The 230,686-nt window shown below is 60.9% G+C and carries 213 protein-coding genes, 2 tRNA genes and 3 pseudogenes (1 of these 218 only partly in view); 77 read left to right on the forward strand and 141 right to left on the reverse strand.

The features are described 5' to 3' along the window. The 12 genes from IPP35_05625 to IPP35_05680 form a co-directional block, all read right to left on the reverse strand. Positions 1-426 carry the beginning of a F0F1 ATP synthase subunit alpha gene (locus IPP35_05625; protein ID MBL0058576.1) on the reverse strand. The gene continues 1,089 nt to the left of window position 1, outside the view, so 426 of the gene's 1,515 nt are visible here — the first part of the coding sequence; its start codon is at positions 424-426; its stop codon lies beyond the left edge, outside the window. A 52-nt stretch (positions 427-478) separates the two neighbouring features. Then, positions 479-1,033 (reverse strand): ATP synthase F1 subunit delta, encoded by a 555-nt coding sequence (atpH, locus tag IPP35_05630; GenBank protein MBL0058577.1) that lies wholly within the window; start codon positions 1,031-1,033, stop codon positions 479-481. Positions 1,034-1,052: 19 nt separating this feature from the next. Further along, positions 1,053-1,562 (reverse strand): F0F1 ATP synthase subunit B, encoded by a 510-nt coding sequence (atpF, locus tag IPP35_05635; protein MBL0058578.1) that lies wholly within the window; start codon positions 1,560-1,562, stop codon positions 1,053-1,055. A 24-nt stretch (positions 1,563-1,586) separates the two neighbouring features. After that, entirely contained in the window at positions 1,587-1,841 is a 255-nt protein-coding gene (gene atpE, locus IPP35_05640; GenBank protein ID MBL0058579.1) for an ATP synthase F0 subunit C, read from the reverse strand. 74 nt (positions 1,842-1,915) lie between these two features. Then, a complete protein-coding gene (gene atpB / locus IPP35_05645) occupies positions 1,916-2,665 on the reverse strand; it encodes a F0F1 ATP synthase subunit A (GenBank protein ID MBL0058580.1) in 750 nt (249 codons plus the stop codon). Next, a complete protein-coding gene (locus IPP35_05650) occupies positions 2,662-3,012 on the reverse strand; it encodes a hypothetical protein (protein ID MBL0058581.1) in 351 nt (116 codons plus the stop codon). The genes atpB and IPP35_05650 overlap by 4 nt, the downstream gene beginning before the upstream one ends. A gap of 24 nt (positions 3,013-3,036) precedes the next feature. Beyond that, entirely contained in the window at positions 3,037-3,234 is a 198-nt protein-coding gene (locus tag IPP35_05655) for an AtpZ/AtpI family protein (GenBank protein ID MBL0058582.1), read from the reverse strand. A gap of 444 nt (positions 3,235-3,678) precedes the next feature. Next, positions 3,679-4,353 carry a hypothetical protein gene (locus IPP35_05660; protein ID MBL0058583.1) on the reverse strand — a complete coding sequence of 225 codons (675 nt, stop codon included), beginning with the start codon at positions 4,351-4,353 and terminating at the stop codon, positions 3,679-3,681. Between the two features lie 475 nt (positions 4,354-4,828). Continuing rightward, the gene (locus IPP35_05665) at positions 4,829-5,053 is read right to left on the reverse strand and encodes a cold-shock protein (GenBank protein ID MBL0058584.1); all 225 of its coding nucleotides are present in this window, start codon (positions 5,051-5,053) and stop codon (positions 4,829-4,831) included. A gap of 31 nt (positions 5,054-5,084) precedes the next feature. Next, positions 5,085-5,957, reverse strand: a complete 873-nt coding sequence (locus IPP35_05670) for a bifunctional 5,10-methylenetetrahydrofolate dehydrogenase/5,10-methenyltetrahydrofolate cyclohydrolase (protein ID MBL0058585.1) — start codon at positions 5,955-5,957, stop codon at positions 5,085-5,087. Continuing rightward, positions 5,954-6,466, reverse strand: coding sequence for a ribonuclease H-like domain-containing protein (locus tag IPP35_05675; GenBank protein MBL0058586.1), 513 nt, complete (start codon positions 6,464-6,466; stop codon positions 5,954-5,956). Before IPP35_05675 ends, IPP35_05670 begins: the two co-directional genes overlap by 4 nt. Further along, a complete protein-coding gene (locus IPP35_05680) occupies positions 6,451-7,335 on the reverse strand; it encodes a hypothetical protein (GenBank protein ID MBL0058587.1) in 885 nt (294 codons plus the stop codon). The genes IPP35_05675 and IPP35_05680 overlap by 16 nt, the downstream gene beginning before the upstream one ends. A gap of 157 nt (positions 7,336-7,492) precedes the next feature. Here IPP35_05680 and typA point away from each other — a divergent pair, with 157 nt between their 5' ends. Together typA and IPP35_05690 are read left to right on the forward strand one after the other, a co-directional pair. Next, positions 7,493-9,364, forward strand: coding sequence for a translational GTPase TypA (gene typA, locus IPP35_05685; GenBank protein MBL0058588.1), 1,872 nt, complete (start codon positions 7,493-7,495; stop codon positions 9,362-9,364). Positions 9,365-9,474: 110 nt separating this feature from the next. Further along, positions 9,475-10,512, forward strand: a complete 1,038-nt coding sequence (locus IPP35_05690; GenBank protein MBL0058589.1) for a trans-2-enoyl-CoA reductase family protein — start codon at positions 9,475-9,477, stop codon at positions 10,510-10,512. A 6-nt stretch (positions 10,513-10,518) separates the two neighbouring features. On the opposite strand, the gene IPP35_05695 is transcribed toward IPP35_05690, so the two are convergent. The 19 genes from IPP35_05695 to IPP35_05785 all read right to left on the reverse strand — a co-directional run bounded on the left by IPP35_05695 (position 10,519) and on the right by IPP35_05785 (position 28,236). Then, positions 10,519-12,633, reverse strand: a complete 2,115-nt coding sequence (locus IPP35_05695; protein MBL0058590.1) for a hypothetical protein — start codon at positions 12,631-12,633, stop codon at positions 10,519-10,521. A 94-nt stretch (positions 12,634-12,727) separates the two neighbouring features. Further along, on the reverse strand, positions 12,728-13,477 hold the full coding sequence (rlmB, locus tag IPP35_05700) for a 23S rRNA (guanosine(2251)-2'-O)-methyltransferase RlmB (GenBank protein ID MBL0058591.1): 750 nt from the start codon (positions 13,475-13,477) through the stop codon (positions 12,728-12,730). Beyond that, a complete protein-coding gene (locus IPP35_05705) occupies positions 13,474-14,916 on the reverse strand; it encodes a cysteine--tRNA ligase (GenBank protein MBL0058592.1) in 1,443 nt (480 codons plus the stop codon). The genes rlmB and IPP35_05705 overlap by 4 nt, the downstream gene beginning before the upstream one ends. Positions 14,917-14,918: 2 nt before the next feature. Beyond that, positions 14,919-15,392 (reverse strand): 2-C-methyl-D-erythritol 2,4-cyclodiphosphate synthase, encoded by a 474-nt coding sequence (locus IPP35_05710; GenBank protein ID MBL0058593.1) that lies wholly within the window; start codon positions 15,390-15,392, stop codon positions 14,919-14,921. Between the two features lies 1 nt (position 15,393). Beyond that, the gene (gene ispD, locus IPP35_05715; protein MBL0058594.1) at positions 15,394-16,161 is read right to left on the reverse strand and encodes a 2-C-methyl-D-erythritol 4-phosphate cytidylyltransferase; all 768 of its coding nucleotides are present in this window, start codon (positions 16,159-16,161) and stop codon (positions 15,394-15,396) included. Then, positions 16,162-17,187, reverse strand: a complete 1,026-nt coding sequence (locus IPP35_05720; GenBank protein ID MBL0058595.1) for a TRAM domain-containing protein — start codon at positions 17,185-17,187, stop codon at positions 16,162-16,164. 50 nt (positions 17,188-17,237) lie between these two features. Then, positions 17,238-18,635 (reverse strand): DNA repair protein RadA, encoded by a 1,398-nt coding sequence (gene radA / locus IPP35_05725; protein MBL0058596.1) that lies wholly within the window; start codon positions 18,633-18,635, stop codon positions 17,238-17,240. 14 nt (positions 18,636-18,649) lie between these two features. Further along, entirely contained in the window at positions 18,650-19,171 is a 522-nt protein-coding gene (locus IPP35_05730; protein MBL0058597.1) for a bifunctional nuclease family protein, read from the reverse strand. Positions 19,172-19,189: 18 nt separating this feature from the next. Further along, positions 19,190-20,554 (reverse strand): MCE family protein, encoded by a 1,365-nt coding sequence (locus tag IPP35_05735; GenBank protein ID MBL0058598.1) that lies wholly within the window; start codon positions 20,552-20,554, stop codon positions 19,190-19,192. A 1-nt stretch (position 20,555) separates the two neighbouring features. Further along, the gene (locus IPP35_05740; GenBank protein MBL0058599.1) at positions 20,556-21,320 is read right to left on the reverse strand and encodes an ABC transporter ATP-binding protein; all 765 of its coding nucleotides are present in this window, start codon (positions 21,318-21,320) and stop codon (positions 20,556-20,558) included. After that, positions 21,317-22,096: an ABC transporter permease gene (locus tag IPP35_05745; protein MBL0058600.1), complete on the reverse strand. Its 780-nt coding sequence runs from the start codon at positions 22,094-22,096 to the stop codon at positions 21,317-21,319. Before IPP35_05745 ends, IPP35_05740 begins: the two co-directional genes overlap by 4 nt. Before the next feature lie 15 nt (positions 22,097-22,111). Next, the gene (gene alr, locus IPP35_05750; GenBank protein ID MBL0058601.1) at positions 22,112-23,224 is read right to left on the reverse strand and encodes an alanine racemase; all 1,113 of its coding nucleotides are present in this window, start codon (positions 23,222-23,224) and stop codon (positions 22,112-22,114) included. A 65-nt stretch (positions 23,225-23,289) separates the two neighbouring features. Beyond that, a complete protein-coding gene (gene dnaB / locus IPP35_05755; GenBank protein ID MBL0058602.1) occupies positions 23,290-24,684 on the reverse strand; it encodes a replicative DNA helicase in 1,395 nt (464 codons plus the stop codon). Positions 24,685-24,705: 21 nt separating this feature from the next. After that, positions 24,706-25,158, reverse strand: coding sequence for a 50S ribosomal protein L9 (locus tag IPP35_05760; protein ID MBL0058603.1), 453 nt, complete (start codon positions 25,156-25,158; stop codon positions 24,706-24,708). A gap of 2 nt (positions 25,159-25,160) precedes the next feature. Beyond that, entirely contained in the window at positions 25,161-25,562 is a 402-nt protein-coding gene (locus tag IPP35_05765; protein ID MBL0058604.1) for a 30S ribosomal protein S18, read from the reverse strand. A gap of 12 nt (positions 25,563-25,574) precedes the next feature. Beyond that, a complete protein-coding gene (locus IPP35_05770; GenBank protein MBL0058605.1) occupies positions 25,575-26,024 on the reverse strand; it encodes a single-stranded DNA-binding protein in 450 nt (149 codons plus the stop codon). Further along, complete coding sequence (gene rpsF, locus IPP35_05775; protein MBL0058606.1) at positions 25,993-26,469, reverse strand: 30S ribosomal protein S6; 477 nt, start codon at positions 26,467-26,469, stop codon at positions 25,993-25,995. The genes IPP35_05770 and rpsF overlap by 32 nt, the downstream gene beginning before the upstream one ends. A 136-nt stretch (positions 26,470-26,605) precedes the next feature. Then, entirely contained in the window at positions 26,606-26,995 is a 390-nt protein-coding gene (locus IPP35_05780; GenBank protein ID MBL0058607.1) for a hypothetical protein, read from the reverse strand. A gap of 107 nt (positions 26,996-27,102) precedes the next feature. Further along, on the reverse strand, positions 27,103-28,236 hold the full coding sequence (locus IPP35_05785) for a hypothetical protein (GenBank protein ID MBL0058608.1): 1,134 nt from the start codon (positions 28,234-28,236) through the stop codon (positions 27,103-27,105). Between the two features lie 275 nt (positions 28,237-28,511). Here IPP35_05785 and IPP35_05790 point away from each other — a divergent pair, with 275 nt between their 5' ends. Further along, positions 28,512-29,348 (forward strand): peptidoglycan DD-metalloendopeptidase family protein, encoded by an 837-nt coding sequence (locus IPP35_05790; protein ID MBL0058609.1) that lies wholly within the window; start codon positions 28,512-28,514, stop codon positions 29,346-29,348. Then, positions 29,348-30,409: a SurA N-terminal domain-containing protein gene (locus IPP35_05795; protein ID MBL0058610.1), complete on the forward strand. Its 1,062-nt coding sequence runs from the start codon at positions 29,348-29,350 to the stop codon at positions 30,407-30,409. Before IPP35_05790 ends, IPP35_05795 begins: the two co-directional genes overlap by 1 nt. Positions 30,410-30,569: 160 nt before the next feature. Here the strand turns inward: IPP35_05795 and maf are convergent, their stop codons facing one another. The 8 genes from maf to IPP35_05835 form a co-directional block, all read right to left on the reverse strand. Continuing rightward, positions 30,570-31,190 (reverse strand): septum formation protein Maf, encoded by a 621-nt coding sequence (gene maf / locus IPP35_05800; protein ID MBL0058611.1) that lies wholly within the window; start codon positions 31,188-31,190, stop codon positions 30,570-30,572. A gap of 49 nt (positions 31,191-31,239) precedes the next feature. Continuing rightward, positions 31,240-31,533, reverse strand: a complete 294-nt coding sequence (locus tag IPP35_05805; protein ID MBL0058612.1) for a divalent-cation tolerance protein CutA — start codon at positions 31,531-31,533, stop codon at positions 31,240-31,242. 17 nt (positions 31,534-31,550) lie between these two features. Further along, positions 31,551-33,455, reverse strand: a complete 1,905-nt coding sequence (locus tag IPP35_05810; GenBank protein ID MBL0058613.1) for a GAF domain-containing protein — start codon at positions 33,453-33,455, stop codon at positions 31,551-31,553. A gap of 193 nt (positions 33,456-33,648) precedes the next feature. After that, positions 33,649-34,173: a gamma carbonic anhydrase family protein gene (locus tag IPP35_05815; protein MBL0058614.1), complete on the reverse strand. Its 525-nt coding sequence runs from the start codon at positions 34,171-34,173 to the stop codon at positions 33,649-33,651. Further along, complete coding sequence (gene argF / locus IPP35_05820; protein ID MBL0058615.1) at positions 34,170-35,114, reverse strand: ornithine carbamoyltransferase; 945 nt, start codon at positions 35,112-35,114, stop codon at positions 34,170-34,172. Before argF ends, IPP35_05815 begins: the two co-directional genes overlap by 4 nt. Positions 35,115-35,128: 14 nt before the next feature. Next, positions 35,129-36,385, reverse strand: a complete 1,257-nt coding sequence (locus tag IPP35_05825) for a PD40 domain-containing protein (GenBank protein MBL0058616.1) — start codon at positions 36,383-36,385, stop codon at positions 35,129-35,131. Positions 36,386-36,397: 12 nt separating this feature from the next. Further along, positions 36,398-37,243: a tol-pal system protein YbgF gene (gene ybgF, locus IPP35_05830; protein MBL0058617.1), complete on the reverse strand. Its 846-nt coding sequence runs from the start codon at positions 37,241-37,243 to the stop codon at positions 36,398-36,400. A 72-nt stretch (positions 37,244-37,315) separates the two neighbouring features. Continuing rightward, positions 37,316-37,885: an OmpA family protein gene (locus tag IPP35_05835; GenBank protein ID MBL0058618.1), complete on the reverse strand. Its 570-nt coding sequence runs from the start codon at positions 37,883-37,885 to the stop codon at positions 37,316-37,318. 128 nt (positions 37,886-38,013) lie between these two features. On the opposite strand from IPP35_05835, the gene IPP35_05840 reads away from it, so the two are divergent. The 18 genes from IPP35_05840 (at position 38,014) to IPP35_05925 (ending at position 57,529) form a co-directional block, all read left to right on the forward strand. Beyond that, positions 38,014-38,733 (forward strand): YggS family pyridoxal phosphate-dependent enzyme, encoded by a 720-nt coding sequence (locus tag IPP35_05840; GenBank protein ID MBL0058619.1) that lies wholly within the window; start codon positions 38,014-38,016, stop codon positions 38,731-38,733. Further along, positions 38,730-39,536, forward strand: a complete 807-nt coding sequence (locus tag IPP35_05845) for a pyrroline-5-carboxylate reductase (GenBank protein MBL0058620.1) — start codon at positions 38,730-38,732, stop codon at positions 39,534-39,536. Before IPP35_05840 ends, IPP35_05845 begins: the two co-directional genes overlap by 4 nt. Positions 39,537-39,602: 66 nt before the next feature. Next, positions 39,603-39,866: a YggU family protein gene (locus tag IPP35_05850; protein MBL0058621.1), complete on the forward strand. Its 264-nt coding sequence runs from the start codon at positions 39,603-39,605 to the stop codon at positions 39,864-39,866. A 32-nt stretch (positions 39,867-39,898) separates the two neighbouring features. Next, positions 39,899-40,987, forward strand: coding sequence for an S-methyl-5-thioribose-1-phosphate isomerase (gene mtnA / locus IPP35_05855; GenBank protein MBL0058622.1), 1,089 nt, complete (start codon positions 39,899-39,901; stop codon positions 40,985-40,987). 61 nt (positions 40,988-41,048) lie between these two features. Beyond that, a complete protein-coding gene (ileS, locus tag IPP35_05860; GenBank protein ID MBL0058623.1) occupies positions 41,049-43,847 on the forward strand; it encodes an isoleucine--tRNA ligase in 2,799 nt (932 codons plus the stop codon). A 55-nt stretch (positions 43,848-43,902) separates the two neighbouring features. Next, entirely contained in the window at positions 43,903-44,358 is a 456-nt protein-coding gene (gene lspA / locus IPP35_05865) for a signal peptidase II (protein ID MBL0058624.1), read from the forward strand. A gap of 3 nt (positions 44,359-44,361) precedes the next feature. After that, a complete protein-coding gene (lgt, locus tag IPP35_05870) occupies positions 44,362-45,129 on the forward strand; it encodes a prolipoprotein diacylglyceryl transferase (protein ID MBL0058625.1) in 768 nt (255 codons plus the stop codon). After that, complete coding sequence (locus tag IPP35_05875; protein MBL0058626.1) at positions 45,126-46,025, forward strand: RluA family pseudouridine synthase; 900 nt, start codon at positions 45,126-45,128, stop codon at positions 46,023-46,025. Before lgt ends, IPP35_05875 begins: the two co-directional genes overlap by 4 nt. 88 nt (positions 46,026-46,113) lie before the next feature. Beyond that, on the forward strand, positions 46,114-47,970 hold the full coding sequence (locus tag IPP35_05880; protein MBL0058627.1) for a hypothetical protein: 1,857 nt from the start codon (positions 46,114-46,116) through the stop codon (positions 47,968-47,970). 60 nt (positions 47,971-48,030) lie between these two features. Further along, complete coding sequence (locus IPP35_05885; GenBank protein ID MBL0058628.1) at positions 48,031-48,834, forward strand: hypothetical protein; 804 nt, start codon at positions 48,031-48,033, stop codon at positions 48,832-48,834. A 380-nt stretch (positions 48,835-49,214) separates the two neighbouring features. Then, positions 49,215-50,183 (forward strand): hypothetical protein, encoded by a 969-nt coding sequence (locus IPP35_05890; GenBank protein ID MBL0058629.1) that lies wholly within the window; start codon positions 49,215-49,217, stop codon positions 50,181-50,183. Between the two features lie 109 nt (positions 50,184-50,292). Further along, positions 50,293-50,913, forward strand: coding sequence for a guanylate kinase (gmk, locus tag IPP35_05895; protein ID MBL0058630.1), 621 nt, complete (start codon positions 50,293-50,295; stop codon positions 50,911-50,913). A 25-nt stretch (positions 50,914-50,938) separates the two neighbouring features. Beyond that, a complete protein-coding gene (locus IPP35_05900; GenBank protein MBL0058631.1) occupies positions 50,939-51,301 on the forward strand; it encodes a hypothetical protein in 363 nt (120 codons plus the stop codon). Positions 51,302-51,314: 13 nt separating this feature from the next. Beyond that, positions 51,315-51,869 carry a hypothetical protein gene (locus tag IPP35_05905; protein ID MBL0058632.1) on the forward strand — a complete coding sequence of 185 codons (555 nt, stop codon included), beginning with the start codon at positions 51,315-51,317 and terminating at the stop codon, positions 51,867-51,869. A gap of 4 nt (positions 51,870-51,873) precedes the next feature. After that, a complete protein-coding gene (locus IPP35_05910) occupies positions 51,874-52,578 on the forward strand; it encodes a hypothetical protein (GenBank protein ID MBL0058633.1) in 705 nt (234 codons plus the stop codon). Next, a complete protein-coding gene (locus IPP35_05915) occupies positions 52,568-53,425 on the forward strand; it encodes a uracil-DNA glycosylase (protein MBL0058634.1) in 858 nt (285 codons plus the stop codon). Before IPP35_05910 ends, IPP35_05915 begins: the two co-directional genes overlap by 11 nt. A 9-nt stretch (positions 53,426-53,434) precedes the next feature. After that, complete coding sequence (priA, locus tag IPP35_05920; protein ID MBL0058635.1) at positions 53,435-55,429, forward strand: primosomal protein N'; 1,995 nt, start codon at positions 53,435-53,437, stop codon at positions 55,427-55,429. A 3-nt stretch (positions 55,430-55,432) separates the two neighbouring features. Further along, positions 55,433-57,529: a tetratricopeptide repeat protein gene (locus tag IPP35_05925; GenBank protein ID MBL0058636.1), complete on the forward strand. Its 2,097-nt coding sequence runs from the start codon at positions 55,433-55,435 to the stop codon at positions 57,527-57,529. Between the two features lie 45 nt (positions 57,530-57,574). Here IPP35_05925 and IPP35_05930 read toward each other — a convergent pair whose 3' ends face one another. The 7 genes and pseudogenes from IPP35_05930 to IPP35_05960 all read right to left on the reverse strand — a co-directional run bounded on the left by IPP35_05930 (position 57,575) and on the right by IPP35_05960 (position 67,076). Beyond that, positions 57,575-58,162: a hypothetical protein gene (locus IPP35_05930; protein MBL0058637.1), complete on the reverse strand. Its 588-nt coding sequence runs from the start codon at positions 58,160-58,162 to the stop codon at positions 57,575-57,577. Beyond that, positions 58,159-59,013 carry an inositol monophosphatase gene (locus tag IPP35_05935; protein ID MBL0058638.1) on the reverse strand — a complete coding sequence of 285 codons (855 nt, stop codon included), beginning with the start codon at positions 59,011-59,013 and terminating at the stop codon, positions 58,159-58,161. The genes IPP35_05930 and IPP35_05935 overlap by 4 nt, the downstream gene beginning before the upstream one ends. Further along, complete coding sequence (locus IPP35_05940; GenBank protein ID MBL0058639.1) at positions 58,968-59,339, reverse strand: phosphoadenosine phosphosulfate reductase family protein; 372 nt, start codon at positions 59,337-59,339, stop codon at positions 58,968-58,970. Before IPP35_05940 ends, IPP35_05935 begins: the two co-directional genes overlap by 46 nt. Before the next feature lie 5 nt (positions 59,340-59,344). Next, entirely contained in the window at positions 59,345-59,737 is a 393-nt protein-coding gene (locus tag IPP35_05945) for a phosphoadenosine phosphosulfate reductase family protein (protein MBL0058640.1), read from the reverse strand. Further along, a complete protein-coding gene (gene cysC / locus IPP35_05950; GenBank protein MBL0058641.1) occupies positions 59,734-60,540 on the reverse strand; it encodes an adenylyl-sulfate kinase in 807 nt (268 codons plus the stop codon). Before cysC ends, IPP35_05945 begins: the two co-directional genes overlap by 4 nt. Before the next feature lie 244 nt (positions 60,541-60,784). Next, positions 60,785-61,500: pseudogene (gene cysA, locus IPP35_05955) on the reverse strand (sulfate ABC transporter ATP-binding protein). Positions 61,501-61,781: 281 nt separating this feature from the next. Next, on the reverse strand, positions 61,782-67,076 hold the full coding sequence (locus IPP35_05960; GenBank protein ID MBL0058642.1) for a hypothetical protein: 5,295 nt from the start codon (positions 67,074-67,076) through the stop codon (positions 61,782-61,784). A gap of 441 nt (positions 67,077-67,517) precedes the next feature. On the opposite strand from IPP35_05960, the gene IPP35_05965 reads away from it, so the two are divergent. The 4 genes from IPP35_05965 to IPP35_05980 are packed head-to-tail and all read left to right on the forward strand — an operon-like array spanning position 67,518 to position 71,668. Continuing rightward, positions 67,518-68,444 (forward strand): ABC transporter ATP-binding protein, encoded by a 927-nt coding sequence (locus tag IPP35_05965; protein MBL0058643.1) that lies wholly within the window; start codon positions 67,518-67,520, stop codon positions 68,442-68,444. Beyond that, on the forward strand, positions 68,441-69,157 hold the full coding sequence (locus IPP35_05970) for an ABC transporter permease subunit (GenBank protein ID MBL0058644.1): 717 nt from the start codon (positions 68,441-68,443) through the stop codon (positions 69,155-69,157). The genes IPP35_05965 and IPP35_05970 overlap by 4 nt, the downstream gene beginning before the upstream one ends. Beyond that, positions 69,154-70,758, forward strand: coding sequence for a GldG family protein (locus IPP35_05975; GenBank protein ID MBL0058645.1), 1,605 nt, complete (start codon positions 69,154-69,156; stop codon positions 70,756-70,758). Before IPP35_05970 ends, IPP35_05975 begins: the two co-directional genes overlap by 4 nt. Then, positions 70,751-71,668 (forward strand): DUF4340 domain-containing protein, encoded by a 918-nt coding sequence (locus IPP35_05980; protein ID MBL0058646.1) that lies wholly within the window; start codon positions 70,751-70,753, stop codon positions 71,666-71,668. The genes IPP35_05975 and IPP35_05980 overlap by 8 nt, the downstream gene beginning before the upstream one ends. Positions 71,669-71,821: 153 nt before the next feature. Here the strand turns inward: IPP35_05980 and IPP35_05985 are convergent, their stop codons facing one another. The 12 genes from IPP35_05985 to IPP35_06040 all read right to left on the reverse strand — a co-directional run bounded on the left by IPP35_05985 (position 71,822) and on the right by IPP35_06040 (position 81,570). Then, positions 71,822-73,318 (reverse strand): aldehyde dehydrogenase, encoded by a 1,497-nt coding sequence (locus IPP35_05985; protein MBL0058647.1) that lies wholly within the window; start codon positions 73,316-73,318, stop codon positions 71,822-71,824. Then, positions 73,315-73,536: a hypothetical protein gene (locus IPP35_05990; GenBank protein MBL0058648.1), complete on the reverse strand. Its 222-nt coding sequence runs from the start codon at positions 73,534-73,536 to the stop codon at positions 73,315-73,317. Before IPP35_05990 ends, IPP35_05985 begins: the two co-directional genes overlap by 4 nt. Before the next feature lie 97 nt (positions 73,537-73,633). After that, entirely contained in the window at positions 73,634-74,056 is a 423-nt protein-coding gene (locus tag IPP35_05995) for a hemerythrin family protein (GenBank protein MBL0058649.1), read from the reverse strand. Between the two features lie 48 nt (positions 74,057-74,104). Further along, positions 74,105-75,292, reverse strand: a complete 1,188-nt coding sequence (locus IPP35_06000) for a HAMP domain-containing protein (GenBank protein ID MBL0058650.1) — start codon at positions 75,290-75,292, stop codon at positions 74,105-74,107. Positions 75,293-75,312: 20 nt separating this feature from the next. Next, complete coding sequence (locus tag IPP35_06005; GenBank protein ID MBL0058651.1) at positions 75,313-76,971, reverse strand: type IX secretion system membrane protein PorP/SprF; 1,659 nt, start codon at positions 76,969-76,971, stop codon at positions 75,313-75,315. After that, positions 76,968-77,354: a hypothetical protein gene (locus tag IPP35_06010; GenBank protein MBL0058652.1), complete on the reverse strand. Its 387-nt coding sequence runs from the start codon at positions 77,352-77,354 to the stop codon at positions 76,968-76,970. The genes IPP35_06005 and IPP35_06010 overlap by 4 nt, the downstream gene beginning before the upstream one ends. A 2-nt stretch (positions 77,355-77,356) precedes the next feature. Then, positions 77,357-78,964, reverse strand: a complete 1,608-nt coding sequence (locus tag IPP35_06015) for a hypothetical protein (protein MBL0058653.1) — start codon at positions 78,962-78,964, stop codon at positions 77,357-77,359. A gap of 211 nt (positions 78,965-79,175) precedes the next feature. Beyond that, entirely contained in the window at positions 79,176-79,649 is a 474-nt protein-coding gene (locus tag IPP35_06020) for a hypothetical protein (protein MBL0058654.1), read from the reverse strand. A 49-nt stretch (positions 79,650-79,698) separates the two neighbouring features. Next, positions 79,699-80,040 carry a hypothetical protein gene (locus tag IPP35_06025; protein MBL0058655.1) on the reverse strand — a complete coding sequence of 114 codons (342 nt, stop codon included), beginning with the start codon at positions 80,038-80,040 and terminating at the stop codon, positions 79,699-79,701. Beyond that, positions 80,010-80,501 carry a hypothetical protein gene (locus IPP35_06030; GenBank protein MBL0058656.1) on the reverse strand — a complete coding sequence of 164 codons (492 nt, stop codon included), beginning with the start codon at positions 80,499-80,501 and terminating at the stop codon, positions 80,010-80,012. Before IPP35_06030 ends, IPP35_06025 begins: the two co-directional genes overlap by 31 nt. Before the next feature lie 289 nt (positions 80,502-80,790). Then, positions 80,791-81,336, reverse strand: coding sequence for a hypothetical protein (locus IPP35_06035; GenBank protein MBL0058657.1), 546 nt, complete (start codon positions 81,334-81,336; stop codon positions 80,791-80,793). A 69-nt stretch (positions 81,337-81,405) separates the two neighbouring features. Continuing rightward, the gene (locus IPP35_06040) at positions 81,406-81,570 is read right to left on the reverse strand and encodes a hypothetical protein (GenBank protein MBL0058658.1); all 165 of its coding nucleotides are present in this window, start codon (positions 81,568-81,570) and stop codon (positions 81,406-81,408) included. Positions 81,571-82,285: 715 nt separating this feature from the next. Here IPP35_06040 and IPP35_06045 point away from each other — a divergent pair. Then, positions 82,286-83,644: a nodulation protein NfeD gene (locus IPP35_06045; protein ID MBL0058659.1), complete on the forward strand. Its 1,359-nt coding sequence runs from the start codon at positions 82,286-82,288 to the stop codon at positions 83,642-83,644. After that, positions 83,645-84,388 carry a slipin family protein gene (locus IPP35_06050; GenBank protein ID MBL0058660.1) on the forward strand — a complete coding sequence of 248 codons (744 nt, stop codon included), beginning with the start codon at positions 83,645-83,647 and terminating at the stop codon, positions 84,386-84,388. It begins immediately after the preceding gene. 136 nt (positions 84,389-84,524) lie between these two features. Here IPP35_06050 and thiI read toward each other — a convergent pair whose 3' ends face one another. Then, positions 84,525-85,757, reverse strand: a complete 1,233-nt coding sequence (thiI, locus tag IPP35_06055) for a tRNA 4-thiouridine(8) synthase ThiI (protein ID MBL0058661.1) — start codon at positions 85,755-85,757, stop codon at positions 84,525-84,527. Positions 85,758-86,066: 309 nt separating this feature from the next. On the opposite strand from thiI, the gene IPP35_06060 reads away from it, so the two are divergent. Together IPP35_06060 and IPP35_06065 are read left to right on the forward strand one after the other, a co-directional pair. Continuing rightward, positions 86,067-88,535 (forward strand): VCBS repeat-containing protein, encoded by a 2,469-nt coding sequence (locus tag IPP35_06060; GenBank protein MBL0058662.1) that lies wholly within the window; start codon positions 86,067-86,069, stop codon positions 88,533-88,535. 63 nt (positions 88,536-88,598) lie between these two features. After that, positions 88,599-93,008, forward strand: a complete 4,410-nt coding sequence (locus IPP35_06065) for a VCBS repeat-containing protein (GenBank protein ID MBL0058663.1) — start codon at positions 88,599-88,601, stop codon at positions 93,006-93,008. Positions 93,009-93,450: 442 nt separating this feature from the next. Here IPP35_06065 and IPP35_06070 read toward each other — a convergent pair whose 3' ends face one another. The 23 genes from IPP35_06070 to IPP35_06180 form a co-directional block, all read right to left on the reverse strand. Then, the gene (locus IPP35_06070; protein MBL0058664.1) at positions 93,451-94,269 is read right to left on the reverse strand and encodes a hypothetical protein; all 819 of its coding nucleotides are present in this window, start codon (positions 94,267-94,269) and stop codon (positions 93,451-93,453) included. Between the two features lies 1 nt (position 94,270). Further along, positions 94,271-95,104: a hypothetical protein gene (locus IPP35_06075; GenBank protein ID MBL0058665.1), complete on the reverse strand. Its 834-nt coding sequence runs from the start codon at positions 95,102-95,104 to the stop codon at positions 94,271-94,273. Beyond that, complete coding sequence (locus IPP35_06080) at positions 95,101-96,201, reverse strand: glycosyltransferase (GenBank protein MBL0058666.1); 1,101 nt, start codon at positions 96,199-96,201, stop codon at positions 95,101-95,103. Before IPP35_06080 ends, IPP35_06075 begins: the two co-directional genes overlap by 4 nt. Before the next feature lie 3 nt (positions 96,202-96,204). Next, positions 96,205-96,417, reverse strand: coding sequence for a hypothetical protein (locus IPP35_06085; protein ID MBL0058667.1), 213 nt, complete (start codon positions 96,415-96,417; stop codon positions 96,205-96,207). Next, positions 96,418-97,575 carry a hypothetical protein gene (locus tag IPP35_06090; GenBank protein MBL0058668.1) on the reverse strand — a complete coding sequence of 386 codons (1,158 nt, stop codon included), beginning with the start codon at positions 97,573-97,575 and terminating at the stop codon, positions 96,418-96,420. Further along, positions 97,572-97,796 carry a hypothetical protein gene (locus IPP35_06095; protein MBL0058669.1) on the reverse strand — a complete coding sequence of 75 codons (225 nt, stop codon included), beginning with the start codon at positions 97,794-97,796 and terminating at the stop codon, positions 97,572-97,574. Before IPP35_06095 ends, IPP35_06090 begins: the two co-directional genes overlap by 4 nt. A gap of 23 nt (positions 97,797-97,819) precedes the next feature. After that, entirely contained in the window at positions 97,820-98,449 is a 630-nt protein-coding gene (locus IPP35_06100; protein ID MBL0058670.1) for a ParB/RepB/Spo0J family partition protein, read from the reverse strand. A 10-nt stretch (positions 98,450-98,459) separates the two neighbouring features. After that, positions 98,460-99,269, reverse strand: a complete 810-nt coding sequence (locus IPP35_06105; protein MBL0058671.1) for a ParA family protein — start codon at positions 99,267-99,269, stop codon at positions 98,460-98,462. Beyond that, positions 99,269-99,571, reverse strand: coding sequence for a hypothetical protein (locus tag IPP35_06110; GenBank protein ID MBL0058672.1), 303 nt, complete (start codon positions 99,569-99,571; stop codon positions 99,269-99,271). The genes IPP35_06105 and IPP35_06110 overlap by 1 nt, the downstream gene beginning before the upstream one ends. Positions 99,572-99,607: 36 nt before the next feature. Beyond that, positions 99,608-100,357, reverse strand: coding sequence for an energy transducer TonB (locus tag IPP35_06115; GenBank protein MBL0058673.1), 750 nt, complete (start codon positions 100,355-100,357; stop codon positions 99,608-99,610). A gap of 10 nt (positions 100,358-100,367) precedes the next feature. Continuing rightward, positions 100,368-100,784 (reverse strand): biopolymer transporter ExbD, encoded by a 417-nt coding sequence (locus tag IPP35_06120; GenBank protein ID MBL0058674.1) that lies wholly within the window; start codon positions 100,782-100,784, stop codon positions 100,368-100,370. 1 nt (position 100,785) lies between these two features. Next, positions 100,786-101,442 (reverse strand): MotA/TolQ/ExbB proton channel family protein, encoded by a 657-nt coding sequence (locus IPP35_06125; protein ID MBL0058675.1) that lies wholly within the window; start codon positions 101,440-101,442, stop codon positions 100,786-100,788. Continuing rightward, positions 101,439-103,055 (reverse strand): HEAT repeat domain-containing protein, encoded by a 1,617-nt coding sequence (locus IPP35_06130; GenBank protein MBL0058676.1) that lies wholly within the window; start codon positions 103,053-103,055, stop codon positions 101,439-101,441. Before IPP35_06130 ends, IPP35_06125 begins: the two co-directional genes overlap by 4 nt. A 26-nt stretch (positions 103,056-103,081) precedes the next feature. Then, positions 103,082-103,153 (reverse strand) — tRNA-Thr (locus IPP35_06135). 228 nt (positions 103,154-103,381) lie between these two features. After that, the gene (locus IPP35_06140) at positions 103,382-104,074 is read right to left on the reverse strand and encodes a dienelactone hydrolase family protein (protein MBL0058677.1); all 693 of its coding nucleotides are present in this window, start codon (positions 104,072-104,074) and stop codon (positions 103,382-103,384) included. Between the two features lie 2 nt (positions 104,075-104,076). Then, a complete protein-coding gene (locus tag IPP35_06145) occupies positions 104,077-104,238 on the reverse strand; it encodes a YHS domain-containing protein (protein MBL0058678.1) in 162 nt (53 codons plus the stop codon). Positions 104,239-104,422: 184 nt separating this feature from the next. Continuing rightward, positions 104,423-105,346, reverse strand: a complete 924-nt coding sequence (locus IPP35_06150; GenBank protein MBL0058679.1) for a universal stress protein — start codon at positions 105,344-105,346, stop codon at positions 104,423-104,425. 8 nt (positions 105,347-105,354) lie between these two features. Next, positions 105,355-106,383, reverse strand: a complete 1,029-nt coding sequence (gene hypE, locus IPP35_06155) for a hydrogenase expression/formation protein HypE (protein ID MBL0058680.1) — start codon at positions 106,381-106,383, stop codon at positions 105,355-105,357. Further along, positions 106,380-107,477: a hydrogenase formation protein HypD gene (hypD, locus tag IPP35_06160; protein ID MBL0058681.1), complete on the reverse strand. Its 1,098-nt coding sequence runs from the start codon at positions 107,475-107,477 to the stop codon at positions 106,380-106,382. The genes hypE and hypD overlap by 4 nt, the downstream gene beginning before the upstream one ends. A gap of 561 nt (positions 107,478-108,038) precedes the next feature. After that, positions 108,039-108,263 (reverse strand): HypC/HybG/HupF family hydrogenase formation chaperone, encoded by a 225-nt coding sequence (locus IPP35_06165; protein MBL0058682.1) that lies wholly within the window; start codon positions 108,261-108,263, stop codon positions 108,039-108,041. Continuing rightward, the gene (gene hypF / locus IPP35_06170; protein MBL0058683.1) at positions 108,254-110,569 is read right to left on the reverse strand and encodes a carbamoyltransferase HypF; all 2,316 of its coding nucleotides are present in this window, start codon (positions 110,567-110,569) and stop codon (positions 108,254-108,256) included. The genes IPP35_06165 and hypF overlap by 10 nt, the downstream gene beginning before the upstream one ends. Next, positions 110,505-110,879, reverse strand: coding sequence for a hydrogenase maturation nickel metallochaperone HypA (locus IPP35_06175; GenBank protein ID MBL0058684.1), 375 nt, complete (start codon positions 110,877-110,879; stop codon positions 110,505-110,507). The genes hypF and IPP35_06175 overlap by 65 nt, the downstream gene beginning before the upstream one ends. After that, positions 110,872-111,303, reverse strand: coding sequence for a hydrogenase maturation protease (locus IPP35_06180; protein ID MBL0058685.1), 432 nt, complete (start codon positions 111,301-111,303; stop codon positions 110,872-110,874). Before IPP35_06180 ends, IPP35_06175 begins: the two co-directional genes overlap by 8 nt. Positions 111,304-111,502: 199 nt before the next feature. On the opposite strand from IPP35_06180, the gene IPP35_06185 reads away from it, so the two are divergent. The 3 genes from IPP35_06185 (at position 111,503) to IPP35_06195 (ending at position 114,260) form a co-directional block, all read left to right on the forward strand. Then, entirely contained in the window at positions 111,503-112,741 is a 1,239-nt protein-coding gene (locus tag IPP35_06185; GenBank protein ID MBL0058686.1) for an ATP-binding protein, read from the forward strand. Further along, entirely contained in the window at positions 112,738-113,607 is an 870-nt protein-coding gene (locus IPP35_06190; GenBank protein ID MBL0058687.1) for a DUF3108 domain-containing protein, read from the forward strand. The genes IPP35_06185 and IPP35_06190 overlap by 4 nt, the downstream gene beginning before the upstream one ends. Before the next feature lie 101 nt (positions 113,608-113,708). Further along, positions 113,709-114,260 (forward strand): hypothetical protein, encoded by a 552-nt coding sequence (locus tag IPP35_06195; GenBank protein ID MBL0058688.1) that lies wholly within the window; start codon positions 113,709-113,711, stop codon positions 114,258-114,260. Positions 114,261-114,292: 32 nt separating this feature from the next. Here IPP35_06195 and IPP35_06200 read toward each other — a convergent pair whose 3' ends face one another. Next, the gene (locus IPP35_06200; GenBank protein ID MBL0058689.1) at positions 114,293-114,679 is read right to left on the reverse strand and encodes a DUF2784 family protein; all 387 of its coding nucleotides are present in this window, start codon (positions 114,677-114,679) and stop codon (positions 114,293-114,295) included. Positions 114,680-114,890: 211 nt separating this feature from the next. Between IPP35_06200 and IPP35_06205 the strand changes: the two genes are divergently transcribed. Continuing rightward, positions 114,891-115,937, forward strand: coding sequence for a fatty acid desaturase (locus tag IPP35_06205; protein ID MBL0058690.1), 1,047 nt, complete (start codon positions 114,891-114,893; stop codon positions 115,935-115,937). A 51-nt stretch (positions 115,938-115,988) separates the two neighbouring features. Here IPP35_06205 and IPP35_06210 read toward each other — a convergent pair whose 3' ends face one another. From IPP35_06210 to IPP35_06220, 3 genes are read right to left on the reverse strand one after another with little or no spacing between them, the layout of a single operon-like run. Further along, positions 115,989-116,144, reverse strand: coding sequence for a lmo0937 family membrane protein (locus IPP35_06210; protein MBL0058691.1), 156 nt, complete (start codon positions 116,142-116,144; stop codon positions 115,989-115,991). A gap of 21 nt (positions 116,145-116,165) precedes the next feature. After that, positions 116,166-116,732 carry a DNA starvation/stationary phase protection protein gene (locus tag IPP35_06215; GenBank protein ID MBL0058692.1) on the reverse strand — a complete coding sequence of 189 codons (567 nt, stop codon included), beginning with the start codon at positions 116,730-116,732 and terminating at the stop codon, positions 116,166-116,168. Positions 116,733-116,786: 54 nt separating this feature from the next. Next, on the reverse strand, positions 116,787-117,275 hold the full coding sequence (locus IPP35_06220; GenBank protein ID MBL0058693.1) for a hypothetical protein: 489 nt from the start codon (positions 117,273-117,275) through the stop codon (positions 116,787-116,789). Positions 117,276-117,448: 173 nt separating this feature from the next. On the opposite strand from IPP35_06220, the gene IPP35_06225 reads away from it, so the two are divergent. The 10 genes from IPP35_06225 (at position 117,449) to IPP35_06270 (ending at position 123,220) form a co-directional block, all read left to right on the forward strand. Beyond that, on the forward strand, positions 117,449-117,601 hold the full coding sequence (locus IPP35_06225) for a lmo0937 family membrane protein (GenBank protein MBL0058694.1): 153 nt from the start codon (positions 117,449-117,451) through the stop codon (positions 117,599-117,601). A gap of 53 nt (positions 117,602-117,654) precedes the next feature. Continuing rightward, positions 117,655-117,876: a hypothetical protein gene (locus tag IPP35_06230; protein MBL0058695.1), complete on the forward strand. Its 222-nt coding sequence runs from the start codon at positions 117,655-117,657 to the stop codon at positions 117,874-117,876. 21 nt (positions 117,877-117,897) lie between these two features. After that, positions 117,898-118,272: an RNA polymerase sigma factor gene (locus IPP35_06235; GenBank protein ID MBL0058696.1), complete on the forward strand. Its 375-nt coding sequence runs from the start codon at positions 117,898-117,900 to the stop codon at positions 118,270-118,272. Positions 118,273-118,335: 63 nt separating this feature from the next. Next, on the forward strand, positions 118,336-118,503 hold the full coding sequence (locus IPP35_06240) for a DUF3309 family protein (protein ID MBL0058697.1): 168 nt from the start codon (positions 118,336-118,338) through the stop codon (positions 118,501-118,503). Positions 118,504-118,528: 25 nt separating this feature from the next. Then, a complete protein-coding gene (locus IPP35_06245) occupies positions 118,529-120,049 on the forward strand; it encodes a PAS domain S-box protein (protein MBL0058698.1) in 1,521 nt (506 codons plus the stop codon). Then, a complete protein-coding gene (locus IPP35_06250) occupies positions 120,046-120,765 on the forward strand; it encodes a response regulator (GenBank protein MBL0058699.1) in 720 nt (239 codons plus the stop codon). Before IPP35_06245 ends, IPP35_06250 begins: the two co-directional genes overlap by 4 nt. An 82-nt stretch (positions 120,766-120,847) precedes the next feature. Further along, complete coding sequence (locus IPP35_06255) at positions 120,848-121,051, forward strand: DUF3185 family protein (protein ID MBL0058700.1); 204 nt, start codon at positions 120,848-120,850, stop codon at positions 121,049-121,051. Between the two features lie 75 nt (positions 121,052-121,126). After that, entirely contained in the window at positions 121,127-121,462 is a 336-nt protein-coding gene (locus tag IPP35_06260; GenBank protein MBL0058701.1) for a hypothetical protein, read from the forward strand. Positions 121,463-121,560: 98 nt separating this feature from the next. Further along, a complete protein-coding gene (locus IPP35_06265; protein MBL0058702.1) occupies positions 121,561-122,478 on the forward strand; it encodes a DUF1207 domain-containing protein in 918 nt (305 codons plus the stop codon). 160 nt (positions 122,479-122,638) lie between these two features. Beyond that, a complete protein-coding gene (locus IPP35_06270; GenBank protein ID MBL0058703.1) occupies positions 122,639-123,220 on the forward strand; it encodes a porin family protein in 582 nt (193 codons plus the stop codon). A gap of 323 nt (positions 123,221-123,543) precedes the next feature. Here IPP35_06270 and IPP35_06275 read toward each other — a convergent pair whose 3' ends face one another. The 3 genes from IPP35_06275 to IPP35_06285 are packed head-to-tail and all read right to left on the reverse strand — an operon-like array spanning position 123,544 to position 126,405. After that, the gene (locus IPP35_06275; protein ID MBL0058704.1) at positions 123,544-124,278 is read right to left on the reverse strand and encodes a hypothetical protein; all 735 of its coding nucleotides are present in this window, start codon (positions 124,276-124,278) and stop codon (positions 123,544-123,546) included. A 46-nt stretch (positions 124,279-124,324) separates the two neighbouring features. Then, a complete protein-coding gene (locus IPP35_06280; GenBank protein MBL0058705.1) occupies positions 124,325-125,965 on the reverse strand; it encodes an AAA family ATPase in 1,641 nt (546 codons plus the stop codon). Between the two features lie 56 nt (positions 125,966-126,021). After that, complete coding sequence (locus IPP35_06285; GenBank protein MBL0058706.1) at positions 126,022-126,405, reverse strand: response regulator; 384 nt, start codon at positions 126,403-126,405, stop codon at positions 126,022-126,024. A gap of 251 nt (positions 126,406-126,656) precedes the next feature. Here IPP35_06285 and IPP35_06290 point away from each other — a divergent pair, with 251 nt between their 5' ends. Next, complete coding sequence (locus IPP35_06290) at positions 126,657-127,793, forward strand: response regulator (protein ID MBL0058707.1); 1,137 nt, start codon at positions 126,657-126,659, stop codon at positions 127,791-127,793. Positions 127,794-127,893: 100 nt separating this feature from the next. Here IPP35_06290 and IPP35_06295 read toward each other — a convergent pair whose 3' ends face one another. After that, the gene (locus IPP35_06295) at positions 127,894-128,796 is read right to left on the reverse strand and encodes a tetratricopeptide repeat protein (protein ID MBL0058708.1); all 903 of its coding nucleotides are present in this window, start codon (positions 128,794-128,796) and stop codon (positions 127,894-127,896) included. A 34-nt stretch (positions 128,797-128,830) separates the two neighbouring features. After that, a complete protein-coding gene (locus tag IPP35_06300) occupies positions 128,831-130,726 on the reverse strand; it encodes a 30S ribosomal protein S1 (protein ID MBL0058709.1) in 1,896 nt (631 codons plus the stop codon). A gap of 157 nt (positions 130,727-130,883) precedes the next feature. Here IPP35_06300 and IPP35_06305 point away from each other — a divergent pair, with 157 nt between their 5' ends. Continuing rightward, positions 130,884-131,456, forward strand: coding sequence for a hypothetical protein (locus IPP35_06305; protein ID MBL0058710.1), 573 nt, complete (start codon positions 130,884-130,886; stop codon positions 131,454-131,456). 110 nt (positions 131,457-131,566) lie between these two features. Here IPP35_06305 and IPP35_06310 read toward each other — a convergent pair. After that, a tRNA-Tyr gene (locus tag IPP35_06310) sits at positions 131,567-131,650 on the reverse strand. Positions 131,651-131,932: 282 nt separating this feature from the next. On the opposite strand from IPP35_06310, the gene IPP35_06315 reads away from it, so the two are divergent. Further along, entirely contained in the window at positions 131,933-132,514 is a 582-nt protein-coding gene (locus IPP35_06315) for a thioredoxin family protein (GenBank protein ID MBL0058711.1), read from the forward strand. A 208-nt stretch (positions 132,515-132,722) separates the two neighbouring features. Here the strand turns inward: IPP35_06315 and IPP35_06320 are convergent, their stop codons facing one another. The 7 genes from IPP35_06320 to IPP35_06350 all read right to left on the reverse strand — a co-directional run bounded on the left by IPP35_06320 (position 132,723) and on the right by IPP35_06350 (position 140,447). Further along, positions 132,723-134,243, reverse strand: coding sequence for a YifB family Mg chelatase-like AAA ATPase (locus IPP35_06320; protein MBL0058712.1), 1,521 nt, complete (start codon positions 134,241-134,243; stop codon positions 132,723-132,725). A gap of 34 nt (positions 134,244-134,277) precedes the next feature. Continuing rightward, complete coding sequence (locus IPP35_06325) at positions 134,278-134,553, reverse strand: hypothetical protein (protein MBL0058713.1); 276 nt, start codon at positions 134,551-134,553, stop codon at positions 134,278-134,280. An 8-nt stretch (positions 134,554-134,561) separates the two neighbouring features. Further along, positions 134,562-135,218 carry a thermonuclease family protein gene (locus tag IPP35_06330; GenBank protein MBL0058714.1) on the reverse strand — a complete coding sequence of 219 codons (657 nt, stop codon included), beginning with the start codon at positions 135,216-135,218 and terminating at the stop codon, positions 134,562-134,564. 16 nt (positions 135,219-135,234) lie between these two features. Next, positions 135,235-136,377, reverse strand: coding sequence for a citrate synthase (locus IPP35_06335; GenBank protein MBL0058715.1), 1,143 nt, complete (start codon positions 136,375-136,377; stop codon positions 135,235-135,237). A gap of 60 nt (positions 136,378-136,437) precedes the next feature. Then, positions 136,438-136,917: a transcription elongation factor GreA gene (greA, locus tag IPP35_06340; protein MBL0058716.1), complete on the reverse strand. Its 480-nt coding sequence runs from the start codon at positions 136,915-136,917 to the stop codon at positions 136,438-136,440. A gap of 151 nt (positions 136,918-137,068) precedes the next feature. Then, on the reverse strand, positions 137,069-138,799 hold the full coding sequence (locus IPP35_06345; protein MBL0058717.1) for a tetratricopeptide repeat protein: 1,731 nt from the start codon (positions 138,797-138,799) through the stop codon (positions 137,069-137,071). Positions 138,800-139,034: 235 nt separating this feature from the next. Beyond that, positions 139,035-140,447 (reverse strand): class II fumarate hydratase, encoded by a 1,413-nt coding sequence (locus IPP35_06350; protein MBL0058718.1) that lies wholly within the window; start codon positions 140,445-140,447, stop codon positions 139,035-139,037. Positions 140,448-140,520: 73 nt separating this feature from the next. Here IPP35_06350 and IPP35_06355 point away from each other — a divergent pair, with 73 nt between their 5' ends. Beyond that, positions 140,521-142,458 carry a glycogen/starch/alpha-glucan phosphorylase gene (locus IPP35_06355; protein MBL0058719.1) on the forward strand — a complete coding sequence of 646 codons (1,938 nt, stop codon included), beginning with the start codon at positions 140,521-140,523 and terminating at the stop codon, positions 142,456-142,458. Here IPP35_06355 and IPP35_06360 read toward each other — a convergent pair. After that, a complete protein-coding gene (locus tag IPP35_06360; GenBank protein ID MBL0058720.1) occupies positions 142,455-143,111 on the reverse strand; it encodes a VTT domain-containing protein in 657 nt (218 codons plus the stop codon). The two genes, IPP35_06355 and IPP35_06360, sit on opposite strands and share 4 nt — an antisense overlap. 52 nt (positions 143,112-143,163) lie before the next feature. On the opposite strand from IPP35_06360, the gene IPP35_06365 reads away from it, so the two are divergent. Continuing rightward, positions 143,164-143,943 carry a M48 family metallopeptidase gene (locus IPP35_06365; GenBank protein ID MBL0058721.1) on the forward strand — a complete coding sequence of 260 codons (780 nt, stop codon included), beginning with the start codon at positions 143,164-143,166 and terminating at the stop codon, positions 143,941-143,943. Between the two features lie 227 nt (positions 143,944-144,170). On the opposite strand, the gene IPP35_06370 is transcribed toward IPP35_06365, so the two are convergent. Beyond that, positions 144,171-144,809, reverse strand: a complete 639-nt coding sequence (locus tag IPP35_06370; GenBank protein MBL0058722.1) for a 2,3-diphosphoglycerate-dependent phosphoglycerate mutase — start codon at positions 144,807-144,809, stop codon at positions 144,171-144,173. An 85-nt stretch (positions 144,810-144,894) separates the two neighbouring features. On the opposite strand from IPP35_06370, the gene IPP35_06375 reads away from it, so the two are divergent. The 4 genes from IPP35_06375 to IPP35_06390 all read left to right on the forward strand — a co-directional run bounded on the left by IPP35_06375 (position 144,895) and on the right by IPP35_06390 (position 152,135). After that, positions 144,895-145,578 carry a sigma-70 family RNA polymerase sigma factor gene (locus tag IPP35_06375; GenBank protein MBL0058723.1) on the forward strand — a complete coding sequence of 228 codons (684 nt, stop codon included), beginning with the start codon at positions 144,895-144,897 and terminating at the stop codon, positions 145,576-145,578. After that, the gene (locus IPP35_06380; GenBank protein ID MBL0058724.1) at positions 145,478-147,097 is read left to right on the forward strand and encodes a protease complex subunit PrcB family protein; all 1,620 of its coding nucleotides are present in this window, start codon (positions 145,478-145,480) and stop codon (positions 147,095-147,097) included. Before IPP35_06375 ends, IPP35_06380 begins: the two co-directional genes overlap by 101 nt. 98 nt (positions 147,098-147,195) lie before the next feature. After that, on the forward strand, positions 147,196-149,676 hold the full coding sequence (locus IPP35_06385) for a hypothetical protein (protein ID MBL0058725.1): 2,481 nt from the start codon (positions 147,196-147,198) through the stop codon (positions 149,674-149,676). Then, on the forward strand, positions 149,673-152,135 hold the full coding sequence (locus tag IPP35_06390; GenBank protein MBL0058726.1) for a hypothetical protein: 2,463 nt from the start codon (positions 149,673-149,675) through the stop codon (positions 152,133-152,135). The genes IPP35_06385 and IPP35_06390 overlap by 4 nt, the downstream gene beginning before the upstream one ends. 185 nt (positions 152,136-152,320) lie before the next feature. Here the strand turns inward: IPP35_06390 and IPP35_06395 are convergent, their stop codons facing one another. The 6 genes and pseudogenes from IPP35_06395 to nifS all read right to left on the reverse strand — a co-directional run bounded on the left by IPP35_06395 (position 152,321) and on the right by nifS (position 158,291). After that, positions 152,321-153,268, reverse strand: a complete 948-nt coding sequence (locus IPP35_06395; protein MBL0058727.1) for a YihY/virulence factor BrkB family protein — start codon at positions 153,266-153,268, stop codon at positions 152,321-152,323. Positions 153,269-153,273: 5 nt separating this feature from the next. Next, positions 153,274-154,455, reverse strand: coding sequence for a tyrosine--tRNA ligase (locus IPP35_06400; GenBank protein ID MBL0058728.1), 1,182 nt, complete (start codon positions 154,453-154,455; stop codon positions 153,274-153,276). Positions 154,456-154,486: 31 nt separating this feature from the next. Further along, a complete protein-coding gene (thiO, locus tag IPP35_06405; GenBank protein MBL0058729.1) occupies positions 154,487-155,605 on the reverse strand; it encodes a glycine oxidase ThiO in 1,119 nt (372 codons plus the stop codon). After that, positions 155,602-156,714 carry a tRNA 2-thiouridine(34) synthase MnmA gene (gene mnmA / locus IPP35_06410; GenBank protein MBL0058730.1) on the reverse strand — a complete coding sequence of 371 codons (1,113 nt, stop codon included), beginning with the start codon at positions 156,712-156,714 and terminating at the stop codon, positions 155,602-155,604. Before mnmA ends, thiO begins: the two co-directional genes overlap by 4 nt. Next, entirely contained in the window at positions 156,711-157,064 is a 354-nt protein-coding gene (locus tag IPP35_06415) for an iron-sulfur cluster assembly scaffold protein (protein MBL0058731.1), read from the reverse strand. Before IPP35_06415 ends, mnmA begins: the two co-directional genes overlap by 4 nt. Next, positions 157,064-158,291 (reverse strand): annotated as a pseudogene (gene nifS / locus IPP35_06420) (cysteine desulfurase NifS). Before nifS ends, IPP35_06415 begins: the two are co-directional and overlap by 1 nt. A 165-nt stretch (positions 158,292-158,456) precedes the next feature. Between nifS and IPP35_06425 the strand changes: the two are divergent. Further along, a complete protein-coding gene (locus tag IPP35_06425) occupies positions 158,457-159,206 on the forward strand; it encodes a hypothetical protein (GenBank protein MBL0058732.1) in 750 nt (249 codons plus the stop codon). Here IPP35_06425 and metH read toward each other — a convergent pair. Further along, entirely contained in the window at positions 159,190-162,582 is a 3,393-nt protein-coding gene (gene metH, locus IPP35_06430) for a methionine synthase (protein ID MBL0058733.1), read from the reverse strand. The two genes, IPP35_06425 and metH, sit on opposite strands and share 17 nt — an antisense overlap. Positions 162,583-162,800: 218 nt before the next feature. Further along, positions 162,801-163,904 carry a HEAT repeat domain-containing protein gene (locus tag IPP35_06435; protein ID MBL0058734.1) on the reverse strand — a complete coding sequence of 368 codons (1,104 nt, stop codon included), beginning with the start codon at positions 163,902-163,904 and terminating at the stop codon, positions 162,801-162,803. A 40-nt stretch (positions 163,905-163,944) separates the two neighbouring features. Here IPP35_06435 and IPP35_06440 point away from each other — a divergent pair, with 40 nt between their 5' ends. Genes IPP35_06440 through IPP35_06450 form a run of 3 tightly spaced genes read left to right on the forward strand, consistent with a single transcriptional unit; the run spans position 163,945 to position 168,501 of the window. Then, the gene (locus IPP35_06440; GenBank protein MBL0058735.1) at positions 163,945-166,524 is read left to right on the forward strand and encodes a cation-translocating P-type ATPase; all 2,580 of its coding nucleotides are present in this window, start codon (positions 163,945-163,947) and stop codon (positions 166,522-166,524) included. A gap of 2 nt (positions 166,525-166,526) precedes the next feature. Further along, positions 166,527-167,477, forward strand: a complete 951-nt coding sequence (locus IPP35_06445; GenBank protein MBL0058736.1) for a DUF1722 domain-containing protein — start codon at positions 166,527-166,529, stop codon at positions 167,475-167,477. Further along, positions 167,470-168,501, forward strand: coding sequence for a class II aldolase/adducin family protein (locus IPP35_06450; protein MBL0058737.1), 1,032 nt, complete (start codon positions 167,470-167,472; stop codon positions 168,499-168,501). The genes IPP35_06445 and IPP35_06450 overlap by 8 nt, the downstream gene beginning before the upstream one ends. Before the next feature lie 167 nt (positions 168,502-168,668). Here the strand turns inward: IPP35_06450 and IPP35_06455 are convergent, their stop codons facing one another. From IPP35_06455 to IPP35_06540, 18 genes and pseudogenes are all read right to left on the reverse strand, one after another. Then, positions 168,669-170,465 (reverse strand): phosphodiester glycosidase family protein, encoded by a 1,797-nt coding sequence (locus IPP35_06455; GenBank protein MBL0058738.1) that lies wholly within the window; start codon positions 170,463-170,465, stop codon positions 168,669-168,671. A gap of 128 nt (positions 170,466-170,593) precedes the next feature. After that, entirely contained in the window at positions 170,594-176,845 is a 6,252-nt protein-coding gene (locus tag IPP35_06460; GenBank protein MBL0058739.1) for an NUDIX domain-containing protein, read from the reverse strand. Between the two features lie 109 nt (positions 176,846-176,954). Continuing rightward, positions 176,955-178,247 (reverse strand): phosphoribosylamine--glycine ligase, encoded by a 1,293-nt coding sequence (purD, locus tag IPP35_06465; protein ID MBL0058740.1) that lies wholly within the window; start codon positions 178,245-178,247, stop codon positions 176,955-176,957. Continuing rightward, positions 178,244-179,649: pseudogene (locus IPP35_06470) on the reverse strand (amidophosphoribosyltransferase). Before IPP35_06470 ends, purD begins: the two are co-directional and overlap by 4 nt. Before the next feature lie 2 nt (positions 179,650-179,651). After that, positions 179,652-180,440 carry a phosphoribosylformylglycinamidine synthase I gene (purQ, locus tag IPP35_06475; protein ID MBL0058741.1) on the reverse strand — a complete coding sequence of 263 codons (789 nt, stop codon included), beginning with the start codon at positions 180,438-180,440 and terminating at the stop codon, positions 179,652-179,654. Then, positions 180,437-182,857, reverse strand: a complete 2,421-nt coding sequence (gene purL / locus IPP35_06480) for a phosphoribosylformylglycinamidine synthase subunit PurL (protein ID MBL0058742.1) — start codon at positions 182,855-182,857, stop codon at positions 180,437-180,439. The genes purQ and purL overlap by 4 nt, the downstream gene beginning before the upstream one ends. Beyond that, the gene (locus IPP35_06485; GenBank protein MBL0058743.1) at positions 182,854-183,315 is read right to left on the reverse strand and encodes a phosphoribosylformylglycinamidine synthase subunit PurS; all 462 of its coding nucleotides are present in this window, start codon (positions 183,313-183,315) and stop codon (positions 182,854-182,856) included. The genes purL and IPP35_06485 overlap by 4 nt, the downstream gene beginning before the upstream one ends. A 28-nt stretch (positions 183,316-183,343) precedes the next feature. Then, positions 183,344-184,234: a phosphoribosylaminoimidazolesuccinocarboxamide synthase gene (locus tag IPP35_06490; GenBank protein MBL0058744.1), complete on the reverse strand. Its 891-nt coding sequence runs from the start codon at positions 184,232-184,234 to the stop codon at positions 183,344-183,346. A 142-nt stretch (positions 184,235-184,376) separates the two neighbouring features. Next, complete coding sequence (locus tag IPP35_06495; protein ID MBL0058745.1) at positions 184,377-184,883, reverse strand: ORF6N domain-containing protein; 507 nt, start codon at positions 184,881-184,883, stop codon at positions 184,377-184,379. A 5-nt stretch (positions 184,884-184,888) separates the two neighbouring features. After that, a complete protein-coding gene (gene guaA / locus IPP35_06500; GenBank protein ID MBL0058746.1) occupies positions 184,889-186,430 on the reverse strand; it encodes a glutamine-hydrolyzing GMP synthase in 1,542 nt (513 codons plus the stop codon). A gap of 58 nt (positions 186,431-186,488) precedes the next feature. Continuing rightward, positions 186,489-187,739, reverse strand: a complete 1,251-nt coding sequence (locus tag IPP35_06505; GenBank protein MBL0058747.1) for a site-specific DNA-methyltransferase — start codon at positions 187,737-187,739, stop codon at positions 186,489-186,491. Then, a complete protein-coding gene (locus IPP35_06510) occupies positions 187,740-188,156 on the reverse strand; it encodes a hypothetical protein (protein ID MBL0058748.1) in 417 nt (138 codons plus the stop codon). It lies immediately after the preceding gene. Positions 188,157-188,179: 23 nt separating this feature from the next. Continuing rightward, positions 188,180-189,343, reverse strand: coding sequence for a GuaB3 family IMP dehydrogenase-related protein (locus IPP35_06515; protein MBL0058749.1), 1,164 nt, complete (start codon positions 189,341-189,343; stop codon positions 188,180-188,182). Positions 189,344-189,471: 128 nt separating this feature from the next. Then, positions 189,472-190,590: a diguanylate cyclase gene (locus IPP35_06520; protein ID MBL0058750.1), complete on the reverse strand. Its 1,119-nt coding sequence runs from the start codon at positions 190,588-190,590 to the stop codon at positions 189,472-189,474. Positions 190,591-190,596: 6 nt separating this feature from the next. Next, positions 190,597-191,154: a dCTP deaminase gene (locus tag IPP35_06525; GenBank protein MBL0058751.1), complete on the reverse strand. Its 558-nt coding sequence runs from the start codon at positions 191,152-191,154 to the stop codon at positions 190,597-190,599. 4 nt (positions 191,155-191,158) lie between these two features. Continuing rightward, a complete protein-coding gene (locus IPP35_06530; GenBank protein ID MBL0058752.1) occupies positions 191,159-193,765 on the reverse strand; it encodes an adenosylcobalamin-dependent ribonucleoside-diphosphate reductase in 2,607 nt (868 codons plus the stop codon). 37 nt (positions 193,766-193,802) lie between these two features. Continuing rightward, the gene (gene nrdR, locus IPP35_06535) at positions 193,803-194,402 is read right to left on the reverse strand and encodes a transcriptional repressor NrdR (protein ID MBL0058753.1); all 600 of its coding nucleotides are present in this window, start codon (positions 194,400-194,402) and stop codon (positions 193,803-193,805) included. A 272-nt stretch (positions 194,403-194,674) separates the two neighbouring features. Continuing rightward, positions 194,675-195,406, reverse strand: a complete 732-nt coding sequence (locus IPP35_06540) for a pirin family protein (protein ID MBL0058754.1) — start codon at positions 195,404-195,406, stop codon at positions 194,675-194,677. Positions 195,407-195,584: 178 nt separating this feature from the next. On the opposite strand from IPP35_06540, the gene IPP35_06545 reads away from it, so the two are divergent. The 9 genes from IPP35_06545 to IPP35_06585 all read left to right on the forward strand — a co-directional run bounded on the left by IPP35_06545 (position 195,585) and on the right by IPP35_06585 (position 204,228). Beyond that, entirely contained in the window at positions 195,585-195,758 is a 174-nt protein-coding gene (locus tag IPP35_06545; GenBank protein MBL0058755.1) for a hypothetical protein, read from the forward strand. Between the two features lie 28 nt (positions 195,759-195,786). Continuing rightward, a complete protein-coding gene (locus tag IPP35_06550; protein ID MBL0058756.1) occupies positions 195,787-196,920 on the forward strand; it encodes a putative porin in 1,134 nt (377 codons plus the stop codon). 24 nt (positions 196,921-196,944) lie between these two features. Next, positions 196,945-197,919 (forward strand): PstS family phosphate ABC transporter substrate-binding protein, encoded by a 975-nt coding sequence (locus IPP35_06555; GenBank protein MBL0058757.1) that lies wholly within the window; start codon positions 196,945-196,947, stop codon positions 197,917-197,919. A 303-nt stretch (positions 197,920-198,222) separates the two neighbouring features. Continuing rightward, positions 198,223-199,227: a phosphate ABC transporter permease subunit PstC gene (gene pstC / locus IPP35_06560; protein ID MBL0058758.1), complete on the forward strand. Its 1,005-nt coding sequence runs from the start codon at positions 198,223-198,225 to the stop codon at positions 199,225-199,227. Further along, positions 199,209-200,132: a phosphate ABC transporter permease PstA gene (pstA, locus tag IPP35_06565; GenBank protein MBL0058759.1), complete on the forward strand. Its 924-nt coding sequence runs from the start codon at positions 199,209-199,211 to the stop codon at positions 200,130-200,132. Before pstC (IPP35_06560) ends, pstA (IPP35_06565) begins: the two co-directional genes overlap by 19 nt. Then, positions 200,126-200,929: a phosphate ABC transporter ATP-binding protein gene (gene pstB, locus IPP35_06570; protein ID MBL0058760.1), complete on the forward strand. Its 804-nt coding sequence runs from the start codon at positions 200,126-200,128 to the stop codon at positions 200,927-200,929. The genes pstA (IPP35_06565) and pstB (IPP35_06570) overlap by 7 nt, the downstream gene beginning before the upstream one ends. Further along, positions 200,929-201,612 carry a phosphate signaling complex protein PhoU gene (phoU, locus tag IPP35_06575; protein MBL0058761.1) on the forward strand — a complete coding sequence of 228 codons (684 nt, stop codon included), beginning with the start codon at positions 200,929-200,931 and terminating at the stop codon, positions 201,610-201,612. The genes pstB (IPP35_06570) and phoU (IPP35_06575) overlap by 1 nt, the downstream gene beginning before the upstream one ends. A gap of 18 nt (positions 201,613-201,630) precedes the next feature. Then, on the forward strand, positions 201,631-203,757 hold the full coding sequence (ppk1, locus tag IPP35_06580; GenBank protein ID MBL0058762.1) for a polyphosphate kinase 1: 2,127 nt from the start codon (positions 201,631-201,633) through the stop codon (positions 203,755-203,757). 171 nt (positions 203,758-203,928) lie between these two features. After that, positions 203,929-204,228, forward strand: a complete 300-nt coding sequence (locus IPP35_06585; protein ID MBL0058763.1) for a hypothetical protein — start codon at positions 203,929-203,931, stop codon at positions 204,226-204,228. A gap of 4 nt (positions 204,229-204,232) precedes the next feature. Here the strand turns inward: IPP35_06585 and IPP35_06590 are convergent, their stop codons facing one another. Beyond that, positions 204,233-205,747, reverse strand: coding sequence for a Ppx/GppA family phosphatase (locus IPP35_06590; GenBank protein ID MBL0058764.1), 1,515 nt, complete (start codon positions 205,745-205,747; stop codon positions 204,233-204,235). 211 nt (positions 205,748-205,958) lie between these two features. Between IPP35_06590 and IPP35_06595 the strand changes: the two genes are divergently transcribed. The 6 genes from IPP35_06595 (at position 205,959) to phoU (IPP35_06620) (ending at position 210,945) form a co-directional block, all read left to right on the forward strand. Next, the gene (locus tag IPP35_06595) at positions 205,959-206,795 is read left to right on the forward strand and encodes a phosphate ABC transporter substrate-binding protein (protein ID MBL0058765.1); all 837 of its coding nucleotides are present in this window, start codon (positions 205,959-205,961) and stop codon (positions 206,793-206,795) included. Next, complete coding sequence (gene pstC / locus IPP35_06600; GenBank protein ID MBL0058766.1) at positions 206,792-207,730, forward strand: phosphate ABC transporter permease subunit PstC; 939 nt, start codon at positions 206,792-206,794, stop codon at positions 207,728-207,730. The genes IPP35_06595 and pstC (IPP35_06600) overlap by 4 nt, the downstream gene beginning before the upstream one ends. Further along, positions 207,727-208,635, forward strand: coding sequence for a phosphate ABC transporter permease PstA (gene pstA, locus IPP35_06605; GenBank protein ID MBL0058767.1), 909 nt, complete (start codon positions 207,727-207,729; stop codon positions 208,633-208,635). Before pstC (IPP35_06600) ends, pstA (IPP35_06605) begins: the two co-directional genes overlap by 4 nt. Further along, on the forward strand, positions 208,632-209,399 hold the full coding sequence (locus IPP35_06610) for a phosphate ABC transporter ATP-binding protein (GenBank protein ID MBL0058768.1): 768 nt from the start codon (positions 208,632-208,634) through the stop codon (positions 209,397-209,399). The genes pstA (IPP35_06605) and IPP35_06610 overlap by 4 nt, the downstream gene beginning before the upstream one ends. A gap of 7 nt (positions 209,400-209,406) precedes the next feature. Beyond that, positions 209,407-210,204 (forward strand): phosphate ABC transporter ATP-binding protein, encoded by a 798-nt coding sequence (gene pstB, locus IPP35_06615; GenBank protein MBL0058769.1) that lies wholly within the window; start codon positions 209,407-209,409, stop codon positions 210,202-210,204. 72 nt (positions 210,205-210,276) lie between these two features. Next, complete coding sequence (gene phoU / locus IPP35_06620; GenBank protein MBL0058770.1) at positions 210,277-210,945, forward strand: phosphate signaling complex protein PhoU; 669 nt, start codon at positions 210,277-210,279, stop codon at positions 210,943-210,945. Here phoU (IPP35_06620) and IPP35_06625 read toward each other — a convergent pair. From IPP35_06625 to IPP35_06635, 3 genes are read right to left on the reverse strand one after another with little or no spacing between them, the layout of a single operon-like run. After that, positions 210,942-212,156 carry a M24 family metallopeptidase gene (locus IPP35_06625; GenBank protein ID MBL0058771.1) on the reverse strand — a complete coding sequence of 405 codons (1,215 nt, stop codon included), beginning with the start codon at positions 212,154-212,156 and terminating at the stop codon, positions 210,942-210,944. The two genes, phoU (IPP35_06620) and IPP35_06625, sit on opposite strands and share 4 nt — an antisense overlap. Continuing rightward, positions 212,149-213,171 (reverse strand): A/G-specific adenine glycosylase, encoded by a 1,023-nt coding sequence (mutY, locus tag IPP35_06630; GenBank protein ID MBL0058772.1) that lies wholly within the window; start codon positions 213,169-213,171, stop codon positions 212,149-212,151. Before mutY ends, IPP35_06625 begins: the two co-directional genes overlap by 8 nt. Next, positions 213,168-213,986: an acyltransferase gene (locus IPP35_06635; protein ID MBL0058773.1), complete on the reverse strand. Its 819-nt coding sequence runs from the start codon at positions 213,984-213,986 to the stop codon at positions 213,168-213,170. Before IPP35_06635 ends, mutY begins: the two co-directional genes overlap by 4 nt. An 89-nt stretch (positions 213,987-214,075) precedes the next feature. On the opposite strand from IPP35_06635, the gene IPP35_06640 reads away from it, so the two are divergent. From IPP35_06640 to IPP35_06655, 4 genes are all read left to right on the forward strand, one after another. Beyond that, positions 214,076-215,209: an FIST C-terminal domain-containing protein gene (locus tag IPP35_06640; GenBank protein ID MBL0058774.1), complete on the forward strand. Its 1,134-nt coding sequence runs from the start codon at positions 214,076-214,078 to the stop codon at positions 215,207-215,209. Next, complete coding sequence (locus IPP35_06645; protein ID MBL0058775.1) at positions 215,210-216,502, forward strand: diguanylate cyclase; 1,293 nt, start codon at positions 215,210-215,212, stop codon at positions 216,500-216,502. Further along, positions 216,499-217,434 carry an EAL domain-containing protein gene (locus IPP35_06650; protein ID MBL0058776.1) on the forward strand — a complete coding sequence of 312 codons (936 nt, stop codon included), beginning with the start codon at positions 216,499-216,501 and terminating at the stop codon, positions 217,432-217,434. Before IPP35_06645 ends, IPP35_06650 begins: the two co-directional genes overlap by 4 nt. A gap of 67 nt (positions 217,435-217,501) precedes the next feature. Then, a complete protein-coding gene (locus IPP35_06655; GenBank protein ID MBL0058777.1) occupies positions 217,502-217,783 on the forward strand; it encodes a TMEM165/GDT1 family protein in 282 nt (93 codons plus the stop codon). Positions 217,784-217,798: 15 nt separating this feature from the next. Here the strand turns inward: IPP35_06655 and IPP35_06660 are convergent, their stop codons facing one another. The 5 genes from IPP35_06660 to IPP35_06680 all read right to left on the reverse strand — a co-directional run bounded on the left by IPP35_06660 (position 217,799) and on the right by IPP35_06680 (position 224,642). Then, a complete protein-coding gene (locus tag IPP35_06660) occupies positions 217,799-218,824 on the reverse strand; it encodes a hypothetical protein (protein ID MBL0058778.1) in 1,026 nt (341 codons plus the stop codon). Then, positions 218,811-221,033 (reverse strand): sulfatase-like hydrolase/transferase, encoded by a 2,223-nt coding sequence (locus IPP35_06665; GenBank protein MBL0058779.1) that lies wholly within the window; start codon positions 221,031-221,033, stop codon positions 218,811-218,813. The genes IPP35_06660 and IPP35_06665 overlap by 14 nt, the downstream gene beginning before the upstream one ends. Beyond that, the gene (locus tag IPP35_06670; protein ID MBL0058780.1) at positions 221,030-223,633 is read right to left on the reverse strand and encodes a sulfatase-like hydrolase/transferase; all 2,604 of its coding nucleotides are present in this window, start codon (positions 223,631-223,633) and stop codon (positions 221,030-221,032) included. The genes IPP35_06665 and IPP35_06670 overlap by 4 nt, the downstream gene beginning before the upstream one ends. Positions 223,634-223,651: 18 nt before the next feature. Beyond that, positions 223,652-224,149 carry a YajQ family cyclic di-GMP-binding protein gene (locus tag IPP35_06675; protein ID MBL0058781.1) on the reverse strand — a complete coding sequence of 166 codons (498 nt, stop codon included), beginning with the start codon at positions 224,147-224,149 and terminating at the stop codon, positions 223,652-223,654. Between the two features lie 73 nt (positions 224,150-224,222). Beyond that, on the reverse strand, positions 224,223-224,642 hold the full coding sequence (locus IPP35_06680; protein MBL0058782.1) for a DMT family transporter: 420 nt from the start codon (positions 224,640-224,642) through the stop codon (positions 224,223-224,225). A 74-nt stretch (positions 224,643-224,716) separates the two neighbouring features. On the opposite strand from IPP35_06680, the gene IPP35_06685 reads away from it, so the two are divergent. Continuing rightward, the gene (locus IPP35_06685; GenBank protein MBL0058783.1) at positions 224,717-224,959 is read left to right on the forward strand and encodes a translation initiation factor; all 243 of its coding nucleotides are present in this window, start codon (positions 224,717-224,719) and stop codon (positions 224,957-224,959) included. 148 nt (positions 224,960-225,107) lie between these two features. On the opposite strand, the gene IPP35_06690 is transcribed toward IPP35_06685, so the two are convergent. The 5 genes from IPP35_06690 to IPP35_06710 form a co-directional block, all read right to left on the reverse strand. Beyond that, positions 225,108-225,329 (reverse strand): hypothetical protein, encoded by a 222-nt coding sequence (locus IPP35_06690; protein MBL0058784.1) that lies wholly within the window; start codon positions 225,327-225,329, stop codon positions 225,108-225,110. A 144-nt stretch (positions 225,330-225,473) separates the two neighbouring features. After that, positions 225,474-225,710 (reverse strand): helix-turn-helix domain-containing protein, encoded by a 237-nt coding sequence (locus IPP35_06695; GenBank protein ID MBL0058785.1) that lies wholly within the window; start codon positions 225,708-225,710, stop codon positions 225,474-225,476. A 343-nt stretch (positions 225,711-226,053) separates the two neighbouring features. Further along, positions 226,054-227,154 (reverse strand): hypothetical protein, encoded by a 1,101-nt coding sequence (locus IPP35_06700; GenBank protein ID MBL0058786.1) that lies wholly within the window; start codon positions 227,152-227,154, stop codon positions 226,054-226,056. A 38-nt stretch (positions 227,155-227,192) separates the two neighbouring features. Beyond that, positions 227,193-228,038, reverse strand: a complete 846-nt coding sequence (locus tag IPP35_06705) for a carbohydrate ABC transporter permease (protein MBL0058787.1) — start codon at positions 228,036-228,038, stop codon at positions 227,193-227,195. Further along, positions 228,035-230,299 (reverse strand): extracellular solute-binding protein, encoded by a 2,265-nt coding sequence (locus tag IPP35_06710; GenBank protein ID MBL0058788.1) that lies wholly within the window; start codon positions 230,297-230,299, stop codon positions 228,035-228,037. Before IPP35_06710 ends, IPP35_06705 begins: the two co-directional genes overlap by 4 nt. Between the last annotated feature and the right edge of the window lie 387 nt (positions 230,300-230,686).

Raw genomic sequence — 230,686 nt, forward strand, 5'->3', positions numbered from 1 at the left:
CACCGGTTGCCGTTCCACGACGCCGGGCGCCACCACCTCGACGGGGCGGGCCTTGGCGGATTTGATGGGACCTTTTCCGTCGATGGGAGCGCCCAGCGCGTTCACCACCCGTCCGATCATGCCGTTCCCCACGGGGACTTCCATGATGCGGCCCGTGCGGCGAACCTCGTCTCCTTCCTTGATCAAATTCCCCTCGCCCAGAAGCACGGCGCCCACGCTTTCCCGCTCCAAGTTCAGCACGATGCCCACCACCCCGTGGGGGAAAACCAACATTTCCCCCGCCACGGCGTTGCCCAACCCGTGGACGCGGGCGATGCCGTCCCCGACTTGCAGCACGGAGCCGACCTCCTTCATTTCTGTCGAGAGGGAAACCCCCTCGAGACGTTCTTTTAAGATGCGGGTGATCTCTTCCGGTTGAATCGACATGGGAACGTTCCTTTTTACCGTTTCGCGCGGGGGCCCGTTGGGCCGACGCCCTTCATCGAACAGCCCCGGCCAGCCACGCCTCGCGCAGGCGTTCGAGCTGTGCTTTCAAACTGTTGTCCCAGACCCGGTCCCCCACCTGGAGCACGATCCCCCCCAGGAGGTCCTCCCGCACGGAGGTCTTCAGCGAAACGGGTCCGCCCCAAGCCGATTCCAGCGCCCGCCGAACCTTGGCCGCGCCTTCTTCCGTCCACGGCGCGGGCGTCGCCGCCTGAACCGCGAGGATTCCCCCGGCGTCGTCCGCGAGGCGCTCAAAGTCCGGAAGAATTTCCGCCAGGGCGTCCCAGCGTTTCTTCTCCAACAGGAGCCCCACGAACCGTTCCAGGAGAGGCGAAAACCGACCCAGGACCCGGGAAAGAACCTCCCGCTTGGCTTCCATCGGAACCCGAGGGTGCCGGAGCGCGTCGTTCAACGCGGGCGCGACGGCCAGGGTTTGGCCCAGGCGCGCCAGGTCCCGCCGCACCGCCTCCACCTCGCCGTGGGCCGACGCCGCGGCGAAGAGAGCGCGGGCATAACGGGCGGCCACGGGCCGGTCCTGGAGTTTCAGCACGGGCGAAACACCGGGGGCCTCACGTCTTGTCGGCCGTCCACTTTTCAAAATCGCCCAGCGCTTCTTGAACCAGGCGGTCCTGGAAGGGTTTGTCCAATCCGCGGCGGAGCATTTTTTCCGTCGCACGAAGCGAGAGTTGCGCCATTTCGGCGCGGAGCGACCGGGCCAGACGCCGCTCTTCCTCCGCCAGTTTCTTGCGGGTTTCTTCCAACAGTTTCTCATTCTCCGCGTGGGCGGCGCGCACCAGATCGTCTTTCAGGCTCCGGGCGTGGGCTTCCGCCTCGGACAGCAGGTCCCGAATCTTGGCTTCCACGCCGGCCAGCCGGGCGTCGTATTCCCGACGAAGGTCTTCGGCCGCCTTTCGGGAATCCTCCGCCGAACGGACGTTCCGCCGGATGCCTTCTTCCCGGGCGTCCAAGGCCGCCAAGATCGGCTTCCAGGCAAACCGCGCCAGGACGAACGCCAGACCGGCGAAGGTCAACACGGTCCAGAGGATCAGACCGAGTTCCGGGTTAAGGAGCCTATCCACGGGATTTTACTCTGGGGGACCGCGCTAATGCGCCGCGGGAACCTTGAGCGCCAGGAGCAGGCAAACCACCAGGGCGAAGAACGCGAGCCCCTCGATGAGCGCGGCCGGAATGATCATGGACGTGCGCAAGGTGCCCGCCGCTTCCGGCTGGCGAGCCGTGCCTTCCAAGGCGGCGCTGGCCAACCGGGCAATGCCCGAAGCCGCGGCGAAAAGACAAAGCCCCGCCCCGAACCCCGCCCCAATGTATCCCAATCCCAAAAAGAGCTGACTGCCCTGCATCACCTGTTGAGCTTCCATTCGGTACGACCTCCTTCAGCGTTGGGCGCGCGGTTCCCAAGGGAACCGCGTCGCGTTTAATGGGAATGAACAGCCGAGCCGACAAAGATCGCGGACAGCAGGGTGAAAATGTACGCCTGCAAGAACGCGACGAAGAGCTCGAGGAGACTGATCCCCAGGGCGGCCGCCACCGACATCGGCGCCACCCACAATTTCCCAAAGAGAAAAATCAATGCCAGAAACGCCAAAATGACGATATGCCCGGCGATCATGTTGGCGAACAAACGAATGCACAGGGCGAAACTTTTGGTCAGCAGTCCCAACAGTTCGATGGGATACATCAAGGGCAAAAGCCACACCGGCATGCCGTGGGGCACCAGGCTTTTCACGTACCCCCCCCATCCGTGCTCCCGAACCCCGGCGACGTTGATCATGAAAAGCGTGCATCCGGCGAGCCCGGCCGTGACCGAAATATTGCCCGTGGCCGTGGCGCCGCCGGGAACCATCCCCAACAGGTTCATCGCCAGGATGAAGAAGAACATCGACAGGAAATAGGGCAAGTAGGCCCGTCCTTCCTCCCCGATGTTCGGAAGGACGATCTCGTCCCGGACAAAAACCGTCAGGCTTTCAATGAACGACACGAACCGGTTCCGTCCCCCGCGGCGGGCCATCTGCCCCGCGGAGACCAGGACCCCCGCCACCAACCCCGCGGACAGGCCCATCATGAGGAGATGCTTCGAAAAGGGCAACGACAGGGGGCCCGCCGCCGGCCAACGGAAAAAAACGTGGTCCAACAAATGGTGTTCCAACGTGTGAACGAAGTTCAACCCGGCCCCCTGTTTTGTCTCCCAAGGAAAATCAATTCGATCCATGTCAGCGCGATAAGGCTCCCTACCGCCGCCAAAGCAAAGGGAACCACCGCCTCCCGTTCATGGCTCCAAACCAGGGCCACGCCCACGGCCAATCCCGACATCCGACCGAAAATCCCGCCGATAAAGGCCCCGAAGAAGGCGCGGTCCGAAAGTCGAAGCGTGAGCGACAAAGCCCAGTAGCTCGGGATGACCAGGACCGCGGCCAGCCCGACGCCCCAAAGGACCGGCCTCCCGTCCCGAAGAAACCCCGTGACGGCCCCCCCGCGGACGCCGCCAAAACCAGGGCGCCCGTGGCGCGCCAACGCAGGGAGGATGGGGAGGACACTTTACCCTTTGCGCAGGAACGGCGCCAGGAAAGCCGCCATCCCCGCCGCCAAACCGACGGCGCCGCCCGCCAACAGAAACCAGGGCCCCGTGGACCAACGCAGGTCCAAGCGGTGGCCCCCGTAAAGGCCCGCGAGAACCGCCATGGCCCATTGGGTGCCGCTAAAAACAACGTCGATGTTTTTTGAGCGAGCCCCCACGCGGACCTCCCCGAGCACCGGCGCCCTCAGCGCGCGAGAACGCTCGGGACGTCAATTGCCGCCAATAAAGGTCAAGTTTACCAAACGGCCGCCGACCGTGTCAAAAAAACAGCGATGCCGATTCCACCGAAACACTCGACTCGACCGGGACAGACTGGCGGTGCGGCGCCCATTTTGGTAGAAAAAGGGCCGGATCGCCCATGGCCAAGAAAAAGAGCGTTAAAGAAAAGCGTCTCGGAGACCGGCGGCAGACGGAACAGCGCCGCCGCCGTCGACGTTTAAAGAAGACCGTCGCCCCCAAAGAACGGCGGGCCCCCTCGGCGCGCCGCGCCGAGGACCGTCGCCAGGGAATTCGCCGCCAGGGGGACACCTACCTCGCCAAAATCGAGGAGTTCAAGGGAACCCGAAAAACCCCGGAAGTCCTTCCACCCCTGGAGGAAGACGCTACGGACGCGCTCGAAATCGTCGACGGGCCCGAACCGATTGCCACCGAAGACGCGCCCGACCCCACAGATCCGGCCCCAGAATTAGAAAATAGTTGACCAGTCCCGCGGCGATCGTCAGCCGCGCCAGCGCGTCCCCAGAGAAAAACCCCAGCCCGATCGACAGCCATGTGAAGCGTCCCAGCCAGCGCACCTTCACCGGAAGGAAAAAAAAGAGAAGGACCTCCATGTCCGGGAACAACGCCGCGAACGCCAAAAATAGGCTGGCCTGCAGATAACCGTTCGTCACCCAGCCTCCCAGAGGAAGCCAGGCCACTGCCGCCGTGGCCGCCGCCCCCACCAGAAAATAGACCGTAAACCGAAAGGTGCCCCAGACCTGTTCCAAAGACGTCGCCATGGTGTAAAGAAACATGAACCAAAACACCATCAAGACCATGTTGCCCGGCGGTGGAACCCGAAAAAAGAAGAAGTTGTCGATGAAGGGAGGAACGAAAAGGAACGTGAGGAGCCGCCACCATTGGCCGGCCAAGAGCGCGTCGTGCCGGAGCGTGAGGTCCGCCACCAAACCCGGCCGCACCAAATCAAAAAGATAAACCAGCGCGTTCGAGGAAACAATGATCAGGGGCAACCCTTCGATTCCTGTAAAAGCGCCCCAACGGGAGGAAAGTCTTTTCATGGACATGCCACGAACTCCTAGTGTAGTGTCTCACAAATCGCTTTGCAATGGGAGGCCCGAGTCCGTTCGGATTCGAGGCGCGAGGAGGGCGCGATGCGGGCCATCGTAACCGACGAGCAACGAAGAAGCCGGACGGAGGCGGGCCTCCCTTCTATATATTTCGCCTCGCTAAAGCGAGGCGATCCGTTAAGGAAGGTCCGGGCGCTTTTGCGCGGCGAGCGGCGTTGCTCGTCAGTTGCATACTCCCGGTATGCGCCTTTCTCGCTCCTTGTCGCCCCACAAAATCGCCCGGACCATTGTAAAGGGATTTGTGAGACGCTACACTAGAGACCCAGGAGGGTCGCCGGGGAGAGCGAGGGGCGAACGCCGGAGCGGGATTTAAACAAAAACCCCGGCGTTTCCCCTCGCCCTCGCCCGATTAAAAAAAATGGCACCGGACGTCCGACGGGTCCGTTCCATGCGTCGCGGTGGGCGATTAAGCGGCGGGAGCTGGTTTGGCTTCGGGTTTGACGTTGGCGGCGGAAGGACCTTTGGGCCCCGCCGTCACCTCGAATTCAACGGCCTGACCATCCACGAGGACCTTGTCTTTTCCCTTGGCCTGAATGGCGGAATGGTGGACGAACACCTCCGCGCTTCCGTCCTCTGGAACCAAGAACCCGTAGCCTTTCACCCGGTTGTACCATTTCACTTTACCTTTCATCTGTCCACCTCCCGTTGATCAAGAGTTCGCCCTATGATACCTGTTTTTCAGCCGCTTGAACCGTATTCAAAAGGAGCAGGGCCACCGTCATGGGTCCCACGCCCCCCGGCACGGGCGTGAGAGCCCCGGCCACCTCCTGGGCCCCTGCGAAGTCCACGTCCCCAAAAAGTCCCTCGGACGTGCGGTTCATCCCCACGTCCACCACCACGGCCCCCGGCTTGATCCATTCTTTCTTGACGAATTTGGCCGAGCCGATGGCGGCGACCAGAAGATCCGCCTGGCGGCAGATCTCGTCCAGCTTTTCGGTCCGGGAGTGAGCCACGGTCACCGTGGCGTCCGCGGACAAGAGCATCATCGCCAGGGGTTTTCCAACCAGGCTGGAGCGCCCGACCACCACCGCCCGCCGCCAGGCGATCGGGATCGCGTTTTGGCGCAACAGTTCCATGACGCCGGCCGGCGTGCAGGGGAGCGGGACCCCGGAAGACACGACGTCTTTCCACGACTTCAATTGCATCCAGCGTCCTTGGTTGGACGGGTGGAGTCCGTCGGCGTCTTTGACCGGATCCAGCGCCAAAAGAATGGATTCGGGATTCAAGTGTTTGGGAAGCGGGAGTTGGACGATGATGCCGTGGACCCGCGGGTCGCGGTTCAGGCGGTGGACTTCGTTTAACAGCGCTTCTTGGGTGATCGATTCGGGAAGCGGGACGTGGATCGAGACCATGCCGACGGCCTCGCACTTCTTGATCTTCTGACCGACATAGACGTGGGAGGCCGGGTCGTCCCCCACCAACACCGTGGCCAATCCCGGCCGGACACCGCGGGCCGCCAGCGCTCCCGCCTTCTCCGCCACCACCGCCAGCACCTGGGCCGCGGCTGCTTTTCCATCCAACAGTTTTGCCGTCATCGTTTGCCTCCGGAGGCGGGGGCGGTCTCCGCCGAGACCACGCCGAGCTTCATCGCCAGAATTTCCAAATTTTCGACGTCCTCGCGATTGTATCGCAGGAGAACCTCCAACGCGTCCGCGTCCCCCCGCCGATGCGCGTGCCAGAGCCGGATGGCCGCCAAGCCGTCCAATCCCTCGGTGTCCCGGTGGATGCCCAACCGCCGCTCCACGTTTTTCAGACCGCCTTTCAGATCGTGGGCCCAGCAGTCCAACAGGAGGTCCCGGTGAGTGAACATCGCTTCCAGGTCCGCGCCCAACTGATCTTTCAGGATGGGCAAATCGAAACGCGCCCCGTTGTAGCTCATCAAGCGTTCCACGCCGTCCAGGAAGTTCAACAATTCCAGGCGGGAAAAGTTCGGCCGCACCCACTGGCGCACCCCCCGGTCCGGGCGGAACACGCCCACCACCGTGATCACGCGGCTCTCATCGGTCTCGATGTCGATATAGGCCCGGATCAATGGGTGACCCACAATTTGACCTTTTGCGGGAGAACTTCAAATTCAACGTGGCGGGCCGGTTTCGCCGGAGGAGGTTCTCCGTCCGCCTGGGGCCAGATCGGGATATCGGTTTCCAGCGTCAACCGGCGCGTCGTGATCTTCGTGATTTTGGTGTCGAAGAGGGAACGGCCCAGACGCCCCCGTAAAAGCCGCGCGGCCAACCGCCCTTTGTTTCGGGCCGGCACGAGATAAAACCGGATGAGCCCATCTTCCGGGGACACCCCGGGCTCGAAGAAAAGACCGCCGGAAAAAAAAGGGGCCAAGGTCGCCAGAGCGAAATAGTAGCGCCCCTCCAAGCTCCCCTCGTCCCATCGCGCCGTCACCCCGATGGGGTTCATGGAGAAAAGGACTTTCCAGGGCGCGTCTTTTTTGTCAAAAGAAGGGCGCGGCCGGCCGAACCCGGCGTTGTTGATGAAGATCTCCTCCCCATCGAACACCGGCGAGCGGGGAGAACTTTTCCAGGCCATGCGGGCCAGGGTCAAATGGGCCAATCGCCCCTGGGGCGCGGCGGCTTCCCAACGGCCCCAGCATTCTTTGGAAAGGCCGTAGTAGCGGGCCAGGTCGTTGCACGTTCCGGCGGGAACCAGGGCCAGTTCCATCTTGTCCAGAGCGTCCCGCCGCCAAAGGCCCTTCACCACGCGATGAAGAGTTCCGTCGCCCCCCCATACCACGAGCCGGGTGATGTTCACCTTCAACGCCCAGTCCAACAGGGTCTCCGTGTGTTTTGGATTTTGCCGCGTGACCAGAGCCCATTGCGACAGGTCCCGACCGAAGGTCGTGAGGGCGCTGACCCAGGGGGTCTGGCGCAAGGAAGGGTTCATGAGATGGAAAACGCTGGGCATGGGAGACACTATTTAAGCATGTCCGGGCCCACAAGAGAACAATTTATGATAGAATGCGTCTGCTTTCAACACTCCCCCCTTCCCTTTCTTTTTCAAAACGGAATTTGATCGGCCCGACAGACGGCCGGGGTGGAAAAACGTTCACTCTAGGAAACCTATGGATCCCATCGCCTCCCCCGCTTCCCTCGCCACGCCCGCCCCCCGGCGGAAGGATGTGCGGAACATCGCCATTATCGCCCACGTGGACCACGGGAAGACCACGCTCGTGGACGCCATGTTCCGGCAAACCGGCGAATTCAAAGTCAAGGCCGACAAGGCCCAAGAATGCCTGATGGACTCCAACCCCCAGGAACGGGAACGCGGCATCACCATTTTGGCCAAGTGCACCTCCGTCCAGGTCGGGGAAACTCGAATCAACATCGTGGACACCCCCGGCCACGCGGATTTCGGCAGCGAAGTGGAACGGATCCTGACCATGGTGGACGGCGTCCTGCTGCTGATCGACGCACTGGACGGCCCCATGCCGCAAACCCGTTTCGTCCTCCGCAAATCCCTCGAGCTGGGCCTGCGGCCCATCGTCGTTATCAACAAAGTGGACCGGCCCTTCGCCGATCCGCCGAAGGCCCTGAACGCGACCTTCGACCTTTTTGTGGACTTGGAGGCCTCGGACGCTCAATTGGATTTCCCGATCATCTACGCTTCGGGCAAGAACGGGTGGGCCAGCGAGGAGCTTCACCACACCTCGACCGACTTGAAACCCCTCTTCGACGCCATCGTCCGCCACGTGCCGGGACCCATCGCGGACCCGGATGGCCCGCTCCAGATGCTGACGACCATGATCGACTACAACAGTTACGTGGGACGGATCTCCATCGGCCGGATCCACGCCGGCCGCGTCCAACGGAACCAAACCGTGACGCTGATGAAACAGGACGGGCGCGCCCTCCCGGGCCGCATCTCCAAGCTTTACGGCTTCTTCGGGTTGGAACGGCGGGAAATCGAGTCCGCCCAAGCCGGAGACATCGTGGCCATCGCCGGCCTGGAGGAAGCCCGGGTGGGAGACACGGTGGCCGCCGCGGAAAATCCCGTCGCCCTGCCGCCGCTCGAAATCGACGAACCAACGTTGTCCATCGAGTTCATGGTGAACGACAGCCCTTTCTCAGGGCGCGATGGGAAATTCTTAACCTCCCGCCACTTGAGGGAGCGCCTCCAGCAAGAACTTAAAACCAGCGTGGGCCTACGGGTGGAAGAAATGGCGCTGAACGTCTTCAAGGTGTCCGGACGGGGAGAACTGCACCTCTCGGTCTTGATCGAGACCATGCGCCGGGAAGGGTTTGAGCTCGCCGTCTCCCGACCCCAGGTCATTTTGAAAACCGAGGGCGGAAAGGTTTTGGAACCGGCGGAGTATTTGTTGGTGGACGTGGACCAAACCTACCAGGGTGCGGTGATGGAAAATCTCGGCAAACGCGGGATGGAGATCAAGAACATGCATGTGGACGGCCACCACCGCCTGCGGCTGGAAGGCGTGATCACGGCGCGCTCCCTGATCGGGTTCAAATCCGAGTTCCTCGCCCAGACGAAAGGGACGGGCCTCATGCACCACAGTTTCCACGGCTACATCCCCAGGACCGCCCCGCCCGCCCGACGAGCCGCCGGGGTCTTGGTCGCCAAGGAGTCGGGCCTGGCCACCTCCTACGCCCTCCAAAGCCTTCAGGAGCGCTCCGTGCTCTTCGTCGCCCCTCAGATCGACATCTACGCGGGGATGATCGTGGGCCAAAATTCCCGGGAGAACGACATGGTCGTCAACCCTTGCAAAAAAAAGGCGCTCACCAACATGCGGGCGGCCGGGTCGGACGATATCGTGCAACTCACGCCCCCCCGGGTGTTCTCTTTGGAACAAGCCATCGCCTACATCGAGGACGACGAACTGGCCGAAATCACCCCCAAAACCATTCGTCTTCGCAAGAAGGAATTGGACCACAGTCTCCGCCGGAAGTCCGAGAAACGCGAAGAGGATCTGGCGGACTGACCCGGAACGACGGCCGGTTTATCTCTCGGAGGCTCTTTCCATGATCATTCGTCCCCAATCCAAGGGATTTTATCGGGTCCTCCACCGGCTACGGCCTCTCCAGCCGCATCATGGCCGCTTTCGGGTACGGCGCCAAAACCCTGGGCCTCTTCCATCAGAAACCCGCCGACGGCAAGCGAACCGCCATGCCCGGCTGGTACCACACGGCCGCCTTCGAACGCGCGGCTCAAAAGAACGGTCTCTTGGCCGCGAGCTTAAACGGCGACGCCTTTTCCAACAACATGAAACGACGGGTCGTATCGCTCTTAAAAGAGTCCTTCGGTCCTGTGGATTTGGTGATTTACAGCCTGGCGTCCCCCCGGCGGACGCACCCGGAGACGGGCGATGTCTTCAGCTCCGTCCTTAAACCCATTCTTCGGCCCTACTCTTCCAAGACCGTCCATTTCCAATCGGGCGTCCTCTCGGAGGTGTCGATTCCTCCGGCGACCACGGCGGAGATCAACCAAACCGTGGCGGTGATGGGGGGGGACGACTGGAGTCTCTGGATCGACGCTTTGGAAGCTTCCGGCCTGCTGGCCCCGGGAGCCGTGACCGTGGCTTATTCCTATGCGGGACCCAAACTGACCGAACCCATCTATCGGCGTGGCACCATCGGCCGGGCCAAGGATCATTTGGAGGAAACCGCCCACCGGTTGGAGGAGCGCCTGGCGCGAACCGGCGGAAGGGCGGTGGTGTCCGTCAACAAAGCCTTGGTCACCCAGGCCAGCGCGGCCATTCCCGTCATGCCGCTCTACATCTCCCTCCTCCACAAAACCATGAAAGCCAAGGGGCTCCACGAAGGGTGCATCGAACAGATGGCGCGGCTCTTCGTCGACCACCTTTACGCCGAGGCCCCGCCCGAGACAGACGAAATCGAAAGGATCCGCCTGGACGACTGGGAAATGCGGAGAGACGTGCAAGACGAAGTATCGCGCCTCTGGGAGCGAGTGGACAGCCATAACGTCGAACCGTTGGCGGACCTGGCGGGATACCGGGAGGATTTCTTTAAACTGTTCGGGTTCGGTTGGGAAGGAGTCAGGGAGGACGCCGACGTGGACCCCGCGGTCTCGATTCCGTCCCTGAAAGAAGAAACGGTGGGCGCGAGCTAGGTCGACTCACTCCCACCAAGCGTTCTTGTTTTTTCCGGACGTTCCGGAGGGCTTGGAGGCGGCTTTTTTGGGCGCCGGTTTGGTGGTGGTTTTCTGGGACCCGTTTTTTGACGAAAGGGCGGGGGATGCCCGCTTGGAGGATTTCTTCGTCTGGGAAATGGAGATTCGGGGCGGACGCGGGGCCCGGTGCATCCCGCGCTGGGGCGTTTTGGCCTGGACCCGCTCCAGGGCCGACTCGACCTTCGCCACGTCCACGCCGTCCAGTTTATATTTTTCCCGGGCGGCGAGCAGGAGCGTCCGTTTTTTCTCCGATGAGACGCCCGAACCCACGATCCCCTCGATCTTCTCTTCAAATTCCTTTTGCAAACCGGCCAGTTTTTCCCGCAAGACCAACTGGGAGTTCAGCGCCCCTCTGGCCATGCGCAGGTCCACCCGTGTGTCCTTGTATCGCCTTTGGATCTCCTGGAGGAAACGCAAATCGGGCTCGCAATAGACCGCCGGGAATCCGTATCGGAAGTGCTTCTGCATTTCCCCCTCCAAAGCCGCGCGATCCGCCGCCAGAACCGGGTCCCAACCGAAGACCCCGCGCGAAACCAGGGCGATCGACACAAAGACACCGAGGAGCCCCAACACCAGGACCGACCCCCGAACGGGAAAGCGATACAACCGGCGAAGGAGCGGTGTCAGCGCCAGAGGGAAGAGGAGCCCCAAGGCCACTTGCCACCCGCCCACCTGAAGAATGGGACCCGCCCGGTGGAGCCCGGGTTCGAATTTGAGGATGTAAAGCGCGTTGACCCCGAACGCCAGCGCCCCGCCCAGGATACCCGCGAGCAAGGATTCGAGGAGGATCTTGCGTCCCCACGCCTCGACAATGTCCTGGGCGCCCGGGTGCTTGGAAGAATAGGCCAATGTGTCCCGCGCCAGGCCCATCGCCTTTTTCCAGTCGCCCGCCGAACGGGCCTCCTCCGCCGCCTCAGCCACGGAACTGCCAAGCGAATCGAGGGGATCTTGGTCGGTAAATATCGTATCGGCGCCCGGCATCATCCAAAACGAAAAGGCATGGCCCGCGCAATATCCGCTGACCCGGACCACGCTGCCCTCGGCCATGTCCAGCCGGTGCTTGACGGCGTGGGTGGTCGTCGACAACAGGGGCTTGATCCGGTCGACCAACTGGCTGAGCGCCGTCCGAAGAGAGCCTGGGACGATCGCGTCGGCCACTTGTTTTTCCAAACTTTCATCGGTCGAAAGGTTCAGCGAACCGACCTCGGTGGTTTTTTTTATGGCCATATCCAGGGCCTCGCGCGGACCCGGCATGACCAACCCCGCGCTGTGGGCCTGAAAAGGCTTGAACTCGGCCCGGAACGCTTGTCCCGCAAGATTTTTCTTCCGTCCTAAACACCCTGGACAAACGATCTTTCCTTTCCCCTCGCATTTGGAGCATACGCTCTTGCCCCCGCCCACGCATTGAGGGCAGGACAATTTCCCCGCCCGGCAATGCGTGCAGGGAAACTTGCCCGTCCCGGCGCACGCGTCGCACCGCGCGGAACGCCCGCCCACTCCGCCGGAGGCCAGCCGCCCCTCCCCCCCGCACCGCAAACAATTTATTTTCTCCAGACCTTTGCAGTGGCCGCAGGTTTGGCTTCCCGCCCCCAGACAGGTGGAACAGGATTCATCTCCCTTTCCCAAACACGCCTTGCAACTCGATTCGCCCCGCTGATAACATTCCCGGCAGTCCTCGACTTGCAAAGTCCCGGGAAGAAAGTAGGTGTCGGCGTGGGGGCTGAAATCCAGACGCTCTTCCGATGGGTATTTCCAGACGTCCCCTATGACCCTCGAAATCTCAGGGGGCGGTGAGACCGGGGGAGTGATTTTTTTCGCCGCCTCTTCCGAATAGGGTTTGAGGATCTTCTCCGCCTTGGAGTCGCGGGTTTCCAGGAGGACATGCAAGCTGAACGCGTAGGCCGGAATGCGTTCCCCCCGGGTGATATGCAGGTTGGAATCCACCTGCTGACGAATCTCCGCGTTGCGGCCGCGAAGGTGCGCGAGAAGAGCGTCTTTAAACGGTCCAAGCTCCTCCGGAGTCAATTCTTGGACAACAGGAATCGGGATGATCAACGGCACGGGTAGACCTCGTTTTTCGGCGAAACTATTTCACGCCTGGACCAAGTCTAGGGTCAGTTTCGCCCGGCGTCAAGGGGGGGGCGCCGGGCGGTGTTTAGACCCGGCTGGGTTGGGCGCGGCCTCTCCGGAAAAGCTCGTAGAGGAGCGCGGCGGTGGCGCAGGAAGCGTTCAAGGAAGAGGCGCGCCCGGAGCCCGGGACCGCAATCAGACGATCGCACCGCTCTCGCACGAGCCGGTGGAGGCCCTCGCCTTCCGCTCCGATCACCAGAACCGCGGGAAGCGCGACGTCCCATCGATCGCAGGGCTCTCCTTCGGCGGCGGCGCCGAAAACCCAGTAGCCCCGTTCCTTCAATTCCAAGAGGGTCTGCGCGGTGTTGGCCACCTGGACCACCGGAACCATCCCCAGGGTTCCCGCCGCCGCCTTGGCCACGGCGCCGGTGATGCCCGCCGCCCGCCAACGAGGAAGGATGACGCCGCCCGCGCCGAAAAACGCCGCGTTCCGCAAGATCGCACCCAAATTATGGGGGTCGGTAATGCCGTCCAAAACCACGAGAGGAGCCGGCTGGCCCAGCGCCCAGAGATCGTCCAAGGTTTGGTAGCGGTAGGCGGAGATCCGCGCGGCCGCCCCTTGATGGACCGAGCCGGGGACCAACCCGGCCATGCGCTGTCGGTCCACCCACTGGAACACCACCCTCTGCTCCCGGGCGAGCCGGACCAATTCGTCCACCGCGGACCCGCCCGGTCCACGCAGGAGCCAAAGCTTGTTCACGATCCCTTCCTTCAAGGCCGCGGCCACCGGGTGTCGGCCAAAAATCAGATCCGATTCTTCCGTTTCGTCCTTCATCCTTTTTTCCACCAGCGGGGCCCCTGGGGGGTGTCTTCCAGCGCCACGCCCCGGTCCGCCAGCTCCTTCCGCAACCGATCGGCCTCGGCCCAGTTCTTGGCCTGGCGCGATTGTTGGCGCCGCTCAACCAAAAGAGAGATCTCCTCCTCCCCATCGCCCACGACCGCCGGGGCCGGCCGATCCGCCGGTCCGGGAATCCCAAGAACTTCTTCAAATGTTTTCCGAACCAGAGCCAGACCCGTTTCCAAACCCTCTCCCCAGACGGGCTTTCCTTTCGCCACCCGAGCCTTCAACTCTCCCAACAAGGCGAAGATCAAAGCGATCACCCGGGGCGAATTAAAGTTTTCGGCCAAAGCCATGTCCACGGCCTCATCAAAACCCGCCAATAGCGTCTTGAGGGCCTTTTCCTCCTTGGGCCGCACAGCCAGCGGGTTTCGAAGCGAGGCGGACAGCCGCTTCAAATCCTCGTCGATCTCGGCCAGCTGGGTTCGGGCTTGATTCAGCTGATCCTCGGAGAACTCGAGCGGGCCTTTGTAGTGATGGCTCAAGAGCAGGAACCGAACCACCCGAGGATCGTGCCGGCTGAAAATGTCCCGCAGAGTGAAAAAGTTCCCCAGGGACTTCGACATCTTTTCTTTGTTGATTGTCACGAACCCGTTGTGGATCCAATAGCGGGCGAAGGGTTTCCCCGTGGCGCCCTCGGATTGGGCGATCTCGTTTTCGTGGTGGGGGAAAATCAGGTCCTGCCCCCCGCCGTGGATGTCAAAGGTGTCGCCCCCGAGGACGGCGAGGCTCATGACGGAACATTCGATGTGCCAGCCGGGTCGGCCGGGCCCCCAGGGGGAGGGCCAGGCGGGTTCTCCCGGTTTCGCCGATTTCCAGAGGGCGAAGTCGAGGGGGTCTTGTTTTCGAAGGTCCACCTCCACCCGCGCCCCGGAGAGAAGATCGTCCGGATCCCGTTTGGAAAGCTTGCCGTATTTCGGAAACTTCCGCACGGAGAAGAACACGTCTCCCTCCGCCGTGTAAGCCAGATTTTTCTTGACCAACCGTTCAATGAAGGCGACCACCGCTGGAACGTGCTCGGTGACCCGAGGGTAGGCGTCGGCCCGGAGAACGTTCAAACGGTCCATTTTCTCAAAATAGTCGGCGATGTACCTCTCGGCCAGAGCGGCGGGAGCCTCCCCCTTTTCGGCGGCCCGTTGGATAATTTTATCGTCGATATCGGTGAAGTTTTGGACGCAGGTGACGGCGTAGCCCAGCCGTTTTAAGGCGCGCCGGATGAAATCGAAGGTCACGTAACAACGGGCATGGCCGAGATGGCATTCGTCGTAGGGGGTGATCCCGCAGACGTACATTTTGACCCGCCCCTCTTCCAGGGGTTTAAACTCCTCTTCCTTCCCGGTGAAGGTGTTGTGAAACCGAAGCTCTTTTGCCGCCATCTTTATTTTTTCTCCAGAGAGCAAACCGCCAAAGCGGCCAAGCCTTCCCGCCGTCCGACGAACCCCATGCCTTCGTTGGTTTTGGCTTTGACGTTCACCCGGTCCACCGACATTTGGAGCGCCCGGGCGATCTTGGCCCGCATGCGGTTTTTATAGGGGCCAATGCGGGGGGCCTCCGCCAACAGCGTGACGTCCACGTTTTCGACTGAAAACCGCCGACCGATTCGGCGGCGCGCGTCCAGCAGGAGGTCCAGGCTGTCCGCGCCTTTCCACCGAACGTCCGAATCTGGGTAGAAGGTCCCGATATCGCCCTGTCCCGCCGCCCCGATCAGGGCATCGATCACGGCGTGCAACACCACGTCCGCGTCGGAATGCCCGGCGAGCCCTTTTTCATAGGGGATGCGGACGCCGCCCAAGACGAGAGGCCGCCCTTGAACCAACCGATGGCTGTCATACCCCAACCCGACGCGAGTCATATTAGGCCATTCCCCCTCTTTTCACCCGTTGCAAAAGGATCGCCCGGGCCAGATCCAAATCTTCGGGGACGGTGACCTTGAAATTGACAACGGCGCCGGGAACGATTTCCACGGGGATTCCGAGCCGCTCGGCGGCTTGGACATCGTCGGTCAAGGAGGGCGTGAGCCGGGAGGCGATCCGCCGAGCCACGTCCGCTCGAAACCCCTGGGGCGTCTGGGCCAACCAGAGTCCCGCCCGGGGAACCGTTCCTTTCACAAAAAAACGGCCCGGTTTCCTCACGACGGCCTTCACCGTGTCCGGAACAGGGCGGGCCGCCAACGCCGCGCCCGTTCGTTGGGCGGCGGCGGCCACCCGCTCGACCAGCTCTCGGGACACCAGGACCCGCGCGGCGTCGTGGATTAAAACCACGCCAGCCTCGGACGATACAGCGCCGAGCCCCGCGCGAACGGAGTCCGCCCGTTCCCGGCCGCCAACTAAAATGGTTCGCACCTTTTTCAGCCCCGCGCGCCCAACGAACCGCCGGGCCCAAACCAAACGGTCTTTGGCCACCACCAAAACGATCTCCCGAACCCCGGGCGTTTTCTCGAAGGTGTGAAGGGGCCAATAAAGGAGGGGCCGACCAAGAAGCTGTTCGAATTGCTTCGGCGCGCCAAAACGGCGCCCCCGGCCCGCGGCCACCAAGACGACCGAGACCCCTCCCGTCACCTCCGCCCTGGCGGCGGACCGTCGAGAACGGGGGGGCGCCCGAAAGAAGGCCTCCCGACCCATTTACAGGTCTGGATGGGCGGCTTGTTCCGCCGGTCCCGCGGCCGGCCCGTCGGCCAAGGGGCCCTTCTGGAGTTTCGCGAAAATCATACGGCCCGCGGACGTCTGGAGGATGGAAGTGACCGAGACCTTCACCTTCTGGCCCACGGCCCGGCGTCCTTCTTCCACCACGACCATGGTGCCGTCGTCTAAATAGGCGACCCCCTGTTCTCGTTCTTTCCCTTCCTTCAGGACGAAGAGGCTCATGGTTTCCCCCGGGAGCACCACCGGCCGCAGGGAGTTGGCCAGGTCGTTGACGTTCAAGACCGTGACCCCCTGGAGCGAAGCCACCTTGTTTAAATTGAAATCGGTGGTCAACACCCGAGCGCCCAAATCTTTGGCCAGGGCGACCAACTTGGCATCCACTTCTCTTATCTCCGGGAAATCCTTATCGAAGAGGCGGACCGGAACCTCCGGGTTTTCCTGGAGACGGGCCAGAATGTCCAACCCGCGGCGCCCGCGGGCCCGCTTCGCCCCGTCCGAGGAATCCGCCACGCCCTGAAGCTCGCGCAAAATGAAGCGCGGAACCACCAGCGTCCCCGCCACGAATTTGGTCTCGCAGATGTCCGCGATCCGTCCATCGATCAAAACCGAGGTGTCCACCAAATAGGTCGTGAGGGACTTCTTTTTTCCGCCTTTGACGATCAAATCCCGGTCCAAGAGCTCCAGTTCCGAGCGTTTTTGAACCGCGATCATGACACCCAAGGCGGCCAAGATGAAGTGGGTCATGAGCGAATATTTTTGAGCGAGCAAATGAAGAGGCTCGTTATCCAAGAGGAAAATCGCCCAGTTTCCCAAGCGCGCGGCCACGAGCCCGATCACGGCGCCGATCACCGCCGAAATGATGGCGTCCAGCGGCACCCGCTCCACCAACAGCTCAACGCCGATAATAAACCCGGACGCCAATAGTCCAACCAAAAGCCCCTTCGCGTCCCGCGACACCTGGGTATAGCCGATCAACGGCCCGGCCAAGCCCACCAACACCCGCATGACTTGTATGATCACGTCGCCCTCCCTTTATGAATGGAATGAATGAAAAGTCATGTACCCTGCGGCGATAATCCGGCCGCGCCCAACGCCTCCCCCAAACTTCCCACGGCCCGAACCTCCAACCCCGCCGGCGCGGCGCGGCCCCGGAGAGCGTTCGCCGGAATAATCGCTTTGGTGAACCCCAGTTTGGCCGCCTCCGCCAACCGCTCCGCCACCTGGGGGACGGATCGCAGTTCCCCCCCCAATCCCACTTCCCCCAGCCACACCGTTCCGGCCGGGATGGCCCGATCCACAGCCGCGCTGGCGATCGCCGCGCACACGGCCAGGTCCGCGGCGGGCTCCCGCACATCGAGACCTCCCGTGGCTTTCACATAAACGTCCTGGGAATCTAAATGGAACCCGCACCGCCGATCGAGCACGGCGATCAAGAGAGAGGCCCGATTATAATCCACGCCGGACACCTGCCGACGCGGCATCCCGAACAACGTTCGGACCACCAACGACTGAATCTCCACCAAAAGCGGCCGCGTGCCTTCCAGCGCCGCCAGGACCGACGTGCCCGCCGGGGCCGGCCCCGCCCGCTCGCCCAGAAAGAGTGCCGAGGGGTTCGTGACTTCCATTAAACCTCGCCCGGTCATTTCAAAAACGCCGATCTCGTTGGTGGGGCCGAACCGGTTCTTGATGGCCCGCAGAACCCGATGAACGTCTTCCCGTTCGGTTTCGAAATACAAAACCGTGTCCACCATGTGTTCCAAAACCCGCGGGCCGGCGAGGTCCCCCTCTTTGGTCACGTGACCGAGGAGGAAAACACCCAGCCCCTCGCCCTTGGCCAAGTGCAGAAGTTCCGCCGCGCACTCCCGGATCTGGGCCACGGCCCCCGGCGCGCCGGGAAGGTCGGGCTTATGGACCGTTTGAACCGAATCCACCACCAGCGCCCCGGGTTTCGTTTCCCGCACCGCGTCCAAAATCTTTCCCAGGTCCGTTTCCGAGGCGAAGAGGAGGGAGGCGTTTTCGACCCCGATCCTCGCCGCTCGGCTCCGAACCTGCTCGGGAGATTCCTCGCCCGAAATATAAAGGACCCGAAAATCGGGCGTCGCCAATCGGTCCGCCGCCTGAAGCATGAGCGTCGATTTCCCGATTCCCGGAGGGCCGCCCAACAAAACCAAAGACCCCGGCACGAGCCCCCCGCCCAAAATCCGGTCGAATTCGCCGATCCCCGTGCGCCGCCGCGACACGTCCGACGTTTGAACCTCCACCAAGGGCGTGACCCGGGAAGAAAAATCCGTGAGACGCCGCGGACCGGCCGGCCCGGAGCCACGGGCGCCCGGGCGATCGGTCCGCTCCGCCAAGGTGTTCCACCGCCCGCAGGAGGGGCACTGGCCCGCCCATTTCGCCGTGTCCGCCCCGCACTCCGCGCAGACAAAAACCGAATGAACCCGTTTTTTCAAGGACCGCGACTCCCTTATTCCGCCTCTCCCTCGGTCTTTCCCCCGTCCTCTTCTTTTTTCTTCAAGTCCCGGAAGAAATCCTCGGGGGTCATGGTTTCCAGTTTTTTCTTGAAATCCTCGACTTCCTCCCCGGTGATGGGTTTCAACATTTCGGGACAGGCCGCGAAGACTTGCTCGGCCACGAAAATGGGGCAGTTCTCCCGCACCGCCAGCGCAATGGAATCCGATGGGCGCGCGTCCAAAACAATTTCTTCGCCGTCCTGCCGGACATGGACGTCGGCAAAAAACGTGCTGTCTTTTAAATCCGTGATGACGATCTTTTCCAGTTTGGCGCCCAACCGTTTCACGGCTTCCAGCATCAAATCATGGGTCAAGGGGCGGGGAAATTTCTGACCGGCCAGGGCCATCCCAATGGACCCCCCTTCGTAGAGCCCGATCCAAACCGGAAGGAGGCGGGGACCGTTCACTTCCTCCAACACCAACACCGCCTGGCCGCCGACGTTGGCCAGCGAATAGATTCGAGCCTCTCTCAACATGGGTCTTCCCCTTTCCTTTTATCTCGCCAAACCGACAAACCCCAACAGGAACGCGAGGTCCTCGTCGCGGAACACCAGGTTGGCGTTGACGTTCAAATTCCTCCGGACCGCCACGTCCTCCAACTGGGCACCGATCCAGAGCCACGGGTCGATGGCCTTCACCCGGGCGCCCACATTATAGACGGGCTTGTCGAAGGTGGTTCCCTGATACGTTTCGTTCCGGCCGATATCGTAAGCCTCGGCCTCCAACTCCACCCGACGGTTCCAGGCACTGGAAACAGGGAGCGGCCGGATTTTGACTCCGGCGCCGCCGGCCGAGCGAATGACCCCTCCGTAAAGGGTCACTGGCCCGAATTCTTGTCCCAAAACACCGGTAAAGGTATTCCGCCGTTCCATGTCATTTCCATCGACGGTCCGGTCTTGGCGGTTGCCCAAGTTGTTACCGGCCAGATAGTAATACTTCCCCGGGCGTGGAACCACGGTCAACCCGACGTCGGGATGCCAGCGGCCGTCCTCCAGGTCGAAGCGTTGGCGGTAGTCCCAATAAATTTTGATGGCGGTAATGCGTCCCATGAACCCTCTCAAATCACTGCTCGCTTTGTTGACGTTGGACATGGTTTGGTCCATGTTCTTCCCCAACTCGGGATCGTTCACGAGGCGGCCCAAAAGCCCTTCTCCTTTCTGCACGCGCTCGGTGATCTGGTCCAACCGTTCCGAAATCGAGCGGAACCGGGCCAGGGCGATCTTGATGTCCTCCTTCCGTTCGCCCGTGATTTCCCTGAGATCAGCGGCCACATGCTTCGCGTGGTCGGAGACGTCCCGAATGTTTCGCACGATCTCCGCCAGTTCGGTCTGTTGATTGCCGATGGAGTCGGCCAGAGACTGGGACACCTTGCGGAAGTTGCCGATCGTGACGCGCAGGTTTTCCGTCACCGGCCCGTTCACGGGGTCGTCTTTCAGGAAGGCCCCTAACTTCGACATGACTTCATCGAAGGTGAAGGTGGGGGTCCCCTCAAAAGAGTCCCCCGGTGACAAGAGGGGAGCCGAGGAGTCCCCCAGGGTCATTTCCAGGTATTTGGACCCGATGAGGCCCGTGGAGGCCACCTGGGCCTTGGACCCCCGGTGAACGCCGATGCCGTTCCTCACCCGGACCTTGACCCGCGCCCGTTGGCTTTCCAAATCGATCCGCTCGACCTGGCCCACCTCCACCCCGGCCACCTTGACGGGCCCCTTCTCCGGCAGGCCGAGGGCGTTATCGAAATAGATGTAGAGGGGGTACGTCCCGTGAAACTGAAAATCCCCCAAAACGAAAATGCCCAGGGCGAAAACCACCAACCCGCTCAAGCTGAAAAGACCGACTTTGGTTTCCGTGGAAAGAGCCATTTTAGGTGTAAGACCTCACGGGCATTTGAATAGGCCCTTGTGAAGAGCCGGTGATGAATTGGCGAATGACGGGGTTTTCTGAACGCTGGATTTCCAAAGGGGTGCCCGACTCCACGAGGCGTCCCTCATGAATCATGGCGATGCGGTTGGAGATCTTGTAAGCCGATTTCATGTCGTGCGTCACGGCAATGGAGGTAATTTTTAATTTCTCCCGGATGCTCACAATCAGATCGTTGATGACGTCCGACATGATGGGGTCGAGCCCCGTGGTCGGTTCGTCGTACATAATATAATCGGGCTCGTGGGCGATGGCGCGGGCCAGACCCACCCGTTTTTTCATTCCCCCGGAAAGCTCGGCGGGTTTCAGCGCCGCCACCTCCCGTTTGAGCCCCACCAGGCCGAGGCACTTCGTCACGATCTCATCCCCCCGGACCATTTCCTCGGGCTTTAGGTTCCGAACCCCGAAGAGAACATTCTCCGCCACCGTCATCGAATCAAAGAGAGCCCCGCCTTGAAACAAAAACCCGAACTTCCGCTGGACCCGGGCCAACGCTTCGTCCTCCAAACCCGTGATCTCCTCGTTGTCGACGAAAACCCGCCCCTGGTCCGGCTTCAACAGCCCCACCATGATCTTCAGGGTCACGCTTTTACCTGTCCCGGACCCCCCGATGATCGTGAGGGTCTCCCCCTCCTTGACTTCCAGGTCGAGACCCCGCAGAACGCGGTTGGCGCCGAACGCCTTATGAACGCCCTCCAGCCGGATCATCCGATCCCGAAGGACACCAACAGCGCCGACAAGAAATAATCGCTGACCAGGATGCTGACCATGCTGATCACCACCGCGCTCGTGGTCGCCTGGCCGACGCCCTCGGCGCCGCCCGAGGTGCGGAGCCCCTTGTAACAAGCCGTGACGACGATAATCAGAGCATACGCCACGGACTTAATCAACCCGTGAAAAGCGTCTTCCAGGTGAATGGCTTTGATCTCGTCCCAGTAAATGGAGGAGGGAACATGCAAACGGAAATGGGCCACGAAATATCCCCCCACAATCCCGATCACGTCCGCATACACCGACAGGAGCGGCACCATCACGAGACAAGCCAAGAACCGCGGAACCACCAGGTAGCGGACCGGGTTGGTCCCCAGGGTGTAGAGGGCGTCCACCTGTTCGGTGACGTTCATGGTGCCGATCTCCGCGGCGATGGCCGCGCCCACCCGTCCGGCCACGACCACCCCCGTGAGCACGGGCCCCAGCTCTTTTAAGAGCGACAACCCCACCACCGTCCCCACGTAGAGAGGCTCATTAAATACCCGGCGAAAAGAGAAACCCGTTTGAAGGGCCAACACCATCCCCGTAAAAAGCGCCGTGAGGCTCGTGACCGGAAACGATTTCACCCCCACCTCGGACATCTGGGCGAAAACGTTTCGGGTGTCCAGCGGAGCGGCAAAAATCCAGTAGAGGGTCCGGCGGATCAGCACCGCGACGCTCCCCACGGCCGCCGCCAGGTCTAAAACCCGCTGGGTGAAAACTTGAAAAAGCAGGCGGACCGGCCTCAATCAACCGCCCCGCACCAAACGCGGCACGCGTTTGGAAATACCGCACAGGATCTCATAGGGAATCGTCTCCGCCCAACCCGCCAGGTCTTCCGCCGTCAACCGCTCCCGTCCTTGGCCGCCGATCAAGACGGCCTCCTCCCCCGCGTCCATTCCCGGAAGTCCGGTGACGTCCACCAGGATCTGGTCCATGGTGACCCGCCCCACGACGGGACAGCGGCGGCCTTTGATCAAGACCTCGCCTCGGTTCGAGAGGGCACGGGGGTAGCCGTCCGCGTAACCCACGGGAAGCGTGGCGATGCGGCTCCGCCGGCGGGCCTTCCAGGTCCATCCGTAGCTGAGCGGCGTCCCGCGAGCCACCGTTTTAACAAAAACCACACGCGTCTTCCACGAAAGAACAGGGCGCAAATCGATTTTCCGCCCCAGGCCAGGCCACGGAGCCGCCCCGTAGAGGATCAGCCCCGGCCGGACCAAGTCGTAGCGGGACGCCGGCCGGGCCAGCGTTCCTCCCGAATTGGCGGCGTGCAGGAGGCATTCGCCTCCTTTTTTTAAATCCGCCACGGTATCATCAAAAAGCCGTAACTGTTGCACGGTGGCGGGGGCGGAATCGGCGCAGGCGAGATGGGTGTAGATCCCTTCCACCCGGAGCCAGGGGTTTTGGCGGAAACTGACCAGGGCTTCCCGCGCTGTCCGTGGAGCCATCCCGATCCGCCCCATCCCGGTATCGATCTTGACATGGCATGGGGCCGGTCGGCCCCGACGCTCCGCCCAATGGGCCAGGGCCTGGGCCGACGAACGGCTGGCCACCGTGGGAATAAGGTGGTGGTCCAAAACGGCGGCGTAGCTCTCGAATGGAAAAAGGCTTCCGAGTACCAGGATTTTCTCGGTCAGGCCGGCCGCGCGCAGGGAGATGCCCTCCTCCGCGCTGGACACGCCGAATCCCCATAACCGGTTCCCTAAGACGGACGCGGCGCGCGCCAGCGGCGTCGCCCCGTGCCCATACCCGTCGGCTTTCAAAACGGCCATCAGTTTCACCCGCCGGGGCACCCGCCCCGCCACCGCCAAGAGATTGTGGCGAAAAGCCTCAAGATCGATTTCCGCCCAGGTGGGACGAATGAAGGGGGAGGGGCTCGAGGCGGCGGGGAACGTGGCTCTCTTTTTCGTCACCGGTCGCCCCTCACCTAAAAGGCCGCCTCGCCTTCCGGCGCGGGATCCACGAATTTGGTGAACTCCGAGATGAAGTTCAAATCAATGTCGCCGATGGGCCCGTTCCGTTGTTTCAACACGAACAATTTGGCTTTCCCCTTGATGTCAGGATCGTCCCGCCGGTACACTTCCTCCCGGAAAATCGCCGCCACCACGTCCGCGTCCTGCTCGAGGGCGCCGCTTTCACGAAGGTCCGACAGTTGGGGGCGGCCCTCGCGGCCTTTATCTTCGGGCCGGCGGTTGAGCTGGGAGAGCGCGATCACGGGGACTTGCAGTTCCCGCGCCAGGCTCTTGATGGACCTGGAAATCTCGGAGATTTCCTGCTGGCGGCTTTCCACGGCTCCGCCGGCGTGGAGCAATTGGATGTAGTCGATGATGATCAGGGAGAGGGGCGTGCCCTTCTGTTTCAACTCATGGGCCCAGCGGCGGGAGGAACCCCGGATGTCCAAAATGGAGGGACTGGTGGAAAAATCGAAGAAGAGCGGGGCCAAAGCGATCTGGCTGGCGACGTTGGTGATGGTGGGCCAGCTCTTCCGCGACAGGAAGCCCTCCCGCACGCTCCGCACGTTGATCCGGGCTTGGCTACAGAGGAGCCGAAGCCCGATTTCCTGCTCGCTCATTTCCAGAGAGAAGAACACCACCGGGCGCTTTTCTTTGATCGCCACATTTTCGGCGACGTTAAGGCAAAAGGCCGTTTTTCCCATGGACGGGCGGCCCGCGATGATGATGAGGTTCGAGGGTTGAAGCCCCGAGGTCATCTTGTCCCATTCCGAAAATCCGGTGGAAACGCCGGTGACGTATTTGCTGGACTCGGCCAGTTTTTCCAACGTCGAGATGGCCCCCTGCATGAGGACGCTGGCCGGGATCATGCCGTTGGTCGCGCGGTCCTGGGCCAAAACGAAAAACCGCTGTTGGGCGCTGTCCAAGAGGGCCTGGGCCTCCTCCGTCGGTTGGCTAGACTCGGCCACCACCGTGCGGGCGATGGCGATCATTTGACGAAGGATGGATTTTTCCCGGACGATCCGGGCGTAGTGTTCGACGTGAAGGGCGGAGGGGACGAGGTTCGTCAGTTCAAAGAGAGCCGCGCGACCGCCGAGGGATCCAAGGGCTCCCGCTTTTTCCAGCTCGTCGCCCACCGTCACCACGTCGGCGGTGACGTTCCGGTCGTGGAGGGCGCGGATCGCGGAAAAGATCCGCCGATGGTTTTCCTCGTAGAAATCCTCTTCGCGGAGGAGGTCGAGGGCTTTGAGCAGAGACTCCCTCTCCACCAACATGCTCCCCAAAACGGCTACTTCGGCCTCCCGGCTTTGGGGCGGGAGACCCTCAGCCGTCGGAGCGCGCCCGGGGGACAGAGTGTCGGAGGGGGCCACGTGGGCCTCCGGAGCGGCGGGTTACCCCGCCGGTTGAACCTGAATCTTAAAGGCCGCGCGGACCTGGGGGTGGAGCCGCACCGCGCCGGTGAATTCCCCGGTGGTACGGATGGGCTCCCGAATTTCGACCCAGCGGCGGTCGATGACGACGCCCTTTCCGGCGAGAGCCTGGGCCACGTCGCCCGTGGTCACGGACCCAAAGAGTTTACCGTCTTGGCCCGCACGGGCCGTGATCGTGATCACCACGTCTTGAAGTTGGCGTCCGCGTTCCTGGGCGGCGGCGAGCTTGGTCTTGCGTTCTTCGTCCACCTCCAGCTTCTTCGCGTCCCAGAGGGATCGGGCGCGGGGACTGGCCGGGACGGCCAATTTTCGAGGAAGAAGGTAATTGCGGGCGTAGCCCGGGTTCACGTCTTTCACGTCGCCGGCCACCCCCAGGTTCGGGATGTCTTTTTGAAGAATGATCTTGGTCTTCATGGTTACTCCCCGATATACGGAAGCAGGGCGAGCATGCGGGAACGCTTGATGCCCTGCGTCAACTGGCGTTGGTGACGGGCGCAATTGCCCGTCGTGCGGCCCCCCAACATCTTCCCCCGGGCGGTTAAGAAACCGCGTAGGATAGGGATGGCTTTGTAGTCCACTTCGCTGATTTTCTCAGCGCAAAACCGGCACACTTTGCGCCGAATCATGGGACGGCCGCCTCGGCGCGCGCCACCGGGTCCGCTCGGAGGTCGTCCGCCGGGTCCGTTGGGGCGGGGGCCTGAATTGGGACGGCTGCCGAAGCGGGGACCGCCCGCGGGGCGGGGGGCCGAAGTCGGCGACGAGGTCGGCACGTTGGCCGGGGCTTTTTCTGTTTCAGAAGTCGGTTGAGTTTCGTTCATGGAATTCTCCTCTTAAAATGGTACGTCTTCCGCCACCGGCACCGAGCCGACCGCTTCCGCCGCATCGGCGGAGGGACCGTCTTCGTCGGCGGCCGGCGAACCGGCGCCCCCTTCGGCTTTCTCCAAGAACTGCACGCGCATGGCGTCCACCTCATGGCCGGAACGTTTTTGTCCGTCTTTGGTCTCCCAATTGCGGCTTTTCAGGCGACCTTCGACGTAAACCGGGCTGCCCTTTTTGAGCTTCTCTCCGCACCGCTGGCCGGCCTCCCGCCAGACCACCACCGGGATGAACGACGTGTCGTCTTTCCATTCGCCTGTCTTGTCTTTGTAGCGGCGGTTGACGGCCAGATCGAAGCGGCAAACCGGAGCCCCGGAGGTGGTGAAACGGAGTTCCGGATCCCGGGTGAGCCGCCCGACCAACTGGACGTTATTAAGCTGGACGAGGCGCAGGAGCGTCGGCATGGGAAACCTCGGGGGCGGCGGCCACCGGCACGGCGGTGACGGCCGGCGCGGCCGAAGGACCGCCGTGTCCGGAGGAACGCGGTCCATGGGAATCGTGGGAAACCATCGGCGGAAGAGTCATCAGGGGAGACGCCGGTTTTCCTTTCAGCGCCTTGCAGATCACTTGGCGGAGAACCTCTTCCGACACCCGGAAGAATTGGTTCAATTCCGCCACGAAGGAAGGTTCGGCCTTGAATTGGAGGAAGGTGTAATAGCCCTCGCGCTGACGGCGGATCGGGTAGGCCAGACGGCGCCGGCCCCATTTATCCGCCAGCGTCACTTCGCCGCCCTTCTGGGCGATGAGGGATTTCACTTTCTCGACGAAATCGTCCACCTTTTGGGGTTGGGCGTCGCCGGGGAGTAAAAAGACTGTCTCGTAATGGATCAAGGAATGCGCCTCCTTCATGGACGTCCGCCCGGAGTGACCGGTGCGGGGTGGGTTCCGCCCACTGCCGCGGAACCGAAGAGCGCTCATGATAGCAGAAAAGGGGCGACCAGAGCAAACCTAAGCGAAATTTCCTTCCCCGAGATGGGGAATCCCGCTACCAGGAACTCCAGATGTGGGAGGTGGTATCGGAGTGCGTGCAATTGACCGTGAGGGTTCCGCTGGCGGTGGACTGATACATCCAATCCCCCACATCCGTGTAAGCCCCCGCGAAATCCGTGACGGCGATGGTATTGGGATGATTGCCCGGAACGGGAATGTGGGCGGGGGGTATCGCATCCAAATAGCGTCCACCGGTCGTCAGAGAAACTGGCAAACCCGCCGCCGACGGGTGAATGCCCTCGTTGTCGGAATAATAAATGCAGATGGCCGCGCGGAAAGCGCCCAGGTTTCCCTTGGTGGAGGATTCTTTGGAACGAACGAGCATGTTTCCGAACCGGGGGAGCGCGATGGCGGAAAGCAGGCCCAAAACGGCCACGACGATCATCAGTTCGGTCAATGTAAAACCCGACGCCTTGCCTCGAAGCACCCGATTCTCCCCTATGGCATTTGCAAAACGATACCATATGGGACGGGCCCCCTGGCAGGAACGATTCAAGGAACGGGGTCCACGCCGGGAGAGGCGCCGCCGGAGAGGGCCCGGCGGTAACTGTTGACCGTCCGGCGAGGGACGGGAAACCCCAGGCGCGTCCGCAATTTTTCCTGGAGTTCCAGGTCGGTCCGCCGCCCGAAACCGGGATCTTGATCCTCCAGGCTTTCCAGCACCCCCACACAAAGGTTTTTTCGCGAACAGAAAAGGTCCTCCAAAAGGACCTCTTCTCCCCAGGGAAGAACAAGGCTCCGGCCCTGGATGGCCCGGTTGATGGTGGAAGGCGCCACCGAAAGGCGTTTGGCCAACTGACGTTGGGTGATGGGAATTTTCTTCAGCCCGTCCCGGTCGGCCAGAAAACGCCGCTGGTCGTGGCAAACAAAATCTAAAATCCGATAAAGAGTATTCTGGCGCCAGTTGATGAGTTCCAGACGCCGCACGAACGCCTTGAGGTGCCGCCGCTCCTGGGGAGCCAGAAGCACGCCCCGCAACAAGGTTTGCAAACGTTCATATTGAATATCGTAGCGCCCCCTGGCCAGGATCGGCGAGCCGAATTCAAAAACGGGTTCCCCCTGGGCATCGAGGCTCACCCGGGCCAGGCGGACCACGCGCTGGCCCGGCGCGCCGACCCCCCGTGTGGAAGGGTCGAAAAATTCCGATTGAATGGAATAAGCCAGGAGAAAATCCCGGACCACCTGGACCTCCTGTTCCGCAAGGCCCGTGGACGCCGACATGCCGGCGCGATCTGTTTCTTGCTCCGCCCGGAGAAAGTATTTCTCAAATTTTTCTTGCCCCAGGCGGCGAATGATCGCCAGCGCGTCCCGGCCTTCGGCGATGACGCGGGCGGCCTCGGGGCGAGAGCCTTCCGAAAGGGTTTCCTCGTTCATCTCGTAAAAGGACGGGGAGAGCTGGGTCCGCGGGTGGGGCTGAAAACGAATCACCTTCCATTGGCCGTCCGCGGGGTACAACAACTTCTCGAAGATCGGATCGGATTCCACGTCCTTAATCATCTCGGCGATTTCCCGCTCGGACATCTGCAGAAGGTGCACCGTTTGAAGCCGAGCCAAGAGCGTCGCCCGCACGCGCACATCGGCACGCGGGTGGAGGGAGAGACGGGGAGTCCGGCGACCGTTGTCCATGGTTTGTCAGTGTAGATGCTAAACCTTCGAATTTCAAGGCTTTTTCTTTCCACCGATCCCAACCCCGAAACGTAAAAGCCTTGACAGAAAATGGCTTATCTGTTACATAAGAATATGAAACCGGACATTAGCCCGTTGTGGAGGTTCCTGATGGCCCGCCTCTGGCGCCAATGGCGGAAGGAAGCAAATCGGCGCCTCACCATTATGGTGATCCCCCACGGGATCGCCCAACCCGGCAACTTTCGCTTTCCCTTCCCCTTCTGGCCATTCTTTTCGTGTCCTGGACGGTCCTGACGGGATGGGCGGGTTTTGCCGCGTCCGAACGATTTGATTACTGGCGCGCCAAAGTCAACAGCCATTTCCTCAAGCTGAAGCTCGAGTATTTCAACAACCAACTCAACCAATCCCGCGCGATGCTCGACGAGGTGAAAAGTTTGGAAAGCGAACTGCGCACCTTGATTGGGATGGGGAGCCGCGACGCCATCGTCCAAACCGAGGCCCCCGCTCCCCGCGTCAAGCCGAACGAGGCGTCGGGAGGCCCCACCGATTTGGACGCCCAGGCCCTGGAGCGCATGCTGAAATCCCAAGTCCCGGACATGAGCTTCGATGACATCGCCCAGGAAATTCGCGCGCTTCGGGCCGAAGCCGAAGCGCGGCTCGCGGGGGCGCGCGCCTTGAGCGAAAAAATAGCGGCGGAGCGCCAACTCTATCGAGCGACTCCCAACCTCTGGCCGGTGTCCGGATACCTCACGTCCCATTTTGGTCAGCGCCTCTCCCCGATCAACGGCTTTGAGGAATCCCACAAAGGGATGGACATCGCGGGACCCGCGGGGTCCCCCGTTCGCGCCACGGCCGACGGGGTGGTCAAACTCGCCGGTTGGGCTGGCGGTTACGGAAACGTGGTGGTCTTGGATCATGGGCTCGGTTACTCCACCCGCTACGGGCACAACCGCCAGGTGCTGGTAAAATCCGGCGACCGGGTGAAGCGAGGCCAAGTCGTTGCGCTCATGGGCGAGACCGGAAAGGCCACCGGCCCCCATTGCCACTATGAAGTATGGTATAATGGTCGCGCCGTGAATCCATCTAAATTTCTCCGCAAGCATACCTCCTGATGTTTGGAAAAAAAGACATCGAAGCCACCCATATGGAGACGGTGATCGGGGTGGGGAGCCGTTTCCAGGGAAACATCCGCTCCAAGGGGTTTGTCCGTGTGGACGGGGTGGTGGAGGGAGGCGTATCCGCCGAAGGGGTCATCATCGGCGAGAAAGCGCACATCACGGGCGACGTCCTGGCCAAAGTCGTTTTTGTCGGTGGAAAAATCACGGGCAACGTGACGGCGGCCCATTCTCTGGAGCTTCAACCCAAAGGGGAGATCCGGGGAGACCTTCGGACCGCCCAGCTCTCCATCGCCGACGGCGCCCTTTTTGAAGGACATTGCCTCATGACCGTCGAGAAAATCGGAGTGGTCGAGCTCGAAGCGCAACTCGAACATTCCCCGCCTCTTCCTAATCCCGCCATGAAATGGTTCCATAAAAATCGGAAGAAAATATTTTTGTTCGTAATCGCTATTTTCGTGATCGGGTCCTTCGCGGGATTCGGAAGCTACTTTTTCACCCAGTCTCCCTACGACGCGGCCATCGTGGTCAACGATCGGAAGGTCCCGTTCAAACGCTTTGAAAGCCTTTTCCAGCAGGTATTGGAAGAACAACGCCAACGGTCCCCCGAACCCCTCACCGACCCGCAAAGGGAATTCCTCAAACGCCAAGTGGCGCAGGCCCTGGTTCAAGAAGAAGTTTTTTTGATGGAAGCGGAACGGTTGGGTCTGGGAGTGACGGATATGGAACTGGCCCAATTCATTCAAAGCGTCCCCGCCTTTCAGAGGGAAGGCCGCTTCGACGTCGGGGCCTACCAAGTAGTGCTGGCCCGGCTCCGCATGAAGGTCGAGGATTTTGAAGCCGAACAGCGGAGCCAGCTCCTGGTCCAAAAAACCCAGTTCATCATGGCGTCCGGAGTGAAAATTTCCTCTCTTGAATTTCCCGTCCAGCTCCGGATCGCTCTCACCCAGGCCAAAGAGGAAGAGCGAAAAGGTCTTGGAAAACCTGGACGGATTCCGCGAAGACCTTCGCCGCCGGGAAACCCAGTCCAGCCTTCAGGAATGGTATGCGGACCTTAACACCCGCCTCAAGGTGAAAATCCTTTTGAACAAGCTGGAACCGCCCACCCGCCCGCTAAAGTAGTTGCCCGATTCATCGGGCGATTTTCATTCACCTTGACCCAAGAGCCCCCCATCCATGGGGCCACGCCCACTTTTTCAGCCCTCAGCTAAACCGCCTTTAACCTGAACTCCCCGCCCCCAAGGAAAAACCCGCTCGACGGGCCCGACCTAACAATACGCGTAACGTCCGTCGGGGCAAACCCACGATGTTGTCAAAGTCCCCCTGATACCGCTGGACGAATGGATTTCCCCGAGCCTGGGCCGCATAGGCGCCCGCTTTGTCGTGGTGGCGGGTGGCCAGTCGGCCCAGCTCCGCCGCGGAGAATTCCTGCATCCGAACGCGGGTCCGGGCCACCGCCGTCCAGACCCGCGTTCCCGGCCGCGCCGCCAAGGCCAGTCCCGTGTAGACCTCGTGCCACTTCCCGCTCAAATCCGACAACATCCGGCGAGCCTCCGCCCTCCCCTGGGGCTTCCCAAAAATTTCTCCCCGCCGAACCACCACCGTATCCGCTCCCAGCACCAACCCGAACCGAATTCGCCGGGCCACCGCCAACGCCTTCCATCGAGCGAGCCGCTGAACATAGACCCGCACATCCGTCCCTTTTCGGGGCGGGGGTTCCGGAACCCCGCTTTCCACCACCTGAAACGAGGAGACGACTCCCCGCAATAACTTCCGCCGCCGGGGAGATCCGGAAGCCAAAATGAAGGGAGGCCGGCGATCCGGTTTTTTCGTCGTCATCGCGTCCGCCGTTTGAAGAGGAAAAAAGCTTCGACAGAAGGGAAAAACGTCAAGCGACGGATTCGGCCAGCCACGCGAGATAGGCGGGGTTTCCGCCCTGGATGGGAAGGGCGACGATTTCTGGGACGCTATAGGAGTGAAGCGATTGGACCCGCCGGACAAGAGCGGGAAGTCCGGCGCGGGTGGTTTTGGCGAGAAGGGAATGTTCCGCAGCCCGCTCGATCCGGCCTTTCCAGCGGTAAACGGACCGGCCCAGGCCTTGGATGTGGACGCAGGCGGCCAACCCTTCGGTCACCAGGACGTCGGCCAGTCGGCGCGCTTCCCGCGCCGTTGGGGTCGTCATCAGCACAACCACCGCCTTCACGATCGCGGGGCGGCCTGGAGTTTCCCCGCCCGACCCAACCGGAGGAGGGTTTCCACGCAGGCCGGATCGAAAGGCTTGCCGGAGCAACTCTCGATCTCTTTTAGGGCCACCTCGGCCGGAAGGGCCCGCCGCCCGTGCAAGCCGGAGGTGAGTCCGTCGTAGGCGTCCACCACGGCGATCAATCGGGCGCCCATGGGAATGTCCTCGCCGGCCAGTCGGTCCGGGACTCCCTGTCCGTCCCAGCGTTCGTTGACGTGTCGCACAACCCGCGCCGTTCCGGTCAGGGAGGCCACCGGCCTCAAAATGTCGGAACTGACCCGGGGAACCCCCATCAAGAGTTCACGGTCCTTGGGCAAAAGTTCTCCATGCTTGGCCAACAGCTCCACGGGCAAGGTGACCTTCCCCACATTGTAAAGGAGGGCGGCCCATTCGACGTCGCGAAGATCTTTGGGGTTCACCCCCAAGGCCTCGCCCAATAAAAGAACCCATCGCCGCACCCGGTCGGCCCGCCCCTCGGCGGGACCCCCGCGGGTTTCAATCAAATCGGCCACCGCGCCCAGAGCCGAGAGGGAGGCGGCGGCCAGATCCCGGTGGATGAGCGCCTTCTCCAGCGCCGCCGCCCCCAGCAAGGCCAGGCCCGCCAGTCCCACACCGTCTTCCCCCGTCAAGGGTTGGCCGTCCTTCCGATTGATCGCCTCGATCACGCCCACCAACCGACCGTTCGCGACCAGGGGCCCCGCCAACACCGTTCGGGTTAAAATCCCCGGAACCTCGTCGATGGATTTGGAAAAACGGTCCTCCCGCGTGACGTCCTCGACGTGCACCAGTTCCATGCGGTCCGCGGCGAACCCCGCCAGACCCTCGCCCTTCTTAAACGACAACGGGATCCCTTTCGCCAGTCCGGAAGACGCCGTGGAATGGCCCAACGTAAAACGTTCCCCCCGCTCGTCCCAGAGGAACACCTGAATGGCCTGGGCGTTCACCAAACGCAGGGCCAACTCCGCGAAGTTCTTCGTGACCATTTCGACGGACAAACTGAAAGCGATGGGCTCCACGGACCGAAGGAGGCGGGTCATTTGGTGGGCGGGGGTCGCCCCCTCGGCCAAGGATTTCGCGCGCTGAAGCTCTTCGGTCAGCGTCTGGTTTTGACGGAGGATTTGTTCCCGCGCCTGGATGGCCGTTTCTAAAAATCGTCGGGTTTCCTGCAACTGAGCCACGGCGTCCCGGGCGGTCCGGCGGGCCTCCAGCAGTTCTTCCGGAGCGATGCCGGAAGGGGGAAGCGAAGGCGGAGGAGGCGGAGGCGGGGCGGCTTTCCCGGCGGCGTTCGCCGCCGCGTCCCGAAGGCGGAAAACATCCAGCACGAGAGCGATCTGATACGCCAGAATCACCGCCAGTTCCATGTCCCGGGCGGAAAAAGTGCCTTTGGGGGTTTTGTTGAACAGTTCCAAAACGCCCAGACGGACGTCTTCCGTTTGAATCGAAACGGCCAGAACGTTTCGAATGTCGTATTGGACCGCGTCGGACATGTCCTTCCGAAAGGACTGGCTTTTGGAAACGTCGGGCAGGATCACGGGTTCTCGGCTTTGGTAAACCTGCCCCAGGATGCCTTCGTTTAACCGGACGCGGAAGAGCTTGAGCGCTTTCTCCCGGACCGGGGCGTCCACCGCGGGAAGGCTGGCCCAATGGACGGTGGCGAAATCGAAAACGCCTTGGGTCTCGTCGGCGAGCGCGATGGCCCCCGCGTCCGCGCCGACCCACTCCATGACTTTGGCCAATAGTTCAGGAATGACTTTTTCCTTCGGACCCGGGGCGCCGGCGAAACGGGAAATGACGTGGATGCCGGCGGTCTGGCGCTCCAGCGCCTTGACGGATTCGAAGAAGAGTTCGCGGGCGCCGGCCATCGAGGTCAACAGCCCCCGGCGCCCACAGCGGGCGGAACGCAGAGAAACACGCGGGCTCCGGCCGCGAGAACGCGCGGGGGTTGCCTTTGAAAAGGGCGGCGGGTCATGGCGCGTGTATTGTAGCGAAAAAGCGGAGGTCGGTGGGCAACCCTTTTGGGGTCAACTCCGGAGCCCAATCCCAAAGGGGGCGCCTTCAACCCTTTTTCGCCGATAGGGAAGCCCGGTGGCGGCGGGCCAAGGAGAGATAATGGCGGGCGTTCTCCAGAAGGTCGGCGATCTCTTTTTTCGAAAGGGACCGAACGGAGCGGGCCGGAGAACCTAACACCAACCGCCCGGGCGGGATCCGCGCGCCGGGAGGGACCAGCGCCCCCGCGCCCACCAAGGCGCCGGCTCCGACCACACAGCCGCCCAGCAGGATGGCGCCCATCCCGATCAGGGCGCCGTCTTCCACGCGGCAGGAGTGAAGGATCGCGCCGTGACCCACGGTGACATTCCGCCCCACCACGGTCGGCAGACCCCGATCGGTGTGACAGACGGCGTTGTCCTGCACGTTGGACCCGTCCCCGACGACGATGGCTTCGATATCTCCCCGGAGCACGGCCCCGGGCCAAAGCGAAACATGTTTCCCCAAACGAACCCGGCCGATGACCTCGGCCGCTGGGTGAACGAAGGCCGATGTCGGCACGACCGGCTTCTCCCGCCCGAGAGAACGGATCACCGGCGAGCGCGTCCCCCGAGAAATTTGGCGAGCACGGCCTTCTGCACATGGAGTCGATTTTCCGCCTGCTGAAAAACCACCGAGCGCGGACCTTCCAGCACCGACGCCGTGATCTCCTCTTCCCGATGGGCCGGGAGACAGTGAAGGACCACGGCTTTGGAATGGGCCAGGTCCAGCAGGGCTTCGTTGACCTGGTAGGGCCGGAAGATTTCCCGGCGTTTCTCGGCCTCCTCCTCCTGGCCCATGGACGTCCAGACATCGGTGTAGATCACATGGGCCCCCCGCACCGCTTCCCGGGGATCCCGCAGGACCTCCACCTGCCCGCGGGATTTTCGGCAAAGCGCCGCGGCTTGAATCTGGAAATCTTTTCCGGGCTCATAGCCGGAGGGGCAGGCGACCGTGAACCGCAAACCCAGCAAGCCGGCCGCGAGCATCCAGGAGTGGACCATATTGTTTCCGTCCCCCACGTAGGCGATTCGCAGTTTCTTAAGGCCCGCCGCGTTTTTGAGCTTGAAGGATTCCATGATGGTGAGCAGGTCCGCCAGCACCTGGCAGGGATGCTCTTTGTCCGTCAAACCATTGATGACGGGGACGTCGGCGGTGCGCGCCAAGATCTCCACGTCTTCGTGCCGGTGGGCGCGGATCATGATGCCGGCCAGATAGCGGGAAAGGGTGCGGGCCGTGTCCGCCAGGGTCTCGCCCCGTCGGAGTTGGAGTTGTTGTTCGTTCAAGGTCAAGGCCAAACCGCCCATTTCGTACATCGCCACGGCGAAGGAAACGGCCGTCCGGGTGGAGGGTTTCTGGAAGATCATGCCGAGGCTTTTACCCGCCAGGGCGCGGGAAGGAGACCGGCGGGCCTTCAACCGCCGGGCGGTACCAAGAATGTCCTCGATCTCGCGGGCGGAGAGATCCGCCATGGAAAGAAAGTCTTTGGGGTTCATGTTCGATCCTTCATTTATTGTCCCCAGTGCGGGGTGAAACTGCGGCCCGGGATTTGGCCAAGGAGACGGGGGTTGGAACCGTCCGCCCCCATCACCCACAGTTCCGGGCGGCCCCCGCGGGTGCTGGTGAAAACGATATGCCGACCGTCGGGCGACCAACACGGGTTCTCGTTTTCCCCTTCGCCATAGGTAAGGCGGGAGAGTTTGCCCGTGGCGACCTCCAGGGTCCAGAGGTCGAAGAATTTCTTTTCCAACTGAGTGAACACCAGAAGGTGCCCCAAGGGTGACCAGTGCGGGGAGTCCGCCTGGGGTCCGGTGGTCAGGCGCCGGATGTTGGCCCCCGTGGCGTCCATGGCGTAAATCTGGGGCGGGCCGGGCCGGTCGGAGGTGAAGGCGATCCGGAGACCGTCCGGCGAAACCGTGGGAGCGGTGTCGGCGGCGGCGGAGTTGGTCAGCTCCTGCAGGATCCTCCCATCCAGATCCACCTGATACAGGTTCGGCACGCGGTCCTGGGACAAGGTGGCCACAATGGATTTTCCGTCCGGCATCCACGCCGCGGCGGAATTTAAACCCTCGCCCCGACAGAGGACCACTTTTTCCCGACCATCCGAGCGCATCCGGTAAATGGCGGGCCGTCCTTCCCGGAACGTCGTAAAAATAATGAAACCGCCGTCCGGCGAGAGCTTGGGGAAAAGAGCGATGGATTTATCATCGGTCAAGCGCCGGAAGTTCGTCCCATCGGCGTCCACCACGCACACCTCTTTTTTCCCCGTGGCGTCGTTGACAAAGACGATGCGGCTGGCGGCGATGCCGGATTGGCCGGTGAAGTGGCGGACGATCTCGTCCGCCCAACGGTGGGCGGCCCGGCGAGCCCCCTCGTCCAAAAGGAACTTCTTCGACAGCACGGTGCGGCCGGTGTTGGTGTCCCGCAGTTCGGCCGAGAACTGAACCCGGCCGAAAAGACCTTTCTCGACGGAGCCAGCGGCCACCACGTCGGCTCCAAGCCGCGACCAGGCCGACGCCGACTGCAGGGTTCGCTCCGCGGGCCCGCCTTCGATCAAGGTGAAAGACCCGGCGAATTGAAGGTCGCTTTTCAGCGTCTTAAAAATTTCCCCCGCCAGACCGTCGCTCTCGGGAACGCTTCGGTCGGCGAGCACGGCGGCCAGACCCAGGTCGGTTTTCTCACCCGTCGCCGAAAGCTCCAAATAGAGAGAATCCGCCGCCAGGGGGGCGGCGATCAAAAAAAGGAGGAGGGAGCGAAAGAGTCTCATGCGGAGCGCGGCCTACTGCGCCGGAACAACTTTTGGAGGGACGGGCGCGGGTTTCGGCTTCGTTTTTCCAGCGGGGGCCGGTTTCGGGGCGCCCGCGGCGGGCCCCCGGAGGGATTTCAGCCTCTCCTGAGCGCTCAAAGCCTCTTTGCGATGGGGAAACTTTCGCGCCAAACTTTCGTAGGCGGCCACGGCCTCCGAGGTTTTTCCCAACTGTTCCAGGGTCCTTCCCTTCTGCCACAGGGCCGCGGGGACCTGCCCGGATTTGGGGTATTTGGCGATGACGTCCTCAAAGGCCGACAGGGCTTCGTCCCATTCTTTTTGGGCGTAATGGCTTTCGCCGATGTAATACTGGGCCGCCGGCGCCTTCTCGGTGTCGGGGTATTGGTCCAGGTAGGTCTGAAAAACTTGGATCGCCTGGGCGTATCGGCGCTTGGAGAACTCGTTGGCTCCCGCTTGGTAAAACCGGGAAGGGGAAGGCGCCGGGATGGATTTAACCCCCTGGACCGTTTTAACCACGGCGTCGAGCCGGTTCGAGGTGTTTTTGTCCAGGTCGTCGATGCGGGTGGCGAGGGTGGTCATGTGGTCGTCGGTTTCAACCAGTTGGGAAGAAAGGGCTTCGAGCTTTCGCGTCAGTTCCTCCATCTTGGCCGAGAGATCGGCCTGGTTTCCTTGCAGGGATTCCTGGTTTTCCCGGAGCGCCCCCTGGAACTCGGCCTGGGTTTTTTGTTGCGAGGAGAGGGTCGATTGCAGTCGGACGATGTCCCCCCGTAAATCCTCTATCTCTTGGGTGGTGGCCAAGCAACCCGGCAAAACCAGGCCGGCCACCAGGAGGCAAAGTTGGAAATCGAAGGTTTTCATAGGAAGAAAAAAATGGCGGACCCATTCTCCCCCCCGCCGATCGGTTGGCGGGAAGGAGGGTGGTCCGTGGGTTTATTTTGAAAGAGGAACCTGAACAGCGGTGGCGGCCTTCAAGGTCGTCTCGCCCCGGCGGTTCCGGGCCCAGCAATCATCGGAAGCCTCCGTGCACACCGGCCGCTCTTCGCCATAGGAAATGGTCGAAAGGGCCGCTTTGGCGACCCCCAAGGTCGCGTAATAGTCGCGCACCGCGTTGGCGCGGCGTTGGCCCAACGCCATATTGTATTCCAAGGTTCCCCGATCGTCGCAGTGGCCTTCCACGCGGATCTTCACTCCGGACGCGGTTTTGCGGATCGTTTTGAGGACAGCCGCATTTTTCTTCAAGCTCGCCCGGGCCTCCGGGGTCAGGTCCGCTTTCATGTAATCGAAGTTAATCGTGTCCAGAACTCCGGGGGCCGTGGACCAATCCGTTCCTACGTCCACGGAAGGGGTCGCGGGCATGGCCTCGTCCACGGGAGCGACTTCGGTCTTTTCTTCAGGAGCGGCGGCTTCCGGGGCGGGGCCCTTTTTGGGACAGCCCGTCAGGGCAAGGCCCATGAGCGCCAGGGAAAGAGCGGTTAAAGTGATTTCTTTGATGGATTTCATGAAGGTCTCCTTGTGTGCGTGTCTCGCTGGTAATGAAAACGTAAGTAGACCATATTCTCCACCGCGCTGGCAAGCGCGGGCGCCATTGCGGGTTGGGGGTAATTTTGCTAGAATGAACGTCCATCCTAATGCCAAGCTCCGTCGCCTCCATCGCCGTCGCCTCCGCCCTGGAAACCGTAAAGGAACGCCTGGCCCGCGCGGCGAAACGCGCGAACCGCGCGCCGGAAGACGTCGAAATGGTGGCGATTACGAAAACCGTCGATCCCGAGCGGGTCCTGGAAGCCTGGACCCTGGGTCTCACCCAATTCGGCGAAAGCCGGGTCCAGGAAACCGACAAGAAACGCGCCTCCCTCGAGGGACGATTCGCCTCCGGGCCGACGCCCCGCTGGCATCTCGTGGGGCATTTGCAGTCCAACAAGGCGAAGCGGGCGGTGGAACTGTTCGACTGCATTCAGTCCTTGGACAGCCTCAAACTAGCCGAGATTTTGGACCGGGAGGGGGAGCGGCGGGCCCAACCGGTCAGCTGTCTGGTGGAAATCAAAATTTCGAAAGAGACCGCCAAACAGGGAATTCTGCCGGATACCCTGCCGGCGTTCCTGGACCGGGCCCTGCGGTTTCCTTTTCTTCGCATTGAAGGACTGATGGGAGTGGCCCCATTTTTTGAAGAGGTCGAGAAAGCCAGGCCCAGTTTCGCCACCCTCCGAACGCTTTTTGAGCGGAACAAATCGGCGTTTCTGGTCCCCCAGCCGATCTTGTCCATGGGCATGTCCCAGGATTTCGAAGTGGCGGTAGAGGAAGGGAGTAACATGATCCGCGTGGGATCGGCCCTTTTCGGGAGCCGGGGATGAACCTCCGGTTGGCGGTTTTGGGGGCCGGGAACATGGGGAGCGCCCTGGTGCGGGGGCTCCTGTCGGCGGGTATCCTCAAGGCCCCACGGATGAACGTGACCGATCTGGATGCGGGGCGGCAGACGGCTCTGAAAAAATTTGGCGTGCGCACGGGCGCCGACAACCGGGCGGCCGTAAGGGATGCGGACGTCATCGTTCTTTGCGTCAAGCCCCAGCAAATGCCGGGCCTTTTGGCCGAATTGGCCGGCGTCGTTCAATCGCGGGCGCTGGTGATTTCCATCGCCGCGGGGGTCCGGACCGAGCGGATCGAGAAAGCGCTGGGAAAGGTTCCGGTCATTCGGGTGATGCCCAACACGCCCGCGCTTCTCCGGGCCGGAGCCCTGGTCTATGCCTCCGGCCGCCACGCCGGGCGGCGCCACGAAGCGACGGCGAGGAAAATTTTGTCGGCCCTCGGGCTGGTTTGGAAGGTATCGGAACCCCAGATGGACGCCGTGACGGCGCTCTCGGGGTCCGGACCCGCCTACGTGTTTTATCTGGCGGAATGCCTCGCGGCGGCCGGGACGGCCCTGGGGCTGGCCCCTGCGCTGGCCGAGGCCCTGGCGCGGCAAACCGTCTACGGCGCCGGCCGTATGCTGGCCGAAACCCAGGACCCCGCGGCCGAATTGCGCCGGCGGGTGACGAGTCCCGGCGGAACGACGGAAGCCGCGCTCCGGGTTTTGATCCGGGGCGGCCTGGGCGGGACCTTTCGGAAAGCCTTGACCGCGGCCCGCCAACGGTCCAAGGCCCTGTCCGCCAAGTTTTAAGGCCCAGAACGGGGAAAGACCGAACGAAAATTTGGGGCGCTAGCGCCCCTTCAAGGAGACCAGACCATGATCATCCGTGTCCGAGTAATTCCGAACGCCGTCCGGAGCGAAGTGGTGGGACGGATCGGCTCCACCGTGCGGGTCAAGGTGGCGGCGCCGGCCATTGACGGCAAAGCCAATGCGGAACTGACCAACTTCCTGGCCGAGTTCTTCGAGGTCAAAAACCGGGGCGTCAAAATCGTCCGGGGCCAGAAGGGCAAGGAGAAGACCGTGGAAATCTCCGGCCGTACCGAGGAAGAGTTGGAAGACGTCATGGAAACGATCCCCTGACGACCGTCCGGCGTCCCCGCCAGACGATCTCCATGCCTTCCACGATCCGGCGGCCCGGTCTAAAACGGGGCCGCCAGGGGAAATCTCCCGTTCAGGCCTATCGGTGGCGAAACGGGCGCCTCGCCGTTCTTGAACAGCGGGAGCTCCCCCGTCATGTCCGGTATTTTCAATGCCGAACCCACGGACAGGTGGCCCGAGCCATCCGGGACATGTCCATCCGGGGCGCGCCCGCCATCGGGTGCGCCGCGGCCTTCGGCCTGGCGCTCGCCGCCCGAGAACGGGCGTTCAAAAATCCCGCCGCATTCATTGCCCACCTGGAGGAAGCGAAAAAGCATTTGGGCGCCACCCGCCCCACCGCCGTCAACCTCTTTTGGGCCCTGGAACGAATGGCCCGCCTCTGGAAGAAATCCCCTCCCGCCGCGGACCTCGCTCACCTCCTGGAACGGGAAGCCCTCGCCATCCACGCCGAAGACATCGCCTCCTGCCGCACCATCGGCGACGCGGGGGCGAAACTCCTGCCCCGGAACGCCGTGGTCCTGACCCATTGCAACGCCGGCGCCCTGGCCACCGCGGGGTATGGGACGGCGGTGGGCGTCATCCGATCGGCCCAGGCCCGAGGAAAAATCAAAAGCGTTTATGTCGACGAAACACGCCCCTACCTGCAAGGGGCGCGGCTGACCGCCTGGGAACTGGAGCAGGAAGGCATCCCCTACGAAATCCTCACCGACAACATGGCCGGCCATATCCTTAAAACCGAGAAGGTCGACGCCGTCATCGTCGGCGCCGACCGCATCGCCGCCAACGGCGACACGGCCAACAAGATCGGCACCTATTCCCTGGCGGTTTTGGCCCATTACCACCGGGTGCCTTTCTATGTGGCCGCGCCCCTTTCCACGGTGGACCTCGCCACGTCCACGGGCGCCGGGATCCCCATTGAAGAACGGTCCGCCGAAGAGGTGTTGACCGTGCGCGGCCTCCGCCTGGCCCCCGCCGACGCCCGGGCCCGGCACCCGGCCTTCGACGTCACCCCCGCCCGCCTGATCACCGCGATCATCACTGACCGCGGCGTCTTCGCGCCCGCGAAACTCCATTCCAAACTCAAAGGAGCGCGAGTCCCCTAGGTTCCGGAATTTTTCGGCCCGCGTTTCCCACCGCGGACCGGATTCGCTAGAATCGTCCCCTATGAAACCCAAATTCAACGTTCAGCTTCCCAAAACGAATTTCCCCATGAAAGCCGATCTCCCCCTGCGGGAACCGGAGACCTTGGCCCGCTGGGAGAAACAGCGCCTCTATCAGAAGATCCAGGAAAAAAACGCCGCCGCCCCCCTCTCCGTTTTGCACGACGGCCCCCCCTACGCCAACGGCGCCATCCATATGGGGCACGCCTTGAACAAGGTTTTAAAAGACATCATCGTCAAATATAAATCCCTCCGGGGGTTCCGCTCCCCCTACATCCCGGGGTGGGACTGCCACGGGCTCCCCATCGAGCACCAGCTCATGAAAGAGAAAGGGTGGGACAAACGAAAAGTCGGGCGCCTTCCCTTCCGCCAGGAAGCCGCCCGGTATGCCGAACATTGGATCGATATCCAACGACGGGAGTTCAAACGCTTGGGCATCCTGGGCGACTGGGAGCATCCCTACAAAACCCTCACGCCGGAATACGAGGCGGGCATCGCGCGCACCTTTTACGATCTCCTGGACAAGGGGTACGTGGTCCAAGACAAAAAACCCGTTTACTGGTGCCCCCACTGCGAGACCGCCCTGGCCGAGGCCGAGGTGGAATATGAGGACAAGACGTCCACCTCCGTTTTCGTGAAATTCCCCGTCGTCGAGTGGCCCTCCAACGAAGACGCCCAAAAATTGGCGCGGACCCACGGAAAAAAAGTTCACGTCCTGATCTGGACCACCACGCCCTGGACCCTTCCGGCCAACGTGGCCCTGGCCTTCCACCCCGAAGGCCGCTACCGAATTTGGGAATCGCCAAAAACCCACGAGCGTTACCTGGTCGGCGATCCGGGCTGGAACGTGCTGGAAGAAATGTTCGGCGGGGGGAAAACGGACGCGGTGGCCGTGGAGGGATTGGCGTTGGAAGGACTGGTCGCCAAGAACCCGGTCAACAACAACGAATCCCAGGGCCTCCTGGCGGAGTTCGTTTCTTCCTCGGAAGGCACCGGCATCGTGCACATCGCCCCCGGCCACGGGGAAGACGATTACCTGGCGGGAAAAGCCTACGGGTTGGCCGTGCTTTCCCCCGTGGATGATCGGGGACGATTCACGCCGGAGGTTCTCCCCAACGAGCTGGCCGGGAAATCCGTCTGGGACGCGACACCCTGGATCGTCGAACATCTGGCGAAAGCGCAACTCCTCCTTAAAGAAACCAAGGTCACCCACAGCTATCCGCACTGCTGGCGGTGCAAAAACCCGATCCTGTTCCGCGCGGCCCAGCAGTGGTTTTTGAAAGTCACCGACCCTTTCCGCACCGCCCTCATCCAAAGCACGAACCACGTGGAGTGGATCCCCACCTACGGCCAAGAACGAATCCTGGGCATGCTCAAGACCCGGCCCGATTGGTGCCTGTCCCGGCAACGGTTTTGGGGCACGCCGATCCCCATGTTCCTTTGCGCCGCCTGCGGCGAACCGTTAAAAGACAAAGGGGTTTTCGCCCGCGTGGTCGAGGCCTTCCGCGCCCACGGGAGCGGCGTATGGTATGAGAAAGACCCGTCTTTCTTCGGCGTCCAGACCCCTTGCGCCAAGTGCGGGAAAACGGTGTTCAAGAAAGAAGAGGACATTTTGGACGTCTGGTTCGACTCCGGGGTTTCCTGGGCGGCCGTGCTGGGGCAAAGGCCCGAGACCAAGGGCGTGGAGCGGAAAGATATTCTCTATTTGGAAGGGTCCGACCAGCACCGAGGCTGGTTTCAAACCTCCCTCCTTCCCGCCGTGGCTCTCACGGGCGAACCGCCCTACGCCCAGGTGCTCACCCACGGGTTCGTCCTAGACGGACAGGGACGAGCCATGTCCAAATCCCTCGGCAACGTCATCGCGCCCCAGGAGCTCGTGCAGAAATACGGGGCCGACATCGTCCGCCTTTGGGTTTCCGTCACGGATTACCGGGAGGACGTGCGGCTCTCCCAGGACATTTTGGACCGCGTCATCGACACCTATCGAAAGATCCGGAACACCTTGCGCTTCCTGCTGGGGAATTTGGGGGACTTCGTCCCCGCCCAACACGCCCTACCGGCGGAGAAAATGGAGGTGTTGGACCTGGCCGCGCTGTCCGCCTTGAACAAGTTGATCGAACAGGTCACCCGGCATTTCGACGCCCAGGAATTCCATCTGGTCACGGCCGCCCTGGCGGACCAGTTCTGCATCAACACCCTGTCCGAATACTATCTGGACGTTCGCAAAGACGTCCTCTATTGCGATCCCCCCCACGCTCCCCGACGGAGAAGCGCCCAAACGGCGTTCTGGCACATCGCCCGAACCCTGGCCCGGGCCCTGGCGCCCCTCCTTTCCTTCACCGCCGAGGAAACCTGGCGGACCCTGGGGGAACAGGGGCTCTTGCCAAAAGGGGACGACCCCGAAAGCGTTTTCCTGAACCTCTTCCCCACGGAACTCCCGCTCCCGCCCGGCAAGTTCTTCGTCATGGGGGATTTCCTCCGCGCCAAACGGGCGGTGAACGAAGCGGTGGAGAAAGCCCGCCAGGCCGGAACCGTGAAAGCCCCCAACGACGCCTCGATCCGCCTCCGGATTCACGAGGGGAACGTTCCTTTGAGCTCTCTCCCGGCGGAGGAGCTGGCATCCGTCTTGGGCGTCGCCCAGGTGGTCGTGGAACACACGGGCACGGGCGACCCCGTGCAGGTCCTGGGGGTGGACGTCGCCCCCGGAGCCAAGTGCCCCCGTTGCTGGATTTGGCGCGACCTGGCGGACGGCCTTTGCGCCCGCTGTCGCGACGGCGAAGCCGCCGCTCCCCCGCGCCCTTGAGCCGCCCCCGCCACTCCGTGGTGCGCCCCACGGTCCCATGAAAAATCCATTTCCGATGGCCTTCCGCCCATGGGGGGCCGTCCTTCTGGGGATTCTTCTTCTGGACCAGGCGTCAAAGATTTTGGTGGAGAAACTCCTGCCCCTGGGACAATCCGTGACGCTCCTGCCTTTTTTCGCCTTGACCCATGTGCAAAACACCGGGGCCGCCTTTGGCCTTTTCCCCCAATCCAATGGGGTCTTCGTGGGTCTCACCCTGGCGATCCTGGGTCTTTTGCTTAAGATGCACCGGGAACTTGCCGCCCAGGGAATCTTGGCCCGCTTGGGGCTCGCCCTGGTGTGGGGAGGCGCCCTCGGAAACTTGGGGGACCGCCTTCGTCGGGGAGCCGTCACCGACTTTTTGGATGTTTATTGGAAAGGATGGCACTGGCCCGCCTTCAACGTGGCCGATTCCGCCATCACGGTGGGAGTGAGTTTTCTGCTGATTCAGAATTTTTTCGCCGAGAAATCCTAACCCATGCACCCGATCCTTTTCCGCTGGGGCCCCTTCGCCCTTCACACCTACGGCCTCTTCGCGGCCCTGGGATTTCTGGCGGGCTATGCCCTGGCCACCGCGCTGGCCCGCCGAAGAAAAGTGTCCCCGGACATCGTGGGCGACGCCCTGGCCCCCATCCTCGTGGGCGGCCTTCTGGGCGCCCGAACCTTCTACGTTTTTTTTCATCTCTCCGAATTTTCCGGCGCGTGGCTGGACGCGGTGAAAATTTGGCAGGGCGGTCTCATGTGGCAGGGGAGTTTCGTGGGGGGTGTTTTGGCCATGGCCCTCTTCCTCCGCCGTCGGAACCTCCCCTTTCTTCCCATGGCCGACCTTTTCGCCCCCGCCGCCGCCCTGGGCCAGGCGGTGGGCCGGGTGGGGTGCCTCTTCGCCGGATGTTGTTACGGCCGGACCTGCGATCTTCCCTGGGCCGTGACCTTCCGCCACCCCGAAAGCTTGGCCCCCACGGGGATGGATCTTCATCCCACCCAACTTTACGATTCGGCCCTCAACCTGTGCATCGCCACGGTTCTCTGGGGCCTTTCCCGCAGGCCCTGGTCGGACCGGGGCGGCCGGTTGGCCGGGCTTTACTTGATGATGGCCGGGGCGGCACGGCTCCTGGTGGAACCCTTCCGGGCGGACGCCCGGGGCGCCGGGCTTTGGATCTTTTCGGCCACCGGCCTCATGGCCCTGGGTCTCCTGACGGCGGGAACCGCGCTACTTTTCCACCTCCGCCCCCGGGGGAACCCGTGAGCGAGGAACGATCCTTCGTCTTCGCGGGGCGGACGGAAAGGCTGGACCGATTCCTCACCCAAACCCTCGCACCCCTTTCCCGCACCAGAATCCAACGGTTGATCGAAGAAGGCGCCGTGACCGTGAACGACCGTCCGGCCCCCGCCCGACGCCTGTTGGAACCGGGGGAACGGATCCACGTCCGGCTCCCCGACTTTTCCGCTCTTCCGGCGGCCGCCGCCGAGAGCGTGCCGATCCTGTACGAAGACGCCGACCTGATCGTGGTGGACAAACCGGCCGGCCTGGTGGTCCACCCCGCGGGCCCCCACCGGACGGACACGCTGATCCAACGGCTGTGGCCGAAACTGGCCGTCGGCTGGGCCCAGGGCGGCCTTCGCCCCGCCACCGATCGGCCGGGTGTGGTCCACCGCTTGGACAAGGGCACCTCCGGCGTCATGGTCATCGCCAAAACGCCGGCCGCCGCGGAAAACATTTCCCGCCAATTCGCCGAACGCACCGTGCAAAAAACCTATTGGGCCTTGGTCCAGGGGATTCTCACCACCCCCGGCCGGGTCCGGTCCCTGGTGGGCCGCTCCCGCCACGCCCCGCAAAAAATGTCCACCGAAAGCGGCCGCCCGTCGGAAATGGAATACAGCGTCATCAAAAATTTCCCCAAGGACCCGACCCCCTCGACACTCCTCGAAGTCCACCCCCGCACGGGCCGAACCCACCAAATCCGCGTCCAGCTGGCGGCCCTGGGCCACCCGCTGATAGGGGATACGTTGTATGGAGGAATCCCCGGCCCCCACCCCCTTCTCCACGCCCACCAACTGGCGTTCCGCCACCCCCGCACCGGCAAACCCCTCACCTTCCAAGCCGCCCCCCCTGAGAACCTTTCACCCTTCCTCGGAAAATAAAACACTTCTAAAAAACAACTCGTTTTTCGTACCCCCCCCCTTGACACTCTGAGATTTCGGGGGTAAAGATTATTAGGGTGTGGCACCTATGAACCTTCAAAGAAATAAAACCACCGCTGGTTTAAGCCTGGTTGAATTACTCGTCCTCACGTGCGTGGTGGGGCTGTGCTTTGTTTTGTTTTCATCCGGGATGAGCTTGACGCTCCGGTCCAGTGTTGATACCCAAAAGCGAGAAAAAACGGCGGAAGCCCTGGATTACATGGAAAACGAAATAAAAAAAGCCAATTTTCATTTCGTGACCGCCGCGGATTCTACGCAAAAGAGCGGGGTCGCCTTCAACGCGACGACGTCTGCTGGAACCTATTTCATCCCCTGGATGGTTTCCAGGTTGCGACCGTCTTTGGAGGAATTTGAGCGCCGAGCATCCAAGGCAGGGGCAAAACGGATTTGGATTTCAGTCCGTTACCCTATCAGGCGAGAGAACCAAGATAGACGAGAGGACGTCCTGAGTTTTTTCGGCCCGCTCTTTTCGAACCCCCAGAGGGATGTTGCAGATCCCAACTTGAAATATATGGATCTTAACTCCGATGGCGATTATTTTGACGCTGAATTCAACCTTGCATCGGGGAAATGGGTTTCAGAAACTCCCTACACAGGGCTTAAGAAAATCACCATCGCCCTGACAAACGATATGAGCCCGGCTTTTCTCCCTACGACCCCCCCGACTCCCATTGGGCGACGAGATTTCATGATTACGGATGGAAGTTATTCCGGAGATGCAGGAACGAAATCAAATGGCTTTGAAATCAAGGCACGTTTCCCAAGTGGCGACTTTTTTTGGCACCAAAGGACAACCTTGGCACAAAGGAACAATCTTGATCTCCCATGGACTAAAACGGTTAAGGGGCCGCTCGGAATGGCTGATTGCCGGGAATTGCGCTGGGACAATTACATCGATCCGGTCCTTGGGCGGGGTGATCTCGTTGTCAATGGGATAACCTCCGCTGGAGCCCTTATTAAATTCCAAGCCGACCTGAGAAAATTCGGCACCGTGTCGTGCCCCGGAAACAACTCAATCGAAAACCAATTGGTTCTTCCGGGCGGCACCGGGGAGTATACGTTCACGCTCAACACGTTATCCCCGATCATGATCAACACCATTCAAAATGATCCGAATTGTGTACCGTCTCTTTTGATTGACGGCACTTTGAACGGAATTACCTCTCAATATTTTGCTCAAAGCTTATTCCTTGTCAACCGTTTAAGTGGTCCTCCGTCATTAACCACCCTTCCCCCAAACGGAACGGTCTGCAATACGCGTTCGCCCATGATCTCGGCGTCCCAGCCGAACCTTACAGGAGGAATCGAGCCGAAATATTCGACTTTTATTATTGACGGATCCCCTTTCGATGCACACAACCCAATTAACAACAGCCCAGGATTCATTCGAGTCTCCGCTCCGGCCCCATATCTGCGAATGCCTCCCATACTGGCCGACAACGCCACCCATATCGTTCAGGTGGAAGCGCTTCACAAAAGCTGTTTCAAATCCACCGCCACTTTTTCTCTTTCAATTGACCTGGGGCCGGCCGGCCCCCTGGACCTAGACGCCTCTCCGCCTTGGTTAGGGAGCCAATCACCCACCCCCGGTTCGACCGTAGCAAAAAAGTTAGGTGCCTTCAGTTTCGTTATCGGCGACAACGAAAGCGGGGTGGATTATACGACGATCCAGGTTTGGTTGGACGGCACGCTTTTGACCGTGAACGACAGTATAGGCTATCGTGTCGAACCGTTTTTGAATGACTTAGTGAAGGTGACGCTTGGGTTTAATCCATCGGTGGGAAACCATACCGTCCGAGCCATAGCGAGTCATTATGCCACCAACCCGTCGGTTTCCACCAACACGACGGTGGACAGTTCATGGTCTTATACCGTCGTTCCGTGAGGGAACCCAATGCCTTTTTTTAATTTTTGCCGCATCCGGAGGGGGCGGGGAGGATTGACGTTGACCGAGTTGCTGTTGGTGTCGGCGGCCCTGGGGTTCCTTCTATTGCCGACCATCAAGTTCATGCATGGGAGTGGACGCTTTTTATCCAACCTTTTTTCCAAAGCCAACGCATCAAACCAAACCACACCTCTGGACGTTTTGCTTGATCGGGAATTGCCTGAGATGGTGGAACTGACCGTGGCCAAGCAGAACGAGATCCAATTTATTTTGGATTCCACCCGCCTTCCGGGGTATGATCCTTCCGGAGACCAGGACGGGGATGGCGTCCCGAACGAGTGGGACCCGGACCGAGACGGCGACCAATTCAATTGGGTGAACAGCGCCGATTGGCGTTTTGTGGGGAACGATTTGGATGATGACGACGATGATGGCGACGGCCAGGTGGATGTTCAATGCCGATACGTTTTGGAGGGGCAGACTCTCTACCGGGACATTCGCTTTAACGAAGGCTCCTGGAGGCGGAGCGTTTTGGGGCAAGGTTTCGTCTCGTGCCAGTTCACTTTTTCCGGTTCGGCTACCGGCGGGGTCGGATTCGCCGCCGATTTCGGGTTGGACGGAATTCCCAACAACGGCGACCCCGGGGACCGGGACGGCATCGTCACCTGGGAAGAACTGGACGCCGCCTTGCCCCCCGTGGGGCCCGGGAACGCCAACGGCATTCTCGACGGAAAGGAGCTCCGCTCGATTGCGTCCATTGGAGTTTCGATTTCAATTGACGGCAACGGCGACGGTATCCCCGACAAAACGGTTTCGCGTGAAATCAGTCCCCCTCTCCTCGCGGCCCGGCGGTACGCGTTATGAAAAAATCATTCCATTCCCGTCAAAATCCTAAAAGAGCGTCGATCCTCATCGTGCTTGCATTCGGATTAATGGCCATTCTTCTTCCTTTGGCCGTTCTTTTAATCCAAATGACGATTCGTCAGGACCGATCTTCCCGGACACAAATAATTTCGAAACAAAGCTTGGCAAGCGCAACGAACCAGGCAAGATTATTGATGTCCCTTTTTAAAACGAACTACAATGAAGATCATTATGATTCGTCCGTAATGGGAACCCTCATAGCCTCCGGATGGGGAGGATCTGGTGGGAATATTTCCAGTAAGTGGTCGAGTGGGGCAGATCGAACCCAAAAGACGGTTCGATCTGCAGAGGTTGATTATTTTTATAAATACGGCGCGAATTTGTCAAACCGAATAGACAACACCATCCAGTTCTTGGTGCTTTTTCGCAACGACAATTTACGGTTCGGGCTTGTGGTGGAAGACTCGTTGACAGTGGACGGCAACAGTCCGCTGGCCAACGCCGGACCACAGACGTGGGATGGGGTTTTCGTCAAGGGGAATTTAAATCTTTCAGACCCCGCAGCCAATGTCCGCCTGGCGGGACAACCCCTCTTGGTCCAGGGAAATTTCACCGGAGGGCCCAACACCACTCTCTTGGCAGGGACAACGATGTATTACCGGAGCCTATTCAATCCAGGAGGCGGAATTTACCTGGGCCCTTCATTTAATTATGTGCCGCCCTTGGTCCGCCCGCCCGTGGATCTTTCCTACTATTTAATGCATCGAACCAACGAATTGGTAGGGAACTCCACCTTTACGCTCTCGACGGTCGCGGGCGTTTGCCGGTGCACCTATGGTCCGGGACCCACGGATTTTTGGGCGGTGGCCTATGATCCGGATCTCGGGTGGCCGACCCTCTTGGTGAGGGACGGGAACCTGTTCCTCTCCGGAATATGCGAGGCGCGGGTCAACATCGTCTCCTATTCCTCCACGCCGGGACCGACAAAAGGGAATATATTCCTGATGGGGGACGTCGGGCAACTCCCTGATGCCGGTTACGTTTCCTCTTCGTCCAGCAGTTTTGCGGTTCTCGCCAGCCATTCCATTGTTTTTCAGGGGGGTCCCGGAATGGGCGCCCGGGGGTATTACATGGCCCCCACCATCAAAGTGGAACGCAACGCGCTCGGCAACCCGACGACCGTCACGGTCAAGGGCACCGTCCACGCCCTGACCGCCGTGACCACCTCGGACCCCCTCAACAAATTGATTTTCGAAAGGGATCCCGACCTCTACGTCAACATCCCCCCCAACCTGCCCGAACGCCCGGACCTGATCAAGTTCCACCTCAGCAACAAAACCCCACCGTAAATAACCCTAAGGTGTAAAAATTTCGGCTTTCCAGGCTCCTGGGAGTAGAAACCGTTCAAACAGCGCGCGAAAAAATCTGGTATAATCCGCGGGTTCGATCTCCTCCTTCATGTCAAGCGGAATTTTACTTGTCCTTTCGGCTCCCTCGGGCACCGGGAAGTCCACGCTTTGCCAGGCGCTGGCGGACCGACGGGCCGATGTCCGGCTGTCGGTCTCCTGCACCACCAGACCGCCGCGCCCATCGGAAGCGGAAGGGCGGGATTATTTTTTCGTCTCGGAAGCGGAGTTCCAGGCTCGGATCCAGCGGGGGGACCTGCTGGAATGGGCCCGGGTGCACGGGCACTTTTACGGGACCCCGCGGGGGCCCATCGAGGGCCATCGGGGAAAGGGTCTGAACGTGGTGATGAACATCGACACCCAGGGCGCCCGGTCCATCAAAAAAGCCTTTCCGGACAGCGTTCTTGTTTTCATCGCGCCGCCGTCTTGGAGGGTTTTGGAAGAGCGTCTTCGAGGCCGTAATCAGGACGACGAGGCGACCATTCAGCGCCGCCTGGTGAACGCGCGGGAGGAGATGGCCCAAGCCCCGCACTACGATTACCTGGTCGTCAACGAGAATGTGCAAGCAGCGGTGGACGAACTCGCCGCCATTTTGAGCGCCGAACACCGCCGCGTCGCGCGCTTGGCAAAAGAACCGGAAGGTCTGACGTTGTTCGGACCGGCACGGTCCTGATTTTTAATCGAGGAGGATTGACCACGTGACCAAAAAGGAAAAGACCCCAACCATCGAAGCCGAGCTCGCCATCCCTTTGGACGCTCCGCTGAACCAACTGCTCCTCACCATCTCCCACGACAAATACCGCATGATCTCGCTCGTGACCCGCTGGGCCAAGGAAATCAAACACCGGGACCAGTCCACGCTTCAACCCCAGGAACTCCTGGCGGCCTCCCTTCGGGAAATTTTAGGAAAGAAAGTGACCCTGGACGAAATCGAACTCCTCCCGCCGCCGCCCAAGGCCGAAAAGAAAGACATGGATTTCGCCTTCCCCACGATCACGCTGAAAGACACCGGGCTCGACGGGAAAGACGAGGCGGAGGCCTTGCCCGCCGACAAGGAATAACCGTTCCGCGCCCATGACGGCTTTAAGCGGCACCGACATCGTCCTCGGCGTTTCCGGGAGCGTCGCGGCCTATAAAGCCGCCGAGGTCGCCCGGCGCTTGGGAGACGCAGGGGCCCGGGTGACGGTGATCCTGACCGCCGGGGCCCAACGTTTCATCACGCCGCTCACCTTTACCGCCATCACCGGACGGCCCGCCCTCACCGATCCCTTCGCCCTCCACGACGGAACCATGCCGCACCTGGACTTGGCCAAAAAGGCGGCCGCCGTTCTCGTGGCTCCCGCCTCGGCCAACCTGTTGGCCCGTCTGGCCGCCGGACTGGCCGACGACCTTCTGACCTCCGTTCTACTCGCCACCCGGGCCCCGGTTTTTCTAGCGCCCGCCATGCACGAACCCATGTGGACTCACCCCGCCACCTCTCGGAACATCGAAACCCTTCGGGGCTTCGGCCACCGTGTGCTCGGCCCCGCCAAGGGCGGGCTGGCGTCGGGAGATCACGGGGTCGGACGGCTTTTGGAGCCCGAGGCCATCATCTCCGAAGTGGTCCGGGCGCTCACGGCCGCGAAATAGCCCCATGACGCCGGGGGGATGGAAAAACCGCCGGATCGTCATCACGGCGGGCCCCACGCGGGAAGCGCTCGACCCGGTCCGCTACCTTTCCAACCACTCCTCAGGCCGCATGGGATGGGCCCTGGCGGAGGCGGCGCGGGACGCGGGAGCGCGGGTCACCTTGGTCGCCGGACCGACGGGCCTTCCCGCTCCGGTCGGCATCCAAGTTCGGGCCGTGGTGTCCGCTCGGGAGATGTTGGCCGCCGCGCGTCGCGCGGCCCGGGGGGCCCAGGCCGTGATCGGCGCCGCCGCCGTGGCCGACTGGAGGCCGGAACGATCGTCCCGGACGAAACTTAAAAAGAATGAATCGCCCCCGGTTTTGAAACTCCTTCCAAACCCGGACATTCTGCGAACCATCGCCCGGGATCGACGGGGAGCCTTCCCCCGCCTGGCCGGATTCGCGCTGGAAACGCGGGACCTTTTGGGTGGGGCACGGAAAAAAATGATCGAGAAAAAATTGGATCTGATCGTCGCCAATTCGCCCGCTTCGCTGGGCGGAAACCGCACCCGCGCCTGGATCCTGTCGCCGGACGCCCCCCCCGAAGCGTTCCGCGGCGCCAAGAAGGACCTGGCCCGGCGGATCCTCGCCCGCCTGCTGGAGGCCGTTCATGCCCAAGACCCGCAGAAAAAAAACCAGAAAAACAGTGGGACGAAAACCCGTGAAAAGTAACCCGCGCGAAGAATTAGCTGATCTCGCGGCGGGACTTCGCCGGGCCGTGGCGCGATCAAGAACCCGCACCCTGCCGGGAAAAAAACCCGCGGCGTCCATCCCCGTGTCTGCCACCCTCGCGTTGAACCCGGTTTCCCCGATCCCGAAGGAACCCAAAGCGGCGGAGGGAGAACCCCTGGATCGGTTCAAAGACGATTCCTCGCTTTCCAAAGCGGAACGACTGGCGCGCCTGCGGGATTTCATCGGCGATTGCCGTCGCTGTCCTTTGGGCGCCTCCCGCATCCAACTGGCTTTCGGCGTCGGAAACCCCGACGCCCGGGTGCTTTTCATCGGCGAAGGCCCGGGTTACGCGGAGGACCGAAAGGGCGAACCCTTTGTGGGTCCGGCGGGCCAGCTCCTGGACAAAATCCTCGCGGCCACCGAGCTTTCCCGCCACCCCGTGGATCCCCCCTGGAAATGGGTCTACATCGCCAACATGGTTAAATGCCACCCCATGATCGATCCCTCGGACAACACGAAACGATCCAACGACCGCCCGCCGACGGCCGAAGAAATGGCCGTGTGCTCCCCGTTCCTCATGGCCCAAATCCGCATCCTCCGGCCGCTCTTCATCGTGGCCTTGGGCGCCACGGCGGGGAAAGCGCTCCTGAAAACCGAGGAGGCCATCTCTAAGTTCAGGGGGAAATGGTTCGATTTCAACGTCGAAGGCCTTTCCGAACCCATTCGATTTCTTCCGACGTACCATCCGGCGGCCCTTTTGCGAAACCCGGCGCTCAAGAAGGATGTGTGGGAAGACATGAAGAACCTGAAAGCGGCGCTGGAGAGCGCCGTTCGCTCCAAAACCTAGGGCTCCGTTATGGAAACTCGTCTGGCCGAGGTGGCCTTCCCCATCCCCCTCCGCCGCGTTTTCGACTACCGCGTTCCCCCCGACTTGGACGGGGCGCTCCGGCCGGGTCACCGCGTGTGGGCGCCTTTCGGACGCCGGGCGGGCCAGATGGGAATTGTTCTCCGCCGGCACGAACCGGAAGCCGGGGGCCTGCCGGCCGCAAAGATGAAACCTCTGGAAGGATTGGTGGAACCGGACCCGGCGCTGGACGACCGGGACCTGGCTCTGGCCCATTGGATGGCCGACCGCTATTCCTGTTCCCTGGGCGAAGCGCTGTTCACCGTTTGCCCCCTGGGCCGCCGCCGGCCGCCCAAACGCCCCCCCGCCGAACGGCATCGAATCCAAGAATCGCCCGGACTCCACCAACCGACCGAGGAACAGGCGGCCGCCCTGGCGCGCCTGCTTCCCGCGCTCGCCGGCGGAGAACACCGCCGGTTCCTGCTCCAGGGCGTGTCGGCCTCCGGCAAAACGGAAGTCTATCGCCGGGTCCTCTCCGCCTCGCTGGACGGTGGGCGGGGGGCCCTTTTGCTCGTGCCGGAAATCGGATTGACGCCGCAAATGGAAGACCAGCTCCGGGGCTGGTTCGGCGACGCCCTGGAAATCTGGCACAGCGAAATGGCCAACGGCGAACGCTGGCGGGTGTGGCGCAGGGCCCGAGAGGGCCGGGCCCGCGTCATCGTGGGCCCGCGTTCCGCCCTGTTCCTCCCCGTGTCGCCCCTCGGCGTCATCATCGTGGATGAAGAACACGACCCCTCTTACAAGCAGGATAACGCCCCCCATTACCATGCGCGTGACGCGGCCGAGGAAAAAGCCCGACTGCATGGGGCGCTCCTGATTCTCGGAAGCGCCACGCCCTCGCTTGAAACCGACACCCGCGCCCGCGCGGGAGACATCGAACGGATCCTCCTCTCCCGCCGGGTGAAAAACCGGCCGTTCCCCGTGGTGAGGCGGGTGGACATGAAGAAAGAAGGGTGGTACCTTTCCGACACCCTCGTGGCGGCTCTCCGGGAACGGTTGGAACGCGGCGAACAGTCCCTCCTGTTCTTAAACCGGCGGGGGTATTCCACCCACGTGGAATGCGCCGCCTGCGGCTGGGAATCCCGCTGTCCCCAATGCGCGGTGAGCCTCGTTCTCCATCGGGCCGGAACGGCGGGGCCCTCCCTGCGGTGCCACACCTGCCAGGTGGTCCAGCCCCTTCCGGAACACTGCCCGACCTGCGGGGGCGCGGTTTTGACTCCGTCGGGCCGCGGCACCCAGCGGGTGGCGGCGGACATCGCCACGCTGTTCCCCGCCGCTCGTTGCCTTCGCTGGGACCGCGACGCGGTGGCCGCGCGCCATGGACACGAACGGGTTTACCGGGACGTTTTGGAGGGTCGAGTGGACATCATCATCGGCACCCAAATGATCGCCCAGGGGCACGATTTTCCGAACGTGACGCTGGTGGGCGTTTTGGACGCGGACCGCTCGCTTTCCTTTCCGGACTTCCGCGCCGCGGAACGAACCTTCCAACTGTTGATGCAGGTGGCCGGACGGGCCGGGCGGGCCGGGCGGCCCGGCGAAGTCGTGATCCAGACCCGCCACCCGGACCACTACGCCCTCCGCGCGGTGGCCGAACGGGATTTCGACGCCTTTGCCAAGGAGGAAATCGAATACCGGCGGGAGGCCTCCTATCCTCCATTCACGCGAATGGCCCACGCGGTCGTCCGGGCGCGGACGGAGTCGGGCGCCGAAGAGGGCGCGGAGGCGCTCGTGCATTGGCTGGAGGCCGGTCCGCCTCCGAAAGGTTCCATGATTTTGGGCCCCGCCCCGGCTTTCCATCGAAAAAAAGCGGGCTGGGAACAGTGGCAGGTCGTTCTCAAAACACCGGCGGATCGCCTGGCCCCGCTTCTGTCCAGGGTGAACGCCTTCGTTCCCCCCGCCGGAACCAGCGTCGCCCTGGACGTGGACCCCGAAGGGATGGCCTAAAAAATGATCCTCCCGTTGATCTTTTTGGCGACCTTTGTTTTTTACGCGACAGCCCTTCCGCCGTTTCTTCCCGACGGAATCGGCGGGTTCTGGGCCACGGCTTCCTGGACCCTCCAGCCCATGGGGCCGGCCGTCTCACCGATCCCTATTCTCCTCGGAAAAGCGTCCTTCTTCCTTTTCCCCGTCGGGACGCCCGCCTTTCGCATGAACGTGGGCGGCGCGTTCCTGGGCGCCCTTTCCGCCGCGGTGGCGCTGAATCTCCTGGCCCGCCTTCGGCCGCGATCCCAACCGGGTCCGGCGCTCCTGGAACTGGAGGAGGACCACCGCTGGACCACAACCCTCCTGGCGGCGGGAGCGCTCTGGATTCTCTCGCCGCCCGTCTTCCGGGCCGCCACGGGAGGGCTTCCGGGAGCGGTCCAACTGTTCTTTCCGATTCTCGCCCTCGAGCGATTTCTCCATTGGAGCCAGTCCCCCCGCCCGACCCGGTGGAGCGCGGCTCTCGGGGCCGCCATCGCCGGGGGGTTGACCCTGACTCTCGACCTGCGTTGGATCCTCTTTCTGCCCGGTCTCCTGGCCCTGCACCGGGCTCGGCCCTTGGCGGAAGCGGCCGCTCCCAAGACGGCGGTCCCATGGAAAATGCTTTTTCAACGCGTCCTGCCGCCCGTGGCGGCCCTCTTGGCTTTCGCCGCCGCGTTCCTGCTTCCCTGGGTGGTTTTGGGATCTTTCCAAACCGCGACGCCGGAACAACTGGCCCAAATCCTCCCTTCGCTGATGGGAGCGGGACTCTTTCCCTCGTCCGTCCAGACAAACGCCGGCGTCGGCGTCCGCGAATCGATTTACATTTGGCTTCAGATCCTGGCCTGGGCCGGGACCCCCATCGCCCTCTGGGGAGCCCGGCGAGCTTTCAAGGCCGACCGTCCCCGGGCGGCGGCCCTGAGCCTCCTTTGGATCGGGGGGCTCCTCGTTTCGGCTTTTTGGCCGGGGACGGGTTCGGCTTTTGCGATGGTGGGCGGGCTTTTCCTCTCCCTCTTTCTGGCCTGGGGAATCCGGGAGACCCTGGCCCGTTGGGAGGGAGTTCCCATTTTCATCGGCCTGCTTCTGGCTGGACTCCTCCTAACGGGGCATGCTTTTTTGTCGGCCCGCCCCGCTTCTCCGGAAATCGCCGCCGCGGACATTTTCCGTTCCCTCCCCCGGGACAGCGTTCTGGCCTGGGACCAACTCGGAACGGCGGGCGCGGTGACCTACGCGCAAAAAGTGGAGGGCCTTCGGCGTGACATCCGACTTCGGCCGGACCCGGAAGGAAAAAACTTCGACCCCTCGGACACCCGCCCCCTCTATGGGGAGTCCCCCTCTTCCCTTCCGAACGAAGGAACAACGGATTTCCTTCCCGCCGGGTTCGTGGTCCAGCCCATGGCCGTGCCACTGGACGACTTGCCTGCCCCTATCGCCCGCGTGTCCCTGGGTCGAGTGCCCTTGCTTTTGGCCGAGGCCCGACCCCCCGCCGAATCCCTTCGGGTCGGCCACCTCCGGCTGGGAGACGCCTTCGCGCGCCTGGCGGCGCCGGACCAAGCGGAAGAAGAATTTTTAGCCGCCATCGCCGTCGATCCGAACAACGGACGGACGGCGGCGGAACTCGGACGCTTGCTCTTGGATTACGGAGACGGCCGCCGGGCGGGCGCGGCCTTCGCCCGCGCGCTTCAGGACCCACCGGGATCCGTGGACCTTCTGTCGGCCTGGGCCTCCGCGAAACTATTGGAGGGACGCGTGACCGAAGCGCTGGATCTCCTGCGGCAGGCGCTCCGGCAAGAAGAGAGCAACGAGGGCCTTCGGGCTCGGGTGGCCGAACTCTACGAAAAGCTGGCCCAACCCCGGGAAGCGGCCGCCCACTGGCAGGTTTTGGCCCAACGGCAACCCCGGGACAAATCCCTTCTCTGGCGTCTCACCCAAAGCTGGATGATGGCCGGGGAACTGGTCCAGGCCCACCACGCCGCCGAACGCTATCTGAAGTTGGATTTGTCGGAAAATGAACGGGAGGACGCCGTCGCCTTTAAAAATAGGCTCGAAGAATCCATCGCCCGGCGCCTTCAAGAGAAACCATAAAATAAGCCCACGGGAATAGGGCCCCCGCCCAAACCACCTGGCGGGCTATCCGGGAACCAGTTGAACGAGAACAGTCCGGGCGCCCCGTGGACCTTTGACGTGGGCCAACAAAAAACGGCTGGAAGCCTTGGGATCTCCAGGGAGCAAAGTCACGCGCGCTTTCAGATCACCTTCCAACGCATCGACCTGAGCGGCGAAGGCGGGAACGTCCGTGACGTGAAATTCCACTTCCCCCAACCCTTCCCGCCCTTCTCGCTCCCCCTCCTCCAGCCCGCTGTCCGCTGGACCCAAGGTCATGACGTCGAGACGAACGTTTCGGAAATCGATGGTCAGCTCCCGTCGACTCTCCCCCAAGGACCGCTCCGCGGCCTCGGGCCAGGCCGCCCGGAGCCGATCAAAAGCAGCGGCGCCGACCAAGACCCCCACGGCGTCAAAGGGGTCCTTGGGCGACCGGAAGAGGCTCGCCAGAACCGGATCCCGGGTCAGAAGGCCGTAGGCTTCCCAACCCCATTTCTCCCCGCGCGCTCCCAACTCCCGGAAAGCCGCCAGACGAAGGTCCGCGTTGGGGTCCGCCAAAGAGAAAGTTAATTCTCGGTCAGTAAACGTTTTCAGGTTGAGGGGTTTAGGCGTCATGTTCGCGCGAGGCCCGGGAGAAGGGCGATGAGATCATCGTGCCGGGGTCCGTTCGTCGCCACCGTGGCCTGGGAGTGGGCGTATCGACCGTCCAGAACGTAGGACAACGGCGTTCCGTCCCAATGGGTCATGCGCCCGCCGGCTTCTTCCAAGATGACCAGTGGCGCGCAGGTGTCCCAGAGGTGGACCGGGTGGTGGTTGAGATACAGGTCCGCGCGGCCGTCGACCAGGTAACCGACCTTGATGCCGACGCTGTTGATCGGCTCCAGAAATCGGAGCCCGCCGCTTTTCTCAAGGGCCAGGCGAAGGGCCGGTGGGAACCCCCGGGAGGTGATCACGGGCATGGCGCCCCACTCCCGCCGGTCCGACACCCGCAGGGGGGTCCGGACCCTCCCCCGCCAACGGAAGGTCCCCTGGCCCCGCGCGGCCTCAAAGAGAGTTTCGGTCATGGGATCGTACACCACGCCCGCCTCGGGTTGGCCGTTCCGCAACAATCCCACCATCACGCTGAAGCCCGGGAGACCCTTGGCGTAGGCGCGGGTCCCGTCCAGAGGATCAATCACCCACAGGAACTCCGCCCCAGGAGGGCCTTCCAGCCCGGTTTCCTCGCTTAAAACCCCGTAACCGGGGAACCGGCGGCGGAGACCCGCGCAAAGGAGATCGTTGGCCGCGTGGTCGGCGTTGGTGACCAAGGAATGGTCGGCCTTCCGCGAGGTCACGAGGGGCGACAATAGGAGTTCCATCACCCGGCCCCCCGCCTCCCGGACCAAATCCCGGACGATGGAAAGATCCGTCTCCGCCCCCGTCATGGGGCGGGAGGAAGGGATTTCGACGGCAGGTGAAGACCGCATTCTTTGTTGGCGCTTTCGTGGTTGAACCAGCGCCATCGACCGGCGCGGCGGGATTCATGGGGCCCGATGGGGGTCGTGCAGAGGACGCACCCGAGGGATTCGTAGAAGTAACCGCCCGGAAGTTTTTTTTCAAGGAGCGGATGGACGGGAGCGCCTCTTTCCTTTAAGTAGGCCCGCGCGCGTTCCTCCGTCCAATCCACCAGGGGCGCCACTTTAAGGATGGAACGTTTTCCGCCTTCCTCCTCGATGTCCACCACCTGAAGGCGTGGCGTTTTCGCACGGCCCGGAGACTGGTCCCACCGGAGCCCCGTGACCCAGACGTCCAAGGTTTTTAGCGCGCGCTCGTTGGGGAGAACTTTCCGAACCCGGCAACAGAGTTCCTGTCGTTCCTTGGAATCAAAAAAAGATATTCCCCATAGGCCGACACCATCTCGTCCAAGACCTTGGTTTCGGGCGTGTACCGTTCCAGGGAAAACCCGTATCTTTTTTCCAGCTGTTGGAAAAAGGCCATGGTTTCCGGGAAGAGACGGAGGGTGTCGTTCGTGAAAACCCGGGGCGTGAACCCGGCGGCGAAGCAGAGATCGATAAGGACCGCCCCCGTCAATTGGCCGCTGGTTCCAATGGCCAGACGGCCGCCGAACCGCGCGTGGAGGTTCGCCAGAAGAGCGCGCGGGTCGGAAAGGCATTCCATTTCTTTGATCCACGCCGGGGAGAACACGGTCATCGGCCCCCCCCCGCCGGGACAAGGATACCCTTCTCCCGCAAGAGGGCCAGAACGCGGGCAACGCTTTCCTTCACCGATTCTTTCCCGGATTCCAGAACCAGATCGGGCGATTCCGGGGCCTCGTAGGGAGCGGAGACGCCGCTCAAATCCGAAACCTCGCCGGCCCGGGCTTTGGCGTAGAGACCCTTGGTGTCCCGCGCTTGGCAAACATCAAGGGAGGCGTTGCAGAAAACTTCTAAAAATCTTCCCGGAGGGAGGAGCGCCCGGGCGGCGACCCGATCGGCCCGGGAAGGAGAGACGAAGGCGGCCAGGACGATCACGTTGTTCTGGGCGAACAGTTTGGACACCTCGCCCACGCGCCGAATATTTTCGGTCCGATCCTCCGGCGAAAAACCGAGCCCGAACCGGCGGGCCGCGGCGGGAGAATATCCCGCCCGCTTTTGGAGCCCCTCGGGGTCGAGGTTCAACCCGAACCGGAGGTTGTCGCCGTCTAAAACCACGGCGTTTTTTCCGAGTTCCAGCAAGGCGGTTTCCACGGCCCGGGCCACGGTGGATTTTCCGGACCCCGAGAGACCGGTCAACCACACCACGCACCCCCGCTGCCCGAGTTTTTGGACGCGGTCCTCCTCGGTCAATGTCCCCGGGTGCCAAAAAACGCGCGGAGCCTGGCCCTCGCCCGTCACGCTGGTCTCCCCTGCCGCCGCCGTTTCATGAGAGAGAGAAGGCGTGAAACGCCGTGATCCCGACAAAGACGCGGCCCCCCGCGGAAAAACCGCTGGCCAGGGACACGCCCTTGGGGACATGGGCGACGATGGGCTGGTCCGCTCCCACGTCGATTTGATGTTCGATCAGCGGGCCCCGGAACCGGGAACGCAGAATGCGCCCCTCCACCTGCAGGGTCTCCCGGGCGGAACTGAGGTACACGTCGTTGGGACGGAAATAAATCCGGACGCGGGTGCCCACGGCGGGCCCCGTCACGGTGAACCGAAAGGGCCCCCACAGCACCAGTTCCGGCTGGCCCACCAGCGCCTCCACGCAGTTGGTCTCGCCCACGAACCGCGCGACGAAAGGGGTGGCCGGGTGGTCGAAGATCTCCAAGGGCGTGCCCTCCTGCTCGATCCGTCCCTGGGCCATCACCAGGATTTTTCCGGAGATTTCCATGGCCTCCTCCTGGTCGTGGGTGACGAAGAGGGTGGTCACCCGGGCCTCTTCGTGCAGGCGCCGGATCCATTCCCGCAATTCTTCCCGCACCTTCGCATCCAATGCGCCGAAGGGTTCGTCCAAAAGCAGGACCCGGGGCCGGGGGCCAAGGCCCGGGCCAAGGCCACCCGTTGACGTTGACCGCCGGAAAGCTGGCCGGGAAACCGGGATTCGTATCCGTCGAGCTGGACGAGCTTTAAGAGTTCGCTCACCCGCGCCCGGATGGATTCCAGCGGGACTTTCCTCACCGAAAGGCCGAAAGCGATGTTGTCCCAAATGGTCATGTGCTTGAAGAGGGCGTAGTGCTGAAACACGAAACCCACGTTCCGCTCCCGGGCGCTCTGGGAAGTGGCTTCCTCGCCCGTCAAAAGGATGTCCCCCGCGTCGGGCCGCTCCAACCCCGCAATCATGCGGAGGAGGGTGCTCTTGCCGGACCCCGAGGGGCCCAAGAGCGCCACGAGCCCCCCCGTTTCCATGCGGAAGGACACCCGGTCCACCGCCAGGAAACCGCCGAACCGTTTGGTCAACCCGCGAACTTCAATGCTCACCCGTCCCTCCTCCATTACAACCCGAGGCCTCCCATTTCAATTCCAGCCATTTCAGCCCGGGAACAAGGTAATTCTACCCACATCCGTCGCCGAACGCCAGGGGCCGGAACGTCAAACGAGCCATTCCGCCCTTAACCCGGATTCCCCGGTGGGGCGTGAGGACCGAGACGGAAAAGGCGGGCGTTTTTACGAACAAAAAAGTGCAAGCCGTAGCGGGGACTACGGACAAACTTTTTTGTGAAGGAAAAACGCCCGAATTTTACGTCGAATCCCGCGATCCAACTGGGGAATTCGGGTTAAGCATTCCGCAACACCAGGGCGACGATATCGATGGCCGCTCCCCAATCGGAAGGGGTCGCCCGATCGCCTTTGAGAAGGCGTTGGAGGAATTCCAACAACGCCCTCTTGAGACCGCCGGTCGACCCCACATCGCCCAACACCTCGATGGAGTTTGGATCCACATGGATCCCGGGGGACAGGCCCACTCGCCACGATACGGGGACCGCCGCTGAGAAATCTTTTAATGATTCCACTCCCTGGGCTAACGAAGCGGGGTCTAGAACGCCGGCCGGAGCCACGGGGGATTTAATGATGTGGACATAGGGGCGGGCCCCCTTTAAAGCCACGAGCCGCTCCGCGACACCGATGGTCGTTCCGGCCAAAACCAGATGGATGGGATTTTCCCTCCCTTGATTTGCCTCGTCCAACCGGGACACGATCGACTCCATTTCGCCCAGGGATTCCCGAGAGAGGATCATGAGGGGAACCACCAGCCCCGCCCTTCCACCGCCTTCACCCGACGGGACCGCCGAAAGACGGTTCAGGACATCCGCCGGGCCCGCGAAGGAGGGAACTCTCCTTTTTCCCGCCCGCAGGGCTTCGCCATAGACTTTTCGAAATTCCGGTGACCGAAGGGATCCCCGCATATCCCGAACCCAGGATAAAACGCCGTCCGCTTGGGCGAGACCCAACGAACCTTCATAGGGCCATGCCTCGCCGACGGCGGTTCCCCGTGCCCCTTGGACCGAGGCCGTCAGTCGACGGAACGTGGTCGCCGCTTCCCGCTGGGCCCGCTGGCGTAAAGCGTTGGCCGAGCGGCGCATGGAGGCCACCCCAAGGACTCCGCCCAGGGCGACGGTGATCGCAAAACCCGCCGTCCCCTGCATGAATTGAAAAATCGGCCCGCCCGCGAAGAACAAGACCGCTAGAACCACGGCAATTCCCAAGCGCTCCATTCGAAACACGAGAACCGCGGCCCAGCGCGGGAGGAAGGGCAAAATCACTTTTGACCCATCCAGCGGAGGGATAGGGAGGAGGTTGATCACCGCCATGAGGACGTTGACCTGAATGCCGATTTTCGCCATGGCGCCCAAAAAGGTGCCCAAACCCGGCGCGGCCGGATAAATCTCGTGGGCGGCCACGAAAAGGGCCGCCATCCAAAACAACAATTGCGCGACGTTGGCCGCCGGGCCGGCCGCCGCCACCCAGGGTATGTCCCCTGAAGGATTTCGAAGTCGGGCGAAACTAACGGGAACCGGTTTCGCCCACCCGAACAAGATCCCGAACTGGCTCAACACCACCGGCACCAGGAAGGTGCCCACCCCATCCACATGGCGCAGAGGATTTAAACTGAGCCGCCCTTCCTCCTGCGCCGTTGGGTCCCCCCGTCGCAGGGCCATCCACCCATGGGCGACCTCGTGGAGGACGATGGCGAAATAGACGGGGACGGCGATGGTCAAGAACATTCTCATCAACGGCCACACTCCCGCCCATCCTATCGCATCGCCCGCCTCCGCCCAGGCGCTCGGGATCAAGGACAGGCCGCCGGTTAACCCCGCCAAGGGTTTCCATCCCGGGAGAGAAAAGCCTTTGTCCCTTTTATTTCGGACAGGCAACGGCTCAGGTCTCCTGCTGGTCACCCGGTGGAAAACCCCACCCTCTCCCGCGAGCGGGAGAGGGAGAAACGTCTGGACCTGAGTCGTTACTCGGACAGAGGGAAAGAACCTTCTTTGGTTTTTGTCGGAAAAAAATCGGAACGGCCGACGGAGATCGAGGGCCAGGGCGTTCCGCAAAAAAGGACTGGGGGATCGGCGACGGATTTCACGGTCGGCCACGGCGTTTCGCGCGTGGCGCTGAAACCAGGGGAAAAGGCGGAGCCAGAGAGTGGGAGGCCCCCGGGAACCTGCTCCGGAAAGAACCGATTTGTCAGCGGTGGGCGTTTTATAGAAAAGCCAATCCGCCATAACGCTGAGAGCGGGACGATGGTTTTGATCATATTCCGTTAAACCGTAGGTCCCGAGAGACCAACCGAATTTCCCGCGACGCCCGCGCTGGTTCATCCTTTCTTGGGTTTCGATTCTTAAACGGTCGGTGGAACCCAGGGCCCCCCCGAACCGGCTTCGAACCTTTTGAATCGCGGCGTCGCTGATCTCCGGGGGGAAGGAATATTCCCCAAAAATCCGCTTCGCCATCTCGCGGGCTATTCCCGTGAGGAGGGCGTCCTTCAGATTGAGGAAAGAAATGCTCCCGCCGTAAACAACTCCCGCCCCGAGCAACGCGGAGGCCCCCGAAAGGGTCCCGAAGACTCCACCATCCAGACCAAACCAGGCCAGCCCCACCGCGATGGCGCCCCAGCCAAAAGCCCCGGAGGCCCGGGCCAAGGCATTGAAGGCCGCCCCGTTCGTTGATTCATCGAAAAACCCGTTCATCACCTCTTGCCAGGTCGCGTGATGGAAGGACCCGAGAGCCGCGGCGAACCCCGCCCTGGCGTGATCTCCCGTGGAGGACGGGGCCAAAGGGAAAAAGGAGGTCCGGCCGAAATCCAAGGAAATAACACACCCCGCCTGGGCCAGAAGGACGGAAGGGGCCACCACGTCCCACTCCTTCACCTCTTCTTTCGCGTAGGCGGCGGGATTAACGGCAAAACCAGGCAACGATATCCCGACCTTGTTTAACGACATCAAGGCCAACCAGAGCGCAATGGAGGAAGCATGGCGCTCCGTCCGACCAAACACTTGCTCGGCCCGTCCCAACGCCGGAAAGGGTCTCCCATTCCGATAATCGCCGTGCCCCATCACCGTCCAATCGCCAGGGCGCGAGGACAATCGTGATTCGTCAACGGGCCTATGGAATTGATCCCCGACCCAGAAGCCGGGAGGATCGTCCGCCCGCGCCTTTATTAAAAGTGGATGACCGTCAGGCCCCGGGATGGAGGGAAAATAGGAAATTCCCAAAACCGGATTTCCCCGGAAGAGCAAACCGATCAACACCCCCCACCGATTTTCCCGCCCGGAGTTTTTTCCCAAATAGTTCGACGTTCCATCCAAGGGATCGATGTACCAAACAAAATCGGATTCGGCGACGAGGTCGGCCATGTTCTCTTCCCCCACAATGGCGTGGGTGGGAAAAGCCTCGCGGATCGAACCGATCACTCTCCGTTCCGATTCGAGATCCGCGTGGCTGACCCAACTGCCGTCAGCCTTGTTGGTTCCAATGGCTTTCCTTTGCTCCGCCAGCAAATAGTTCCCGGCCTCCAGGACCGCCGATTGGGCCATCGCGAAAGCCCGATCGAGGATCGCGGTCACCTCGCCGGGGAGAGCGGCGGGAGCGGGTGAAACGGCGCGGGGGGCTTGTTCGTTCGTTCGGGAGGACACGGGAGGGCGAGAGATCTTCGACCGGGCCAGAACCCACGCGTTCCGGGCTACGCGGGCCATGCGCGACCAAACCTCGGACCACACCCCGAAGGATTCCGCCCTCCCCAGGAGGCGGCGGCCGAGGGGCGCGGAAAGATCTTTTCGAACGGAATAGGTGCCACGGGCCAACGGCAGGGAGAGACCCTCGGCGAATCGGACCACCCGACGGCGCAGGGAAGGCGCCAGTTGCTCCATAGCGTTCTGGGGATCCCGGCTGGTGGCCGCCGTTTTAAGCGGGAGGGCCAACTGTTCCGCCGCCCGTGGGCAGGGGTCTTGGCCGAGAAAAAGTTTTTCACCTTCAAAGAGCTTTTGCAGAGGGGTCTTTTCTTGCGTGAAAATCCCCAGGGCGACCTGGCCCTCGGCGACGTCGATTTTCTCAACCTTCGGAACGAAGGAGAGAACGACGGCGCCGGCCCGGTTTAAGTCCTCCGTGATCCCCGGGGCGTGATACCCCCCCGTGATGAGAAGGACCACGGGCGAGGTCCGGGGCGTTTTCCTTTTAATGTTTTGCAACGCCGACAGCACGTTCGCGGCCATGGCGCCGTCCCGGACGTGGGCCTCCTGATAGAAAGATTCAAAAGATTCCAACCCCGCCGTGGGCGTCTCGGCATACTCACGCCATTCGCCGGGGGTCAAAGAAAAGTCCACTAGTTTTTCCGTTAAAAACACTCGCCGGGAACGGGCGACCAGGCCGGACTCCAGGGGGCTATGGCTCCACCGGCGGTAGGCATCTTTTTCCAGGGACTGGAGATCGCTGAAAAGGGATCCCGCGTCCACCCCGTCCGCCAACAGAACATAGCGGACATAGGCGTCCAGATTTTTGCCGAGGGGGACGCCGTTCTCGGCGCACAGATCCTTGAGGTATTGATAAAACTCCCCATACCGCAGGGTCCCCGCCCGGTAGGCCGCCCCCTGGGCGAGAAGTCGGGCCAGTTCATGGGGGTCTAGGCGAGACCCCAGGACCTCCGCGGCCCGGGACCGCTCCGACTCCACCGCCTGAAAATCCAAACTATTTTCCATCGCCAAGGCCTCGATGAAACAGCGGACGTCCACCGGGAGGACCCGAGCACCCTTCGTGACGGCCTTGACGTAATCGGAAAGGGACGTGCGCCCCTTCGCGTATCCGGTGACCGCTTGATCGAAGGCGTAGAGGGCGGGATTGAAAATCTTCTTCTTTTCCTCCTCCAATCGGGCCGCGCGATCAGCCCCCTTCGCCTTCTGTTCCTCCATCCGCAGAGCGGAACGGCGATAGGCCTCCACGTTGGCGGCGTAATGGCAGGGGTCGTCGACTCCGATCAGGGACGGAAACGGGCCCGTCGCGGTGAGGACCGCGTGGATGGGGCCCGTGATTTCGTTTTGCGCCAACGATTCTTCCGCCGCCAGTTGAACGGCCGCCCGTTCCGGGAACGCCCGAAACCGCGCCAGATCCATGGGGCGGGTCGATCCTTCCAGAAGGATGAGATCGGAGAGAGGGCCCAGGGACGCCACCACCGAAGAGATATGACGTTGGGCTTCCGCATTTCGATGGATGTCCTGGATGTGAATGATAATGGGACTGAACGGGGAAACCCGGGGGGGAAGCGAAACCGAACGGAGCGATCCGAAAGCGGTGGGCAGGGAGCGGAAGAGGCCTCCGTGGGTTAAAAGAAAGGAAGCCGGCAAAGAACGCTGGATTTTTTCCGGAAGAGTGGGTTCGACTTTTTGCGTTGTTCCGGAGGAACCGGGAAGGACCGGGGTCTGGAGGGAAGGCAGGCCGGCCAAAAGAGTGCCCCCCCGACCCGCCAAGAGCCGCCGTTCCGTCCAAAAATTCGTTTCAGCGGCGTGGGCCAGGGCCACGTTCGCGGCGAAATAGACACCGCCCAGCCAAGCGCCCGCCCACCGTCGCCATTTTCGTTCCAAGAACAAAGGACCTCCCGTGTGATGGAAATCCATCCCATTCTACCCGCGCGACCCGAAAGACGGCCTTAAGGGTTTGTAACAAAATAGTAACAACCGAGGGAGTCACAGCTGTCCGGGGAAAGTTGAGTCGATCTTTCTGACCCCCGGTTTAGCCCGAACCGTTTAGACTGGGCCTCCCCGGCCAGACCCGGGCAAAGGCCCTTTTTAGACGCGCAAAAACCCCTTCGGGGCCGGGGCCTATTCGGCCCGTCGGCGCCGTCCTACAGATTATCTCCATGGGTGGTGCCGTCCCGACTTCGGACATCCAGGTCGGACGGGCCACCGGGGTTTTGCTGGAAAGCCGCCGCTCTCTTTAGGGAGCCCGAAGACCGCGTGGCCCGGGGAATTGAAAAAGGGCTTGTCATTTTCTAGTATGATTCCCTTCTTGGAATACGCGAACCCATGATCGAAGTCACCGGACTCATCAAAGACTACGGCGCCACCCGGGCGGTGAACGGCGTTTCTTTCACCGTTAATCCCGGCGAAGTGGTGGGACTCCTGGGCCCCAATGGCGCGGGGAAAAGCACCACGCTTCGCGTGCTGACGGGCTATCTCCCTCCAACGGCGGGCGTGGTCAAGATGGGCGGCGTGAACGTCCTGGAAAACCCCCTGGAAGTTCGGCGCCGCGTGGGCTATCTTTCCGAAGCGAACCCCCTTTACGAATCCCTGGGCGTCTGGGAATGTTTGACCCTGTTCGCCAAACTCAGGGAAATCCCGGTAAAAACCATCCAAGCCCGCGTGGCCGAGGTGGCCGAGCAATGCGCTATTTTGGACGTCATGGCCAAGGACGTGGGAGAACTCTCCAAAGGATACCGTCAACGGCTGGGCCTGGCCCTGGCCATGTTGCATGACCCGGAGATCTTGATTTTGGATGAGCCCACTTCGGCTTTAGACCCCAACCAACAAAAAGAAGTGCGGGACCTCATTCTTCGTCTGAAAGAAAAAAAGACCGTCCTCCTTTCCACCCATATTTTGCCGGAAGCCCAACGGATCTGCGACCGGATTTTGATCATTCATAAAGGGACCATCGTCGCCCAGGGCACCATGGAGGAACTGCAACAGCGTCTGACGGGGGCCTACACCTTTTTCGTTCGACTGAAAGGCCCGGCCGAACCCTTGGCCGCTCGCCTCGGCGCCTTGCCGGGCGTCACCGTCGAGCGGCGGGACGATGCGGAACCCGACTGCCCCGGTTTCACCATTTCCGCCGCGGAGGACCCCCGGGAAGCGGTCAGCCGTTTGGCCGCCGAGGCCGGGTGGCCGATCATGGAACTGCACCGTCCGGCGGCGGCCCTGGACGACATATTTAGACAGTTCACGGAGGCGAAATGAAGGTTTCCCGCGCCTGGCTCTTGACCCAGAAGGAATGGAAGGAGTCCTTCAACTCCCCCATGCCCTACATCGTTCTGGTCCTTTATTTCGTGATCATGGGTTGGTTTTTCACGGCGTCGCTGTTTCTCGGGGGACAGGCGACCTTAGACGAATTTTTCGGGCCCATGCCGCTGATCCTGGGGATTTTCCTCCCGGCCTTCACCATGCGGCTTTTCGCCGAGGAGTTTAAAACCGGCACCATCGAAACCCTGGCCACGCTCCCGTTGGAAGACGGCGAAATCGTGCTCGGAAAATTCGGCGCGGTGCTCACGGTCTGGCTGGCCATGATCGGGCTGTCCGCCGTCTACTTGGCGCTCTTGGTTTTTCTGGGGCCCCCGGACCTGGGACAAATGGCGGCGGGGTTCGTCGGGGCGGTCCTGCTCGGTGCTTTTTTCGGGGCCCTCGGTCTTTTCGCCTCTTCCTTGAGCCGGAGCCAGGTGGTGGCGTTCCTGCTCGGATTCCTCTTCTGCTTCGCCTTCTTCCTCATCGGCCGGACGGCGGATTATGTCCCCGGCGTTCCGGGCCAACTCCTCTCTTACCTTGGGGTGGATCGGCACTTCAGCGGTTTCATGAAAGGGGTCGTGGACACGAGGGACGTCCTCTATTTCCTTTCCGGCACGGTTTTGGCCCTGACCGCGACCTTGGCGAGTTTTAACAGCCGGCGATGGCGATGATTCCCGTGGCCAACAACCGCAAAGTTCAATTGAGTCTCGTCTCCGGGACGGGCCTTCTGCTCGTCCTGGGGGCCCTGGCGTTCTTAAACCTCCTGGGGGACCGCTTTTTCATACGGTTCGATTGGACCGCCGACCACCGCTATTCCCTTTCACGGGCCAGCCTGGACTTGGTGAAATCCTTGGAGGATCCTGTGATTGCGCGGTTTTATCTCACGCCGGGCCTTCCCCAGCCCTACGAGAGCCAGGGACGATACATCCGGGACCTCCTTCAGGAATACCAAACCGCGAGCCGGGGGAAATTCTCGGTGGAAACCATCGCCCCGGACAAATCCGAGGAAACTCTGATGGAGTTCAACCGACTGAACCTTCGACCCGCCCGTTTCACCCAGGTGGGCTCGGACCAGTTCCAGGTCCGCGAAGGGTACATGGGGCTGGTCCTCCATTACCAAGACAAGCAGGACGTGATCCCCTTCGTCAAGGAGGTGGACAACCTCGAGTATGAGATTTCCAGCCGTCTGCGGGTGATGAGCCAGAAGGGAAAGAAGATCCTCTTTTTCATCTCCAACCACAACGAAGTTTCCCCCGAATTCATTAAACAGGGGCCCGCTGGACGGCTCTTCGACGAATTCCGGGTGGAGACGACGCGACTGTCTAAAGAGGGGCCGGGCATGAAACCCGACGTCGTCTTCCTCCTGGGCCCGAAAAGCCCCATGACCCCGGAAGAATTGGACGCCCTGGACAATTACGTGGCTTCGGGCGTGCCCTTGGTGGCGGCGCTGAACCGCCGGGTGGTTTTCCCCGACAACCTCCGCTCCATCGCCCAGGCCACGGGGTTGGAACCTTTCCTGGAACATTACGGCGTTCAGGTGGAACGGGATTTCGTCATGGACGACCAATGTCGGAACATCACGATGCAGGATCAGCAGACGATTTTCCCGGTTAAATATTACCCGCTGGTCATGGCGAACGATTTGAACCGGCAGAACCGCTCCCTCCAGAGCATCGACGTGCTGGGATTCCCCTACGCCAGCGCGCTCACGCCCACCCTGGCGCCGCCCTCGGCCTTGACGTTCACCTGGCTCGCTCGATCTTCCAAAAAGAGCTGGATCTGGCCCGGGTTCTACAACGTGGACCCCGTGAGCATCTTCAACCAACTGAAGACCGACTCCCCCTCTGATTTTTCCCGGGCGGGTCGGCAAAAAGATCTCGGCCCCTTTACCTTAGCCGCGCTGGTGGAAGGGTCCACCGTCACCTTTCGGGACCCTTCCCGTCCGGCTCCTCGCGTGAAACTGGTGGTCATGGGAACTTCCTTCTTCGCCAACCCCCAAATGCCCAACCCGGACGGCAACGCGCTCTTCATCTTGTCCATGGCCCAGTGGCTCACCCAAGAGGGAAATTATCTGACGATTCCCCCGAAAAGTTCCCCTTACCGCCCGTTGAAACCTGTTCCCGGATGGGTGCGCGCCGTTTTTAAGGGATTCGGTTATTTCTTAGTCCCCTTCCTGGTTCTGCTGGGAGGAGTTTGGCATTGGCGGAACCGCTCCATTGGACGCGAGGGCATCCGCGCCGCGTTTCTCCGTCCCCGGAGCCCCCATGCCTAAATGGATGCGGACCCTGGCCCTGGTTCTAACGGTTTTGGCGGCGGGATATTTAATCAGTCGGATCCCCCGGCCTTCCACAAAACCGATGACCCCGGAAGTTCCAAAAGAGATTGCCCGCTTTGAAATTCAGGTTCCGGGACGGCCCACCATTTCCTTCGAGAAAGCCGAGGCGGGTTGGCAATTGAAAACACCGATCGACGCTCCCGCCAACGACGGCAACGTCGTGAGTTTCTTGGCCTCTCTCCGGTCCCTCACTTTGGAAAATGTGGTGAGTCGTCGGGCGGACAGCCACCCGCTCTTCTTGGTGGACGAGGCCGGCGGGGTGAGGCTCAAGGTCATGGGACCCGGCGGCGCCCTTCCCCTGGAATGGGTGGTGGGAAAAGATTCGCCTTCCGGCGGACATATTTACGTGCGGAAAGGGAACGGCACGGAAGTCTATTTGGCGAAAGGCCTGCGGCGGGAGCTGGTGGAGACGGACCTAAAAGCCTGGCGGGACAACCGCGCGCTTCCCCTGGCCCCCGACGCGGTGATCCAATCGGTTCAGGTCCGCCGAGGAAAAGCGATCCTCGCTCTTGAGCGAAGTTCCACCAGTTGGACCGTGAATGGGAAACCCGCCGACGGCCCCATGGCGGAACGGATGACGAACGGTCTTCGTTACCTCTCCGCGGAAGAGTTTGTGGACCCCCCGGCCTCCCTGGCCCTTTTGGGATCCGGGTTCACCGCTCCTTCCGCCGAAATCACCGTGACCCTGGCCTCGGGCCCGATCCACGTCCTGCGAGTCGGCCGGGAAGAGAAAGGCGCTTCGCCCCGGGTTCTTCTTCGCCGGGACGACGACACGCACCTCCTCTGGGTCTTGACCCGGAATTTCGAGCTCCTCACCGCCGACCCCAAAAACCTTCAAACAAAATAGGGGTCCTTTAGGTTGAAGAGGACCCCCGTTCCTCCGTGGGATGGGTCTTTCCGCCGGGAGCATCGTTCTTTTACTCAGAGTGCCCGAAGGCGACCCTGGGCGAGCTTCGCGACGACGGCCAAACCGCCGCCACGCCATCCGCAACGATTCGAATCACGGATGTCTCCATTTCAACCATTTCCGCAACCGGATCCACTTCTTTTCCCCGTAAGGAAAATAATGGGGCCGCCCCCCCCGCGCCGACGACGATTCCACCCACAGAGTCCGCGTGAGCTCCGCCAGGCCTTCCGGGCCATGCACGCGCCCGAAACCGGAAGCCTTCGTTCCACCAAAAGGAGCGCGGACATCGTCCGCGCCATAGCCCCCGTCGTTAATCCACACCGTTCCGACCTGGATTTTACGAGCCACGGCCCGTGCGCGGGAAAGGTCGGACAACCAAACGCTGGCGGCAAGACCGCCGGGGGTGTCGTTGGCCAGCCGAACCATCTCCTCTTCGTCGGCCGCCCGGGAGAGAAGGACCACGGGGCCGGAGTATTCTTCCCGCGCGATGCGCGCGGCCGACGAAACATCGGCCAACACCGTCGGCTCAAAACAAAGGTCTCCTGGAGACCGCCGGCGTCCCCCCAACAGAACCCGCGCCCCCTCCTTTTTGGCTTCCCCCACCAGATCCTCGAGGAGGCACACCCGTTCTTCGTCCGGGAGAGGGCCGATTTCCGTGTCGGGAAACTCCGGGGCGCCGATCCGAAGCGAGGCGACGGCTTCCACGAAGAGGGCCGAAAAGAGATCGAAGACGCCGTCCTCCACAATGATCCGCCGGGCCGCCGCCCGATTTTGGCCTGCCTTGGAAAACGCGGCCCAAACAAGACCTCGCACCGCCCGCGCCAGATCCGCCCCGTTGAATACCAAAGCCGCATCCTTCCCGGAAGACTGAAGAACCACGGGGGTTCCCGCTTCAGCGGCCGCGAGCATCAAAACCCGGCCTTCCGCCGCGGACCCCGTGAAAAATAATTTTTCCACGCCGGCCCGACAGAGGGTCTCTCCGGCCGCGCCGTCCCCATGGATCATTTCAAACACCCCCGGCGGGAAACCGGCTTTGCGGAAAAGGTCTTCGGTGGCCGAAGCGGAAATGGGGGCGCCTGGAGAAGGTTTCCAAATCACCGTGTTGCCTGCCAGGAGAGCGGCCGCCAATTGGAGAACGTCGTGGGCGAGGGAAAAAGGGCCGGAGTTGAGGACCCCGACCACCCCCAGGGGTTCCCGGAAGAGATCGAAACGTTTGACCCCGCGCAGGACATCCATCCAGGTTCGTGGTTCCCGGCGAGGCGCCAGCCAGTCCGGCCCCCGCCGCGCGAGGACGGACAACCCCTCGGAGGTGGCCAGGAAATCGGTCGAGAGGGTCTCGATCAACGGTTTCCCGATTTCCCGCGTCATCAAATGGGCCAGAGTCTCGGATTGAAGGAGAACGACGCGCCGGAGAGCGTCCAACCGATCCACCCGGCGGGCTAAACTTTCCGCCGCCCAGAGGGGTTGGGCGCCCCGCGATCGTTCGATCGCCGAACGCACTTCCTCCGTTTGGGGTCCCGAAAAGCCCCGGCGGCTTTTGGATTCCCGCCGAATAAAAAGAAGGGGCGCGCCCGTCAAACGGTCGGTCACAACGGCGTTTTTATCCTGCACGCCCGAATGGCGCACCACCCTTTTCGAGCCTCAAAGAGCATGAAGACCCCGCCCAGAGCGGGCACGAGAACAGCCGCCCAGAGACCCACGCCCCAGGGACGCGAGAGAGTCAATGCCTGCCACAGGCTCACGACCAAAAGAGCCGCCCCGCAAACCGCGCGGACTTTCCGACCCCGCCCATCGATGTTTGGAATCATTTGAATGAATTCTACCACATGCTCGAAGGAGACTGTTCGTTCGGGAAAAGGGGAGGGACCTGAGCCGTTCCCGACAGGTATTTCTCGGACGGCTTATTTAAGACGCGGGCGCGGTGAGGACTCCGTCGGATTTGAGGTGCGGAACGTAGGCCATGTCTTCGTGAAGAATGTGTTGCACGATCCACTCGGAGAGCAAGAGAGACACCTGCATGGCCAGGAACAGCTCGCCTCTCCGGTATCGATCCAAAAGCGTCCGCGTCCGCTCCTCCAACAACCGATGTTTCTCCCGATGGGCGGCCAACCCTGGGAACCCGGCCTCTTCCATTCCCCGTTCTTCAGCCCGGAAGTGGAGACTCGCGTAGTCCAGGAGAAAGGTGAGAGCCTGGATGACCGCCTCCTTTCGCCGTCCTTCCTCCAGGGCTTCGTTAAAAGCGTTCAACCGGCGAAAGAACTCCTGATGTTGTTGGTCTATGAGCGGAAGACCTGTTCTGTAATGTTCCAACCATTGAAGCTTGGCCATGCCGTTCCTCCCGTTTTTTAATAGCGACCGGGTTCGCCCCACCAAATCCTATTCCAACCGTCGGGATTCGGGAACGTCCCCCCCCATCTGAGCCAAGATATCCCTAAACGCATTGACCGCCGAATCAAATTCATCCTTACCTTGAGCCGTTACTGGTCCAGGCGCCCTTCCCGCACCTTGCCCCCCCATCGCCGTGGAGGGAGCGGCCGTGCCTTCGGCCCTCTGGCCCGCGGCCTGTCCCCGGAGCCCTGCGGAGGAGGGGGCGGCCGTGCCTTCGGCCCTCTGGCCCGCGGCCTGTCCCCGGAGCCCTGCGGAGGAGGGGGCGGCCGTGCCTTCGGCCCTCTGGCCCGCGGCCTGTCCCCGGAGCCCTGCGGAGGGGGCGGCGGAGGGGGCTGATGGGACGGTGGGGGGAGCCGACTGAACCGGACCGGGCCCCTTTGTCGACTCCGGAATTTCCACGGGAGGGGGCGAGGCTTTAGGCCGAGTGAGCTGGATGGCCATCTCCCCGATACTCCGGGCCAGCTCGGTCAGCTCGTTCCCGCCGGAAAACTGAAGGGCCTGCCCCTTTTCCCCCCGGGCCACCCGATCGGCCCAGGAGCGAAGTTCACGGATGGGGCTGATGACCGACCGATAAAGGGCGAAGAGAAAAACCAACCCCAAAAAAGCCACGAGGCCAAGCCCCCCCAACAAACTCAAATGGTTCCGCCGGAGTTCTGCCAGCATGCGGCGTTCAGTGCGCTCTTTCTCCGCCTCGGTGCGGCCTTTGACCACGCTGAAAACCGCCAAGGCTTTGACGGCCGCGGGGGAGAACTCTTTTTCCACCGCCCCCATGGCCTCCGACCGGCGCCCGGCCTCCAACAGGTCCTCGATATTTTTTGCGGGCTCAGCGATGGCGTCGTTCACCTTCCGGACGGCGGGGATTTCTTCGCCCTGGGCTTCCCGCGCCTTCGCCGACTTTTCCCATTGGGCCAGTCGTTGACGGGTTTGCGCCGCCGCCTGGGCCAATTGAAGTTTTTCGGCTTCGTCGTTCAGCAGGACGTAATTCTCCAGGGCGCGAACTTGGCGGACGAGAAAATACTCAATGTCGGTCACCGCCGCGTGGGTCTTCATGGCTCGGCGGCTGTCGGCGAAGGCCGCCTCCTCCCGGCGGATGTTGAGAAAACACCAGGCTCCGACCGAACCGGAAACCCACGCAAAAAAGAGCGCGAAGAGAACGACCTTGGAACGGATCTTCATGGAAAATCCTCGTCTTCGGCCTAAGGGTTTTTCAACTTGGCCAATTCGTTTTTGACTTCGGAAAGGTCAATGCCGGACCGCGAATAACGTTTGATCATGCGTTCCAGCAAGGAAATCCGTTCCGTCACATCTCCCCCCTGGGCCACCGTTTTCTTATAAAAGTCCAGGGTGATGCGATAATCCGTGGACACCTGGGCCAGGTCGGACTTGACGCGTTCCAGTTCTCGGGCCGCCCGGGAAACGTCCACGCCCGTCTTGGAATATTTTCCCAGGATGCCGTTTAAGAGTTCGATCCGACCTGCCAAGCTTTCACCCCGCGACACCTGGGCACCGTAGCCCCGCATGGCCGCCTCGTAGGCGGCTGAATATTCCCGGTACGCCTTGTCCCGGGCCAACCGCTCCCTCTCCGCGGCGGAGAGAACCCGGGTAGGAACGGGGACGGCGGCGGCGGGCTTGGCGCCCGCTTTCTTGGCCGCGGCCAACTCCGCTTTCAACCGCTCCACATCGGTGGCATACTGGTTCAATAACTTATTCCGCTCCGCGCGAATGAAAGCGGATTCGGCCTCCGCTGTTTTCAAAGCCGCTTCGGCCCGGGCGGTGGCCTCCCGCTCTTCCCGCATCATTTCGTATAGCTCGTCCTCCGCCGGCGCCCGTCCGAACTTGTACGACAACGAAATATTGTGCAGGTTCCCCGTCTCGTCCGCGGCGCCCAGCGGAAGGGTGAACACGTAATCCAAGACAACCCCGTTCACTTCATACCCGGCCCCCACGTTCACCTGTCGATAATCCCGACCGCCCACGCCCGCGCCGCCCCGCACCGCGAGCATTCCGTACCGTTTGAACGCCCATAGCCGTTCCCCGCCCAACTGCAGTCGGGTGTCCGCTTGGCCGGTCAGAAACGTCCGGTGGGTGAGGTCCGCCGTCACTTTGAGTAGCTTTTTATCGTACACCGCGCCGAGCCGCGTGATCATGGGAAGCCGGTCATCGCTCACCAGTCCCAGATCCGGTCGGTTGGCGTTCAAAAGAGAGAGCCCCAACCGAATGTCCGGGAGGATCGTATAGAGAGCTCCCAGGTCCACCCCGAGCGCCGTCTTTGAATGGCCGTTTAGGAAGACGGGGTCCTGGGCTCCCGTTCGGTTCCCCGGGTTCGCGCCGGAAAAGGCGTTGGCCGTGTCGGCGTTTTCCCCATACGATCGGTCCAGCATTTTCAACCCCACGCCCAGGGACATCCGTTTTTCCATGAGTGATTTGCCGTAGGCCAAGGTGGTGGTGCGTTCTTTAAAGAGACTGTCCACCCGGAACTCCTGATATCCAATTCCGAGCCCTCCCCAGCGGCGATCCGCCGGGAGCGGCAAGGCGGCGCCGATGAAAGTCTGGGCCGTATGGGTTTGGTCCGACAGGCCGGGGTAGAGCCGAGCGTAATAGGCCGTCACTTCGGGCCGATAAAGGGTCCCCAATCCGGCGGGATTGTAGTAGAGGCTGTGAACGTCGTCCGCCAGCCCCGTGAACGCCCCCCCCAGGGCCGCGGGCCGCGCACCGACGGGGGACTCGTCAAAAGCCAGCGAAAGAGATGGGGAGACACCCAAAGACGCCGCCAACAAAATGGACCCAAAAAAGCGCCGACCGGCGCCGTTGTTCGCCATGATTTCGTCCTCCCGAAAACGCCGCTCACTGTTCATTTCACCACCGCCAAGACGCCGCTCAAGGTTTTCCCGTCCCCTTCAATCCGATAAATATAGGGCCCCGGCCGCACGACCCGGCCGGTCCGGTCCCGGCCGTCCCACATCAGGCTGTCCACTGTCGGAACGCCCCCCGGTGCGGGAACCAAGGAGGAAACCTCGGCGCCCGTCATGTCCAGGATAACCCCCGAAACTTCGGTAAGACTGGGGTTGTCCAACTGAAAAAAAGTAACGTCGTTGATCCCGTCCCCGTTCGGAGAGAAAATGCGGGGCACGACGCCGGTGTTCGGGTCGAGCGACAACCCGGCCGCCGGAACGGCCAATAAAATCCCTCCCAGCCAGAGCAGGGCGCGAAATCGGTGTTGGTTGGTTTGTCGTTTCATTCTTAGTGGGCCGCCACGATGGTTCCCGTGATGGTTTTCCCCTCCCCTTTGATCTGGTAAATATATACACCCGCCGGAACGATCTGTCCAGACTTATCCCGTCCGTCCCACATCAAACTGTCCGGCGTCGGCGCTCCGGCCCCGCCGGGCCGGAGCGTTCCCACGTCGGCCCCGGACATATCGATCACCCGCCCCTCCAGGGACGACCCGTTCGGATTTTGCACGACGAAGTAGACCACATCGTTCGCCCCGTCGCCATTGGGCGAGAAGATGCGGGGGAAGACCCCGGCCTTGTCCAGGGTCAGTTCCGTCGCCACCTCGAACTGGCGGACTTGGTAGACGCCCGGGAGCCCCGTTTGGAACGAAACGGCGACATCGCCCGGAATGATATTGCTGGCGTCCACGTTCGCCTGGCTCACTTTCACCCACGCCGTGCCGTTCCACCAGAGGACGCCCACCTTCTTTTGGTCCACGGGCCCGCCCGACCCTTGATAATTGAGGACCACCGTCATCTCCGGCCGGGAGAAGGCGAAGTCGCCCGGCGCGTGAGACCCGTCCGCCTGCCGCAGACCCACCGTGTAAGTGCTCTGGGTTCGGGTCCCGCCCTGGGTCGACAGGGGAGACGTGTTCGGTTCCACATAAAGGAGATAGTCTGAACCCGCCGATTTCAGTTCTGGGATCAACCCTTCGGGCAGGGTGACGCGCGTATAGGTGAGATCCTGGGCCAGCCCCGTCTGGCCCAGGAAGGCCTGGGGCGTCACTTGCAGGAAGTTGGACCCCGCGACAGGAGACTCCCGTCCGGTCGAGTCCACCGCGACGATCAGGAAGTAGCTGTCCACCAACGGTGTGGTAATGTCGAAAGAGAGCGGTCCGGCCAAGGGGACGTTGGCGACGGTGATGCTGGACGCCCCAAAATTAAAGAGGCTGGTGGACCGGTAGACCCGGTAAGAAGCCAGGTCCGAGATGGGGCTCCCGTCCGCGTTGATCGTCACCGGCGGCCAGGTCACGGTGTGCCCCGTGCCCGTCGGCGTCACCACCAACCCCGCCACGGGAGCGGGGAACAGGTTGTCCCCCACCCCTGTCACGGCCGTCGCTTGGAGGAGGGGGGACGCCGCATTGGCGTCGATGGGCGACGTGTTTCCCACATCGTCCACGCTCTCCACCGCGAACCAATAGGCGGTCCCCTGGGCCAAGTCGATGACCATGGGCGTTTCCGGCGTCCCCGGCGCGCTCGGGACCAAAGGCGGGAACGACGCCGTTAAAGCTTTGTTCCACCACGTGGTCGTGCTTCCTCCCAAACTGATTTCGCTCGCTATGGAAAACGTTGCGTATTTCACCACGTAAGAGGTGACTGCTCCCGACGTCGTGAATATTCCACCGTTTTCCTCGGGCGCCGTCCAGGTTAAGACCACCTGGCCGGGAGTCACCGTGGCCAGCGCGGCCAGGTCTGGAACCGCGTTCGGAGGGAACGTGTCCGCGATGCCCACCGTGAGCGTCAGGTCTGCCGTGAGCGCGGCCCGGCCTGGGACCGGCCCAAAGGCAAAAAGGCTCCCCAAAAGCGCCAAAAGCGCTTCAAGAGGAACCTTCCTATGAGCCTTGGACCGCGTCATGACACGCGCCGCTCCTTATATTCTTCCTATGGCCGCCTGAACCGCTCCCTCTTCCCGCGGGCCCGCGGGGAAGGCGTTTCCGCCCTCCCCGCCCGGGCCGTCGCTCGAAAGACCGGAGGCGGTCTTCTCCTCTCGGCTCCCCTAGTTCGCCGAGACTTCCACCACGAACGTCCGCACGCCAGACACCGTCGAGCTCGTCGGCATGTCCATCTTAAACCACAGTCCCCTCGTCGCCAACGCCACCACCGCCGACGCGTCCTGGTCCCCGAATACACTCCCCCACGCCCGTCGCCACCACCGGCGCCACTTGCGTCAACAGGTCGTCGTTCGCCAGGAACGCTCCCGCCAGCGGAGGAACCGCGCTGTCGTCAAAGAGCGCCCGCAGGTTGTAGGTGTTCGCTCCCGCCGCCGCTCCCGAGCTCCACGTCCCGTCCGCCGTCTTGATTCGAAGCCCGAACGCTTCCACGATGTTCCCGTCGTTCGTCACCGTCACCGAAGACGACAGCTGGTCCACCGCCGCGAGGTTCAGGTTCCCAAGGTTCAACGACGCCTGCGACAGCGCCACGCTCTTGTTCCCCACAGGCGTCACCGTGATCGTCAGGTCCGCCGTCGCCGCCGCCTTCACCGTCCCCACGAACACCGCCATGCTTCCCAGAACTAACACAACCGCCAGTAGCTTTTTCATGGTGTTGCCTCCGTTTTCTTTCGATTGGACTGCTTTAAATTCAACCACCTCATTCTCCTTCCGTTGTGACGAAGACCCGCGTGTGCACTTGAAGCGGGATTTCCAAACCTTCTAATTCCGCGGTGATCAGGAAGAGGAACTTTTTTCCCCTATTTTCCGGTTCGTTCGGGATGGTCAATGTCGGCCGGGTTTCCTTGATCTGGTTCGGTTTGAGTTTCAGAACCGCGGGTTCGACTTTCATCCAGGAAGGATTGGGGTCCGACCATCCGGCTTCGCGGAAGTTCGCTTCGGGTTTAACACTGAGCACACGAAGCCTGACGAGTTCGTTGCCGCGGTTCGTGAGTTTAACCCCCACCCCCTTCAATTCTTTGAGGTCGATGGTTTGACCCAAGGGGACTTTTTCAAGTCGGATCGTGGGGGTGTCATGTCCAGATCCAAGGTGCCCAGTTTCTGCCGGTCTTTTTCTTTCTTGAGCGCCGCCGGGCCTGGTCCCTCGACAGAGAACCTCACGTAGTGGTTGACGGCGATGGCCAAAGAACCCGTCCCTTCCGTGGCCGCGTGGATGTTCACCTGGAAGTGCCGTCCCACCAGGGCGGGGTCCTTGGGCACCGAGAGGATCACCTCGGCGCTGGCCAGGTCACCCGGACCCAGTTTGAATCGGTTCGGAACGATGCGAAGCCACTCCGGATTGGGGACCGGCTCATAGTCTTCCTTGGCCTGGGCCGGACCGGGGATGGGGACCAGCGGTTCCACCAAGACCTCCACGGGTTGGTCCGATTGGTTAATGACAACGTAGGGCACGCCCTTCATCTGGCGCAGGTTGATCACCGATCCCGTAGCGACGTTTTCCATAACGATATCCGGAAAACGAACAGCCAATGACAGCTTGCCCCAGACCGCCGCCGAGAGCAAACAAAAAACGCCTATGGCCGTACCCCACCTCACCCGCCACATTCGAACATCCATCACATGGTCTCCTTGGCTCGTTCGATCCTCATCGGTTTCGCGGCGCGCACCTTGCCTTGCGCCGTTCCGCCTGGACCGCTCCCTCTTCCCGCGGGCCCGCGGGGAAGGCGTTTCCGCCCTCCCCGCCCGGGCCGTCGCTCGAAAGACCGGAGGCGGTCTTCTCCTCTCGGCTCCCCTAGTTCGCCGAGACTTCCACCACGAACGTCCGCACGCCAGACACCGTCGAGCTCGTCGGCATGTCCATCTTAAACCACAGTCCCCTCGTCGCCAACGCCACCACCGCCGACGCGTCCTGGTCCCCCGAATACACTCCCCCCACGCCCGTCGCCACCACCGGCGCCACTTGCGTCAACAGGTCGTCGTTCGCCAGGAACGCTCCCGCCAGCGGAGGAACCGCGCTGTCGTCAAAGAGCGCCCGCAGGTTGTAGGTGTTCGCTCCCGCCGCCGCTCCCGAGCTCCACGTCCCGTCCGCCGTCTTGATTCGAAGCCCGAACGCTTCCACGATGTTCCCGTCGTTCGTCACCGTCACCGAAGACGACAGCTGGTCCACCGCCGCGAGGTTCAGGTTCCCAAGGTTCAATGACGCCTGCGACAGCGCCACGCTCTTGTTCCCCACAGGCGTCACCGTGATCGTCAGGTCCGCCGTCGCCGCCGCCTTCACCGTCCCCACGAACACCGCCATGCTTCCCAGAACTAACACAACCGCCAGTAGCTTTTTCATGGTGTTGCCTCCGTTCTTTTCGAGATGACTGCCGAAAACGGCAATCGCACGTTAATGGCTTGTCGTTCCTCACGGGGTCGATTCCAACCGAAGTTCGATGCCGGGCCGGGCGTAGGTCGCGCAGGGGATAAACGTTGCGGATTTGGGGTTTTCCGAGGAAAACAACGGAGATAAGCGCCGGTTGGGGAACCGGCGCGCGAGGGATTGCGCGCGACATGCCGCCATACGATGCATGGTTGCCTCGTAGTGTTCAGGCCGTGGCCTGGGACTTCAATTTGAGATGACCCACATCATGTATACCCCACCAACGAAAGACTTTCAAGCCCTTTCTTTGGGTTTATTTCCATTTTGGCAGAAGTGTTGCCTCAATCGTTTTGGCCCACTGGATTTTACGAAACCCGCAGCGGTTTTCGGGCAAAGAATATGGTATTTCTTCGGCCCTGAAGTTTCCTCTCCCTCTCGTGACTGAGGTAGAAAGAAACGCCGTGTGGGAACGCCCGGGAGGCGTGGCCGTTTCAAGAAGTGGAGTCCCTGTTTTTCCCCCTCCTTCGCAAGGAGGGGGATGGGGGAGGTCTCATCCGTAACTGTCAAGAATTCGTTCAGTGAGACCCCTCCCTCACCCTCCCCTTGGGAAGGGGAGGGAACTTCCATCTTTTCGGGGATCCTTTCTTGAAGAGAGGTAAATCATTTTTTATTTCGCCGTAACGACTCCGCGGAGGACCCGGCCAAGAAGCCATCGTGTAAAGACGCGGGTTGGTTTTCCCCCTCCTTCGCAAGGAGGGGGATGGGGGAGGTCTCATCCGTGACTGCCAAGAATTCGTTCAGTGAGACCCCTCCCTCACCCTCCCCTTGGGAAGGGGAGGGAAATCGTTCCTGCCTATCGCTCGGGAAATCAGCGGCGCTTCGCCTCCATTTCGTCAAAGGCCTCCCGAAGTGCTAGAATTTTTTCGTGAGAAAACATCTTCGATCGATGGTCGCTGGAATTCTGGTCCTCTGTGGCGCGGGGGTCCGATGGGCTCGGGCAGAAACTCCTCCGACGGGATCCGTTTACGTGTTGACGGTGACGGGAGCCATTGATCCGGTGGTGAAAGATTACCTCTTGGACGGGTTTGATCGGGCGAAGAAAGGCGGGGCGGCGGCGGTTCTTCTTCGGCTGGACACACCCGGCGGGTTGTTGGACGCCACCCGGGACATCGTGCAGGGAATCCTCAACACGCCCGTGCCCGTCATCGTTTTTGTGGGACCCCAGGGAGCGCGGGCGGCCTCCGCCGGAGTGTTCATCACCCTGGCCGCCGATGTGGCCGCCATGGCGCCCCGGACCCATTTGGGAGCGGCGCACCCGGTGTCGTTGGGCGGAGGGGCGCCTTTCCTGCCGGGGGGCAAAGACGAGAAAGAGCGCGGAAAAGATGGGACGGAAGAAAAAAAAGGCGGGGGCTCCGTGATGGAAGAGAAGGTGGTGTCGGACGCCTCGGCCTACGCGCGGACCCTGGCCGCCACCAAGGGGCGGAACGCGGAATGGGCGGAAAAGGCCGTGCGCCAGAGCCTCTCCCTCACCTCAGAAGAAGCCCTGAAAGCCAACGTCATCGACCTCGTGGTCCTGGACGAGGCGGAACTTTTTCAGAAACTTGCGGGCCGGGAAATCAAAAAAGAGGGGCTCACCTTTAAGCTCGACTTGGCCAAGGCGAACCGGGTGGATTTCCCCATGAACCTGCTCCGTCGGTGGCTCCACACCATCGCGCACCCGAACGTCGCCTACCTGCTTTTGGTTTTGGGGTTCTACGCCCTGATCTACGAATTTTCGACCCCCGGCATCGGGCTGGGCGCCATTGCGGGCATCATCTGCTTGGTGCTGGCGTTTTTCTCGCTCCAGGTCCTTCCGCTTAACTTCGCGGGGCTGGCGCTTTTGGTGGCGGGGTTGATCATGATGGGGTTGGACGTCCTCGTCGGATCCCACGGGCTTTTGATTTTCGGCGGATTGATTTCCTTCGCCCTGGGCTCCTTCTTTCTCTTCGACGTGAACCAATCGGCGTTCCGGGTTTCCATGGAACTCATCTTGGCGGTCCTCCTCACCTCCGGCGGGTTCTTCGGCTTCGTGGTCCGTAAAATCTGGGTCGCGCGGCGGAAAAAACCCGTGACCGGAGCCGAAGAGTTGGTGGGCCGGCTGGCTGAAGTGAGGCCGGAAGGGCTTGTGTTTCTGGACGGCGCGCTTTGGACCGTCGAGGAAGGCGCCGAGGGGCTCGCCCCCGGGGCCCGCGTGCGTGTGGTCAAGGTGTCAGGAAATCGACTCATCGTCACAAAGGAGATCTAAATGTTCTTTTTTCCAGTGGTCATTATCGCGATGGTGCTGTGGCTGTTGGTCACCGCCGTCCGTATCGCCAATGAGTATGAACGAGCCGTCATTCTTCGGCTGGGACGTTTCCAAGCCATCAAAGGTCCCGGCCTTTTCTTCGCCATCCCCTTCAACGTGGACAAGGTCTACAAAGTGGACCTCCGCACGGTCACCTGGGACGTGCCGGTGCAGGAAGTGATCACGAAAGACAACGTTCCCTGCAAAGTGAACGCGGTCTGCTACTTTAATGTGATCGACCCGGAACGAGCCGTGCTCAAAGTCCAGGATTTCCGCATGGCCACGTCCCAAATCGCCCAGACGACGCTCCGGAGCGTGTTGGGCCAGGCCGACTTCGATGAACTCCTTTCCCACCGGGAAAAAATAAATTCCACGCTCCAAAAGATCATCGACCAGCAAACGGACCCCTGGGGCATCAAAGTCTCCATCGTCGAAGTGAAAGACGTCCAGGTACCGGAATCCATGCAACGCGCCATGGCCCACCAGGCGGAAGCCGAGCGGGATCGCCGAGCGAAGATCATCGCGGCCGAAGGCGAATTCCAGGCCGCCCAAAAATTGGCCGACGCCGCCCGCATCATCGCCTCGGAACCCGCCGCGCTCCAACTCCGTTTCCTTCAGACCGCCAAAGAAATCAGCGGCGACCGCGGCTCCACCTTCATCCTGCCCATCCCCGTGGAACTCTTGAAGTTCTTAGGGAAAAACTAAGCCACGGCCGGCGGGCCTCCGCGGGCTTTCCAACGGGAAGGCTGACACCTCCCCCTCGCCCTCTCCTTGTGAAGGAGGGGGGACACGGAATTTCCCTTATAAAACCTAATGACGGCGCCGTTGAAGTTCCCTCCCCTTAACAAGGGGAGGGTGAGGGAGGGGTAGCTTTTGAGCGGGCTTTGGGCGGGACCGGTTGGAGGCCATGGCCGTCCCACAGACTGGCGGCGTCCAGGGAATCGTCGATCATTTGGTCCATCTCCAGCTCCGTTTCGAGCCGTCGAACGATGGAAACGTCGGCGTTTGTTTTCGGTTTCTTGGCCATGAGCGAGCAACAGTCTTTGTAGGGTTGGATGGCCAGTTCGTAGGCGTTGATCTTTTGGGCCAGCCGGACGATGGACTCTTTGTCGTAGGAGATGAGAGGTTGAAACACCGGAACCGAGAGCCCCGTTTGGACGGCGGCCAGGTTTTCAAGAGTTTGGCTCGCCACCTGCCCCAAACTGTCCCCGGTCAGGAGCCCCTGGTAGTTCAGCCGCTGGGCCAGAATTTCACCCGCGCGAAACATGAAACGACGGAAAAAGACCGTTTCGTAGGAGGTGGGAACCCGAAGCGACGCCGCCACCTGGTACCGGTCATGGGGAACAAGATAGAGCCGTATACCCGGATTGAAAATTTTCAAAGCGTCGAAGAGCCCCGTGATCTTGGTGCCGACCACCTCTTCCGACGAGCGGTAGGGATGGAAATGCAGAAGGTCCACCCGGGCCCCGCGCCGAAGCATGAGCCAAGCCGCCACCGGGGAATCGATTCCCCCGGAGAAGAGGCAGAGCAGCCGTCCGGAAGACGACTGCGGCATCCCCCGCAAGCCTTCCGAACGGCCCGCGAAAAGAAAGATCTCCTTCCGCACGACCTCCACATGGATTGCCAAGTCGTGGTGGTCCAAATCCACCCGGAGGCCCGCCCCTTGAATTACTTTTTCCCCCAGCCGCCGGCAGATGTCCTGGGACGACAGGGGATAATTCTTCTCCGAACGGCGGGCGAAAACCTTAAAGGTGGTCGCGGACGGATGGCGTTTCACTTCCGCCAGGGCGGCGCTTTCCAGCCCCGCCCACCCCGGGTCCTCGGCGGTCCAGGGAAAGGCCACGCCGAAGGCATACCAGGCCACGCCGAAAACCGGTTCCAGGGCTAAAGAAATCTTCTCCCGATCCGCCGTGGGGGCCAGGTCCGCCAGGACCCGCGCGCTTTCAATGCGGACCTTGAGAACTTCCGGGCCCAGCCGGCGGCGGATGTCGTCCGCCAGCTTTGACTCAAAGACCCGGCGGTTTCCCCCCTTGGTCCCGATCTCCGAATAGTGGACAACAAGAACTTCGCGCATGGAGGAGGCATTCTACCACATTGCCCAAACCCGCCCCCTTTTTGACGCGAACGCTTTTCCCTCCCCTTCCCAAGGGGAGGGTCAGGGAGGGGTATGCCGTTGGGAGAACGGGTATGCTGTTGCCGTGAACTTGACTTGAAGAACTAAGACCTCCCCCCGCCCCCTCCTTGCGAAGGAGGGGGTGAATACCCCCCCCCCGCTTTCGGTCGCGTTGGGTCTGCCACGAATAGACCTTACGGTTTCCACATATTCCTTGAAAATTTCTGAAGAAGGGCTAGAATTGGGGATGCTTTTCGGCCGGTTGGTTTTATGATGAACCTTTCCCCTACAACATCCGCTCGCCACGTTCTAAGGAGCGCGGCAGGACTTTTCTTCCTCGCCGCCCACCTCCGCGCCATCCCGTTCAGCCCGAACCAAATCGACGTTCCGGGGGCCATCAACCAGGGGTTGGACCTGGGGAGCGCCGTTTGGGGCGATTACGACAACGACGGCGATTTGGATATCCTGGCGTGTGGCCGGGACGCCGCCAACGCGCGGCAGATCAGAATTTACCGAAACAACGCGGGGGCCTTCGCTCTCGTGAACGTGGCCGTTGGAGGGACGGGCCTTCAAGATTCCAGCGTCGCCTTCGGCGACATGGATGGGGACGGCGATCTGGACGTAGCGACGGCCGGGGTGGATTCCGGAGGGACCCGGCGGATTCGGGCCTACCGGAACGACGGCGCTCCCTGGACCGCGTTCACCTTGCTTCCCGACATCGACGCGCTGGGAGCGGGAGCCAACCGGTCGGACGTGGCGCTGGGTGATTTCGATGGAGACGGAGATTTGGACGTCCTCTTCAGTGGCCGCGACGCCGGCGGCCGCCGCCTGCGTGTCTACCGAAACAACGGGAACGGGTCTTTTGACCCCAACCAAATCGAACTGGCGGGCGGCGTGGAGTTGGGCGACGTGGCTTGGGGGGACTACGACAATGACGGGGATTTAGACATCCTCTTCTCCGGTCAAACGGGAGGGGCAGCCGCCAGCCGTGTGTGCAAGGTGTACCCCAACACCGGGGACGGGACCTTCGGGGCTTCCTTTAACGTCCTGAACGCCGCCACCGGGTTTTCCATCGGAGATATCCGTTGGGGCGACTTCGACAACGACGGGGATTTGGACATCCTGGCCGGTGGGACGGACCAAGCCGGGGCTCGCCAGCTTCGGGCCTACCGAAATACCGCGGGGGTGTTCGCCCAGGTCGAAATCCCGGGGGCCGGGCTGGGATACAGCAACAGTTCCTTCGTCTTTGGCGACGTCAACAACGACGGGACGTTGGACGTCGCGGCCCTGGGCACCACCGGCGCCAGCCGGGAAGTGCGGGTGTCCACCTTTAACGCGGGGACCAACGCCTTCACGGCGCCCCTCTATAATGTCGAAAGCGCGGGCAATCTCGGCCTTCAAAACGGCGGCATGGCTCTCGGGGATTACGATGGAGACGGCGACGCGGACATCCTGGCCAGCGGGGCCAGCACCACCGGCCGACAGGTGCGAATTTACAACAGTTCGGCCTCCCTCACGAACCCCAACACCGCGCCGCTGGCGCCCACCGCCTTGGCCGGGCGTTTCGGTTTTGTCCGCACCGGCGTTTCCGTGGCCAGTTTCACCTGGAACGCCGGGGCCGACGCGGGGGCGGTGGCCACGCGAACCCCGGCGAACGGACTCTATTACGACGTCCAGATTTCAACCTTGAACACCTTCGTCAAACTCACCGCCCCCAGCCTCCTGGGAAGCCAACCCGTGGGGACCACCCCCCAACAGGGCGGATACCTTCGCCCGCCCCCCATTTTCGGCGGCGCGACTCCCATTGGAATCATGCTCAAGTCCACCCAACCCTGGGCGGGGAACAACGCCCATCCCGGTCTCATCACCGACACCACCTATTATTTCCGCGTGGTCACCATCGACGCGGGGCTTCTCTCCAGCGGGTTCAGCGCCGCCGGAACTCTCTGGACGGGCGTGGCGCCCGCCACGTCCACCCTGACGGCGGCGACCGGCGTCTTCCCGGGAGACATTAACTTGTCCTGGAACGCCCCCGGCGACGATGCCGTCTACAACAACCTCAACGGGAACTTCCGCATTCAGTATTCCAGCGACGTCGCCACGGTGTGGAGCCCCAACACCACGCCCTCCGGAGCCACCACCGTCACCATCGCCACCTCCAACGTCGTGCCGGGGACGGCGCAAAACCGCGTCCTAAACGTGCCGACCAACGACACGTATTACGTTGTTCTCTGGAGCCAGGACGACGTGGGGGAATGGTCCCTGGTCTCCAACACGGCCAACGCGGTCCCGGCCGTTGTCACTCGTTCGGTGACGATCACCGGAAGCCCCTACGATTTCGGCGGTCAATCCGTCGGCGTCAGCACCGTGACCGCCACGGGCCTCACCGTCACCAACGACGGGAACGTCCCCTCCACCTATTCGCTTTCCGCTGCCACCAGTACGGCGGGAAGCCCTTGGGGCATCGGGGCCGCCCCGCCGCCGAACAATGATGTGGCCGTCGTCTACGCCGCTTTCCACCCCACCCGCCCCACCTCGGGAACCTTCGGTGCCGAGGACGTTTCCGGCCCCGCGAGCCTCCCTTCGACCGGGACCGCCTACACCATCGACGGGACTCAAACCGGCGTCTCCGTGGGAGTGGGCCTCACCCGAAACCTTTGGATCCGTCTCGACCTGCCGACCACCTCCAGCACCGAAACCCCCCAAAACATCGCCGTCACCATCACGGCCGGCCCTTAAGGAAATCAGTTTTAATATTTTGGGGGGGCTTGAAATCCCCTGAATTTCAGCTATTCTTAGCGGATGAGTTTCGCTTTCCGGCCCAGACTCTCGGTATTGCTGATCGCCCTTGTTGCGGGCGTTGTCCTTTGCCCATCCATCTCCCAGGCCCTTCCCTACAACGCCGCCCAACTGGATTTTGAAAACACCGCCACCGATCGGTTGACGGAGGGGGGGACCGCCTGGGGCGACATGAACGGCGACGGAAGGCTCGACCTGGTCCTGAGCGGCAACGATTCAGCCGGGAACCGCCGGATCAGTATCTACACGTTGGGGGCCGCGCCGGCCTACGCCATTCCCAATAACCCCTCAGCCAACGTTTTTGGCGCCGGGAGCACCGGGCTGGAAGACGGCGGCATCGCCCTGGGGGACTTGGATGGGGACGGGGACCTGGACATCGTCTTGACCGGGAACCAAGGCGCCGGGACCCAAAACATTTGGGTGGCCCGAAACGACGGCGCCTTGGCCTTCACCAAGAACGTCGTGGACGGGAACAACCTGGGCCTCGATTTAGGCAAACCCGCGCTGGGAGATTTCGACAACGACGGCGATTTGGACCTGTTGGTCAGCGGGGTGGATTCGGGGGGCAACCGACAGCTTCGGGTTTACCGCAACAACGGCAACGCCACCTTTGACGCCAACCAAATCGAAGTGCCCGGCGCCGCCAACGTGGGGTACAGCACCGGAAGTTCCGTGGCGTGGGGCGACTACGACGCGGACGCGGACCTGGATGCGCTGGTCTCCGGTTTTAACGGCGTGGGCCGCCAGGTCCACATTTACCGTAACAACGGAAACGGAACCTTTAACACCACTCCGATCGACGTGACCGCCGGGGTGGGCGGATTCCAGAACGGGGACGCGGCCTTCGGCGATTTAAACGCCGACGGGCTCTTGGACGTCGTGGCCATGGGGTTCGACAACACCAACAGCCAGCTCCGAGCTTACCGCAACAACGGGAACAATACCTTCACCGCCTTCGAAATCCCCGGCGCCGCCAACCTCGGCGTTCGGAACGGGGCCCTCGCGGTGGGCGACTCCGACAACGACGGCGATTTGGACGTGGCCGTGGTGGGCCTCCGCCCCGCCACCGGAAACGTGGAAATCTGGCTGTACCGAAACAATGGGGGCTTCGCCTTTACCCAATTCAATATCGAGGCCGCGGTCAACGGGGGCCTTCAAAACGGGGGCCTGGCCTGGGCCGACTACAACAACACGAGCGGCATTGATCTTTTGATCACGGGCATCGATAACGGCGCCGCCCGGCGGATGCGGGTCTATCAAAACAACATCACCACCGCCACCGCCCCGGGGGCCACGGCAAGTTTGGCGTCTACCTTCGTGTTCTCGGCGACAGCCGTCTCCACGGCCACCTTTAAATGGGACCCCGCCGCGGACGCGGGCTTGGGGCCAACCCCCGCCGCCCTGTTGGATTACGACATTGAAATATCCACCATGGCGACCTTCACCCCGGACACGGTGGCCCACCACAGCCGGGCCACCCCTCGGCGCGGGAACTACGACCGACCGCCCCAAATATTCGACGGGAACACCCGGCACGGCGTGATTCTCCGCTCCACGGCCCCTTGGAACCCGGCCCTGGCCCACCCGGGCCTCCGGACGGACACAACCTATTATTTCCGCGTGCGGACGGTGGACGCCGGGCTCCTGGAAAGCGCCCCCAGCGCGTCCTCCTCCCTTTGGACCGGCGTGGCTCCCAACGCGGTCACGCTGACCGCCGCCGCGGGGTCAGGCTCCGGCAATGTGAATTTGACCTGGACCTCGCCGGGAGACGACCAGGACAAGGCGACCTTGACGGGAAATTACATCATCCAATATTCCTCCAACATCGGCACCGTATGGAATCCCGCCGTTACTCCCGCAGGGGCCTATACGACGACCATCGCCACCACCATCGCCCCGGGCGCCGCCCAATCGACCTCCGTTACCGTGACCGACAACGGGGTGTGGTACTTCGTTCTTTGGAGCCAGGACGATGTAGGCCTTTATTCCCCCGTTTCCAACACCGCCAACGTGACGCCCCCCGCGCTTTATTTCACACCGACCCAAATCGACGTGGACGGGGCGAACGGCGGGCTCCAGAACGGTGGAGTGTCCTTCGGTGATTTCGACAACGACGGGGACATGGACATTTTGGCCAGCGGCGTCTCCGCCGGAACCAATTACCAGCTTCGAGTGTACCCCAATAACGGGAACGGGACCTTCGACCCCAACCAAATCGAGGTGGATGGGGCGAACGGCGGTCTTTACACGGGAGGCGTCGACTGGGGCGATTTTGACGGCGACGGCGACTTGGATATTTTGGCCTCCGGCATCACGAGCGGCGGGGCGGCCGCCAACAGCCAACTCCGCGTCTACCGGAACAACGGCAACGGAACTTTTGACGCCAACCAAATCGAAGTGGACGGGCTTAACGGCGGACTGAACGCCGGCGACGTCAAATGGGGAGATTTCGATAACGACGGAGACCTGGACATCGCCGCGGCGGGACTTGACGCGGCTAACGCGCGCCAGATCCGCGTTTATAAAAACAACGGGAACGGCACCTTTAACACCACCCAAATCGAGGTGGACGGCGCGGGGGGTGGGCTTCAGGACGGGATCGTCGATTGGGGGGATTTTGACGGGGATGGGGATTTGGACCTTTTAGCCCAAGGGTGGAACGGCGGGGCCAACAACAGCGAAATTCGCGTTTATCGGAACAACGGCAACGGCACCTTCGACCCCAACCAGATCGACGTGGACCCGGCCGCGGGGGTGGACGGGTATAACGGGAAACACAGCGCGGATTGGGGCGATTTTGACGCGGACGGAGATCTCGACATTCTCGTGGAGGGCGTGCTCGGAGGATTGACGACCCAGAGGCAACTGAGGGTTTACCAAAACAACGGAAATGGAACTTTTAACGCCGCTCAGATTGAAGTGAACGGGGTCAACGGAGGGAACTCCCGGGGCGGTGCCCAGTGGGGGGACATCGACACGGACGGCGACCTGGACATCCTCGTCCACGGGTTGACCGGAACCACCGCCGCCCTGGTCCCCGAATTGCGCGCCTACATCAACACCGGCGGCGGGGCCTTTACGTTAAACGAGCTCGAACCCACGGCGGCCGACGAAATCTATTTAGGGTCCCTGGACGTGGGCGACTACGATGCCGACGGCGACATGGATTTGGTTATTTCCGGCGTGGACACGGCGGGCAATAACCAAATCCGCGTCTACCGAAACCTTTCGACCATCCCGAACGTGGCGCCGAACGCCCCGACGGTGTTGAAGACCAGCTTCGGCTTCGCCGTGGTGGGAACGTCCACGGGGACCTTTATGTGGAACGAGGGCATCGATAACGCCCCCGGGGCCACCCCAGAGGCCGGGCTGAACTATTACATCGAGATCTCCACCGTTCCCGCCTTCACCTCCTTGGTCCAAAGCGGATCCTTTGATCCGCCCAAGACCTACGACGGCGGAACCAAATACGGGATGTTCCTCACCTCCACCTCCCCCTGGACATCGGGTTCCGCGAACTACGGCCTGCAAACGGACACCACCTACTATTTTCGGGTGAAAACGGTGGATGCGGGCCTACTGCAAAGCCCCTTCACCCTCATCACCCTGGCCACGTCCACCCTGTGGACCGGGGTCGCCCCAACCACCTCAACGATCGCGGCGGCCGCCGGAACTTTTCCCGGCCAAATCAATCTATCTTGGAACTCAGCGGGGGACGACGCCGTCTATAAAAACCTTATCGGAAACTACCGCATTCAATATTCCACCACGGCCGCCACCGCCTGGAGCGACACCTCCACCCCGTCGGGCGCCGTCACGGTGACCCTGGCGACCACCGCGATCCCAGGCGCCGCCCAGTCAACGGTCCTAAATGTTCCCACCAACGACACCTATTACATCGTCCTCTGGAGCCAGGACGACGTGGGCAACTGGTCCTTGATCTCCAACACCGCGAACTCCGTTCCCCAGGTGATTATCCGATCGCTCACCCTCAGCCCTTCCTCCTACGACTTCGGAACCCAGTCCGTTGGCACGAGTTCCAACACGGCAACGGCCATCACCGTGACAAACGACGGGAACATCGCCAGCACCTATTCTTTTTTCGCGAGCACCTCGACCAGTGGAAGTCCCTGGAGCATCGGAACAGCACTGCCGAGCGTGGACGATGTGGTGGTGGTCCTGGGCGGTTTCCACGCCACCCGCCCCGCCACCGTGGACTTTGGCGCGGAAGATGTCATCGGTCCCGGCAACCAATCGTCCTCGGGGACCCGCTACTCCATCGATGGAACCCAAACCGGGGTCTCGGTCCCCGTCGCCGGAGCCCGAAACCTTTGGATCCGCCTCGACACCCCCACCAGCTCCAGCACCGAAACCCCCCAAAACCTAACCGTCACCATCACCTCCGGACCCTAAAAATATTTGGGGCTTCCGGGTTTCCCGTAAAAGTCGATGTGATTTTTTTGACTCGCCCCCCCATGAGGCGTTGTGAGCACGACGTTTTGACGGTTGCGGCGCGGCCCGTTGTGCCGGCGATTGGCCGTTGAGCCGAGCCGGTCTCGGTTTGGCGGCGAAGCCGACAGAGACCGGTCCCGAAGGGACATTTGAGGGCCGCCCGTCAAAACGGCGCGCGGAAGCCGTCCCGTTCAACATGGACATCCGAAGTCGGGACGGCACCGACCGTGGTGTTGAACTGTAAGACGGTGCCGACCGGGGCGCATTTCTTTTCCGTCCCTTTTCTTTGGGCGTGCAAAGAAAAGGGACCCGGGGTCGGAGGGGGTGGAGCCCCCTTGCCTGAAAGCAAATAGAGTCCGGTGGTTTCCTCTAAAACCAACAGGAAACCCAGAAGCCCCGAAAATTATGGGTGTGAACCGAAGCGGGTTTCGAGTTTGAAGGTGAGACCGCTCAGCGTCGTCTGCTGGCGGTTATAGGAGATGACGGCGCCGTCGGTGCCTTCCACATGAAGCCGGCGGTTGCCTTGTCCCAGGATGAACCAGTCTTGCCAGAGGCCGCCCACTTCAAAAGAGAGTCGCGGAGTGATCCGCCACCCCACGCCGGCCTCCCCCTGGAAAATGGACCCCGCGGACGCGTCGGTCTCGGCGTCGAAAATTTGGACATAGTAATGGGCGGCGGCTTGCCAGCGGACGTAAAGTTTTTTTCCGTGGGTCCCGGCCAGGCCGAAACCGATCCCCTCGGCGGAAATTTCGGTGACGTCGTCAAACCCTTCCGGTGCCGAGGTGCTTTTGAAAACGAAATCCTTCCGTTTGAAAATCTCTCGCACCACCGACAGGTGGACCTGGGCTTCCACCGGCCAGCCCTTTAGAGGCCGATGGTAGGTGAGGAAAGCGTTGGTGAACCCGACGTTCATTGAATTGGACTGGTAGTCTCCCCCCGCCACATCCGGAACCGTCTCCCGGCCGTAAGTCCCGCCGCCGAACACCCCGGTGTGCCAAAGCCCCACCCCCCAGAACCCCTCGGCGCGCGGGTCCTGCCGCCAGTCCAGCCGATAGAGAGGGGCGGTGTTCCCTTCGAACCGGTTCACATAGCCCTGGGGAAGGATCTTGCCTTCCCCCCGGTATTTAAGTTGAGCCGCCGGAGCCACCGTGAGAGAAAACTCCCCGGCGGAAACACCGAGAGCCAACAACCACAGGAGAAGTCCCGGAAAAAATCGTCTCATCTCAGTAAGTCCAACCGACGGCGAGGAAGGGACCGAATAGGTCGATCTTATTGATCGGTAGGCTCGCGGTGGCGCTCGGGGAGGCGCCGGCGGTGAACCGGCGTCCCCCGGGCACGAAGATCTCGTACAACTGTCGAGCATAACCAACGGAAACGCGCCAGCGGGGCCACGCCACCCCCCCCTCCAAACGAAGCGCGTAGGTGTAGCCCCCTTGGTGAACCGACCCGCCGTCGGTGTCCAACCGATTGTCCGTCCAGAAATAGCGGCCGAGGAGGATTTCGCCGTCCCAGAACAGCGCGGGCCCCCGCCCCATGGGCCGACCTTGGCCCTTGCCGTGAAAACCAAGGTGGCCTCCCAAAGCCATTTGGGTTTCATGGGAAGAACCGGGTTCCGGAATTCCGTCCAAAGAAACATCCTTCTGGCGGATCTGATGATGCGCTCCGTTGAGGCCAAAAACCACCTCCACGGGAGAACCGGCCAAGGGACGTCGAAGATCGATCCAGAGGGATTGGAGGGACAATTCCATCTGCCCGGTTTGTTGCTGGGTGGCCGATTGGGAGTTTCCAAATTCCGCGGCATAGGTCGGCCGATTGATCCAATATTGCATTTGGAACCCCAGGTCCCGGGTAAGTTCCGTCCGCCAGCGGAGCCCCGCCGCCGGCGTCCAGGGTTTAACTTTTAGTTCCCACCCGTGCGGGACCTCGCGGTAGCCCACCCCTTCGTATTCCATCCGGGCCTGGGGAATCCATTGAACGGACAACTCGTCCGCCCGGAGGCCCGCCACCCACAGGAGCCCCAGCAGGAAGAGACCTGCGGAACGTATCGATGGGTTCAAGAGGCGACCAACCGCTCGTAGAGGGACATGGTTTTTTCCACCATGCTCTCCAGGGAATAATGGAGGCGAACGTTTTCTCCCGCGGCGCGGGCCATCTCCTGAGCCAAGGTCCGGTCCGCCAGAAGGCGGCGAATGGCCGACGCGAGGGCCCCCGCGTCCCCCGGTGGAACGAGGAGGCCCGTCTTTCCATCTTTGACGAGTTCCGAATTCCCCCCCACGTCGGTCGCCACGACGGGGACCCCCATGCACATGGCTTCCCGAAGCACGCCGGAAAAACCCTCGCCCGCCAAGGACGACAGGACGCTGAGGGTCAAGAGCGATAAAACTTCCGGCATGTCCGTCCGAAAACCGGCCAGCGTCACGTGCATTTCGATCCCCAGGGCGCGGACTTTTTCCCGGGCTTCCGTTCCGTCCGTATCTTTCCCCACCAGCAGGAAATGGGCGGGGACCCCGGCGTCGAGGATTTCTTTGGCGGCTTCCAGGAAAAAGGTTTGGCCCTTCCACCAACTGAAGTGGGTGAGGTTTCCGATCACGGGGCGGTCCGTGGGAAGCTTGAGGTCCCGCCGCAGATAATCCGCCGCCGGACGCGGGGCGAAGCGTTGGACGTCCACCCCGCTGTGGATCACCGTGATTTTGTCGGGGGCCACGCCGCCGCCGATCAAGACGCGGCGGATGTCCTCCGACACGGCCACATAGGTGCGGATTTTTTTTGTGCGGTATTTCCACTGGCTGAAAACGTTCCACTTTTTGAGCCGGAACGAAACACGGCGAGAGACCACCAGGCGCGGGACGGGAGCGAAGAGGCCGGCCAGGAGGGCGATGGCGTGGGCGCGGGGATGATGGGCGTGGACGACGTCGGGCTTAAAGCGGCGGATGGTCTGCGCCAGCCGCCAGGCCGCGCGAAGGTCGTAGTCTTCCCGGAGCGGGCAAACCGTGACCTCCACCCGGCTTTCCGGGAGGTGGCGAAGAAGTTCGCTTTCCGGAGGGCAAAAGAGCGCCGCCGCGTGGCCGCGTCGAACCAAACCCACGCACAGGTTCCACAACTGGACCGTTCCGCCGGACCAGCTCCGACTCTCCGTGACGTGGAGGATCCGCATGAACTATTGCGGGTCCTGTAGCTCTTGCTGGGTTGAATTTTGGACGGCGATGGCCTGGTTGGCCTTGGCGGTCACGTCTTTGGCTTTCTCCGTGGCCGTTATCAAGCTTCCCGTGTACCGGGTCACCGTGTTGTCCACCCGGACCTCCGGTTTGTTTTCTTTTTTACAGCCGGGGAGAAGACCCGCCAGGATGAGGAACAGGAACCCTTTTTTCACTTAATGCCTCCCAGTTTTGACATTGACGGCCGGACTCGTTCCCACGGTTTCCCAAATGTCTCGGGCGGCCACCCGCAGGCTTAAAGATCCGCGGGGAAGGGAATCCCGCGGTTCGGAAAAAAAGTAGGGGGCGGCAAACACCGGCCGCCCCAGGCGGGACCAAATCTTCCCGTCCGTGGAACTTTCGAGCCAGACCGCTTCCACATCGGCTCCCTCCACCGCGGCCCAAACCACCAGATGGCTTCCAACGGTGGATCGGTCGGGAGGGAGGCGAAGCGTGACCACCGGCCCGGTGCTTCGCGCGGGAACCAGTTTAAGCGCGACGGCGGGGGAATAGGACACGGCCGGGAATTGAAAGGCCTCCGTGCTGGTCCGAGGAGGTTCGCCTTCGGCTTTGTCCCGCCACCAGGCCTGGACCGGACCGCCCGATCGCGCTCCGGCCAGAACGGGGGAACGATCCTCCCCCTTCAATGTTTCATCGGGGGAAAAAAGCGCGACGAAATTGGGTGTGGCCGAGGAGAGGGCGGGAAGGGGGACCTCCACCCAGAACCAGCGGGCCTCCCCCACGCCGTCCAGGGGCTGTTTGGGATCGCTCGCCAGGGGAATGTCCTCCGTTCGCGTCAGCGAATACCGCCGGCTCTGGGGCCAAGAGGGTTCCGGCGAGACGGCCGCGACGATTTCGCCCGGCACCACCCGGCGGTCCCAATCGGGGCGCCCGGGTTTCCGTTCCGTTTTCATGGCCCCCAGCTTGGCGCCGATAAAAGCGCGCGCCCAGGGCCCCGCCGGAACGGGTGGGAGGCGCGCCACCCAGCTTCTCCCGTAACCCACGGAAAAACCATAGGTTTCCCCGCCGTCGGCCAGAAAACGAAAATCGTTCAAACTGGGCTTGGAGGAAAGGTAGAGCGGCGCTCCCGGCGGGAACCGAGGTTCCGGTTCGGCGACGGGAGCGGGGGGAACCGCCAGGGTGACCGTGGGAATAGGTTTGGCGGCCAGCGGAGCGGGCTTGGCGGCGGGCCGCGCGGTTTTAGCCGGAGGAAGGGCCACGGCGCGTTTTCCGGGAGCGGGTTTCGCCGACGGTTTTGGAGGCGGCGCGGTGACGCAGGAGGAAAACAGGACAAAAGCAAACGCCGGAAGTGCGCGGGGAGCCCACCGTCTCATTTGGGGTGCCGTAAAGATTTCAGCTGGCGGACGAGGACGTCCAGATCATCAATGGAATAAAATTCCAGTTTCACCCACCCTTTGGTTTTCCCCCGCGCGTCCAAAACGACGCGGCGGCCGAGAAGCCGTTGAAGTTCTTCTTCCATGTGGCGGAGATCCGGGTTCTTCCTCTTGGGAACGCGGACGCGGCCGTCCCGCAGGGCGCCGGCCCAATCCGCCACCAACCGCTCCACCTCCCGAACGGTCAGTTTTCCTGCACCACGCGTTTGCCCAGTTCCTCCTGCCCGGCCCGGTCCGCGAGGCCCAGGAGGGCCCGGGCGTGGCCTTCGCTCAGGAGGTCCTCCATGAGGGCGTTCCGAAGCATCTGCGGGAGTTCCAACAGGCGGAGTTTATTGGCCACGGCCGAACGGCTTTTGCCGAGCCGGCGGGCGGCTTCCTCCTGGGTCAGGCCGGCCTCTTCCATCAACCGCCGAACCGATTCGGCTTCTTCGATGGGGTTCAGGTCCTCGCGCTGGAGGTTTTCCACCAGCGAAAGCTCGTGGCGTTCCCGCTCGGTGACGGTCCGCACCACGCAGGGCACGTCCACCAACCCCGCCATGCGGGAGGCCCTGAGACGCCGTTCCCCGGCCACCAACTCGAATTCGCCGGGCACCGCCGAGGGGGCCACCAGGAGCGGTTGGGCCAGGCCGTGGATCTTGATCGAGTCGGCCAATTCTTGAAGCGAGTCCGGCGAGAACCGGGTGCGGGGCTGGTACCGGTTGGGGCGGATTTTGTCGATGGAAATCTTGGAGATGGAACTTTCCGCCGGAGCGTTGTTCCCCATGACGGGTTTCAGCAAGGCTTCCAAGCCACGTCCCAGCGCTTTGTGGGCCATTCGTTTCTCCTTAAACCGGGGTCGCCTGGGGCTCTTCGAGGGGGACGTGCGGCATTTCGCCGCGCCGTTCCAAGAATTCCTTGGCTAAAGTGAGATAGGCCCCGGCGCCCGTGGAATGCCGGTCGTAGACCAGGGCAGGCAACCCGTGGCTCGGGGCCTCGGCCAGCCGCACGTTCCGCGGGATGGCGGTGCCGTAAAGTTTCGTGCCAAAAAATTTCTTGATTTCGGCGTAGACCTGCTGGGACAGGTTCGATCGACCGTCGAACATGGTCACCAGCACGCCCTCCAGTTCCAAGCGGGGGTTCAATCCGGCCCGCACCCGGTCGATGGTGTGGACGAGCATGGAGAGCCCCTCCAAGGCGTAGTATTCGCAGGGCATGGGGATCAGCACGGCGTCCGAGGCGGCCAGGGCGTTCACGGTCAGCAAATTGAGCGCGGGCGGGCAGTCGATGAAAATGTATTTATACACTTTGTGAAACTTCTTCAGGGCGGCGCGCAAGCGGCCTTCCCGATTCTCCCCGTTGACCAGTTCCAATTCGGCGCCGTAGAGGTCCATGTGAGAGGGCGCCACGTCCAACCATTCCACCCCGCTCTCCTTTAAAATGTCCTCCAGCGGAGCGCCTTCCAGGAGGACGTGGTGGATGTGCTTGACGAGCCCGTCCCGTTGGATACCCAAACCCGACGTCAAGTTCGCCTGGGGATCGATGTCGATCAAAAGGGTTTCTTGCCCCAAATGCGCCAGGGACGCGGCCAGGTTGATGGCGGTGGTGGTCTTCCCCACGCCGCCCTTCTGGTTGGCGATGGAAATAACGCGGGCCATCAGTCCAGGTCCATATCGCGGATCGGGGGCTTTCCCTCGGGATCGTCTTTCGCCCGGCGAAGGAGGTCTTCAAAAGACTTTTTCAAACGGTCGGTCTTGGATTTTTCCGACTCGATGGATTGCTGGAAAAGGCTCTCCCGCCGTTGCGGGTCCTGCTGGAGCAAATGAACCGCTTCGTCCATGTCTTCCACGGGCTTGGGTTTAACCGCTTCCTTATGGCCGACCACCGCCCTCGCCTCGGGGCTGATGGTCAAGGCCGCGTGGCAGTGGGGACACGTCACATCGAAGGCGGAGGAGCGCATGGGATCGCCCGCATTATACCACAGTCGGGGAGGGGACTATTCTTCCAGGACGAAATCGATCGGTTGGCTGAACTTCACGGCCACCACGCGGTCCCCGGCGCGGGCCGGTGAAAAGCGGGCGAGAGATAAAACCTTTTTCGCAGCCGCGTCGAAAAGAGCGCCGGCCGAGGCGCCGATGTCGACGTTCGATACCTCGCCGTTTCGATTGAGATGGACAAAGGCCACCACATGGCCTTCCCGCCCGGCCAGGCGTTCCTGTTCGGGATAGAAACGGCGAAGATTTTTAATCAGCTCCTCCCGGTTCAAAAGGCGGGGCCTTTCCGTCAAGTACACCCAGTCCACCTCCCCTTCCCCCCCCGTGCCGAGGCCGCCCGGCCCCTGGCTTTCCCCCATCACCTCACCGGTTCCCGTGGAGGGAGCCGTGGACTTTGACAGAGGGTTACTGAGGTCCGTGGGGTTCACCAACGTTTTGGTGTTGGCTGTCGGAAGTGTCCATTCCACCCCCCGGGTGGCGATCCCCCCCCCCGCCTTGGTGGGACCGGGCGTCGGTTTCTCCACCCGGGGCGCCCCGGTGCCGGGGTTATTGGATTTCATGGCTTTCCGCGGGTCGGTGGTCAGTCGGTAGGGACGAGTGAGGTCGACTTCAATGGCATCGGGCCGCGCCCAGGAAGGCGTGAAATCCAACCCCTCCGGCCGGTGAACCAGAGCCCAATACAACCCGCCGTGGATCAGAACCGAAAGGGCCAGGCCCATTTGGAACGGTGGGACCCGGCGAAACATGTCCATGAGCGCCTCGCTATCGAGAAGACGGCGCCTTGGGCCGAACCTCGAGCGCCACCCGTTTGACACCGGCGGCGCGGATGGTATCCAAGAGTTCCACCACCGCGCCGTAGGGAAGCCCTTCCTCCGCGGCCAAGGTGAGCCGGAGGTCCGGTTCCAGCTTCTGGCGAATCTTTAACTCCTGCGACAAACTGACCAAGGTAAAAGAGGATTTTTCCAAGAGGATTTTGCGATCCGCCGTGAGGGTGACTTGAAGCGAAGAGGAGGCCTTCTCCCCCGTGGCGGCCCGGGGCACGGAAACGGTCAACGCCCGGCGGGCGATCAGAGGCGCCGTGGCCATGAAAATGATCAGGAGCACCAGCACCACGTCCACCAGAGGCGTCACGTTGATGCCGGTGATCAACCCCTCGGTTTTTTCCTCGGAAGCGCCCACCCTATTTGCGTTCCGGCCCGTGAAGGAGGGAAGGACCGACTTCCTTGAGCGCCGCCAGGAGCCGACGGGAAAGGGCGTCCGTCTCGGCCAAAAGCTCACCCGAACGTTTCATGAGATAGTTATAGGCCATGACGGCCGGAATAGCCACCAGGAGCCCCACCGCCGTGGCGATCAACGCCTCCGAAAGGCCCTGCATCACCACCTCGGGCCCCGCCGTGGCGGAACCCGCCAGGTCGCCAAAGGCCTTGATCACGCCCAGCACGGTGCCGAACAACCCCACAAAGGGGGCGTTGTTTCCCAGGGTTCCCAACACCCAGAGGCGTCGTTCCAAAAAGTATTTCCCTTCGATCCGCGCCGCGGCCAGCCGCTCCTCCACCGCCGCGGCGCCCGCTTCGGGCCGGTCCAGGCCCGCCCGCAGGATGGCCGCGGCCACCCCCTCCGCTTGCGCCACGGACGTGGCCGCCTGGGCCACGTTCCCTTGGTTCAAGGACATCGCGGTTTTCTCTTTGAACACGAGAAAAGCCCGGCGTTCCCTCCGTTGGACGACGAAGCGCTCAACGATGACCGCCACCGTGAGAACCGAAGCCAAGAGCAAGAGATCGATGACCCACCCGCCGCCGGTCCCGACCAGCGCCTGGAGCGCCGAGGACCCGTTCATCGAGACATCCGCAAAACAGCCAAACAGTTTTCCGCGACCACGTGATCCTCCGTTTCCCGATCGAGATTGATCAGCATCCGCTCAAAATCCGCGTCGTCCCCCAGTTGGCCGAGACCGTAAGTGGCGAGGGCGCGGATCACCCAGTCCGGGTCGTTCAGATAACGGCGCAAGATGTCCACACCCTGGGCGTCCCCGCGACGGCCCAACTCTTGGGCCGCGAAGAGCCGAAGCACCAGAGACGTGTCGGTCTGGGCCACCCCCGCCAGTATCCCGCGAACCATCGGATTCCGTTGGGCCGCCAGCCCTTCCACCACCCCGAACCTCACTTGGAGACTGGGGTCCCGGAGCGACGTTTCAAATAGGCTCAAGTCCACGCGGGTGTTGTCGTGGCCCAAGGCGACGAAGGCCGATCCCCGCACCGGCTGATTGGGACTCGAGCGGGCGATGTTCTCCAGGCGGTTCACCAGGGTCAGGTTGCTTGTCCCGGCCAGACCTTCCGTCAGAAGGAAACTGATGTCGGTGTAGCGGACATACAAACCGAACCCCTGGGGGGTGACCAACTTGATCACTTCGTTCAGGGAAGGATCCAAAACAACGACTTCCGGGGGCCTTTCCGTGGCGATTTTTTCCAAGAGACCAACGAGTTCGGCGTCGATCTGGGGCGGCACGAGCTGGGAGCCGGACACCCGGGCCCGAGGGGCCGTCACGACCAGGGGTTCCAATTCAAAGAGACTGCCCACCTTGGCCGGAGGCCGATTGGCCGAGCGGATCGGCGCCGGGGGGACCGGGTTCGCCGGCGCGGCGTTCCGGCGGCCCCAAAGTTTCAACCCGGCGATGCAGAGTTCCGCCAGGGCGAAATGGTTGTCCCGCTCGCGCCCGATACGCCCTAGGATCAGGTCGGCGTCTTCCGCCGTTCCCAGGTCGCCCAGATAACGGGCCGCCATGGACCGCATCAGCCAGTCCGTGTCCGAAAGGAACCCAATCAACCGGGCCTTCCCCTCGGGAGCGCCCAACCGAACGCAGGCCCGCGCCGAAAACACACGAATCAACGGGGACCAACTGTGTTGCGAGGCGTCCAGAAGAAGCGGCAAGGCCTCGGGAAGGTTCCACGCCTCCAGGGCCTCCACCGCGGCGAACTGGATCGCCACGTCGCGGTCTAGAAGGGCTTCTTTGAAAAACTTGAGGTGTTCCGGCCTCTTTTGGGCGGCCAGAACCAAAAGGCTCTCCGCCCGGGCGCGGCGCCCGGACTGGAAACGCGCCACCTCCACCAACCGGCCCTGGAGCTGTCGGTCGTTGGAAAGGGAAAGGGCCTGGGCCACGGGAACACCGATTTCCAAAAACCGATACTTGAGGCGATAGCCCTCGGGAGTCGTCAGAGCGACGATGTCCTTGAGCGCCGTCTCCCGGAAATCGTCCGGGGTCAAGGTGAGGAGCCGCCGGTCGTCCACCAGTTGGACCAGTTTCGGCACCGTCGCCGCCTCCGCCCGCTGGTTCATGCCCGCGCGGTTCTCCTCCGGCGACAACCGAGGCGGCCGAGACTCCGCCGCGCCCCCGCACGCCGAAAGCAGAACCGAAACCCAAAACCCAAACCCCGCGATTCGTTTTCCCTGCATCAGACACCTCCCCACTTTCCAAAAATAGCCGAGGATGGGACTCAAACCCACAACCTCCCGCTTACAAGGCGGGTGCTCTATCATTGAGCTACCTCGGCGCGAATGACCGGGCCCTCTGGGCCCATTCGCGCCTGTCCTCGCGCTCCGCGCGAGGGCGGCGCCACCTGTATTCCTTTTCCTTATTTGTTTCTAAAAATGACCACCCCTCACGCCTGAACCATCCTACGAACCGTTGCAACGGCAGGCGTCGCGCGCGAGGGCGGCGCCATGGCCCGGGGCGCACCCGTCCCTGAGCAAAATAATACATCACTTTTAAATTGAGAAGGTTATCGCGATGAAGAAACGGAAGACGGGCGGTTCCGCTGGAGATACCTGGAAAACCAATCGGCGGCGGCGCGACCCACTTCTTCCAGGGCCCCTGGTTCGGGGAAAAGATGCGTGGCGCCGGGGACGATATGAAGGGCGTTCTCTCCCGCCAAGTGGGGCGCCGCTTGACGGTTTTTTTCGATGACCGAAACGTCCTTTTCCCCGACGATCAAGAGCGTGGGGGCGATCACCCGAGAGAGGCAGTCCCCCGCGAGATCCGGCCGACCGCCCCGGCTGACCACGGCTTGAACTTCCAGGGGCCGTTCCGCCGCGGTTCGAAGAGCCGCCGCCGCGCCCGTGCTGGCGCCGAAGAGACCGATCCCAAGGTTCCCGGTCACAGGGGATTGGACCGCCCAATCCAGAACACCCATCAGCCGCGCGGCCAGGAAGGGAATATCAAAACTTAAATGGCCCCGCCACCGGTCTTCTACCGATTCCGAGGGGGTGAGCAAATCGAACAGGAGCGCGGCGACCCCAGCGTCCGTCAGCGCCTCGGACACTTTCCGGTGGCGCGGGCTGTGGCGGCCGCTTCCCGAACCGTGAACGAAAAGGACCAACCCCGTGGGGGCATCGGGAAGGAAAAGGTCGCCCAGGAGCGCCACCTCGCTCAGGACGATTTTGACAGGGCGCTCGGCGGTGTGGTGGCTGAGGATGGTCACGATTTCTCCAACGGAGCCACGCCCGCAAACCGTTCCGGCTGGCGCTCGAAAGATTCCAGACAGGCCCGTGAACAGAAGAAATACACGTCTCCGCCGTATTCTTCCTGAAAGGCATCCATACGGTCCACGGCCACGCCGCAGACGGGATCGGTCTCCATGCTACCCCTCCCGCCCTATTTCCGTCGGTATTTTCACCATTTTTCCTCCAAACGCCATGCGGTTCAGAAGACAAAGGCCCAAGCCAGAAAACCGTTTTCCCGTTGACAACTGCCGTTACGCTACCACAATTCCGACTCCCCACCAATGATTCGGGGCATATTCACCCATGAGGAGGATCAGGTCTTACACGCCGGGGAACCGTCGGACGACTTCGACCGAGCAGGGGGCGTGAACGGCGAGCGACGTCGAGACGCTTCCCAGGAACGTCCGTTCCCACCTCGTCAGGCCGCGGGCGCCCAGGAACACCATATCCGCCCGCCAGCGGACAGCCTTATCCAAAAGAACTTTTTTCGGGTCGCCTGGCCGGACCCGGCCGGAAGCGGCCAGTCCCTTTTGCGATAAACGATTCTCCACGGATTCCACCAGACGGCCGAGCCACGCCCGGGGGTCGGTGTCCGTGGGCCGCGCCCAGCGGGCCAGCGCCGGAACCTTAAGAACCGATCCCGACAAACGGTCGTCGGCCACGGCCATGACCCGCACCAAAGTGCCCGCGGGCCAGGTCCGTTTCAAAACCCGATCCACCGCCGTTTCCGCGTCCTGCGACCCGTCCACCGCGAGCAGGATGCGCAGGGGACCCCCGGTCCTTTGGGGCGGCCGGGACACGCGGACCGACGCCGGGCATTCCATCAGCACTTTTTGCGAAACACTGCCCAAGGTCCAGCGCGCCAAGACCGACCGTCCTTGGGAACCGACCACCACCAAATCCGCCTTCAGGTCCCGGGCTTTCTTGAAAATCGCCCAAGCGGGAGAATCGGCCGCCGACTCGGCCCTCACGCGCCAGCCCGGCAGGGACGCCTGAACGGCGGCGGCCCCGCGACGGGCGGATTCACCGGCGGCGGCCAAGATTTTTTTCGCCCGAGCATGGGCCCGGGCCAGAGAGGGGACCGCCCGCACCAACCGAGGGTCCGGAGCCGATTCCGATGGGGGCCAGATGTCGGCCACTGAAAAAACCACCGCCTCCCCTTCGGGAGGAAGGCCGGCCCGCGCCACGTCCGTCAGCACCGCCTTCGCGGATTTCGAACCGTCGTACGCGATCAAAACTTTCATCGATCCTCCTAACAGATACGGGGCAACAACTCGCCTGAAAGCATATCCAATAAACGCTCTCCGCCCAAGGGGGGGGTGATCGTGACCCGGCCCGGGGGACCGGCCAGAACCTGTCCCACGATACGGGCCTCCGGCGTCCAGGGTCGAAGGGATGCCAGGGCCCGCTCCGCCTCCTTCTCGGGTACAAAGGCCACGAACCGCCCTTCGTTGGCGACCGCCAAAACATCCAACCCCAACACCTCGCAGGCGGCGCGAACGGGAGGTGAAACGGGAATGGCCGATTCCACCAATCGGACCGAAGTGCCCGAAGAACGTGCGATTTCGTTCACCGCGCTGGTGAGTCCGCCCCGGGTCAGGTCCCGAAGCGCGTGGACCTGGACGCCGGAGGCCAGCAGTGCCTCCACGGCGGGCCAAAGGTTCGCGCCGTCGGACTCCACGACCGTCTCAAAATCCAAACCTTCCCGAGCCGCCATCACGGCCACGCCGTGCCGCCCCAAATCCCCCGACAAAAGAACAACATCGCCCGGTTTCACCCGGGCGGGGGAAGGCGACTGCGCGGTTTGGAGGAATCCGACACCCGAAGAAGCGATGTAGAGCCCGTCCGCCTGGCCCCGCCCCACGACCTTGGTGTCCCCCGCGACAATGCGGATCCCCACTTCTTTGGCCGCCGCGGCCATGGACGCCACCACTCGCCGCAAGGTTTCCAACGGAAGCCCCTCCTCCAAAATGAAGGCCACGGTCAAATAAACGGGCCGAGCGCCCGCCATGGAGAGATCGTTGGCGGCGCCGAAAACCGCCAGGCGTCCGATGTCCCCGCCCGGAAAAAAGAGCGGGCGCACAACGAAAGCATCGGTGGTCAACACCACCCGGTCGGCCCCCGGAAGAACGGCCGCGTCGACGCGCTCCGTCAAGGCGGAATCCCCGAAGGCCGGAAGAAAAATTTTATCGATCAAATCCCAGCTTTTCTGCCCCCCGCCCCCGTGGGCCAAAAGAATTCTTTCCCCGTCGATAACGGGAACCGGGCATTGAAGTTTCATCGGACCTCCACCGGGCGGTAGCGATAGTAGGCCGCGCAGGCCCCTTCCGAAGACACCATGGGGGCCCCCAGGGGCCGCTCCGGAGTGCAGGCCGAACCGAAGGCGGGGCACTGAGCGGGTTTGAGGAGCCCGCGGAGCACGTCCCCCGCGCGGCATTCGCCGGATTCCTCCACCGCGCCGACGCCGGAAAGATCAAACCGCTGTTCGGCGTCCCAGGGGGCGAAGGCGGGGCGGATCTCAAGCCCGCTCATGGGAATGGTTCCGAACCCCCGCCAGGGCCGGTCCGTGCATTGAAATACTTCCTCCAGCAAATGCTGGGCGGGCCGGTTGCCCTCCCGCCGGACCACCCGGGCGTATTCGTTTTCCACCTCCGCCCGCCCCGTCTCCAGCTGACGGACCAAGGCCAACACCCCGCGCAGGATATCGACGGGCTCAAACCCCGTGATCACCACGGGAATTTTGTGCCGGGCCACGAAATCCCGGTAGGCCGCCTCCCCCATGATGGTGCACACATGGCCGGCGGCCAAAAAACCTTGGACCCGGTTTCCAGGGGAGGAAACAATGGCCTCCAAGGCCGGCGGCACGATGACGTGGCGGGCCAGGAGGGCGAAGTTTCGAAGATTTTCCGTCCGGGCCCGGAGCACGGCCAGGGCCACGGCCGGGGCCGTGGTCTCAAACCCCACGGCGAAAAAGACCACGATTTTGTCCGGTTCTCGCCGCGCCAACGCCAAGGCGTCCAACGGGCCGTAGACCACGCGCACGTCCGCCCCACGGGCCCGCGCAGAGGCCAGGTCTCCCCCGGACCCCGGCACCCGGATCATGTCCCCGAAAGAGGTCAAGATCACCTCCGGTTTCTCCGCCAGGGCCACGGCTTTGTCCACCGCTTCCGCCGGCGTCACGCAGACGGGGCACCCCGGCCCGTGGGCCAGGGTGATCTCCGAAGGCCACAGGGAATCCAACCCATTTTTGACGATGCTGTGGGTCTGTCCCCCGCACACTTCCATCAAGGTCCACGGCCGCGTCACCGCCCGCCGAATTTCCTCAGCCACGCGCCGCGCGGCGGCGGGATCCCGAAACTCATCTAAATATTTCAGGGTTTTCTCCAGAATTTGCAAAGAATTTTGAAGTTGCGTTTGATTCGATTCCCCATGAGGCGTTTTGAGCACGACGTTTTGACGGTTGCGGTGCGGCCCGTTGTGCCGGCGATAGGGTGCCGTCGCGGCGAATAGGCCGCGACGTTTGGCACGGGCTCGCGTCGGCGCGAGCCCTGGCCCCGAAGGGGTTGAGCCGAGCCGGTCTCGTTTTGGCGGCGAAGCCGACAGAGACCGGGCCCGGCGATTCTGCCGGGCCACTTGAGGGCCGCCCGTCAAAACGGCGCGCGGAAGCCGTCCCGTTCGACATGGATATCCGAAGTCGGGACGGCACCGACCATGGTGATGAACTGTAAGACGGTGCCGGTCGGGGCACGTTTTCTTTCCCCCCTTTCTTTTGCGTGTCCAAAAGAAAGGGGGGCGGGTCCAGGGCGGTGCGCCTGGCCAGGGTCCAGGGGGTGGAACCCCCTGGAACACCAGAAAGAAATAGAAACTGGGTTTTGGCAAAGGATGGACCGACAAGAAACGATCGATTCCCACATGCAGAATATAGAGAAGACACTATCATTCCCCCATCTCCGCCAACTCCGCCAGGGTTCGACGGGCCTCAGCTTCGTCCACTCGGGCGATGGCGAATCCCGCGTGCACGAGCACAAAATCGTTAATCCCCGCCTCTGGAAGCGCCGCTAAACTGACCCGGCGGAAAACCCCGCCGAAATCCACCTTGGCCTCTCGGGCCAGATCCTCCCCCGTCACCTCCAACACCCGGCCCGGCACCGCTAAACACATGACACGCCTCCCCCCGCTAAAACCACCGCGGCTTGCCCCAACGACAACCCGCCGTCGTTCGTGGGAACCTTTCGATGAAAGAGGACCTCGAATCCTTCCACCGACAAACGTTTCGCCGCGCCCGAAAGAAGCCGCGCGTTTTGGAAACACCCGCCGGAAAGCGCCACCCGCTTCTCCCCCGCGCGGCGGGCCACCGCCGCGATCACATCCACCAACGTGTTATGGAACCGCGCGGAAATCCGCCCAACGGAAACACTCCCCCTTTTCTCTTCTAAGAGAGCCTCCAATAGCGGAGCCCAATCGACAACGAGAGAGGGCCCTTCTTGAAGAGCGAAAGGGTAAACCCCGCCGTCCTCTTCCGCGACATGTTCCAAAGCCATGGCGGCCTGGCCTTCGAAAGCGCTGATGGTTTTGACCCCGAGCAAAGCGCTCACCGCGTCGAACATCCGCCCCGCGCTCGATGTGCGCGGACACCCGATCCCGCGCTCCAGGGAACGAAACAGAACGCGCCTTTCGTTCTCCGAAAACCATTCCAGATTCTCCAGAGCGTCTTTCCCGCGCATTTCGAACAGAAGCCCCAAGGCACTTCGTCGGGCATCCCGGACGGCCGACTCGCCGCCCGGAAGCGGAAAGGTTCGGAAATGGGCGAACCGCCGGACGGCGGCGCGGCCGCCCGCCAAAAATTCACCGCCCCACACCGTCCCGTCCTCCCCCCACCCGGACCCGTCCCAAACCACCCCGAGGGCCGGACCGTCCAGGCTGTGCTCCGCCAAACAGGCGGCGAAGTGGGCGTGATGGTGTTGAACGCCGAGGACCGGTTCCGATCGTTCACGGGCGAACCGCGTGGAGGCGTAATCGGGATGAAAATCGGCGGCCCACCGCGCGGGGCGAACCCCGTGCAGACGGGGCAGGTCCTCAACGGCTCGATGGAACGCGTCCACCGCCTGGGGCGTGTCCAGATCCCCGCCGTGGGGTCCCAGCACCACGCGCCGGCCGTCCGCCAGGGCCACGGTGTTTTTCATGTGCCCGCCCAACGCCAACACCGCCCCCCCGGCCCCCGCAAGAGGCATGGGCCCCGGGGCGTAGCCCCGCGCCCGGCGAATAAGGATCGTTCCCCCCCCCACGACCCGTGCCAGGGAATCCTCCACCGGCCGCACGATGGGCCGGTTGTGTACCAGAAAGAAATCCGCGATCCCGGCCAAGCGTCCAAGGGCCTCGCGCTCGTCCGTGCAAATCGGTTCATCGGTGCGGTTGCCGCTGGTGGCCACCACGGGGAATTTGAGGTCCGAAAGCAAAAGCGCGTGGAGCGGCGTCGTGGGCGAGAGGGCGCCCAGTTCGGGGTTCCCCGGCGCCACGTTCTCGGCGATGGGGGACCCGTTCCGGCGGCGAAGAAGGACGATGGGCCCTTCCGGAGAAGCCCAGAGCCCGGCCTCCGCTTCGGAGAGTTCGCAGGCCCCCGCCAAGGCCCAGCGGTCGGGGAACATCACGGCGAAGGGCTTTTCTTCCCGCGCCTTCCGCCGGCGAAGTTCCCCCACGGACTCCGCCCGACGCGCGTCGGTTAAAAGATGGAATCCACCCAAGCCTTTCACCGCCACAATTTTCCCGTCCCGGATCGCCCGGACCGCCGCGCCGAGCGCTTCTTCCCCGCGGGACAACGCCGCGCCATCGGAAGACCAAAGTTCCGCCCGGGGCCCGCAGTCCGGGCACCCTGTCGCTTGGGCGTGAAACCGCCGGTCCCCCGGGTCTTCATACTCCTCCCGACAGGAAGGGCAGAGGGGAAACCCGCGCAGGGTCGTCCGTTCCCGGTCGTAGGGAACCGCCTCGACAATGGAAAACCGGGGCCCGCAATGGGAACAGGCGGTGAACGGATAACGGTAACGGCGGTTCGTGGGATCGAAGAGTTCCCGCCGGCAGTCCAGACAAAGCGCCAGGTCCGCGGGGGGCGGGGCTTCCCTGGGCCCATCTTGAGCGGTGGCCGCGATGGTAAAACCGGAACGTCCCAGCGGGACCAAATCCCGCTGGTGGATGCCAAGAACACGGACGGGGGGAGGCGCGGCCCAAAGACGGCGGACGTATTCCTCTAAAATATCGGGAGGCCCCTCAATTTCCACCGCGGCGCCGCGCCGGGTGTTTCGAACCCGACCGGCCAGGCCCAAGGCCTCGGCCAGACGAAAAGCGTAGGGACGAAACCCCACCCCCTGAACCGCCCCCTCGATTTCCAGGCGCAGTCGGGCGCGAGAGTCAGCGAGGGTTGTCAACCGCCGCCTCCGGCACCTTGAGCGCCACGCTTTCCACCCGGATTTCATGGCCGGCCACGTTCTCCACGGAAAAGGAACCGCATTGGACACAGAAGGGCGCGTGATGGTCTTCCACCCCGCCCGTCGTCCCGCAATCCTTGCATCGGATTTTGAGCGGAATCTCCTCCAACTGAAGCCGCGCCCCCGCCAGGGACGTTCCCGCGGCCAAACTTTCGAAATGGGCCTGAACGCTGTCGGGAACCAGGTGATAAATTTCCCCCACGCTCACCCGCGCGGCGGTGACGTGTCCGGCGGGATAATCCTTCAAGGTGTTCAAAATAGACTCGACGATTTTCTGCGTAAAGGGCCGCTCATGCATGGGACGTCTCCAAGAAGGTGATAAGTCGGCGGGCCGCTCGCTCCGCCCGCCGCGCCGCCGCCGCGGACAGGCCCTCCGAAAGGTCGAAGGAATCGCCCGGAACCGTTAAAAGATACACCTCCGGGGACGTTCCGTAAAGCCGTTCGGCCAATCCCGCCAAGGTTTCCGCGTCGAGGTAATGGGTGAGCGCCGCTCCCGCCCGAGCCCGGACGCGCTTAAAGGAGGAACGGCTCCCTTCTGAGGCATCCACGAGGATGGTCCGATCCGCCCCGGCCAAACTTTCGGCCAGTTCCGGAGTCAGTTGGTGAACCCGACGGACTTCCACTCCCGCCGGCCGGGCCTTTTCCACAAAATCCGCCACCCGCCACCCTGCCTGGTCGTCCCCCCGGAGCGTGTTGCCGCAGGCGATCACGAGCGTCGTCATCCGCGCCCCCGGGCAGGAACAAAAAGGTGGGAAAGGTGTCTCATTAACAGAAGGTCTACCATCGGGCGATTCCTCATCCTCCCTATTGTCGCTTTTCTGAAGGCGGGCGGGTAGAAATGCGACGTAAAGAAACCAGCTTAAAATTATAGTGGGCCATAATATTATTGACAATAAAATTAAAGCGACGTATAATATTATCATGTTGCTGAAAGAACGCCAGATTGACCAATACCTCTGGGATGAGGAAATCATCGCTCGGAAAATGGTTTTCCTTTCCGGCCCCCGCCAGGTGGGGAAGACGACCTACGCCCGGAACTTGATCGGAGACCGATTTGCGGGAAGTTATCACAACTGGGATCATCCCACAGTGCGCCGGAGTTACGCTTCGGACCCGTTTTTCTTCCTCCCAACCCCATCCTCATCAAAACCCGCTCTCGTCATTTTTGACGAAATTCACAAAAGACCCCATTGGAAAGATATTTTGAAAGGGATTTACGACTCGCTGGACCCTTCGATCCGTCTTTTAGTCACGGGGAGCGCTCGGCTGGAATGGTTTCGGAAATCAGGGGATTCCTTGGTCGGACGTTATTCGCATTTTCACCTATTGCCCGCGTCTTTGTCCGAGTTATTGCGCTCCGATGTCAATCATTTATGGTTGTCAAACGAACGGGAATGGAAGGATCCCTGGCGCTCTCTCCTCTCTCTGCTTTCCCTGGAACAGAAAGAAGCGGGATCCCTTTTTGAAACGCTTTTCCAATTTGGGGGTTTCCCGGAACCCCTCACCAGGGGGTCCGAACGGTTTTTGCGAAAATGGAAAACCGATTACCTTTCTTTAATTTTACGCGAGGATTTGCGCGACCTGGCCCACATCAAAACGATCGAGACGGTTGAAAGGCTTATGGACCTTCTGCCGGAAAGGATCGGGAGCCCGTTGTCCATCAATGCCTTAGTGCCGCTATTGGAAACCACGTTCCCCACCATCAAGAACTATCTGATGCAACTGGAAAAACTCTGGGTGCTTTTTTCCATTCCCCCCTGGAGCAAACGCCTTGCGCGCACGCTTCGCAAAGAGAAAAAATTCTATTTCGTCAACTGGGTCTACGCCTCCGAGGAGGCCAATCGCTTTGAGAACCTGGTCGCCGGCACCCTTTTGCGGGCCTGCCTCAGCTGGGAGGACCGCGGGCTCGGGAAAGCGGAGCTCCTTTACGTGAAAATGCTAGACGGGCGCGAGGTCGATTTCCTCATCGCCCTCAATGGCCAACCCGCCCTGTTGGTGGAGTGCAAATTAAGCGACACCGAACCCAGCCGTTTCCTCCAGAACTTGTCCCAATCCCTCGGGGTTCCCTTCGTCCAAGTGGTCCGCCGATCCGGGATCCGGCGAATCGAAAAACAGTTCGCCGTCGTCTCCGCCCCCGTATTCCTTTCGGCCTTCCCATGAACTATACACCCAAGAAACCAATAGGGACGAACGCTCGCGGGGAAAAGCCCCATCCGGACAGCGCCCTCTCGGGGAGAAAACTCTTCACACCCGTTCTCTGGTTTTTTTCGGTTTTCTTTCTTTCGACGGCCAGGGTCTCAGGGGAGGAAACGTTTGCCTGGCGGTCCATTTTGCAGGCGGCGTTCGGTGCCGGAGAGCGCATTGTCTACACCGTCAAATACGGCGCCCTGGCCGGGGGCGCGGCCTCCCAGGAAATTATAGGCGTGGAGGACATGGGCGGGCGGAAAGCCTTCCACATCGTCTCCGAAGCCCAGTCCAACAAGACCTTCAGCGCCGTTTTGAAAGTCCGCGAACGGCGGGACAGTTGGATGGACGCACAAAGTCTCTCTTCCTTGAAACTGGTCGAGGACTTAAAGGAAGGTTCCTACGAGCGGAAAAGCGAAACGCGGGTGGACCCCGCCCAAGGACGGCTGGCTTACACTTACAAAACGAAAAAGCATCACGGGACCAACGATATCGCCGTGGACCCCTTTATCCAGGACAGCGTGTCCCTGGTCTACTACCTCCGGACCCTTCCGCTTGAGGCGGGCAAATCCTACGACGTTCCCCTGCACCTGGGCGGCAACGCCCATGTGGCGCGAATTCGGGTCAAGGGCGTGGAAAAGATCAAAGTCCCCGCGGGATCTTTCGAGTGTTACCATCTCATCCCCGCGATCGTCGGCGAGGCGAAATCCGATTGGAGTTTGGAGGTCTGGCTCACCACCGACCTCCGCCGGTTGCCCGTCCTCCTCAAATCCAAAATCGCCGTGGGCTCCTTCACCGCCCGAATGAGCGACTTCATCCCAGGGACAACGGACGCCAAATAACAAATCCAAATCGTGTTTTGGAAGCAACGAACCCACATGCCGAGATTTGAGCAACGGCCCATGGTTTTAAAGTGGCCCTCCGCTATGATAGGATGGTTTCCGTGAACCCGGCCATGGAATACACGCTGACCGAACAGGCGGGCTCCATCCTGGTTGAATGGATGGGGCTGACCCTTCCCGTTGAAATCAAATACATTGCTTTGGCGCTCTTGGTCCTCCTGCCTTTCCTTTTCCTTTTCCGCCGCGCCATCGCGCGTTTCGCCGATCGCCACCTTCACATCCACTGGAGTCCTAAAGTGTATGGCCTGGGGGCGCCGGTCCTTTCCATCCTCTGCGGCCTTCTTCTTTATTTCGCCAAAGAACCCGAAACCATGATCGCCTGGAATTTAGGGGAAAACGGAGTGTATGTCAAAAGCCCCAACGGGAAGGCAAAGATGGACTGGGCCGAGATCGAAACAGCCGTTTACCCCGAACCGAAATCAAAACCGGACATGGAGGCGTTGGTGTTGAAATCAAAAGACGGCCGGCAGGTTTGGATGGATTTTTCCGGGTTGGCCCCGGAACATGAAGAAACGGTCCTCGACTTCATTAACCGTTCAACGAACAACCGATTTAACCTTCACCCCGACGAGACCCGACCCGACGACGAATAGTTCCCGCCGCCGGCGGAGAAAGGATCGGGGGGTCAGTGCGGGGGGATGGAAGCGGAACCCGATTTTCTTTTATCTTCCCTCGCCCACAAAATCCCATAAATGATCGCCCAAAGGACCAGCCATCCCCGTACCACCCAAGCGATGAGGGACCCATGGCGGCGAAGATCGATGATCGGTTTCAAATGTTCCAAAAACCCCCGATCGTAGCCCACACTGGGATCGTAACGGCACCTTAAAACGTTCTCAAAAACGGAAAGCGGGCAATAAAAGGACCAGGCGACGGCGGTGACGAATAATAGGGCCAAATGCACCCCCCGCCAAAACGGTTTTCGCCATCCCCACAACGGCCCAAAAATCATCACCACCACGCACGCCGCGTGAACCAACGCCACCACATCCGCCGAAATCTTCCAAAACATTAAAGAGAAAGGGGTCTTTTAACCATGATTTGAAATCGTACTATAAATTTAAAGACAGATATTCGCCCACGGAATTAGATCTCGCGTCGGCGCTGGGAAAAAGTCCCTGCCGAGCCCTGGCACGGGAGAACTTTCTCAGCTATAATGGGTTTATTAAACAGTGAAACAGGAACCCACCGTTGCTCCTTAACTTTCCCGAATAAAGGATCTTATGGCCGTCCCCATCGAATTCGCACCGAAACTCGATTTTAATTATTCCCAAGTCGACGCACTTCCCAAGGTGTCGAAGCTCTTGTCCTACGCCAAGGCCGACACAAAGAAAAGCTTGTTTCAATTGCTCAACACCATCGTCCCCTTCGGGCTCATGTGGTATGCCACCTATAAAAGCCTGTCCTACTCCTATTGGCTGACCTTGCTCCTGTCGGTTCCCACGGCCTTGTTTGTCATACGCCTGTTCATCTTCCAGCACGACGCGGGACACGGCTCTTATTTCAACTCGAAGAAGGGCAACGATTTCGTTGGGTTCTGGATCGGCGTTTTGACCTTATCCCCTTACCAATACTGGCAAAAAACCCACGCCATCCATCATGCCACCTCCGGCAATTTGGATAAACGCGGGATGGGCGACATCGACACCTTGACCGTGAAGGAATACCAGGGCCTATCCGCTTGGGGCAAATTCAAATACCGGGCCTATCGCCATCCTTTAACCATGTTCGTGGTGGGCCCATTTTTCCAATTCATCATCAAACACCGATATCCCTACAACATCCCGAAATCCTGGAAACGCGAGTGGAGAAGCGTCCACCTCACGAACTTGGCCCTTCTGGGGGTCTTCCTCTTGGCTTGGTCCACCATCGGACTGCGAAACTTCTTGCTGGTTCAGCTTCCTATCACTTACCTGGCCTGCACCGCCGGCGCCTGGCTGTTCTATATTCAACACCAGTATCCCGACACCTATTGGCGGCGGGACAACGAATGGGATTACTTCGACGCCTCCGTGAAGGGAAGCTCCTACTACGTTCTGCCGAAAATTCTTCAGTGGTTCACCGGAAGCATCGGGCTCCACCACATCCATCACTACAACAGCCGCATTCCCAACTACGGGCTACAGAAGTGTTACGACGAAAACCCCGAATTCCAAAACGTCACGCGCCTGACGATTTGGAGCAGTCTCAAATGCATTTCTCTGGCCCTCTGGGACGAGGAAAAGAAAAAACTGATTTCCTTCCGGGCCCTTTCCGCCACCAGCGCCTGAACCACTCTTCCATCGCCCTTCGCCATCTTACGTACCCAGGGTCGTCCCCTTTTATCCTTTTACGATAGGCCGCCCCTGAATGAGGCGAACGAGGACCAAAACCACGGCGACCACCAGTAGGATGTGGATAAATCCTCCCATAGTGTAAGAGCTGACAAACCCAAGTAACCACAAAACCATCAAAACCACTGCGAATGTCCAAAGCATTTGGTTCTCCTTTGCCTGCTCTTATTTAATTTTGCTTCCCTGCACCGGCTCTTGAACCAAGTGTTGGGAAGCGAACCAGACCTGAAGTTCATTGGTCCGGATGATATCGCTCACCAAAAGATCGTTCGTCCCTTCATCTCCGTCCTCGCCGGCTTTGCGCGCCATGGCTCGCGCTTCCTCCAACACGATTTCATGGGCATGGAGAAGCCTCGCCAATTGGGCGGGGACCCCTTCGCGGCCCCGTGGAGGACGCGGAACGATGGTGGTTTCCGCTACATCCGCCGCCATGGCGATTCCGACGCCCCCCAGCGTCTGAATCCGTTCGGCCACCGCATCCACCAAGGCGCTTTGTTCTTGGAAGTGCTTATCAAACAACAGGTGGAGCAAGTTGAACGTGGGGCCGGACACTTGCCAATGATGTTTCTTGTAAAGATCCCGCAGGGTCATCGTGTCGGCCAGGAGTTGATTTAGATTCTCCACGCTGGCCGCGCAGGCCTTTTCCCCGAGAGCGATGGGCAATTTGACGATGGTGCCGAAGGGCTGAGTCTCCCGCGCGTTCAAGCCCGTGATAGGATGCGCGCGATCCATGGCCGCCTCCGACCCGTTCACTTTCACTTTATTTTCAATCATCGAATTCTCCTTTTATCCTTTGAAGTAGAAGCGCACGCCGACGCCGCCGTTGACGCTGGTGTCGGAATCCGGCGTGAAGTCCAACAAAGGCGTGATTTCGGCAAACAACTCGATCGGGATCCGGGGGAACAAGTAACAAATCCCGAAAGGAATCCGAACACCCACCTGGGCGTCATGGCCGGTGAGAATCCGACCTCCCAACCCCGCATAGAGGGGCAGGCGGCCCTGCATCGAGTCGACGTTCAGGTCAAAATGCCAGAGATGGTCCGCGTGGATCTCCACCCGGTCATCGCTCCCGGACAATTCCCAAGCCAGGGCCATATCGACCGCACGCTTGCCCGTGATCCAGTATTTGGCGGTCAGACCCGTTGGGTCGCCGATAATAGCGCCGACGCCGAAATCCCTCGGCGCGCCCGGTTGGGAACCAGCACCCCAAGCCGCTCCGGCCATCCCAAAAAGCAAGACGAGCCAGGCCGTTCGTTTGGTCATGTTTGAATGCATTTGAATGTCTCCTCTAGATAGAACGTATGGGCAAACCTACACCACCCACAGCGATAGGGGTGAGACCCCCTGATTGGGCCAGGGGTTACACTCCTGGCCCCGTTTACCGCAAGCCCTCGCCGAATGTAACCTTTGGCCCGGTGGAGGCTCTAACCTATAAAAGGGAGGACGTTATGTTTGAGGTTATCGCGGTTGTTTTGTTGATTTTGTGGATTCTGGGCTTGGTGAGCGCGCACACCATGGGCGGCTACATCCACTTGTTGCTGATTTTGGCCGTCATCGTCGTTGTCGTGCGTTTTCTTCAGGGGAAGCGAGGTCATAAATAGTTTTTGGCGGCGCCATTAATATATGATGGGGAGAATGACGAAAGGAGCCGCGTTTGGCCATTGAGGACGGCGCTCCCCGCCCGGACGGTGACCTGATCATCGCCACCCTGGCGGGCGATGAGGAGGCCTTCGCCCTCCTCGTTAAAAGACACCGCCCCCCGTTGCTGGAAATGGCCTGTCGTATTCTGGGCCAGAGGGAAGAAGCCGAGGATGTTTTGCAGGAAGTTTTTATGAGCGTTCATGTCCACCTGCATCGGTTCCGCGGCGAGGCCTAACTCTCCACTTGGCTTTACACCATCGCGCTGAACCGCGTCCGAAACCAAATCCGCCGGAGAGGAAAGCGACATATGGTTTCCCTGGACGCCGGTTCGGAAGAAGGGGCCAACCGCAGGGAACTCCCCGAAAAAGGACGCGCCCTGGAAGAAATCGTGGCCCAAGGGAGGGATTCCGACAAGCTCCGATGGGCCGTGGAAGGTCTTTCGGAACCCTTTCGGTCGATTTTTATTCTTCACTATTACCAACATTTCCCCCTGAAGGAAATCACCCAGAAACTGGGGAAACCGCTCGGAACGGTCAAAGTCTATCTCCACCGCGCGCGCAAACACGTTCACGCCGCTTTCGTGGGCCCTTCCGGTGCCGCCTCCCCTTCTGCGCCCGGGAGTTTCCTTTGAGAACCCACTGTAACCTTCCAGGTGAAAGGCGTGTCCCACCGGGTGACCGAAAAGGAGAACTTCGTGAGCGAACGACAGTCGAACCTATGGATTGTGGGAATCTTGTTGACCTACATGGTCGCGTTCCTCCCTCTTTGGCCGTACAGCCTCACCTGGGACTACACCATCAGCGGGAGGATCATCGTCGTCCTTTCTTTATTCCTCGTTTTGAAAATCACAAAACACCTCTGATGTCTCGTTTGTTGATGGGAGAGATATGACGCCTTCTCTGTCCAACAGAAGGTCGCCCCGCGACGAAGCCCGCTGGAGGCGGCGCCAATGGGGCGGTGACGCCGTCGGAGCCCTGGTTCTACTGTCGATTATCATAAGCGCGGTTTTTGTCTTCTCTTCTTTACATAGAACCCCCCTGTCCGTTTTCCGCGGCGGCTGGGAAACCGCTCATTTCGTGTTTTTCCTGAGCTTCATTTCCATCGGGCTCGTGGTCCTGTGGCGGTTGGGGCCTCGGCATTTCCCCCTTCGCTTCCTGGCGGGCTCATCGGTGCGCGCGGTGGTCCTTCGGCAATTCCTCCCGGTCGCCGCCGCGGCGGTACTGGTTTTTGATGTTTTGAACGTTGCCTCCAATGGGAACGCGAAACTAACGCTTTCCTCATTTTTCGTTCTTCTCCTGTCTTTTATCACGATCGTCTACCTTTCGTTTCGGAGCGCGGTGGTGATCGGTCGGCGAATTGAGACCTCGCTAAAGGAAAGCGAGGACCGATACAGCATCCTCGTCAACAGCCTCAAGGACCACGCGGTTTTGCTTTTAGACCCGGTGGGCCACGTCATCACCTGGAACGCGGGCGCTGAACGTATTTTCGGATACAGACCGGAGGAAGTCATGGGAGAACCCGTTTCGTGCCTTTTCTCCCGGGAAGAACGGGAAGATGGGAAGATGCAAAACACCTTTAAAGAAGCAAAACTTCAGAACTTTTTTGAAGAGGAAGGATGGCGGACGCGAAAAAATGGTTCTCTCTTCTGGGCTGAAATCGTGACGACTCCATTTTCAAACCAAAAAAAGGTCGTGTTGGGATTTTCCCAAGTCATCCGGGATATCACTCGCCGAAAACAAAGCCAGGACACCCTCACCGCGTCGCTTCGGGAAAAAGAAGCCCTGTTGAAGGAAATCCACCACCGCGTGAAAAATAACCTCCAGATGATCTCCAGTCTTCTCCGCCTCCAATCTGAGAACATCCAAGACCCGGCGCTCCTGGCCATTTTCTTGGAAAGCCAGAACCGGGTACGGTCCATGGCCATTATTCACGAATGTCTCTACCAATCGCCGGACCTGGCCCGCATGGATTTTTCAGATTATGTCGGGAAACTGACCGACAATCTGCTCCGAACTTACAGCGTTCAAATGGACAAAATCAAGCTGAGGCTCGACGTGGCCAAGGTTCCCCTGAGCCTGGACATCGCCATCCCCTGCGGTCTCATCGTGACGGAGTTGGTGTCCAACGCCTTAAAATACGCCTATCCCGGAGGGCGGGAGGGAACCATCTTCGTGCAATTCCGGGTGTTGTCGGGAAATGCGTTCGAACTCACGGTCGCCGACGACGGGGTGGGGTTGAACCATGACATTGATTTCGAATCCACCGAATCCTTGGGTCTCCGGTTGGTCCACATCTTGACGGAGCAGTTGCGGGGTCGTATCTCCGTTCAGAGCAAGGGGGGCGCGCGGTTTACCATCGCTTTTATAGATCCTGCAAAACGATCGCCAATAGAGGGAGGGACGTTATGAAAGGGACAAAGATTCTGATTGTGGAAGACGAGCGCATCGTGGCGGAAGACCTGAAAAGATTTTTAATGAAAACGGGCTACGTCGTCACCGGGATCGCGGCCAGCGGTGAAGAAGCCATCCGAAACGTGGAGCTTCAGCGGCCAGACCTTGTTTTGATGGACATTCGGATCCAAGGACCCCAGGACGGAATCGAAGTGGCGGAGCGCCTCTACGCCGAATACAACCTGCCCGTGAGTTTCCTGACCGCTTACGCGGATAGCGCCACTCTGGACCGGGCAAAAGTAACGATGCCGTTCGGTTATATCCTGAAACCCTTTGAAACACGGTCCCTCCAAGCCGTGATCGAGTTGGCCCTCCATCGGCACATGATGGAAAAGGTGGTGGGCGAAATGGACGATTGGCACGCCCGCGCTCTCCGCCACCTTCCGGGCAATCTCATCGCCACGGACCGAACCGGTCGAATCTTATTTTTAAACAAGGGAGCCGAAAAGCTTTCGGGCTGGACGCCGGACGCCCTGATTGGAAAACCCTTGTCCACCCTTCTCTCCCAGGAAAAAGGGGATTCCACCACCACCCGGGAAGGAGACTCCTGTTCGGAACGCCCCGGTCTTCTTCGGACGAAAGCTGGAATCGCCGTTCCCGTGGTCTTCACGAAATCTCCGCTCCCCAGCGAGGACGGTGAGCCGGACGGCCACTTGATTCTCGTCAAATCCTGATTATTCAAGCCAGACCTGTTACCTCCATCGCCGGCGAAGGGTCGAAGCATGTGTTGTCCGATCTTTCAAAGGGAGGGAATTCATGAATAGGGTCTTATCGGTTGTTTTTCTGGTCATCGGAATCGTGTTGCTGGGTTACGGGGTCCATGCGTCCGAATCCTTAGGGTCCGACCTATCGCGTTTCTTCACCGGCGCGCCAACGGACAAAACAGTCTGGTTTCTCATCACCGGGGCGATTTGCTCCGTTGTGGGGATTTCCGGGCTTGTCGCGAGATCGAAGAATTGAACCATCATGTAACCTTTGGGCCCCTAAAACCGTCTCATGGGGGAAGGGTTTCATTGAAACTTAAGGAGTCCCATGATGGATCGAAGTGCAGACGTTAAAGAATCGATTGAGACGTTGGGGGAAGATCTCCGAGCTCGCGTTTCCCGAAACTCGGAACCAATCAAACAAGAGTTCAAACAAAACCTGGACAGCGCCGTTAACTGGATGAAAAAGTATCCGGCGCTCTCCCTCAGTCTGGCCGTCGTCGCCGGCGCGGCCGTGGGGGCGGTGGTGGCCCGCATCATGACTCCGACCCAAAGCGACGCGGAAAAAAAGGTTCGGCATTGGGTTCATAACGCCCAAGGCAGTTGGGACCAACTTCGCCAAGCCCTCTCCAGCGTCAAAAGTTCCATCAGCCGCCTGAGCGAATAGCGCGGCGGTTTACCAACGGCTCGATTCCGCGGCGTCTGAAAGCTCTCAGAAGGAAGACGCCTCGGGCTCGGGCCGTTTTATATTCGGAGGCAACGACGATGGACCCATCAAAAAAAGTTTTCGGTTCACGAACCCATAAACAGCACCGCTCCCTGACTGGCCGGCTTTTTGTTTTGGGTTCCCTGATGATGTGGGGCATGGCTGTGAGCGTCTCTGCTGAAAGTGACCTCGTCCCGGACGTCGAAGTTTCAAAAGCAGACGGCGGTCTCCGGTTTTTCCCTTCCAACGACGTGTTCCGTCCTTTGCTGGCGGACCCGAAAGAGCGGCAATTCTTCATGAGCCTCTTGAGCGTCAAAACCCCCGCCCAAACTTTCACGGCGTGGTCCGTTGGATTCGGAGAAAGTTTAGGCTTGGTGCGGTGGGATGGAAAATCATTCCAAGCCCAACTGGGTTTTTTGGCCGGCGTATTCTCCCAATTCAACTGGAGCACCCCCTCCAAGGACCTCATCAATACGGATTTCACCTTCGGATTGGCCGCCACCCATCGATGGCACGATTTTACGGGACGCCTCCAATATTACCACCAAAGTTCCCATTTGGGCGATGAACTTCTTCTCAATAATCCTATTCCGCGTTTGAACTACAGCTACGAAGCAATCGAGGAAGTCTTGGCTTTGGAAAATTCCCTTTTTCGGATATACGCCGGGGGAGAATATTTGACTTCCCGGGACCCCGCCGACCTGAAGCCGTGGAACATTCATTGGGGGGCCGAATTGCGCGGGGGAGATTCCCCCGCGTTCTTTCGACCCGTGGCTGGCCTGGACATCACGTGGAAACAACAGCATTCGGCGGAATATAACTTCAGCGTCAAAGCGGGCCTTGAGATGGGAAAACCGGCCTTGCGGGACCGCCATATCCGTCTCTTGGCAGAGTTCTACGACGGTTATTCCCCCTACGGCCAATTCTTTGATGAAAAAATCCGGTATTGGGGCGCGGGTGTTTATGTGGGCTTCTGAACCATCATCCGCTCCTTGGCCTTTTGTTACCTTCAACGCCGACTCCGTGTCTTATCCACTGTGAAAAGTCCATGCCTCTCTTATTGATGGCCGCGGTTGTCGTCTATTTACAACCCCAAACCTACAACAAGTGAGTTCTTTAAATTAAAGGAGTCTCACCATGAATTGGAATCCCGGCAGGGCAAAAAGCTTGTTGGCGGCGGCAACGATTTGTTTGGCGTTGCCCTTTATTGTTTCAGCGGAAGAGGTCGGTGTCGGTGACCAAGGATTTTCCATAGGGCCCCGGGGGAGTTATTTTAAACCGAAAGATGCCGACAACGGAAGTTATTCCGCCGGCGTCCAAGCCCGGGCTCATTTGACACCGGTTTTGGGATTGGAAGGATCCATCGATTACCGGAAAGACAAATACGCCAACGACGTCAGCGTCAAAACTTATCCGGTTCAGGCCTCCTTATTGGCCTACCTCGTTCCCCACTCTCCGGTAAGCCCGTATCTGTTGGGTGGAACCGGATGGTATTTCACACGTGTGTCAGGACCGTCGGTTGAAACGAATACCGAGAATCGGTTTGGTCTGCACGCCGGAGGCGGTCTGGAGGCAAAGCTGAACGAATCGCTCTCCCTGGACGGAAGCTACCGTTACATTTGGCTGGAAGACGTGAAATCGAAAAGCGCCAGCGCCATCGACAAAACGTACAGCGATCGAGGCTACATGCTCACCGTTGCCTTGAACCTTCTCTTCTAACCTAACCTGCGCATCCAGAACGCGAAAGGCCCGTCCCTTGGGGACGGGCCTTTCTTTTTTGGAGAGCAAAGGGGAAATCCTTGCTTTCTTTCCCCTCTTGGCGAAGGCGGCTCTCAGGCGACGCCGCCAAGTGTCAGCCCCGTTTGCCTCGCGGCTAAGCAGGTCCCTGTTGGTAGGAAGGGATAGGAGGGGAGCCGGAGGAGAGATTCACCCGAGTGGTGAACAAAAACTTTGTCGACACTACGGTGTTTTCGGATCTTTTGGGAAATATTCGATTGGGGAACCCTCGCTAAGTTATTAGGCGGACGCCCTCCCCCCGTTCACTATTCCCGCTTTTTCTTTTCGGCGGATTTGACGCGGGATTGAAGGGCGAGGAGAGGTTTTTCCCAGAGGAGACGGCCGTCGCTTTCCTCCAGGCGGACGTCTTCGATGAGGACGCCTTTCGGATCAAATTTTCCCGTGACGTCCACGACGACTTCGGCCACGGCGGCTTCGAGGATTTCGTTGGTGGCCAAGGGGAGCGCGTCCTGCTCCGCTCGTTCCAACGTGAGGATGAGGACGCCGTCTTCCACCCGGCCGCGGACCTGGGAAATCCGAAGAAAAACGCTGACGAGGGGATTCCCCGTGATTTGGCGATGGAGGCGGGAAGAGATGAGCCGGGCCATGAACTCCGGGAGAGAGATGTCGCGGAGAGTTTCCGGCGTGTTGGCGGGGTCCTGGGCTCCATCCGTCTCGATCACCAGGCGATCTTCAAAATCGCTCCGGGAATACCGCATGTAGAGTAGGCCTTTGATGTCCGGAACATAGCGGAGAAGGGTAATGATCGACCCCAGCCGGGCGTCTTTCACCCTCACGATGAGGAAATCCACCTTGGCGTCCGTTGAAAGGGTGGCGCGCGTGCCCGACAGCATCACGCCTTCCAAGGTTTCCAGGGCTTCCTTTTGGAAATTCAAATCCAAACCAATCAATCCCTCCACCGAGCAGGATAGATAGAGGGTTTTCCCCACCAAGCGGGCCTCCACGTCCACCTTTTGTTCTTTCTTGCACAGATCGTGCACGGCCTCCGGCAAACGATCCGCCGGAAAGGAAACGGGGCCGCAGGCGCTAAGCGCCGGGAGCGTTAGAAGGAGGAGGCGGAGCGTCCGGAGTGACCGTTTGAATGGGAACCTGTTCGCGGGCTTTGCCATATTCTGCGAAAATAGCATGGATTTCATCATACTCCAACTCGTTGCGTTTCAAAAGTTCCTGGGCGAACCGATCCACGATCGTCCAATCGGCTCGAAGCAATTCTTCCACGTCCTTGGCGCATCCGCTTAGGATCTCGTAGGTTTCTTGATTTAATTTTTCTTTGATGGAATCGGAAAGTTGCGTTTCGGGAATCACGCTGTAATCCCCCACAAAACCGTTCCGCCCCATGCCGAGCCGCCAGACCATGGTGTGGGCCAGGCCCATGGCGTGAGCGAAATCCGAGGACACCCCGTTGGAGGTCACGCCGAATTTCACCTTCTCGCCCATGTAACCGCCCAAAGACACCTTGATGTCGGCCAAAATTCGGTCGCGATTGGAGGTGTGCTGTTCCTCCCGCGGGCTGTGATACACCACGCCCAGGGCGCCTCCCCGATGAATAATGGAGGCTTTGAATACATCGTCCGTGGGATGAAGGGTATAAAGGACGAGCAGATGCCCGGCCTCGTGATAGGCCGTGTTTTCCCTTTCCTTGTCCGACATGGAGAGCGGGTGGGCGATGCCCAAATCGATCCGTTCAATGGCCTCCGTCAAATCCTTATAAACCACCACGTCCCGCTTGTTTCGCGTGGCGATCAAGGCGCCTTCTTTGGTGATGTTCATGATGTCGGCGGGCGATTTCCCCACGCATCGACGGCCGAGGCGCCCGATGTCCATCCCTTTGTCATGTTTCACTTTTTTCAGGTAGTAGCGAAACAGGTCCACCCGTTCCGTTAGGTTCGGAAGGTCGATGTAAATTTTCCGGTCAAACCGGCCGGGACGGAGGAGGGCCTTGTCCAAAACACCTTCCGCCGCGTTGGTGGCGCCGATCACCACCACGTTCTGAGCTTTTTCACCCAGACCATCCATTTCGACCAAAAGCTGATTTTGAGTGCTGTTGGTTTCCTCGCCGCCGCCAAAGGCGTTGAAGTGGCGTCCCCGCCCGATCACGTCCAGCTCATCGATGAAGATAATGCAAGCGCCATGGGCGTAAGCCAACTGGCGGGCTTGTTTAAAAAGCTTGCGGACCCGGCTGGACCCCACCCCAACGAACACCTCCACGAATTCGGACCCCGAGATGGAGAGGAAAGGCACGCCCGCTTCCGTGGCGATGGCCTTGGCGAGCAGTGTTTTACCCGTTCCCGGAGGACCCACCATCAAGAGCCCTTTAATGATGTTACCGCCGATGGCCTTGAGCCGAGCCCGGTCTTTCAGGAGTTGAACCACCTCCATGGCCTCCTTCTTGGCGTTTTCCAAACCGATCACATCCTTGAAGGAGACCTTCACATCGCTCAGGGTGATTCGTGATTTTTTTCCCAGTTTCCCAAAATTCCCTTGAAGAATAACGGAATAGAGGAAAACAAAGATGATCGCGTTCAAACCCGTCAAAAGAAGTTGAAGCGGGAGCGTGGCCAGGGTCATGGTCCGGTAAAAGCTCTCCAATTTGGAGAGCCCGTACACCGTGGCCCAGGACAGGAGGATAAAGGAGGCCACCAGGACAATGGGCAGCCAATGGTTCATCCAAAAGATTTTCCAACGTCGATAGAATCCCATAAGTTCCCTCTGGGAACGCCGCCTTATTTAGCGGTCGTTTCGCCTAAAAGTTCTTTGACCCGCGCCGCCACGTCTTCCAAATTGAATGGTTTTGGGATGTATACGTCGGCCCCGACGGAAAGGCCGCGTTGCACGTTTTCCTGGTCGGCCAAAGACGTCAACATGATCACCTTCGGCATCGGGATGTCGTGGCGGTCCATGGCCAAGGTGTTCACCAGTTTGAACCCGTTCATCCGGGGCATCATGATGTCGGCGATCAGGAGGTCCGGCTTGATCTGAACAGCCATATCGAGCGCCTCTTGGCCGTCCCGGGCCAGAGACACCTCATAACCTAAGCCGCTCAGAAAAACCGACAACAAACCCAATATATTGGCATCATCTTCAGCGACGAGAATTTTGGCTGGCACGAACTCCCCCTTGCGCGGCGCGTGCCGCGGCGATGACTTAAATTTTCCGACGAATTGCGTATCAGCGAATTATAGACCCCAAACCCCCCCGAGTCAAGGCCTCCGTTTGGGCTTGAGCCAGAATCACCTTTTCGCAAAAAACCAGCCAAGATTCCCCTTGATCTTTCGTCAAACTCCCATTACTCTATGTCAAGCTGACGGTGCCTCTCCGCCCATAACCGGGAAAAAGGGCGAGCGATCCGCCTGCCCCTATGAAAGACACCGAAAATTCAGGAAAGATCCTGGTGGTGGACGACGAACCCCACCTCTTGGACCTGCTCGTGGACGTCCTTTCCGAGGACGGCTACGAGGTGGAGGGCGTGGCCACGGGCACGGCCGCCATCCATGCCGGGGCCCGGAATTTATACCAGGTCGCCCTTTTGGATTACGAGTTGGGTGACATGACGGGTTTGGCCCTGGCCAAGGAACTCCGCCGAACCAACGAAGACATCAATGTCATCCTCATGACCGCCCACGCTTCCCTCGACATGGCGGTCAAAGCCATCCAGGCGGACGTCTACGATTACCTCATCAAGCCCATTGACTCCAACCAGCTCAAACGTTCCCTCGATAACGCTTTGGAAAAAAATCGCCTGACGGTGGAAAACAGACGGCTCTTGGAAACTTTAAAGAAAACAAACGCCGAGCTCCGGCGATTGAGCGATCTGAAGACCCACTTCCTATCGATCGTCTCCCACGACTTGCGCTCGCCTTTGGCGTCGATCCGGGGGTACGCCCAGCTCCTCCAATTCCAGCGGGACCTCCCGCCCGAACAGACAGCCAAATTCCTCAACATCATCGTCTCGCAAGCGGACCATCAGGGAAGCTTGATCAGCGACCTCATGGATGTCGTCAGCATCGAATCGGGGAAGCTCCGGGTGGAAAAATCCCCCGCGGTTTTGACCGAGATCCTCACGAACATGGATCTCCGCATGGTCGCGTTGGCCGAACAAAAAAAGATCGAGTTCAAGACCCTGCTCGAAGGCGAATTCCCGGCCATTCCGCTCGATAGTCGGAGGATCGACCAGGCCCTGACCAACCTCATTGGAAACGCGTTCAAACACACCCCCGCGGGAGGGCGGGTGACGCTCCGCGCCGTCCGGGAACCGGGACAGTTCCGGGTCGAGGTGAGGGACACGGGCGAAGGAATCCCCGCTGTCTCTCTGCCGAGGATATTCGAGGAGTTTTACCAGGTGGAGTCCCATGCGTCGAAAAAAGACGGGCTGGGGCTAGGCCTCACCATTGCGCGAGAGATCGTTCATGCCCACGGCGGAGAAATCGGGGCTGAATCGGACGGACCCGGTCAGGGCGCCAAATTCTGGTTTACGCTCCCGATTCCGACCTCCTGATATTCCGGCAAGGCTTTTAAGGGGCCCCCCCTGGGGTGTGGCCGATTTTCGCCCGGCCACCACGTTCGCTCTAACGGAAGGACCGATCAGGAAGGAAGAATTATCTCCGTCGGCCGGGGACCGGCTGTTTCAAACGGCGCAGACGGGCGCGGGCCTCGCGGTGGTTCGGATCCAGCTGGAGGACTTTTTGCCACCTCTCAATGGCGGAAGCAATGAGGTTCAGATCCTCGTTCGCCTGGGCCATCCCCGAAGCCAAATCAGTGCTCTCGCCCGCTAAAGCGAGTTCTTTTTCATACTCCGCCAATCCGCGCTGGGGGTCGCCGGACCCCCGGTAAAGATCCCCCAACAGCTTGTGTCCACCCGATGGCAGGGAGGTGCCCCCCTGGAGAAACGGCTTGAGCGCTTCCAGGCCCTCGGCCCAGCTTTTCTTGTCCCGATAGGCCATGGCCAAGTTGTAGGAAACGAGGGGGTCTCCCGGTTTGCCCGCGAGAACCAAACGATAGGCGTCGATGCTTTTATCCAACTCTTCCATGCGGTAGAAAAGGTTGGCCAGGCGAAGCCGGGTTTCTAAATCTTCGGGGTGGCGGCGGAGGTATTTTTCGTATTCCGGAACCGCGTATTCGGAGAGGCCCTGGGCTTCGTACATCACCCCGGCATAGTAGAAAAGACGCTCGTCCAAGGCCCCCAGATCCCGAGCCCGTTCCACGTATTCCAAACCTTTGACGTAATCACCGCTCCCGCTTTCAAAGCTAGCGATGGCCAAGTCAACGAGCGCGGACGCGTCATCGGGGCGAACGGCGAGCGCCGCGAGGGAGGCGGCCTTCGCGGCGGAAAGCTCCGCCGGAACACGGAACTCAGAGGGTTGCCGGGGGAACCGGACGACGGGGGGCCGCGGGGGAACCGAGCGCAGGGCCCAGACGAACGCCGCCGCCCCGACCATGACGATCAGTAACGAAATCGGGTCCACCTTCCAGGCGGGCCGACCGGGGTGCGCCGATTTCACCGGAGAGACCGTTGAAATCGGACCCGCCTTGGTTTCAGGCAGGGCGATCTTCCGCCGGAGCAGTCGGTTCGGCGAGCGGGGCCTCGGCCACCAACGGCTCCGTCACCCTCGGTTCCGAGCCGGCCGTGTCTTCCACCCGCAAGGTTGAAGCCGCCACCGGCTCCGCCGGTGACGAATTCGATACCAACGGATGCTCAACCGGAGCGGTGTCAACCGCCCGATCCTCGACGGCCGGGATATTTTCCGGCGGCGCTTCTACCCCCATCGCCTCCGACTGGGAGGCTCCCCAGCCCATCACCTCACCCAAGGAAACTCCGTCGTTGGTCGCCTTGTATTGTTTCAGGAGGCGCTTTTCTTCCCGCCGCTCGTGCTTGCTGATCGAGAGATCGATGCGCCGCTTCTTGCGGTCGTTCTTCACCACCTGGGCCGTCACCATGTCCCCCACGGTCAGCGCCTGGGAGGGATGGTCCAATCGCGTTTCCGACGCGATTTCGCTGATATGCACGTAGCCTTCAATGTCGGGCGCCAGTTCCAGGAACGCCCCGCTGTCGGTGAGGCGCACCACCTTCGCCTCCACCGTGGCCCCGCTGGAGAAAGCGGCGTAGGGGTCCTCGGCGAGCTGTTTGAATCCCAGGGACATTTTTTCAGCGGTGGGATTCACTTCCAACACCACGGCCTCCACTTCCTGCCCCACGCGGAACACTTCTTTGGGGTGCGTGTAGGTCTTGGTCCAAGAGAGGTCCTGCAGACGAATCATTCCCTCGATGCCGGAAGGAAGCCGCACGAAGGCGCCCACCGGAAGCATGTTGGTGACGACCCCCGTCACGCGGGTGCCCTGGCGGTATTGCCGGGCGGCCTCCACCCAGGGGTTCTCTCCCGCGCGTTTCAGGCTGAGCGCCATCTTTTCCTCCGCCTTGTTGACGGAGAGAACGTAGACGTAGACCTCGTCCCCCAATTTCACCGCCTCTTTCGGCTTGACGCCCCGCTCTTTCCAGGAGAACTCGGACTGGTGAACCAGGCCTTCGATACCGGGAGCCACTTCCACAAACGCTCCGAAATCCGTCAAACTAGTCACCTTCCCTTTTTGAATCGACCCCACGGGGCATTGAGCCTCGGCGCTGTCCCAAGGTTTGGGAAGGAGTTGCTTGCGCCCAAGACCGATTTTTCCCGTGGCCGGATCAAACTTCAAAACCTTGACCTCCAGGACTTCCCCCACTTTCAGGACCTCGGTCAGTTTCCCGACCCATCCCCAGGAAACGTCCGTGATGCGCAGGAGCCCTTCCACCCCGCCCAGATCCACGAAGGCGCCGAAAGCGGTCAGGCTGGTCACCGTGCCTTTCAGGACCTTGCCGACCTCCAGGGTTTTTAGGGTCGCGTCGCGATGGTGGGCGGCTTCGTTTTCCAAGAGTTTCCGCCGGGAAACCACCACGTTGCCCTTGTGGGCGTCCATTTCGATCACTACGACTTGAATTTTCTGTCCTACCCAGACCTCCAGATCTTTGACCGGACGCCGGTCGACCTGGGAAGCGGGAAGGAAAGCTTCCAACCCCACGTCCACCATCAACCCGCCCTTGACGGAACGAAGCACGGTCCCCTCGATCGTCGAGCCCGCGTCCCGGGCTTGGATCACATGGGCCCAGCCCGAACGATCGCGGGCTTCCCGTAAAGAAACCACCGGGCCTTCGGGCCCGGAAGCGCGCTTGATCAGAACGGGAAAAGAATCCCCCACCACGGGGGGCTTCGCGAGAGACCGAAATTCCGCCAGAGGGATGGACGCCTCGACCTTCAAGCCCACGTCGACCAAAACACCGGTGGACGTCACCTCCACCACTGTGGCCGTGACCAACGACCCGCTTCGGCTTTGAGGAGCCGATTCCTTCAGCAACTCCTCCATGCTCATATCGTCAACAACGGGGGCTTCGCTCGTCACGGGAGCTCTCCTTGGGGAAACCGGTTCCTGAGGTATCTCCGGATCCAAATGATTTTTCATCGAGGTAAGATTAACACATTCCGTCGGAACCGTAAAGTCGAAGACAGAACGGGGGGGCCTTGACATACCTCGAAATTCGGGTTATCTTTGGGTCACGATGAGCCAACCCAATCTCGAACCAACACGCATCGCCCGTCGCACCACCGTGATCAAGGGATCGTTCCAATCCCGCTATGTTCTCATCACCGTCCTCTTTGTCGGTTCCCTCACCCTCATGATGTTCATGGACCTCTACGGCATCCTCAGCGACTCCGTCCTGGGGAATCCAACTCGTCCCGATCTGGCTCAAGTCTGGGACTCCGCCTTGCGGGGATTTGCCCTGCGGTTCGTGCTCTACATCCTTTCGGTGACATTTTTCCTTTACGTCTTGTTGCACCGTTTGGCGGGCCCCGTCCTTCGGTTCACGCGCCTGGCGCGGGCCGTCTCGGCCCTTGACCTGACCCATCGGGTCGTGCTTCGAGAAACCGACAGCATGAAAGATCTGCAGGGGGAATTAAACGCCATGATGGAATCCCTGCACAGCGCGGTCAAAACCGACCAGCTCAACATCCAAAAAGCTCTTGGGGAAGTGGAAATCCTCAAGAAACAAAACCTCCCCGCCGACGCGCGGGCCCGCCTCGACTCGGTTTACGAAGTCCTCTCCACGACCCTGAAGAAATTCACGTTGTAACCCCATCCCGTTTTTACGCGACGCGCGAAGACGGTAAAATCCGCCGCGGTTTTTCTGTTTAGCTTTTCAAAAAGAAGGGTTTGGGGAAGGGCTGGGGTTCAGAAAAAAATTGCACAGGGAAGGATTCGAACCTTCGAAGGGCGAGGCCCGCCAGATTTACAGTCTGGTGCATTTGACCGCTCTGCCACCTGTGCGAAATTCGCGCGAAAAAACTCCCGCCTCCCAAAACATCGTGGGGGCCCAGCTGAAAGGCATGGGAATGGAACAAGGAATCTGAACTGAAATTCAAACTTAAGCGTTTCGCGTTGTGTAAATATAGCCGATTTCCCGACGAAAATCAATTTTGCCCTGGCTTCGCGCTCGCTCCGCCCTTCAAGGCGGCGTCATTTGACACGGCGCCCCGGGAGAGATAGATTATTATCGGACTTAATAAACCGTGCTAACGATTCCATTTCGCACGCGCGAAGGAGGGCTCCGTGTCTCTCACCCCATCCGTCATGTTGCCGCTCGGAACGCCGGCGCCGGGGTTTTGCTTGCCGGACGTAACCACCGGAAAACCGGTCTCCCAGGAGGATTTCGCCGGCCGGGACGCCCTGCTGATTCTGTTCATTTGCCGGCATTGTCCCTACGTCAAGCACATTGAAACGGCGCTGGCGAAGTTGGGACGGGACTACGCAAGGAGGAGCCTGGGGATCGTGGCCATCAGCGCCAACGACGCGGCGGAGCATCCGGAAGATGCGCCCGAGAACCTAAAGGTCCAGGCCGCGGAAGCGGGATTTTCTTTTCCCTACCTGTATGATGCAAGCCAGGCAACGGCCAAAGCCTTTTCCGCCGCCTGCACGCCGGACTTCTTTCTATTCGACAAGGGGCGCCGCCTGGTGTACCGCGGACAGCTGGATGACAGCCGTCCGGGCAACGGCAAACCCGTGACGGGAACCGATCTACGGGCCGCCCTGGATGCGGTCATCGCCGGCCGGCCCGCCCCCGGAAACCAAAAACCCAGCGTGGGATGCAATATCAAATGGAAAGAGGGCCACGCGCCACCCTATTTCCAGTGAAGACGAACGACCCCAAAGATTTCCAGCCTAAAACCCGACCATCCTAATCATTTAAAGATTCAAACGTCAGAATTTCCGGCGGGGCCGATACAAGCGCCGGATCCTGGCGGAGCAGTTCTTGCACAGGAGAGGACGCCATGTGGCGTTCCGTGGCGTCTTCGGAAGCCCATTTTCCCACCTCACGAGGGTCTCCTTTTCATCACGCCTTTCACGCCAGCGGGCGGTCGAGCGTGCGATAGCCGACAGCCTCCGCCACGTGTTCTTCCCTGAGGGCGACGTCGCCCGTCAAATCCGCGATTGTCCGGGCGACTTTGAGGATCCGATCGAAAGACCGGGCCGAAAGCCCCAGCCGCGACACGGCGGCTTTGAGCAGGGTTTTTGATCCCGCGTCCAGCTTGCAATGGAGTTTGACTTCCTTGACGCCCATGAGGGCGTTCGCCCCCGCGCCGCGGGGCCCCAAGCGCGCCCGTTGGCGCCCCCGGGCCGCGAGAACCCGTTCCCGCACAGCGGCTGTTCCCTCAGAGGGGGGAGGATCCTCCGTCAACTCCGCCAGGCGGAGGGCGGGGACTTCGATGTGCATATCAATCCGGTCCAGAAGCGGCCCTGAAATTTTTGCCCGATATTTCCGAATGGCGAAGGGCGCGCAGACGCATTCCCGGTCGGGATGTCCCTCGTAGCCGCAGGGACAAGGGTTCATGGCGGCCACCAGAGTGAAACGGGCTGGAAAGGAAACAGTCTTGGCCGCGCGGGAAACCGTTACCGCCCCCTCTTCCAAGGGCTGGCGAAGGACCTCCAGAACGTGGCGGTCGAATTCCGGCAGTTCATCCAAGAAAAGGACCCCGTTGTGCGCCAGTGAGACCTCGCCGGGCCGCGGGATGGACCCGCCCCCCACCAGAGCCACATCGGAAATCGTGTGGTGAGGGCTCCGGAAAGGGCGCTCGCCCATGGGCGCGGAAGGGCCCAAGCCCGCCACCGAGTGGATTTTTCTCGTCACCAAAGACTCCTCAAAATCCATGGGCGGCAAGAGCCCCGGGAGCCGGCGGGCCAGCATGGTTTTGCCTGAACCCGGCGGGCCGATCATGAGGATATTGTGGGCCCCCGCCGCGGCCACTTCCAACGCCCGTTTGGCGAACAGTTGCCCCCGCACATCAGCAAAGTCGAGCCCGTTCTCCATAGGAACCGCGACCGCCACAGGGCGGGGCGTCGGGGGAGGGGACCACTCGCCGCGCAGGTAACGGAGGGCTTCTTCGAGGCTCCTGACGGGAACCAACGTCAACCCTTCCACCACGGCCGCCTCGGCCGCGTTCGAGGCAGGCAGAAGGAGGGCCTCGAAACCTTGGTCCCGCGCCGCCAACGCGATGGAAAGAACGCCCCGCACGGGGCGCACTCGCCCATCCAGAGCCAACTCACCGATTAAAACGTGCTTCGCCACGCGATCCGCGGGCACCAGACCCTCGGCCGCCAGAACCCCCACCGCGATCGGAAGGTCGAAGGCCGTCCCCTCTTTCTTGACATCGGCGGGCGAGAGATTGACCGTCACACGACGCACGGGAAAATCAAAACCGGAGTTCCGCACCGCCGCCACCACGCGGTCTTTGGACTCCCGCACGGCCGCGTCCGGAAGGCCGACGGTGGAAAACACCGGCAACCCCGGAGAGAGATCGACTTCCACTTGGACGATGAACCCGTCGATTCCGCTCACCGCGGCGCTCATGATTTTGGCCAACATCAGAGTTTGGTTCCGCTCATAACGTGGGTTGGAGTCAATCCCTCTTGATCACCACGGCGCCGGCCAAGGCGCGGGCGAGGGCGGAAGCGCCCGCGTCGGAGGCGGTGTGGATCCGGACCCGGCGGGGACGCCGGGACTCGGGCATCTGCGCGATGAAATGGGCCACGGGAAGGAAGTTTCCTCCTTCTCCGTTGCCGATGAAATAGTCGAGGCTCACTTCCTCCGCTCCGCCGGCTTCGAGGATCGAAAGGGCCTCTTGCACCGTTCGGGCTAAAAGCCACCCGGGAGGTGGCGACCGAAGGTCATCCACAAAGAGCCTCACGCGCGAGCTCGGCGCTTACGCCGTGGTTTTCGTTTTTCAGGCACGGGATCGCCGGACCAGAGACACCCTATTTTGGCGTCCCTCGCCTTCGCTTCCAGGGCGACGATGCGGTCACGAAATCCTCCATCCCGTTTCCAGGCTCTGCCCAACCCCTCCGCCACCAGCTGGGCGTCCACGCTCAGGCCCAAGTCGGTGAATACATAGGCCAGGAGCCGCCCATGGGCGTCCCGTTCGCGCTCGTCAAAAGCCAGGCGCACCGCGCCTCCGGCCAGGGCGCGGTTGCGGGCCGTGGCTTCGTCGTAGCAGGGTTGCCCCCGCTCGGTGGTGTCGACGCCGTAATAGCGCAAATAGGTCGGTTGGTCTTGCCAAAGGATTTCGGCGGTGTCGCCGTCCACGATGCGCAGGATGGCAACTTTGGGCAGGCGCTCCGGCTGGGCGCAAAAAAGGCCTTCGGGTTTGTCCAGGAGGGAGATGTCTCGCGTGGAAACGGAATGGGTTCGTTTCGGAGATCGGGGGTTCCAGAAAAAAACCACCGCTCCACCCAAAACCATCCAAGCCAAGGGGGCCCAAAGGCGCCACACGGGAAGACGACGGTTTCCGGATAACAGTTCGGCGTCCGTCTTGAAGGCGGGGGGGAGGGGTCCGTCGGTCAAAGGACGGACACCCAAGTTAAGGGCGTTGCTCCAGTGGGACGAAGGGACGGTCGGTGGGACCCACGTAATCGGTGCGGGGCCGGATCAGACGATTGTCGGCCAACTGTTCAAAAATATGGGCGCACCAACCGGCGACCCGGCCGGCGGCGAAAACCGTCGTAAACATGTCCATGGGAACCCCCATCATATAGAGCACCGAGGCGGAGAAAAAATCCACGTTGGTGTAAATATTTTTCCGCCGTTGAACGGCTTCGGCCACCTTGATGGAAATGTTGTACCACCGCATGTCGCCCCGAACCTGGGAAAGCCGGTGCGACATGGCGCGGAGCGGCACCGACCGGGGGTCTTCGACTTTGTAAACCCGATGACCGAACCCCATGATCTTGCGTTTCTCCTGAATGGCTTTTTCTATCCAGGTATCGACTTTGGCGGGATCGGCGATTTCCAAAAACATCTCCATGGCCTTCTCGTTGGCGCCCCCATGCAAAGGTCCCTTGAGAGCCCCCAGCGCTCCGGCCACGGCGGAATGCATATCCGACAAGGTGGAGATAATGACCCGCGCCGTGAAGGTCGAGGCGTTCAAATCGTGGTCGGCCAGGAGGGATAAATACATGTCCATCGCCTCGACGCTCAGAGGGTCGGGCTTCTGGCCCGTGATCATGTAGAGAAAGTTGGCGGAGTGCCCCAGGGTGAGGTCCGGCGCGATCGGAGCCTGTCCGCGGCGGATGCGGTCCCAGGCGGCGGCCAGGGTGGCCATGCGCGCCACCAGCCCCACCGCTTTCCGGCGAAGGGCCCCCGGCGATTCGTCCGAAGCGTCCGGGGCGAGCATCCCCAAAAGGGTGATACCTTCCCGTAGAACATCCATGGGGTGGCAATTCTTGGGGAATTTCTCCAAGAGGGACAGGACCTCGCCGGGCAAAGCGCGGCTCTCGGCCAGGGATTGGGAAAATATTTTGAGCTGGGATCGGTTCGGGAGGTCGCCTTCCCAGAGGAGATAGGCCACCTCTTCGAAAGAGATCTTGCCGGCCATGGCCACGGCATCGTAGCCCTTATACAACATCCGGCCCTTAATGCCGTCTAGGAACGTGATCGAGGAGGGCCCGACGACCACATCTTCGAGCCCTTTCGGGACGTGCAATTCTTTGGGGGTGTCGGTCATAGCGTGGGGATTATACAAACGCCGGGGCCGAGGCTCAAGCGGCTTGTTTCTTTTTAAAATTCAACTCAGCGACCGGGTGACCTTTTTCACGTGATAAAGCAGGGGACCGGAGGCCAGCTTGATCGTGACCTGTTCGCCTTCCTTGTGCCCCAGCAAGGCCTGGGCCACGGGGGACTGGACGGAAATGCGGCCCTTGGAAAAATCCGCCTCCGCCGCGTCCACCAGCGTATACTCGATGTCCTCCCCCGATTTCACGTCTTTCAAATGAGCCGTCGCGCCGATCCGGATCTCGCCGGACTGAACGTTCGATTCGTCGATGATTTGCGCGAAACGAAGCTTCTCTTCCATTTCATTGATGCGCCGTTGGACCTTGGCCTGTTCTTCTTTGGCGGCATGGTATTCCGCGTTTTCCTTCAGGTCGCCCTTCTCCCGCGCCTCCCCGATCTCCCCGCTCAACTCCCCCCGCCGCTCTTTCAAGCGGGCCAAATCTTCCCTCAGTTTTTCGTATCCCTGTCGCGATAAAAACGTCTCGCCAGCCATGGCGCCCCTCCCCTTAAATTAAATCACCCGCGCCAACCGTTGCGCCTTCCATTATACCAAATGGAGTGTCACCGCCGACCCAAGCAGAAAGGAACGCGAGTTCCCGGTGCCACCCCAGGATAGAGGAATGTCCCCCCATGTTCAGATCAAATTATTTCTCAATCCACCAGAGGACCGGCCAGAATCCATATTGGAGGGCCTGAGCCCGGACCGTGGCTTCCATCGCCGGAGCCCGAAAATCCCCAGATTTCTGAAGGAGCCGATAGAGGTGATAACGGGCCAGGACATTCTCGGGCCATTCTTTGAGAAGGAGACGGAGCCCGGCCTCTGCTTCTCCATATTTCCCTTGCCGGAATTCCAACTGGGCCAGCCGGTCCTGGGCGCTTGGCATTCCGTGGATTTGCGAAACCGCTTCCTCAAAGGAGACCCTGGCGGCGTCCAAACGCCCCTGGTCAAGAAGGAGAATCCCGTTCTTGAACTTCCTGAGAGCCCCCCCGAACGGGCCTGGATCGGCGACGATCCGATAGAGAGTCTTTCCGTCGAGTTCAAACCGCCGCACCGGTTCGTACCACCGCCGGTAAGAAATCAACATATTCCACGGCCGGGTCCAATCGTTGGGACTCGGGGGCCCAAGGCCGGAAGAATCCAGCGGAGGAAGGTCATCGAGCAACACGTGGGTGGCGCCCGTTTGGATAAGACCTGAAAGGAACGGCTCTGGGTCATAGGTGAGGGTCAACGCCACACCTGGCAAACCTGTGTTCAAAAACATGGTGTGAGGAAATCGGGCGGCCACGACGGCCTCTTTCGGAAGGTTTTCCTTCATCCAACGATACGTGGCCGTCGGCAAGGCGGGCCCGCGCCCGGCCCGATGCCTGGCGTTGGCGTCGAAAGTCATGGCGATGGAAAGAAAAAGGCTGGAGACCAGGAAAACCGTGGTCCATCGTGGGCCGATCAATCCACGAAGTCCGAGGAAAAGAAAGAGCAGGGAGGGGGGCACGAGCGGAAGAAAATAGCGGAAGTCCGATTGGACCCAGAACAAGAGGAACACCAGATGAAAGACGAAGAAAAAGGCCCAGGACCTGAGGGGAGTGAACAGAGCTCGTATCCACCCCCACCCGAGGGCCCCCCACACAAAAATCTTGCCGACCCAGAGGAGCCACGGCGCCGACGGCGACCACCGGCCCAGGGGAAAAGCGCAGAAGTGAAAAAAGGTGTCCCTGTAATCCCTCGCGTTTTGGGCCACCCGATTCAAATATACCCCGGCGGGAGCTCCTTCGAAAGTCCCGCGCAGAGTCGAGAAGAAAAAGTTCGTCCCTTGCGCCCGCCCGACCCACATCAGGGCCAGAAGTCCCTGAAAAACAAATCCACTGACCAAAATCAAGACACATCGACGAAAATTTTTCCGGAGCAGGCTGTCCAAAGCGAGCGCCGCGACAAGAACGAGTCCCGTGGGTCGCACCCAGCAGGCGTAGCCGGCGACCAGGGCCAAAACCAGGTCCCCTTTTTTAACCCAAACAGCGTGAAGAGACAACGCCACCACGCAAAGAAGGAGGAATAAAGGATCCGACAACAAGGTCGACGCGTAACGGGCGGGAATTGGTTGGGAAGCCCACCAGACAACTAAGCCGAAAGCGGTAAGAGGCCCAAGAGTTTTTTGGAAACACCACCCTCCCGCCACCACGGCCCCCATCGTGACGACCAACGAGAGCGCCTTTCCCGCGCCGTAACAGGTCCCCCAGCTGAACAGAGATAAAAGAAGGGGATAGCCCGGCTGGTAGTTGACCGGCGGGGCGGCGGAAGGAGCGCTAGCAAGAATGAAGGTCCCTCTGCGAAAAGATTGAGATAGAAGCCAATAGATAGAGTCATCGTGGAAATGACCCATGGGATAATAATTCCACAAGAGCGCGCCCAGGAACCCGGCCAATAAAGCAGAAAAGGCGAGTCCCCCCCGGCCCTTCAACCTCTCGGCACAATACGTTCCGTAGACTGAAAAAGGGCGGGGCATTAACACGAGACCGAGAGAGTCAGGACGGCCAAAACAACGGAAACGTCTCGCACCAAATCATGTTCTCGGCTGAAAGAACAGCGTGAAGAAACCCTTCATGGACAGGGAACCCTTACCCACCGGCCCCGTCCAGGGTCATGCCGGGTTCCGTCATGGCGCGGGCGTCCAATAGGGTTTCCAATTCTTTTTCCGTCAGGATTTTCTTTTCCAGCGCTACCTGGCGGACGGTTTTTCCGGAAGCGTAGGCTTCTTTGGCGATCTCGGCGGCTTTGTCGTAACCCACCTTGGGCGCCAGGGCCGTGCACATGGCGAGGCTCTTTTCGATGAACCCTTCGGCGATGGCTTTGTTGGCCTGGATGCCTTTGACGCATCGGTCGGCTAGGAGCCGGGAGACGTTGGCCAGGATCGCCATGGAAGACAATAAATTATGGGCGATCATGGGCTTCATGACGTTCAGCTCGAAATTGCCGGACTGGCCCCCGACGGTGATGGCCACGTCGGCGCCGATGACCTGGGCGCAGACCATGGCCACGGCCTCCGGGATCACGGGGTTGACCTTGCCCGGCATAATGGAACTGCCGGGCTGGAGAGAAGGCAACTCAATTTCGCCGATCCCGCACCGAGGACCCGAGGACAACCAGCGCAGATCGTTGGCTATTTTCATAAGGGAAACGGCGACCGTTTTGAGCGCCCCGCTGGTTTCCACGCAAGCGTCCCGCGCCGCCAAGGCCTCAAACCGAGAGGGCGCGCCGACGAAAGGAAGGCCGGTCTCCGCCCCCAGCTTTTTGATGACCCCATCGATAAAAGCGGGGTTCGCGTTCAACCCGGTGCCCACCGCCGTGCCGCCCAGGGCCAGTTCGGCCAAGTGGGGAATGCAGTTTTTTAAACGTTGAATGCTGTGAGCGACCTGGCTGGCGTAGCCTCCAAACTCCTGGCCCAACCTCATGGGCACGGCGTCCTGGAGGTGGGTGCGCCCGATTTTAAGAATACCGTCGAAAGCGATGGCTTTTTCTTCCAAAGCGGCGCGCAGGACGCCCAAGGCGGGGACCAATTCTTTCACCAACGACTCCAACGCGGCCACGTGGATGGCGGTGGGGATGACATCGTTGGAGGACTGTCCGCGGTTGACGTGGTCGTTGGGGTGTACGGGCGACTTAGCGCCCCGCTGACCGCCCAAAAGTTCATTGGCCCGGCTGGCGATGACCTCGTTGGCGTTCATGTTGGTGGAAGTGCCGGAACCCGTTTGAAAAATGTCCACCGGGAATTGGTCGTCCCATTTTCCCTCCGCCGCTTCCGCGGCCGACCGACCCACGGCCTCGCCGATGGTCTTATCCAAAAAGCCCAATTCCACATTGACCTGGGCCGCGCACTTTTTGATGAGGGCCAGCGCCCGAATGAACGACCGGGGGAAACGCCAGCCGCTCACGGGAAAGTTTTCGACGGCGCGCAACGTCTGTATCCCGTAAAGCGCATCGGCGGGAACTTCCTTGGGGCCTAAAGAATCTTTTTCAGTACGGGTTTTCATGGGGACCTCGAAGGATTGGTTTAAGGATTGAATTAAAGGAGGATTCTACCAAAATTGTTATCATAGCCCCGCCATGACCGAACCGACCCAACCCCACGCCGGGACCGCTGAAGGCTCCGATGACGGCGCTCGGCCCGGCTCCGTCCCACCTGATCCTCTAGACGTCGGGGCCGTCCCGGTCGGAGACCGGGGCAGAGGGCCGACGTCCCGCGCCGCCATCTCCGGAGACTCCGATGACGGCGCTCGGCCCAGAGGGCCGACGTCCCGCGCCGCCATCTCCGGAGACTCCGATGACGGCGCTCGGCCCAGAGGGCCGACGTCCCGCGCCGTCCTTGAGGTGGCGATGGAGATGGCTTTGACGCCGGAGGTTCTTTCGGCCATCGACAAAAAATTTGGGTTGGCGGGGGCCCAGGCGGCGGGGATGTCGACCTCCGTGGGAGGGATCGGGCCCCTTTTGAGGGAACGGGTGATCGCCCAGGCCGAGCAGGGGACGAACGTGATCGGGGTTTCCCTTCTCTACAATACGGTGTGGAGCCAGGGGTGGCACGACTGGAACCATCTTCTTCTGGAACGTGTGGCCGCGGGCCGGTATCTGCGGGAAGTTTTGGAAGACCCGGGGATCAACCTCGACCTGGAACTTTTTGATGGCCGCCACGTCTCCGTTAAGGCGTGGAAGGCCGCCTACGGCTCAGGCACCGTCTATTTTCTCGATTGCCCGGAGATCACGGACGTCGTCTACCCCTGCGCCGAAGACGCTCCCATCAAAACCCCCGACCCCAACGCCTGGGCCGAACAACAACGATTGTTTCACAGCTGGCTGGTCGGCCGGGGAGCCTTGGCTCTCTGCAAAAATATCGGGTTCCGCCCCGACGTCGTTGTTTTGAGCGAGACCCCCACCCTTTTCGGCCATCCGGAACTCGTGAACGACCCGCTCGCTGGGGACCCCCTGTTTGCCACGTCCCGAACCGTCTTCAACGACCATACCCCTTTGGAATACGCCCACCCGATCTGGCCCCAGGAAACGCTAAACCGGACGCGCATGAACCGATCCCTTTACAAACCCTTCGTGAAGGACGGGCGGATCGACATCACCCAGATGCTGGTGGCCATTTCGGACGGGGCCTTCGGCGTGGCCGAGAAACATGCCCGGGTGATGCGCGCCATGCCGTCTCTACACCCCTACGCTGAAAAAATTCGGTTCATCACCAACGGGGTCAGCGCCGAGATCTGGCAAAACCCTGTTTTTCGCCTGGCGGACCGCATGACGGACGCCGAACTCCTCGCGGCCAAGGACAAATTGAAAGGCGAGTTCGTGGAATGGCTCTGGCGCCGGGCCCTCCTCTGGCCGCAATGGGCTAAAAAAATGCGCAACCACCCCATGGTGCTGTGGACCCGCCGGATCACCAGCTACAAACGGCTGGACATCTTGGACCGAATTTTTGATGATCCGGCGCGGCGTCAGCGGTTCTTGGACAGCGGAGTGGTTCTCATCGTGGGCGGGCGGATTTACCAGCGGGACAACGTTTCCGAGAAAATGGTCTACGAACTGGTGGAGGATCTGAACCGAGACGAGGAACTGGGCGAGCGCGTGATTTTCCTTCACAACTACAACATCTGGGAAGCCCCGCGGCTCTTCCACGGATCGGACGGATCGGTGATGCTTTCCGATGACGGCCGGGAAGCCTCGGCCACGGGTTTCATGAAATCCCAGATGAACGGGGGGGGCGTGATCGCGAACCCTGACGGAGCCGTGCCGGAGTTTGTCTTCTCCCGGGAATCCGCCGCCGACGGGCGCCGCCCGAACGGATTCAACGTCACCTATTCCAACGGCCAGCCGGACCCGGATTCCTTTCTGACAGCCCTCAAGGACTTCAGCGCCGTTTTCGGAAACCCCGCCCTGCGGGCCGAGATGATCCGCGCCGCCCTCGCCGTGGCCCCCCAGGTGGGGGTGGACCGAACGGCCCGTGAAATGGCGGTCTACTTCGACTCTCTCCTCGCTCCCCGCGCTTAGTTTTTTTTGGCCGCCAGGTTTTTTCGAACCCGGTGGCGCATGTAAAGGATTCCCGCCACCACGCCCCCCGCCATTAAGACGGAGATCAAACTTTCGAAACGGTTCACGCCCTGCGCCAACTCCAGGGCCTTTCCCCCCATCTGCCAGCCCAGGATGGCCAGCAGATAACAGCGGACGATGGTCCCCAAGGCCGACCACACCACGAAGAGGCCGATGGGGAGCTCCAACACCCCGCTGGCGACCGAAATCAAGGACAGGGGAACGATGGGCACCGCCCGGAGAAGAAAGAGCGAAATTTCCTCCCCGCGCCGAGTGAAGTGGCTCCCGATGCTTTCCACATCGGTCCAACTGAACCCGATGAATTTCTCAAACCGGTCGACGAAAACTTTCCCTCCGTACCGGCCCAGATAGTAAATTCCGATGGCCCCGAGGATGGAAGCGATCACTCCGGGAAGAACGATCTGCAAAGAGGCGATGGCGATGGCGTCCGCCCAGGACGTCTCGCCGGGGATCAAAATGAAGCCCGCCCCCATGATGATCGCGGGGGAGGGAATCGGGATGATGATCTGTTCGATCAAAACACCGATGAAAACGCTCCACCCGCCGTTCGTCCGAAGGGCGTCCAAGATCCATTGGGTCAAGTGCCCGATCACAAAATCGCCTCCCGGCTGTCGCGCCCAAGCCGCTGTGTGGTACAATGAGACCATGAAAAAGAACGCTCGATTGGTTGCATGGATTCTCCCCTTATTTATAACGGCCTGCGCCACGATCCCCATCACGGGCCGGAAATCCCTTCGTTTGATCCCCGAAGACCAAGAAATCGCCCTTGGGGTGGAAGCCTACAAAGACATCATGGGAAAAGCAAAGGTTTCCTCTAACCGCGCCGCCACCGCCATGGTCCAAAAGGTGGGCGAACGCATCGCCCGCGTGTCGGACAGGCCGGATTACTCCTGGGAATACAGCTTGATCGAAGACCCAAAAAACCAAAACGCCTTCTGCTTGCCCGGCGGCAAAGTCGCGGTTTACACGGGCCTCCTGCCGATCACAAAAAATGAAACCGGTCTGGCGGTCGTGTTGAGCCACGAGATCGCCCACGCCATCGCCAAACACGGAGCGGAACGAATGTCCCAGGAATTTCTAATCGGCTTGGGCGGAGAAACCCTGGAGATCGCCATGAAGAAAAAACCCGCCGAAACCCGGAACGCCGCGATCATGGCCTACGGCCTCGGCGCCACCCTCGGCGTCGTCTTGCCCTTCAGCCGAAGCCATGAGTCCGAGGCCGACCGCATAGGCCTCATTTACATGGCCCGAGCCGGCTACGACCCCCGTGAAGCCCTGGAGTTCTGGAAACGCATGGAATCCGCTTCCAAAGGCCAGGCACCCCCGGGGTTTCTTTCCACACACCCCAGCCACGCAGACCGGGTGCGGGAGCTCGAAAAATGGATGCCGGACGCTGTACAAATATTTAACGCCAATCCTCGCTAGTGCCGTGTCTCATCGCATGCGGGGCTAAAATGCACCTTCAGAACCACCCCTCCCTAACCCTCCCCTTCGAAAGGGGAGGGGAAAATGAACCCGCCTAGAATTTTTTGGCCTTTTCTTTCCCCTCCTTCCCAAGGAGGGGATCCAGGGGAGGTCAACGCCTGGGTCCCCTTTCGAATTCCCGGGGTTCAGATCAGACGGACGGGGAAGGGAAGACCGGAGATAAACCCTTACCGAAGGATTTTCTTCCCCGTCACCTTTCCCTGGGCGTCCAGATCATAAACAATGGGCACGCCGGTATCGAGGTTCAACTCCAACACTTGTTCCTTGGTGAGTTTTTCCAAATCCATGACGATGGAACGAAGGCTATTGCCGTGGGCGGCCACCAGAACGGTCTCTCCCTTTTTCACGTGGGGCAGGATGGCGCTGTTGAAGTAGGGCAGGGTGCGGGCGGCCGTGTCTTTCAAGCTCTCCGCGATGCCCTCCGGGTTCATGTCCGTCTTATCCTTCGGCGGGGGAACATCGTAACTCCGCCGCCAGATTTTCACCTGGTCGGCCCCGAATTTCTTGGCGGTCTCTTCCTTATTCAATCCTTGAAGGGCGCCGTAGTGGCGTTCGTTCAAAGCTTTGTCTTTTTCGATGGGAACATTTTTCTGTCCCGTGACCTCCAGCAGGAGCGCCAACGTTTTATTGGCCCTCTGTAAAACGGAGGTGAAAGCCCGGTCGAACCGGGTTCCCTTCAAATGTTCGCCGGCCCGTCGGGCCTCTTTCTCCCCGGTCTCCGTGAGGGGCACATCCACCCACCCGGTGAACCGGTTTTCCAAATTCCACTGCGACTGCCCGTGCCGTACCAACACCAATTTGCCCATGATCGCGACTCCTTTAAGGATGGAAAGGGAATATTATACGAAGTTCGCGCTGGCCCGGTCACGCCCGCTGTGCTAGCATTCCCCCATGAATCGGGGGAACTTTTCGGGCGCGGCAGGGTCTAAACTGGAGGAGAGGGATTTCGAGCCCCTCTTCCGTCGGAACGGGGCGAAAATATTCGCCCTGGCCGTGCGGCTCTGCGGCAACCCGACCGACGGCGAGGACCTGGCCCAGGAAACTTTCTTGACGGCCTACCGGCGGATCGGGCAGTTCCGGGGCGAGGCGGATTTCGGCTCCTGGGTCTACCGGATCTGCGTGAACCTCTGGAAGAACCGGGTTCGCTACGAGAAGCGCCGGTCCTTTTGGAAACACATCTCGATTTTCGGCGCGGACAAGGGAGAAGACGATCCGACGCCCCTCGAGATCGCGGATCCCAAGGACGTGACCGACGCCCCGGCGGAAGCGGACGAACGGCGGCGGCTGGTTCAACAGGCCATGGCCCGGCTGGATCCCCATGAGCGGGCGGCCCTGGTGCTTCGGGAAGTGGAGGATAAAACCTATGAAGAGATCGCGGACCTTCTGGATCTTCCGTTGGGGACCGTCAAGTCGCGGATCGCCCGCGCGCGGGAATCCATGAAAGAGATTCTAAGACCCTCTTGGGGGAGACGTCATGAGCGATATCACCAAAGAACAGTTATCGGCTTACCTGGACAACGCCCTGTCGGCGGAGGAACGGGCGTTGGTGGACCGCGCCCTGGCTTCGTCCCCTGACCTTCAAAAAGAATTGGCTCAAATGAAGCGTCTGGGAGACCTCCTTCGGGCCGAACCCGTCCCCGAACCCGTGGAAAGTTTTTACGACCGCGTCATGGAAAAAACCAAACACCGGTCCCGCCCATGGATCCAGTGGACCGTCCCCCTCCTGGGCGCCGCCGCGGCCGCCATGGTCATGGTGCTGGTGCTCCACGATCGGCCGGAGAAAGGGCTCCCGGTCCAGATGATGGCTCGATTAGCGGACCCAGGCCAGCCATCTTGGAAGCAGGAATTCGATTCGGGCGCCAGCGCCAGGAATGGGAGGTCCCGTGAAGGCCTAAGCCGAAGAGGAATAGAACCGGGGGTTTCAGCATTCCCCGGCGGTCCCTTGGATCGTCAAACAGTGCAGTTGCAGGGCAGGGTAAACGTTCCATCAAAACCCCATTCCTATGCCAACGAAACGGCCAGGGGGCGGGGGGAGGTGGAGGGCATCGCCGGCCTTGGGGCGGGGGAGGATAGGAAGGCCTTTGACCCATCGGAAGTGGATATAAAAAACATATCCGCCGGTCAAAAACATATGGACCGATTGCAGACAGGACCGGGAATGACGTTGGGTGGTTCCGTCGATAAACCAGCGATGATTCTTTCTCCCGGTGCACCCCGCATCGAGGGGTTGTCCACCGCGACAAAACCAGCTGACCCCGCGCTTAATCATCCGGGGGCCGTGGTGCTAGGCCCAGGAACCAGCGTAACGGAGTCGGCAGGGTTTCCCTTTAGCCTCAAAAAAGACCTCGCGGGAAAAGAGTTGGCGGCCGTTCCAGCGGCTGTTCCTTCGGTCGATGCCTCGTTCCCGGCGAGGACCCAAGAGGTTCAAAGATCCCAAGGGAAAAAACAAGTCGAAACCCCTGCAACAACGGCGAAAACGAAGGACTCCGGTTTAGTAGAAAAACGGGCCATGGGCTATCCGGAAAAGCTCGAATATAAGAGTTTGGCTATTTCGGAGGAAAGAGCAAAAGGCCTGGCCGGTGGAGGAAGCCTCGCCCCGCCCACCCGGTCAGACGAGAAGGTGGTCGCCCTACCGGACGAAATCGCGCCGGAGGAGATAGAGAGGAAAGGAAAGACGGCGCCCAAGGCCGTTTCCAAAAACGCCCTCCCCCCATCGGCCATGGAGGAGCCACCCGCCGCGAAATGGCAAGGAGACTCCAGCGGGATTGAAGACGAACGCCAGGTGGTCATCCGAGACGCCGCCACCTGGGCCAAATTTTGGGCCGAACACCAATCCCACATGGGTATTCCGGCGCCCACGCCCGCCGTTGATTTTAAAACCCGGATGGTGGTGGGAATTTTTGTCGGAAGCCGGGGCTCCAGCGGTTACACCGTGCAAATCACCGGCGTTTCTGAGAATTCCAAAGAGATGACCCTCTCTTACAAGGAAACGACTCCCAACCCCGACATGGCGTTTTTGACCGTCATGACCCAACCCTACCACCTAAAAACAGTCCCCCGCTCCAATCTTCCGGTTCGTTTCATTAAGAAATAATTTTCGGGAACCTTTCCCAAAAACCGGGGTCCAAGGGCTGGAGAAAAAAAATGCCCTTGCGAAAAAACCGTTTTCCCACTAGGCTTGGACCTGACCCTATGAAATGGTTCCGCCACCTATTGATCCCGGCCCTCTTCGCCGGAATGATGGTCCCGGCCCAGGCCGAAGATAAACCCTCCAACGCGAAGCTTCGGCTTCCCTGGGAGATCCTCCAGGGCGTGCTGAAACTGGACTCCAAAAACGTTCGACTGACTTGGGAGGAATACCGCACCCTCCTCCGACTGACCAGTTCCACGAAAACACCGGATTTCAATATGGCGGGCGGGGACGTGGTCCTGTCCCGGGCAGAGTTCACTCGGCTGGTGCAGAGCCTGGTGCCCCCCGCGCCCCAATCCGCCGAGGCCTCCGTATCGAAGGCCTCCTACCGCGGTCGACTGGCGGGCGGAAGCGCGATCTTCTCCGCCACCCTTCGAGTCGAGGTGCCGCGCCGGCCCCCCAAACCCATCCGGCTGGACCTGTTCCCCGGAAACGTGGCCTTTCAGGAAATCACCATCGACGGCAGGCCGGCCCTGGCGGACGTGGAGAACGGACGGCTCTATGTGACCTTGGCCGAGGCGGGTTCCCGCCGGGTGGACCTCCGCTTTTCCCTGCCGGTTCCTGAATCGAACGCCGCCCAGTCCCTCACGATGCCCATCGCCCGCACCCCCATCACCGAATGGATTTTGGACATCCCAGAACGGAATTTGGACATCGCCGTCCCCCAGGCGCTCCACCGGGAAATCTCGCCCCTGGACGGGGGCACCCGGGTGCGGGCGCTCCTGCCGCCGTCGAACCACGTGACCGCCGCCTGGAACCCGCTCGCCCCCGACACCGCCAAGGGGCCCGCCCAGGTCTACGCCGACGTGGACCACCTGATTTCCGTCCAAGAAGACGCGCTTCGAGTGAAAAGCCGCATCGCGATCGAGGTCTTGCAGAACACCATCAACAACCTCACCTTGGACCTGCCCGAGGGCTTCACCGTCTTGGACGTTCAAGGCGAAGCGGTTCGGGAATGGCAGGAAAACGCCGGAAAACCCGCCACCCTCGCCATCCCCTTCCGCGCGGCGCGGAAAGGACGCATGGACTTCACCGTGGTTTTGGAACGGGTCCTTTCCGGCGAGAAATCGACGACGACCTTCACGGGGGTCACGGTTCAAGGGGCGGTTCGCCAACGGGGTTTTCTGGGCGTGGAACTGAACAGCGACGCCGAACTGCCCACCCCCGTCACCCAGGGACTGGAACCCAAAGATCCCTTCCGGGAACTGCCGGCCCACCTGGCGGGCCAAAGCGCCCGGCTTCTCTTCGGATACAAATATGTCCGCCCCCCCTTCGCTTTGAGCCTGGCGCTTTCCCGGCATGAGTCCGTGACCGTCGTCCCCTCCGTCATCGACCGCGCCGAGGGAACCACCGTGATGCGCCCCGATGGAAAGAACGTTCATCAGATCACCTACTGGATTCGCAGTTCGGCCAAGCAGTTTTTGGAGGTCTCCCTGCCGGAGGGGGTCCGGTTGTGGAGCGCCTTTGTGGACGGGGCTCCGGTCAAACCCGTCCGAGGGGAAGGCAAGAAAACGCTGATCCCGCTCGTGCGCTCCCTCCGCGCCTCCGACGCCGCGTTTCCGGTGGAGATCGTGACCTACGAGGAGCGCCCCCGCCTCTCCTTCCTGGGCCGGGAAACCCTTCGCCTGCCCATGCCCGACGTTTTGGTCAGCCGGCTCCAGTGGTCCGTCGTGACGCCGCCCGAACAGGAATTCGTCTACCTGGGACGGGACTTCGAAAAACCGCCATCTCCCGCCCAGACCGCGACCACCGGGTCCGGAGGGTTTTTCGACGGAAGAAAGTCGATGGGTTTCGAATTGGAAACTCTTGCCGAAAAACCATCCATGTCCGATAGGGGCCGGGTGGATCAACGGAACTCCATGGCAGCCATAGTCCCCCAGAGCATCGCCAAGGACGAGGCGGGGTGGGCGGGAAAAGAAGAAATGGGGGATTTCGCCGACGCGGAGTCATCTATTCCCCATGAACGTTTTGAAGGCGACCTGCCGGGCGCCCCGCCGCCGGCCGTTTCTGAATTTAAAAAGATCGGCGCCATAGGGGGCGTCGGCGCCGGACCGTCCGCGACCGCGGGCGTCCTGCCGGTCCGGGTCAGCCTCCCCCCCGTGGACACGTGGCCGACCGTCGTTTATTCCAAAACCCTGCCAGAGCCCAACGCCCTCTTGGCCTTGCCGCTCTACCACGCCGCCGGCTGGGTTCGCACCGGAGCCTGGGTTCTCGCCTATCTCTTGCTCGGGGTCCTCGCCTGGATTTTCCGCGCGCCCATCCGTCGGTGGACAGCCGCGATTTGGCCCCGCGTCAAACCCCTGGCCCGCAAGGCGGGCCCCCTGGCCTCGCCCTTCGGTGCGCTTTTCGCGGGACTCCTGGCGGTCCTGGGCGCGTCCTACGGACCCTCCTTTGTTTTCGGGATCGTCCTGATCCTCTATTCCCTGGCCCTGGTTCGCTGGGTGCTCTCCCTCTTTGATCCGGCCGAAGGAGAAAAATCATGAACCTTTTCAAACGCTGGGCTTTGGTCCTCCTCCTCGGGCTCGCCCTTTCCGGCCGGGCGGAGGAGGCCTCCCCCGGCCACCGCGCCGACGGGGACGGGGAGCTGAGCCTTCCCTGGAACGCTTTCGAGAAACTCCTTCGGTTGGACCAGGACAACGTGCTGTTGACCTGGGATGAGTTCCAACGGCTCGTCCAACAGACCGGCGTTCAGGAAATGCCCCCGTTCCAGCTTCAAAATGGCCAGGTGTCCCTCACCCGGGCCGAGTTCAAGGGCCTTCTGGACCGCATGAAGCTCCCCGGCGGGGAAGGCGCCAAAACCTTCCTCACCAAAGCGCTCTACACCGGCCGGGTCACCCGAAAGGGGGCCGTCCTCACGGCCAAAATCCGACTTCAGGTGTTGAACGACAGCCCGGTCTACACCCCCGCGCGGATCCCCCTCTTCCCCGGCGCCGTCGCCTTCGAAGACATCCTCCTGGACGGCAAACCCGCGTTGATCGAAAACGTCGACGGGTGGACCGCCGTGACGGCGCCCCAGCCGGGGGAACATGAAGTGACGGCGATCTTCTCGCTCCCCGCCGCGCTCGACAAGGAACCCTATCGATTGAATTTCAGCGTGCCCCAAACGCCGATCACCCAGGTGGATCTCCTCCTGGCCGCGCCCAACCTGGACGCCCGGGTGGACGGCGCCTCCCAGGTCCAAAGCCTGCCAGAGGAAGGCGGAACCCGCGTCCGCGCCAGCCTGCCGCAAACAAGCGGGATCAACATCTCCTGGAACGCCGTGGAGCCCGAGCGGGCCAAGGGGCCGGCCAAGGTGTACGCCACGGTCCACCAATTGGTTTCCGTCCAGGACGACGCCGTTCGCGTGACGGCCAACGTGGAACTGGACGTGCTCCAAAACACCGTCAACAACCTGTCCCTCCTCTTGCCTGAGGGTTACACCCTCCTGGACGTGACGGGCGAGGCCGTGGGCGAGTGGAAGCAGCGCGGGGAGGGCCAGCGGACCCTCTTCATCCCCTTCGCCTACGCCCGCAAAGGGCGTTTCGACGTGACCGTGAGGGCGGAGCGAAATTTCAAGGACAAGGAAGGCGCGGTCCCCTTCGACGGGTTCCAGGTGTTGGGGGCCGTGCGGGAAAGCGGGGACCTCCTGGTGGAGAAGGCCACGAACGGGGAAGTCAAAGTGTCCGAAAAGGAGGGCCTGAGCCGACTGGACGCCCGGGAAACGCCGGAGGCGCTCAAAGCCCTTTCCACCCAAACGTTCCTGGAAGCCTACAAATACATCCGCCCGCCGATCCGCCTCGGGTTGGACATCCAGCGGCACGAGGAGATCGCCGTCGTGTCTTCCGTGATCGATTCCGCCAACGCCGTGACGTTGGTCCTGAAAGACGGAAAATGCGTAACGCACCTGACCCTCACCGTGAAGAACACCGCCCGTCAATTCGTCGAGCTCAAGCTCCCCGCCGGGGCGGACGTATGGTCCGCGTTCGTTGAAGGCCGCGCCGTCCGCCCCTCCAAAAACGAGGCCGGCGCGACCTTGGTTCCCCTCAACCGTTCCCGGATCGAGGGCCAAAACCTGACCCCCTTTGAAGTCGAGGTCCTGTATTACCGGAACCTCGGCCGGCCGGGGCTGGGCGGCATTCGCCGCCTAGAACTTCCGAACCTGGACCTCAAGGTCAGCCAACTCCTGTGGTCGGTCTACCTGCCCACCAACAGCGACGTCCTTTATTTCGGCGGCACGGTGGACAAAGAAAAGGACGCCGAAGGCCTCCGCCCGCTCACTTCGGCGGCCCGCGGGAAACAGCGGATTCTAAAACAACTCTCGGAGGCGGCCTCCGATGAGCTCTACCAAAGCGCGGGTCCCCTTTCCTCCACCCTGCGGGGAGCCCGGGTCAATAAAGCGCGCCAATCGGCCCAGTACAAGATGAAAAGCGATTTCGACGAGTCCCAGGGAATCAACGAAAACGCCTACGCCCAGCAAGTCGAGCGGGAGATCAACTTCTTTAGCAACGTCAACCGACCCCAGGGCGGGGACGGGGGACCGGGCGAGTCGGCCCCCATCCGCATCCAGGTGCCGAACTCGGGGCAGGTCTACCGCTTTCCGAAAGTGTTGGTTCAGGAGAACGAGCCGGTCACCCTGACCGCCGTCTATGTCCACCGGGTGATGGTGGTCGCCGTTCGGTGGCTGGTTCGGCTCTTCACGTGGCTCGTGGTCCTCGGCCTCCTGCTCTTCCTTTACCTGAAACGGACGAAGGTCCTAACCTTCCTGAACGCGCTCACGGCACGGCATCCGAAAATGATGGGGTGGCTGAAAACCCCGGCGGGCGCGACCGCGGCGCTTTTCGCGGGAGGGATCGTCCTGTCCTTCGTTTCAACCTTTCTCTCCATCGCGCTGTTCCTGGCCTCCTTCGCCTCCGCCGCGCGGTGGGCCTGGGGAGTTTTTGAACGCGGGAGGGCCCGGCCGTGAAATCGCCCATGGAACTTCTGGTGGGACGGAGCCGGGCCGACTGGAGAGCGCGGGACCGCTGGCTCCTGCGGGCGGTGGTGGGATTTCTCGGTTTCTTCTCTTTCGTTTTTCTTCGGCTAATCTTGGTAATGCTCCAAGGACCCTACGGGGCGCCGACGGCCGCGCCGTTCCACTTTTGGGCGCTCTTATGCACCGTCGGTCTCGTGGTCCTGGCGGAGCGGCGGATCCGTTCGACGCCGACCCCGCCGCACGGACCCCTCGGGACCGTCCAACAGTTGCCGGCGGTGGGCCCAGGCCCAGGTGAACTCCGCCCCTAAAAGAAAAATCTGGGACGTGAAATAAATCCAGATCAACACCAACATCACGGACGTGGCCGCCCCGAAGATGGACCAAAACTTGATGCGGCTGAAGTAGAACCCCAACCCGTAGACGCCGGCGGTCACCAGCACCGACGTGGCGAAGGCCCCGGTCCAAACGTCGCGCCAGCGAAGTTTGAGCGCCGGGAGAAACCGGTAGACCATCCCCCAAAACAACATCAAAGACGCCAGGAACAACCCCAGGTTCATGGCCCACCAAAAGGGAAAATGTTCGAGAAAGGGCGCCCAGGGATCCAAGAAATTCCGCATCAAACCCAACCCCGCGTTGAAGGCCGCGAAGATCAGGACCAGGAAGCCCACCCCCATCACCATGCCGAACGCCACGAGACGGTTTAAGAGCGCGCCTCGCACCCCGCCCGCGGGTCGGCAATCCCACACCATGTTGAGCGCCCGCTGGAGACTGTGGAACATGATGGAAGCCACCCAGAGAAGGACCGCCACGCTGATCACGGTCGCGCCGCCGAAATCGCGGACGGAGGCCTTTCCGATCAATGTTTCGAGCGGCTGGGCGATCTGAAGTCCCACCACCGATTCCAGGGCGGGGGCGAGATGGTTCATGGAGGCCGCGGGACCCAAAATCCTCCCGCTCAAGGCCAGGGCCAGAATGAAAAGGGGAACGAGGGAAATAATGGTGTAGTAGGCGAGCCCCGCGGCAATGAGGGGGCAGTTGTCTTCGCGCCAGTGCCGTAGCGTTAAATTGAAAAGCCGCCCGGCCCGCCGAAATTGATCCGGCCATCGGCGTTGGGAAAGGGGCATGAGGGTCAGTCGGCGGGGGGAAGCAATCGGCGGAACTGGCGTTTGCCGACCTTCAAAAGGAGCGGGGAGTGAATCGCCACGTCCCGATCCTCTTTCACCCGCTCACCGGCCAACTCCACGGCCCCTTGTTGGATCAACCGCCGGGCCTCGTTCTTGGAGGGGGCCAGCTGGGAGTCCACCAAAATGTCCAAGAGCCGCCGGGGCGACGCGGCCACCCGGAACTCAAGAACCTGTTCGGGCGCTTCCCGCTTGGAAAATACTTTGTCGAACCCGGCCCGGGCTTCCCGCGCGGCGTCCACGCCGTGGAAACGGGCCACCAACAATTCTCCCAACTTTTTCTTGGCCTCCATGGGATGGCCCGCCCGAAGGGCGGGAAGATCCTCGTCCGTCAACCGCTCAAAAAAAGCCCACATCATTCCGTCCGATAAGGAAAGCACCTTGCCGAACATGTCCGCCGGCGCGTCGTTTAAGGCGATGGCGTTCCCGTAGGATTTTGACATCTTGCGGACCCCGTCGGTTCCCTCCAACAAGGGAAGCGTCAACACCACCTGGGGCGGCTGGCCGAAATCCTTTTGCAGTTCCCGACCCATGAGCAGGTTGAAAAGTTGGTCCGTGCCGCCGATTTCCACGTCGGCTTTGACCGCCACGGAGTCGTAGCCCTGCATCAAGGGATACAGGAGTTCGAGCAGGGAAATGGGGGTTTTAGCGGCCAGCCGTTTTTGAAAGTCCTCCCTTTCCGTCAACTGCTGAACGGTGTGGCGGGCCATGAGGTTCAGGATCCGGCGGGCAGGATCGGGATCCGTGTTGGCGAAAAGAGGGGTCAACCATTCCCCGTTCCAGCGGACCTCCGTCCGCTTTTCATCCAAAACCTTGAACACTTGGTCCAAATAGGTTCGCGCGTTGGCCGCCACGGCCTCGGGGGAAAGCGGCGGCCGGGTTTCCGAACGGCCGGAGGGATCGCCGATCCGAGCCGTGTAGTCCCCCAGGATAAAGACCACGGTGTGCCCGGCCTCCTGAAAGCGGCGGAGAACGTTCAACGCCACCGTGTGGCCCAGGTGGAGATCCGGCGCGGTGGGGTCGACGCCTAATTTGACGCGGAGGGGGCGGCCCGGAAGAATTTTGTCCTCCAGCTCCTTCCGGGAGAAAATCTGGAGGCACCCCCGCAACAATCCATCCAGCGGCGTCATCCCCTCCCCCCAACTCGCCCGAAGAGCTGTTTCATTTCTTCTCCCGGAACCGCTCCGGCGAAAAAGGGACGCCGACGGGATCCCAGCGCCCATCTAAAATTCCGTCGGCCATATACTGACCGGTGAACGGGGACAACAAAATTCCGTTCCGGTAGTGGCCCGCCGCCACGTAGAGGTTGTCGTAATCCCAAAGGCGTCCCAGCAGAGGCCAATGATCCGCCGAATCGGGCCGCAGGCCCGCCTGGAATTCCACGACGGGAAGGGAACTCAACCCCGGGCACCAGCGCAGAGCCCAATCCGCCAGGAACCGTTGGGCCTCCAGCGTCGCCCGCACGTCAAACCCTACCCGTTCCACCGTGGCCCCGATGATCAGCCGCCCGTCCGAACGGGGGATGAGGTACCCGGACGTGGCGTATACCGGCCCCCGGAAAGCCCGGGGAACCCCGGCCAACACCATGAGTTGGCCCTTGACCGGCTCGAGGACCAGGTGGATTTTAAGGGATTCCAGAAGAACCGGGGTCCAGGCCCCCGCGGCCACGACCACGTGCTCGCCCGAAATCGACCCTTCCTTGGTCCGAACCCCCGCCACGCGGCGGCCGTCGCGGACAAATTCCATCGTGGGGATTTGATCCAAGAATCGCACCCCTTTGCGGCGCGATGCCTCGGCCAACGCTTGCACCCACTGGGCGCTGTCGATTTGTCCATCCGTCGCGCAATAGAGGGCTCCCAAGCTTTCGCCCAACCCGGGGTGAAGTTCTTTCAATCGTTCAGGGTCATGCCATTCGACGCGCAGGGCGCGCTCTTCTTGCCAACGCTTTTTTTCCAGGAGATCTTTTTTCTCTTCCTCCGTCTCCGCCGCGCGCCACACCCCGCAGGCTTCATACTCGGGATCGATCCCGGACAAGTCGCGGACCTCTTCGACCAGCGGCTTAAAGAGCCCTTGGCTGGCCCGACAGAGGTCAAAGAAGGCGTCCGGTCGGGCGGACTCTTCCTGCGCGGCCAACATGCCCGCGGTGATGGAGGACGCTTGGCCGCCGATGGATCGCTTTTCGATCACCATGACCTTGGCGCCCTTTCGGGCCAGGTGATAGGCCGTGGAACACCCGATGACGCCTCCCCCCACCACGATCACATCGAATACCTGTTTCATCCGAGGGCCTCCCGCCGTCCGACGGGAACCGCGCGGTGCACGGCTCCGCCACCGATCACCCGGTCTTCCTCATAAAATACCGCGGATTGGCCCGGGGTGACGGCCCGTTGGGGTTCCTCGAAGAGAACCACCGCTCCCCCTCCCGTCGGTGTCACGAGCGCCGCCGCGGCCCCGTGGCGCGACCGGATTTGAACGGCGGCGCGCACCGGTTCCCGGGGGGCTGTTCCCGCAGACCACAAGACGTCCCTCACCTCCACGCGGTCGGAGGCGGTGTCGGCGTCTTCTCCCACATAGAGAATATTTGTCGCGGGATCCAGGTCCACGACGTAGGCCGGTTTTCCGAGCGATAGGCCCAAACCGTTCCGCTGTCCCCGGGTGTAATAGGCCACGCCCCGGTGTTCGCCGACGCGGCGCCCATCCAGGGTGTGGATGGGGCCAGGCTGAAGGGTGAGGGCCGACCGGTCCGTCTCCCCCGCGCGGGATTTCACAAAACCGGCGGTGTCGGCATCCGGCACGAAACAGATTTCCATGCTTTCCTCTTTCGCGGCGGTCTTCAGGTGAAAGCGAGCGGCCGCGTCCCGAACCTCGGGCTTGGTCATCCCTCCGATCGGAAAACAGAGCCGTTCCAATTCCGCTTGGCCGAGATGGTGGAGCACGTAGGACTGGTCCTTGTTCAGGTCCAACGCCCGGCGAAGGGAGCGGACCGTGCGGCCCTTCTCTTCCCGAACGTCGATCCGCGCGTAATGCCCCGTGGCCACGGCGTCGGCACCCAAAACCACGGCCTTCTTTAAGAGCGCGTCGAACTTAACGAACCGGTTGCAGGCGATGCAGGGGTTGGGCGTCTCCCCCGCTAGATAGGCGTCAACGAAAGGGTCCAGGATGTTTTTTTGGAAGGGGTCCGCGAAATCCAGCACGTAGTGGGGGACGTCCAAAGAGGCGCACACCGCCCGGGCGTCCTCGATGTCCCGGCTGGACCCGCAACAGCCGAACCCGGTCTCTTTCCGGAGAAGTTTCAGCGTCACGCCGATCACCCGATGCCCCGCCTCTTTCAGAAGCGCGGCCGCCACCGAGGAATCGACCCCTCCCGACATGGCGACGACGATGTTCATAAATTCGCCAATGCCGAGGCGAGGGCCTGCTCCGCCAGCACCGAACAATGCATTTTCATGGGCGGCAGTCCCCCCAGGGCCTCGGCGACCTGGAGGTTGGTGATGGTTCTCAACTGGGGCACGGTTTTCCCCAACGCCATGGTGGTCAAAATGGAGGAAGCCGCGATGGCGGCCCCGCACCCGAAGGTCTTGAAGGTGGCGCGAGCCACTCGCCCATTCTCAATTTTGAGGTACAACCGTAGGATGTCTCCGCAGGTCGGGCTCCCCGCCTTGCCCACGGCGTCGGCGTCGGGCAGTTCGCCGACGTTCCGCGGGTTTTGGAAATGGTCCATGACCGTCGCGGAATACATCAGGCCCCCGCCGCCGTTTCCCGCGCGCGCTCTTCCCAGAGCGGGGACAAATTCCGAAGCCGCTCCACCACGCGGGGAATGATCTCCAAGGCCGCGTCGACGTCCGCGTCCGTGTTGAAATGGCCCAGGGAGAAACGAACGCTCCCGTGGATTCGCTCCGGGGGCACGCCGATGGCCTTCAGCACGTGGGACGGTTCCAAAAGCCCCGAAGCGCAGGCCGAGCCCGTGGAAACTTCCACACCCGGCGTTTCCTCTTTCTTGAGTGTGAAGCCCGCCTGGTCCAGCGCCAGAACCAAGGACTCCCCTTCCACGGCGTCGAACGCGATGTTCGTGGTGTTCCCCAACCGTTCCGTGGGGTGGCCGTTGACGAACAGGGAGGCCACCCGGGCCTGAAGACCCTTTTCCAGCCGGTCGCGCAGGGCCCGCACCCGCCCCGCTTCCGGGGAGAGCTCTTTTAATGCCAGTTCGCAGGCCGCGCCGAGCCCCACGGCGCCCGGCACGTTTTCCGTTCCAGCCCGACGGTTTTTTTCGTGGGCGCCCCCATGGAGGAGCGCGTGGAGTTTCACCCCGACGAATGTAGAGGGCGCCGATGCCCTTGGGCCCATACAGTTTATGGCCGGAAATGGAGGCTAAATCCACGGGCCAGGTCTTGAGGTCCATGGGCTCCTTGCCTGCCGACTGAACGGCGTCGGTATGGAAAAGAACCCGCGCTTCCCGGCACAGAGCCCCCAATTCCCGAATGGGTTCCAGGGTGCCGATCTCGTTGTTGGCGGCCATGATGGAAACCAGAAGGGTGTCGGGCCGGATCGCCCGTTTAAGATCTTCCGGAGAAACGCGGCCGAACCGGTCCACCGGCAGGCGCGTCACCTCAAATCCATGTTCCTTTTCCAGGTAATCGCAGGCGTGGAGGACGGCGTGGTGTTCGACGGCGCTGGTGACGAGGTGGCGGCCCGCGTCCCGATGGGCGAAGGCGGCGCCGATGATGGCGGCGTTGTCGGCCTCGGTGCCGGAAGAGGTAAAAACAATTTCGCCAGGATCGGCCGCGCCCAGGAGAGCCGCCACTTTTTCCCGGGCCATTTCCAGGGCTGCGTGGGCCCGTTGGCCTGCGGTGTGCAAACTGGAGGGGTTGCCGTAGGACCCCTCGGAGGAGAGGAACGGGCGCATGGCCTCAAACACTTCGGCCCGCACCGGCGTGGTAGCGTTATTGTCGAAATAGATCGGCTTCATAGAGCCGTACCCCGCTGTAAGTAAAAGCGATGGACGGTGTGGGATTTTAGCATTTCTCGTCGGCCATTAATCCGGCCCGTCAAGGAAAGAGCCGGCGCCAGCCACCCAAAAGACACAGGAAATGGTAGACTGTCAAGGCATTTGAGAAGTTTTGGAGGCGAGACCATGCCGAGAATGCTCCCCCCCCTTCCCCCGGTCGGGAAGACGCGGTTCGCTGGAAGCCACACCCTTGCATCTCAAAACACCCCGTGGGTTGCTTTTTCTATCTTATTGGCGGTTCTCTTGGCCGACGGGTTTTTGGTCCGCCGGCACTCTCAGCACGCCCTCGAAATTTCCCTCCACGAAAAGGACCCCGTGAGCACCGTCTTCGCCCTCGGGCAAGGTGACTTCGTACCAGAAGCGCGACTGCTGGAACCGAATGGCCCGGGAGAGGCCCCGGCCATGGTGATTGAGCACAACGGAAAAACGGTCCTCCGCCTGCCGTATACCCGGGTCGACCGAACCAATCGAACCCATCTCGCGACCCTGGGCCAGGGACGAAGCCTCCGGATTCTGGTTTTTGACGCCGTCTCCCAAAAAACGCCCCATCGCGCCGTTTTCGCCTTTTCCGGCGAGCGGATGGCGGAGGTCTCCCCCACGCCGGAAGATCGATCCATTTTGGCGGCCCTGGCCTCGGTGGACGACGGAGGGACGCTCCTTTATTGGGATTTGTTTTTCCTCTTCCGCCCGATCTTAGCGGCGTTAATCCTGGGAGCGATCTGGATCGGGCTCCGCCGACAGGACAAGAAACGGGGGGGTCCGCCCGTCCTTCAGCCCTGGGACGGGATCAACCGAAGGTTTTCTCCATCGGCCGACTCAGGCGGAACTGTCGTCCCCTCCCCGCTCCCAACCGTCGCCCCTATTCCCCAACGTTAAAGTAGCGGGCTTCCGGATGGTGGAACACCAAGGCCGACACGGTCGCCTCGGGTTCCATCATAAAATTCTCCGTCAGGGTCACCCCGATGGAGGCGGGAGAGAGAAGTTGAAAGAGCTTGGCCTGATCTTCCAGGGCGGGGCAGGCGGGGTAGCCGAAGCTCACCCGCAAACCTCGGTATTTGGCCTGAAACAAGTCCGACAAGGAAAGAGCGGGCGCGTCGGGAAACCCCCACATGGCCCGGAGCCGTTGGTGTAAAAGTTCGGCGAAAGCCTCCGCCGATTCGATGGCGATGGATTGAAGGGCGTGGGATTTCAGATAGTCGCCCTTTTCCCGCCAATCGCGGGAAAGGTCCAAAATTCCCTGCCCGCAGGTCGCGACGAAAAACGCCACGGTGTCCCGTGGGCCGGCCGAGGCGGGCCGGACAAAATCCGCCAGGCACAACCCCTCGCCGACCGATTGTCGAGGAAAATCAAAGGTCATCCGGGGCTCGGCGCTCGTCAACGAATCGAACACCCGCAATTGGTCCCCCTCGCTTTGAGCCGGAAAAAATCGCCACACCGCCTTGGGTTTCAAGAGGCCTCTCGCCAAAATCTCATCTTGAAGCGCCACCACCTCCCGATTCAGCTTGACCGCCTTTTCGTCCCCGGCCTCCAAAAGTTTCGCGATTTGGCCGCGAAGTCCCAGGTGTTTTCCGTAAAGCATGACCGGGTTGATGGTGCGAAAAATTTCTTCGACGCTGAATACTTCCAAGACGTGACGCTTGAGGTCCGGAGGCAGGGGCGGGTCGACGTCATGGCGGATGACGGCGCGAGGAGTGGAAGCTTTCGACGGGGTCGCGACCGCCCCCACGCGCCATTCCGCTTGTCGGACGCGGTTGGTGGCGACTAATTTATCTTTGGCAACAGGGTCCATCAACCGGTTGGCGAAATCCAAGCCCGCCATGGCATCCTTGGCATAGTACACGTCGCCGCCGTAAGCGGCGGAGATTTTCGTCGACGAAAACCGCTCCGAAAGAGCCGCCCCCCCGACCAACAACGGCAGGTCGATTCCGGCGTTTTTTAGGTCCCCCGCCGTCGCCACCATCTGGTGGGCCGACTTGACCAACAACCCGGAAAGTCCCACCAAATCCGGCCGGTGTTCCCGAACAGCGCGGATCAACTCTTCGGGCGGACATTTGATGCCTAAATCGACGACGCGGAACCCGTTGTTCTTTAGAATAATGTGCACGAGGTTCTTGCCGATGTCGTGGACGTCTCCCTTGACGGTGGCCAACAACAAGGTCCCCCGGGCCGCGGAATCCGCCTTGTCCATTTTTGGTTCCAGGTGAGCCACGGCCGCCTTCATCACCTCGGCGGACTGCAGGACCTCGGCCACGATCATCTCGTTTTTGGCAAAAAGCCGCCCCACCTCGTCCATTCCTGCCATGAGCGGCCCGTTGATGACCGCCAAGGGCTTGCTTCCCTTGGACAATACCGCTTCCAGGTCTTCGATCAACCCTTCCTTGGACCCATCCAGGACGTTCCGGGCGATCCGCTCTTCCGGAGTGCCCAACCGGACAGGAGCGGCTTTCGCCGCGGTGGACTTGCCCCTAAAATGGGCGGCGAACGCCTCCACGGCGGCCCGGGCGCCCGCGGGATCGGCGAAAAGAACCGCCCGGGCTAGGGACAATTCCTCTTTAACGATCGACGAATAGCGGGCCAGCTTTTCCGCGTTGACGATGGCGAAATCCAGGCCGGCCTCCACGCATTCGTGGAGGAAGACGGCGTTCAATACTTCCCGGCCCGATTCCGGCAGACCGAAGGACACGTTGCTGATTCCCAAAATCGTTTTGCATCGGGGCAGTGCCGTTTTGATCAGCCGTACCCCCTCGATCGTTTCGCGGGAAGCCCCGATGTAGTTCGCGTCTCCCGTGGCCGCCGGAAAAACCAACGGGTCGAAAATAAGATCTTCGGGCCAGAGCCCGTATTTCTCCGTCAAGAGAGCCAAGGACCGGAGCGCCACGGCCAGTTTCCGGTCCCGGGTGACCGCCATGCCCTGGGCCTTGTCTTCGTCAATGCACCCCACGACAACCGCCGCCCCATAGTTCCGGAGCAGGGGCGCGACCTGAACGAACCGTTCCTCCCCGTCTTCCAAATTGATGGAGTTGATGACCGCCCGCCCCGGACAAAGCTTGAGCGCCGCTTCCATGACGGCGGTGTCCGTGGAATCGATCATGAGCGGAGTTTTGACTTTTTTCGTCAAAAACCCAAGGAAGGCTTGGACATCGGCCCGCTCGTTGCGGTCCGGGTTGGCCAGACAAACATCGATCACTTGAGCCCCGGAGCGCGCCTGCTTGCGGCCGATCTCAGAGGCTTCCTCGAAGGCCCCGGCCACGATCAGTTCCTTGAATTTCCGGCTTCCGATAACGTTGGTCCGTTCACCGACGATCACCGGGCGTATTTCGTCGGTCACGACGAGGGGATCCAGCCCCGAGAGGGCGAAACGGGACGCCGCGGGGGCCCGCCGGGGTTTTTTTCCCTGGGCCATCTGGGCGATGAGCCGGATGTGATCTTCCGTGGTCCCGCAACACCCCCCCAGGAGGTTGACCCAACCGTTCTCCACAAACCGTTCGAGCTTTCGGGCGATCATGTCGGGGGTTTCGTTATAGCGTCCCTCTTCATCGGGGAGCCCGGCGTTGGGGTAACAGGACACGCCGAACCGGCAGATCTCCGACAACGTCCGGAGGTGGTCGGCCATGAAATCCGGCCCCGTGGCGCAGTTGATGCCGAGAGTGAGGAGGTTCCGTTGCTGGAAGGAATAATACAGGGCTTCGATCCCCTGGCCCCCCAGGGTGGTGCCCATGACCTCGATGGTCGCCGAAACGCTGACCGGCACCCGCCGGCCCGCCTCGGCCATGGCGCGGTCCAACCCGATCAAGGAGGCTTTGACGTTCAGGCTGTCCTGGGCGGTCTCCACCAGGAACAGGTCCACTCCGCCCTCCAATAAACCGATCCCCTGGATGCGAAAGTTGTCCACCAGCTCATCAAAGGTGGCGCCGCCGGTGACGAAAAGGGATTTGGTCGTGGGCCCCACCGAACCGGCCACGAACCGCGGCTGGTTCGGCGTGGAAAACTTTTGGGCCGATTCCCGGGCCAGACGAGCGGCCTCGCGGCTGATTTCCAAGGCCTTTTCCCCGAGGCCGTATTCCGCCAACACGATCGGCGTCGACCCGAAACTGTCGGTTTCAATGATGTCCGCCCCCGCGCGCAGGTAGGCTTCGTGAACCGCTCGGATGGCCTCGGGTTTTGTCAGGACCAAATACTCGTTGCACCCCTCAAAAGCGGCCCCGCCGAAATCCGCGGCGGAAAGATCCATTTTTTGAAGGGCGGTTCCCATGGCCCCGTCCAAAATCAGGATTTTTTCCTGAAGAAGAATCTCTAATTCGTTTTTGTTTTTCACCTCGATCCGGCCTCCCTATTCGCCTTCAAAAAATCCTTGGTTCAGAAGAATCCCCGTTCCCTACGAGATTATACCAAGAAGGACCGTGGCGATCCGGGCTGAAGGGAAGGGCTCTGTGGAACAGAACGGGGAAGGACCCGGCGGGAAAAACGCGACTACTTTCCCTCACCCCGGTGGTATTGGCCTCGCGTGAAACGTTCGGCGGCGGACATGGACGTCGCGGTGCCCATCTTAATGAGGGATTCGGCCGCTTCGCTCTGAATTTCGGGGTCGGGACTTTCTTCCATGAAAAAAATGATTTGAGGAACCGAAGCCTCGGCCACGGACCCCATATCGCCGAGGGCCCGCATGGCCCCCAGGATCACATCCTTTTCTTTAGAGGCGAGGCTTGGCGCCACCCGCTTATAAACCGACGGATCTTTCTGGCCCAGTCGGCCCAAAACAACGGAGGCTTTCAAGCGTAGGGTCCGCTGGGGATCCTTAAAAAGGACGATCAACGCCTCCACCACCTCGGGGGTGGGTATACCGATTTCTCCCAAACCGTCCACGGCCCGTTGGCGAAGATCGACGTCCGGTTCCTTCAAGGCCGCCAAGAAAACGGGGATGCCGACTTTCCCCATGTTCGTGATCCGCATGGCCGCGTCCCCGCGTTCAAATTCGTCTTGGCTTTTGAAAGACGGGAGGAGAACAGCGGCCACGCGCGACTGGATTTCCGGGCTCATGCCCCCCAGGGCCGAGGCCGCGCCTTTGCGGAGGGAAATATCCTTGGACTTGAGCGCCTCCAAAAGCGGAGGAACCGCGGGCTCTCCGATGGCCCCCAGGGCGAAAGCGGCTTTCTCCGATACGCAAAAATCATGGTCCCGAAGCGCTTCCACCAAGGCTGGGACGGCGGCCCCGGCCGAAGGCGCCATGGTCCCCAGGGCGGCCGCCGCGCGGCAGCGAACCCAACTGTCCCGGTCCGAAAGAAGCGTCGCCAAGGCTTCCGCTCCCGGTTCCCGCAGAGCCACGAGGGCTCTTTCGGAGGCGCGATAAACCGGTTCCCGCCGATCCCTGAAATTTTCCATGAGGGCGGGCAGGGCCTTTTGGGCATCCGGTCCATATTGGGAAAGACGGTTCATGGCGCGGACGCGCATGTCCGGATTGGGATGATGCAGTTGGCGGATCAATGAATCCACCGGGGGCCGCCCCGTCGCGCAGGCAAACAACACGCCGGCCATGGACACGGCCATCATCCGAGTGAAAAAGAATCGTGGATTCACCATATTATCCTACCATTTTGTTAAACTTCTTCTCCCCACCATGGACGCTATCGCTCTCCCCGCTCCTGGCCTCAGCTCAGAGGAAGCCGCCCGCCGCCTCCAACGGTTCGGCGCCAACGAACTGCGCGGCACAAGCGGGCGCTCCTTTTGGCATCTGGCCTTCGAGGTCCTTCGGGAACCCATGTTCTTGCTCCTTCTTGCCTGCGGTCTGCTCTATTGGTTTTTGGGCGACCGGCAGGAGGCCCTGATCCTCTTGGGGTTTGTTTTCCTGATCATGGCGATCACCATCACACAGGATTGGAAAACCGAACGGGCCCTCTCCGCCCTGAGAGATCTTTCCAGCCCGCGCGCCCTGGTGGTCAGAGACGGCGTGCAACGCCGCATCGCCGGCCGGGAAGTCGTCGAAGGAGACCTCCTGATCCTTTCGGAGGGAGATCGGGTTCCGGCGGACGCCCGCGTGGTGACCGCCAGCCACCTGGCGGTGGACGAGTCCCTGCTCACGGGAGAATCGGTTCCCGTGCGCAAACTCCCCGCGGACGAACAGGTGTCCACGCCCTCCCCCTTGGAAAAAATGGGGACGGGGCACACGCCCCCGACCGGGGCCCGGCCGGGGGGAGAAGACCTGCCTTTCGTTTTCGCCAGCACGTTGGTGGTTCAAGGCCAGGGGGTGGCCCGCGTCACCGCCACGGGCGTTCGCACCGAGGTGGGAAAGATCGGCGCCGCCTTAAAATCCATTTCGCCGGAATCGACCCCCCTGCAAAAGGAAACCCATTCGCTCGTGGGGCGGCTGGCCATCGGAGCCCTGGCGCTTTGCGCGGCGGTGATCGTGACCTACGGCCTCACGCGCGGCGACTGGCTGGGCGGCCTTCTGGCGGGCCTCACCCTGGCCATGGCGATCCTTCCCAACGAATTCCCCATGGTTCTCGTCATCTTTCTTTCCCTCGGGGCTTGGCGCCTTTCCAAGAAGCGCGTGCTCACCCGCCGCATGGCGGCCGTGGAAACCCTCGGCGCCGCCACAGTCCTCTGTGTGGACAAAACCGGCACCCTCACCCAAAACCGTATGGTGCTTCAAACGGTGTTTTGTGAGCAACAGACGCACCGCCTGGGAGCGGACCCCCTGCCGGCGGCTTTCCACCCCCTCATTGATTTTGGACTGTTGGCCAGCCAACCCAATCCGGTGGACCCCATGGAACAAGCGGTTGAGCGAGTCCACCGCTCCGCCATCGGAATGCCCGCCCGGTCCTGCCTGGGATGGACCCGCGTACACGAATACCCGCTGTCCCGGGGGCTCCAGGCCATGTCCAATCTTTGGTTCTCTCCGGAAAGCCCCCGCGCTTTCGCGGCCGCGAAGGGCGCCCCGGAAGCCGTCTTTGACCTGTGCCATTTGCCGGAACCCGAACGGCAACGGCTAACGACGGTCCTCGACTCTCTGTCGGCCGAAGGGTTGAGGGTTTTGGGCGTGGCCGTGGCCGAACCCCCGGCCGATACCCGCCCCACCCACCAACACGATTTCGACTTCCGTTTCGTGGGCCTGCTGGGGTTTTTGGACCCGGTGCGGCCGGGCGTTCCGGCCGCCGTGGCGGACGCCCAGCGGGCCGGCCTCCGCGTGGTCATGATCACGGGCGATCATCCGGGCACGGCCATCAGCGTGGCTCGCGCCATCGGGATCGCCCAGGCGGATGACGCCGTGACCGGGCCTGAACTCGAACGCCTTTCCGAACAGGACCTCCTGTCCTTGGTGCGGAAGGTCCATGTCTTCGCCCGGGTGGTGCCTGAACAAAAACTGCGGCTGGTCCAAGCCCTCAAGGCCAACGGAGAAGTGGTGGTCATGACCGGCGACGGGGTGAACGACGCCCCGGCCCTCAAAGCCGCCCACATCGGGATCGCCATGGGGGAGCGGGGGACCGACGTGGCGCGGGAAGCGGCGGACCTGGTGCTTTTAGACGATGATTTTTCCTCCTTGGTCGCCGGGGTTCGCCTGGGTCGGCGGGTGTTCGACAACTTAAAAAAAGGGATGGCCTATATCCTGGCCGTCCACATCCCCATCGCGGGGTTGACGCTGGTGCCGGTCGCGCTCAAGTGGCCGCCCCTGATCCTCCTGCCGGTCCACATCGCGTTCCTTCACTTGATCATTGACCCGGCGGGTTCCGTGGTGTTCGAGGCCGAAGAAGAAGAGGCGGACGTGATGTCCCGTCCGCCGCGGAACCCGCAGGAACCCCTGTTCGGCCGGGACCTGTGGAAAAATTGCCTCCTGCAAGGCGTCGTCGTCATGGCCGTGGTGCTGGCGCTCTACGCCATAGCGCTCCACCGGGGCCAACCCGACAACGACGCCCGGGCCATCACCTTCACGGCCCTCATCGTGGCCAACGTCGGGCTCATCTTCGCCAACCGATCCTGGGCGCGAACGGCTCTGGGGACCCTGGGCTCTCAGAACGCGGCGCTGTGGTGGGTTACCTTTGGGTCCGCGGGATTTTTGGCCCTCGTTCTGTGGGTCCCCTTCCTTCGGACCATGTTCCATTTTTCCAAACTTCACCCCGTCGATATCGCTCTCTGCCTCTTGGCCGGCACCGCCAGCGTGGTTTGGTTTGAAGCGTTGAAATGGTGGAGAGCCCGTCGATGAAAATGACGGCGCCGGTTCGGATCGGCGTCTCCTCCTGCCTGCTGGGCCAAAAAGTGCGTTACGACGGCGGCCATAAACGGGACGACTTCGTGTCGGACCTCTTGGCGCGATTCGTGGAGTTTGTCCCCGTCTGCCCCGAAATGGAGATCGGCTTGGGGACCCCCCGGGACTCCATTCACTTGGCCAAGATCAACGGGGAGGTTCGCTTGGTGAACCCCAAAACGGGGCAAGACTCCACCGAGCCCATGACCCGCTGGGCGGCGATTCGACTCGCCGCCTTGGAGAAAGAAAATCTCTCCGGGTATATCTTAAAGAAAGATTCTCCCAGTTGCGGGATGGAGCGCGTGAAGCTTCGCCAACCGGGAAAACAGCCGACGAAAGACGGGGTCGGCCTTTTCGCTGGGATTTTAATGGCCCGTTGGCCCACCCTGCCGGTAGAAGAGGAAGGGCGGTTGAACGATCCCCGCCTGCGGGAAAATTTCATTGAACGGGTGTTCGCTTACCACCGTTTGGCCCAATTCTTCAGGGAAGGCTGGACGGGCGGCGACCTCGTGCGTTTTCATACGGCGGAGAAACTCCTCCTGATGGCCCATGAACCTGTGGGATATCAAGAACTCGGCCGCCTCGTGGCAACCGCGAAAGGGGTCCCGCGGGCGGAATTTGCCCAACGCTATCAAACCCGGTTCATGGAAGCTCTGGGCCACCGCGCCACCACGCGCCGCCATGTGAACGTCCTCAGCCACGCGGCCGGTTATTTTCGCGACAAAGCCACGCCGGAAGAACGGCGAGAGCTCCGATCCGTCATTGAGGATTTCCAACGCGAGCTGGTCCCCCTGGTCGCGCCCATCGTCCTATTAAGAAGCCTTGTCCGCACCAAAGGCATCGCCTATCTGGAAGGCCAAACCTACCTCTACCCCCATCCCAAAGAAATGATGCTTCGCAACCATGTCTGAGATATCCGAGGCACCCCCCGAAGCGGCCGCCTGGGCGGAGCTCAGCCGGACATTGGGCCAGGACCTGTTGCTGACGCAGGCCAGCGGCGGCAACACGTCGGTCAAACTGGACGACCAGCATTTTTTGGTGAAAGCTTCGGGCCTTCGGTTGGGCGAGGTGACGGCAGAGAAAGGATGGGTTTTGGCGGATTACCAAAAAATCCGAAACGGCGTTCCGACTCTTGATAAAGAAGAGGACGTTGAAGCGAAGTCCAGAGCCTACCAAACCTTGCTGGCGTCCTCCACCGTCACTCGCGGTCCCAAAATTTCCCTGGAAGCCGGTCTTCACGCTCTTTTACCAAATCCCTGGGTGGCCCATGTGCATAGCATCGCAGGCCAACTCTTGGGCCTCATGCCGGAGGATGAAGCGCGGCGTTTGGCTTTCAGCCTCTTGGGAGAAGACCTGGAATTCCATTGGATTCCCCCAGCCATTCCAGGCCACGACCTCTGCGCGAAAACGGCGAAACACCTGTCGGCCTCTCGCTCCGGAAAAACCCTGAGCCTATGGATTCTCCAAAACCACGGGGTCGCCTGGGGAAGTCATTCGGATAAAAATATCCTGGCCGCGGTGGACGCTTTTGAAGGACCGATCCGGAAACGTTTCGGCCTTGACCGATACCCGCCGCCCGCCATCGAACCCTTGGCGCCGCAACGATCGCCAAGGCCCCAAGGGCAAACCTGGTACCAAGTTCGCTTGCCTCAGGGGCCGGCATGGGAATTCGACACCACCCCGGCGCTCACCGACTTTGCGGGCCATTTCGATCTCTGGTCGGACGCCCCGCCCGATTTCGTCCAAGCCGATGACCGCACCGCGCACATCCTCGCCGCATCCCCCCGCGACATCGAAGGCCACGCCCAAGTCTTTTACGCCCACGCCCTTGTTTCCACCATCTCCCGCCAAGCAGGCTGGTTCCGCCCCCTCCCCCCGGACGCCGTCCGCGCCATAAAACTTCTCCTGCTCGAGCGCCCGACAGAAGGCTATTGAACCCAGATTTCTCCTTGTCCGAATCCCCCATTTGGATCGGGGAATTCGACCACGGGAGAACGGCCTTTTCTTCCTCAAACCTTCGCCCGAAGAATATCCACCTTCACCCGTTTTTCGTTTTCCTTAAAACATTGTTTGCGGATACGGGGCGTTGAGGAGGTCTGCGCCTACGCGGATTCGGCGATGGCCTGGAGGAGTTTTAGGACGCCTTTCCAGTGGGTGGGACCGGCGGGGAAGGCCCGCATCGTTTCGAGCAAAATGACCAGGGGATTGTCGGCCGCTTGTCTCAGTGGGTCCGTCTGACTCAAGTCGGAGGCATCCAATAGAAGGCTCGGCGTTTGGACCAAATGGAATGGCTGTTGAAAGCCCCACCGATTGAGCACGCCCGAACGTCGAGCGGCGGCCAAAGAGACGGGGCGAGCGAGCTGATTTTTCGCCTCCCTTTCCCCAAAAGCGGAGGGAATCTTAAGAAGTCGATCTGGGGGGACCCCGCTCAATTCCCGATCGGTCAACAGGAACACATGGCGATCCTTGCTCATCCACTCCCGAAGATTTTCCAAGCCCTCTTTCGTCAAGCTGTCCGCGTCTGAAATTAGCAACGTTGGGTCCATCCCCAATAAAACCGGTGGCGCGGCCGGGTCGACCGATAACCCCGAGGGACCACGGGCATATCGCTCGGCCGTTTGCCCCACCCATCTCCGGCCTCCATCCACACCCAACGGAATCGGCCGATCCCCAAGGTTTTTCAAAATATCTTGGACGATCTTTTTTTCCGCCTCTGTCAAAACCGGAAGATGGGCAAGCACCGCGCCTGAGCGGGAGGAATCTATTTCTCCGGGAGATCGCGGTATGAAGCTGAGCAAAACGGAAGTCTGATCTCTCGCATTTTCAACGCGCTGTTCCGTTTCACCCTGAAACAGGACAGTGTCTTTCCCATTGGCCACCACCATGGCGTAGACAAATCCTTGTCGCACTAACTGCTCGGCCAAATTCGCTAAAGAGGCACCCTGATAATTGGTTGCTCCTGGCACGAAAACAACGGCGATGGTCCCATCTTTTTTTTGGCCCACCGCCGTGTGGGGATGAATCCCTGGGAGCAAACGAATCGTGACTTTGTTTGTCGCGGGATCGACGAAATAATCTCCTGGGGTTTTTACGTTCGCGAGCTCGGATTTTATTGAATACCCCCAGGAGGCGAAAACGGTTTCGCGCCGTTGGGAGGAAATCTTCTGATCATCCAACGAAGCCAGGGAAAGCGTGATGGGCTCGCCTCGAAAAGCCGCCTGCCGAAGACGGGCATCCTTGGTCAGTTCTCCCACCCCATCGGCAAAAGCCCAGGTCAACATCCCTCCCGGAAAACCGTCAAGATCACGAAACACGGGCAACCGAAAAACATGGCGCAAATCGTCCCATTCCAGGGGATCCACCTGCACTTGCCCGTCCCTCACCAGAGTCGGCCCGCGAAAAGCAGAGACGATCGACCCCCTTAAATTTTGTTCTTCATAGGACGGCTCCCATTTCCCATCCTCTTCTTTTCGGAACCTCAACATCGCGAATCCTGTTCGGCCCTTTTGGTCTGTCACCAACCAGGGGCGGGGCCCCTCCCAACCGGATTCCCTTCGGTTGCGGTAGACGATCCCCTCTTGAAAAGCGAGGTACCCCGTATTCATGCCCACGTTCCCTGTCGGCAAACCAATGGCTCCCGAGTTGGAAGTCACTCCGGCGTCCCGGGCCATTTTTTGCGAATTCTCCCAAAGGGCGTTAATCGTGTCGTTGGATTCATCCCACGGAACAACCTGTCCATCCCTTAGCAAATGATTCGCCAAACGATCAAAATCCAAACGCCCCTCCCCCTCTGGATTAAAAGCGTTGTTCGCGATGGTTATCCCCAGGAGTGCCCCGCTGGCCAGGGGGAAGAGGCGGGGAGGGAAGACTTGTCCCGTTAATACTGTTCGTTTTTTCATCTCTATCGAAAATGCTTCCCAAATGAAACGAAGTTCAGTGGCGTTTAATGGGATCAAAGAGTGTTGGTTAAACCCTTTCAAAAGGGCTTCCCACATCTCTTTCTGACCCGTTCCGAACCCAATGTTTGTCAATTCTTCGCAACGATTTCTTTGGCGGGGATGATCCAATGGGCAGAGATCAACCACGGCCATGTCCCCCTTTTCCGTTCGTTCAAATCGCACATTCCAAAATTGGAGACCCACGATGATTGACGGGTTTTCCAGGTCATCAACGAGTGGAGAGGACCCGAACCGCTGCCTCTTCTTAAAATCCCTGAGGGCCATTTGTATTTGGGCCGCCAGAGCACCCAGGGCATAAAAGTGCTCCTCCTGAACCTCTTCCTTTTTAACACGCTCTCCTTTTCCGAATAACGTTCCAAAACCATCGGTTGCCCACCGAGCGTAAGAACAAAATCCTGATAATTTGACTTGGGACGAAGGAGGGGCATTATTTCCCGCACAGGAATGTGGTGAGAATAAAGATGGTTCTGAACCTCCGCATGAAATAGGGCCTGCGCCATGTCGGCGCCCCCGTTTCGCAAAACATATTGATTTCCTTCTCGAGTTTTTATGAGGAGAGAGGGCTCGTCCCCCGCCAAAGGGCTCATGGAAATGACGTGCACAATTCCATACTCCCGCTGAAGGATCTCGGTCAATAGGGCAAGTCGAGTGGCCAGGGTGTATCCCCCCACTTCTTTGAGCGCCTGGGCGTAGGGGACCCACCGAAACCCTATCGATTCAAAATTCAGGTTTATATCAGGCTCCTTCACAGAACCAAGGTCAATAATCGCCACCTGTACCGACCGATATTGGATCTCTCCATTGGGTTTTTGGATGCGGTGAACAAAAAGCGGGTGTTCCTCCCCTTCCGTGAGGAAAGTGGCTTGGCCCAGATCCTTCCAGTCCGGCCCCAGCTCTTGGAACAATTCCCTTCTCAGAGCCGCGATGCGCGTTTCGTCCCCCTCGGCGCTCCCCCCCGGGCCCTCCCACCCGCCGCTCCGGTTTTCCAATAAAAGATATTTTCCGTCCCACTTCACGAGGACCCGAACCGAAACCTCCCCCGCGACCCCGGTGGGACATTTATCCAACAGCTTAATCTCATACCCTTTTCCAGTGACTTCAGGGCCGGAAAAAGATTTCCGAACCGGAGGGGTCCGATCGACCACCAGTTGATAAAAATCCATCATTCCATGAACAACGGGCCCCAAAACTGAACCCGCGACGCCAGGCACGAAATAGAGAAGAAAGACGCCGAGCAGTCCAAGTTTTTGTCCTGGAGTCGGGGGAAGTTCGTGACGAAGCACCGCCACTTGTTTCATCAAAATAAAATGCGCCCCGGCGAAAACGGTTAAACCGATGGCAAAGACAACCCCCCAAAGAGGATCGTATCCCAACAAGGAAAATAGACTGCCATCGGTGTTCGAGGGATTTTCTGCCGCCCATTTCAATCCCAGCAATAAGGGAATTTCCACAGCCAAGCTCGCCATTCCCAGTCGCCGCGCCACCATCTCTTCCACGCCCCGCCATCGCGCCACCCAATAAGCCAAAGAGGCTGGGGCCGATTTTTTTGGAAAGGAGTAGGTCCCGTCCACCGAATGAACCAAGGGCTCGAAACGAACGTAGGCTTCTTGGTCATAAGAATCGGCACCGACAAAATGGGCCAACCATTCCCGGGAGTGCCTGTCCAAGGTTCCCGACCTCTCGGTGGTGAAATTCGACTTGGGCCCGAGAGACAGAAGCGCGAGCACGGATTCCCCGCCCATGGTTGTTTTTGGAATGTAACGAACGTAAATTCGAGAGTCCCCTATTCGCCCACGGTAAATTCTTGGGAAATGCCTCTTAAACTCGGCCCAGGAACCCGGGAGGAGACCGTTTTGAATTCCGTCCACGAACCGGCGAATGGACTCGACGCTTCTGGAACCAAGAGCGTCCCACTGGACTTTGGTCACCTGGGGTGAAATACAGATGTTGAGAGGTAAAGGCTCCGCGATTTGAACGGGTTCCCCTTTAAGGGCTAGGGGGAAACTCCTCCCCAGTTTATCCTCAAGATTTCGGATCACCGCTGGGGAAACCAAAAGGCGCCGACCGCCATCCGTCCCTGAATCAGCGAAGCGGTTGAGAACATCGACTTCGACCGGTTCAAGCCCGAATAGGTCCGTGTTCTCCAAAACGAATTTGACAGGGAAAGGTTTTTGGGTCATCAAAAGACCGCGGGCTCCCGCCAAAGAATCATCGAGTTCGAATTCGGCTTCCGCCGGAAGAGCGTCCAGGAGAACTCCCTGGCTCCCCAATTCGAGAAAACCGCGAATGGCCGCCATCACCTGCGCGGGGTTGATTTGCCGTTGCAGTTCGTCCAGCCGGTTTCTGAAGATGGCCGCCGCGGCTTCCCGCCGAACCTCTTCCGCCAACGACATCAAATCCACTGAATCTTTGTTTCCTTTTATCTTCTTATCTTGGAGTATTTTGCGCAGGTCCAATAACTGGGACGTTAAATTCGCGAAATTCCCGCCGGGATCCGACCCCGTGCATAAATCCTCCAAATCGGCGGCCAATCGAAGAACCTTCTCGTTAAAAGCGGACACCTCCGGGGGAACAGGCGAGCTCCTTATGGATTTCGCGGTATCAGTCAGTCGAACCAAAAGAGACTGGAGCGCGGTGCTGATCCTCCTCCCACCCGACACCACCTTCCTTTTTCCAGGGTCGTTCTTGGGTTGTATTTTCGAAGGGGTAGCCAGGGTAAAGTTGGAGTAGAGGACATCCAACTCCTGCGGGGTGGGAGCCTTTCCATAGACCCGGAAGAATCGATCCTCAGGTGAAATAATGATCGAATCCCGAATCTCTTCTAAAACTCGAAGCAAGGTTCGGTAATCGCTCAGGTCCCCGCTGATCAATTGGTCGGTTAATTCAACCAACCCATCTTCCCGCAAGGACCCATCCGCATAGGCGGTCTGGATGTGGACGTGCCGTCCGATCAAATTCAACAAATAGGTTTGGCCTAGCACCGACTCAGGGTCTTCCCCCCGGGACAATTTCACCATTTGCATCGACCCAAACAAAACGGAAGTGACGATGGCGTGGGCGAACCATTGTTTTTTCTCATCCTCATGGAGAGGGCCCCCCTTCTTTGCGTTATTTCCCAGGAACCGCAACAATTCAGCCAGGGTTTCCAGCCCTGCCGCCGCGTCCCAAGCGCCTTTGACGATCAATTCTTCTTTTTCAGTTTCGTCCATAAAAGAGAGGTTAAACTCCTTCACCAGCAAAGAACACTCTTCCCTCCATGCCCATTGAGGCGACCCCAATACCCCGAGGACGTCCCGAGAGGTGGTGTTTTCCAGGGCTTTGCCTAAAATCACGGCGGAGTAGATCCGTTGTTTTTCCCTCACCAACAGTTCCCGAATAAGTTCCTCCATGTAGGCGTCCGAAAAAGCATGAACAGTGTCAACGGCCCGCTTGAAAAGAGATTGCCAGGAAAGGAGTAAACCTGTTTTGCCTTTCTCCATCAAAAGGGTCCAAATCATTCGGGTATAGGCTTGTATGCCCGCGGGGTCGATCATCACAAAACCGGGGGCGCCGATGAAGGAAGGGAATGCGGTCTTATTTTGCACGGACGCGTCGCTGGAACCTTCCCCCACCCACACCGTAAAGCCGAAATAATCCACGCGACGCCACCGATCTTGGTTGATCGTGGGAACCAATTTAGTTTTCCCCACCTCCCGGGCACACCACCCAGAGGGAATGTAAATGAACCGAAAAACTCGTCCCAGGAAGACGTCCCAGTCGTCCCCGTTCTCAACGGAATCCGCTTCCCTCCCCTTGTAGGTTTCGGCGAGCCGGGGGCTGATTGAAATGGCCTGCTTAAAGAGGGCGGCCCTTGAGATTTCGTATCTTTCCTGAAAGTGGCCGTCCTTCCTCCTTTCGTCCCGTTGTTTCATGGTTTTTAGAAGCAGGTGGTTGAAATCCCTTATTTGTTTTGCCCCACCCGATAGTTTTTGGGTCGACTCGAAGGGAACATCCAAAACCTCGCTGGGAAGCGCGTGTGCCATCCCTGGTCGGATCTCCGGAACGGGGGGCCCCCCTGGCGAAAAGACATCTGACGTGGCGGGGGCCTCAGGAACAAGAATGAGGTGTAAATAATGCGCGAGGGCATAAGTTCCAAACAGGGTCACGGGAAGGAACCACCAGGATAAGGTGAGGGAAAGAACGACGCCAACCCCAAACCCGATGTCGGAGGCCTGAGCGATTCGTTGCATTCCCATTAACCGGAGAGAGAGAATGCGGAGGTCGGTGTTCCCTCGGGCATGGTCCCGAAAGACGAACCGGGTCATTCCCCGAGCCCACCGCGTCGCGAGAAAATGGGGAAATTCCAAGACAATCGCCCGCCAGCGGGCCGAGAGTGGTATCGCGGGAGGGACGGACAACGTCCTTTCGAAATCGAACAAGAACTCTCCCCGTTCTCCGAAGACGGCCACCTCCTTTCCGTCGAGTCGAAGGAATAGTTTCCCCTTCCGGTAAACCAAGTGATCGGTGGCGACAGTCGGGTTGGCTCTTAACCTCTCCAATTCCGCCTGAACCTGTCCGGAAACCCGCCCTTTCCCCAACCAAAGTTCCCGGGCCCAGGCCCAAAACCCCAACCGGAGTCGAACGGGTTCCGAAAAGGGATTTTGGGCTAGAAAAAGTTTTTCCCCTGAGAAAATCTTTTCCAGCGGCGCTTTCTCCTGTGTAAAAACGCTCAGATAGGCGGACCCCTGAACGGCGTCTGCCTTCTCGATTTTCGGGACATAAGACACCACGGTCACGCCCTGGCGGGTCAGTTGTTCGGCCACCCCTTCGGCATGGTAGCCTCCCGTCACTAAGACCGCCACCGAGCCTTCCCCCGGCGGGGGGAGAGCGTTCATAAGATTTTCGGCCATGGCCCCGTCCCGCGCCTGGGCCTCTTGGTAAAAGGACTCAAAAGAGCGGCGGCCGGCGCTTCGGACGTTGGTGGACCCCTGGTATTCTTTCCATTCCGTTGGCGTGAGCGACAGTTCGATCAGCTTCCCCGTAAGCCAAGCCTGTCGTGAACCGACAATCAAGTTCTTTTCTTCCTGACTTCGGGCGAGCCCGTTGTAGATCTTTTTTTCTAACCCATCGATTTCTCCCAGGAGCCTTTCGGCGTTGATCCCATCGGCCAGGAGCACGTAACGAACATAGGCGTCCATGGTTGGGTAATCGGATAAAAAAATTCCTTTCCGGCCGCATATTTCCTTCAATGACTCATAAAAATCGGCATAGCCTATTTGGCCGCAGCGGTAGGCCACGCTCTGGACCATGAGGTTCTGTCGCTCTTCCGGCGAAAGCCGTTGGGCCAAGTTTTCGATCATTTGACTTCGTTCCGATTCGACCTGGGAAAAATTCAATGTTCGCTCGATTCTGAGAGCCTCCGCGAAATGAGCCGTCGTCGTTGTTTGGGGTTCCCGAGGCGAACGGGCCAGGAGGATTTGGACATAGTCGCCCAAGGAGCTCCTTCCGGACCGATAGTCCTGGACCTGTTGATCAAACGCCCGCAAGGCGGGAGAGAAAACCGCTTTTTTCCGATCTTCCAATTCGGTTTGGCGGGCGTTTTGATCTCGGCGGCATTGGTCAACGAACGGCCTGGAATCAACGTAAGCCTTCACATTGGCCCGGTAGTGGGCGGGATCGTCGATTCCCAGGAACCGGGGAAGGATGGCGCGAGAGGTCAGAGCGGCGTGGACGGGACCGGATATTTTATTTTCTTTGAACAATTGATTTGCCGTTTTTTCAATGGAATCCGGTCGAGGGTAGGAGGCAAACGGTTGAAGCGGGAGATCTTCGGTGGATCCTTCAAGAGCCACCAGGTTCACCCGGCCCGTCCCGATCAAGGCCCTCACCGATTCCCGAATGTTCCATTGGGCCTCGGCGTTCATATGGACATCCTGAATATGGATCACCACGGGCCCATGGGCGGTGAGATGGGGAGGCAGGGATATCTTTCGGACCGTCCCATAGGCGGGAGAGAGGGCTTTTAATAGGGCTTCGTTATCTTTCAACAATTTCCTGGGGAAGGTCCGAACAATGGAAGAAGGGAGCGTGAAACCGCCGCTTTGCAAGATTATTTCCGGAGGGGTTGGAAGGAGGAACCCCGAAGACGCGGATCCATCGGGAAGCGAGGCGTAAAGCGGGGAGGATGGCCGCCGCGTGGCCCTCCGTCGATCCGCCCAGAAACCGCCTTCCGCTTGGTAGGCCCAAAGACACTGGGTGCCAAAAACGGACAAGGACAGAACCATTGAAAGGCACTTAATGAAATGTCGTAGAGCGCTTTTCACGACCATAGTATAGGCCATGAACCCGAAAGATCGCCTTGCGAAGTTGTAACGGATTTGTAACACACGGGCCCGCTAGAAGACCCCTTGCCATGGGGCCAAGGGGCCAGGTCGAGCGATGGAGAGAATATTACAAAGGAACGGCGTTAATACCCCGGGCGGCGATGTCGGTTCGGTAATGAACCCCGTCGAATTGTATTTTCTTGACGGCGCTGTAGACGCGGTCGCGGGCGGCGGGAAGGGTTTCCCCGAACCCCGTGACGGCTAAAACGCGGCCCCCCGCCGTCTTGAAGGGCTCGGAGCTGGACCGTTCCGTTCCGGAATGGAAAACAAGGACGTTCGGTTCCTTGGAGGCCAGGTCCAGGCCGGTGATGAACTTCCCCTTCTCGTAGGGACCGGGATATCCGCCCGAGGCCATGACCACGGTTACAGCGGATCCTTTCTTTAAGCGGAGCGAGACGTCTTTGAGTCGGCCCTCGGCCGTTGCCAAAAATAGTTTCGCCCAGTCCGAACTCACCAGCGGGAGTAGGACCTGGGTTTCGGGATCCCCGAACCGCACATTAAACTCCAGCACTTTGGGCCCCTCCGGGGTCAACATGATCCCGATGTAGATGACGCCGCGGTAGTCCAAGCCCTCCCGTCGCAGACCGTCGCTGAAACGGACCAAAATCTCTTTCTCAATCCTTGCCCAAAGCCCTTTGGACACCTGGGGCACGGGGCCATAGGCCCCCATTCCCCCGGTGTTGGGTCCTTCATCTTTGTCGAACACGCGCTTATGGTCCTGGGTGGTGGGCAAGGGGAGGAACGTCTCCCCGTCCGTCAAAACCATGACACTCAGTTCCTCGCCGACCATGGCCTCCTCAATGACGATCCGGTCCCCAGCCGGGCCGAAGGCCCGCTCGATCATGAGACGTTCCACCGCCGCCTGAACTTCCTCGCGGGAGCGGCAGACCAGGACGCCTTTCCCCGCCGCCAACCCGTCCGCCTTCACCACGCGGTAGGACTCCGGCCACTTTTCCGATTGAACGAACCCCAGCGCCTCGGCCGGGGTGTGAAACGACCGAAACCCCGCTGTCGGAATTCCGTGACGCGACATGAATTCCTTCGCGAACGTTTTGCTTCCTTCCAGTTGCGCAGCGGCCCGCCCGGGGCCGAACACCGGATGCCCGGCGGCGCGAAGGTCGTCGGCCAATCCCTCCACGAGGGGGCCTTCCGGACCGATCACGGTCAAGCCCACCGCTTTCGCCTCGATGAATTGCAGAAGCGCGCGGCCGTCCCGCACGTTCAGGTCCGAACACTCGGCCAGGCCGGCAATGCCCGCGTTCCCCGGCGCGCAAAAAACCTGGCGCACGGTGGGACTTCGGTGAAGCGCCCACACGATGGCGTGTTCCCGGCCCCCAGACCCGATCACCAAAACGTTCATGGGACCCTCTCGGCGTCCGCCATGGGGATGGGGTAACGGGCGGTGAAACAGGCCGAACAAAAATCCCCCGGTTTTTTCCCGGCGGCCCGTAGCATCCCATCCAAACTGAGGTATTTCAGGCTGTCGGTGTTCAAATACTTCCGTATGCCATCGACGGACAATCGGGTGGCGATCAACTCGCGCGGCTCCGGGGTATCGATGCCGTAAAAACAAGATCCCATGATCGGGGGCGAACTGATGCGCATGTGAATTTCTTTCGCTCCGGCCCGCTTCAACATTCGGATCAGCTTGCGGCTCGTCGTCCCCCGCACGATGGAATCGTCCACCAAAACGACCCGCTTTCCTTTCAACGCTTCCACCACGGCGGCGTATTTCATTCGCGCCCCGAAATCGCGGATGGACTGTTTCGGCTCGATGAAGGTCCGTCCCTTGTAGTGGCTCCGGATGAGCCCCATTTCCAAGGGAAGTCCCGCCTCCTCCGCATAGCCCATGGCCGCGACGGAAGCCGAGTCCGGCACGGCGACCACAATATCCGCCTTGGCCGGAGCTTCCCGGGCCAGCTGGCGGCCAAGCTCCCGCCGCACCTCGTAAACGCTTTTTCCAAAGATGTGGCTGTCGGGCCGGGCGAAATAGACATATTCGAAAACGCAATGGGCCTGGGTGGGGCGGCCATTTGCGCCACGGTCCGCACCCCGCGCTGATCGATGGCAATAATTTCTCCCGGGCGGACCTCGCGGGTCAGCTTGGCGTTCACGATATCGAAAGCGCAGGTTTCGGAAGCCACCACGTGGGACCCGTTCAGCCGCCCGATGTGCAGGGGCTGCACGCCCTAGGGGTCCCGCACGGCGAAAATCATTTTGGGCGTTTGGAGGACGATGGAGTAGGCGCCGGTGACCTGTCCGAAAGCGTCTTTCATGGCGTTCACCAAGTCCCGGGCCGGGGATTTGGCGATCAGATGGAGCACGACCTCCGTGTCCGAAGAGGTCTGGAAAATCGATCCCTGGGCCTCCAATTTTTTCCGAAGCGTTAAGGCATTCGTGAGGTTCCCGTTGTGCCCGATGGCCAGGGGGCCCCGGGCGGTCATCACCACAATGGGCTGGGCGTTCAATAGCGAGGAGGCGCCCGCCGTGGCGTAACGAACGTGCCCGATGGCCATGCGCCCTTTCAGTTTGTCCAAGGCGGCCTGGTGGAACACATCCGCCACAAGCCCCATGGACACGTGGGTGAAAAACCGTTTTCCATCGGAACTCACGATTCCCGCGGACTCCTGGCCCCGGTGTTGCAACTGCTGAAGCCCAAGATAGGTGAGCCGCGCCGCTTCCCTGTTGTTGTAAATCCCAAAAACCCCGCACTCTTCGTGCATGACATCCAAGGGGTCACGCTGAATAAAAACCGGTTTCATAATTAGTTCACCTGGGCCGCGTAACGGACCGCGTTTTTGAACAGTCGGAGACCTATGCCTTCTTTTGTCAATTTCAAGCGGGTCCATCGTGAGTTTTGGAACGGGAATGAATTCCGTTCCGGGTGGGGCATGAGTCCCAAAATATTTCCGGCGGCGTTGGTGATGCCGGCCACGTCGCCCAGGGAACCGTTGGGGTTCGCGGGATACGCGGGTTTCTGGCCCCCCTCCTCCACGTAACGAAAGATCACCTGCCCGTTTTTCTCCAACGCCTTAAAGATGGTCTTTGTCAGCGGGACGAACTTTCCTTCGCCATGGGCCACCGGGAGTGGGAAAACGTCGGGCAGACCTTTGGCCCAAAAACTTTTTTTGGAGCTCGTTTTCATGTAGACCCAGCGACATTCAAACCGGCCGGAATCATTGTCGGTGAGCGTCACCGTGGGGTTTCCGTCCCACACGTCATCGATTCCCGGAAGGAGGCCCGCTTTGACCAACACCTGAAACCCGTTGCAGATTCCGAGGAGGGGACGACCGAGCGAAAGATAATCCCCCAACTGCTCCCGCAAACGAAAAACCAATCGGTTGGCCAACACTTTCCCCGAAGCGATGTCGTCCCCGAAAGAGAACCCACCGGGAAACACCAAAATCCCGAAATCCCGAGGTTTCACTTCCCCGCGCAGTAAAGCGTTCACATGGACCCGCTCCGGAACGGCGCCCGCCGCTTCCAACGCCCAAGCCGTCTCCACATCACAATTCGTCCCTGGAGCCCGAAGAACCAACGCTCTGACCGTCATGGGTTTAACCCTCCCCGCCAGGCGGACTCAAGATCCTTGGTGGACCATGTCGATTTATTTCCGTTCAAGCCGACGATTTCAAGTTTCTTTATCGATTGAACTTCCCCCAGCTTTGACATCCGGACCCCTTTCAAGACGGACAGGAATTCCCGTTGGGCGCGGGGGGCCACTTCGACCACAAACCGGCCGTTGGACTCGGAAAAGAGGACCTTGTCCGTTCGCCCTTCAGCGGCCAAGGACGAGTCCATGGGAACGCAGCGAAGGTCCACCCGCGCGCCCACACCGCCGCCGAACGCCATTTCAGCCAGGGTGACCCCAAGGCCTCCCTCCGAACAATCGTGACAGGACGCCACGAGCCCCTCCTGAATGGCCTGGGCCAGCTTTTCGTAGAGCGGCCACGTTTCCTTAGGATCCAGACGGGGGACAACGCCCCCCTGGGTGTCGAGATGAATTCCGTACCGCGATCCTCCGAGCTCGTCCCGGGTTTCGCCCAGCGCAAAGAGAAGGTTCCCTGGCTTCTTCAGGTCCATGGTCACGAGCTTGGACACGTCGTCCACCAGGGACAGGGCGGAGATGAGGAGCGTCGTCGGGATGGCGCGGCGGGACCCGCCCACCACGAACTCGTTAAACAAACTGTCCTTGCCGGAAATGAACGGCGTCCCGTAGGCCAAGGCGATATCGTGGCAGGCCTGGGCGGAGCGGACGAGTTCCCCCAATATTTCGGGCCGCCAGGGGTTTCCCCCGCAGAAATTATCCAAGATGGCGATGCGGTCCAACCGAGCGCCCACCGCCACGAGGTTCCGCACGGCTTCGTCGATGGCGGAGGCGGACATCCAGTAGGTGTCCCAACGGCTGTAATGGGGGTTCAGACCACAAGATAGCGCCACCCCCCGCCGTTCCCGGGGGTTGAGTTGCAACACCGCGGCATCGGACGGGCCTACGCCGGTGGGACCCACAAACGGTTTCAGCACCGTGCGGCCCTGAACTTCGTGGTCGTACTGGCGCACCACCCATTCTTTGGAAGCCACCGTGGGTTGAGCCAAAACGGCCAGCAGGCTGGATTCGAGCGCCGCGCTTTTCTTTTTAGCGGGCTCGGGAAAAACCTGAACGGCGGGCGGCGTCCAACGGGATTCCATGGAGCGTTTGGGAACGCCGTCGTGCAAAAACGCCATGGCCATGTCGACGAGCACCTCGTCTCCGTGTTTCACCCGCAGGCGTCCGTCGTTCGTGAACGTTCCGATATCGGAACAGTCCACGTCCTCATCGGCGAACAGCTTTTTAAGTTTTTCAAGCTTTTCCGGCGGGACCGCCAGCACCATCCGTTCCTGGGACTCGGAAAGCCAAATTTCCCAGGGGGCGATGCCGTCGTATTTGAGCGGCACGCGTTCCAAGTTCACCTCGGCGCCGGTTTTCTCCCCCATCTCGCCCACGGCGGACGACAACCCACCCGCCCCGCAATCCGTAATGCCGCGGTAGAGCCCTTGATCCCGGGCGGCCAAGAGGACGTCCATCATTTTTTTCTGAACGATGGGGTTGCCGATTTGGACCACGCTGGAGGGGATCCCCGTGGTCAAGGTGTCCGAAGAAAAGGTCGCCCCGTGAATGCCGTCCCGGCCCACCCGACCCCCGGTCATAACGATTTTGTCCCCCGGTCGGACCTCTTTGGGAATAGTGGACTGGGGCATGAGGCCCAGGGTGCCGCAGAAAACCAAGGGGTTCTCTTTGAAATCCGCGTCAAACACCACGGCGCCGTTCACGGTGGGGATTCCCATGCGGTTCCCGTAATCCCGCACCCCCGCCACCACGCCCTGGACGATGCGACGGGTGGAAAGGCCCGAACCCGTTTTTTTCTCCGCCCCTTCATCCAGCGGGCCGAAACAGAAAACGTCCGTGTTGGCGATGGGCTTGGCTCCGAGGCCGGCCCCCAACACGTCCCGGATCACCCCGCCCAAGCCGGTCCCGGCGCCGCCGTAGGGTTCCAGAGCCGAAGGATGGTTGTGGGTCTCCACCTTAAACGCCAGGGCCTGGGGCCCGCCAACGTCACTCACGTTCGCGTCCACGATCCCCGCGTTGTCTTTGAATACCGACAAGCACCAGGGCTTCTTTAGCTGGTCCGTGACTTTGACGATGGTTTCTTTGAGAAGGTCCGCATACCGCCGCTCGAGTTTCACCCCGTGAGAGTCTTCTTCCATATGATGGATGGCGGCGCGAAAGGTTTTATGTTTGCAGTGCTCCGACCAAGTTTGGGCCAGGGTTTCCAGTTCCGGATCGGAGGGGCTTCGGCCCTGGGTCCGAAAATAGCTTTGGATGGCTCCCATCTCTTCGGCGTTCAAAGAGAGACCACGGTCTTTGCTGAGCCGCGTCAGGCCTTCCGCATCCAAAGAAAGAAAATCAACGGGTGAAATCACCGATGTCACAGGACCTCCACGGACTGAACCAGCGCGTTCATCAAATGTTCCTCGCAAAATTGTCGGATGGCCTTGGGGGTCGGATCGCCCATAAAATCGAACACCTGCCCCGATCTTACCCCCGCCAAACCTTGGACCCCCAGGTCCGCCGCCGCCAAACGCACCGTGTCGGCCACCGGATCCGACACCCCCTTCTTGAGCCAGATTTCCGCCAGACGCCCCCCTTTGGGCCGCGCCACATGGTCCGCCGGGAACACGCCCGCTTCCTGGGTCACGGGGTCCACGAGAAGGCGATCGGCCAACCGGCGGGCGTTCGCTTCATCGATCTCTCCCGAGATTTCATAGGCTTGCCCCACACGGACGTGGTGGACCCCTTTAAGGCGCGCCATCCGCCATTCCTTTTTGATGCCCTCTCCCCGATGATCCACGAAAGCCGGTTTCATGTGCACCAACACGCGCCAGTTCATTTTGACCCCTGCGTCAAAGCCTTGGACCTCACAGGAAATGTTTCCCCGTCAACCGTTCGTAGGCGGCGATGTATTTCTCCCGGGTTTTTTGAACGACTTCCGCGGGCAAGGCGGGAACCGGCGGCTTTCGGTTCCATTTGATCTTGTTCAGATAATCCCGCACGATCTGCTTATCGAAGGAGTCCTGGGATCGGCCCCGAATGTAATTGGCGCGGTCCCAGAAACGGGAAGAGTCGGGGGTCAAGGCTTCATCAATCAGAATGATTTTTCCGTCCAACTCCCCGAACTCGAATTTCGTGTCGGCAAGATAGAACCCCCGGGCTTCCGCGTAAAAAGACGCGGTTTTAAAAATCGTCAGGCTCAGTTGACGAAGTTTCGCCGCCAAGGGTTGACCCACGCGGGCCGCCATCTCCTCGAAGGAGATATTCTGGTCGTGTTCGCCGTCAGGCGCCTTGGTGGCCGGGGTAAAAATCGGTTCCGGAAGCTTGGCCGATTCCACGAGACCCGCCGGAAGCTGGACCCCGCACACCGCGCCCCCCTCCTGATACTCCTTCCAGCCGGAACCCGCCAGAAACCCCCGGACCACGCATTCGATGTCCACCCGCTTGGCCTTCTTCACGAGCACCGAGCGGCCCTCCAGCCCCGCGCTGTGACGCCGAACGTCCTCGGGAAAATCGGCCACGGAGGTTGCCACCAAATGGTTCGGGCAGACGTCCTTCAATTTCTCAAACCAGAAGTTGGACATTTGGCAGAGGATCTTGCCCTTGTCCGGAACCGGCGTGGGCAGGACGAAGTCGTAGGCGGAAATCCGATCCGTCGCGACGATAAGAAGCTGATCGCCCAAATCATATACATCGCGCACTTTGCCTTTCGTCCATAGTTTAAATGGAAGATTCATTGAATCGGTCTTATGAGTCATCACTTTTCTCCCGGTCATTTTGTCATGCCAACCCAGACACATTATTTTTGAACGTGAAGCCAATTCACAAATTTGAGACCCTATGTTCTGCGCGAGCGGATTCGTTCTTTAAACCCAACGACTTCCCTCGCCCTAAGGCACGTCAGGGTTTAAACCCAATGCGAGGAGTGGATGGTATTGGCTCGACCAGTTCTTTAAGAACATCCAGGATCGACTGAATATCTTTGTCGTGCCCGGCATATTTTCTCTCCAGGGCCTCCAGACGGCGACTTAACTCCTTACTCGTCCACGAGAGCTGTCGGAGGCGGACAAAAGCCCTCATGACTTGGATATTGACCTCCACCGCACGCCGGCTCCTCAGGACACTCGAAAGCATCGCGACCCCGTAGTCGGTAAAAACCTGCGGCGTACGCGCGGAATGTTTTTGAGTTTTGAACCGGTCACAATTTGTGACCAGTTCCCGCGTTTCTGCCACTGTTAAACGAAAGCAAAACCCCTGCGGGAAGCGATCATGGTTTCTTTGAACGGCCTGATTGAGCGCTTTGACCGGAACCCCATAGAGGTCGGCGAGGTCTCGATCGATCATCACCCGAACCCCTCGGAAAATAAAAAGACGGTCTTCGATCTCTTTCGGAGTCAACGCGTTCACCTGTTTCATTCCCATTCAATGGTGGCCGGAGGTTTTGAAGAAATATCGTAAACCACCCGATTGATCCCCCGCACCTCATTAATGATCCGAGTGGAAATTTTGGCCAGCACGTCGTAGGGCAACCGGGCCCAGTCGGCGGTCATGGCGTCCACGGAGTTGACGGCCCGGAGCGCCACGGCGTTTTGGTAGGTGCGCTCGTCCCCCATGACGCCCACGCTGTTCACCGGAAGGAACACGGTGAAGGCCTGCCAGAGTTTATCGTAAAGGCCCGCCGCGCGGATTTCCTCTTCGACGATGTAATCCGATTCCCGCGCCATGCGCAATTTTTCTTCGGTAATATCGCCCAAAACTCGAACGGCCAAACCAGGACCCGGGAACGGTTGGCGGAAAAGAATTTCGTCGGGCAGGCCTAACTCTTTGCCCAGGGCCCGAACTTCGTCTTTAAAGAGGAACCTCAGGGGCTCCACCAGCGACATTTTCATTTTGGCCGGCAGTCCCCCCACGTTGTGGTGAGTTTTGATCACGGCCGACGGGCCTTTAACCGAAACGCTTTCGATGACGTCCGGGTACAAAGTCCCCTGGGCCAGAAACTTCACCCCCTTGAATTTCTTGGCGTGTTCCTGAAAGACCTCAATGAACTCGTGGCCGATGATTTTACGTTTCCGTTCGGGGTCCGTAACCCCTTTGAGTTTCTTGAGGAAACGTTTCCGGGAGTCCACGATGTGGGTCGCGTAACCTTGGGCCTTCCCGAACACCTTCCGAACCCTTTCTTCCTCCCCCGCGCGGAGGAGACCGTTGTTGACGAAGACGCAAATGAGCTGTTTTCCTAGAGCTTTGTGGAGGAGCGCGGCCGCCACGGAAGAATCCACCCCGCCGGAAAGACCCAGAATCACTTTTTCCTTCCCCACCTGTTCCCGAACGATTTTCGTCTGTTCTTCGGCGAAGGACGCCATGGTCCAATCCGCCTTCAACCCGCACACCCGGAAAAGAAAGTTGGCCAGGAGCTCTTTTCCCTTGGGCGTGTGATGAACTTCCGGATGGAACTGGACGGCGAAAAAGTTCCGTTCCGCGTGGTGGATGGCCGCGTAGGGCGCGTTGGCCGTTTTGGCCACGATCGAAAAACCTGTGGGGAGATGTTCCGCATGGTCCCCATGGCTCATCCAGACGGGGAGCCTTCGCTCCAGTCCCTGGAAAAGCGCATTGTCCGTTTCCACGGCAATATCCGCCGGTCCATATTCCCGCCGGGGCGCCCGGGCCACTTTCCCGCCGAAATGCGTCACCATCACTTGAAGGCCGTAACAAATCCCCAGGATCGGCACGCCCAAGTCAAATATTTTTGGGTCCGGTTTCGGAGCCTTTTTGTCATAGACACTGGAAGGCCCCCCGGACAGGATCAACCCCTTGGGGTTGGACGCCCGGATTTTTTCCGCCGAATAATTGAACGGGTGGATCTCACAAAACACATGGGCCTCCCGAACCCGGCGGGCAATCAATTGCGTGTATTGGGAACCGAAATCAAGGATGATGATCACAAAAGATCCTTTGATGCGAGTTTATGAACCGGTATCACAACCTGTGATACCAACGATGTGGCCCCCCTATTCTCTACTTCTGGAACAGCACGATGCGGTTGGTGTTGGTGCCTTTGCCGTTGTTGTGGACGCCCCAAATGTTGGAGGTTTTGGTGAAACGTTGGCTATTGATCAAAACTCCGGCGAATTGGAAACCGGCCGCCGCGCCGAGGGGGACCACGGACTGTTCCAACTGCAAAGAGCCGCCGTGGACTTCTCCCACCTCAAAGGCCACCCAGCCGCCGGGGCGAACCACGCGATACAGCTCCTGAAAAACGTCGCCCATGGCTCGGGCCCAGTCTTCCAACTTCCGATGCATGGTCAGGCGGCGGGCCGCGTCTTCCATGGAAATGCCGTTGAACCAGAAACGGAGCCAGTTGTCCTGGGCGTATTGGACCACGTCCAGAAACGGGGGAGACGTCACGATCAATTGAACCGAACCGTCCTCGAGCATGGGCGTCCAACCGGCGTCTTCGCTCAAAAATTGGCCGTGGATTCCGGCATAGCGAAGACGGAAGGCCTCCTCCAGGGAGACGTCCGAAAGCAAACTCTTGGACTTCTTTAAAATGATCTGAACCACGTCCCGGGGTTCCGGGGTCTGTTTCAACCGGGCATTAATTTTCAGCTGGCTTTCCGGCGATGCCGCCTGGTTGGGCGGAAGAGAATAGACGGAAAAAAAACCCTTCGAGTGGCCGGTCAATCGGTTCGTGGCCACCATGCGGATCCAATGGTCCAGATCGTCCGCCTTGCCCGCTCCTCGGCGTTCCTCCAAATAGGTTTTCAGACCGACGATTTCCGACTCCGTGGTTGGATGGTAAAACATGGAAAGGTCCCGGTCGGCCTTTCGACTTTTCGTCAGGTCCATGGAGCAAAGTCGTTTTTCCAACTCCCCCAGATCCGGGATGAAAAAACGCGGCCGGGCCAGGAGCGCGCCCAGAGGGTTGACGTCGTTTAAGATGACGCGACGGCCCAAAAGACCGGCTTCGATCCCCGTGGTCCCGCGCCCCGAGAAAGGGTCGTACACCACGTCGCCCGCCCGGGTTAACCGCTCGATGAAATAACGCGGGAGCTGGGGCTTAAAACAAGCCCGATAGGACACTTCCTGAAGAGAACTGGCCTGCCGCTGGCGGGCCGTCCAAAACTCCGCGGTCGCCCGGAACCCCCGGGCCCCCCCCAACTCCATGGAATCCCAAAGAACGTCCGGAGAATCCACCCACCCCGGGCGGGGAATTTGGGACGTCCCGATGGAGACAACGGGAGGCGGTAGCGCGAGAACGGGAGACATTTACGGCGTGGGTCTTTCCGAGGGGGCGGGAACCGCCCGAACGTAGAGAGGAAGCGACCCTTCCTGCCGACCGTCCACGGCGAGGTCAATGGAATATCGGCCGAATTTCTCAAAGCGCAACTGCTGGAAATTTAGGATCAGGTTGGCCACCGCGGATTCGTCCCCTTCCGTGGGGCGAATGTCGATGGACGTCTCAAAAGCAGGAACGTTGGACCGACCGTCTTCATCCACCACGTTCACTTTGATCCGATGAGGCCCGGCCTCGATCCGTTTAAAGCGGATTCGAAGCGCCACGGCGCAGGACGGGTGGGCCAGGGGCAACTGGGACGCCAGGATAACGTCAAAAGCCCCCAAGAGATTCAGCTTCCCGCCCCCCTCCGTCGCCGCGTCGCAAAGAGCAAACACCTCGATATTCATGGGATTATCCGGGCCGACCCGCCCTATTTTTTCCCCATGCCGACTTTTTGGGCCTGTTGGAAGAGTTTGCCCTCGTGTTTGATTTCGGGGGCGATGATGATTTCGGTGAGTTGGAACTCTTTCATGTTGGTGGCCCCCACGGCGCCCATGCAGGTGCGGATGGCGCCGACGAAGTTTTGGGTTCCGTCGTCCAGGGAGGCGGGGCCGAAGAGAATCTGCTTCAAGGTCCCCACGGTCCCCACCCGAACGCGGGTGCCACGTGGGAGGTTGTGGTGGGGCGTGGCCATGCCCCAGTGGAAACCCCGGCCGGGAGCCTCTTCCGCCCGGGCGAACACAGAGCCCACCATGACGGCGTCGGCGCCGGAGGCGAAGGCCTTGCAGACGTCGCCGCCCGTGGTCATGCCCCCGTCCGTGATGATGGACACGTAGCGGCCGGTTTTTTTATAAAAGAAATCCCGCGCGGCGGCGCAGTCCACGGTGGCGGTCACCTGGGGAACGCCCAGGCCCAAAACCCCGCGGCTGGTGCAGGCGGCGCCGGGTCCGACGCCGACCAGGAGGGCGGCGGCGCCCGTTTCCATCAGTTCCAGGGCGGCGCTGTAGGTGACCACGTTTCCGATGATCACGGGGATCTTCATGCGCTCGCAAAATTTCCCCAAATCCACCACGGGCCCTTTGGAGGATTTAAAGCGCGCGGTCGTCACCGTGCCTTGAACGATGAACAGGTCGGCCCCGGCGTCGGCGGCGATTTTACCCACCCGTTCGGCGTTCTGGGGAATGGAAGAAACGGCGCAGGAGGCTCCCCCGGCCTTGATCTCTTTGACCCGCTGGGCCACCAGCTTCTCTTTGATGGGTTCCTTATAAATTTCCTGCACCAGCTTGGTGGCGGCTTCGGGAGTCGCCTCGGCGATCTTTTTGAACAGGGGCTGGGGTTTTTCGTAACGGGTTTGAACGCCGTCCAGGTTAAGGACGCCCAAGCCGCCCAGACGGCCCATGGCGATGGCGAACTCCACGTCCACGACGCCGTCCATGGCGCTGGCCAATATGGGAACCTGCAGTTTAACGGGACCGATGCGCGTGGAGACGTCCGTGTCCTCGGGGTTCACCGTGACGGTGCCCGGGACCAGCGCGACTTCGTCAAATCCATAGGCCCGGCGGGCCTCCCGATCACGACCAATAAAGAATGCCATAGGTGCGTCTCCTTTTAATGAGTCCTTGTAATGGGTTCGGGGTCACCGTTCCAACGGAAAAACCATTGATGCGGCCCGTCCCGCCGTTTTTTCGTAGGACAAAACGGGGCCGCCAATTCTCTGTCAACCTACTTGACCACCACCACCGAGCATTGGCCGCCGAACCCATCGCTTTCAAAAACTTTCGCGGTGGGGTCCGCCGTCCAATGGGCGTTGTTGACCAAAAACTTATAACGGTAACGGCCCGGCTTGAGGGCCAGGGAAATTTCCCACTCATTGCCCGTCGCCTGGCGAACGAGGCCGTGGGTGCGGTTGCACCAATTGTTGAAGTCGCCGACGACGGAGACTTGGGTCGCGTGACCGTGGCCTTCCGTGTAGCGGAATCGAACCGGGCGGAACAAGCACACCTTGTTTCCCCCGAATTCCTTAGCGCGGTACAGGAGCTCGTCGGCCGCCGCGATCAGGTCTTCCCGGGAACTGGCGTCCACAGGATATTGGGCCAAGCCCAAACTGATGGTGACATCCACGGTTTGACAGTTTTCCTCGATTTGGCGGCAAATTTTCTCCGCGATCAGTTCCCCCTCGGCCTTGGCCGCTTTGGGGAGCAGGAGAGCGATTTCGTCCCCGCCGTAGCGGGCCACCATGTCGGAGGCCCGGACGCAACCGCGCAGGAGCCGAGCGATTTCCTGAAGCAGGAGGTCGCCGGCTTGGTGGCCGTGCTCGTCGTTGAACGGTTTGAAATTGTCCAGGTCGGCCATCAACAGCGTCACCGGGGCTTTGACGTGGCTGGCCGCTTCCAGCACCTTGGCGGTGTGCTCCAAAAAGTATCGCCGGTTGTAAAGGCCCGTGAGCGCGTCCGTGCGGGAGAGGCGAACCGTGCGCTTGAAATCGTGGGAGTTGATGATGCGGGGGGCGATCAGGAGTTTCCGAACGTTCAAGAGATAATCGAAGGCGGAAACGCGGATGCCCACGTTCCGGCCCAGCCGCTCGCTCATCAGGAACTTGTGGTCTAAAATTTCTTTCCAGAGGACCTGCGCCTGGGCCTCCGCATAGCGTTCGGAGGTGAGGTAGAGTAAAACCTCGCTGAAAAAACTGTCTTTCCTTTCCGCCCGAAGGTTCGCCACGAACTCTTTGGTGGTCTCGGTGGGGGTCACGTCGCCGCCCAGGACGTCGACGATCCGGTGGCCTTTGTCCTCCAAGTCGGCGATGTCGGTCAGTGCGGCGGGGCTTTTCTCGATGAGTTCCATGGGATCCTAAATTTTCGGCAGAGTGATCATGGTCTGCCCCTGGTATTTGCCTTTCCGGTCCGCGTAAGACACCTCGCAGACCTCATCCGATTCGAGAAAAAGGATCTGGGCGATCCCCTCGTTGGCGTACACCCGGGCTGGGAAGGGTGTCGTGTTCGATATCTCCAACGTCACGAATCCCTCCCACTCGGGCTCGAAGGGCGTGATGTTGACGACCAGGCCGCAACGGGCGTAGGTGCTCTTTCCGAACGCCACGGTGACCACGTTCCGCGGAATCCGGAAATACTCCACGGACTGTCCCAAGGCGATGCCGTGGGGCGGGATTTCCACGTAGGTGTCCGTTTTGACGTCGACAAACGCTTCCGGCGCGGACCGTTTGGGGTCCATCACGGACCCATTCCCCACCTGGGCCACCTTGAAGCAGGGGCCCACCCGCATGTCGTAGCCGTAACTCGAAAGCCCGTAGGAGATGACGCCTTCCCGCTTTTGCGCTTCCACGAAGGGTTCGATCATCCGGCGCTCCAGCGCCATGGAGCGGATCCAGCGGTCGGATTTTACCGACATGCGATCAGGAACACTCCGAATGGCCGCAGTCGAAACACGTCACCCCGGTGCATCCGCTCTGTTGGGCGACGTTGGCGGAGAAACAGTCCGGGCAGTAGAGCGCGGCGGATCGGTCCCACAGTTCCAAACCGCCCTTGGCCTCCGCCACCGCCGTCGCGGGAGCTTCCATTTTCCCATGCTTTTGGAGATGGGTGCGAAGCGCGATGGCGATGGCGTGGGGGATGGAATCCACCCGTTGGGCGCCGAACCCGAAGGGACGGTCTCCCTTGACGGAGTTTAAGTGCTTGAGGATCCGCTTGGGGTCGCCGCCGGTCTCCAGATATTTGGAGATCATGATGCCCACCACCGAGGTCAGGCCCGAAATGTCGGTCCCGAGGGGCGAGAGGCTGGTGAAGAGCCGGTAGGGCCCGGTTTCGTCGTAGTCGATGTGAACGTGCAGGCCGCCGTAACCCGTTCGGATCTCGTAGTACTCCGAGGACATGCCGCGGGAGGCGTCCCGGGCCTTGGGCTTCTCCTCCGCCGCCGCCCCGCTTCCGATGTTCAGGACCTGCTGACTCTTGGACCCGTCGCGGTATATCGTGATCCCTTTGCATCCCTGCTGGTAAGCCAGCCGGTAAGCGTCCTTCACGTCGTCCCGGGTGGCCGTATGGGGCATGTTGATGGTCTTGGAGACGGCGTTGTCGGTGTGGGTTTGGAACGCGGCCTGGATCTGCACGTGGAACGGCACCGCGACGTCGTGGGACGTAGCGAAGAGTTTTTGGAAATTCTCAGGAATTTCCTTGATCCCCCGCACGGACTTATGGTTGGCCTCGATCTTTTTCCACAGGTCGATTTCGGAGAGCCCGAAATACTTGTGCCGCCGGGCCACCTCGCGGAAGAGCGGATTGACTTCGAAGAACACGTCCCCGTCGGCAGGCTTCTCGCCCTTCTTCAGAGCGTCCAGAGCCTTGGCATTGTAGCGGGTGTAGGTGATGGCGAAGAACGGCTCGATGCCGGCGCCCTGAAGCCCCGCGGCCAGACCGATGGTCCCGGTGGGCGCGATGGTCGTGCGGGCGCAGTGGCGGGGAAGGCGGTCTTCCCCCCGGAAGTGCGGGCTCTCGCGGTCGAAAATGGAGCCTTTCCAGTTCGGAAACACGCCCCGCCCCTCGGCCAATTCCTCGGAGGCTTCCAGGGCCTTGTCATTGACGAACCGCATCACGTCCCGGGAAGCCTTCAACGACTCCTCGGAATCGTAGGGGACGCCCATCTTGGCCAGGGCTTCGGCCCAGCCCATGACGCCCAACCCGATCCGGCGGTTGCCTTTGGAGAGTTCTTCGATCTGGGGCAGGGGGTAGTTGTTCACTTCGATGACGTCGTCCAAAAACCGCACCGCGAGCTCCACGGTTTGGCCCAATCGGCCCCAGTTCATCTGCCCCTGGCCCACCTCACCTTCGACGAAGTTCGAGAGGTTCAAGGAGCCCAGGTTGCAGGGCTCGTTCGGCAAGAGCGGCTGTTCGCCGCAGGGATTCGTGCTTTCGATCTGGCCCAGGTGCGGGGTCGGGTTGGAGGGGCTGTTGTTGATGCGGTCGATAAAAATGATGCCGGGATCCCCGGAACGCCAGGCGCCGTCCACCATCTTTTCGAAGACGTCCCGGGCGTTCAGTTTTTTACCCGTGGGGAGCATGGTGCGGGGATTCAAGAGGTCGTAGTCCTCCCCCTTTTCCGCCGCCTCCATGAACTTGCCGTCCACGGTCACGGAAACATTGAAGTTCTCCATGACGCCGGGCTTGGATTTCATCTCAATGAAGGCCTCGATCTCCGGGTGCCAGTAGGGGAGGATGCCCATGTTGGCCCCGCGGCGGGTGCCGCCTTGTTTGACCACATCGGTCATCTTATCGAAGATCTGCATGAAGCTGATGGCGCCGGAAGCGGTGCCCGTGGTGGACTTCACGCTGTCCCCCGAGGGGCGAACCCGCTGGAACGAAAACCCGGTTCCCCCGCCGGATTTGTGGATCAACGCCTGGGACTTGAGCGCGTCGGCGATCCCTTCCATGGAATCCGGGATCGGGAGGACGTAACAGGCGGAGAGCTGTTGAAGTTCCCGGCCGGCGTTCATGAGCGTGGGCGAATTGGGCAAAAAGTCGAAGTGGGACATCATCCCGTAGAACTTCTCCCGCCATTCTTCCGCCAAGGCCCGGGCTTCGGGGATCTCGGCCGCCGCCCGCTTCAAGTTTCCGAGGAATACGGCGAAATTCTTGTCCCGTTCATCGGAACTCGCGATCCCCGCGTGGAGCAGGTTCATCCGGGATTTCTGGTGCTTTCGGGTGGGCACGTCCACGGCCTTGCGCTTGACCCCGTCCCAGAGACGCCAGCCGTCGGCCTCGGGCGCGTGAAGCAGTTCCGCCAGCGCGATGTTGCCCGCCACGCGGTCCAACCACACCTCGGCCGAAGGATCGTTCCGGAGATACTTGTCGTGAATGACCTTGCGCTGGTTTTCCGACAAACGCATGGGCGGACGAGCCCGCGGAACATCGGCGGGCGCGGACGAACGCGGCGTTCCCGGAGCCTGGGGAGGCAGGGCCCCTGATTCAACGGAACCGGCTGGACGGACGGGCATATCAACAGGATTCATGGGCTTACCTCTCTCGGTCATGGACGGAAATGTTCACTTAAACTTTTGCCAACCGATCCGTTTCAACAGAAACAGATCGATCGGCGATCGGGTGCAACGAAAACGAAGCAGAAAGCGCCGGGTCGGACATCGGGCCCAAGGATGCGGACGTACCACTGATCCGGCTGGTCAACCGGGCGCGCTTTTGGTGGGCGCGCTTCACTTTACGGAGTTCCGACAAAAAGGTGTCCACGTCTCCAAACGACCGATAGACGGAGGCGAAACGCACGTAGGCGACCGCGTCCAAATCATAGAGGCGCTTCAAAATCCGCTGGCCGATCTCCACCGAGGGGACTTCCAGCACATAATCTTGAAGGCCGTATTCCACCTCGGCCATCAGTTTTTCGATGGCGGCCGGCGAAATAGGCCGCTTCTGACAGGCCCGCTGAATGCCCTCCCGCATCTTGTCCCGGCTGAAGGGCTCCCGCCGGTTGTCCCGCTTGATCACCATGAGCGGGGTGGACTCCACGCGCTCATAGGTCGTGAAGCGTTTCCCGCAGTGCAGGCAAACGCGGCGACGTCGAATGACAGAGGCCGATTCCAATGGCCGACTGTCAAGCACGCGGTCTTCAGGATGGTCGCAGGATGGGCAACGCATACTACAGGTAGTGTGAATCCTCCCAGGATTATACCACATCTTGTAACAGGGCCTCCATCCGCGGGGGCCCAGGGCTTGTGGCGCACCGCATCTTACACCACAAGCCCTAGAGGGTGTCAAGACGGTCTTCCATCGTCGGCAGAATGGGTTTTCTCGGCGGAAAAATAAAGGATGTAAATTTTTAGGGGTGAATTTTTCCGTCGATAACAGAGGGAAACAGAGGCCTTGCAGGGATTCGTTGAATGATTCTCCCGACGATCATGACCCCGGAGTCATCCCTCGCGCATTTCCCAAAGGAGGACTTCAGCCCCGGCGCCCGGATCCGTCTCGACCCTCCGGGACCCGGCGCGGGTCAGCCGCGCGGCGTCCCCCTGGCCCAGGGACCCCGAACCTTCGAGGCTCGCCCTCCCTTTCGCGACGAAGAGGTGGACGAAGGGGGCGTCGGGCACCCCCACGGCGCTCCCCGGCGCGAGACGGGCCGCCCAGAGCGTCGCTCCCTTCTGACGGATCGAGATGGCACCCCGGTGGCCGCGACCCGAGGCCACCGGGACGAGTCCCCCTCCCGCTAAATCCGCCGAGATGTCCAACTGTTCATACCCCGGGCGGAGGCGGCGGGTGTCGGGGGGAACCCACATTTGCACAAGGCGGACCGGGTTCTTGCCGCTCGGGTTCATTTCCGAATGCCAAATCCCCGTGCCGGCGCTCATGCGCTGGGCCAAACCCGGCACGATCACCCCCGCGTGTCCCTCCGAGTCTTTGTGTTCCAACTCGCCTTCCAACACCCAGGTCACGATCTCCATGTCTTGATGCGGGTGCGTTTGAAACCCCGTGCCCGGCGCGATGACATCGTCGTTGCTGACCAGGAGGAGTCCGTGCCGGGTATTTTCCGGATCGTGGTGGGGCCCGAAACTGAAACTATGAAAAGAATCCAGCCAGCCAATTTTTGTCCGGAACCGTTCCACCGCTCGACGAATTTCCACAACCCCTTCCGCTGATCTCCGCATCTCCGCCTCCTCGCACAACCCTCATGGTCTCAAGAGAACGGATTTAAGACGGAAAAGTTCCCGCAGAAAAACCGGGAAAAGCCCGTCATACGGCCGTCACACCGAATTGACCTGGCCACAATGGTTTTCCCTCCCAAGCTCCGCTACACTCCCCGCAACAAACCAAAAAGGAGAAACCATGAGCCCACGAAGATTCAACCCCGATATCGTCCGGGCCGCGCTCCGGGCCGCCGCCGTTCGGCTGGCGGAGACGCTGAAAGACCTGGAAGAAAACGACATGGACGACCAATCCATGGCCGGACGAATTCAGGAACTCGAAAAAACCTTCCGCCGCTTCGCAAAAGCGGCGTAGATTTATTCAACCAAAGGAGAAAAACGAAATGCCTACCATTCATAAGGGAAAAGCGGCCGGATATTTGGTCGCGGCGGCGCTGGCACTGGCCGGCTCCGTTCAAGCCGCCGACATCAAACTCGGCGCGGCCGGGGAACTGGAAATCAAAGGAGATTTAAGGCTCCGCCAGGAATCCAAAACGGAAGAAGGCGCGACCACGAGCGCCAACAAAACCAACAACCGCCAACGGTATCGGCTCCGGGTGGGAATGAATTACAAGATCGATCCGAAATTGAGCGTCAAGACCCAGCTCGCCTCGGGCACCGGAGAGCAGACCTCCACCAACCAAACCATGGGGAATAACGCCTCCCAAAAGCAGGTCTGGATCGACATGGCTTATTTAGAATTTAAGCCCATCGATGTCTTGACCCTGTACGGCGGGCGTATGAAGAACCCCCTGTGGCAAGCCTATGCCTCCGACATCGTCTGGGACACGGATTACAACCCGGAAGGATTGGCCGAAAGCTTCAAGATCCCCCTGGGGAATACGCGCGTGTTCTTTAACGGTCTCCAATCCGTGATCAACGAAGACGTGGCCGGGTCGGGCGCTTACAACAAACCCCAGTATCTGTTCTCCAACCAGGTCGGCGTCATCGTTCCCACCCCCATGGACTCCAGGATCACCCTGGCGGGGGCCATTCACGACTTCGTCAACGAGTCCTCCCGCACGATCACGGCGGCTCCGGGCAAGGCCCAGGGGACCAACACCTTCCCCAACGACATCCGGGTGGCGGAGCTGACGGGTGAATTCTTCACCACCCTGCCAGCCGTGGACCTCCCGCTGTCAATCCAAGGGACTTACATTAAGAACACTGCCTCGCGGGAAACGATCACGCCCAATGACAACACCGGTTACCAGACCGGCGGAATTTTGGGTAAAGCCGACCGGAAGAGCGGGTGGGAAGTCGCCTTCTTCCGCAAATCTTCCGGAAAAGACTCCACCGAGGACGATATCGCGGACTCGGACTTTCCCGGCACCAACCGAGTGGGCAATATTTACTGGTTGGCCTACGGGGTCACCGACGGCGCTCAATTGAAGGCCAAGTACTTCGACACCAAGGCCATCAACGGAACGAAGAAAGACATTCAACTGGCGCAGATCGACCTTCAAGTCAAGTTCTAAAAGGAGAATAAAATGTTTAAGACCATGCGATATTTTCTGGCGGGGGCTTTGATCCTCGCCTGGGTTCCCGGCCTCAAGGCCGAAAAAAACGTGATTAAAATCGACGGATCCAGCACCGTGTTCCCCATCACGGAAGCCGTGTCCGAAGAATTCATGAAGACGGAACCGACCCAGGTCACCGTGGGCATTTCCGGTACCGGCGGCGGATTCAAGAAATTCTGCCGAGGGGAAACCGACATCTCCGACGCCTCCCGCCCCATCCTCCGTAAAGAGATGGACGCCTGTTTGGACGCCGGCATTCAATACATCGAGCTCCCCATGGCCTTCGATGCCTTGACCGTCGTGATCAACCCCAAAAACACCTGGGCGAAAACCATGACCGTGGCGGAATTGAAAAAAATATGGGAACCGGCCGCCCAAGGAACCATTAAAACCTGGAAACAGGTGAATGCCGCTTGGCCGGACAAACCCTTGAAGCTCTATGGCCCGGGAGCCGATTCCGGGACCTTCGACTACTTCACGGAAGCCATCGTGGGCAAAGCCAAATCCAGCCGGGGCGATTTCACGGCGTCGGAAGATGACAACGTCTTGGTTCAAGGCGTTTCCAGCGACGAGGGAGGGTTGGGGTATTTCGGCTTGGCCTACTATGTGGAGAACACGGACAAACTCCAAGCCGTGGCGGTGAACGGTGGAAAAGGCGGGGTCTTGCCTTCGATGGAAACCGTGAAGAGCGGTTCGTACGCCCCCCTGTCGCGGCCGATCTTCATCTACGTCGCCAAAAAAGCCGCTCGGCGACCGGAAGTGAAACGCTACGTCGAGTTCTACCTCCGTCAAGCGGCGGAGCTGGTCAGCGAAGTGAAATATGTTCCTCTCCCCGCGGCGGAATACACCGGCGTGGAGGATCGGTTTCAGAAGGGCCAAACCGGCACCGCTTTCGGCGGCAAAGCCGAAGTCGGCGTCTCCATCTCAGACATCTTGAACCGTCGTCCAAAATCTTAACCCGGATAATTCAGTTGCACGCGAGGACCGAGACGGAAAAGATGGCCCTTTTTACGAAACAAAAAAGTGAGAGCGTAGCTGGGACTACGGTCGAACTTTTTTGTGAAGAAAAAAGGGTCAGATTTTACGTCGAATCCCGTGGGCAACTGAATTGTTCGGGTTTAGGGCGAAGGCCCCGCTCCTTCCCAGAACGCCTGCCCTGGGAGGAGCGGGGACCTTTGTTGAACCCCCGGCCACCGGAGGTTCTGCAAAGGTGTTAAAATGAAAACGGAATTAGACACGTCAGCTTTTAACCGGGCGACCATGAGCCAAAAAACCTATTCATTCCCTCTAAAGAATCGCGGAAGTCTTGCGCCCCGCTTGGCGCCCTCGCCCGCGCCAAAAACGGAGTCCCCCCTTCCCACCCTTCCTCGGCGCAAAGGCCCCGGACGGCTCCAACGGTGGAGGGAAAGGGCCATCCAAGCGGGCCTCTTCGTGGCCGCGGCCTCTTCTATTGCCATCACCTTGGGCATTGTGGGCATATTGGGGTTTGAATCCATCTCTTTTTTCCGTCAGGTCCCTCTCCTGAACTTTCTGACCGACCCCCAGTGGACCCCGCTTTTCGACGACGCCCATTACGGCATTATGCCTCTGGTGGCCGGAACGGCCACCGTGGCCGCCGTCGCGCTTTGCTTGGCTCTTCCCGTGGGGACAGTGACCGCCCTTTACCTTTCGGAATACGCTCCCCATCGGGTCCGGGAAATAGTGAAACCATTTTTAGAACTGTTGACGGCCGTTCCGACGGTCGTTTACGGATATTTCGCCCTTCTTTTCGTGACCCCGCTTCTCAAACATCTCATCCCCTCTCTTCCCGGCTTCAACATGCTGTCGGCCGGGCTCGTGATCGGGGTGATGATCATTCCCTATGTGAGTTCTCTTTCCGAGGACGCCATGCGGGCCGTGCCCATGCACTTGCGCGAAGCCAGCTACGCTATGGGCGCCACCCGGTTTCAAACCTCTGTCCGGGTCGTCTTTCCGGCCGCCTTGAGCGGCGTGGCCTCGGCTTATGTGCTGGGTTTTTCCCGCGCCATCGGGGAGACCATGGTGGTCGCCATCGCCGCCGGCATGCAACCCAACCTCACGTTTAATCCGCTCCAACCCGCGGCCACCATCACGGCTTATATCGTACAGGTCTCCCTGGGGGATCTCCCTCACGGAAGTTTGGGTTACCAAACGATTTTTGCGGCGGGTCTCACGCTGATGCTGATGACCCTGGTGTTCAATATCGGCGGGCATGTTTTGCGCAAACGATTCCGGGAGAAATACTAATGGCCCTTCGCAAAGATATTGCACGGCGGAAACGCACGGACAAAGTGTTCTCGCTTCTGGGGTTGATGGCGACCCTGGTGGGGGTCGTCACGCTCCTGGCTCTGATGATCGATTTGGCCTGGGACGGGACATCCCGGCTGAACTGGGCCTTTCTCTCCGCGTTCCCTTCTCGTTTTCCGGAAAAGGCCGGGATCCTGTCCGCCTGGGTGGGCACCGGCGTTGTCATGTTCGTGACGGCCTTGGCGGCCGTCCCCATGGGCGTGGCGGCGGGCGTCTATTTGGAGGAGTACGCGCCGAAAAACTGGATGACCACCTTGATTGAAATCAACATCGCCAACCTGGCGGGCGTGCCTTCCATCGTGTACGGCCTCATGGCCCTCGGGCTGTTCGTTTATAAATTTAAACTCGGCATGAGCGTCTTGACGGCGGGCCTCACTCTCGCCCTCCTGATCCTGCCCATCGTCATCATGGCCACGCGGGAAGCCATCCGGACCATTCCGAGCTCCATCCGGGAGGCGGCTTTCGCCGTGGGAGCCACCCAATGGCAGTTGGTACGCCACCATATTTTACCCTACTCCGCGGGGGGCATTCTGACCGGGGTTATTATCGGCCTCTCCCGCGCTATCGGTGAAAGCGCCCCCCTCATCACCATCGGCGCTCTTACCTTTATCGCTTTCCTGCCCGCCTCTCCTTTCACGGGGACCTTCCCTTTCATCTCCTTCGAATGGTTGAAATCCCCCTACACCGTCCTGCCGATTCAAGCTTTTAACTGGATATCCCGACCCCAAAAATCTTTTCATTTGAACGCCGCCGCCGCTGGAATGGTTCTCATGGCCATGACGCTTGCCATGAACGGCGCGGCCATCTGGATTCGATATCGTTTCCGAAAGAGGATAAAATGGTAGAAACCTTAAACGCCCCCGCGAACGTGCTGGCCGGCGCTCCCGTCAAAGCGGACGTGAGCGCGCTCAGCTTCTATTACGGGACCCACCAAGTGTTGAAAAACATCACGCTGTCCATTCCGGAAAAGAAAGTCACCGCCCTGATCGGCCCCTCGGGATGCGGGAAAACCACACTCCTGCGTTGCTTTAACCGGATGCACGACCTGTACCCCGGGAACCGATACGAGGGAGACATTCGTCTCTCGCCGGAAAACATCAATATCTTAGGCAACGACGTGGATCCCATAGAAGTTCGTATGCGGATCAGCATGGTCTTCCAGAAAGCCAATCCCTTTCCGAAAACCATCTTCGAGAACGTGGCCTATGGCCTTCGCGTTCGAGGAGACCTTAAAAATTCTGCCATTGCCGAACGGGTGGAACAGGCCCTGCGCGGCGCGGCGCTGTGGGACGAGGTGAAAGACCGGCTCCATTCCTTGGGCGCCAATCTCTCCGGCGGACAGCAACAGAGGCTTTGTATCGCCCGCGCCCTGGTGACCGACCCCGAAATCATCCTCTTCGATGAACCCACCAGCGCCCTGGATCCGATTGCCACGGGCAAAGTCGAAGAATTGGTGGCCGATCTAAAAAGTCGAGTGACCATTCTCATCGTCACCCACAACATGCAACAAGCCGCACGGGTTTCGGATTTTACCGGTTTCATGTACATTGGGGAGTTAGCGGAGTTCGATCGGACGGAAAAGATTTTTACCAACCCGTCGAATAAACTGACCGAAGACTACATCACAGGGAGATTCGGATAATGGACCGTCATTTTGACCAAGACCTGAAAGCGCTGGAAAAGAAAATTTTGGACATGGGCGCGCTCTGCGAATCCATGATCCAGAAAACCGTCAAAGCCCTCGTCGCGCGGGACAGCGCCCTGACCGAAGAAGTTTTTTCCATGGAGGACGAAGCCAACCGGCTCCACATGGAGATCGACGATACCGTGGTGAAACTGTTGGCCCTCCATCAACCCATGGCGGTGGACCTGCGGTTCTTGACCGCCGCCATGAAGGTGAACAGCGATCTGGAACGCATCGCCGACATGGCCGTCAATGCCGGGCAGACGGGGTACTACCACCTGTTCAAAGAACCCCCGGTTCCCCAGCTGTCCATGATCACCCGCATGGCGGAAATCGCCCAGAAAATGTTGCGGGAAAGTTTGGACGCCTACGCGCGGCGGGACGTCCAACTGGCCCAGCGCGTTCTGATCGAGGACGAGGAGGAAGACCGGCTCAAGGCCAAGGCCTTGACGGAGTTGATCTCTCTTATCCGCTCCGACCCCCCGCGCTCGGAGGCTTTTGTGGAGTTGATTTTGCTTTCCAAGAACATGGAACGGATCGGGGACCACGCGACGAACATCGCCGAAGATGTGGTCTACATGGTTCTGGGAAAAGACATCCGGCACCGAGGCCTGGCGGGCCGAACCCCAGCGTCCACTTAACCCAGCCGGTCGTCCCCCTTGACCCGGTTTCTCCCGACGCTTCCCCATCTCCTCAGTTCCCCTGGCCGCCCATTTATCCACCGGGACCTGGGGGGGCTTCAGTTCAACGAACGCGTTTTAGCGGAAGCGCGATCGAGTTCCAACCCCTTGCTCGAACGCCTGAAATTCCTGGCCATCACCGCGTCCAACCTTGACGAATTTTTTATGATCCGTTACGCCTCCTTGGACCGCTCCATCCGAACCCAACGGAACCGGCGGGCCGCTCGGCACCTCTTGGAAACCCGAAACACCCTCCTGGACATGGTGACGTCCTTGGCGGCCAAACAGGTCGAAACCTTAGACTTGCTGGCTTCGGCGTTGGAAGCGAAAGGAATTCAGTTGGTTCGACGTCCCCAATTGAATAGCGACAATTTTCGGATCGGGCAGGAGATTTTTTCCCGGGATATTTTGCCTCACCTCTCCCCGCCGGAACCGTTTCGGCCCAACCGGTTAAGTTTTTTGGAAAACCTAAAATGCGCCGTTGTTTTTCCCTCCGGCCTCTGGATCCCGGTTTCTCGACGTCTTGCGCCCCTGCACATCCACGCCGGCGAAAACGGCCCTTGCCGACTCTTTTTTCTCGACGATCTCCTGCTCAGCCACGCCGGGGCCGCCTTCCGACTCCCCGGTAACCCCGCCATTTTTCGTTTGACCAGAGACGGCGACATTCCGGTGGAACTGTCGGAGGAGGATCCCTCCTTGGTCCCCGACATTATCCGAACCGGCGTGGGGTCCCGGGACCGGGGCCGGCCCGTTCGGCTCCAATACGGGGGCGAGGCGGTTTTGGATCTCCTGGAACGGTGCGTCGCCGCCCTCCGGCTTTCGCCCCGGCAAGTTCATCCGGCCCCGGGCAGTCTTCATCTTTCCGGCCTCTGGTCGGCCCTGGGACGGTTGCCCGCCCGGTTTCGTTCCGAATCCAGCCTGACCACCCCGCCGTTCAAACCTTTTCTCATGCAATCGTTGGCCAAGCGGGACTCGATCTTTAAAGAACTTCAGGGGCGGGATATCCTTCTGCACCATCCCTATGAGAGCTTTGACGGTTACGTCAATTTCATTCAAGCCTCCGCCAAAGACCCGGCCGTCACGTCCATTCAACAGACGGTGTATCGCATGGACGCCCTCTCGCCCGTGATCGCGGCGCTGAAAAACGCCGCGGCGGCAAAAAAACGGGTGCGCGTGGTCATTGAACTTCGCGCCCGCTTCGATGAGATGAACAATCTTCGACTGGCTGACGAGCTTCGGAAAGCGGGGGTCGAAGTGGCGTTTGGGTTTGGTCGGCTCAAAATTCACGCCAAAGTGGCGCTCGTGACGCGGAGGGAAAACGGCGTGGATCGTCTATACACCCACCTATCGACAGGCAATTACAACGCCGCCACGGCGCGCGCCTACGAAGACCTGGCCATCCTCACCGCCCGGCCCGAATACGGGGAAGACGCCCAAATATTTTTCGACGCTCTCTGTCACGGCCAAGTCCCGATGGGGTTTAAAACCGTCATCCCGGCCCCCGCCCGGCTCCACCGACTGCTTTTGCAATTGATCGAGGCGGAAACCGCGGCCGCGCGCGCCGGGCGCCCCGCCTCTCTTTTCGCCAAAACCAACGCGTTGGTCGACGAGGGGATCATCGAAAGCCTCTACCGCGCGTCCCAAGCCGGGGTCCGGGTGGACCTCATGGTGCGGGGGGCTTGTTCGCTGATCCCGGGAGTCAAAGGCTTGAGCGATAACATCCGGGTTCTCTCCATCGTCGACCAATTTTTGGAACATAGCCGGATCTTCTATTTTGGCGATTCCAACCGCATGTATCTCTCCAGCGCCGACTGGATGCCGCGGAATTTTTTTTCGCGCCTGGAAATCGCCTTTCCGATTTTAGACGACCGCCTGCGCCGGTTCATTCGGGACGTGGTGATCCCGATCTATTTGGCCGATACCGTGAAAGCCCGGGAATTGACCCCCCAAGGCACCTGGCGAAAACGTTCCCCCTCGCTCGTTCGTCCGATCCCCAGCTACCTTCGCCTTCCTTCCCCGGTCCGGGCCCAGGCGTGCTTCGTGGAACTCGCCCACCGCGAGTATCGAGGCACCCCCCTTTGCCGTGAAATCCCCCCCCTTCCCTGAACGGACCTGGATCGTCCTCCGCCACGCCCACCGCTCGCTGAAACATCGGGCGGCCGACAATGGGCTGAGCCGGAAGGGGAAGGCGCAAGCCAAACGAATGAGGGATTTTTTTTAGAGGAGTTCGGAAAAAAAGCCCGTCCGAAAATTTATTCGAGTCCCCAGCGCCGGTGCATGGAAACGGTGGGCCCTCTGGGGGACCTCTGCGGGGTCGAAATTAAAACGCTGGCCACGTTCAGGGAACAGGGTTTTTTTGAAAGCCATCCTCGGTTCCGGACCCGGACCGCACGGGCGGTTGATTCTCTTCAGCGGGATTTATCTCCGCTGATGATTATTTGTTCCCACGGGGACTGGATTCCCATCGCCATGGAACATTTAACCGGGGCGCGCCTCCGGCTCAAAAAAGGGGGATGGATCCAGGTCGAGCTCACGTCCCCCCCGCGGCTGGCCTCTCTTCGACAGACGCTCCCGTAGTATTTTATTTTCGGGCGCGGGCCGCCAGGGAAAGATGGAAGACTCTCTCGAACAGTTCTTTTTTTTGTTCCACCCTCAAAACCGCCAGGTCCACCGCCGACCGTTCACCTTCCAAATCCAAATAAACCCGGCCCCGTTCCCGCTGGACGGCTCGAAGCGTGACCAAATGGGCTTGGGGTTTCTCTAAGGCGTCGACGATTCGAAGTAGAGAGAGAAGGCGAAGGAACGCCCCGCGGCGGGAAGCCTCTTGGAACGGGATCTCTTCTCGTTCCAATTTCCCCCCCTTGTGCCAGAGCACCAACTGGGCGACAAACTCAAGCTCCCAAGCGTCCACCCCAGGAAAATCTCCGTTCTTGATCATGTAGTAAGAATGGCGCTCGTGGTGAACCGGGCTCACCGCTTCACCCACGTCCTGTAGCCAGGCGGCGGCCACGAGATAATCCCGCCAGGCTCGGCCCAAGCGGTGAAGAGGCGCCAACCGATCAAAGAGGGTCTTGGCAAACCCTTCCACATGTTGAAGATGACGCGCCGGTTGGCCCCAGAAACGGGCCTTCTCAAACACATCTTTAAGGTGGAAATCCAAAGCCGTCCCCACGCCACGGCGGATCGTGGAGACCTCCTCCTCCAGCATACCGTCCCGCAAAGAGAAATCCGTGGGTTCCACCCGTTCGGCCCTCAGGGCCTGGACAATTTCATCCAACACGATGGCCCCCGCCAAAATCGTATCGATCCGCTTGGGTTCCATGCCCGGCACCCGGGAGAGACCGGCCCGGGAAAGAGAAGCGAGCCTCTCGGCCCAACGTCGAAGGGACTTGTCCGTCAGCGCGCCGCCTTTGGCGGTCCGCTGAATCCGGTCCAAGGCGCGAATGGTGCCCGCCGACCCGATGATTTTGGACACGTCCGGCCAGCCGCCCCGGGGAGCGCCTTCGGCTAACAGGCTCCGGACATGGCGGTGAAGTTTGGTGACGGGGGAATGCTCTCCCCGGGCGGGACGGGGAGGGACCGTTTTCAGATAAACCTGTTGAAGCCGCGCCACGCCAAATTTAAAACTGGTGGACCGGAGGATCCGCTGGCCGCGACAGAGGGTGATTTCCACACTTCCCCCCCCGATGTCCACCAGGGCGGTGATATCCTTGGCGTCCCGCTCCTCATGGGTCAAGATGCCTTGGGCAATCAGACGGGCCTCTTCTTTTCCGGAAATAACTCGCACATCAAACCCGGTACGGCGTTTAAGGAGAGCGAGGAACACGTCGCTGTTGGCCGAGTCCCGCAGGGCGCTCGTTCCGAAGGCCGTGACACGGGCCACGCTCAAATTTCGGCAGGTTTTTTGAAAGCTTTCAAAGGCCGCCAGGGTCCGCCCCATGGCCGCCTTGGCCAGTCGGCCTGTTTGGAAAACACCCTCCCCCAACCGCACCGCCAGCCGTTCCCGATGGAGCCGGCGCGCCGTCCCGTTCGACGTCACGTCCACCACGTCGAACCGAACCGCGTTGGTGCCAAGATCAATCAGAGCCATGCGCATGAGAGGATTGCTCCAGGTTTTCGGAAACCGAACCCCGCGCCTCGGGGCTAGGGATAAGAGACATTTTCGCAATTTAGACGAGGCAGGGAAAGGCAGGTGACCGGAAATCCATCGTGCGCCGACCCTTCCAGGCAACTCGGGAAAGTGGTACATTCTGGCGTCGTCGCTGGTTTCTCTTCCGGAGACGACCCATTCGCGTGACGGGAGAACCATGAAGAAAGGCGCATTCCTTTGCTCGTTTTTGTTCGCGGTTTTTCCGTTGAGCGCGGCGCCCACGGTGACCCTGAAAGGGTCCGACACCATGGTCATTTTGAACCAGAGGTGGGCGGAGCGGTACATGGCGGAGCGCGCCGACGTGGTGGTGCAGGTGACGGGCGGGGGTTCCGGCACGGGAATCGCCGCGCTCCTGGCCGGTTCCACCGACATCTGCGCCTCCTCCCGCCCCATGAAAGAAAAAGAACGGGCCGCGCTGGAAGCCAAGACCGGGCGACCCCCCGTTGAAATTTCCGTGGCCAAGGACGGGATCGCCGTCTATCTCAACGAGGCCAACCCGGTCCATGAGCTCACGCTGGAACAGGTGGCGCGGATCTACCGGCGAAAGGTGAGCAACTGGCGCGAGGTCGGCGGAGCGGACCAGAAAATTATTCTCTATTCCCGAGAAAACAATTCCGGCACCTACGAGTTCTTCAAGGAACACGTATTGAAGAAGAAGGATTTTACCCCCTACGCCCAATGCCTCCCCGGAACCGCTTCGGTGGCCAACGCCGTGGCCCGGGACAAACGCGGCATTGGGTACGGCGGCGCGGCCTACGCCAAAGGCATCCGATTTTGCCCGATCCAACCCGGCGACGGGAGCCCTGGCATTCCCCCCGACGAGAAACACATCCTGGACGGAAGCTATCCCGTGAGCCGGAACCTTTATTTCTATCTGCGGGGCCCCGCCGAAGGACCGCTGAAGGATTTCATCGATTTCGTTTTGAGCCCGGAGGGACAGGCCATCGTATCTAAAGTGGGCTATTACCCCGTCCGCCCGGGAAACAAAAAATGAACCGCCCCCCGATCCTGGAACAGTTGATTGAGTGGGGAATCCGCGTCAGCGCGGGGATGGCCATCGCGGGTCTCATCCTGATTTTCGTCTTCATCGGGAAAGAGGCCCTGCCTCTTTTCACCTCCCCGGAAGCCCGGCAAGAGGCCAGCCTCTCAAAACTTTTCGTGGCGCAGGTCCCCGAAGAAGGCGAACCACCGGGCCACATGTGGCAACCCGTGTCGGAACTCCCAAAATACTCCCTGTGGCCCCTCATCATCGGCACGCTCAAAGTCACCCTGGTGGCGTTGGTTTTCGCTTTCCCCTTGGCGCTTGGCGCCGCCTTATTCACCTCGGAATTCGCCCCTCCGTGGCTCCGGGAAATCGTAAAACCCGTGATCGAACTTTTGGCCGGAATCCCGTCCGTGGTGTTGGGGTTCTTGGCTCTCATCGTCATGGCCACCACGATTCAAGACCTGTTTCACCTGGACTACCGGCTGAACACGGTGAACGCCGGGATTGCCCTGGGCCTGGCCGTCATCCCCATCGTCTTCACCGTGGCCGAAGACGCCTTAACCGCGGTTCCCCAGGCCTACCGGCAGGGGGCCATCGCCCTGGGCGCCACCCCGTGGCAAACCGCCCGTCGGGTGGTTCTCCCCGCGGCCTTCCCCGGCATTTTCGCCGCCGGTATTTTGGGGTTCGGGCGGGCCATCGGGGAAACCATGATCGTCCTCATGGCTTCCGGCAACCAGGCCATTCCCAGTTGGAATCTGGGCTACGGATTCCGAAGCCTGTCCGCCACCGTGGCCTCGGAGTTGGGGGAAGTGGTGCGGGGAAGCCCCCATTACCATGTGCTCTTTTTCATCGGGGTCCTTTTGTTCATCTTCACGTTCTTGATCAACCTCTTGGGCCAGGTTTGGGTCGGACGATTGAACCGCAAACTGACGGGGAAAAAATGAAACGGCGTTGGATCAACCTGACGAGCCTTTTTTTTACGGTCCTTACGGGACTGGCCTGCCTCACTCTAACCCTCATCGTGGTTTTGATCCTGGGTAATGTGGTTCGTTACGGAATGGGCCACATTTCATGGGCCTTCCTTTCCCAGGCTCCAAAAAGCGGCATGACGGAAGGCGGCATTTTTCCCGCCATTTTCGGCACCGCCGTCCTGGTTCTCTTAATGACCGTGGCCGTGGTGCCCCTGGGCGTCTCCACGGCCGTCTACCTGCAGGAATACGCCCCCAAGGGCTCCCGCTGGGTGCATTTGGTCCGCCTGGCGATCCAGAACCTGGCGGGGGTGCCCGCCATCGTGTTCGGCCTTTTCGGGTTGGGATTTTTCATTCAGTTCCTGGGGAGAGGCCTGGACAAGATCTTCTTCGGGGGAACCCTTTATCTGGGACAACCGGCCATCCTATGGGCGGCCCTCACCCTGGCGCTGTTGACGTTGCCCACGGTGGTGGTGGCGACGGAAGAAGCCCTCCGCGTGGTGCCGCAAAACCACCGGGAGGTGGCGTATTCCCTGGGCGCCACGCGCTGGCAAATGGTCCGGCACGTGCTTCTGCCCCAATCCGTGGGCGGGATTTTGACGGGGACCATCCTGGCCGTGAGCCGGGGCGCGGGAGAAGTGGCGCCCATCCTTTTCACAGGCGCGGCGTATTTCCTCCCCTATCTCCCGACGCGGGTCAACCACCAGTTTATGGAGTTGGGCTACCACGTCTACGTGCTGGCCACCCAATCCCCCGACGTGGACGCCACCTTGCCGATCCTTTACGCCACGGTGCTGGTGCTCCTGGCCCTGACCTTCGGGCTCAACTTTACGGCCATCATCATCCGCTCCAAGATTCGGCGAAGGCTCCGGGGCCGATGAGCTTAAGCACTCCCCCGCTTGAGGAAAAAATACGCGCCCGCGACATCACGGTGCGCGCGGGGGAGAAGCTTCTCCTGAACGACGTCTGTCTTTCTCTTTTAAAAAACGAAATCCTCGCCATCATCGGCCCCGCCGGAAGCGGCAAAACCACCTTCCTCCGGTGCCTCAACCGCCTGACGGATTTGGAGGAAGGGCTCACGGTGTCGGGCGAACTTCTCCTGGACGACGCCAACATCCTGGGTCCCGGGGTGGATGTGGCGGCGGTCCGTCGGCGGGTGAGCATGGTGTTCGCCACGCCGACGCCCCTCCCCATGTCGATTGAAGACAACATGAATCTCGGCCTTCGGTTTCAAAACAAACACGACGCCGGGGAACGGCTGGAAGAGAGCCTCCGCGCCTCCTTTCTCTGGGACGAGGTCAAAGACCGACTCGGCCTTTCCGCCTTGGCTCTCTCGGGCGGCCAACAACAACGGCTCTGCCTGGCCCGAAGCCTGATGCTCCGGCCCGAAGTGTTGCTCCTGGACGAACCCTGTTCGGGCCTCGACCCCATTTCCACGGCGAAGATCGAAGAAGCCATGCAAGGGCTGAAGAAAAACATGTCCATTGTTCTGGTGACCAACAATGTCAAACAGGCCTCCCGCACCTCGGACCGGACGGCGTTTCTCTTGATGGGCCATTTGGTGGAAGTGGGCGAGACGGGCCGGCTTTTCACCAACCCCGATGAACAAAGGACGGCGGATTATGTCTCCGGACGCTTCGGTTGAACGCCCCATGAAAACGGGGCCCCGCCCCGCCCCCCCCGCCTCGGGAGGGGTCTTGCCCGTCATCGAAACCTGGGGGCTCAGCCTTTTCTACGGAAACTTCCAAGCCCTCAAGAACATCAACGTGGCCATCCCGCCCCGCGCCATCACCGCGTTCATCGGGCCCTCCGGATGCGGCAAATCCACCTTACTGCGAACCTTTAACCGCATGAACGATTTAATCCGCGGCGTGCGGGTGGAAGGCGAGGTCCTCCTGGACGGGAAGAATATCCTGGCACCGAAAACAGATTTGATCTCTCTCCGGAAACGCGTCGGCATGGTGTTCCAGCGCCCGAACCCTTTCCCGATCACGGTCTTTGAGAACATCGCCTTCGGGCCCCGCGTCCACCACTCGGCCCAGGGGTCGTCGCTGAACGACATCGTGGAACGATCGCTCCGCGCCACCGGCCTCTGGGAAGAGGTCAAGGACGCGCTGGAGGCGCCGGCCCTGGCGCTCACACCGGAACAACAGCAACGTCTCTGCATTTCCCGGCTCCTGGCCGTGGAACCCGACGTGCTTTTGATGGACGAACCCTGTTCGGCCTTGGACCCCATGGCCACCCACCGGATTGAAGAAATGATTGTGGACTTAAAAGAGCGCTATACGATCATCATCGTCACGCACAACATGCAACAGGCGGCTCGGGTGTCTTCCAATTCAGCCTACTTTTTGTTGGGAGAGCTCGTGGAATTCGGCCCCACCGGCCGGCTCTTCACGAGTCCCCAAGATACTCGCACCGAGCAGTACATCACCGGAAGATTCGGCTGAGAGGGGAAAGGGAACAGCCACACGCCGTTCGCCCTGTACAAGGGGCGGCGGACCACGGGAGGAACGAAACAAATGGAACGACATTTCGACGAAGATTTACGGCAGTTGAAAGAACGTTTGCTTCGCATGGGCGCCATCGCGGAGGAAATGATCCAGAAAGCCGTTAAGGCGCTCTACGAACGGCGGGACGCCCTGACCGCCGAGGTCTTTGAACTGGAAAATGAGGTAAACCAAATGCACTTGGAAATCGACGATCGGTGCTTAAAACTGATCGCCCTGCACCAGCCCATGGCCGTGGATCTGCGCCTGATCACCGCCGCCATGAAGATCAACACCGATCTGGAACGCATCGCCGACCAAGCCGTCAACGTCGGGCAGACCTGCCATTACCATCTTCTGAAAGAAACCCCGGTCCCCGAGGTCGCACTCCTCACCCGCATGGCCGAGATCAGCCAAAAGATGCTTCGCGAATCTTTGGACGCCTTCGCGCGCCAGGATGTGGAACTGGCCAGGCAAGTCTTGGCCCAAGACGAAGAGGAAGACCGGCTGAAAGCGGAAGCCTTGACCAGCCTGATCGGCCGCTTAAAAAAGGATCCGGAACGTTCCTCTCAATACGTGGACTTGATTCTCCTTTCCCGCAACATGGAACGCATCGGCGACCACGCCACGAACGTCGCCGAAGACGTCATCTTCATGGTGCAAGGCAAAGACATCCGCCACCACAAGGGCGATCCAGTTTAACCCGGCCTTTTCCCCGCCTGGATCCTCTCCCCGGCCGTTATCGGGAAGACGGTTTCCTGAGACAAACCCCCGGTGACGGTCGGTGAAAATCCGTCGAGCCACACATTGATTTCGCTCCGAACCCCGAAGTCTTTCAGATAAATCCCGGGTTCAATGGAAAAAACGGTGTTCGCCAGGACCCGCCGGGTTTCAAAGGTCTCCAAACTGTCCATGTTGGCGCCGTTGGCGTGGTCTTCCGTCCCGATGGAATGGCCCGTTCGATGGAGAAAAAACCGCCCGTAACCCGCTGAAGAAATGAAGCCCCGGGCCGCCCGATCCACCTCCCACCCTTTCAACGGTCGACCCTTGTGAAATCGGGATTCGACGAGGGAGAGAGCCCTCTGCCGGGCGTCCCGCACGATCTTGAAAATTCGCTCGTATTTCTCGGGCACCCGTTCCCCTACGAAACCGCACCAGGTGATGTCAGCGTAAATCGCCCCCGGTCGATCTTCCTTGGCCCAAAGATCCAACAGGACCCAACTTCCCGGACCGATTTTTTTCCCACCCGACCGAGGCGTGGCGTAGTGGGGGAAAGCACTGTTCTTGTCCGCCGCCACGATGGGAGGCGCGCTCGTGACCAGGCCCCGTCGCCGAAACTCCTCCAGAATGAAGCGCTGAACCAGAGACTCATCCGTTCTTCCGGAACGGGCGATGAAAGAAAAGGCCTTTCCAACGATGGAGTGGAGAGCCCGGGCGGCCCGGACATGGGAATCGGCTTGGGCAGGCGACAAAGAGGATTCCATCGCCGCCACGAGGTCCCCGGAAGAAACGACGTTGACGCCGAGTGACCGTATCAACTCCAGCGTCCCGGCATCCACCCGGGAGATGGAGGGCACCGCCGCCCGGGGGGAATACTGCATGGCCACGCGGGATCCCTTCCCCAGCACGCGGACCAAAGCGGAGCGAAGTTCCTCCTGGGATCCATAGGCCACGATCTTCCCCGGAAGATGGTCCAGGGACCCCGGCTCAACCCGATGGACAATTTTTTTCGGCGCGCCGCGCCGGGGGACAAAATAAAACCAGCGCCGGGTGAACCATTTGTCTTCGGGAAGATGGAGAATCCTGGCCGCGATGGGGTCGTTGGCTTGAAAATAATAGAAGAGCCACCCCTCCAGAGCCGCGCCTTTCAAAGCGGATTGGACGGTTTTTAGGGAGAAACCGGCTTTACCCATTCTTTCCACCGCCGTGCGATAAAAGTTTTTTTGTCAGCGAGGAGATGGCCATGCCACGGGCGGCGGAGAGGCGAACCCATTTATACCCCGGCGCCTTCCCGGTCGCCACGCCCGCCCAAAGATCCACCCGGAGGTCCCGATGGGATAGAACGTGGCGTAAACTCCCCAACCGGTTTCCCGCCTCCACCCGTTCTCCCCCCACCGAGCACACCCCCGCCGCCCCTGCTCCCTCCTCCATCGGAAGTTCCCAGAGTCCGCTCCAGAGGCCTCCCGACGGACGACGGCGGAGAAGAACCCGGCCGTCTCTTTCCACCAGGAACGCGCGGAGGCGAACGACGCGAGGAGCCCCCTTTCGCCGCGAAGCCGGAAGCCGGTCCACCCATCCGTTTCGATAGGCCCAGCAAAGCGATGTCATGGGACAAGCGGCGCATTCCGGAATTCCGGGTTTGCAGACGGTCGCCCCGAAATCCATGAGGGCGGAGTTGAAATCCCGGGCGCCCCTGGCCGGCACCAGGGCCCGCGCCCTCTCCCAAATTGTTTTAAGAACCGCCGGGTGGCGCGCCTCTCCTTTGATGCCGAAAACCCGGGAAAGGACCCGGACGACGTTTCCATCCACCAGCGGTTCCGGCAAGTCGTAAGCAAAGGACAGGAGAGCCCCCGCGGTGTAAGGTCCCACTCCCGGAAGGTCCAGGACCTCTTCCCGCCCCCGGGGCAAACGGCCGCCATGTTTTCCAACGAGGATCTTGGCCGTGGCCTGCAGGTTCCGCGCCCGGGCGTAGTATCCTAAACCCGCCCACTGCTCCAAGACCCGCTCCAGCGGGGCCGACGCCAAACGACCGAGGGTCGGAAAGGCTTTCAGGAAACGGATGAAATAGGGGAGCACCGTGCTCACCCCGGTCTGCTGGAGCATGAATTCCGAAAGCAAGATATGGTACGGGTCGAACTCTCCACGCCACGGGAGATCGTGGCGTCCGTTGCGGACAAACCAATCCTGAAGCTTTTTATTAAATTTCAATTTGAAGGGGAAGTCCTCTCAGAATCCAGCCCGAGCTGATAAAGATCCGTGCGACGTTCACTGAAAAGATTGTTACCGGAGCCAAGGCGTTTGTCCCGGGCGAAAGCGGAATCGATCTCCACCACGGCGACCGACGGCTCCGTGGACGGGAGCCGTGCCAGAACCTCGCCGTTGGGAGAAACAATCTGGCTTTGTCCGATGAACGTTATTGGGCCGGCCCCCCCGGATTCGGTTCCCACGCGGTCCGCCGTGGCGGCAAAAACGCGGTTTTCAAGGCACCGGGTGATCATGGCCGCGGGACAATGCGGGAGAACGAGATTGGCCGGATGAAGGAGGACCTCGGCCCCCGCCAAGGCCAAAGTCCGCGCGGCCTCAGGGAAAAACCAATCGAAACAGATCAAGATTCCCACCCGGACCCCCGAAATATCCCAAACGGGAAATCCGTCGTTACCCGGCGAAAAGAAAAGTTTTTCCCGTCCAAACAAGTGCGCTTTCCGGTAAACCCCCACGAGCCCCTCGGGGCCCACGAGCGCGGCCGCGTTGTAAACCCGGCCGCCGGCCGCCTCGGGAAATCCGTAGACCACGTGAGCGTTTTTCTGCCGGGCGAAATCCGTCCAAAACCGGGAACTCTCCCCCGAGGCCGGTTCCGCCAACCCGCGGACCTCCTCCACGGTGGTGAAGTTGTAGCCAGAAAACGCCAATTCCGGCAGGACGTAAAGGTCCGCGGAAACCCCTTCTAAAAGAGACTCGGCGCGGGCTCGGTTTTCCTCCGTTTCGCCTCGCCGAGGATCCGTCTGCGCCACTGAAATTCGCATGGGTCGGGCCTCCACTTTCCCCTTGATTTTATACGAATCCGGGGTTAAAAGAGTATAGAACGATTCGAGACGGGAGGGAAACCAAAGAAATGAGGACGGAACAGCGCCTTTGGACCGCCGAGAACGGGTGGTCCGCCCCCCTGGGTCCCCTGGGAGGGGCCCAGTGGGTTTTGGTTTTCGGAAGTCCCGAACGCCTTCGCCTCCCTGAAACGTTTGAGGAACTTCGGCGCGCCTATCCGAAGGCGTATGTGATGGGCTGTTCTTCCGCCGGGGAAATCATCGGGACCGAAGTGAATGAGGATTCACTCGTCTTGACGGCCGTTTGCTTCGACCGAACCCGCGTGCAAGGAGTTTCGGACACTCTTCAAGATTCCAAGGAAAGCCAAACGGTCGGTGAACGCGTGGGTCGCCGGTTTCCCGCGGAAGGGCTTGTCCATGTTTTTGTGTTGGCGGAAGGCGTCCAGATCCATGGGGCGGACCTCTTGGCCGGGCTGGTCTCGGCTCTCCCGCCAGGGGTTCGCGTGACGGGCGGTTTGGCCGCTGACCGGGCTTTCTTTCGGGAAACCGTGGTCATGGCCGACGGGCCCGCCATGACCAACCGCGTGGCCGCCGTTGGTTTTTATGGGTCCTCTCTTCACGTGGCCACCGGGTCGCACAGCGGATGGGAAGCCTTCGGACCCGAACGGTTGATCACGCGATCCAAAGACAACGTGCTTTTCGAGTTGGACGGCCAGCGGGCCTTGACCCTTTATCAACATTCCCTCGGCGACCAAGCGGAAGGGCTTCCGGCGGCAGGTCTTTTGTTTCCTCTCCGGCTCCGGGCTCCCGCCAGGCGCACCGGCGTCCTACGGGCCGTCCTGGCGGTCAACGACGCCGACCACAGCCTCACTTTCGGCGGAAACATGCCCAGGGGATATTTCACTCGCCTGCTAAAAGTGAGCTTCGACCGATTAATCGACGGGGCCGTTCAGGCGGCGGCCCGGATTTTAGGTCAACTCGGCGGATCCAGCCCGAACCTCGCGGTCTTGGTCAGCGGTGTGGGACGGAAGATGGTTCTTCGACACCGAACGGAAGAGGAAATCGTTACGCTGAACCGGGGGTTGGGCCAGACCACCGCCATGGCTGGTTTCCACGCCTACGCCCAGTTCGCCCCCTTCGAGGGGGGGGCCGGTGGCGAGCTCCATAACCAAACGATGACGATCACCGCTTTTTCGGAGGATTGAATGGCGAAAGTTCACGACCTCATAAAAAGTCAGTACAAGAAACTCTTTAAGAACCGCCAGGGCCCCGTGGGTGTCTTGTGGCGTCGCCTGGTGCGCTCCATGAACGAAAGCCTCCTGCAAGAGGATCGGAATCGAAAACTTCTCGAACGAACCGCCGACCTCAACTCCCATGAAATCACTAAACGCAACGCTCAGATCCGCGCCATTTTCGAAACCTTCCCGGACATCTTTTTTGTGGTCACTCCCGCTGGCGTTATTGTGGAGGCGAACGGAGCCGCCCTCTCCGGAACGGGCCAGAGTCCGGGTTATTGGCTCGGTAAATCTTTGACGGAATTTCCAAATGAGGAGATTGGCCGGCGTTTCGAGGTTACGCTGGCTCGCGCGCGCGACACCCAGGCGGCGGCGACGCTGGAATACGCCTTCCTGTCCCAGGCGGGCCTCGCGTTCTACGAAGCGCGCGTCCGGCCGACCGAAGACGAACAAATGATCGTCCTGATTCGCGACATGACCGGCCGGAAAGCCGCGCTCGAGGCGCTGAAGGCCTCTGAGGAACGGTACGCGCTCGCCGCCCGCGCGGCCAACGACGGCCTTTGGGACTGGAATCTGCCCACCAACCACATTTATTTTTCGCCGCGCTGGAAAAATATTTTGGGTTATGGCGATGGCGAACTCGAGAACCACACCGGCGCTTGGTGGGACCGCATTCACCCGGACGACGTGGAACCGGTCAAACGCGCGCTCACCCAATTGGGAGAGAACGGGAAAGACACGGTGGAGATCGATTACCGAATTCGGCATCGGGACACCAGTTATCGCTGGGTCACCACGCGCGGCATTGCCGTGCGCGACACGGCCGGCGCGGCCTACCGCATCGTGGGGTCCCAGACCGACATCACGCCTCGCAAAGAAGCCGAAGAACGGCTGCGCCACGAGGGGTTTCACGACAAGGTCACCGGCCTCGCCAACCGAAGTCTTTTCATCGACCGGTTAACGAACGTGCTCGATCGCGTCAAACGCCAGCCGGGATATTTGTTCGCCGTGCTCTACGTGGATTTAGACCGTTTCAGCGCGGTCAATGAACGCGTCGGCCATGAACCCGCCGACCGGCTGTTACAGACCGTGGCGGCTCGGCTACGCTCTTTCGCGCGCGTCGGCGATACCGTCGCGCGATTGGGAGACGACGAGTTCGGGATCCTCCTGGACGGCATTTCCAACGACCGCGCGGCCGTGGTGTTCGCCGAGCGCATGCGCGAGCTGATCGCCTCCCCTGCGACGTGGGGCCGGAAGAGGTGATCGTCACAGCCAGCATGGGCATTATTTTGAACAGTTTCGACTCCTCCAGCGCGGAGGTCCTTTTGAATGAGGCGGAGAGCGCCATGCAACGGGCCAAACATGCCGGAAAAAACTGCCAGGAACTGTTCAGCCGTGAAACCTATTCCCGCCTGGTCTCCAAGCTCCGGGTCGAAACCGAACTCCGCCACGCCGCCGAGCGCGGGGAACTGCAGTTGTATTATCAACCCATCTTCAGCATCGCGGACGCTCGCATCCTCAGTTTGGAGGCTTTGATCCGATGGAACCACCCCCAGCGCGGAATGGTGTCGCCCTTGGAATTTATTCCCGTGGCGGAAGAAACCGGGCTCATCTTGAACGTGGGGGATTGGGTCATGAACGAAGTCTGCGAGCAAACGAGAAAATGGCACGAAGCCGGACATGCCCCGGTCGGCATTGCGATCAATTTTTCTCCGCGCCAGTTTCAACAACAGAACTTGCTCACCATGATCGGCGCCACCCTGGCCAAGTGCCGGAGTTCCGGCTTTCCCCTGGAACTGGAGATCACCGAAGGCGCCGCCATGCACGATGTGGATCAGTCCGTCAAAATCCTCCGAAGTTTACGGGAAATGGGCCTGCGGATTTCCATCGACGATTTCGGCGTGGGATATTCCTCGCTCAGTTGCCTGCGGCTCTTCCCTTTGAACACCTTGAAAATCGACCGCGGGTTCGTTCAGGGCGTTCCGAAGGTGAAAGACAACACCGCGATCACCAACGCCATCATCGGCATCGCCCACAGCCTGGGTCTCACGGTGGTGGCGGAAGGGGTGGAGACAGAAGAACAATTGAAGTTTTTAAGAGACCAAGGTTGCGAGGAAGCCCAGGGGTACCTCCTGGGCCGCCCCATGCCCGCCAAAGACATCGCGCCCCTTCTCCCCAAATCAAAACCCTCTTGACCCACCTGCTATAATTCTCTCCCCGGGACGCCGGCGACCCGGAAGCCCATTGTTCAAAGGAGTCACCATGGAATGGAAAATATTTTTTACCGTTTTCGGGACCGTATTCTTGGCGGAACTGGGAGACAAAACTCAGTTGGCCACCCTCCTTTTTTCCGCCAACCCCAACGTCAACAAGATCCTCGTTTTCGCCGCCGCCGCCTCGGCCCTCACCGCGACCTCGGCTCTTGGCGTGTTGGGGGGAACGCTCCTCGCCAAACACATCAACGAACGGCACCTGTCTATCTTGGCGGGAAGCGCGTTCCTCCTTATCGGAGGGTGGACGCTGGTGAAAGCCCTCCGAGGCTAGAATAAGGGAACCGGTTTATTGTCCCGCGGATCGAATCGCGGCAAAGGCCTTCGCCACTTCCGCCCAGACCCGGCGGGGGTCTTCGGAGAGGACGGGATCCAGGAGAGCGCCCCCGTCGTAGCTCCAGGCGGCGAGGTGGGTGGCGCCAGCCGCCACGGCCGCCCGGCAGGCCGTCCCGATCTCCCCCTCCGCCCCCTTCGGAAGACGCATGGCCTGGATCCAGACCTGCACCCCTTTCCCCTGAGGCCGTGCCAGGGCGGCGGTGCGTTCGGTGAAGCGGCGGACGTGTTTGTCCGGGTCCTGCCGGGTGGGGCGCCAACGCCAATAGGGGTCGGAGCCGAAGATGTCCAGGTCGGTTAAACTTCCCAAGCGCTCCCAGATCCGATCGTATTCCTCGTATCCTTCGAACGCATAAAGGCAAAGGGCGTTCCGTAATTTAAGCTCCCGCGCGTGTTTCAAGAGTTCCGACAGGAAATCGGCTAAACAATCGCGGCGGAAGGCTTTCGCCTCGGCGTCCAAGCGGGCCGGAGGCGGTTTCCCATACCGTTCGTGAAAAAGTTTTCGGCAGGGGTCGCACACACAACTGTAGACTCCTTCCCACTCCAAATCCCAATGAAAAAAAACGTGGGGCTCATCCCAAAAGATGACCTGCGCCCCGAGTTCCTGGGCGGCCCGAAGCCACTCCAGCATGAAATCCCGAAACACACGATGGTTCAAGCAGGCGGCCGGGACTCGCCGCCCATCGGACAAGACTTGCCAATCGTCCCGATGATCCAAAAGGAACTTCGAAAAAGATTCCCCGCCAAAAACCCCTCCCACCCCCCAGGGATCGACCCAGACCTCCATTCCCGCCCGCCGGGTGGCGCCCACGATGGCCCCCAGGGCGGACTTATGAAAATAAAGGTCGGTCTCGCTCAACGTATGGACCACATAGTCCGAAACTTCCGCCAACCGCGCGAGGTCCCTTTGGGCATGTTCCAGAAATCGGTTTCCCAGATAGGCCGCGCCGGTCTTGACCCGACTCGGTTCAGCGTTCTTCATCGACGGCCTCCCTTCGTTCACGCAAAAAGGCTTCGGGAATCCAGTAATCGTTTTGGGGGCGCCACCCGGACTCCCGGTTCAGATGACGGAACAAAACTTCCCGGAGTTCTCGAACGCGAGCCCGCCCGAGCGGCGTCCCGGCCAGATTCCGGCGCGCTTCTGGGTCAAGGTTCAACTGGAAATATTCAAAAGACACGCGGTTCGGACCGGGGTGATAAAGAATCCGTTCGTCTCCCATTTGCATCAGCCGATCGCGAAAAACCAGCGCCCCGTCTTCCCAGGCGGGGTCCAGCCGCAGATGTCCCGGAGCCTCCCGGTCTTCCACCAACAGATCCACCAATGGCGGCGGAAAGGTGTCCGGTCGAGTGGGCGTTGAAAGAGCGGAAGCGAGAAAGGGGGTCGGCGTTTCCGCGTAGACAATGCCCGGCTCCCCCGCCGGAAGGCCCCGGAGGAGGGGAATGCCTTCCCATCCCGACGGAGCGGGCAAATCCAAAAGGAACGCCGCCGTGGGAGCCACATCCACGGCCCGGCCAAGACGGACGGTTCGGCGACCGCCTCGACGGAGGGCGGTGTCCTCCGCCAGGAAGGGAGCGCCGAACAGCGCCGGCCCTTTCAACGACCAAGCGTCGGCCTCTTCCGCTGCCGTCAGGGGCAGGGCGCGGGCCGACCAAAGGATGACCGCCGTGGTTTGATCCAAACGGCGGTCTGCCAACGATTGGAGGAGCCGCGCGATGGATTCATCGAGAACCGCCACGTTCGCCTCGTAGAGACGTCGAACGGTTTTCCATTCGGCTTCCGTTAAAGGACGATCCAAGCGCCCGTCCCCTGGACGACGAAAGAAACCAGGGACCCCCGGTCTCAAACGAAAGGCGGCGCGAGGGGAGACCACCGCGGTCAACGGGCCCGGCGAAGAAAAATGAACCCAGAGGAAAAATTTTTTCTTCGAGGCCAAGGATTCAATGACGCCGCCCACCTCCTCCGACAAAAGATCGGAATCTGCGAACAGGGGCGATCCGAGCAGAAACGGGAACCTCCGTCCGAGGCGCCCGGAGAGGTACGGCAGGAGATGGGGAGACCGTTCCACCCATCGTCCCGCCAAGCGAGGCCAAAGACCGCTGGCCGGAACCCGGGCGTTATCGAATTCCTCCGCCATGCGTCCCAGAAAACCGCAGGGGCCATCCGCCCGAAACTCCGTCCACCATCCGTTCTCCCTCAGGAAAGCCGGCAAGCTTCCCAGAGGACCAGCAACGTCCTGGGCGGCGGGGAAATCATGGCGGAGACCGTGGGTTAAAGGGGACCTTCCCGTTAAAACTGTGGCGAGGGAGGGGACCAGGTCGGTGGAGGGAGGGACGGTGCGCGTCAACACCCGGGCGGAACGGACCATCCGGCCGAGAGGAGAGGGATCGGGCCCGTCTGGCGCTTTTAGGCTTTCGGCCCGCAGACCGTCCACCGAAATCAAGAGGAGGTTCGGTCCCGCGTTCCGGCCCGTCTGGGTCCAGACAACGAACCGCAGGCCCGCTCCGAAAAGGACCAAGGCGCTCCCCAGAACGCCGATGGCCACCCGCGTCGGGCGAGAGAACGCTAAAAACCAGGAATAGAGTCTTTGAATAAGCCGCAGACCCGCCAGGAGAACCAGAGTTCCAGCGAACACCAAAGCCAGCGCCCCGCAAACCCTTGGCGCTCGAACGGCCGCCAGTTCCTGAACCCAACCGGGAAACCCGCCCCGGTCTAAAAATGTTTCTTGGTACAGCGCCGGATGTCGCCCTAAGTCCCGGGCCAGCAGAAGCCCATGGGCCCACAGAGTGAGAGCCCCCGTCGCCCCGGCCACCACCCAGGATTTCAACCGCTCTGCTTTGAGTCGGGGCCAGAACCCACTCAGAAAGGCCCAGGCGTTTTGAACCGTGACGCCCCAAAGAACGCCCGCGAGGAGGTGGGTCCCTAAGAGAACGGCCTGAAAGAGGACCAAACGGCCTGTGAACCACGCCCGCGCCGTCGGAAGAATCTCCCCGCCCAAATCGGGGCCTAAGATCCGCCAGGGACCCGATTGAAGGATCCCCAGCACCCAAAGACCGACAAAAACGGCGGCGCCGGACCGGCTTTCCACCGAGAGGATCGACTCGCGGGTGGTCGCCACCACGTCGCGACCGCTGGCCAGAACCCACCGTTGCAGAAGGACCAGCGAACCCCGCGGCCCAGGCCACCTCGTCATGGCCGCCCTCCCACCGTCCCCGTGGAAACCACGGGAGGAACAATGGTCGAAGCGGGCCGGGTGGACCCCAGAACCACCGGACTCTCTATCGCCAATGCCCGGGGAAGGGGGACGGTCGGCGTCGATGTTGCAACGGCGGGGGGCGCGGCCTCGGCCGCGCCGACGGAAGGACTTTCCATGGGCAAGACGTCCGGCTCCGCCGTGCCGAGGACCGGGGGAGCCGAGGCCTTCTCCGCAAACCCGTCGTCCACCCAGGTCGAAACACGGCCCAGGGACGCGATCGGAGCGGAAGAAAAAGCGACGGGCGGAGCCCATCCGTCCATCCACCCGAACTTTGTCTGATCGTGCCACTCATCTCCCGCCGATTCAAAAAGCGGCAAACCCAGCCGCGACACCCGCCATTGCTCCACCGGAAGGTAGCGGCCATCAAAGACCACGTGCATCATGTAAGAGGATTCCGGAGGCCAGGTGCGGAACCGCACCGTTCCGGACGTCGAGGAAACAGCGAAGGACCATTCGTAGGCCCCCCGGCGAACGATCGGCACCGTTCCCTCGACCGCATCGATCCGACCGGCGGAACAAGTCACGACGCCGGCCAGTCGCGCGCCCTGGGGGTTCCTAAAACCCAACCGAACCTCCACGGGATCAGGGTCCGCCTCCTCCATCACGGATCGCAGACGCGCCAACAGATCCCGACGCGAACGCGCTAAGTTTCGGTGCTCTCCCGGGTCGGTCCAAAGGTCAAAAATTTCCTCGGCGGGCCAGTCGGTCCTGACGGAAGAGGAACACAACCACGCCGTCCGGACGCGGCGAGGTTCGGGGGGCGCATGGCGGATATACTTAAACCTTCCGTCAATAATGAGCGCCTTGGCCCGCGGGGCGCGAATCGCCACGCGGGCGTTGGCCTCTTCCAGCCAAGGACCGCCCCCTAGATCGCACGCTCGCCCGTCGCCGGCCGGCAGGGGAACGCCCAGGGCGCTTAGGATCGTCGGACCGACATCCACCAGCTGGGCTGGAAGGGTCACCACGACCGGGCCGTTCAGAGCGGGATGGCGAAGAACGAAAACCGTTCGGATTTCCCTTTCCCGCAACCCAAGGCCCGTTTCGTTCCAAAACAGGGTTCCTCGCCTCCCGGTGGGGGGCCAGCGCACGGGATTTTCCACCGCGGCGGATCCGCGGAGGGAAACCAAAGCCAGGACCGGAGGGGCCCGATCGGTGCGGAGCTTTTCGGCCAGACGGCCCAGCGTGTCGTCCAGATAGGCGGCGTCCGTCGATTCCCGCCATAGAACCCAACGAGATCGAGACCAGGGCCATCGCTGGAACGAAAGCGCCCAGAACCGCGCGGGAGACCAACGGTGACGAGGCGGATCCCGAAACAAGACAAACACCAAGACGGGGCCTCGCCTTCCCCCATCCCGCGCCCAAGCCAAGGCTCGGTTCGAGGCGAGGAGGGGATCGTAGCCGTCGTGGGGCACCGCGTGAATCTCGCTGAACCCCGCCTCGGCCAGGAGAGCCACGGTCGCTTCATCGAAAGGGCCCACCGCCAGCGTGCGGTAACCGAGAGCGGCCAAGGCGCGCGGCCAAGCGGACTCCTTCAACGGAACAACCAGGGGATCGGGGGATTCGCGCCGAGAGTGGAAAAGGTGGGCCAGGGCGCGGGGCGTCCGGGTATCCGTCGTGTAAAAGCGGCTGAACGCCACGGATTCCCGGATCAGTTCCCGGAGCCGGGGAGGGACGAGGCTGGAGGACTCCTCCAATCCGATCCCGTCTCCCGGACCTTTTTCCAGCGCGGCCAACACGATGTTGCTTCCGGGCGGAAGACGGTTCTGGCGTGATCGGAAAGGAGGCGGCGTCGCGGCCGGGGACCAAAGCGCGGGGGCGCCCCACAAAGCCAACGCCGAGCCGGAGGGGGATGAACCTCGTACGATCTCGACGCGGAGACGGATTCGAGCCGGCCGACCGGCCCAGGCGGAGACGTCCACCCGGAATGGAATCCAACGTTCATCTGGGTGTTCGGCACCGGAGATCGCTTCGCGCCATCGACGGGGAAGGCGCGCCGTCCATGCGTGGAGTTCTTGGTGACGGCGAGGAAGAACCGTTTCAGAGAAAAGGCGTTGGGGATCTCCGCGCTCGTCCATCCGTTCCACTAGGAAATGAAACCCCGGACCGCCGGAAAGAATTCCCGCCCGAAAATCAAGGGAAGCCGCGACGGGAAGGACGCCGGACCACTCGTAAAAACCGCCGTCTTCGGCGGGCAAAGCCTCCAAGCACGTTCGACCGGACACGTCAGAGAGCGTGACCCGAACCACCCCCGGCTTTCCGGCCGCCCATTTAAAATGAGCTTCGGGATGCTTCGTCCGCAGGGCCGAAAGCCCCTCCCACGCCGGCCGCCCCGCCGCGGAACGGTAGGGCGGCGACGGGTTGGTCCAATCCAGGCGGACCTCCCGCCGTGTGGAGTTCGGTTCTTCGCCTGACGGGGAAAGTCGACGGCGATCGTCCACCAAGACCACGGTTAAAAAATAAAAGAGCCCCCCGCCCGCGGCCAGAAGAGCCGCCAGCGCCGCGAACCAAAACCCCCGCTTCAGCGGGGAGACGTGCATGGGCGGCCCCCCCCTTTATTAACGGAAATTCACGAACTGAAGCGCCAAACCGAAGTCCTTTCCCCGGAGGAGGGCCATGGCCTCTTGCAAGGCGTCCTTGGACTTCCCGGTCACCCGAAGTTGGTCCCCCTGAATGGAGGAAGTCACCTTCAGTTTTGCGTCCTTGATCGCTCGGACCATTTCCTTGGCTTTCTCGGAGGCGACGCCCTGGACGATTTTTGCCGTTTGTCGGACAGTCCCCCCTTCCGCCGGGTCCACGGAACCAAAGTCCAGCGCTTTCAGCGACACCCCTTGCTTGACCAGGCGGTTTTGGAGGATGTCCAACACGCTCTTCAGTTTCCCATCGTTATCGGAAAAAAGCGTGAGCGTACCGCCTTTTTTGTCCAATTCCAGACGGCTCACGCTGCCCTTGAAATCGAACCGGGTGGTTATTTCGCGGAGCGCCGAATTCACGGCGTTGTCCACGGCCTGCAGGTCCACTTTACTGACGACATCGAAGGAGAATTCTTCCGCCATTGGGAACCTCCCATTTGACCGGAATCGTCTTCCGGAAGATCTCCGGAGCGCCCCGCGAACGGGGGCTCCGGGTTTACTTCAAAAGCGCCACGCCCAAGGCCACGAAGATCACGCCGAACACCTTGCTCCGCGTGAGCGGTTCATGGAAAAACAAAACACTGAAGACCAAGGCGACCACGGGCCAGGACCCTCCGACCGCCGCCACGCGGCCCACGTCCCCCGCCTTGAGCGCCCGGTAGAAGAAAACCTGAGCCACGACGCTCGCCAAGACCCCCCCGCCCATGAGAGCCATCTTGGCCCGCCCGTCCATGGAAAGGAACCGGCCAGGAAGCCCGGGCGATAGAAGGAGGAAAGCCACACACCCGATACAAACGCCGAGGGTGCGGGCCAAAACGCCCGCCGTGGGGTCGGTGTTTCTCAACCCCCATTTTTCAATGAAAGAGGAGAAACCCCAGATGAACGCCGCCACCAACGCCAGGGAAAAGGGAGTCATCGCGGGGTCATTCTAGGAAATCCGGGAGAGGTTGCGGCGTTGCCGATCGGGGAGAGATTTGAGAAAATGCCCCCATGCCCAAGCCCCCCGTTTCCCTGCGTTATGAAAAAGCCGGCCGCGGGGGAAAAGCCGTAACGATCCTGGCGGGATTGCGCCTTCACCCGGAAGGCAAAACGGCGCTTCTCGCCGAACTTAAGAAACGGCTGGGGGCGGGTGGCACCGTTAAAAACGGCGTTTTGGAACTGCAAGGCGACCAACGCGAACGCCTTCCCCCCCTGCTGGCCACCCTCGGCTTCCACGTCAACGGCGACCGTTGAACCCAGAAAGGACGAACCCCGCCCCCCTCCGCGGGAGCGCCCATCGGAGGGGAGCGGGGTTCTTGAAAGACAGCGGAAAAGGGATCAAGCGACCCCGCTCACCGCGTCCACGAGCGTGCGCGCCGGAAAGCGCGCGGAGGACCGTCGATTATCGACGAACCATCTTAGCGCGGGAAACGTCCCCTTGCTTGTCCAAGAAGTACAGGTAGCCCTTTTCTTTCTTGACGCCCACCTTTTCAACCTTCTGGATTTTGCCGCCCTTCTTGCCGCCGCGGGCCATCTTCGCCCGAGAGACGTCGCCCTGCTTGTCAATGAAGTAAAGGAACCCGTCTTCTCTCTTGATTCCAGCCTTCGCGATTTTTTGTGCCATGTGTTTCACCTCCCCGGTTTTTGATGTGTTCCCTCAACGGGAAACACTGTAGCATTTGAGAAACAAAAAGCAAGCCCCTTTCCGTCGATCTTCCAAACGGCTTCCGTCGGCCGACGAGCGAAGCGTTTTACCGCCGACAAAAAGCTAAACCCGACCCTCGAAAAGCCGGCCCTGGGGTTCTTCCGGCTGGGTGATCAGGCTCTCGCGAAGCCAGGAATCGATGACCTCTTTGGAAAAGCGGTATTGCCGTCCGATGCGGGAAGCGGGGATTTTTCGCTGGCGAATGAGACCGTAAATTTTAGATTTCCCAATACCTAAATAGGCGGCCAGTTCCCGGATGTCCATGACCTCTTTAGCCAACTGCCCGCCATCCTGTGCCATATTCTGCCGAAGCCCTCCATTGGTGTCCAACAAAGAACTTATAGAAAATACCTTCGTCGAAAGTCAAGGTTATTTTTCCACCTTTTGTCAGGAATTGTTTTCCGTTGCCGGGAGACGTCTTCTTTCGCCGAACGGGAAGCGGTCACCAGCGAAGGCGACTCTTGTCTCTTTGGCCAGGTGAAGTAAAAAGGGAGAGATTCGCGGCCCAGCGCCTGCGCATGAAATAAGCCGAGGCAAGGGCAGGGATGACGGAACGGTTTTGAATTCCGATGCCCGCACGTAAAACGGGTCCGCGTCTCCCGAGGGAAGACGCGGACCCGTTGGAAAAACAGACGATCGAGTCTTACTTCGCGACCCGGATATCGTTGATCAGCACTTTCCCCGCGCCGCCCGTTGATCCGCTGATGGCGACATCCATATAGCGGACCAGCGAAGCGTCGAGGCGGTTGTCGACCCCGCCCCACATGTAGCTGAAATCCGAGAGCGGGATGGTGACGTCCACCCATTGACCGCCGCCCGCTAGGCCGGTGAACACTTTCCCGAACACGGAGTCGTCCCGGTCGATCAATTTCACCTCCATATCGCAGGGATCGCCTTCCCCCTTCAGCCGAAAGACGAGCCGAGGGTTCCCGCCGGAAAGATCGGCGTTGATCGCGCGCCGGATGGAGACCCATTGGCCCGCGGGAATGGAATAGCGGACGGCCATCGCCTTCGTGCCTTTTTGGCCGGTCCCTGATTCCAGGGTGATGGAGGAACTTTCGCCTTTCGCCACCATCCAGCCCTCTTTCGTTTGGCCGTCAAAGATCACGCCGCCCTTCCCGATGTTGCCTTCCTTGGAAGCCTGGCCCATCCGCAGGTCGGCGACCAGGAGTTCGCCCGCTCCGCCATCCCCGGCGGAAATGGAGAAATTGATATCCTTGATCCGCCCGAGCACCGGGTCGCCGCCCCACCAATAGCTGAAGTCGGCTTCGGAAAGCGTCATCGTCGTCCAGTCGCCGGACTCGGTCAAGAGCGGTCGTTTGACGCCGAAATTGCTGTCGTCTTCATCGATCAGCTTCACCTCGAGGTTATTGTTCGCCCCCTTGGATTTGATCTGGAAGGTGAACGCTTTTCCCTTGAAGTCATCGATCGCAAAATTCTTGCTGATCGACACCCATTTCCCGTTTTTCAGGTCATACGAGATCCGAAGCGCCGAACCGCCCGGGCCCGCCACTTGGCTTAGTTTGATTTCAGAGCTGTTGTCTTTGGCCGTCGCCCAGTCCACTTTGATGAAGTTATCGAGGAGCTGGGGGGCCGCCGAGGAACGGGCGCTCGCGGGGGGGGCGCTTTTCTTTTGCGAGGCGGCCGGTTTGGGGGCTGGCTTGCTTTGAGCGGCCGCCAACATTCCGGAAAAGGCGAAACAAAATGCGAGTGGAATCACCGTTGCTTTACGACAGAGGTTCATGAGAGCTCTCCTTTGTTTGGGAAGATTGAAAACAGAATCTACTCTTTCAGGCCCGTTGTGGCAATGCCCTGGATCACGTATTTTTGCGCCGCGATGAACACCGCGATCACAGGCAGGACCACCACCACCGCCGCCGCCATGAGCAGGCCGAAGTCGGTCGGGTGTTGGCCGTTCAAGTTGGCGAGGGCCACCGGCAGGGTGTAGCCGTCCTCCCGCACCATCACGATCAACGGCCAGAGGAAATCGTTCCACGACCCCATGAACGTGAATATCCCGAGCGTCGCCAGGACCGGCCGGCAGAGGGGCAGGACCACGCTCCAATAGATCCGGAACTCCGAACAACCGTCGATGCGGGCCGACTCGATCAGGTCGTTCGGGACCGACATCATGAACTGCCGGATGAGAAAAATCCCGAACACGTTGGCGCAAACGGGGACGATGAGCCCCAGGTAGCTGTTCAAGAGGCCCATCTTTTTGAGGAGCAAAAAGACGGGGATCATGGTGAGTTGGCCTGGAACCATCATGGTCGCGAGGAGCAAACTGAACAGGCGGTCCCGGTGCCGGAAACGGTGTTTAGCGAAGGCGTAGCCGGCCATGGAGTTAATGAAGAGAGAAAGCGCCGTGACGCACACCGATACCATGACGCTATTGCGGAAGTGCAGGAGGAAATTCACTTCTTTAATCAGTTGAACGTACCACTGGAACGTGGGCTCTGTCGGAATCCAAGTGGGCGGATAGGTGAACAGGCCCCCGCCCGATTTAAAGGAGGTCGACAACATCCAAAAGAACGGAAGGAGCGTCGCCGTCGCCGTCAAAGCAAGCAGGAAATGCACTCCGGCGGAGGAAAGCGTGTCGGCCAGAAGCCGCCTGGCGCGCGGCGTCATACGATCGCCTCGAAACCGCTTTTCTTCAACCGCATCTGGACGAAAGTGAAAACGAAGATGAGCCCGAACAGCGCGTAGCTGACGGCGGAGGCGTAGCCCAAGTTGAAGAAACGGAAGCCCTGGGTGTACATGTAAAGCACGATGGAGGTGGTGGAGTCCAGGGGGCCGCCTTTGGTCATGACGTAGGGTTCGGCGAAGAACTGGAGGTAGCCGATGGTCGTCATGATCAGAACGAAAAGCAGGGTGGGCGCCAGTCCCGGAACCGTGATGTAGCGGAAACATTGCCAGGGGCTCGCCCCATCAATCCGGGCGGCCTCATACTGGCTTTCCGGGATGGTCTGGAGTCCCGCCAGGAAGATCACCATGTTGTAGCCGAAGTTTTTCCAAATCGCCATGAGGATGAGGGAGGGCAAGGACGTGCGCGGGTCCGAAAGCCAAAAAATTTTCTTCAGCCCCAGCCCCGATTGGAGGAACCAGTTGAAAACGCCGTACTCCGGGTTGTAGAGCCAGCGCCAGACCACGGCCACCGCGACGATCGTCGTAACGACCGGCGCGAAGAGCGACATCCGAAAAAAGGACTTTCCCTTGACGAACTTCTGGTTCAAGGCCACCGCGGCCAGGAGAGAAACCGCGATGGTGAGCGGAACGCCGACCCCCGCGAAATAGAGCGTGTTCCACAGCGCCCGCCAAAACACGGGGTCCTGAATGATCTTCGCGTAGTTCTCGATGCCGATGAACTGCGTCCGGTGCCAGGCGTTGATGCTGAAAATGTTCAAGTCCGTCAGGCTCATGACAAAAGACACCGCGATGGGGAAGAACAGAAAAATGCCCAGGAGGGCCACGGCGGGAAGCACGAAGAATACCCCCACCAAGTCCCGCTGAAAAAATTCCCGCCAACGGAAAGGGGGAACCTCCGGACCGTGACCGTTCCGAAGCCGCAGGTTCCAAAAGGATTTCGCCCATAGCCCCAAGAGGGCCAGCGCGCCGGCGCCCAGCGCCCACCAGAAAAAAGTTTTCCAGGTTCCCGGTCGATAGGCCCGGGAAACCCGCAGTTTCACGATCACGGTCTCCAACTCGTGGAGCGCCAAATTGACTTGATCCTCCGTCATGGCGGGGTCGAGGACGACTTTCTCCATGGTGTCGTCGATGGCGCTAGCGATTTGTTCCCATTCGGGGACCGTGGGCGGGCTGGCGGTGTCGAACATTTGCTGGCCGAACACCTGGATCATGGGTTTGTCGGCGAAGAAGGGGTCTTGCCAAGCCGCTTTGACCGAGGGGAGGTCGGTGGTGTCCCGCATCCATTGCACCTGGGTGCGGGGATCGCTCATGTATTCGATGAAACGGAAGGCCAGATCCTTCTTTTTTGACTCCCTAAAGACCACCAAATTCGATCCGCCCACAAAGGACGTCCGGGTCTTTTTCCCTGGGAGAAGCGCCACTCCCCATTTGCCGTTCAGTTCCGGGAGTTCCTTCCGGGCCAGTTCCACCATCCAGGGCCCGGAGATGAACATGGGGAGATACCCCGTGCGAAACGCGTGAAAAATATCCACGTCGGCGCCCTCTTTCGTCGGGGTCAGTCCCTCCCGAAAGAAACTCCGGTAATAATTCATGGCGCTGTAAAACCCCGGCTCCGACGGCTTCAGCGGATCGCCGCCGTTCTGCCAAACCGCCGTGAGAAGATCCGTCCAGGCGCGGGACCCGAGCGAAATGCCGTAGACCTTCTTTCCATCGGCGGTCTTCCGCGCGGCCAGCCGGGCGGCGGCTTCCTTCAATTCCTCCCAGGTCTTGGGCGCGGCCAAAAAACCCACCGAGGCCAGAAGGTCCGTTCGATAAAACAGGACCCGCGTATCCACATACCAAGGGACGCCGTAGAGCACCCCGTCCACCTGACACGTTCGAATGGAACCGGGGAAAAAAGCGTCGGGTTTGGCGTTGGGGGAGGCGGCCGCGCGATCGTCCAAGGGTTCCAGGGCGCCCATGGCGGCGAACTCCGCCATCCAGGTGGTGCCCACCTGGCTGACGTCCGGAGGAATCCCGCCGACGACGGCCGTCAAGAGTTTCGCGTGGGCGGCCTCCCAGGGGATGGCCTGGGTTTCCACCTGAAGACCCGGGTTCTCCCGCTCAAACCGCCGGGCCACCTCCGCGATCTTTTTGCCTTCCTCGCCCATGGCCCAAACCACCAGAGCTTTTTCCCCCGCGGATACCCGCGCCGAGAAAAGGGCGACGGCACCGAGAACGGCCAACGGGAAACGCCGGGACATTAGAACGTGACTTCGAAAGAAACCTTGGTGAAATTGTCGTCGAAGGGAGTTCCCTTCGGTTCGTTGGCGGGATTGTCGTAGCGGGAGACCTTGTGGTCGGCGAAAAGACGGGCGTTGTTGGCGATGTAATATTCGAGGCGGGCTTGGAAACTGTCGGCGGTGTAGTTGCCGTTGGTGACCGGGTGCCAAATCCGTTCCTGGCGGGGTTTCACCCAACCCGCGAGCTTGGGCGTCAGTTGGGCGCGGACGTAAATCTCGGTGCCGATGACCTTTTCGTTCTTGTCCGTGGTGAAAGCCGAACGGTCGCTGGTGAACGCATAGATTTCCCGCCGGTAGTCCTGGTTGAATTTCACGTCCACGCCGCGGTAGCCGGAGTGGCCGATGCCC

The sequence above is a fragment of the Elusimicrobiota bacterium genome (assembly GCA_016721625.1).
In the GTDB taxonomy this organism is placed as follows: Bacteria; Elusimicrobiota; Elusimicrobia; order FEN-1173; family FEN-1173; genus JADKHR01.

Coding starts and splice junctions, on each gene's coding strand:
- atpE (MBL0058579.1), bottom strand. CDS start 1,841: ATGCAGGGCAGTCAGCTCTTTTTGGGATTGGGATACATTGGGGCGGGG.
- IPP35_05660 (MBL0058583.1), bottom strand. CDS start 4,353: ATGAAAAGACTTTCCTCCCGTTGGGGCGCTTTTACAGGAATCGAAGGG.
- IPP35_05665 (MBL0058584.1), bottom strand. CDS start 5,053: ATGAAAGGTAAAGTGAAATGGTACAACCGGGTGAAAGGCTACGGGTTC.
- IPP35_05670 (MBL0058585.1), bottom strand. CDS start 5,957: ATGACGGCAAAACTGTTGGATGGAAAAGCAGCCGCGGCCCAGGTGCTG.
- IPP35_05680 (MBL0058587.1), bottom strand. CDS start 7,335: ATGCCCAGCGTTTTCCATCTCATGAACCCTTCCTTGCGCCAGACCCCC.
- typA (MBL0058588.1), top strand. CDS start 7,493: ATGGATCCCATCGCCTCCCCCGCTTCCCTCGCCACGCCCGCCCCCCGG.
- IPP35_05690 (MBL0058589.1), top strand. CDS start 9,475: ATGGCCGCTTTCGGGTACGGCGCCAAAACCCTGGGCCTCTTCCATCAG.
- rlmB (MBL0058591.1), bottom strand. CDS start 13,477: ATGAAGGACGAAACGGAAGAATCGGATCTGATTTTTGGCCGACACCCG.
- IPP35_05705 (MBL0058592.1), bottom strand. CDS start 14,916: ATGGCGGCAAAAGAGCTTCGGTTTCACAACACCTTCACCGGGAAGGAA.
- IPP35_05710 (MBL0058593.1), bottom strand. CDS start 15,392: ATGACTCGCGTCGGGTTGGGGTATGACAGCCATCGGTTGGTTCAAGGG.
- ispD (MBL0058594.1), bottom strand. CDS start 16,161: ATGGGTCGGGAGGCCTTCTTTCGGGCGCCCCCCCGTTCTCGACGGTCC.
- IPP35_05720 (MBL0058595.1), bottom strand. CDS start 17,187: ATGCGGGTGTTGGTGGGCTTGGCCGGGCCGTTGATCGGCTATACCCAG.
- IPP35_05730 (MBL0058597.1), bottom strand. CDS start 19,171: ATGTTGAGAGAGGCTCGAATCTATTCGCTGGCCAACGTCGGCGGCCAG.
- IPP35_05735 (MBL0058598.1), bottom strand. CDS start 20,554: ATGGCTCTTTCCACGGAAACCAAAGTCGGTCTTTTCAGCTTGAGCGGG.
- IPP35_05740 (MBL0058599.1), bottom strand. CDS start 21,320: ATGATCCGGCTGGAGGGCGTTCATAAGGCGTTCGGCGCCAACCGCGTT.
- IPP35_05760 (MBL0058603.1), bottom strand. CDS start 25,158: ATGAAGACCAAGATCATTCTTCAAAAAGACATCCCGAACCTGGGGGTG.
- IPP35_05765 (MBL0058604.1), bottom strand. CDS start 25,562: ATGAACGAAACTCAACCGACTTCTGAAACAGAAAAAGCCCCGGCCAAC.
- IPP35_05770 (MBL0058605.1), bottom strand. CDS start 26,024: ATGCCGACGCTCCTGCGCCTCGTCCAGCTTAATAACGTCCAGTTGGTC.
- rpsF (MBL0058606.1), bottom strand. CDS start 26,469: ATGAAGGAGGCGCATTCCTTGATCCATTACGAGACAGTCTTTTTACTC.
- IPP35_05780 (MBL0058607.1), bottom strand. CDS start 26,995: ATGATCGTCGTGGCCGTTTTGGGCCTGCTTTCCGCCATCGCGCTCCCC.
- IPP35_05785 (MBL0058608.1), bottom strand. CDS start 28,236: ATGGACAACGGTCGCCGGACTCCCCGTCTCTCCCTCCACCCGCGTGCC.
- IPP35_05795 (MBL0058610.1), top strand. CDS start 29,348: ATGTTTGGAAAAAAAGACATCGAAGCCACCCATATGGAGACGGTGATC.
- maf (MBL0058611.1), bottom strand. CDS start 31,190: ATGACGACGAAAAAACCGGATCGCCGGCCTCCCTTCATTTTGGCTTCC.
- IPP35_05805 (MBL0058612.1), bottom strand. CDS start 31,533: ATGACGACCCCAACGGCGCGGGAAGCGCGCCGACTGGCCGACGTCCTG.
- IPP35_05810 (MBL0058613.1), bottom strand. CDS start 33,455: ATGGCCGGCGCCCGCGAACTCTTCTTCGAATCCGTCAAGGCGCTGGAG.
- argF (MBL0058615.1), bottom strand. CDS start 35,114: ATGAACCCCAAAGACTTTCTTTCCATGGCGGATCTCTCCGCCCGCGAG.
- IPP35_05825 (MBL0058616.1), bottom strand. CDS start 36,385: ATGAGACTCTTTCGCTCCCTCCTCCTTTTTTTGATCGCCGCCCCCCTG.
- ybgF (MBL0058617.1), bottom strand. CDS start 37,243: ATGAAAACCTTCGATTTCCAACTTTGCCTCCTGGTGGCCGGCCTGGTT.
- IPP35_05835 (MBL0058618.1), bottom strand. CDS start 37,885: ATGAAATCCATCAAAGAAATCACTTTAACCGCTCTTTCCCTGGCGCTC.
- IPP35_05840 (MBL0058619.1), top strand. CDS start 38,014: ATGCCAAGCTCCGTCGCCTCCATCGCCGTCGCCTCCGCCCTGGAAACC.
- IPP35_05845 (MBL0058620.1), top strand. CDS start 38,730: ATGAACCTCCGGTTGGCGGTTTTGGGGGCCGGGAACATGGGGAGCGCC.
- IPP35_05850 (MBL0058621.1), top strand. CDS start 39,603: ATGATCATCCGTGTCCGAGTAATTCCGAACGCCGTCCGGAGCGAAGTG.
- mtnA (MBL0058622.1), top strand. CDS start 39,899: ATGCCTTCCACGATCCGGCGGCCCGGTCTAAAACGGGGCCGCCAGGGG.
- ileS (MBL0058623.1), top strand. CDS start 41,049: ATGAAACCCAAATTCAACGTTCAGCTTCCCAAAACGAATTTCCCCATG.
- lspA (MBL0058624.1), top strand. CDS start 43,903: ATGGCCTTCCGCCCATGGGGGGCCGTCCTTCTGGGGATTCTTCTTCTG.
- lgt (MBL0058625.1), top strand. CDS start 44,362: ATGCACCCGATCCTTTTCCGCTGGGGCCCCTTCGCCCTTCACACCTAC.
- IPP35_05880 (MBL0058627.1), top strand. CDS start 46,114: ATGAACCTTCAAAGAAATAAAACCACCGCTGGTTTAAGCCTGGTTGAA.
- gmk (MBL0058630.1), top strand. CDS start 50,293: ATGTCAAGCGGAATTTTACTTGTCCTTTCGGCTCCCTCGGGCACCGGG.
- IPP35_05905 (MBL0058632.1), top strand. CDS start 51,315: ATGACGGCTTTAAGCGGCACCGACATCGTCCTCGGCGTTTCCGGGAGC.
- IPP35_05910 (MBL0058633.1), top strand. CDS start 51,874: ATGACGCCGGGGGGATGGAAAAACCGCCGGATCGTCATCACGGCGGGC.
- priA (MBL0058635.1), top strand. CDS start 53,435: ATGGAAACTCGTCTGGCCGAGGTGGCCTTCCCCATCCCCCTCCGCCGC.
- IPP35_05925 (MBL0058636.1), top strand. CDS start 55,433: ATGATCCTCCCGTTGATCTTTTTGGCGACCTTTGTTTTTTACGCGACA.
- IPP35_05930 (MBL0058637.1), bottom strand. CDS start 58,162: ATGACGCCTAAACCCCTCAACCTGAAAACGTTTACTGACCGAGAATTA.
- IPP35_05935 (MBL0058638.1), bottom strand. CDS start 59,013: ATGCGGTCTTCACCTGCCGTCGAAATCCCTTCCTCCCGCCCCATGACG.
- IPP35_05945 (MBL0058640.1), bottom strand. CDS start 59,737: ATGACCGTGTTCTCCCCGGCGTGGATCAAAGAAATGGAATGCCTTTCC.
- cysC (MBL0058641.1), bottom strand. CDS start 60,540: ATGTCCCCAAGGGCGTGTCCCTGGCCAGCGGTTTTTCCGCGGGGGGCC.
- IPP35_05965 (MBL0058643.1), top strand. CDS start 67,518: ATGATCGAAGTCACCGGACTCATCAAAGACTACGGCGCCACCCGGGCG.
- IPP35_05970 (MBL0058644.1), top strand. CDS start 68,441: ATGAAGGTTTCCCGCGCCTGGCTCTTGACCCAGAAGGAATGGAAGGAG.
- IPP35_05975 (MBL0058645.1), top strand. CDS start 69,154: ATGATTCCCGTGGCCAACAACCGCAAAGTTCAATTGAGTCTCGTCTCC.
- IPP35_05980 (MBL0058646.1), top strand. CDS start 70,751: ATGCCTAAATGGATGCGGACCCTGGCCCTGGTTCTAACGGTTTTGGCG.
- IPP35_05990 (MBL0058648.1), bottom strand. CDS start 73,536: ATGATTCCAAACATCGATGGGCGGGGTCGGAAAGTCCGCGCGGTTTGC.
- IPP35_05995 (MBL0058649.1), bottom strand. CDS start 74,056: ATGGCCAAGCTTCAATGGTTGGAACATTACAGAACAGGTCTTCCGCTC.
- IPP35_06000 (MBL0058650.1), bottom strand. CDS start 75,292: ATGAAGATCCGTTCCAAGGTCGTTCTCTTCGCGCTCTTTTTTGCGTGG.
- IPP35_06005 (MBL0058651.1), bottom strand. CDS start 76,971: ATGAACAGTGAGCGGCGTTTTCGGGAGGACGAAATCATGGCGAACAAC.
- IPP35_06010 (MBL0058652.1), bottom strand. CDS start 77,354: ATGAAACGACAAACCAACCAACACCGATTTCGCGCCCTGCTCTGGCTG.
- IPP35_06015 (MBL0058653.1), bottom strand. CDS start 78,964: ATGACGCGGTCCAAGGCTCATAGGAAGGTTCCTCTTGAAGCGCTTTTG.
- IPP35_06020 (MBL0058654.1), bottom strand. CDS start 79,649: ATGAAAAAGCTACTGGCGGTTGTGTTAGTTCTGGGAAGCATGGCGGTG.
- IPP35_06030 (MBL0058656.1), bottom strand. CDS start 80,501: ATGGAAAACGTCGCTACGGGATCGGTGATCAACCTGCGCCAGATGAAG.
- IPP35_06035 (MBL0058657.1), bottom strand. CDS start 81,336: ATGAAAAAGCTACTGGCGGTTGTGTTAGTTCTGGGAAGCATGGCGGTG.
- IPP35_06040 (MBL0058658.1), bottom strand. CDS start 81,570: ATGCATCGTATGGCGGCATGTCGCGCGCAATCCCTCGCGCGCCGGTTC.
- IPP35_06050 (MBL0058660.1), top strand. CDS start 83,645: ATGTTCTTTTTTCCAGTGGTCATTATCGCGATGGTGCTGTGGCTGTTG.
- thiI (MBL0058661.1), bottom strand. CDS start 85,757: ATGCGCGAAGTTCTTGTTGTCCACTATTCGGAGATCGGGACCAAGGGG.
- IPP35_06060 (MBL0058662.1), top strand. CDS start 86,067: ATGATGAACCTTTCCCCTACAACATCCGCTCGCCACGTTCTAAGGAGC.
- IPP35_06065 (MBL0058663.1), top strand. CDS start 88,599: ATGAGTTTCGCTTTCCGGCCCAGACTCTCGGTATTGCTGATCGCCCTT.
- IPP35_06070 (MBL0058664.1), bottom strand. CDS start 94,269: ATGAGACGATTTTTTCCGGGACTTCTCCTGTGGTTGTTGGCTCTCGGT.
- IPP35_06080 (MBL0058666.1), bottom strand. CDS start 96,201: ATGCGGATCCTCCACGTCACGGAGAGTCGGAGCTGGTCCGGCGGAACG.
- IPP35_06090 (MBL0058668.1), bottom strand. CDS start 97,575: ATGAGACGGTGGGCTCCCCGCGCACTTCCGGCGTTTGCTTTTGTCCTG.
- IPP35_06100 (MBL0058670.1), bottom strand. CDS start 98,449: ATGGCCCACAAAGCGCTGGGACGTGGCTTGGAAGCCTTGCTGAAACCC.
- IPP35_06105 (MBL0058671.1), bottom strand. CDS start 99,269: ATGGCCCGCGTTATTTCCATCGCCAACCAGAAGGGCGGCGTGGGGAAG.
- IPP35_06110 (MBL0058672.1), bottom strand. CDS start 99,571: ATGCGCTCCTCCGCCTTCGATGTGACGTGTCCCCACTGCCACGCGGCC.
- IPP35_06115 (MBL0058673.1), bottom strand. CDS start 100,357: ATGGACATGTTTCGCCGGGTCCCACCGTTCCAAATGGGCCTGGCCCTT.
- IPP35_06125 (MBL0058675.1), bottom strand. CDS start 101,442: ATGAACGGGTCCTCGGCGCTCCAGGCGCTGGTCGGGACCGGCGGCGGG.
- IPP35_06130 (MBL0058676.1), bottom strand. CDS start 103,055: ATGCAGGGAAAACGAATCGCGGGGTTTGGGTTTTGGGTTTCGGTTCTG.
- IPP35_06145 (MBL0058678.1), bottom strand. CDS start 104,238: ATGGAGACCGATCCCGTCTGCGGCGTGGCCGTGGACCGTATGGATGCC.
- IPP35_06150 (MBL0058679.1), bottom strand. CDS start 105,346: ATGAAAGTTTTGATCGCGTACGACGGTTCGAAATCCGCGAAGGCGGTG.
- hypE (MBL0058680.1), bottom strand. CDS start 106,383: ATGAAACTTCAATGCCCGGTTCCCGTTATCGACGGGGAAAGAATTCTT.
- IPP35_06165 (MBL0058682.1), bottom strand. CDS start 108,263: ATGTGTTTAGCGGTGCCGGGCCGGGTGTTGGAGGTGACGGGGGAGGAT.
- hypF (MBL0058683.1), bottom strand. CDS start 110,569: ATGAAATCCGGGTGGAAAGCGTGGCGCTCAAGGTGCCGGAGGCGGCGG.
- IPP35_06175 (MBL0058684.1), bottom strand. CDS start 110,879: ATGCATGAGCGGCCCTTTACGCAGAAAATCGTCGAGTCTATTTTGAAC.
- IPP35_06180 (MBL0058685.1), bottom strand. CDS start 111,303: ATGACGACGCTCGTGATCGCCTGCGGCAACACGCTCCGGGGGGACGAC.
- IPP35_06185 (MBL0058686.1), top strand. CDS start 111,503: ATGTTGCTGAAAGAACGCCAGATTGACCAATACCTCTGGGATGAGGAA.
- IPP35_06190 (MBL0058687.1), top strand. CDS start 112,738: ATGAACTATACACCCAAGAAACCAATAGGGACGAACGCTCGCGGGGAA.
- IPP35_06200 (MBL0058689.1), bottom strand. CDS start 114,679: ATGTTTTGGAAGATTTCGGCGGATGTGGTGGCGTTGGTTCACGCGGCG.
- IPP35_06205 (MBL0058690.1), top strand. CDS start 114,891: ATGGCCGTCCCCATCGAATTCGCACCGAAACTCGATTTTAATTATTCC.
- IPP35_06210 (MBL0058691.1), bottom strand. CDS start 116,144: ATGCTTTGGACATTCGCAGTGGTTTTGATGGTTTTGTGGTTACTTGGG.
- IPP35_06215 (MBL0058692.1), bottom strand. CDS start 116,732: ATGGATCGCGCGCATCCTATCACGGGCTTGAACGCGCGGGAGACTCAG.
- IPP35_06220 (MBL0058693.1), bottom strand. CDS start 117,275: ATGCATTCAAACATGACCAAACGAACGGCCTGGCTCGTCTTGCTTTTT.
- IPP35_06225 (MBL0058694.1), top strand. CDS start 117,449: ATGTTTGAGGTTATCGCGGTTGTTTTGTTGATTTTGTGGATTCTGGGC.
- IPP35_06245 (MBL0058698.1), top strand. CDS start 118,529: ATGACGCCTTCTCTGTCCAACAGAAGGTCGCCCCGCGACGAAGCCCGC.
- IPP35_06250 (MBL0058699.1), top strand. CDS start 120,046: ATGAAAGGGACAAAGATTCTGATTGTGGAAGACGAGCGCATCGTGGCG.
- IPP35_06255 (MBL0058700.1), top strand. CDS start 120,848: ATGAATAGGGTCTTATCGGTTGTTTTTCTGGTCATCGGAATCGTGTTG.
- IPP35_06260 (MBL0058701.1), top strand. CDS start 121,127: ATGGATCGAAGTGCAGACGTTAAAGAATCGATTGAGACGTTGGGGGAA.
- IPP35_06265 (MBL0058702.1), top strand. CDS start 121,561: ATGGACCCATCAAAAAAAGTTTTCGGTTCACGAACCCATAAACAGCAC.
- IPP35_06270 (MBL0058703.1), top strand. CDS start 122,639: ATGAATTGGAATCCCGGCAGGGCAAAAAGCTTGTTGGCGGCGGCAACG.
- IPP35_06280 (MBL0058705.1), bottom strand. CDS start 125,965: ATGAACCATTGGCTGCCCATTGTCCTGGTGGCCTCCTTTATCCTCCTG.
- IPP35_06290 (MBL0058707.1), top strand. CDS start 126,657: ATGAAAGACACCGAAAATTCAGGAAAGATCCTGGTGGTGGACGACGAA.
- IPP35_06305 (MBL0058710.1), top strand. CDS start 130,884: ATGAGCCAACCCAATCTCGAACCAACACGCATCGCCCGTCGCACCACC.
- IPP35_06320 (MBL0058712.1), bottom strand. CDS start 134,243: ATGTTGGCCAAAATCATGAGCGCCGCGGTGAGCGGAATCGACGGGTTC.
- IPP35_06335 (MBL0058715.1), bottom strand. CDS start 136,377: ATGACCGACACCCCCAAAGAATTGCACGTCCCGAAAGGGCTCGAAGAT.
- greA (MBL0058716.1), bottom strand. CDS start 136,917: ATGGCTGGCGAGACGTTTTTATCGCGACAGGGATACGAAAAACTGAGG.
- IPP35_06345 (MBL0058717.1), bottom strand. CDS start 138,799: ATGGGTCATTTCCACGATGACTCTATCTATTGGCTTCTATCTCAATCT.
- IPP35_06350 (MBL0058718.1), bottom strand. CDS start 140,447: ATGAAAACCCGTACTGAAAAAGATTCTTTAGGCCCCAAGGAAGTTCCC.
- IPP35_06355 (MBL0058719.1), top strand. CDS start 140,521: ATGACCGAACCGACCCAACCCCACGCCGGGACCGCTGAAGGCTCCGAT.
- IPP35_06365 (MBL0058721.1), top strand. CDS start 143,164: ATGAAAAAGAACGCTCGATTGGTTGCATGGATTCTCCCCTTATTTATA.
- IPP35_06370 (MBL0058722.1), bottom strand. CDS start 144,809: ATGGGCAAATTGGTGTTGGTACGGCACGGGCAGTCGCAGTGGAATTTG.
- IPP35_06375 (MBL0058723.1), top strand. CDS start 144,895: ATGAATCGGGGGAACTTTTCGGGCGCGGCAGGGTCTAAACTGGAGGAG.
- IPP35_06380 (MBL0058724.1), top strand. CDS start 145,478: ATGAGCGATATCACCAAAGAACAGTTATCGGCTTACCTGGACAACGCC.
- IPP35_06385 (MBL0058725.1), top strand. CDS start 147,196: ATGAAATGGTTCCGCCACCTATTGATCCCGGCCCTCTTCGCCGGAATG.
- IPP35_06390 (MBL0058726.1), top strand. CDS start 149,673: ATGAACCTTTTCAAACGCTGGGCTTTGGTCCTCCTCCTCGGGCTCGCC.
- IPP35_06395 (MBL0058727.1), bottom strand. CDS start 153,268: ATGCCCCTTTCCCAACGCCGATGGCCGGATCAATTTCGGCGGGCCGGG.
- IPP35_06400 (MBL0058728.1), bottom strand. CDS start 154,455: ATGACGCCGCTGGATGGATTGTTGCGGGGGTGCCTCCAGATTTTCTCC.
- thiO (MBL0058729.1), bottom strand. CDS start 155,605: ATGAAACAGGTATTCGATGTGATCGTGGTGGGGGGAGGCGTCATCGGG.
- mnmA (MBL0058730.1), bottom strand. CDS start 156,714: ATGAACATCGTCGTCGCCATGTCGGGAGGGGTCGATTCCTCGGTGGCG.
- IPP35_06415 (MBL0058731.1), bottom strand. CDS start 157,064: ATGTATTCCGCGACGGTCATGGACCATTTCCAAAACCCGCGGAACGTC.
- IPP35_06425 (MBL0058732.1), top strand. CDS start 158,457: ATGCCGAGAATGCTCCCCCCCCTTCCCCCGGTCGGGAAGACGCGGTTC.
- metH (MBL0058733.1), bottom strand. CDS start 162,582: ATGGGAACCGCCCTTCAAAAAATGGATCTTTCCGCCGCGGATTTCGGC.
- IPP35_06440 (MBL0058735.1), top strand. CDS start 163,945: ATGGACGCTATCGCTCTCCCCGCTCCTGGCCTCAGCTCAGAGGAAGCC.
- IPP35_06445 (MBL0058736.1), top strand. CDS start 166,527: ATGACGGCGCCGGTTCGGATCGGCGTCTCCTCCTGCCTGCTGGGCCAA.
- IPP35_06450 (MBL0058737.1), top strand. CDS start 167,470: ATGTCTGAGATATCCGAGGCACCCCCCGAAGCGGCCGCCTGGGCGGAG.
- IPP35_06455 (MBL0058738.1), bottom strand. CDS start 170,465: ATGAAAAAACGAACAGTATTAACGGGACAAGTCTTCCCTCCCCGCCTC.
- IPP35_06460 (MBL0058739.1), bottom strand. CDS start 176,845: ATGGCCTATACTATGGTCGTGAAAAGCGCTCTACGACATTTCATTAAG.
- purD (MBL0058740.1), bottom strand. CDS start 178,247: ATGAACGTTTTGGTGATCGGGTCTGGGGGCCGGGAACACGCCATCGTG.
- purQ (MBL0058741.1), bottom strand. CDS start 180,440: ATGACGGTCAGAGCGTTGGTTCTTCGGGCTCCAGGGACGAATTGTGAT.
- IPP35_06485 (MBL0058743.1), bottom strand. CDS start 183,315: ATGAACTGGCGCGTGTTGGTGCACATGAAACCGGCTTTCGTGGATCAT.
- IPP35_06490 (MBL0058744.1), bottom strand. CDS start 184,234: ATGACTCATAAGACCGATTCAATGAATCTTCCATTTAAACTATGGACG.
- IPP35_06505 (MBL0058747.1), bottom strand. CDS start 187,739: ATGTCTCCCGTTCTCGCGCTACCGCCTCCCGTTGTCTCCATCGGGACG.
- IPP35_06510 (MBL0058748.1), bottom strand. CDS start 188,156: ATGAATATCGAGGTGTTTGCTCTTTGCGACGCGGCGACGGAGGGGGGC.
- IPP35_06515 (MBL0058749.1), bottom strand. CDS start 189,343: ATGGCATTCTTTATTGGTCGTGATCGGGAGGCCCGCCGGGCCTATGGA.
- IPP35_06520 (MBL0058750.1), bottom strand. CDS start 190,590: ATGGAACTCATCGAGAAAAGCCCCGCCGCACTGACCGACATCGCCGAC.
- IPP35_06525 (MBL0058751.1), bottom strand. CDS start 191,154: ATGTCGGTAAAATCCGACCGCTGGATCCGCTCCATGGCGCTGGAGCGC.
- IPP35_06530 (MBL0058752.1), bottom strand. CDS start 193,765: ATGAATCCTGTTGATATGCCCGTCCGTCCAGCCGGTTCCGTTGAATCA.
- nrdR (MBL0058753.1), bottom strand. CDS start 194,402: ATGCGTTGCCCATCCTGCGACCATCCTGAAGACCGCGTGCTTGACAGT.
- IPP35_06540 (MBL0058754.1), bottom strand. CDS start 195,406: ATGCGGAGATCAGCGGAAGGGGTTGTGGAAATTCGTCGAGCGGTGGAA.
- IPP35_06545 (MBL0058755.1), top strand. CDS start 195,585: ATGAGCCCACGAAGATTCAACCCCGATATCGTCCGGGCCGCGCTCCGG.
- IPP35_06550 (MBL0058756.1), top strand. CDS start 195,787: ATGCCTACCATTCATAAGGGAAAAGCGGCCGGATATTTGGTCGCGGCG.
- IPP35_06555 (MBL0058757.1), top strand. CDS start 196,945: ATGCGATATTTTCTGGCGGGGGCTTTGATCCTCGCCTGGGTTCCCGGC.
- pstC (MBL0058758.1), top strand. CDS start 198,223: ATGAGCCAAAAAACCTATTCATTCCCTCTAAAGAATCGCGGAAGTCTT.
- pstB (MBL0058760.1), top strand. CDS start 200,126: ATGGTAGAAACCTTAAACGCCCCCGCGAACGTGCTGGCCGGCGCTCCC.
- phoU (MBL0058761.1), top strand. CDS start 200,929: ATGGACCGTCATTTTGACCAAGACCTGAAAGCGCTGGAAAAGAAAATT.
- IPP35_06585 (MBL0058763.1), top strand. CDS start 203,929: ATGGAAACGGTGGGCCCTCTGGGGGACCTCTGCGGGGTCGAAATTAAA.
- IPP35_06590 (MBL0058764.1), bottom strand. CDS start 205,747: ATGCGCATGGCTCTGATTGATCTTGGCACCAACGCGGTTCGGTTCGAC.
- IPP35_06595 (MBL0058765.1), top strand. CDS start 205,959: ATGAAGAAAGGCGCATTCCTTTGCTCGTTTTTGTTCGCGGTTTTTCCG.
- pstC (MBL0058766.1), top strand. CDS start 206,792: ATGAACCGCCCCCCGATCCTGGAACAGTTGATTGAGTGGGGAATCCGC.
- pstA (MBL0058767.1), top strand. CDS start 207,727: ATGAAACGGCGTTGGATCAACCTGACGAGCCTTTTTTTTACGGTCCTT.
- IPP35_06610 (MBL0058768.1), top strand. CDS start 208,632: ATGAGCTTAAGCACTCCCCCGCTTGAGGAAAAAATACGCGCCCGCGAC.
- pstB (MBL0058769.1), top strand. CDS start 209,407: ATGAAAACGGGGCCCCGCCCCGCCCCCCCCGCCTCGGGAGGGGTCTTG.
- phoU (MBL0058770.1), top strand. CDS start 210,277: ATGGAACGACATTTCGACGAAGATTTACGGCAGTTGAAAGAACGTTTG.
- IPP35_06625 (MBL0058771.1), bottom strand. CDS start 212,156: ATGGGTAAAGCCGGTTTCTCCCTAAAAACCGTCCAATCCGCTTTGAAA.
- IPP35_06635 (MBL0058773.1), bottom strand. CDS start 213,986: ATGCGAATTTCAGTGGCGCAGACGGATCCTCGGCGAGGCGAAACGGAG.
- IPP35_06640 (MBL0058774.1), top strand. CDS start 214,076: ATGAGGACGGAACAGCGCCTTTGGACCGCCGAGAACGGGTGGTCCGCC.
- IPP35_06645 (MBL0058775.1), top strand. CDS start 215,210: ATGGCGAAAGTTCACGACCTCATAAAAAGTCAGTACAAGAAACTCTTT.
- IPP35_06655 (MBL0058777.1), top strand. CDS start 217,502: ATGGAATGGAAAATATTTTTTACCGTTTTCGGGACCGTATTCTTGGCG.
- IPP35_06660 (MBL0058778.1), bottom strand. CDS start 218,824: ATGAAGAACGCTGAACCGAGTCGGGTCAAGACCGGCGCGGCCTATCTG.
- IPP35_06665 (MBL0058779.1), bottom strand. CDS start 221,033: ATGACGAGGTGGCCTGGGCCGCGGGGTTCGCTGGTCCTTCTGCAACGG.
- IPP35_06670 (MBL0058780.1), bottom strand. CDS start 223,633: ATGCACGTCTCCCCGCTGAAGCGGGGGTTTTGGTTCGCGGCGCTGGCG.
- IPP35_06675 (MBL0058781.1), bottom strand. CDS start 224,149: ATGGCGGAAGAATTCTCCTTCGATGTCGTCAGTAAAGTGGACCTGCAG.
- IPP35_06680 (MBL0058782.1), bottom strand. CDS start 224,642: ATGACTCCCTTTTCCCTGGCGTTGGTGGCGGCGTTCATCTGGGGTTTC.
- IPP35_06685 (MBL0058783.1), top strand. CDS start 224,717: ATGCCCAAGCCCCCCGTTTCCCTGCGTTATGAAAAAGCCGGCCGCGGG.
- IPP35_06690 (MBL0058784.1), bottom strand. CDS start 225,329: ATGGCACAAAAAATCGCGAAGGCTGGAATCAAGAGAGAAGACGGGTTC.
- IPP35_06695 (MBL0058785.1), bottom strand. CDS start 225,710: ATGGCACAGGATGGCGGGCAGTTGGCTAAAGAGGTCATGGACATCCGG.
- IPP35_06700 (MBL0058786.1), bottom strand. CDS start 227,154: ATGAACCTCTGTCGTAAAGCAACGGTGATTCCACTCGCATTTTGTTTC.
- IPP35_06705 (MBL0058787.1), bottom strand. CDS start 228,038: ATGACGCCGCGCGCCAGGCGGCTTCTGGCCGACACGCTTTCCTCCGCC.
- IPP35_06710 (MBL0058788.1), bottom strand. CDS start 230,299: ATGTCCCGGCGTTTCCCGTTGGCCGTTCTCGGTGCCGTCGCCCTTTTC.